At 64.9% G+C, this 221,388-nt stretch carries 219 protein-coding genes, 3 tRNA genes and 1 riboswitch (1 of these 223 only partly in view); of the genes, 99 read left to right on the forward strand and 123 right to left on the reverse strand.

Annotated features, from left to right (window positions below; genetic code table 11):
* Nucleotides 1–101 precede the first annotated feature (101 nt).
* Nucleotides 102–878 (reverse strand): SDR family NAD(P)-dependent oxidoreductase, encoded by a 777-nt coding sequence (locus tag JQ603_RS18595; protein ID WP_212341574.1) that lies wholly within the window; start codon nt 876–878, stop codon nt 102–104.
* Between the two features lie 75 nt (nt 879–953).
* Here JQ603_RS18595 and JQ603_RS18600 point away from each other — a divergent pair, with 75 nt between their 5' ends.
* Entirely contained in the window at nt 954–1,406 is a 453-nt protein-coding gene (locus JQ603_RS18600; RefSeq protein ID WP_212341576.1) for a MarR family winged helix-turn-helix transcriptional regulator, read from the forward strand.
* Between the two features lie 247 nt (nt 1,407–1,653).
* Here the strand turns inward: JQ603_RS18600 and JQ603_RS18605 are convergent, their stop codons facing one another.
* Nucleotides 1,654–2,448, reverse strand: coding sequence for an SDR family oxidoreductase (locus JQ603_RS18605; RefSeq protein ID WP_212341578.1), 795 nt, complete (start codon nt 2,446–2,448; stop codon nt 1,654–1,656).
* A gap of 75 nt (nt 2,449–2,523) precedes the next feature.
* Nucleotides 2,524–3,219 (reverse strand): PAQR family membrane homeostasis protein TrhA, encoded by a 696-nt coding sequence (gene trhA, locus JQ603_RS18610; protein WP_212341579.1) that lies wholly within the window; start codon nt 3,217–3,219, stop codon nt 2,524–2,526.
* Between the two features lie 185 nt (nt 3,220–3,404).
* Here trhA and JQ603_RS18615 point away from each other — a divergent pair, with 185 nt between their 5' ends.
* Both JQ603_RS18615 and JQ603_RS18620 read left to right on the forward strand, forming a co-directional pair.
* Nucleotides 3,405–4,874 (forward strand): YcjX family protein, encoded by a 1,470-nt coding sequence (locus JQ603_RS18615; RefSeq protein WP_212341581.1) that lies wholly within the window; start codon nt 3,405–3,407, stop codon nt 4,872–4,874.
* Nucleotides 4,871–5,899, forward strand: coding sequence for a YcjF family protein (locus tag JQ603_RS18620; RefSeq protein ID WP_212341582.1), 1,029 nt, complete (start codon nt 4,871–4,873; stop codon nt 5,897–5,899). Before JQ603_RS18615 ends, JQ603_RS18620 begins: the two co-directional genes overlap by 4 nt.
* Nucleotides 5,900–6,034: 135 nt before the next feature.
* Here JQ603_RS18620 and JQ603_RS18625 read toward each other — a convergent pair whose 3' ends face one another.
* A complete protein-coding gene (locus JQ603_RS18625; protein WP_212342431.1) occupies nt 6,035–7,588 on the reverse strand; it encodes a glycosyltransferase family 39 protein in 1,554 nt (517 codons plus the stop codon).
* A 325-nt stretch (nt 7,589–7,913) separates the two neighbouring features.
* Between JQ603_RS18625 and JQ603_RS18630 the strand changes: the two genes are divergently transcribed.
* From JQ603_RS18630 to JQ603_RS18645, 4 genes are all read left to right on the forward strand, one after another.
* The gene (locus JQ603_RS18630; RefSeq protein WP_212341583.1) at nt 7,914–9,647 is read left to right on the forward strand and encodes an adenylate/guanylate cyclase domain-containing protein; all 1,734 of its coding nucleotides are present in this window, start codon (nt 7,914–7,916) and stop codon (nt 9,645–9,647) included.
* A 220-nt stretch (nt 9,648–9,867) separates the two neighbouring features.
* Nucleotides 9,868–11,067: a molybdopterin-dependent oxidoreductase gene (locus tag JQ603_RS18635; RefSeq protein WP_212341584.1), complete on the forward strand. Its 1,200-nt coding sequence runs from the start codon at nt 9,868–9,870 to the stop codon at nt 11,065–11,067.
* Nucleotides 11,068–11,081: 14 nt separating this feature from the next.
* Nucleotides 11,082–11,390 carry a cytochrome c gene (locus JQ603_RS18640; RefSeq protein ID WP_212341585.1) on the forward strand — a complete coding sequence of 103 codons (309 nt, stop codon included), beginning with the start codon at nt 11,082–11,084 and terminating at the stop codon, nt 11,388–11,390.
* 208 nt (nt 11,391–11,598) lie between these two features.
* Nucleotides 11,599–11,799, forward strand: a complete 201-nt coding sequence (locus JQ603_RS18645) for a cold-shock protein (protein ID WP_008563500.1) — start codon at nt 11,599–11,601, stop codon at nt 11,797–11,799.
* 171 nt (nt 11,800–11,970) lie between these two features.
* On the opposite strand, the gene JQ603_RS18650 is transcribed toward JQ603_RS18645, so the two are convergent.
* Complete coding sequence (locus JQ603_RS18650; protein ID WP_018643717.1) at nt 11,971–12,432, reverse strand: Lrp/AsnC ligand binding domain-containing protein; 462 nt, start codon at nt 12,430–12,432, stop codon at nt 11,971–11,973.
* A 114-nt stretch (nt 12,433–12,546) separates the two neighbouring features.
* On the opposite strand from JQ603_RS18650, the gene putA reads away from it, so the two are divergent.
* The 3 genes from putA (at nt 12,547) to JQ603_RS18665 (ending at nt 17,988) form a co-directional block, all read left to right on the forward strand.
* Nucleotides 12,547–15,546 (forward strand): bifunctional proline dehydrogenase/L-glutamate gamma-semialdehyde dehydrogenase PutA, encoded by a 3,000-nt coding sequence (gene putA, locus JQ603_RS18655; protein WP_212341586.1) that lies wholly within the window; start codon nt 12,547–12,549, stop codon nt 15,544–15,546.
* A gap of 306 nt (nt 15,547–15,852) precedes the next feature.
* Nucleotides 15,853–17,058, forward strand: a complete 1,206-nt coding sequence (locus tag JQ603_RS18660; RefSeq protein ID WP_212341587.1) for a CaiB/BaiF CoA transferase family protein — start codon at nt 15,853–15,855, stop codon at nt 17,056–17,058.
* A 282-nt stretch (nt 17,059–17,340) separates the two neighbouring features.
* On the forward strand, nt 17,341–17,988 hold the full coding sequence (locus JQ603_RS18665) for a glutathione S-transferase family protein (RefSeq protein ID WP_212341589.1): 648 nt from the start codon (nt 17,341–17,343) through the stop codon (nt 17,986–17,988).
* Nucleotides 17,989–17,997: 9 nt separating this feature from the next.
* Here JQ603_RS18665 and JQ603_RS18670 read toward each other — a convergent pair whose 3' ends face one another.
* The 6 genes from JQ603_RS18670 to JQ603_RS18695 all read right to left on the reverse strand — a co-directional run bounded on the left by JQ603_RS18670 (nt 17,998) and on the right by JQ603_RS18695 (nt 23,353).
* Entirely contained in the window at nt 17,998–18,162 is a 165-nt protein-coding gene (locus JQ603_RS18670; protein WP_212341591.1) for a hypothetical protein, read from the reverse strand.
* A gap of 24 nt (nt 18,163–18,186) precedes the next feature.
* Nucleotides 18,187–19,734, reverse strand: coding sequence for a hypothetical protein (locus tag JQ603_RS18675; RefSeq protein ID WP_212341593.1), 1,548 nt, complete (start codon nt 19,732–19,734; stop codon nt 18,187–18,189).
* Nucleotides 19,735–19,827: 93 nt separating this feature from the next.
* On the reverse strand, nt 19,828–20,835 hold the full coding sequence (locus JQ603_RS18680; protein WP_212341594.1) for a hypothetical protein: 1,008 nt from the start codon (nt 20,833–20,835) through the stop codon (nt 19,828–19,830).
* Between the two features lie 381 nt (nt 20,836–21,216).
* Nucleotides 21,217–21,714 (reverse strand): TPM domain-containing protein, encoded by a 498-nt coding sequence (locus JQ603_RS18685; RefSeq protein WP_212341595.1) that lies wholly within the window; start codon nt 21,712–21,714, stop codon nt 21,217–21,219.
* Nucleotides 21,715–21,719: 5 nt separating this feature from the next.
* Nucleotides 21,720–22,616 (reverse strand): TPM domain-containing protein, encoded by an 897-nt coding sequence (locus tag JQ603_RS18690; RefSeq protein ID WP_212341596.1) that lies wholly within the window; start codon nt 22,614–22,616, stop codon nt 21,720–21,722.
* 134 nt (nt 22,617–22,750) lie between these two features.
* Nucleotides 22,751–23,353 carry a LemA family protein gene (locus JQ603_RS18695; RefSeq protein ID WP_212341597.1) on the reverse strand — a complete coding sequence of 201 codons (603 nt, stop codon included), beginning with the start codon at nt 23,351–23,353 and terminating at the stop codon, nt 22,751–22,753.
* 177 nt (nt 23,354–23,530) lie between these two features.
* On the opposite strand from JQ603_RS18695, the gene JQ603_RS18700 reads away from it, so the two are divergent.
* The 3 genes from JQ603_RS18700 to JQ603_RS18710 are packed head-to-tail and all read left to right on the forward strand — an operon-like array spanning nt 23,531 to nt 26,742.
* On the forward strand, nt 23,531–24,385 hold the full coding sequence (locus JQ603_RS18700) for an enoyl-CoA hydratase (protein WP_212341598.1): 855 nt from the start codon (nt 23,531–23,533) through the stop codon (nt 24,383–24,385).
* A 5-nt stretch (nt 24,386–24,390) separates the two neighbouring features.
* Nucleotides 24,391–25,530: an acyl-CoA dehydrogenase family protein gene (locus JQ603_RS18705; RefSeq protein ID WP_212341599.1), complete on the forward strand. Its 1,140-nt coding sequence runs from the start codon at nt 24,391–24,393 to the stop codon at nt 25,528–25,530.
* Between the two features lie 15 nt (nt 25,531–25,545).
* Nucleotides 25,546–26,742 (forward strand): acyl-CoA dehydrogenase family protein, encoded by a 1,197-nt coding sequence (locus tag JQ603_RS18710; protein ID WP_212341601.1) that lies wholly within the window; start codon nt 25,546–25,548, stop codon nt 26,740–26,742.
* A gap of 177 nt (nt 26,743–26,919) precedes the next feature.
* Here the strand turns inward: JQ603_RS18710 and JQ603_RS18715 are convergent, their stop codons facing one another.
* The 3 genes from JQ603_RS18715 to JQ603_RS18725 all read right to left on the reverse strand — a co-directional run bounded on the left by JQ603_RS18715 (nt 26,920) and on the right by JQ603_RS18725 (nt 31,389).
* The gene (locus tag JQ603_RS18715) at nt 26,920–29,241 is read right to left on the reverse strand and encodes a xanthine dehydrogenase family protein molybdopterin-binding subunit (protein WP_212341603.1); all 2,322 of its coding nucleotides are present in this window, start codon (nt 29,239–29,241) and stop codon (nt 26,920–26,922) included.
* Nucleotides 29,242–29,491: 250 nt separating this feature from the next.
* A complete protein-coding gene (locus tag JQ603_RS18720; protein WP_212341605.1) occupies nt 29,492–30,367 on the reverse strand; it encodes a dihydrodipicolinate synthase family protein in 876 nt (291 codons plus the stop codon).
* A 56-nt stretch (nt 30,368–30,423) separates the two neighbouring features.
* Nucleotides 30,424–31,389 carry a VOC family protein gene (locus JQ603_RS18725; RefSeq protein ID WP_212341607.1) on the reverse strand — a complete coding sequence of 322 codons (966 nt, stop codon included), beginning with the start codon at nt 31,387–31,389 and terminating at the stop codon, nt 30,424–30,426.
* A gap of 217 nt (nt 31,390–31,606) precedes the next feature.
* On the opposite strand from JQ603_RS18725, the gene JQ603_RS18730 reads away from it, so the two are divergent.
* Nucleotides 31,607–32,473, forward strand: coding sequence for a S1C family serine protease (locus tag JQ603_RS18730; RefSeq protein ID WP_212341609.1), 867 nt, complete (start codon nt 31,607–31,609; stop codon nt 32,471–32,473).
* Nucleotides 32,470–32,841: a response regulator transcription factor gene (locus tag JQ603_RS18735; RefSeq protein ID WP_212341611.1), complete on the forward strand. Its 372-nt coding sequence runs from the start codon at nt 32,470–32,472 to the stop codon at nt 32,839–32,841. Before JQ603_RS18730 ends, JQ603_RS18735 begins: the two co-directional genes overlap by 4 nt.
* A 10-nt stretch (nt 32,842–32,851) precedes the next feature.
* Here JQ603_RS18735 and JQ603_RS18740 read toward each other — a convergent pair whose 3' ends face one another.
* The 5 genes from JQ603_RS18740 to JQ603_RS18760 form a co-directional block, all read right to left on the reverse strand.
* A complete protein-coding gene (locus JQ603_RS18740) occupies nt 32,852–34,093 on the reverse strand; it encodes an amidohydrolase family protein (RefSeq protein ID WP_245003721.1) in 1,242 nt (413 codons plus the stop codon).
* 29 nt (nt 34,094–34,122) lie between these two features.
* Nucleotides 34,123–35,205, reverse strand: a complete 1,083-nt coding sequence (locus JQ603_RS18745; protein WP_212341615.1) for a sensor histidine kinase — start codon at nt 35,203–35,205, stop codon at nt 34,123–34,125.
* On the reverse strand, nt 35,192–35,884 hold the full coding sequence (locus JQ603_RS18750; RefSeq protein WP_212341617.1) for a response regulator transcription factor: 693 nt from the start codon (nt 35,882–35,884) through the stop codon (nt 35,192–35,194). The genes JQ603_RS18745 and JQ603_RS18750 overlap by 14 nt, the downstream gene beginning before the upstream one ends.
* A 101-nt stretch (nt 35,885–35,985) precedes the next feature.
* Nucleotides 35,986–36,525, reverse strand: a complete 540-nt coding sequence (locus tag JQ603_RS18755) for a hypothetical protein (protein WP_212341619.1) — start codon at nt 36,523–36,525, stop codon at nt 35,986–35,988.
* A 346-nt stretch (nt 36,526–36,871) separates the two neighbouring features.
* The gene (locus tag JQ603_RS18760; protein WP_212341620.1) at nt 36,872–39,205 is read right to left on the reverse strand and encodes a Tex family protein; all 2,334 of its coding nucleotides are present in this window, start codon (nt 39,203–39,205) and stop codon (nt 36,872–36,874) included.
* A 421-nt stretch (nt 39,206–39,626) separates the two neighbouring features.
* Between JQ603_RS18760 and JQ603_RS18765 the strand changes: the two genes are divergently transcribed.
* On the forward strand, nt 39,627–40,739 hold the full coding sequence (locus JQ603_RS18765) for a ring-opening amidohydrolase (protein ID WP_212341621.1): 1,113 nt from the start codon (nt 39,627–39,629) through the stop codon (nt 40,737–40,739).
* 120 nt (nt 40,740–40,859) lie between these two features.
* Nucleotides 40,860–42,329: an amidase gene (locus JQ603_RS18770; RefSeq protein ID WP_212341622.1), complete on the forward strand. Its 1,470-nt coding sequence runs from the start codon at nt 40,860–40,862 to the stop codon at nt 42,327–42,329.
* Between the two features lie 100 nt (nt 42,330–42,429).
* Here the strand turns inward: JQ603_RS18770 and JQ603_RS18775 are convergent, their stop codons facing one another.
* Nucleotides 42,430–42,747 carry a hypothetical protein gene (locus JQ603_RS18775; protein ID WP_212341623.1) on the reverse strand — a complete coding sequence of 106 codons (318 nt, stop codon included), beginning with the start codon at nt 42,745–42,747 and terminating at the stop codon, nt 42,430–42,432.
* A 143-nt stretch (nt 42,748–42,890) separates the two neighbouring features.
* On the opposite strand from JQ603_RS18775, the gene JQ603_RS18780 reads away from it, so the two are divergent.
* Both JQ603_RS18780 and JQ603_RS18785 read left to right on the forward strand, forming a co-directional pair.
* On the forward strand, nt 42,891–43,799 hold the full coding sequence (locus JQ603_RS18780) for a PaaI family thioesterase (protein ID WP_212341624.1): 909 nt from the start codon (nt 42,891–42,893) through the stop codon (nt 43,797–43,799).
* 68 nt (nt 43,800–43,867) lie between these two features.
* Nucleotides 43,868–44,233, forward strand: a complete 366-nt coding sequence (locus JQ603_RS18785; RefSeq protein ID WP_212341625.1) for a hypothetical protein — start codon at nt 43,868–43,870, stop codon at nt 44,231–44,233.
* Here the strand turns inward: JQ603_RS18785 and poxB are convergent.
* The 3 genes from poxB to JQ603_RS18800 all read right to left on the reverse strand — a co-directional run bounded on the left by poxB (nt 44,230) and on the right by JQ603_RS18800 (nt 47,636).
* The gene (poxB, locus tag JQ603_RS18790; RefSeq protein ID WP_212341626.1) at nt 44,230–45,966 is read right to left on the reverse strand and encodes a ubiquinone-dependent pyruvate dehydrogenase; all 1,737 of its coding nucleotides are present in this window, start codon (nt 45,964–45,966) and stop codon (nt 44,230–44,232) included. The genes JQ603_RS18785 and poxB overlap by 4 nt on opposite strands.
* 109 nt (nt 45,967–46,075) lie before the next feature.
* The gene (locus tag JQ603_RS18795) at nt 46,076–46,708 is read right to left on the reverse strand and encodes a 2-dehydro-3-deoxy-6-phosphogalactonate aldolase (protein ID WP_212341628.1); all 633 of its coding nucleotides are present in this window, start codon (nt 46,706–46,708) and stop codon (nt 46,076–46,078) included.
* A gap of 13 nt (nt 46,709–46,721) precedes the next feature.
* The gene (locus tag JQ603_RS18800; RefSeq protein ID WP_212341630.1) at nt 46,722–47,636 is read right to left on the reverse strand and encodes a 2-dehydro-3-deoxygalactonokinase; all 915 of its coding nucleotides are present in this window, start codon (nt 47,634–47,636) and stop codon (nt 46,722–46,724) included.
* A gap of 209 nt (nt 47,637–47,845) precedes the next feature.
* On the opposite strand from JQ603_RS18800, the gene JQ603_RS18805 reads away from it, so the two are divergent.
* Entirely contained in the window at nt 47,846–48,943 is a 1,098-nt protein-coding gene (locus JQ603_RS18805) for an LLM class flavin-dependent oxidoreductase (protein WP_212341631.1), read from the forward strand.
* A 114-nt stretch (nt 48,944–49,057) separates the two neighbouring features.
* A complete protein-coding gene (locus tag JQ603_RS18810) occupies nt 49,058–49,612 on the forward strand; it encodes a flavin reductase family protein (protein ID WP_212341633.1) in 555 nt (184 codons plus the stop codon).
* A 1-nt stretch (nt 49,613) separates the two neighbouring features.
* On the opposite strand, the gene JQ603_RS18815 is transcribed toward JQ603_RS18810, so the two are convergent.
* The 7 genes from JQ603_RS18815 to JQ603_RS18845 form a co-directional block, all read right to left on the reverse strand.
* On the reverse strand, nt 49,614–51,038 hold the full coding sequence (locus JQ603_RS18815; RefSeq protein ID WP_212341634.1) for an FAD-binding protein: 1,425 nt from the start codon (nt 51,036–51,038) through the stop codon (nt 49,614–49,616).
* 135 nt (nt 51,039–51,173) lie between these two features.
* Nucleotides 51,174–52,061 (reverse strand): LysR family transcriptional regulator, encoded by an 888-nt coding sequence (locus tag JQ603_RS18820; RefSeq protein ID WP_212341636.1) that lies wholly within the window; start codon nt 52,059–52,061, stop codon nt 51,174–51,176.
* Between the two features lie 113 nt (nt 52,062–52,174).
* On the reverse strand, nt 52,175–54,022 hold the full coding sequence (locus JQ603_RS18825) for a sigma-54-dependent Fis family transcriptional regulator (RefSeq protein ID WP_212341638.1): 1,848 nt from the start codon (nt 54,020–54,022) through the stop codon (nt 52,175–52,177).
* Between the two features lie 96 nt (nt 54,023–54,118).
* Nucleotides 54,119–57,421, reverse strand: a complete 3,303-nt coding sequence (locus tag JQ603_RS18830) for an acetyl-CoA carboxylase family protein (RefSeq protein WP_212341640.1) — start codon at nt 57,419–57,421, stop codon at nt 54,119–54,121.
* Between the two features lie 12 nt (nt 57,422–57,433).
* Nucleotides 57,434–59,155, reverse strand: a complete 1,722-nt coding sequence (locus tag JQ603_RS18835) for an AMP-binding protein (protein ID WP_212341642.1) — start codon at nt 59,153–59,155, stop codon at nt 57,434–57,436.
* Between the two features lie 147 nt (nt 59,156–59,302).
* Nucleotides 59,303–59,974: an aspartate/glutamate racemase family protein gene (locus tag JQ603_RS18840; protein ID WP_212341644.1), complete on the reverse strand. Its 672-nt coding sequence runs from the start codon at nt 59,972–59,974 to the stop codon at nt 59,303–59,305.
* Nucleotides 59,975–59,986: 12 nt separating this feature from the next.
* Complete coding sequence (locus JQ603_RS18845; protein ID WP_212341646.1) at nt 59,987–61,669, reverse strand: methyl-accepting chemotaxis protein; 1,683 nt, start codon at nt 61,667–61,669, stop codon at nt 59,987–59,989.
* 292 nt (nt 61,670–61,961) lie between these two features.
* On the opposite strand from JQ603_RS18845, the gene JQ603_RS18850 reads away from it, so the two are divergent.
* Nucleotides 61,962–62,462 carry a hypothetical protein gene (locus JQ603_RS18850; protein ID WP_212341647.1) on the forward strand — a complete coding sequence of 167 codons (501 nt, stop codon included), beginning with the start codon at nt 61,962–61,964 and terminating at the stop codon, nt 62,460–62,462.
* Nucleotides 62,463–62,473: 11 nt separating this feature from the next.
* Entirely contained in the window at nt 62,474–62,947 is a 474-nt protein-coding gene (locus JQ603_RS18855) for a hypothetical protein (protein WP_212341649.1), read from the forward strand.
* Nucleotides 62,948–62,950: 3 nt separating this feature from the next.
* Here JQ603_RS18855 and JQ603_RS18860 read toward each other — a convergent pair whose 3' ends face one another.
* The gene (locus tag JQ603_RS18860) at nt 62,951–63,550 is read right to left on the reverse strand and encodes a TetR/AcrR family transcriptional regulator (protein ID WP_212341651.1); all 600 of its coding nucleotides are present in this window, start codon (nt 63,548–63,550) and stop codon (nt 62,951–62,953) included.
* 160 nt (nt 63,551–63,710) lie between these two features.
* Between JQ603_RS18860 and JQ603_RS18865 the strand changes: the two genes are divergently transcribed.
* The gene (locus JQ603_RS18865) at nt 63,711–64,088 is read left to right on the forward strand and encodes a tautomerase family protein (protein WP_212341653.1); all 378 of its coding nucleotides are present in this window, start codon (nt 63,711–63,713) and stop codon (nt 64,086–64,088) included.
* Nucleotides 64,089–64,254: 166 nt separating this feature from the next.
* On the opposite strand, the gene JQ603_RS18870 is transcribed toward JQ603_RS18865, so the two are convergent.
* From JQ603_RS18870 to JQ603_RS18880, 3 genes are all read right to left on the reverse strand, one after another.
* On the reverse strand, nt 64,255–65,124 hold the full coding sequence (locus JQ603_RS18870) for an urea carboxylase-associated family protein (protein ID WP_212341655.1): 870 nt from the start codon (nt 65,122–65,124) through the stop codon (nt 64,255–64,257).
* 76 nt (nt 65,125–65,200) lie between these two features.
* Entirely contained in the window at nt 65,201–66,130 is a 930-nt protein-coding gene (locus tag JQ603_RS18875; RefSeq protein ID WP_212341657.1) for a CobW family GTP-binding protein, read from the reverse strand.
* Nucleotides 66,131–66,133: 3 nt separating this feature from the next.
* Nucleotides 66,134–67,624, reverse strand: a complete 1,491-nt coding sequence (locus tag JQ603_RS18880) for an amidohydrolase family protein (RefSeq protein WP_245003722.1) — start codon at nt 67,622–67,624, stop codon at nt 66,134–66,136.
* 940 nt (nt 67,625–68,564) lie between these two features.
* Here JQ603_RS18880 and JQ603_RS18885 point away from each other — a divergent pair.
* Both JQ603_RS18885 and JQ603_RS18890 read left to right on the forward strand, forming a co-directional pair.
* On the forward strand, nt 68,565–68,996 hold the full coding sequence (locus JQ603_RS18885; RefSeq protein WP_212341659.1) for a hypothetical protein: 432 nt from the start codon (nt 68,565–68,567) through the stop codon (nt 68,994–68,996).
* A 171-nt stretch (nt 68,997–69,167) separates the two neighbouring features.
* On the forward strand, nt 69,168–70,193 hold the full coding sequence (locus JQ603_RS18890) for an alpha/beta hydrolase (RefSeq protein ID WP_212342433.1): 1,026 nt from the start codon (nt 69,168–69,170) through the stop codon (nt 70,191–70,193).
* A gap of 99 nt (nt 70,194–70,292) precedes the next feature.
* Here the strand turns inward: JQ603_RS18890 and JQ603_RS18895 are convergent, their stop codons facing one another.
* Entirely contained in the window at nt 70,293–73,076 is a 2,784-nt protein-coding gene (locus tag JQ603_RS18895) for a UPF0182 family membrane protein (protein WP_212341660.1), read from the reverse strand.
* Nucleotides 73,077–73,272: 196 nt separating this feature from the next.
* Here JQ603_RS18895 and JQ603_RS18900 point away from each other — a divergent pair, with 196 nt between their 5' ends.
* Both JQ603_RS18900 and JQ603_RS18905 read left to right on the forward strand, forming a co-directional pair.
* Entirely contained in the window at nt 73,273–73,743 is a 471-nt protein-coding gene (locus JQ603_RS18900) for an aminoacyl-tRNA deacylase (protein ID WP_212341661.1), read from the forward strand.
* Between the two features lie 165 nt (nt 73,744–73,908).
* Nucleotides 73,909–74,328: a CBS domain-containing protein gene (locus JQ603_RS18905; protein ID WP_212341662.1), complete on the forward strand. Its 420-nt coding sequence runs from the start codon at nt 73,909–73,911 to the stop codon at nt 74,326–74,328.
* 137 nt (nt 74,329–74,465) lie between these two features.
* Here JQ603_RS18905 and JQ603_RS18910 read toward each other — a convergent pair whose 3' ends face one another.
* The 3 genes from JQ603_RS18910 to JQ603_RS18920 all read right to left on the reverse strand — a co-directional run bounded on the left by JQ603_RS18910 (nt 74,466) and on the right by JQ603_RS18920 (nt 77,033).
* On the reverse strand, nt 74,466–76,283 hold the full coding sequence (locus tag JQ603_RS18910; protein ID WP_212341663.1) for a UvrD-helicase domain-containing protein: 1,818 nt from the start codon (nt 76,281–76,283) through the stop codon (nt 74,466–74,468).
* A gap of 118 nt (nt 76,284–76,401) precedes the next feature.
* Nucleotides 76,402–76,476 (reverse strand) — tRNA-Glu (locus tag JQ603_RS18915).
* 215 nt (nt 76,477–76,691) lie between these two features.
* Nucleotides 76,692–77,033: a hypothetical protein gene (locus tag JQ603_RS18920; RefSeq protein ID WP_212341664.1), complete on the reverse strand. Its 342-nt coding sequence runs from the start codon at nt 77,031–77,033 to the stop codon at nt 76,692–76,694.
* On the opposite strand from JQ603_RS18920, the gene JQ603_RS18925 reads away from it, so the two are divergent.
* The 3 genes from JQ603_RS18925 (at nt 77,032) to JQ603_RS18935 (ending at nt 79,686) form a co-directional block, all read left to right on the forward strand.
* Nucleotides 77,032–78,039 carry an RluA family pseudouridine synthase gene (locus tag JQ603_RS18925; protein WP_212341666.1) on the forward strand — a complete coding sequence of 336 codons (1,008 nt, stop codon included), beginning with the start codon at nt 77,032–77,034 and terminating at the stop codon, nt 78,037–78,039. The genes JQ603_RS18920 and JQ603_RS18925 overlap by 2 nt on opposite strands.
* 217 nt (nt 78,040–78,256) lie before the next feature.
* Complete coding sequence (gene rpoH / locus JQ603_RS18930) at nt 78,257–79,156, forward strand: RNA polymerase sigma factor RpoH (RefSeq protein WP_018643767.1); 900 nt, start codon at nt 78,257–78,259, stop codon at nt 79,154–79,156.
* 188 nt (nt 79,157–79,344) lie between these two features.
* On the forward strand, nt 79,345–79,686 hold the full coding sequence (locus JQ603_RS18935; RefSeq protein WP_212341668.1) for a hypothetical protein: 342 nt from the start codon (nt 79,345–79,347) through the stop codon (nt 79,684–79,686).
* Between the two features lie 18 nt (nt 79,687–79,704).
* Here JQ603_RS18935 and JQ603_RS18940 read toward each other — a convergent pair whose 3' ends face one another.
* From JQ603_RS18940 to JQ603_RS18955, 4 genes are all read right to left on the reverse strand, one after another.
* Complete coding sequence (locus tag JQ603_RS18940) at nt 79,705–80,331, reverse strand: peptidoglycan recognition protein family protein (protein ID WP_212341670.1); 627 nt, start codon at nt 80,329–80,331, stop codon at nt 79,705–79,707.
* 34 nt (nt 80,332–80,365) lie between these two features.
* Nucleotides 80,366–81,577: a GGDEF domain-containing protein gene (locus JQ603_RS18945; RefSeq protein WP_212341672.1), complete on the reverse strand. Its 1,212-nt coding sequence runs from the start codon at nt 81,575–81,577 to the stop codon at nt 80,366–80,368.
* A gap of 780 nt (nt 81,578–82,357) precedes the next feature.
* On the reverse strand, nt 82,358–82,969 hold the full coding sequence (locus JQ603_RS18950) for a LysE family translocator (RefSeq protein ID WP_212341673.1): 612 nt from the start codon (nt 82,967–82,969) through the stop codon (nt 82,358–82,360).
* A gap of 56 nt (nt 82,970–83,025) precedes the next feature.
* A complete protein-coding gene (locus JQ603_RS18955) occupies nt 83,026–83,400 on the reverse strand; it encodes a response regulator (RefSeq protein ID WP_212341674.1) in 375 nt (124 codons plus the stop codon).
* 124 nt (nt 83,401–83,524) lie between these two features.
* Between JQ603_RS18955 and JQ603_RS18960 the strand changes: the two genes are divergently transcribed.
* Nucleotides 83,525–84,355, forward strand: a complete 831-nt coding sequence (locus tag JQ603_RS18960) for an SDR family NAD(P)-dependent oxidoreductase (protein ID WP_212341675.1) — start codon at nt 83,525–83,527, stop codon at nt 84,353–84,355.
* Between the two features lie 143 nt (nt 84,356–84,498).
* Here JQ603_RS18960 and JQ603_RS18965 read toward each other — a convergent pair whose 3' ends face one another.
* Nucleotides 84,499–85,305, reverse strand: a complete 807-nt coding sequence (locus tag JQ603_RS18965) for a lytic murein transglycosylase (protein ID WP_212341676.1) — start codon at nt 85,303–85,305, stop codon at nt 84,499–84,501.
* Between the two features lie 152 nt (nt 85,306–85,457).
* Here JQ603_RS18965 and JQ603_RS18970 point away from each other — a divergent pair, with 152 nt between their 5' ends.
* The 3 genes from JQ603_RS18970 to JQ603_RS18980 all read left to right on the forward strand — a co-directional run bounded on the left by JQ603_RS18970 (nt 85,458) and on the right by JQ603_RS18980 (nt 87,748).
* The gene (locus JQ603_RS18970) at nt 85,458–86,393 is read left to right on the forward strand and encodes an OmpA family protein (RefSeq protein ID WP_433996648.1); all 936 of its coding nucleotides are present in this window, start codon (nt 85,458–85,460) and stop codon (nt 86,391–86,393) included.
* A gap of 251 nt (nt 86,394–86,644) precedes the next feature.
* Nucleotides 86,645–86,977 carry a hypothetical protein gene (locus JQ603_RS18975; protein ID WP_212341678.1) on the forward strand — a complete coding sequence of 111 codons (333 nt, stop codon included), beginning with the start codon at nt 86,645–86,647 and terminating at the stop codon, nt 86,975–86,977.
* Nucleotides 86,978–87,511: 534 nt separating this feature from the next.
* A complete protein-coding gene (locus tag JQ603_RS18980) occupies nt 87,512–87,748 on the forward strand; it encodes a hypothetical protein (protein WP_212341679.1) in 237 nt (78 codons plus the stop codon).
* 18 nt (nt 87,749–87,766) lie between these two features.
* Here the strand turns inward: JQ603_RS18980 and JQ603_RS18985 are convergent, their stop codons facing one another.
* The 3 genes from JQ603_RS18985 to dnaG all read right to left on the reverse strand — a co-directional run bounded on the left by JQ603_RS18985 (nt 87,767) and on the right by dnaG (nt 92,866).
* The gene (locus JQ603_RS18985; RefSeq protein ID WP_212341681.1) at nt 87,767–88,147 is read right to left on the reverse strand and encodes a thiol-disulfide oxidoreductase DCC family protein; all 381 of its coding nucleotides are present in this window, start codon (nt 88,145–88,147) and stop codon (nt 87,767–87,769) included.
* 189 nt (nt 88,148–88,336) lie between these two features.
* A complete protein-coding gene (gene rpoD, locus JQ603_RS18990) occupies nt 88,337–90,493 on the reverse strand; it encodes an RNA polymerase sigma factor RpoD (RefSeq protein WP_212341683.1) in 2,157 nt (718 codons plus the stop codon).
* A gap of 375 nt (nt 90,494–90,868) precedes the next feature.
* Nucleotides 90,869–92,866 (reverse strand): DNA primase, encoded by a 1,998-nt coding sequence (gene dnaG, locus JQ603_RS18995; protein ID WP_212341685.1) that lies wholly within the window; start codon nt 92,864–92,866, stop codon nt 90,869–90,871.
* A 279-nt stretch (nt 92,867–93,145) separates the two neighbouring features.
* Between dnaG and JQ603_RS19000 the strand changes: the two genes are divergently transcribed.
* The gene (locus JQ603_RS19000) at nt 93,146–93,709 is read left to right on the forward strand and encodes a chlorite dismutase family protein (protein ID WP_212341686.1); all 564 of its coding nucleotides are present in this window, start codon (nt 93,146–93,148) and stop codon (nt 93,707–93,709) included.
* Between the two features lie 57 nt (nt 93,710–93,766).
* Here the strand turns inward: JQ603_RS19000 and JQ603_RS19005 are convergent, their stop codons facing one another.
* The 3 genes from JQ603_RS19005 to JQ603_RS19015 all read right to left on the reverse strand — a co-directional run bounded on the left by JQ603_RS19005 (nt 93,767) and on the right by JQ603_RS19015 (nt 96,124).
* Nucleotides 93,767–94,165 carry a gamma-glutamylcyclotransferase family protein gene (locus tag JQ603_RS19005; protein WP_212341687.1) on the reverse strand — a complete coding sequence of 133 codons (399 nt, stop codon included), beginning with the start codon at nt 94,163–94,165 and terminating at the stop codon, nt 93,767–93,769.
* A 216-nt stretch (nt 94,166–94,381) separates the two neighbouring features.
* Nucleotides 94,382–95,212: a transglutaminase-like domain-containing protein gene (locus JQ603_RS19010; RefSeq protein ID WP_212341688.1), complete on the reverse strand. Its 831-nt coding sequence runs from the start codon at nt 95,210–95,212 to the stop codon at nt 94,382–94,384.
* On the reverse strand, nt 95,213–96,124 hold the full coding sequence (locus JQ603_RS19015) for a transglutaminase family protein (protein ID WP_212341689.1): 912 nt from the start codon (nt 96,122–96,124) through the stop codon (nt 95,213–95,215).
* A 91-nt stretch (nt 96,125–96,215) separates the two neighbouring features.
* Here JQ603_RS19015 and JQ603_RS19020 point away from each other — a divergent pair, with 91 nt between their 5' ends.
* Nucleotides 96,216–97,019, forward strand: a complete 804-nt coding sequence (locus JQ603_RS19020; protein WP_212341690.1) for an N-formylglutamate amidohydrolase — start codon at nt 96,216–96,218, stop codon at nt 97,017–97,019.
* A 208-nt stretch (nt 97,020–97,227) separates the two neighbouring features.
* Here JQ603_RS19020 and JQ603_RS19025 read toward each other — a convergent pair whose 3' ends face one another.
* The 4 genes from JQ603_RS19025 to JQ603_RS19040 form a co-directional block, all read right to left on the reverse strand.
* Nucleotides 97,228–98,211: a DUF3592 domain-containing protein gene (locus tag JQ603_RS19025; protein ID WP_212341691.1), complete on the reverse strand. Its 984-nt coding sequence runs from the start codon at nt 98,209–98,211 to the stop codon at nt 97,228–97,230.
* 173 nt (nt 98,212–98,384) lie between these two features.
* Complete coding sequence (locus JQ603_RS19030; protein ID WP_212341692.1) at nt 98,385–99,005, reverse strand: LysE family translocator; 621 nt, start codon at nt 99,003–99,005, stop codon at nt 98,385–98,387.
* Between the two features lie 227 nt (nt 99,006–99,232).
* Nucleotides 99,233–99,763, reverse strand: a complete 531-nt coding sequence (locus tag JQ603_RS19035) for a hypothetical protein (protein ID WP_212341694.1) — start codon at nt 99,761–99,763, stop codon at nt 99,233–99,235.
* A gap of 2 nt (nt 99,764–99,765) precedes the next feature.
* Nucleotides 99,766–101,211, reverse strand: a complete 1,446-nt coding sequence (locus JQ603_RS19040; RefSeq protein WP_212341695.1) for an LVIVD repeat-containing protein — start codon at nt 101,209–101,211, stop codon at nt 99,766–99,768.
* Between the two features lie 117 nt (nt 101,212–101,328).
* Here JQ603_RS19040 and JQ603_RS19045 point away from each other — a divergent pair, with 117 nt between their 5' ends.
* Genes JQ603_RS19045 through JQ603_RS19060 form a run of 4 tightly spaced genes read left to right on the forward strand, consistent with a single transcriptional unit; the run spans nt 101,329 to nt 103,079 of the window.
* Nucleotides 101,329–101,643, forward strand: a complete 315-nt coding sequence (locus JQ603_RS19045) for an ArsR/SmtB family transcription factor (RefSeq protein WP_212341696.1) — start codon at nt 101,329–101,331, stop codon at nt 101,641–101,643.
* The gene (locus tag JQ603_RS19050) at nt 101,636–102,100 is read left to right on the forward strand and encodes an SRPBCC family protein (RefSeq protein ID WP_212341697.1); all 465 of its coding nucleotides are present in this window, start codon (nt 101,636–101,638) and stop codon (nt 102,098–102,100) included. Before JQ603_RS19045 ends, JQ603_RS19050 begins: the two co-directional genes overlap by 8 nt.
* Nucleotides 102,100–102,567 (forward strand): SRPBCC family protein, encoded by a 468-nt coding sequence (locus JQ603_RS19055; protein WP_212341698.1) that lies wholly within the window; start codon nt 102,100–102,102, stop codon nt 102,565–102,567. The genes JQ603_RS19050 and JQ603_RS19055 overlap by 1 nt, the downstream gene beginning before the upstream one ends.
* Entirely contained in the window at nt 102,567–103,079 is a 513-nt protein-coding gene (locus JQ603_RS19060) for an SRPBCC family protein (protein WP_212342435.1), read from the forward strand. Before JQ603_RS19055 ends, JQ603_RS19060 begins: the two co-directional genes overlap by 1 nt.
* A 159-nt stretch (nt 103,080–103,238) precedes the next feature.
* Here the strand turns inward: JQ603_RS19060 and JQ603_RS19065 are convergent, their stop codons facing one another.
* Nucleotides 103,239–104,012 (reverse strand): DUF2189 domain-containing protein, encoded by a 774-nt coding sequence (locus JQ603_RS19065; RefSeq protein ID WP_212341699.1) that lies wholly within the window; start codon nt 104,010–104,012, stop codon nt 103,239–103,241.
* 271 nt (nt 104,013–104,283) lie between these two features.
* Here JQ603_RS19065 and JQ603_RS19070 point away from each other — a divergent pair, with 271 nt between their 5' ends.
* Nucleotides 104,284–106,515, forward strand: coding sequence for an ATP-binding protein (locus tag JQ603_RS19070; RefSeq protein ID WP_212341700.1), 2,232 nt, complete (start codon nt 104,284–104,286; stop codon nt 106,513–106,515).
* Here JQ603_RS19070 and JQ603_RS19075 read toward each other — a convergent pair whose 3' ends face one another.
* The 7 genes from JQ603_RS19075 to JQ603_RS19105 form a co-directional block, all read right to left on the reverse strand.
* Complete coding sequence (locus tag JQ603_RS19075; protein ID WP_212341702.1) at nt 106,516–106,959, reverse strand: hypothetical protein; 444 nt, start codon at nt 106,957–106,959, stop codon at nt 106,516–106,518.
* A gap of 2 nt (nt 106,960–106,961) precedes the next feature.
* Nucleotides 106,962–107,330, reverse strand: a complete 369-nt coding sequence (locus JQ603_RS19080; protein WP_212341704.1) for a YybH family protein — start codon at nt 107,328–107,330, stop codon at nt 106,962–106,964.
* Nucleotides 107,331–107,411: 81 nt separating this feature from the next.
* Nucleotides 107,412–107,879, reverse strand: coding sequence for a MarR family winged helix-turn-helix transcriptional regulator (locus JQ603_RS19085; protein ID WP_212341706.1), 468 nt, complete (start codon nt 107,877–107,879; stop codon nt 107,412–107,414).
* Between the two features lie 8 nt (nt 107,880–107,887).
* Nucleotides 107,888–109,498, reverse strand: a complete 1,611-nt coding sequence (locus JQ603_RS19090; RefSeq protein WP_212341708.1) for an acyl-CoA synthetase — start codon at nt 109,496–109,498, stop codon at nt 107,888–107,890.
* A gap of 42 nt (nt 109,499–109,540) precedes the next feature.
* Complete coding sequence (locus JQ603_RS19095) at nt 109,541–110,707, reverse strand: epoxide hydrolase family protein (RefSeq protein WP_212341709.1); 1,167 nt, start codon at nt 110,705–110,707, stop codon at nt 109,541–109,543.
* A 252-nt stretch (nt 110,708–110,959) separates the two neighbouring features.
* Nucleotides 110,960–111,415, reverse strand: a complete 456-nt coding sequence (locus JQ603_RS19100; protein ID WP_018643800.1) for a GatB/YqeY domain-containing protein — start codon at nt 111,413–111,415, stop codon at nt 110,960–110,962.
* A 60-nt stretch (nt 111,416–111,475) separates the two neighbouring features.
* Nucleotides 111,476–112,177, reverse strand: a complete 702-nt coding sequence (locus JQ603_RS19105) for an alpha/beta fold hydrolase (RefSeq protein ID WP_212341710.1) — start codon at nt 112,175–112,177, stop codon at nt 111,476–111,478.
* A 146-nt stretch (nt 112,178–112,323) separates the two neighbouring features.
* Here JQ603_RS19105 and carA point away from each other — a divergent pair, with 146 nt between their 5' ends.
* A complete protein-coding gene (gene carA, locus JQ603_RS19110) occupies nt 112,324–113,514 on the forward strand; it encodes a glutamine-hydrolyzing carbamoyl-phosphate synthase small subunit (RefSeq protein ID WP_212341711.1) in 1,191 nt (396 codons plus the stop codon).
* Between the two features lie 36 nt (nt 113,515–113,550).
* Here carA and JQ603_RS19115 read toward each other — a convergent pair whose 3' ends face one another.
* Nucleotides 113,551–113,766 (reverse strand): hypothetical protein, encoded by a 216-nt coding sequence (locus JQ603_RS19115; protein WP_212341712.1) that lies wholly within the window; start codon nt 113,764–113,766, stop codon nt 113,551–113,553.
* 148 nt (nt 113,767–113,914) lie between these two features.
* Here JQ603_RS19115 and JQ603_RS19120 point away from each other — a divergent pair, with 148 nt between their 5' ends.
* Nucleotides 113,915–114,436 carry a cupin domain-containing protein gene (locus JQ603_RS19120; protein WP_212341713.1) on the forward strand — a complete coding sequence of 174 codons (522 nt, stop codon included), beginning with the start codon at nt 113,915–113,917 and terminating at the stop codon, nt 114,434–114,436.
* 124 nt (nt 114,437–114,560) lie between these two features.
* On the opposite strand, the gene JQ603_RS19125 is transcribed toward JQ603_RS19120, so the two are convergent.
* Nucleotides 114,561–115,085, reverse strand: coding sequence for a Dps family protein (locus JQ603_RS19125; RefSeq protein WP_212341714.1), 525 nt, complete (start codon nt 115,083–115,085; stop codon nt 114,561–114,563).
* 110 nt (nt 115,086–115,195) lie between these two features.
* On the opposite strand from JQ603_RS19125, the gene JQ603_RS19130 reads away from it, so the two are divergent.
* Together JQ603_RS19130 and JQ603_RS19135 are read left to right on the forward strand one after the other, a co-directional pair.
* Nucleotides 115,196–115,897, forward strand: a complete 702-nt coding sequence (locus tag JQ603_RS19130; protein WP_212341715.1) for a class I SAM-dependent methyltransferase — start codon at nt 115,196–115,198, stop codon at nt 115,895–115,897.
* Between the two features lie 54 nt (nt 115,898–115,951).
* Nucleotides 115,952–116,027, forward strand: a tRNA-OTHER gene (locus JQ603_RS19135).
* A gap of 208 nt (nt 116,028–116,235) precedes the next feature.
* Here the strand turns inward: JQ603_RS19135 and JQ603_RS19140 are convergent.
* Entirely contained in the window at nt 116,236–116,613 is a 378-nt protein-coding gene (locus tag JQ603_RS19140; RefSeq protein ID WP_211413233.1) for an ArsR/SmtB family transcription factor, read from the reverse strand.
* Between the two features lie 112 nt (nt 116,614–116,725).
* Between JQ603_RS19140 and JQ603_RS19145 the strand changes: the two genes are divergently transcribed.
* From JQ603_RS19145 to greA, 3 genes are all read left to right on the forward strand, one after another.
* Nucleotides 116,726–117,895, forward strand: coding sequence for an MFS transporter (locus JQ603_RS19145; RefSeq protein WP_212341717.1), 1,170 nt, complete (start codon nt 116,726–116,728; stop codon nt 117,893–117,895).
* Between the two features lie 141 nt (nt 117,896–118,036).
* Nucleotides 118,037–121,501: a carbamoyl-phosphate synthase large subunit gene (carB, locus tag JQ603_RS19150; protein ID WP_212341719.1), complete on the forward strand. Its 3,465-nt coding sequence runs from the start codon at nt 118,037–118,039 to the stop codon at nt 121,499–121,501.
* Nucleotides 121,502–121,710: 209 nt separating this feature from the next.
* Complete coding sequence (gene greA, locus JQ603_RS19155; protein WP_018643807.1) at nt 121,711–122,184, forward strand: transcription elongation factor GreA; 474 nt, start codon at nt 121,711–121,713, stop codon at nt 122,182–122,184.
* A gap of 295 nt (nt 122,185–122,479) precedes the next feature.
* Here greA and JQ603_RS19160 read toward each other — a convergent pair whose 3' ends face one another.
* Nucleotides 122,480–122,959, reverse strand: a complete 480-nt coding sequence (locus JQ603_RS19160) for an Lrp/AsnC family transcriptional regulator (RefSeq protein ID WP_026312113.1) — start codon at nt 122,957–122,959, stop codon at nt 122,480–122,482.
* Between the two features lie 267 nt (nt 122,960–123,226).
* Here JQ603_RS19160 and trxB point away from each other — a divergent pair, with 267 nt between their 5' ends.
* From trxB to JQ603_RS19185, 5 genes are all read left to right on the forward strand, one after another.
* Nucleotides 123,227–124,192, forward strand: coding sequence for a thioredoxin-disulfide reductase (gene trxB / locus JQ603_RS19165; protein ID WP_212341720.1), 966 nt, complete (start codon nt 123,227–123,229; stop codon nt 124,190–124,192).
* A gap of 5 nt (nt 124,193–124,197) precedes the next feature.
* Complete coding sequence (locus JQ603_RS19170; RefSeq protein WP_025032176.1) at nt 124,198–125,121, forward strand: LysR family transcriptional regulator; 924 nt, start codon at nt 124,198–124,200, stop codon at nt 125,119–125,121.
* Nucleotides 125,122–125,569: 448 nt separating this feature from the next.
* Nucleotides 125,570–126,478, forward strand: a complete 909-nt coding sequence (locus JQ603_RS19175; protein ID WP_212341721.1) for a 4-hydroxy-tetrahydrodipicolinate synthase family protein — start codon at nt 125,570–125,572, stop codon at nt 126,476–126,478.
* Between the two features lie 287 nt (nt 126,479–126,765).
* Nucleotides 126,766–126,912 (forward strand): hypothetical protein, encoded by a 147-nt coding sequence (locus tag JQ603_RS19180; RefSeq protein ID WP_212341722.1) that lies wholly within the window; start codon nt 126,766–126,768, stop codon nt 126,910–126,912.
* Nucleotides 126,913–127,010: 98 nt separating this feature from the next.
* Nucleotides 127,011–127,208, forward strand: a complete 198-nt coding sequence (locus JQ603_RS19185; RefSeq protein WP_212341723.1) for a hypothetical protein — start codon at nt 127,011–127,013, stop codon at nt 127,206–127,208.
* 122 nt (nt 127,209–127,330) lie between these two features.
* On the opposite strand, the gene JQ603_RS19190 is transcribed toward JQ603_RS19185, so the two are convergent.
* Nucleotides 127,331–128,008, reverse strand: coding sequence for a ParA family protein (locus JQ603_RS19190; RefSeq protein ID WP_025032179.1), 678 nt, complete (start codon nt 128,006–128,008; stop codon nt 127,331–127,333).
* Nucleotides 128,009–128,497: 489 nt separating this feature from the next.
* Nucleotides 128,498–128,872 (reverse strand): hypothetical protein, encoded by a 375-nt coding sequence (locus tag JQ603_RS19195; RefSeq protein ID WP_212341724.1) that lies wholly within the window; start codon nt 128,870–128,872, stop codon nt 128,498–128,500.
* Nucleotides 128,873–129,372: 500 nt separating this feature from the next.
* Between JQ603_RS19195 and JQ603_RS19200 the strand changes: the two genes are divergently transcribed.
* On the forward strand, nt 129,373–130,317 hold the full coding sequence (locus JQ603_RS19200) for an AEC family transporter (protein ID WP_212341725.1): 945 nt from the start codon (nt 129,373–129,375) through the stop codon (nt 130,315–130,317).
* 25 nt (nt 130,318–130,342) lie between these two features.
* On the opposite strand, the gene tenA is transcribed toward JQ603_RS19200, so the two are convergent.
* Nucleotides 130,343–131,017, reverse strand: a complete 675-nt coding sequence (gene tenA / locus JQ603_RS19205; RefSeq protein ID WP_212341727.1) for a thiaminase II — start codon at nt 131,015–131,017, stop codon at nt 130,343–130,345.
* Between the two features lie 143 nt (nt 131,018–131,160).
* Between tenA and JQ603_RS19210 the strand changes: the two genes are divergently transcribed.
* The 5 genes from JQ603_RS19210 (at nt 131,161) to JQ603_RS19230 (ending at nt 134,654) form a co-directional block, all read left to right on the forward strand.
* The gene (locus JQ603_RS19210) at nt 131,161–131,298 is read left to right on the forward strand and encodes a hypothetical protein (RefSeq protein WP_245003724.1); all 138 of its coding nucleotides are present in this window, start codon (nt 131,161–131,163) and stop codon (nt 131,296–131,298) included.
* An 84-nt stretch (nt 131,299–131,382) separates the two neighbouring features.
* A complete protein-coding gene (locus tag JQ603_RS19215) occupies nt 131,383–131,787 on the forward strand; it encodes a nuclear transport factor 2 family protein (protein ID WP_212341728.1) in 405 nt (134 codons plus the stop codon).
* Between the two features lie 23 nt (nt 131,788–131,810).
* The gene (locus tag JQ603_RS19220; protein WP_212341729.1) at nt 131,811–131,954 is read left to right on the forward strand and encodes a hypothetical protein; all 144 of its coding nucleotides are present in this window, start codon (nt 131,811–131,813) and stop codon (nt 131,952–131,954) included.
* 108 nt (nt 131,955–132,062) lie between these two features.
* A complete protein-coding gene (locus tag JQ603_RS19225; RefSeq protein ID WP_212341730.1) occupies nt 132,063–132,950 on the forward strand; it encodes a hypothetical protein in 888 nt (295 codons plus the stop codon).
* 147 nt (nt 132,951–133,097) lie between these two features.
* Nucleotides 133,098–134,654, forward strand: coding sequence for an IS630 family transposase (locus tag JQ603_RS19230; RefSeq protein ID WP_212341731.1), 1,557 nt, complete (start codon nt 133,098–133,100; stop codon nt 134,652–134,654).
* Nucleotides 134,655–134,920: 266 nt separating this feature from the next.
* Here the strand turns inward: JQ603_RS19230 and JQ603_RS19235 are convergent, their stop codons facing one another.
* The 4 genes from JQ603_RS19235 to JQ603_RS19250 all read right to left on the reverse strand — a co-directional run bounded on the left by JQ603_RS19235 (nt 134,921) and on the right by JQ603_RS19250 (nt 137,507).
* Nucleotides 134,921–135,430 carry a DUF4411 family protein gene (locus tag JQ603_RS19235; RefSeq protein WP_283817451.1) on the reverse strand — a complete coding sequence of 170 codons (510 nt, stop codon included), beginning with the start codon at nt 135,428–135,430 and terminating at the stop codon, nt 134,921–134,923.
* Nucleotides 135,430–136,623 carry a helix-turn-helix domain-containing protein gene (locus JQ603_RS19240; RefSeq protein ID WP_212341733.1) on the reverse strand — a complete coding sequence of 398 codons (1,194 nt, stop codon included), beginning with the start codon at nt 136,621–136,623 and terminating at the stop codon, nt 135,430–135,432. Before JQ603_RS19240 ends, JQ603_RS19235 begins: the two co-directional genes overlap by 1 nt.
* A gap of 176 nt (nt 136,624–136,799) precedes the next feature.
* Nucleotides 136,800–136,876 (reverse strand) — tRNA-His (locus tag JQ603_RS19245).
* Nucleotides 136,877–137,072: 196 nt separating this feature from the next.
* Nucleotides 137,073–137,507, reverse strand: a complete 435-nt coding sequence (locus tag JQ603_RS19250) for a phasin (protein WP_212341734.1) — start codon at nt 137,505–137,507, stop codon at nt 137,073–137,075.
* A gap of 773 nt (nt 137,508–138,280) precedes the next feature.
* On the opposite strand from JQ603_RS19250, the gene JQ603_RS19255 reads away from it, so the two are divergent.
* Nucleotides 138,281–141,661 carry a PAS domain-containing protein gene (locus JQ603_RS19255; RefSeq protein WP_212341736.1) on the forward strand — a complete coding sequence of 1,127 codons (3,381 nt, stop codon included), beginning with the start codon at nt 138,281–138,283 and terminating at the stop codon, nt 141,659–141,661.
* 156 nt (nt 141,662–141,817) lie between these two features.
* Here JQ603_RS19255 and JQ603_RS19260 read toward each other — a convergent pair whose 3' ends face one another.
* The 11 genes from JQ603_RS19260 to JQ603_RS19310 all read right to left on the reverse strand — a co-directional run bounded on the left by JQ603_RS19260 (nt 141,818) and on the right by JQ603_RS19310 (nt 153,223).
* Nucleotides 141,818–142,990 (reverse strand): thiolase family protein, encoded by a 1,173-nt coding sequence (locus JQ603_RS19260; RefSeq protein WP_212341737.1) that lies wholly within the window; start codon nt 142,988–142,990, stop codon nt 141,818–141,820.
* A gap of 208 nt (nt 142,991–143,198) precedes the next feature.
* Nucleotides 143,199–144,788 (reverse strand): phosphoglycerate dehydrogenase, encoded by a 1,590-nt coding sequence (gene serA / locus JQ603_RS19265; protein WP_212341739.1) that lies wholly within the window; start codon nt 144,786–144,788, stop codon nt 143,199–143,201.
* Between the two features lie 154 nt (nt 144,789–144,942).
* On the reverse strand, nt 144,943–146,115 hold the full coding sequence (locus JQ603_RS19270; protein WP_130365361.1) for a phosphoserine transaminase: 1,173 nt from the start codon (nt 146,113–146,115) through the stop codon (nt 144,943–144,945).
* 79 nt (nt 146,116–146,194) lie between these two features.
* Complete coding sequence (locus JQ603_RS19275) at nt 146,195–146,401, reverse strand: hypothetical protein (RefSeq protein WP_212341740.1); 207 nt, start codon at nt 146,399–146,401, stop codon at nt 146,195–146,197.
* A 255-nt stretch (nt 146,402–146,656) separates the two neighbouring features.
* Nucleotides 146,657–147,121, reverse strand: a complete 465-nt coding sequence (locus tag JQ603_RS19280; RefSeq protein ID WP_212341741.1) for a GNAT family N-acetyltransferase — start codon at nt 147,119–147,121, stop codon at nt 146,657–146,659.
* A 57-nt stretch (nt 147,122–147,178) separates the two neighbouring features.
* The gene (locus JQ603_RS19285) at nt 147,179–147,769 is read right to left on the reverse strand and encodes a glutathione S-transferase family protein (RefSeq protein WP_212341742.1); all 591 of its coding nucleotides are present in this window, start codon (nt 147,767–147,769) and stop codon (nt 147,179–147,181) included.
* 70 nt (nt 147,770–147,839) lie between these two features.
* Nucleotides 147,840–148,727, reverse strand: coding sequence for an outer membrane protein (locus JQ603_RS19290; protein ID WP_212341743.1), 888 nt, complete (start codon nt 148,725–148,727; stop codon nt 147,840–147,842).
* Between the two features lie 172 nt (nt 148,728–148,899).
* A complete protein-coding gene (locus JQ603_RS19295) occupies nt 148,900–149,733 on the reverse strand; it encodes an outer membrane protein (RefSeq protein ID WP_212341744.1) in 834 nt (277 codons plus the stop codon).
* Between the two features lie 229 nt (nt 149,734–149,962).
* On the reverse strand, nt 149,963–151,225 hold the full coding sequence (locus JQ603_RS19300) for an MFS transporter (protein ID WP_245003726.1): 1,263 nt from the start codon (nt 151,223–151,225) through the stop codon (nt 149,963–149,965).
* A gap of 264 nt (nt 151,226–151,489) precedes the next feature.
* Complete coding sequence (glmM, locus tag JQ603_RS19305) at nt 151,490–152,833, reverse strand: phosphoglucosamine mutase (RefSeq protein ID WP_212341745.1); 1,344 nt, start codon at nt 152,831–152,833, stop codon at nt 151,490–151,492.
* A gap of 222 nt (nt 152,834–153,055) precedes the next feature.
* Nucleotides 153,056–153,223, reverse strand: a complete 168-nt coding sequence (locus tag JQ603_RS19310; RefSeq protein WP_212341746.1) for a hypothetical protein — start codon at nt 153,221–153,223, stop codon at nt 153,056–153,058.
* A gap of 106 nt (nt 153,224–153,329) precedes the next feature.
* Between JQ603_RS19310 and JQ603_RS19315 the strand changes: the two genes are divergently transcribed.
* The gene (locus JQ603_RS19315; RefSeq protein ID WP_212341747.1) at nt 153,330–154,466 is read left to right on the forward strand and encodes an alpha-hydroxy acid oxidase; all 1,137 of its coding nucleotides are present in this window, start codon (nt 153,330–153,332) and stop codon (nt 154,464–154,466) included.
* A gap of 152 nt (nt 154,467–154,618) precedes the next feature.
* Here the strand turns inward: JQ603_RS19315 and JQ603_RS19320 are convergent, their stop codons facing one another.
* The 8 genes from JQ603_RS19320 to JQ603_RS19355 all read right to left on the reverse strand — a co-directional run bounded on the left by JQ603_RS19320 (nt 154,619) and on the right by JQ603_RS19355 (nt 163,682).
* On the reverse strand, nt 154,619–155,236 hold the full coding sequence (locus JQ603_RS19320; protein ID WP_212341748.1) for a hypothetical protein: 618 nt from the start codon (nt 155,234–155,236) through the stop codon (nt 154,619–154,621).
* 14 nt (nt 155,237–155,250) lie between these two features.
* Nucleotides 155,251–155,877 carry a hypothetical protein gene (locus JQ603_RS19325; RefSeq protein ID WP_212341749.1) on the reverse strand — a complete coding sequence of 209 codons (627 nt, stop codon included), beginning with the start codon at nt 155,875–155,877 and terminating at the stop codon, nt 155,251–155,253.
* Nucleotides 155,878–155,933: 56 nt separating this feature from the next.
* A complete protein-coding gene (locus JQ603_RS19330; protein ID WP_212341750.1) occupies nt 155,934–156,767 on the reverse strand; it encodes a shikimate dehydrogenase in 834 nt (277 codons plus the stop codon).
* Between the two features lie 133 nt (nt 156,768–156,900).
* Nucleotides 156,901–158,643, reverse strand: a complete 1,743-nt coding sequence (locus JQ603_RS19335; RefSeq protein ID WP_212341751.1) for a SulP family inorganic anion transporter — start codon at nt 158,641–158,643, stop codon at nt 156,901–156,903.
* A gap of 113 nt (nt 158,644–158,756) precedes the next feature.
* Complete coding sequence (locus tag JQ603_RS19340) at nt 158,757–159,029, reverse strand: helix-turn-helix domain-containing protein (RefSeq protein WP_212030178.1); 273 nt, start codon at nt 159,027–159,029, stop codon at nt 158,757–158,759.
* A 387-nt stretch (nt 159,030–159,416) separates the two neighbouring features.
* Entirely contained in the window at nt 159,417–161,465 is a 2,049-nt protein-coding gene (locus JQ603_RS19345; RefSeq protein ID WP_212341752.1) for an elongation factor G, read from the reverse strand.
* 155 nt (nt 161,466–161,620) lie between these two features.
* Nucleotides 161,621–162,103, reverse strand: a complete 483-nt coding sequence (locus JQ603_RS19350) for a DUF992 domain-containing protein (protein ID WP_212341753.1) — start codon at nt 162,101–162,103, stop codon at nt 161,621–161,623.
* A gap of 376 nt (nt 162,104–162,479) precedes the next feature.
* Complete coding sequence (locus tag JQ603_RS19355; RefSeq protein WP_212341755.1) at nt 162,480–163,682, reverse strand: pyridoxal phosphate-dependent aminotransferase; 1,203 nt, start codon at nt 163,680–163,682, stop codon at nt 162,480–162,482.
* Between the two features lie 550 nt (nt 163,683–164,232).
* Between JQ603_RS19355 and JQ603_RS19360 the strand changes: the two genes are divergently transcribed.
* The 6 genes from JQ603_RS19360 (at nt 164,233) to JQ603_RS19385 (ending at nt 168,099) form a co-directional block, all read left to right on the forward strand.
* On the forward strand, nt 164,233–164,883 hold the full coding sequence (locus JQ603_RS19360) for a glutathione S-transferase family protein (protein ID WP_212341756.1): 651 nt from the start codon (nt 164,233–164,235) through the stop codon (nt 164,881–164,883).
* A 155-nt stretch (nt 164,884–165,038) separates the two neighbouring features.
* Nucleotides 165,039–165,218 (forward strand): hypothetical protein, encoded by a 180-nt coding sequence (locus tag JQ603_RS19365; RefSeq protein WP_212341757.1) that lies wholly within the window; start codon nt 165,039–165,041, stop codon nt 165,216–165,218.
* Between the two features lie 72 nt (nt 165,219–165,290).
* Nucleotides 165,291–165,449 (forward strand): hypothetical protein, encoded by a 159-nt coding sequence (locus JQ603_RS19370; protein WP_212341758.1) that lies wholly within the window; start codon nt 165,291–165,293, stop codon nt 165,447–165,449.
* A gap of 121 nt (nt 165,450–165,570) precedes the next feature.
* Nucleotides 165,571–166,377 (forward strand): PAS-domain containing protein, encoded by an 807-nt coding sequence (locus tag JQ603_RS19375; RefSeq protein WP_212341759.1) that lies wholly within the window; start codon nt 165,571–165,573, stop codon nt 166,375–166,377.
* A gap of 71 nt (nt 166,378–166,448) precedes the next feature.
* The gene (locus JQ603_RS19380) at nt 166,449–166,904 is read left to right on the forward strand and encodes a GNAT family N-acetyltransferase (RefSeq protein ID WP_212341760.1); all 456 of its coding nucleotides are present in this window, start codon (nt 166,449–166,451) and stop codon (nt 166,902–166,904) included.
* Nucleotides 166,905–167,157: 253 nt separating this feature from the next.
* The gene (locus tag JQ603_RS19385; RefSeq protein WP_212341761.1) at nt 167,158–168,099 is read left to right on the forward strand and encodes an aldo/keto reductase; all 942 of its coding nucleotides are present in this window, start codon (nt 167,158–167,160) and stop codon (nt 168,097–168,099) included.
* Between the two features lie 32 nt (nt 168,100–168,131).
* Here JQ603_RS19385 and JQ603_RS19390 read toward each other — a convergent pair whose 3' ends face one another.
* From JQ603_RS19390 to JQ603_RS19400, 3 genes are all read right to left on the reverse strand, one after another.
* Nucleotides 168,132–168,455: an antibiotic biosynthesis monooxygenase family protein gene (locus JQ603_RS19390; protein ID WP_212341762.1), complete on the reverse strand. Its 324-nt coding sequence runs from the start codon at nt 168,453–168,455 to the stop codon at nt 168,132–168,134.
* An 86-nt stretch (nt 168,456–168,541) separates the two neighbouring features.
* Nucleotides 168,542–169,759, reverse strand: coding sequence for a DUF1501 domain-containing protein (locus JQ603_RS19395; RefSeq protein WP_212342439.1), 1,218 nt, complete (start codon nt 169,757–169,759; stop codon nt 168,542–168,544).
* A 5-nt stretch (nt 169,760–169,764) separates the two neighbouring features.
* Nucleotides 169,765–171,333, reverse strand: a complete 1,569-nt coding sequence (locus JQ603_RS19400) for a DUF1800 domain-containing protein (protein WP_212341764.1) — start codon at nt 171,331–171,333, stop codon at nt 169,765–169,767.
* 114 nt (nt 171,334–171,447) lie between these two features.
* Between JQ603_RS19400 and JQ603_RS19405 the strand changes: the two genes are divergently transcribed.
* The 3 genes from JQ603_RS19405 (at nt 171,448) to JQ603_RS19415 (ending at nt 172,911) form a co-directional block, all read left to right on the forward strand.
* On the forward strand, nt 171,448–171,648 hold the full coding sequence (locus tag JQ603_RS19405) for a hypothetical protein (protein WP_212341765.1): 201 nt from the start codon (nt 171,448–171,450) through the stop codon (nt 171,646–171,648).
* 190 nt (nt 171,649–171,838) lie between these two features.
* Nucleotides 171,839–172,435 carry a hypothetical protein gene (locus JQ603_RS19410; RefSeq protein ID WP_245003727.1) on the forward strand — a complete coding sequence of 199 codons (597 nt, stop codon included), beginning with the start codon at nt 171,839–171,841 and terminating at the stop codon, nt 172,433–172,435.
* The gene (locus JQ603_RS19415; protein ID WP_212341767.1) at nt 172,432–172,911 is read left to right on the forward strand and encodes a hypothetical protein; all 480 of its coding nucleotides are present in this window, start codon (nt 172,432–172,434) and stop codon (nt 172,909–172,911) included. The genes JQ603_RS19410 and JQ603_RS19415 overlap by 4 nt, the downstream gene beginning before the upstream one ends.
* A gap of 18 nt (nt 172,912–172,929) precedes the next feature.
* Here the strand turns inward: JQ603_RS19415 and JQ603_RS19420 are convergent, their stop codons facing one another.
* A complete protein-coding gene (locus JQ603_RS19420) occupies nt 172,930–173,625 on the reverse strand; it encodes a glutathione S-transferase family protein (RefSeq protein ID WP_212341768.1) in 696 nt (231 codons plus the stop codon).
* Between the two features lie 205 nt (nt 173,626–173,830).
* Here JQ603_RS19420 and JQ603_RS19425 point away from each other — a divergent pair, with 205 nt between their 5' ends.
* Nucleotides 173,831–174,946 (forward strand): MBL fold metallo-hydrolase, encoded by a 1,116-nt coding sequence (locus JQ603_RS19425; RefSeq protein WP_212341769.1) that lies wholly within the window; start codon nt 173,831–173,833, stop codon nt 174,944–174,946.
* A complete protein-coding gene (locus tag JQ603_RS19430) occupies nt 174,946–175,551 on the forward strand; it encodes an SCO family protein (protein ID WP_212341770.1) in 606 nt (201 codons plus the stop codon). The genes JQ603_RS19425 and JQ603_RS19430 overlap by 1 nt, the downstream gene beginning before the upstream one ends.
* 33 nt (nt 175,552–175,584) lie before the next feature.
* On the opposite strand, the gene JQ603_RS19435 is transcribed toward JQ603_RS19430, so the two are convergent.
* Both JQ603_RS19435 and JQ603_RS19440 read right to left on the reverse strand, forming a co-directional pair.
* Nucleotides 175,585–175,815: a hypothetical protein gene (locus JQ603_RS19435; protein WP_212341771.1), complete on the reverse strand. Its 231-nt coding sequence runs from the start codon at nt 175,813–175,815 to the stop codon at nt 175,585–175,587.
* Nucleotides 175,812–176,591 (reverse strand): TSUP family transporter, encoded by a 780-nt coding sequence (locus JQ603_RS19440; protein ID WP_212341773.1) that lies wholly within the window; start codon nt 176,589–176,591, stop codon nt 175,812–175,814. Before JQ603_RS19440 ends, JQ603_RS19435 begins: the two co-directional genes overlap by 4 nt.
* Nucleotides 176,592–176,779: 188 nt before the next feature.
* Here JQ603_RS19440 and JQ603_RS19445 point away from each other — a divergent pair, with 188 nt between their 5' ends.
* From JQ603_RS19445 to uvrB, 7 genes are all read left to right on the forward strand, one after another.
* The gene (locus tag JQ603_RS19445) at nt 176,780–177,697 is read left to right on the forward strand and encodes a LysR substrate-binding domain-containing protein (RefSeq protein WP_212341775.1); all 918 of its coding nucleotides are present in this window, start codon (nt 176,780–176,782) and stop codon (nt 177,695–177,697) included.
* Nucleotides 177,698–177,813: 116 nt separating this feature from the next.
* Nucleotides 177,814–178,038: a hypothetical protein gene (locus JQ603_RS19450; RefSeq protein ID WP_080134746.1), complete on the forward strand. Its 225-nt coding sequence runs from the start codon at nt 177,814–177,816 to the stop codon at nt 178,036–178,038.
* A 39-nt stretch (nt 178,039–178,077) separates the two neighbouring features.
* A complete protein-coding gene (locus tag JQ603_RS19455; RefSeq protein ID WP_212341777.1) occupies nt 178,078–178,311 on the forward strand; it encodes a hypothetical protein in 234 nt (77 codons plus the stop codon).
* A 167-nt stretch (nt 178,312–178,478) separates the two neighbouring features.
* Nucleotides 178,479–178,841 (forward strand): hypothetical protein, encoded by a 363-nt coding sequence (locus JQ603_RS19460; RefSeq protein WP_212341779.1) that lies wholly within the window; start codon nt 178,479–178,481, stop codon nt 178,839–178,841.
* Between the two features lie 32 nt (nt 178,842–178,873).
* Nucleotides 178,874–179,290: a hypothetical protein gene (locus tag JQ603_RS19465; RefSeq protein ID WP_212341781.1), complete on the forward strand. Its 417-nt coding sequence runs from the start codon at nt 178,874–178,876 to the stop codon at nt 179,288–179,290.
* Between the two features lie 15 nt (nt 179,291–179,305).
* Nucleotides 179,306–180,232, forward strand: coding sequence for a DNA/RNA non-specific endonuclease (locus tag JQ603_RS19470; RefSeq protein WP_212341782.1), 927 nt, complete (start codon nt 179,306–179,308; stop codon nt 180,230–180,232).
* A gap of 85 nt (nt 180,233–180,317) precedes the next feature.
* Entirely contained in the window at nt 180,318–183,218 is a 2,901-nt protein-coding gene (gene uvrB / locus JQ603_RS19475; protein ID WP_212341783.1) for an excinuclease ABC subunit UvrB, read from the forward strand.
* Nucleotides 183,219–183,234: 16 nt separating this feature from the next.
* Here uvrB and JQ603_RS19480 read toward each other — a convergent pair whose 3' ends face one another.
* Nucleotides 183,235–184,749: a reverse transcriptase domain-containing protein gene (locus tag JQ603_RS19480; protein WP_212341784.1), complete on the reverse strand. Its 1,515-nt coding sequence runs from the start codon at nt 184,747–184,749 to the stop codon at nt 183,235–183,237.
* Between the two features lie 219 nt (nt 184,750–184,968).
* Here JQ603_RS19480 and JQ603_RS19485 point away from each other — a divergent pair, with 219 nt between their 5' ends.
* Nucleotides 184,969–185,703: a ribonuclease H-like domain-containing protein gene (locus JQ603_RS19485; RefSeq protein ID WP_212341785.1), complete on the forward strand. Its 735-nt coding sequence runs from the start codon at nt 184,969–184,971 to the stop codon at nt 185,701–185,703.
* A gap of 200 nt (nt 185,704–185,903) precedes the next feature.
* On the opposite strand, the gene JQ603_RS19490 is transcribed toward JQ603_RS19485, so the two are convergent.
* The 3 genes from JQ603_RS19490 to JQ603_RS19500 form a co-directional block, all read right to left on the reverse strand.
* Nucleotides 185,904–186,290: a hypothetical protein gene (locus JQ603_RS19490; RefSeq protein WP_212341786.1), complete on the reverse strand. Its 387-nt coding sequence runs from the start codon at nt 186,288–186,290 to the stop codon at nt 185,904–185,906.
* Between the two features lie 112 nt (nt 186,291–186,402).
* Complete coding sequence (locus tag JQ603_RS19495; protein WP_211404503.1) at nt 186,403–186,582, reverse strand: hypothetical protein; 180 nt, start codon at nt 186,580–186,582, stop codon at nt 186,403–186,405.
* Between the two features lie 97 nt (nt 186,583–186,679).
* Nucleotides 186,680–186,916 (reverse strand): hypothetical protein, encoded by a 237-nt coding sequence (locus JQ603_RS19500; RefSeq protein WP_212341787.1) that lies wholly within the window; start codon nt 186,914–186,916, stop codon nt 186,680–186,682.
* Nucleotides 186,917–187,214: 298 nt separating this feature from the next.
* Between JQ603_RS19500 and JQ603_RS19505 the strand changes: the two genes are divergently transcribed.
* The 6 genes from JQ603_RS19505 (at nt 187,215) to JQ603_RS19530 (ending at nt 191,111) form a co-directional block, all read left to right on the forward strand.
* Nucleotides 187,215–187,661 carry a nuclear transport factor 2 family protein gene (locus JQ603_RS19505; protein ID WP_212341789.1) on the forward strand — a complete coding sequence of 149 codons (447 nt, stop codon included), beginning with the start codon at nt 187,215–187,217 and terminating at the stop codon, nt 187,659–187,661.
* 116 nt (nt 187,662–187,777) lie between these two features.
* Nucleotides 187,778–188,044 (forward strand): hypothetical protein, encoded by a 267-nt coding sequence (locus JQ603_RS19510; protein ID WP_212341791.1) that lies wholly within the window; start codon nt 187,778–187,780, stop codon nt 188,042–188,044.
* Between the two features lie 206 nt (nt 188,045–188,250).
* The gene (locus JQ603_RS19515; RefSeq protein WP_212341793.1) at nt 188,251–188,691 is read left to right on the forward strand and encodes a nuclear transport factor 2 family protein; all 441 of its coding nucleotides are present in this window, start codon (nt 188,251–188,253) and stop codon (nt 188,689–188,691) included.
* Between the two features lie 266 nt (nt 188,692–188,957).
* Complete coding sequence (locus JQ603_RS19520; RefSeq protein WP_212342441.1) at nt 188,958–189,878, forward strand: hypothetical protein; 921 nt, start codon at nt 188,958–188,960, stop codon at nt 189,876–189,878.
* Nucleotides 189,879–190,249: 371 nt separating this feature from the next.
* A complete protein-coding gene (locus tag JQ603_RS19525) occupies nt 190,250–190,669 on the forward strand; it encodes a hypothetical protein (RefSeq protein ID WP_212341795.1) in 420 nt (139 codons plus the stop codon).
* Between the two features lie 304 nt (nt 190,670–190,973).
* Nucleotides 190,974–191,111, forward strand: coding sequence for a hypothetical protein (locus JQ603_RS19530; RefSeq protein WP_018648329.1), 138 nt, complete (start codon nt 190,974–190,976; stop codon nt 191,109–191,111).
* 35 nt (nt 191,112–191,146) lie between these two features.
* Here the strand turns inward: JQ603_RS19530 and JQ603_RS19535 are convergent, their stop codons facing one another.
* From JQ603_RS19535 to JQ603_RS19545, 3 genes are all read right to left on the reverse strand, one after another.
* Nucleotides 191,147–191,293 (reverse strand): hypothetical protein, encoded by a 147-nt coding sequence (locus tag JQ603_RS19535; RefSeq protein WP_212341797.1) that lies wholly within the window; start codon nt 191,291–191,293, stop codon nt 191,147–191,149.
* A 196-nt stretch (nt 191,294–191,489) separates the two neighbouring features.
* Nucleotides 191,490–191,969 (reverse strand): MaoC family dehydratase, encoded by a 480-nt coding sequence (locus tag JQ603_RS19540; RefSeq protein ID WP_212341799.1) that lies wholly within the window; start codon nt 191,967–191,969, stop codon nt 191,490–191,492.
* A complete protein-coding gene (locus JQ603_RS19545) occupies nt 191,969–192,421 on the reverse strand; it encodes a MaoC family dehydratase (RefSeq protein WP_212341801.1) in 453 nt (150 codons plus the stop codon). Before JQ603_RS19545 ends, JQ603_RS19540 begins: the two co-directional genes overlap by 1 nt.
* 166 nt (nt 192,422–192,587) lie before the next feature.
* On the opposite strand from JQ603_RS19545, the gene JQ603_RS19550 reads away from it, so the two are divergent.
* On the forward strand, nt 192,588–192,884 hold the full coding sequence (locus JQ603_RS19550) for a DUF4282 domain-containing protein (RefSeq protein WP_018648333.1): 297 nt from the start codon (nt 192,588–192,590) through the stop codon (nt 192,882–192,884).
* A 125-nt stretch (nt 192,885–193,009) separates the two neighbouring features.
* Here JQ603_RS19550 and ychF read toward each other — a convergent pair whose 3' ends face one another.
* From ychF to JQ603_RS19570, 4 genes are all read right to left on the reverse strand, one after another.
* Nucleotides 193,010–194,107 (reverse strand): redox-regulated ATPase YchF, encoded by a 1,098-nt coding sequence (gene ychF / locus JQ603_RS19555; protein WP_212341803.1) that lies wholly within the window; start codon nt 194,105–194,107, stop codon nt 193,010–193,012.
* A 5-nt stretch (nt 194,108–194,112) separates the two neighbouring features.
* On the reverse strand, nt 194,113–194,718 hold the full coding sequence (gene pth, locus JQ603_RS19560; RefSeq protein ID WP_212341806.1) for an aminoacyl-tRNA hydrolase: 606 nt from the start codon (nt 194,716–194,718) through the stop codon (nt 194,113–194,115).
* A 58-nt stretch (nt 194,719–194,776) separates the two neighbouring features.
* Nucleotides 194,777–195,499 (reverse strand): 50S ribosomal protein L25/general stress protein Ctc, encoded by a 723-nt coding sequence (locus JQ603_RS19565; protein WP_211414290.1) that lies wholly within the window; start codon nt 195,497–195,499, stop codon nt 194,777–194,779.
* A 329-nt stretch (nt 195,500–195,828) separates the two neighbouring features.
* Nucleotides 195,829–196,080 carry an accessory factor UbiK family protein gene (locus tag JQ603_RS19570; protein ID WP_212341808.1) on the reverse strand — a complete coding sequence of 84 codons (252 nt, stop codon included), beginning with the start codon at nt 196,078–196,080 and terminating at the stop codon, nt 195,829–195,831.
* A gap of 168 nt (nt 196,081–196,248) precedes the next feature.
* Here JQ603_RS19570 and JQ603_RS19575 point away from each other — a divergent pair, with 168 nt between their 5' ends.
* The 6 genes from JQ603_RS19575 to JQ603_RS19600 all read left to right on the forward strand — a co-directional run bounded on the left by JQ603_RS19575 (nt 196,249) and on the right by JQ603_RS19600 (nt 201,628).
* A complete protein-coding gene (locus tag JQ603_RS19575; protein WP_212341810.1) occupies nt 196,249–196,992 on the forward strand; it encodes a dienelactone hydrolase family protein in 744 nt (247 codons plus the stop codon).
* 14 nt (nt 196,993–197,006) lie between these two features.
* Nucleotides 197,007–197,849 (forward strand): prolipoprotein diacylglyceryl transferase, encoded by an 843-nt coding sequence (lgt, locus tag JQ603_RS19580; protein WP_212341811.1) that lies wholly within the window; start codon nt 197,007–197,009, stop codon nt 197,847–197,849.
* Between the two features lie 21 nt (nt 197,850–197,870).
* Nucleotides 197,871–198,986, forward strand: a complete 1,116-nt coding sequence (locus tag JQ603_RS19585) for a class I SAM-dependent methyltransferase (RefSeq protein WP_212341813.1) — start codon at nt 197,871–197,873, stop codon at nt 198,984–198,986.
* Complete coding sequence (pgeF, locus tag JQ603_RS19590; RefSeq protein ID WP_212341815.1) at nt 198,986–199,753, forward strand: peptidoglycan editing factor PgeF; 768 nt, start codon at nt 198,986–198,988, stop codon at nt 199,751–199,753. The genes JQ603_RS19585 and pgeF overlap by 1 nt, the downstream gene beginning before the upstream one ends.
* 113 nt (nt 199,754–199,866) lie before the next feature.
* Nucleotides 199,867–200,478 carry a hypothetical protein gene (locus tag JQ603_RS19595; protein ID WP_212341817.1) on the forward strand — a complete coding sequence of 204 codons (612 nt, stop codon included), beginning with the start codon at nt 199,867–199,869 and terminating at the stop codon, nt 200,476–200,478.
* A 196-nt stretch (nt 200,479–200,674) separates the two neighbouring features.
* Nucleotides 200,675–201,628 (forward strand): ribose-phosphate pyrophosphokinase, encoded by a 954-nt coding sequence (locus JQ603_RS19600; protein WP_212341819.1) that lies wholly within the window; start codon nt 200,675–200,677, stop codon nt 201,626–201,628.
* Between the two features lie 117 nt (nt 201,629–201,745).
* On the opposite strand, the gene JQ603_RS19605 is transcribed toward JQ603_RS19600, so the two are convergent.
* The 9 genes from JQ603_RS19605 to JQ603_RS19645 all read right to left on the reverse strand — a co-directional run bounded on the left by JQ603_RS19605 (nt 201,746) and on the right by JQ603_RS19645 (nt 211,266).
* Nucleotides 201,746–202,204 (reverse strand): SRPBCC family protein, encoded by a 459-nt coding sequence (locus JQ603_RS19605; protein ID WP_212341821.1) that lies wholly within the window; start codon nt 202,202–202,204, stop codon nt 201,746–201,748.
* A gap of 10 nt (nt 202,205–202,214) precedes the next feature.
* Complete coding sequence (locus JQ603_RS19610; protein ID WP_212341823.1) at nt 202,215–203,054, reverse strand: XdhC family protein; 840 nt, start codon at nt 203,052–203,054, stop codon at nt 202,215–202,217.
* A gap of 10 nt (nt 203,055–203,064) precedes the next feature.
* Nucleotides 203,065–204,273 carry a vWA domain-containing protein gene (locus JQ603_RS19615; protein ID WP_212341824.1) on the reverse strand — a complete coding sequence of 403 codons (1,209 nt, stop codon included), beginning with the start codon at nt 204,271–204,273 and terminating at the stop codon, nt 203,065–203,067.
* Entirely contained in the window at nt 204,270–205,136 is an 867-nt protein-coding gene (locus JQ603_RS19620; RefSeq protein ID WP_212341826.1) for an AAA family ATPase, read from the reverse strand. The genes JQ603_RS19615 and JQ603_RS19620 overlap by 4 nt, the downstream gene beginning before the upstream one ends.
* A 108-nt stretch (nt 205,137–205,244) precedes the next feature.
* Entirely contained in the window at nt 205,245–207,665 is a 2,421-nt protein-coding gene (locus tag JQ603_RS19625; RefSeq protein ID WP_212341828.1) for an aerobic carbon-monoxide dehydrogenase large subunit, read from the reverse strand.
* A complete protein-coding gene (locus tag JQ603_RS19630) occupies nt 207,662–208,162 on the reverse strand; it encodes a (2Fe-2S)-binding protein (RefSeq protein WP_212341829.1) in 501 nt (166 codons plus the stop codon). The genes JQ603_RS19625 and JQ603_RS19630 overlap by 4 nt, the downstream gene beginning before the upstream one ends.
* An 11-nt stretch (nt 208,163–208,173) precedes the next feature.
* A complete protein-coding gene (locus JQ603_RS19635; RefSeq protein WP_212341830.1) occupies nt 208,174–209,037 on the reverse strand; it encodes an FAD binding domain-containing protein in 864 nt (287 codons plus the stop codon).
* Between the two features lie 218 nt (nt 209,038–209,255).
* Nucleotides 209,256–210,458, reverse strand: a complete 1,203-nt coding sequence (locus JQ603_RS19640) for an MHYT domain-containing protein (protein ID WP_212341831.1) — start codon at nt 210,456–210,458, stop codon at nt 209,256–209,258.
* A gap of 250 nt (nt 210,459–210,708) precedes the next feature.
* A complete protein-coding gene (locus JQ603_RS19645) occupies nt 210,709–211,266 on the reverse strand; it encodes a 6,7-dimethyl-8-ribityllumazine synthase (protein ID WP_212341832.1) in 558 nt (185 codons plus the stop codon).
* A 78-nt stretch (nt 211,267–211,344) separates the two neighbouring features.
* Nucleotides 211,345–211,519: riboswitch (FMN riboswitch) on the reverse strand.
* Nucleotides 211,520–211,927: 408 nt separating this feature from the next.
* Between JQ603_RS19645 and JQ603_RS19650 the strand changes: the two genes are divergently transcribed.
* Both JQ603_RS19650 and proC read left to right on the forward strand, forming a co-directional pair.
* Entirely contained in the window at nt 211,928–212,428 is a 501-nt protein-coding gene (locus JQ603_RS19650) for a YbjN domain-containing protein (protein ID WP_212341833.1), read from the forward strand.
* Nucleotides 212,429–212,565: 137 nt separating this feature from the next.
* Nucleotides 212,566–213,438, forward strand: a complete 873-nt coding sequence (gene proC / locus JQ603_RS19655; protein ID WP_212342443.1) for a pyrroline-5-carboxylate reductase — start codon at nt 212,566–212,568, stop codon at nt 213,436–213,438.
* A 116-nt stretch (nt 213,439–213,554) separates the two neighbouring features.
* Here the strand turns inward: proC and JQ603_RS19660 are convergent, their stop codons facing one another.
* The 5 genes from JQ603_RS19660 to JQ603_RS19680 all read right to left on the reverse strand — a co-directional run bounded on the left by JQ603_RS19660 (nt 213,555) and on the right by JQ603_RS19680 (nt 218,013).
* The gene (locus tag JQ603_RS19660) at nt 213,555–213,947 is read right to left on the reverse strand and encodes a thioesterase family protein (protein ID WP_212341834.1); all 393 of its coding nucleotides are present in this window, start codon (nt 213,945–213,947) and stop codon (nt 213,555–213,557) included.
* A 178-nt stretch (nt 213,948–214,125) separates the two neighbouring features.
* A complete protein-coding gene (locus tag JQ603_RS19665; RefSeq protein ID WP_212341835.1) occupies nt 214,126–214,380 on the reverse strand; it encodes a tautomerase family protein in 255 nt (84 codons plus the stop codon).
* 66 nt (nt 214,381–214,446) lie between these two features.
* Nucleotides 214,447–215,961, reverse strand: coding sequence for a histidine--tRNA ligase (gene hisS / locus JQ603_RS19670; RefSeq protein WP_212341836.1), 1,515 nt, complete (start codon nt 215,959–215,961; stop codon nt 214,447–214,449).
* Nucleotides 215,962–216,142: 181 nt separating this feature from the next.
* On the reverse strand, nt 216,143–216,667 hold the full coding sequence (locus tag JQ603_RS19675; protein WP_212341837.1) for a YegJ family protein: 525 nt from the start codon (nt 216,665–216,667) through the stop codon (nt 216,143–216,145).
* Nucleotides 216,668–216,930: 263 nt separating this feature from the next.
* Nucleotides 216,931–218,013, reverse strand: coding sequence for a branched-chain amino acid aminotransferase (locus JQ603_RS19680; RefSeq protein WP_212341838.1), 1,083 nt, complete (start codon nt 218,011–218,013; stop codon nt 216,931–216,933).
* 339 nt (nt 218,014–218,352) lie between these two features.
* Here JQ603_RS19680 and JQ603_RS19685 point away from each other — a divergent pair, with 339 nt between their 5' ends.
* From JQ603_RS19685 to JQ603_RS19695, 3 genes are read left to right on the forward strand one after another with little or no spacing between them, the layout of a single operon-like run.
* The gene (locus tag JQ603_RS19685; protein WP_245003728.1) at nt 218,353–218,895 is read left to right on the forward strand and encodes a MarR family winged helix-turn-helix transcriptional regulator; all 543 of its coding nucleotides are present in this window, start codon (nt 218,353–218,355) and stop codon (nt 218,893–218,895) included.
* Nucleotides 218,892–219,623, forward strand: a complete 732-nt coding sequence (locus JQ603_RS19690; protein WP_211404479.1) for a response regulator — start codon at nt 218,892–218,894, stop codon at nt 219,621–219,623. Before JQ603_RS19685 ends, JQ603_RS19690 begins: the two co-directional genes overlap by 4 nt.
* A gap of 18 nt (nt 219,624–219,641) precedes the next feature.
* A complete protein-coding gene (locus JQ603_RS19695; protein WP_212341840.1) occupies nt 219,642–221,030 on the forward strand; it encodes an ATP-binding protein in 1,389 nt (462 codons plus the stop codon).
* Nucleotides 221,031–221,097: 67 nt separating this feature from the next.
* On the opposite strand, the gene JQ603_RS19700 is transcribed toward JQ603_RS19695, so the two are convergent.
* Nucleotides 221,098–221,388, reverse strand: partial view of a DUF3617 domain-containing protein gene (locus JQ603_RS19700; protein WP_212341841.1) — the 3' portion only. The gene runs 240 nt beyond the window's last position; only the last 291 of its 531 coding nucleotides appear in the window; its start codon lies beyond the right edge, outside the window; its stop codon occupies nt 221,098–221,100.

The raw sequence follows: 221,388 nt of genomic DNA on the forward strand, positions 1-221,388 counted from the left end.
CAGGACCCCGGCAGAGGCCTTCTCCCAAGTGTTGCACTTCGAGTGTGAATCCACCTCCCGGCCTTCGCCGGGACGACACTGAATTTGTGGCGCCCCCGAAACTACGACGCCAGAAATCCCCCGTCCGCCGCCAGCACGTGGCCGACGACATACGACGACGCATCCGACGACAGCCACACCACGGCCTCCGCCACCTCCTCCGGGCTCCCCATCCGGCGCAGCGGCAGGCCGGCACTGACCGTTGCGACATCGCCGACGCCGGCGCGCAGCATCATGTCGGTGACGACGCGGCCGGGCGCGACGGCGTTGATGCGGATGCCGCGCGGGGCGTTCTCCATCGCCGCCGAGCGTGTCAGCGAGATCGCGGCGGCCTTCGAGGCCGAATAGAGCGAGAAGCCGGGATTGGGATTGCGCATGCCGCTGACGGAGGCATTGACGACGATGCTGCCGCGGCCCTGTGCCAGCATCGCCGGCAATTGATGGCGCAGGCAGAGAAACAGCGCACGGACATTGGTGTCGAACACGCTGTCGTAGATGTCGGTGCCCTGCTCTTCCAGCGGCGCGCGGCGCTCCTGGAAGCCGGCATTGTTGAAGGCGACGTCGAGCCGGCCGCAGCGCTCGACGGCCGTGCCGACGAGGTGCGCGACCTCGTCCTCGCGCGTGATGTCGGTCTTGAGCGCGATCGCCTCCGTGCCGAGCTCGCGGCACGCCGCGGCGGTTGCCTCGATCTCGGCTTCGCGCCGGCCGGCAATGATGACCGCTTCCGCCCCTTCGGACGCCATCCGCAACGCCGTAGCGCGGCCGATGCCGCTGCCACCGCCCGTGACCAGGCAGACCTTGCCGCTCATCCGCATCCCGGTTGGCAGAGTTCCGCTCATGGTCGACTCCAAAACGCTTGCATGCGCCGCTTTGCGCATATAGTTGTATGATACAACTATACGCGGGGAGTCAAGATGGCCGAGCTTTCGCTGATCGACGACATCCGCGCCGCCTCGCGGTTGATGGTGCGCGAGCTCGGCTTCATGGATGCGACGGTGGCGGCGTCGGACTATCCGCCCTCGGCCGTGCACACGATCCTGGAGATCGGCATCCGCGGTCCCATGACGTCGGGCGAGCTCGGCGATTTCCTGCGGCTGGAGAAATCCAGCGTCAGCCGCCTGGTGCGCAAGCTGATCGATTGCGGCGAGCTGCGTGAAACGCCGGACGAGCTTGATGCACGCAGCAAGCTGTTGTCGCTGACGGCGAAGGGCCGACGCACGCTGGAGGGCCTGCATGCGTTCGGCCGTCAGCAGGTGCGTGGCGCGCTGGCGGCATTGACGGCGGCGGAGCAGCGCACGGTGCGCGAGGGGATGATGCTTTATGCGCGGGCGTTGAAGGAGAGCCGGGTGGCGGAGGAGGTGGCGTAAGTCCGCAGCCCGGATGGAGCGCAGCGCAATCCGGGGCCTTTCACGCCGCGGAGAGATTGTCCCGGATTTCGCTACGCTCCATCCGGGCTACGCATCGTCGTCCTGGCGAAAGCCAGGACCCATTACTCCAGGGAGTAATTTGGCGAAGACTTGTCGCTCGGTACTTCTACCGCGGCAAGATCGATAGACCTCGCGGTATGGGTCCTCGCTTTCGCCAAGACGACACCGAGCGGATGGCACCCCTCCCCTACTTCCCGAACTCTTCCCGCATCTTGGCCTGGATCTTGGCCATGCCACCGATCCAGCGATCGTAGTTCTCGGTCTTCTTGCGCATGTAGCCGAGCACCTGGGGGTGCGGCAGGATCAGGAAGGTCTCCTGCTCGAGGCCGGCGAGCACGTCTTTTGCGACCTGCTCGGGCGTCAGGTCGCCGTCGCCGGATTGCGGGCCCTTGGGGATCGAGCGCAGCATGTTGGTGTCGACGCCCTGCGGGCAGAGAATCGAGACCTTGATGTTGTGGGCCTTGTGCGAGATCGCGAGGTTCTCGGCAAAGCCGACCGCGGCGTGCTTGGTGGTGGAATAAGCGGGGCTGCCGACCTGCGACAAGAGGCCCGCGGCCGAGATGGTGTTGAGGAAATAGCCGCCGCCGCGCGCCTTCATGCGGGGAATGAGATGCCGCGCGGCATAGACGTGGGCCATGACATGGATCGCCCAGCTGCGCTGCCACGGCTCGTCGGAGGCGCCGCCGGCATTGACCGACATCGGATCGAAGCCGCCGCCGATGCCGGCATTGGAGCAGAACAATTCGATCGGACCGAACTGCCGCTCGGTTTCCTCGATGACGTGGGCGATATCCTTTTCCTGCGCGACATCGCATTTGAATGCCGCGCCATCGACCATGGCAGCGACCGCCCGCGCATTGGCGGCGTCCATGTCCGCAACGACGACCTTGGCGGCGCCCGCTTTGTGAAAGGCCTCGCATAGCGCCCTTCCGATGCCGTTGGCGCCGCCCGTGACGACCACGACCTTGCCGGTCACCTGCATGCGACGTCTCCCCTTGTCTTGTATTGTCTTGTACCGCTTTATACCGCGCCGCTTATTCCGCGTCGCGGGTTCTGCTCAGCTCAACACGAGATCGAGCACCGCGGTATAATGGCATGCCGCGCCGGCCAAGACAAAGCCGTGCCAGATCGCATTCTGGAAGCGCAGCCGCCGCCAGGCGTGGAAGATCACGCCGAAGCTGTAGAGCAGGCCGCCCGCAAGGATGAAACCGAGCACCAGCGCAGGCAGCGCCTCGACCACGGGGCCATAGAGCATCACCCCGCTCCACCCCATCGCCAGATAGATGCCGACCGAGACGCGGTCGAACCGGCCGGGATAAAAAAGCTTCAGCACGATGCCGAGGAAGGCGACGCACCAGACGCCCGCGAGCAGCACCAGCGCGAACACGCTGTTCTTCAGCTCCAGGATGAACGGCGTATAGGTCGCCGCGATCAGGAGATAGATGGCCGAATGGTCGAAGCGCCGCAGCAGCCATTTCGCCGGCGACACCGGCCAGAGATTATAGGTCGCCGACAGCACCAGCATCGAGAGCAGGCCGGCGACATAGATCGAGACGCCGACGATGTCGGTCGCCGTCGCATAGACCGCCGTCAACACCACCAGCACCGTCGCGGCGATGAGGCCGGCGAGGACGCCGATCGCGTGGATGACACCGTCGGCGATCAGCTCGGCGCGATCGTAATCCCAGCCGATCACGTCGGCGGCGGCGTGGACGGAGGAAGATGCGAACTGTTTCAACTGGAAGACGGTCATGGCAATCCGACAAAGCTTGAGGCAATGCCTTCTTCTATGGGTCTTTCGGGACTGGCGCGTCGTTCAAACGGCTGATTTGCCGACAAAGGCGGTGGAAGTATGAAAGCTTGATTTTCTTCAGGCAGTTGCCACCTTTGTGATTAATCCGTTTTGCGTATCCCTCGCCCGAGCCCCCTCACGTTCATATGGCATTCAGTTTCCAGGATATGGTCGAGGAGGCGCGGCTGTCAGCCCGGGCGCTGATCGACTATGGCGAGCATTTCTTCAACCCGACCGTGCGGCTTGGTGTCACCGGTCTGTCGCGCGCCGGTAAGACCGTATTCATCACCGCGCTGATCCATGGGCTGACGCGCGGCGGGCGGTTTCCGGTGTTCGAGGCCTATGCCTCGGGCCGGATCGCGCGGGCGCATCTGGCGCCGCAGCCTGATGATGCCGTGCCGCGTTTTGCCTATGAGAACCATCTGCGCGCCCTGATCGAGGAACGGCGCTGGCCGAGCTCCACCGTCGACATCAGCGAGCTCAGGCTCGTCATCGACTACCAGCGCCCGAACGGCGCCGACCGCACCTTGACACTCGACATCGTCGACTATCCCGGCGAATGGCTGCTCGACCTGCCGCTGCTGCAGAAGAGCTACGAGCAATGGTCCGCGGAAAGCCTGGCGCTGTCGCGCGAGGCGCCGCGTGCGCATCTTGCCAGCGAATGGCACGCCCATCTCGCAACACTCAAGCCCGAGGCACGCGAGGACGAGCAGGCGACGCTCACGGCCGCAAAGCTCTTCACCAACTATTTGCGCGCCTGCCGCGACGAGCGTTTTGCCATGAGCCTGCTGCCGCCCGGCCGCTTCCTGATGCCGGGCAGTCTCGCGGACACGCCGGCACTGACCTTTGCGCCGCTCGACGTGCCCGCGGGCGGACAGGCGCCCGAGGGATCGCTGTGGGCAATGATGGTGCGCCGCTTCGAGGCCTACAAGGACGTCGTAGTGCGGCCGTTCTTCCGCGATCATTTTGCGCGGCTCGATCGCCAGATCGTGCTCGCCGATGCGCTCGCCGCATTCAACTCAGGCCCTGAGGCGCTGCACGATCTCGAAGCCGCACTCGCCGGCATTCTCGATTGCTTCAACATCGGCCGCAGCACGATTCTCTCCAGCCTGTTCCGGCCGCGCATCGACCGCATCCTGTTCGCGGCAACCAAAGCGGATCACCTGCATCATTCCAGCCACGACCGGCTCGAGGCCGTGCTGCGCCGCGCGGTCTCGCGTGCTGTCGCGCGTGCCGAAGATACCGGCGCGGCGATCGACGTCGTCGCGCTCGCTGCGGTGCGCGCCACGCGCGAGGCTCAGGTGGCGCATGGCCGCGACAAATTGCCGTCGATCCTGGGAACACCGGCCGCGGGCGAGAGCGCCAACGGCGAGCTCTTCGACGGCAACACGGAGGTTGCGACCTTTCCGGGCGATTTGCCGCTGGATCCCGAGCCGCTGTTCAACGGCGGGGACGCGTTTCGTGGCCTCTCCACAGAGGCAGCGGAGAAGAGCGATTTCCGCTTCCTGCGCTTCCGCCCGCCCAAGCTCGAACGCGAGGGAACGGACGAGCCCGCGCTGCCACATATCCGCCTCGACCGTGCCTTGCAGTTCCTGATCGGAGACAAGCTCGCATGAACGACCGATCGAAGCCACGGCGGCCGGCCACGTTCCGGCTCGACGATCCCGGCGTCGTCGTTACCGAAGCCGACGAGACCAGCCGCCTCGCCCGCGCCACCATCCAGATCACGCCGGAGCACGATCCTCAGGCGCTGCCGGTGCCGGTTCAAGCCGCGCTGCCGGCGCGGCGCGGCTTTCCCTGGGGCACGGTGTTCTGGTCGGGGCTTGCGGGATTGACGCTGCTCGGCACCGGGCTCGGCGTGGTCCATCTGATCGAGGACCTGTTTGCGCGCAGCGAAACGCTCGGCTTCGTCGGGCTCGGGTTGGCGGTCGTCACCGCGCTTGCGCTGGCGGTGGTGATCGGGCGCGAGGCGTTTGGCCTCGCACGCCTCGCGACGATCGAGAAGCTGCATGCGCGCGCAGCCGCGGTGCTGGCCAACGACGACCGCAAGGAAAGCCGCGTCATCGTGCAGGACCTCCTGAAGATCGCACACCAGAACCCGCAGCTCGCGCGCGCCCGCGCCACGCTCGAGAGCCACGCCGGCGAGATCATCGACGGCGCGGACATGATCCGCCTCGCCGAGCGCGAGTTGATGTCCCCGCTGGATGTCGAGGCGCGGCGACTGGTGTCGTCAGCGGCGCAAAAGGTCTCGATCGTCACCGCGGTCTCACCGCGGGCCGCGATCGACGTGCTGTTCGTGTTCGTGGCCGCGCTGCGCCTGATCCGCCAGCTTGCTTTTCTCTATGGCGGCCGGCCCGGCGCGCTCGGCATGATCCGCCTGCTCCGCCACGTCATCGCGCATCTTGCCATCACCGGCGGCATGGCCGCGAGCGACAGCCTGGTGCAGCAGATGCTCGGCCACGGCATTGCGGCGAAGCTGTCGCAGCGATTGGGCGAAGGCGTGCTGAACGGGCTGCTGACGGCGCGGCTGGGCCTCGCCGCGATCGACGTGACGAGGCCGCTGCCGTTCGCCGCGCTGCCGCCGCCGAAACTGTCGGATCTGGCGACGGATCTGCTGCGGAAGAAGGACGACGAGGAGTAGCGGCGCTTGCTTACCCTCCCCTGGAGGGGGAGGGTCGCTACGCATGGAGCGTAGCGCAATGCGTAGCGGGGTGGGGTGACGGTCTCTCCACCTCGAACACTGCCCGCGTGGAGAGATCACCCCACCCCGCTCGCGCTACGCGCGATCGACCCTCCCCCTCCAGGGGAGGGTAAGAGAAGGCGCCGAGGCGCGCTCCCGCTTTTCGAATTCCCCCGCCAGCACCCGCCACCAAAACAGCGGCGAGTCCTTCGGCGGCGAGAGCTCCGGGGTCCAGCCGGTGAGCTTTTCAATCACGTAGGTGTCCGTCAGCACGCCGCGCCAGCGGCGCTCGACTTCGCCGAGCGGCTCGCGCTTGGCCGGGATATTCTCCCACTGCGATGCGCGGTTGTCCGGCTCGCGCCCGACATAGATCCCCGCATGCCCCCTGATCTTGTCCATGCCGGGATCGCGGAAATCCTGGAAGCGGCCGCGCTCGTTGATCTCGATGACCGGCACGCGGCCCCGGAACAGCCAGCGCATCATGGCGTAGGTGCGGTAGTCCGTAGTCGCGATCCAGGTCGCGCCGGTTTCATCGAGGGCAGCCTGCGCGCGCGCCGCGACCTGCTCGTAGCCGGCTTCGGCGCCGATCGGATCGATCTTGCCGAGCAGATTCCAGGGCGCAGCGACGTAATAGAGGAACACGATGACGACGAAGGCGATGCCCGAGACGATCGCCGTCTTCACCCAGAACAGGCTCGACCGGATCATCCGCGCCGACCATTTTTCACGCGACAGCATGACGAGGTTCACGGCCGCAGCCGCAAAGCCCACTGGCCACATGAACATCGGCCAGGTGTCGCCGACCCGCAGCGTCAGCGATTTCACCAGGAAATAGACAAACGGCACCAGCACCGCGGTCGACAGCAGGATCGCGACCGGCTCGCGCGTGCGATAGCCGCGCCACGCGGTCATCACCAGGCCCGTCAGCACCACCGGCAGCATGACGAAACCGACGAGGCCGAATTGCAGGCCGATGTAGTCGCCGACCGTCCGCAGCGAGATGCCGTAATTTGTGGTGGCGCGCACGCCCTGGAAGCGGATCGAGGCCCAGTCGTGCTGAACGTTCCAGATCAGCACCGGCGAGAACACCGCGAGCGCGACCAGCACTGCGAGATAGGGATAAGGGCTGCGCAACCAGCGCCAGCGCCAGTCCGGCACCAGCAGAAAGGCGGCAACCGCCGGCGCGAACATGATCACGGTGAATTTCGACAGCATCGCGAGCCCGGCGAACAGGCCGGCCGCGAGCCACCAGCGGCCGTCGCCGCTTTGCGCCAGCCGCACCAGGGACCACACCATCGCCACGGCGAACGGGATCATGGCGACGTCGGGCGCGACCTTGGCCATCAGGAGGCCATAGTAGAGCGCGGCTTCCATCATGAGCACGACGACCACCATCGCACGTGCGTCACGCGTGAGGCGGCGGACGATGTCCGCGAGCAGCAGCTGCGTCACCAGCATCGCGACGATACCGCCGAAGCGCACCCCGAGCGGAGTGTCGCCGAAGATCGCGGTTCCGAAGCGGATCAGCCAGGCGATGCCGGGGGGATGATCGAGGAAGCTGAGCGCCGCCTCCTTCGACCAGGTCCAGTAATAGGCCTCATCCGTGCGCAGCTCGATCGCGGAGGCATAGACGATGCGAAGCACGGTCATTACCGCGATGATCAGCACGGCAACAAGGATGAGCCGGCGTTCGGCGCCGTCTGGCTTCTTGGAGATGTCGGGAGCGATCGTCACGGCCGCGCTTTTCCCCGACTTGGGAGGGGGAGTCAATGTAGGGCAAGCTCTCTCCCCGAGTCGTCCCGGCGAAGGCTGGGACGACAGCGGAAGGGAATTGGCTGGCACGGCGCGCAAGTGCGCGCCTTTGCCCACCCTACGGTTCTGTCACCTTGCCGCGCATGTGATCGGGCCAGCTGTCCGCGGGCGGAATTAAACGCTAGGCTGGCTGTTCTCCTCCATGAACTGATACAACCGAATCATGGCCACCGCTCCCGTCCACATGCCCGAACTCGTCCGCGCCACCAGCGTGCGGCAGGTGCGGCTCGTCTGCGGAATCATCCTGTTCTCTTATGTGGTCAGCCATTTCCTGAACCATGCGCTCGGCAACATCTCGGTCGACGCCATGGAGACCGGGGTCCACTACCACATGCTGTTCTGGCAGTTCCTGCCTGTCGCGATCGTGTTCTACACGGCGGCGCTGACCCATATGGGGCTCGGCGTCTACGCGCTGTACCAGCGTCGGCAGTTCCGCTGGAAGACGATCGAGCCGCTGCAGCTCGTGCTGGGGCTGAGCATCCCCGCCCTCGTCATGGCGCATGTGATCGGCGTGCGGCTGGGCCAGACGCTGTACGGACACCAGAAGCTCTACCCGCAAGAGCTCTATCTGTTCTTCATCGGCTCGCCCGGCCGGCTCTGGCAGATGACGATCCTGCTCCTGATCGCCTGGGTGCACGGCTGCATCGGCATCTATTTCTGGCTTCGGCTGAAGCCGTTCTTCACGCGCGCGGCGCCCTATCTACTCGCGGCCGCCGTGCTGATCCCGACCCTGTCGCTGCTTGGAATCTACCAGGGCGGCCGCAGCGTCGAGATCGACGCCGACGACGGGGAATGGCGTGCGCACAATCTCACGCGCCGCCAGCTCGGCTCGGTCGCCGAGGCCAATACGCTCGACCGCATCACCGGCGGCCTCACCGCCGGATATTTCGGTCTGCTGGGACTGGCGCTGGCGGCGCGCGGCGTACGGGCCTGGCGCGAGCGGCGCGGCGGCATGATTGCGCTGTCCTACGGCAACGGCAAGACCGTGCGCGTGCCAAAGGGCCTCTCCGTGCTGGAGGCGAGCCTGCGCCACAACGTGCCGCATGCCAGCGTCTGCGGCGGCCGCGCCCGCTGCTCGACCTGCCGCATCCGCATCATCGGCGACCATGGCGCCCTGCCCCAGCCGTCGCAGCGCGAGGCCTTCGTGCTGGCCCGTGTCGGCACCGCCGATCCGTCGATCCGGCTTGCGTGCCAGCTGCGTCCGGACTGCGACCTCTCCTTCTTCCAGCTCTTCACACCCCACACGCATGCGGCGGACGGGCACGCCTCGACGCCGGCCAGGATCGGCCAGGAGCGCTATCTCGTCAGCCTGTTCGTGGACATGCGCGGCTCGACGCAGCTTGCCGAGAAGCGGCTGCCGTTCGACACCGTCTTCATCGTCAACCGCTTCCTCGGCGCGGTCTCGCAGGCCGTGATCGCGAACGGCGGCCAGCCGAACCAGTTCGTCGGCGACGGCATGCTGGCGCTGTTCGGGCTCACAGCCGATCCGCAAGAGGCCTGCCGGCAGGCCCTGAAGGCAGCCGCCAGCCTCGCTGCGAACATCGACGAGTTGAACCAGCTCCTCAGCCACGATCTGCGCCAGCCGATCCGCTTCGGCATCGGCATTCACGGCGGCGAGGTCATCATCGGCGACATCGGCTATCGCGATCACATCGTGTTCACGGCCCTCGGCGACGCCGTGAATGTCGCCGCCCGCCTCCAGGACATGACCAAGACGCTCGCCTGCGAGGCGATCGTTTCCGAGGAAGTGCGCCGCACCGCCGGCCTTGCCGAGGATGCCCTGCCGCAGCAGGAGGTCGCGATCCGAGGCCGCGACGAGCCGATGGCGGTGCGCGTGGTCGCGGATGCGAGGGAGCTGGCGGGGCTTGTCGCCAGCGGCGATCGGGTCGCGGCATGATGCTCACCTCTCCCCGTAATGACGGGGCGAGGGAGCACAGCTTCGCTACGGCCGCAGCTCGCCCAATCTCATTACAAGCGTAACACCGGCTTGCTGCAACGCAGCGGCATGGGCTTGCTGCGAAAGCACGAATTGACTTCGTCTCGATCGTTGCGACAGATGAGCGCGGGATCGCGGTGATGACCGCTGATCCAACGAAAAAGCTCCGGGAGGAGACCAGATGTTCGATCGACGCGACCTGCTCAGAGGAGCCGGGCTTGCCGCGATTGCGGCCACACTGAATTCCACCAAAGCGCTGGCCCTCGACACCGTCACCCTGCCCTTCGCCAATGGCGAACGGCCGCTGGTGAAATATCCGCAGAAGCGGCCGATGATCGGCCTCACCAGCCGACCGCCGCAACTCGAGACGCCGTTCGCGGTGTTCAATGACGGCCCGCTCACGCCGAACAACGCGTTCTTCGTGCGCTATCACCTCTCCGACCTGCCCTACAATCTCGACCCCGACAAGTTCACGCTGGAGGTCAAGGGCAAGGTCGACAAGCCGCTGAAACTGTCGCTGAAGGACATCAAGAAGATGAAGGCGACGGAGATCGTCGCCGTCAACCAGTGCTCCGGCAACAGCCGCGGCTTCTTCGAGCCGCGTGTCGCCGGCGGCCAGCTCGCCAACGGCGCGATGGGCTGCGCTCGCTGGCGCGGCGTACCGCTGAAGACCGTACTGGAGATGGCGGGCGTGCAGAGCGGCGCCAAGCAGGTCACCTTCAATGGCATGGATGGCCCGGTCAGCGACAAGACGCCCGATTTCATCAAGGCGCTCGATCTCGATCACGCCACCGATGGCGAGGTGATGCTGGCCTATGGCATGAACGGCGAGGACCTGCCGTTCCTCAACGGCTTTCCGCTGCGCCTGGTCGTGCCCGGTTATTACGGCACCTACTGGGTCAAGCACCTCAACGAGATCACCGTCATCGACAGCGTCTATGACGGCTTCTGGATGAAGTCGGCCTATCGCATTCCCGATACGCCGAACAATGCGATCGAGCCGGGCACCGCGCCGAAGGCGACGATCCCGATCAACCGCTTCACCATCCGCTCCTTCATCACCAGCGTGCCTGATGGTGCGAAGCTGAAGGCGGGAGCGGTGACCCTGCGCGGCATCGCCTTCGACGGCGGCAAGGGCATCAAGAACGTCGAGGTCTCCACCGACGGCGGCAAGACCTGGGCGAGCGCGAAGCTCGGCAAGGATCTCGGCAAATACGCGTTCCGCGAATGGAAGCTGCCGGTGAAGCTCGCGGCCGGCACCGTTGAGCTCAAGGTCCGCGCCACCGGCAATGGCGGCGAGACCCAGCCGGATACGCCGCGCTGGAACCCGGCGGGTTATCTACGCAATGTCGTCGAAACCGTCCGCGTCAGCGTGGCCTGAGGGGGAGAATGATCATGCAGCGCACCGTTCTCCTTACCGTCTTGCTGGCCCTCGCCGCCGCGGTGGGCTCGGCGCTCGCAGCGCCGGTCAACTACAAGACCCCCGACGAGGTCGCCGCCTTCAAGCCCGGCCCCAATCTCGAGGTGGTGCAGGGCAATTGCACCGCCTGCCACTCGTCCGACTACATCAACACCCAGCCACCGATGAAGGACAAGAAGGCCTTCTGGCAGGCCGAGGTGACCAAGATGATCAAGGTCTACGGCGCCCCGATCGACGACGCCGACGTCGGCAAGATCGTCGACTATCTAGCCGCGACTTACTGACGGAGGACTCGCGGCGTGCGGGCCATTTGACCGCGAAACGGGCAAAACCGGCAAAAACGCCGCGAAGTTGAGCGGAATTCGGCAAAAGGCTGATGTGGTTTGAGCTACCAAGCCTGCCACATTCCGCGTATCCTGTTAGGACCGAACCGGCCGGTTGGCGGGGACTGGCGGTTCGAGATCTCGGAGGAAGACCCGCGGAGAAGTCGTGATGGCTAAAGGTACGGTCAAGTGGTTCAACCCGACGAAGGGTTATGGATTTATCCAGCCTGCGTCGGGGGGCAAGGATGTGTTCGTGCATATCTCGGCAGTCCAGAAAGCCGGTCTGTCCACCCTCAACGAGGGACAGACGGTGGAATACGAAGAGATCGCAAACCGGGGCAAGACCTCCGCAGAAAACCTCAAAGTATAAGCCCGCCAGCGTTTGCTGCCTCCCGGATCAATCCGGGAGCCGGGCCAAAAAAATTTTAGAAGACGGCCAGTGCATTCGACGACAGGCGTTGCGATTGCACACGGAGAGCTATTTTTCCTTGGCAGACCGCTTGTTCAACGCCACAGCAATGACAATCGCGACGGCACTTCGCTAACCCACCGGCAACGGTGCGTCGCGCTTGATCTCCTCCATCACTGCATAGGTCCGCGTCTCGCGCACGCCCGGCATCGACAGCAGGGTCTCGCCGAGGAAGCGTCGATACGCCGTCATGTCCGCTAGCCGCGCCTTCACAAGGTAGTCGAAGCCGCCGGCAACCATGTGACACTCCAGCACTTCAGGCGCGAGCTTCACCGCGCGCGCAAAGCGCTCGAAATTGTCCGGCGTGGTCTTGTCGAGCAGCACCTCGACGAACACCAGGAGACCGAGGCCGAGCCGGTGCGGATTGAGCCTGGCGCCATAGCCTTCGACAAAGCCTTCGCGCTGCAGCCGCTTCAGGCGCTCGCCGATCGAGGTCGGCGACAGGCCGATGCGCTCGGCGAGCTCGACATTGGCGATTCGTCCGTCTTCCTGCAAAATCGAGAGGATTTTCCGGTCGATTCGATCGAGTTCCATATTTTATCTGGCCTGTCCGTCACCTATCTTCATTTTCTAAGGCAAACTGGCTAATTTGTCTATCGAACTACTGTCATGCGGGCTTTATCCTGAGTTTCAGCCACAGGACACGCCATGCCGAACATTCCGCCGCCCTTCGCCGCCCCCTATGCCCCTGACGATGCCGAGATTGCCGCGCGCCTCCTGCCGGCCTCGCATCTCGGCCCGCTGCAGGAGGCGCGGATCGACCGCACCGCGACGCGGCTGATCGAGGCGATCCGCAAGCGCGACGACCGCCTCGGCGGCGTCGAGGACATGCTGCGGGAGTTCGCGCTCTCGACCAAGGAGGGGCTCGCGCTGATGGTGCTGGCGGAGGCGCTGCTGCGCGTGCCGGACGCGCGCACCGCCGACCAGTTCATCGAGGACAAGCTCGGCGAGGGCGACTTCATCCACCACGAGACCAAGTCGACCGCATTCCTGGTCAACGCGTCGGCCTGGGCGCTTGGCCTGTCGGCGCGGGTGATCCAACCCGGCGAGACGCCCGACGGCACCATCGGCCGTCTGGTGAAGCGGCTCGGCGCGCCGGCGGTGCGCACCGCGACGCGCCAGGCGATGCGGCTGATGGGCAATCATTTCGTGCTGGGCGAGACCATCGAGCAGGCGCTGGAGCGGGGCAAGCCGCGCTCGGGTCAGAAGCCGCGCTATTCCTTCGACATGCTCGGCGAAGGCGCGCGCACGGCGGCCGACGCCAGGCGCTATTTCGACGCCTACGCCAGCGCGATCGAGACGATCGGCAAGGCGGCCGGCGAGCGGCCCCTGCCCGACCGGCCCGGCATCTCCGTCAAACTCTCGGCGCTGCATCCGCGCTTCGAGGCGATCAGCCGCGACCGCGTGATGCGCGAATTGGTGCCGCAATTGCTGGACCTCGCGCAGCGCGCCAAGGCCCACGACCTCAACTTCACCGTCGATGCCGAAGAGGCCGACCGGCTGGAGCTGTCGCTCGACGTGATCGCGGCGACGCTCGCCGATCCCTCGCTGGCCGGCTGGGACGGCTTCGGCCTCGCGATCCAGGCCTATCAGAAGCGCGCAAGCGCTGTGATCGACTATGTCGATGCGCTGGCCCGCGCGCATGACCGCAAGCTGATGGTGCGGCTGGTCAAGGGCGCCTATTGGGACACCGAGATCAAGCGCGCGCAGGAGCGCGGGCTCGACGGCTATCCCGTGTTCACCCGCAAGGCGATGACGGATCTGAACTACGTCGCCTGCGCGACGAAGCTTCTGGCCTTGCGGCCGCGCATCTTCCCGCAGTTCGCCACCCACAACGCGCTGACGGTCGCGACCGTGCTGGAGCTCGCAGCTGATAGCGGCGGCTTCGAATTCCAGCGCCTGCACGGCATGGGCGAAGCACTCTACGAGCAGCTCGCCAAGGACCACCCCGATATCGCCTACCGCACCTATGCGCCGGTCGGCAGCCATCGCGATTTGCTGGCCTATCTGGTGCGGCGGCTTTTGGAGAACGGCGCGAACTCGTCCTTCGTGGCGCAGGCCGCCGATTACCGCGTGCCGGTGCCGGCGCTGCTGCAGCGGCCGGTTGATGCCATCGTCCGGCCGCAAGCGGCCGCGCATCCCAGGATTCCGTTGCCGGGTGATCTGTTCGCGCCCGAGCGGCGCAATTCGCGCGGCGTCGAGTTCGGCGCGCGTGCCGCGCTCGATCAGTTGCTGACGAGCGTCGAGGCCGAGGCGGCCGATCTCAAGCCGATCGCTGACGCCACGCCGGAGCAAGCCAATGCGGCGGTCGCCGCCGCACGCGCCGGCTTTGTCGCGTGGAGCCGGACGCCGGCGGGCGTGCGCGCGGCGTCGCTGGAGCAGGCCGCGCATCTGCTCGAGGGCCGCAGCGCCCATTTCATCGCGCTGTTGCAGCGCGAGGGCGGCAAGACGCTCGACGACGCGCTGTCGGAGCTGCGCGAGGCCGCCGACTTCTGCCGCTATTATGCCGCGCAGGGCCGAAGGCAGTTTGGCGTCGAGGCCGCCATGCCGGGGCCGACCGGCGAGAGCAACGCGCTTGGCCTGCGCGGCCGCGGCGTCTTCGTCGCGATCTCGCCCTGGAATTTTCCGCTCGCGATTTTCCTGGGACAGGTCTCGGCCGCGCTGATGGCCGGCAATAGCGTCGTGGCAAAGCCCGCCGAGCAGACGCCGCGCATCGCGCGCGAGGCGGTCGCCCTGCTGCACGAAGCCGGCATCCCCAGGAGCGCTCTGCATCTCGTCACCGGCGACGGCCGCATCGGCGCTGCGCTGACCGCACACCAGGACATCGCCGGTGTCGTCTTCACCGGCTCGACCGAGGTCGCCCGCAGCATCAACCGGGCGCTCGCGGGCAAGGACGGGCCGATCGTGCCGCTGGTCGCGGAGACCGGCGGCATCAATGCCATGATCGCGGATGCGACCGCCCTGCCCGAGCAGGTCGCCGACGATGTCGTGACCTCCGCGTTCCGCTCCGCCGGCCAGCGCTGCTCGGCGCTGCGGCTCCTGTTCGTGCAGGAGGACGTTGCCGACCGCATGATCGAGATGATCGCGGGCGCGGCGCGCGAATTGAAGATCGGCGATCCCGCGGATGTCGCAACCCATGTCGGGCCGGTGATCGACCAGGAGGCCAAGAAGCGGCTCGATGCGCATATCGCACGGATGAAGACCGAGGCGCGACTGCATTTTGCCGGCTCCGCGCCCGATGGCTGCTTCGTCGCCCCGCACATTTTCGAGCTCGGGGAGACCGGCCAGCTCACCGAGGAGGTGTTCGGCCCGATCCTGCATGTCGTGCGCTATCGTGCCGAGAACCTCGAACGCGTGCTGCAGGCAATCGAGCGCACCGGCTACGGCCTCACGCTCGGCGTCCATTCCCGCATCGACGACACCATCGAAGCCATCATCGAGCGCGTCCGGGTCGGCAACATCTATGTCAACCGCAACATGATCGGCGCCGTGGTCGGCGTACAGCCGTTCGGCGGCACCGGCCTGTCCGGAACCGGCCCCAAGGCCGGCGGCCCGCACTATCTCGCGCGCTTTGCGACCGAGCAGACCGTGACGATCAACACCGCGGCAGCCGGTGGCAATGCTGCCCTGCTGGCGGGTGAAGAGTGAGGGGCGCTGCTGGGTTCTGGTTCTCAATGCGCAACCAGTTCCGTCATCCTGAGGTGCCGGAGCGCAGCGGAGGCCTCGAAGGATGAACGGCCCGGATGTAGCCGGGCCGTCGCCCTTCGAGGGCCGCTGAAGAAGCGGCCACCTCAGGGTGACGGGGAGAAATTCAAGCCCGCGGCAACTACACTGCAACGAGCCCTGCGCCGGGCGCCGTTGCATCCCGGCAAAACATCGGTCTAATGCTCCATGACTTGGCCCGCGCCAATTCCAGCGCGCGGGAAACAACAAGAGCGAGGGAGCAACGCCGCGATGGACAAGGGCATTTTTGCGGGGCTGAAGGTTCTGGACTGCGCGAGCTTCATCGCAGCGCCCGCGGCCGCGACCGTGCTATCGGATTTCGGCGCGGACGTCATCAAGATCGAGCCGCCCGGCGCCGGGGATCCCTACCGCAACCTGCCCAACCTGCCGGGCTATCCGACCGGCGAGCACAATTTCGCCTGGCTGCTGGAGGCGCGCAACAAGAAGAGCATCGCGCTCGACCTCGCCAAGCCCGAGGCGCAGGCCGTGCTCTACAAGCTGGTGGAAGAGGCCGACGTCTTCATCACCAACATGCCGCCACCGGTGCGCGCCAAGCTCGGCATCACCTATGACCATCTCGCCCATCTCAACGACCGGCTGATCTACGCCTCCTTCACCGGCTATGGCGAGAAGGGCGAGGAAGCCAACAAGCCCGGCTTCGACAGCAACGCCTATTGGGCACGCTCCGGCCTGATGGACCTTGTCCGCGCCGACATCGACACCACGCCGGCCCGCTCGGTCGCCGGCATGGGCGACCACCCCTGCGCCATGGCGCTGTACAGCGCGATCGTCACGGCGCTGTATCAGCGCGAGAAGACCGGCAAGGGCTCGCACGTCGCCTCCAATCTGATGGCGAACGGGGTGTGGGCTGCGAGCGTGCTGGCGCAGGCAAAGCTCTGCGGTGCCAAGTTCGGCGAGCGGCGGCCGCGCGAGCGCGCGCTGAACGCGGTCGCCAACCACTACCAGTGCAAGGACGGCCGCTGGCTGATCCTGTCGCTGCTGAACGAGGAGAAGCAGTTTCCGACGCTGGCCAAGTGCCTCGGGCGCGAAGACCTGATCAATGATCCCCGCTTCGCCACCAAGGCCGATCGCCACGCCCGCTCGGTCGAGTTGATCAGGATTTTGGACGAGACCTTCGCCACAAAGGATCTCGCCGAATGGCGCAAGATCCTCGACGGCAACGGCCTCGTGTTCGGCGTCGTCGCCATTCTGGACGACATCCCGAACGACAAGCAGATGCTCGACAACGAAGTGCTGGTGCCGTTCGAGAACGACACCATGCTCACCATCAACAGCCCGATCTGGGTCGACGGCGCAAAAAAGGTCCAGCCACGCAAGCCGCCCGCCGTGGGCGAGCACAGTGACGAGATTTTGCGCGGGGCGGGATACGACGAAGCGGAGATCAAGCAGCTGCGGGGTTCGGGGGCGGTGGGGTAAGGGGGCGCGCGCACGTCTCACGCAGTGTCGTCCCGGCCTAGTGCGCAATTGCGCACGGGGGCCGGGACCTATAACCACCGAATGTGGTTTAGCGAAAACTCGGAGTTACTAGCTTACGCGACAACTCCCTCTCTGGGATATGGGTCCCGGCCTTCGCCGGGACGACGGTGAGGAGATAGCTCGCACGCGCGAACGCATTGCTGGATTGCTTGGCTGCGCTCGCAATGACGATGCGGGACGATGTAGCTTCCTCAACAACATTCTGCATTGCCGCGAGGTCCCATGCCCCTCTACCGCCTGCACTACTTCCCGGAATCCGGCAACAGCTACAAGCTGGCGCTGATGCTGACGCTTTGCGGCGAGACGTTCGAGCCTGTGTGGACCGACTTTGGCGGCGGCGTCACGCGCACTCCGGAGTGGCGCAAGGCCGTCAACGAGATGGGTGAGATTCCCGTGCTCGAAGTGGACGGCGTGAAGATGACGCAGACTGCGCCGCTTCTACTCAAGCTTGCCGAGCAGTACGGACGCTTCGGCGCCGAGACCGAGGACGAGAAGTTCGAGCTGCTGCGCTGGCTGTTCTGGGACAACCACAAGCTCACCGGCTACATGGCGACCTACCGCTTCATGCGGGCTTTCACCGAGAAAAATGATCCGCAGGTGCTGAAGCATTTCCGCCGGCGGCTCGACGATTTTCTCGGCATTCTCGACGGACATCTCCAGCACAACGCCTTCGCGATCGGCGCGAAGCCGACGGTCGCCGATATCTCGATGATGGCCTATTTGCACTATCCCAGCGACGAGCACGGCTTTGATTTCGCGCAGAGCCATCCCGCGATCCACGCCTGGCTCGGCCGCATGGCCGCGCTGCCCGGCTGGAAGCCGGCCTATGAGCTGCTGCCCGGCAAGCGGATGACGAATTACGCGAAGTGAGAGCTTCGATCACCTCAGCGCCAGCCAGCCGAGCGTGAACAGGATCCCGCCGATGATGACGGCCATCGCGACGGCCCAGATGCTGACGCGGACGCTGCCGGTAACCTGCTTGGCTTCCTCATTGCGCGCGATCTCGCGATTGCGCTCCTTGTTGGCTTCGCTCGTATCCGTCATGGGTCATCCAAATCGCTGTTATGGCTAACGCGTCTTGATGAAGCACATGCCGATGCGGCGCGAGGCCGCGGCAGCCTGACAGGTCAAGCCTGTAGCACAGCTCCATGACGTAAAACTCTCATCCCGCGTTCCCGATCCCGCATTTTGCAGGGAACAATGCGCGCCCCAGCCGTCCTGATATTCGGTGCCGGCGAGCTCCGCGCTGCCGCGGGTCTGCGGCCGGCTGGCAAATCCGCGCGAGAAATCAGGGCGTTTGCCCGCGGCGAACGCGGTCAGGATGTCGCGGCGTCGTACCTGGTCGCCGACAAAATGCGGCGAGGCCGGCACGATGGATGAATTGGACGGCTTGTCGGCGAGCCAGTCGACGCCCGGGAAATGGAAGCCGCCGATGCCGCGGGTCTGGTGGCAGCCGGCGCAGGTGACGTCGTTGAGCCGGCGCTGGAAACCCGCGACGGAACGGACGTTCTGCAGGTCCCCGCGCGCGGCAGCCTGCTTCAATGCACCGACCACGTCGCTGTCGGTGAAGACGGGATTGTCCTTGCCCTCCCCTTTTCCTTCCCCTTGCATCATGCCGAACTCCGGCTGCAACGCCGAAGCATCGAGACCCGCCGGCGTCGGCACCACCGCGGCCCTGGCCAAAAATCTCTCGGGGATCAGCACCGTACCGCGGTCGAACTCGCGAAGATTTTCCGGCGCGAGCAGCCACGCCTTGAAATCGCGCCGGAGATCATTGTCCGCAAGGATCCGGTCGCGGTCGATCTGGTTCTCCAGCGTCGATTCCTCGAACGTCCTGGCGGCGGCGTTGTACTTGAACACCTTCAGCAGGTAGTCGGAGCGGAAATCGTGCAGCGCCGATTTCGGTGCGATCGAGACCTGGATGTTGGTCTCGATGCGGTCGAGCATGGCATCGTGAGGATAGAAGCCGCCGCCGATCAGCCCCTGCCAGTCGCCATTGTCGAGCCAGCGCCGCGCGACCTCGGCGCAGCTAACCGGCTTGCCGCTCGCATCCGTCTGGCGCGCATCGCGCGCCTTCATCACCAGGTTGAACGTCATCGGCAGACGCGTCGCCGTCTTGGTCCCGTCCGGCCCGGCGTCGAAACGCGTCAGCCGATAGATCAAGCGGATCTCGCCGCAGGACTCCTCCGACACATAGGCGCGATCCATGCGGTTGACGATGCCGGCCAGGACGAAGCGCGTGTTGGAGGATTTCAGCACGGCCCGATCGAACAGCTGCACGTCAAAACCTTCGCCGACGCCGATGGTCTCGGTCGGATAGGCCGCCTTCTGCTGCGCGACATAGCGCTCGAACTCCGCATCGATCGCGGGCGGGATGTCCTCGAGCTGCGGCAGCCAGGAGAACAGCAGATCGGTCGTCAGCGGAAAGTTCGCGTTGCGCTCCGGCCAGAGCAGGCGCGAAATCGTCAACACATCGTGTTCGTCGAGCTTGCGCAGGAGACCGGGATCGGTGATCGCGGTGCCGCGCGCCAGCTGTGCGTTCTCAGCCGCCGAGAGCGACATGACGCCGCCGAACAACACGACGACAGCAATTAGAATTCGTAACGCGCGGCTCATGCCTGAGGTAACACCGCGCGGGCAGGCCTATTCAAGCAAAAAGGCGCTTCACAGGGAGGTGAAGCGCCTCTTCGAAAGTCGAATATCGAACGCTCAGCGCGCGACGATCAGGCCCTTGCTGGTGACGACAACCCAGCGGCCGTCCTGGCGGCGGATCGCATCGACGCGGCCGACGCCGGGGATCGGGTCGCCGGCATAGACCTCATAGAGGCCGTCGCGGCCCTCGATCAGCGCGCCGCCATTGGCGACGTCGCGCAGCCTCCAGCCTTCGAGCGTCGGCAGGCGGCCGACCTCGGTCTTGGGTACGGCGGGTACGGGTGCCGGTGCGGCAGCCGCGGTCGCAACCTGGGCCGGCGCGATCGACCCGGTGGTCTCCTTGGGCGCCGCGGCGGCGGCCTGAGCGGGAGCCGCAGGCGGCGTGGCGCGGAGCTTGTCGACGGTCTCGGACAGCTTTGCCAGCTTCGCCATCGGCTCGGCCTGCGCCTTCTCGAGCTTGTCGAGACGGTCATTGGCCCGATTGAACTGGCTGAGCCCGGTCTTGGAGCTGTGCTCGACATTCGCCTTGAGCGCGACGAGGTCGGCGTCGATCCGCGCGACGGAGGCATCCAGCGCGCTGGTGTCGGCGACCTGCACCGGCGCGGCCGCCGGGGCGGCGAAATGCATCATCCCTGCGGTCGCGAGCGCGCCGCTGATTGCGCCGACGCCGGCCGCGATTGCCACCACCGCGGCCATGGCGGACAGGCGACGCTTGCTGCCGGTCTCGCGCGGCTCGTCCGCCTTCACATGCGGGGCGAACTCCTCGCGCTCCCAGGCGCGGTCGGCGGGCGGCATGACGATGAGCTTGCCGGGCTTCGGCGCGGGCTTGATTTCGGGCTTGGCTTCAGCCTTGACCTCGGACTTGACGTCGCTCTTGGCTTCGAATTTCGGCACCTCGATCCGCGGCGGCTCGACCTTCGGAGCATCCGCCTTCACCGGATCGGGCTTGGGCGGCGCTTCATGGTCGGGGGCGATCGAGGGGGCGTCGGTACCGGCGGCAACCTCGACGACCTGCGGCGCTGCGGCGTCGACAGCACCGGAATCCTGGGCGGCCTGCTCAGCCATTGGTTCGCTCACGGCTCAAATACTCCAGTCTGGATTGACTTTTTGGTAACTTTCATTGCTTGCGAAATCCTTACCTTCGGACCCGCTTACCGAAATTTTAGGAACTCATCCGGGGCCGAATTTGGCCGGGAACATGGAACCGGTGTGGCGGGCGTCAAACAATTTGTAACCGGGGCAAGATGAACGGCCGCGCAACGGTCAACGCATGGTGCAAATCCCACCCCGTCATCCTGAGGCGCGAGCCATGGGGCGCAACGCGCCGCATGGAGAGCCTCGAAGGATGAACGGCCGGGCTGCAGCCGGGCCGTCGCCCTTCGAGGCTCACTGCGTTCGCGCCTCAGGGTGACGGTGAGAGAGTTGGCCGCGCGGCGTCTACTTCGGTCACATCACCAGCGGCGCATCCGGCAGCTCGTTCGCATGCGGTCCGCCCGGCGGAAAATGCTTTGCCAGCTCCTGCGATACCGCCGCAATTCCGCTGATCACGCCGCGCTCGAACTGGCCCGACCTGAACTCGGACTCCATGGCGCGGCAGATGGTCTCCCAGCCCGCCGCGCCGACCTTCGCGTCGATGCCGCGGTCGGCGATGATCTCGACGTCGCGGTCGGCGAGCAGGAGATAGATCAGGACGCCGTTGTTGTGCGCGGTGTCCCAGATGCGCAAATGCGAAAACAGGTCGAGCGCGCGCTCGCGGGCCGGCTGGTTGCGGAACAGGGGACGGCCGTCGAGCGCGCCCTCGACCACGAAGCGGACCTGGCCGGAATGGGTGGTCTCGCCCTGCCGGATCGCCTGCTCGATGCGGTCGAGCGCGGCTTGCGGGAAGATCTGCTTTGCCCGCCAATGGTGGTGCACGAGATGTCTGGCAATGCGCTTGATGCTCATGACCGCTACCAGCTCCCCGAGGCGCCGCCGCCGCCGAAACTGCCACCGCCACCGCTGAAGCCGCCGCTGTCGCTTGACGATGATCCGCTGCTCCAGCCGCCGGACGAGGAGCCGCTCGACCAGGAACCGCCGCGGGAGCGGCCTGTGCCCGGCGTCATCGCCGAAAACAGATCGGCGACAAATCCGATGATGAAGCCGAGAGCACCGAGCGCGAGGGCGAGTGCGAAAGACCCGAGAATGATCCAGGTCAGCGCCGCGATGATGCCTCCGGTCACGACCGATCCGAGCAATCGTCCCAGCATGGCACGGAAGGCCCCGCCCACGCCGATGGAGGCGAACAGCGTCACGATGAAGAGCGGCGCGAGATCGTCCAGGCTGCCGAAATTCACGGTGGGAGAAGGAACCGGCAATGGCTCGCCGTCGATCACCCGCATCATGCGCTCGACGCCATCGCCGATGCCGCCGGCAAAATCGCCGCTCCTGAACTTGGGTGTGATGATCTCGTCGATGATGCGCCGCGAGGTGACGTCGGTCAGCGCGCCCTCGAGGCCGTAGCCGACCTCGATGCGCAGATGCCGGTCGTTCTTGGCGACGATGAGGATCGCACCGTCGTCGATCTTCTTGCGGCCGATCTTCCAGGCATCCGCAACGCGGATCGAGTACTGCTCGATGGTCTCGGGCTGCGTGGTCGGCACGATCAGCACGGCAATCTGGCTGCCCTTGCGCGTCTCGAAGTCGCGCAGCTTTTGCGTGAGCGTGGCGACGTCGCCGCTGGAGAGCGTGCCGGTCTGGTCGACGACGCGGCCGGTGAGCTGGGGGACGGCGACGTCGGCGAAGGCGGGGAACAACCAGCCAAGCAGCAGCGCGAGTACGACAAGCGCTCGCCGCAACATCTCTGTCATCGCCCGGCTCGACCGGGCGATCCAGTATTCCAGAGACGCCGGCGGACTACGGAGAAGCCGCGGCGTACTGGATTCCCCGCTTTCGCGGGGAATGACAGCGGTGGGCGTGGCGCGCATGGGAAGCTAACGCGCGCTTACTTCGACGGCGCCGGGTTGAAATCCACCTTCGGCGCGATCGATATCTCCTTCTCGTTCTCGACCGAGAAGTTCGGCTTCTCCTTGTAGCCGAACGTCATCGCGGTGAGGTTGGTCGGGAACGAGCGGATGGTGACGTTATAGTCCTGCACCGCCTTGATGTAGCGGTTGCGTGCCACCGTGATGCGGTTCTCGGTACCTTCGAGCTGCGACATCAGGTCCTTGAACAGCGCATCCGACTTCAGCTGCGGGTAGTTCTCGGTGACGACCAGGAGGCGCGAGAGCGCGCTGGAGAGCTCGCCCTGCGCCGCCTGGAATTTCTGGAACGCGGCGGGATCGTTCAGCACCTCCGGCGTCGCCTGGATGCTGCCGACCTTGGCGCGGGCATTGGTGACGCCGAGCAGCACGTCCTTCTCCTGCTGGGCAAAGCCCTTCACCGAATTGACGAGGTTGGGCACGAGATCGGCGCGGCGCTGATACTGGTTCACGACCTCGGACCAGTTGGCCTTGATCTGCTCGTCCCCGCTCTGGATCGCGTTGTAGCCGCAATTGGTCAGACTCAGCGAAGCCAGCGCCGCCAGCACGGTCAGGATCTTGCGCATCAAATTTCTCCCGGTGGAATCCGGCGCAAACTACCAGATTGAGCGCGCGAGACGCCAGACCTCTTGGAGACGCGAAAGGTAGCCGACTGACGCAAGCCCCTTGCCTATCACCGGCCGACATTGTCAACTCGGACAAAATAACAACGTCAACGCCAAGGGAACGCCAAGGGGAACGCGATGAGCTCGTTCGAGACCATCCTCGTGGAGCGGCCGGAGCCGGCGATAATTCGGGTCGTGATGAACCGGCCCGAGGCGCGCAACGCACAAAACCTGCAGATGACCTACGAGCTCAACGCCGCCTTCGATGCGGCAGTGCAGGACGACGCGGTCAAAGTCATCATCCTCGCCGGCAACGGGCCGCATTTCTCATCCGGCCACGATCTGCGCCCCGGCGGGAAAAACACTGCGGGCACGGATTTCCCGCCGATCGGAAATTGGGGCGGCTTCGCCGAGCCCAATGCCCATGGCCGCTTCGCGCGCGAGCAGGAAATCTACCTCCAGATCACGCGGCGCTGGCGCAACCTCGCCAAGCCCACGATTGCCGAGGTGCACGGCAAGTGCATCGCCGGCGGATTGATGCTGGCCTGGGCCTGCGACCTCATCGTCGCCAGCGACGATGCGCAGTTCTGCGACCCTGTCGTCACCATGGGCGTCTGCGGCGTCGAATGGTTCGTGCATCCCTGGGAGCTCGGCCCGCGCAAGGCCAAGGAGTTCTTGTTCACGGCCGACAGCTGGAGCGCGCAGGAGGCGCAGCAGCTTGGCATGGTCAACCAGGTCGTGCCGCGCACGGAGCTGTCGGCGCGCGTGCTGGAGCTGGCGCGGCGGATCGCGTCAAAACCGTCCTTCGCATTGAAGCTGACCAAGGAGGCGGTGAACCGCTCGGTCGACGTGATGGGCCAGCCCGCCGCGATCGACCAGGCCTTTGCGCTGCATCAGCTCTGTCACGCCCATAATCTCCAGGAGTTCGGCATGATCGTCGATCCATCCGGCCTGCATCCCTCCGTGCGCAAGCCGCCGTCGGCCGCGGAGTAGATGCGATGGACCTCAATCTCAGCGACGAGCAACGGCTGCTGCGCGAGAGCGCGGAACGTTTCGCGGCCGAAAGTTACGATGCCGACCACCGCCGCAAGATGGCGAACGATCCGCTCGGATACAGCCCTGATGTCTGGAAACAGTTTGCCGAGCTCGGCTGGCTGGCGCTGCCGATTCCCGAAGAGTTCGGCGGGCTCGGCGCCGGCGCGGTCGAGATCGGCATCTTGATGGAAGCCTTTGGCCGCGGCCTGGTGTCCGAGCCTTACGTTGCGACCGTCGTTCTCGGAGCCGCACTGATCGACAGATGCGGCAGCACGGCGCAGAAGCAGGCGAGCCTGCCCAAGGTCGCCGACGGATCATTGAAGCTCGCGCTTGCGCACTCCGAGCGCGCGGCACGGTTCGATCTCGCCAAGGTCGCGACCACCGCCAACAAGACGGCGCAAGGCTGGCGCCTTGCCGGGAACAAGATTGCCGTGCTCGACGGGCATGCCGCCGACGAGATCATCGTCTCCGCGCTCATCCATGATCATCACGGCCCATCGGGGCGGATCGGTCTGTTCCTGGTGCCGGCGACGGCGCCGAGCCTTGTCATCAGCGACTATCCCCGCCTTGGCGGCGGGCGCGCCTGCAACATCGAACTATCGGACGTGCATCTGCCCGAAGACGCCCTGCTCGGCGACGGACATGACGCGCTGCCCGTGGTCGAATGGGCCATCGACCGCGCCATGGCGGCGCTTGGTGCGGAAGCCGTCGGCATCATGCAGACGCTGCTGGACACCACGCTGGAATACACCAAGATCCGGAAGCAGTTCGGCCGGCCGCTCTCCGCCAATCAGGTGATCCGTCATCGCCTCGCCGACATGGCGATGCAGGTCGACGAGTCGCGTTCGATGGCACTGCGGGCTGCGTTGAAGGTGGATGCTGCGCCGGTCGAACGGGCGCGCGCCGCATCGGGTGCGAAGGCGAAGATCGGCAAATGCGCGCGCTTCGTCGGCGAGCAGTCGATCCAGCTCCACGGCGGCATGGGCGTCACCGAGGAGCTCGAGGTCGGCGCCTATTTCAAGCGGCTGGTCGCCTTCGACACGCTGTTCGGCGGTAGCGCGCATCACTATGCCCGCCACGCGCAGCTCGGCCGCACGGCCTGACACAGGGAGCGCATCATGGACCTCACGTTCAATGCCGAGGAGCGCGCCTTCCAGAGCGAGGTGCGCGGCTTCATCGCCAAGAACCTCACCGACGAGATGAAGCGCGCGACCGCGCTGACGCCGTCGGTGTTCTCCGACCCTGACATCGGCATGGCCTGGCAGCGCGCCCTGCACAGACAGGGCTGGGGCGCGCCGGGCTGGCCGGTCGAATATGGCGGTCCGGACTGGACGCCGGCACAGCGCTGGATTTTCGAGACGGAGTCAGCACGTGCCGGCGTGCCCAATGTCAACGTGATGGGCGTGAAGATGGTCGGGCCCGTCATCATCGGCTTCGGCAGCCCTGAGCAGAAGAACTTTTATTTGCCGCGCATCCTCTCCGGGGAGGATTACTGGTGCCAGGGCTATTCCGAGCCGGGCTCCGGCTCTGACCTCGCCTCGCTGAAGACCCGCGCGGTGCGCGACGGCGACGACTACATCATCAACGGCACCAAGATCTGGACCACGCATGCCCATCACGCCAACCGCATGTTCGCGCTGGTGCGCACCAGCGACGGCGAGCGGCAGCAGGACGGCATCAGCTTCATCCTGATCGACATGAAGACGCCGGGCATCACGACGCGCCCCATCCTCACCATCGGCGGCGACCACGAGGTCAACCAGGTGTTTTTCGACGATGTCCGCGTGCCCGTGGCCAACCGTGTCGGCGAGGAAGGCAAGGGCTGGACCTACGGCAAATATCTGCTCGAGTTCGAGCGCGGCTCCGGCATCGCGTCAGCCAAGCTGCGCGAGGGGTTGAAGGCGATCGCGGATCTTGCCGAGTCGGATTTGACCGGGCGCGCCATCGACAGCCCTGACATCGCGACGCGCATCTCCGAGGTCGAGGTCGACATCGACGCGCTGGAGATGACCGAGCTGCGCGTGCTCTCGGCACTGCAGACCGGGCAGAATCCCGGCGCGGTGTCGTCGATCCTGAAGCTGCGCAATAGCGAGATCCGCCAGGCCGTGACGCGGCTCGGCGTCGATGTGATCGGCCACGACGCCCTCGCGGTCGAGCCGATGCGCCCGCTCTACAGGCTCAACCACGAGCCGGCGACGCCTGAGGACATGCTGACGGTGGTGCCGGAATATCTCAACGGCCGCGCCTACACGATCTTCGGCGGCACATCGGAGATCCAGCGCGACATCATCGCGAAGATGATGCTGGGGATTTGAGACCACCGCACACACCACACACGCGGTGTCGTCCCGGCGAAGGCCGGGACCCATACGCCGGGGAGAAGCTGTGAAGCGCGGCTGGTAACCACCAGCCTTCGCTAAACCGGCTTCGGTGGTTATGGGTCCCGGCCTTCGCCGGGACGACACTGAATTTGCCGCGGCGGCCGAGTGTGACTAACCCGCCTTCGCGTCCCTGATCGCCTGCCAGATCTTCTGCGGCGTCAGGGGCGTGTTCAGCTGGGTGATGCCGAGCTCGGCGAGCGCATCCATCACGCCGTTGGTGACGCAAGGAGGGCCGCCGATGGCGCCGGATTCGCCGCAGCCCTTGGCGCCGAGCGGGTTGGTGCGGCAGGGCGCGGTGTCGTCGAGCGTCACCACGATCGGCGGCACGTCGTCGGCGCGCGGGATGCAGTAATCCTGGTAGCTGGCGGTGAGGAGCTGCCCGTCCGGATCGTAGGAGACGCCTTCATACAGCGCCTGGCCGATGCCTTGCGCGACGCCGCCGTGGATCTGGCCGGTGACCAGCATCGGGTTGACGGCAACGCCGACGTCGTCGACGGTGGTGTAGCGCACGACCTTGGACACGCCGGTCTCGGGGTCGATCTCGACCTCGCAGATATGCGTGCCGTTCGGCCAGCTCGGTCCATCCACCTCGCCTTCGGAATCGACGCTGAGCTTGGCGCCGTTCTCCTTCTCGGCGAGATCGAACAGGCTGATGCGGCGGTCGGTGCCCACCACGGTGAGCATGCCGCCCTGATACTCGATGTCCTCGACCGAGGTCTCCAGCACGTTGGCCGCCTTCTCGCGCGCCTTCTGGATCAGGTCGTTGGAGGAGACCGCCACGGCCGTGCCGCCGACGAACAGCGAGCGCGAGCCGACGCTGCCGAAACCCATGGCCAGATCAGTATCGCCCTGGACGACGTCGATCTTGTCGAGGGGAATGCCGAGCGAGTCGGAGATCATCTGGGTGTAGGTGGTCTGCAGCCCCTGCCCCATCGCCATGGTGCCGGAATGCAGCACGACGCGCCCTTGCGAGGTCGCGTGCAGGCTGACCTTCTCGGTGTGCGCGCGGCCGCCGGTCCATTCGATGTAGGAGGTGAGGCCGCGGCCATAGAGCAGGCCCTTCTTCTTCGCCGCCTTCTTGCGCGCGGCAAAGCCGTCCCAGTCTGCGAGCTTGACGGCACGGTCGAGCATGTGGGCGAAGGCACCGGAATCGTAAACTTGCCCGGCTGCGTTGGTGTAGGGCAGCTGCGCCGGCTTGATGTAGTTCGCTTTGCGAATCGCGCGCGGGTCCATGCCGATCTTTCGCGCGGCGGCGTCGAAGAGACGCTCGACGATGAAGACCGCCTCGGGACGGCCGGCGCCGCGATAGGCACCGACGGGCGCGGTGTGGGTCATCACCGACTGCACCTCGAAATGCACCAGCGGCAGGTCGTAGACGCCGGTCTGCACGAACGGTCCGAGCACCAGCGGAATGATGTTGGCCGCACCCGACGAGTACGCCCCGGTGCAGCCGATCGACTTGACGCGATAGGCCAGCACCTTGCCCTTCTCATCCAGCGCGAAGGAGGCGGTCGAGGTCAGATCGCGGCCGTGGGTGCCGCCGACGAACTCGTCGGTGCGGTCGCCGCGCCAGCGGATCTTCTTGTTCAGCCTGGTCGCGGCATAGGCGACGATGCCGTCCTCGGGATAGAGATTGGTCTTCTGGCCGAAGCCGCCGCCGATGTCGCCGACCAGCACGCGCACGCTGTCCTTCGGACGCTTCAGCACGGCTTCCGCCAGCACGTCGCGTGTCGAGGCCGGCGTCTGCGACTGCACGTGCAGGAGGAGACGGCCGGACTTCTTGTCGATCTCGGCAATGGTCGAGCGCGGCTCCATCGCGGAGGGCACCAGGCGCTGGCTGACGAGACCGAGCTCGACGGTGTGCGCGGCCCTGGCGAAGGCCTCGTCGACCTTGGCGGCATCGCCGTAAGCCATCGCGCCGACGATGTTGTCGGGCGCCTCCGGCCACACCACGGGCGCACCGGGCTTCACCGCCTCGACCGGGTCGACCACCGCGGGCTGGACATCGTATTCCACCACAATCGCCTCGGCCGCGCTCTGCGCCTCGACGCGGGAGGCCGCCACCACGGCCGCGACCGCTTCACCGGCGTAGCGCACGACCTCGTGGGCGAGCAGGCGGCGCGGCGGCACCGTCATCGGCTTGCCGTCGGGGCGCTTGAAGATGCTCAAGGTCGGGATGGCGCCGACGTCGTCCTTGACGAGATCGGCACCGGTGTACACCGCGGTGACGCCCGGCATCGCGGCCGCGGCGCTGGTGTCGATCGAGACGATCTTCGCGTGCGCATGCGGCGAGCGCAGCACGTGCAACCACAGCGCGCCGTCTTCCGGCTTGTCGTCGATGAATTGCCCCTTCCCGGTCAGCAGCCGCTGGTCTTCCAAACGCTTGACGGGCTGGCCCGCTCCGAAACGCAAATTGCCGGGAAGAATGTTCATTCCGTGGGGTCCTCAGGGTCTTTTCGAAATTGCGGGCTGCCTTTTAGCGGATCGATCAGGGGCATGCCAGCCGCGGTTTTGGGCGGGATATGCACGGATTCGGCATGCCCGGGCGTATCGCAGATTCCGTAGGGTGGGCAAAGGCGCGCTCTTCGCGCGCCGTGCCCACCACTCTCAACAACGGGCAAATGGTGGGCACGCTACGCTTTGCCCACCCTACGGCACCGATCGTGTCGGGGATGACGGCTCGCTAATCAAGCTCCCGCAATGCCGCCTCCACGACCTTGCGCGCGTCGGCCGTCAGCGCGGCCTGTGGCGGGACGGGATCGCCGACGTCGTAGCCCTGGATCGCAAGGCCGGCCTTGATGCAGGCGGCGAGGTTGAAGCGGGCGAAGGCCTCGTTGATGCGCCAGAGCCGGCGCTGGAGCGCCATGGCCTCGTCCCAGCGGCCGGCCTTGCAGAGATCGTAGAGCTTAACGCTCTGGCGCGGGATGATGCAGGCCGGGCCGGCCATCCAGCCGAGCCCGCCGATCAGCATCACCGCGGCCGGGATATGGGCGGAGGCCGAGAACACGCGCAAGCCGTCGCCGCAGCGGTTCATGATCGAGAGCAGCCGGCCGGTATTGGTCGAGGCGTCCTTGATGTAGCCGATGCGCGGATGCTCGGCGAGGCGCGCGATGACGTCGAGCGTGAGATCGGAGCGCTGGAATTGCGGATTGGTGTAGATGACGACGGGAATGTCCACGGCATCCGCGATGGCGCGGAAATAGGATTCGACCTGGGCATCGGCGAGCGGGAAATACGCTTCCAGGATCGCGAGGATGCCGTCGGCGCCGAGTTTTTGATAGGCCCTCGCCTGCGCCACCGCATCCGCGGTCGACGTGGAGGCGACGCCGGCCACGACCGGCACGCGGCCCTTCGCGGCCTCGATCGTGGTCTGCACGACCGCGCTCCGCTGCGCGGCATTGAGATAGGCGAACTCGCCGGTCGAACCGAGCGGCGTCAGTCCATGTACGCCGGCGCCGATCAGGTCGTCGCAGAGCTTTGCGAGCACGTTCGTCCGCACCGTGCCGTCGGCATCGACGGGCGAGACGAGGTAGGGGAAGACGCCGTGGAATTCGGACATGTCGGGGGCTCCGGCAGGTGGCACCCCAGAGCTATTAGCAATGCCCGCCCCGGCGATCAAACCTTGAGCAAGCGTACCCGCGTGCCCCAGGGATCGATCGCCTCCACGCCGTTGCTGAGCGCCGTGACGTTCACACCGCCCTTGCGCAGACGCTCCTCCTGGGCTGCGAGAATGCCCTGCTTCTCCGTCACCAGCGAGAACCAGGCGAGGCCGGTCGTGGAATCGTCGCGCTGGCCGGCGCCCTGGCTCTGCCAGACATTCATGCCGAGGTGATGGTGATAGCGGCCCGACGACAGGAACGCCGCGCCGTTACGCTTGCGGGTCGGGTCGAGGCCGACGGTGCCGTGATAGAAGCTCTCGGCCTGCGCGAGATCGCCGACGCGCAGATGCATGTGGCCGACGCGCATTCCGTCCGGCGCCTTGGCGTAATCAGGCACGCGCGTATTGGTCAGCGACAGCAAATCGGGAATGTTGAGCTCGTCGGTCGCCATCTTCACGCTGCCCTCGCTCCACTGCCATTGCGAGGGATCGCGGTCGGCATAGACCTCGATGCCGTTGCCTTCGGGGTCGTCGAGATAGACGGATTCGCTGACGAGGTGATCGGCAAAGCCCGACAGCGGCACGCGATGCGAGGCCGCGTGGACCAGCCATCGCGCGAGGTCCTTCCGGGTCGGCATCAGGAAGGCGGTGTGATAGAGGCCGGCGGCGCTGCGCGATTCAATCGCGGCATCGGGACGGGCCTCCAGCACCAGCAGCGTGATGCCTGCCGTGCCGAGCCTCGCGCCGGTCGCCGAGCGCTCCATCACGGTGAGCCCGATCACGTCGCGGTAGTAGTCCGCGACCTTGTCGAGATTCTTGACCCGGAGCGTGACCATGCCGACCCGCATCGGCGTGCGGCTGGCATAGGTCGGGCCGCCGCCCTGCGGGTTGCCCTCGGCACGCGCCGCGGCTGCGGCCGCCATCGCGAGCGACGTCGCTCCGGCGAGTTGAAGCAGGGCGCGGCGGGTGAGGTCGATGGTCATCAGTCAGGGCTCGCTGAAATCCTTGAGGCCACAGGGCGCAATTTCGGGATTGCTACACGTTCCCGTGAGGCGCTCCCAATCACATGTTCGTCGGCCGTGGTGCTACGGAGGTCCACCCCTGCCGCCTGTTCTGGTCCTGGTTCTGGTCCTGGCCACCCGGCCAGTTTCGCAATCGCCCGCGGCATCCCAGATTGAGGACAACTTACAGGAGCCCGCCATGACCGACTTCAGTCCCCTGTCCTCACTGTCGTCCGCGCTCGCGGAATTGGTGGCGCGCACCGCGCCCTCCGTCGTCTCCGTGCATTCGCATCGCTCCCGCTCAACCGGTTTCGTCTGGAAGAGCGGCCTGATCGTCACCGCCGACGAGGCACTGGCCGACGAGGGCGAGGTCGAGATCGGCCTCGCCGATGGCAGCCGGGTCGCCGCCACGATCGCCGGCCGCGACCATACCACTGATATCGCGCTGCTTCGGGCTGATATCGCCGTTGCACCGGTCAAACTGGCCACCGCGGTCCCAGCGCTCGGCGCATTGTCGATCGTGGTCGCCACCCATCGCGAGACGCCGAGCGCCGCGCTCGGAATGGTGTCGGCGTCCGGCAAGAGCTGGCGCTCCCTGCGCGGCGGCGACATCGATGCCCGGATCGAGCTCGACGTTCGCCTCGGCGGCAGCCAGCAGGGCGGCCTGGCCCTCGACGCATCGGGCGACGCCTTCGGCATGGCCGTGCTCGGGCCGCGGCGGGTGCTGGTGATACCGGCGGCGACGATCGAGCGCGTCGCGCCGCAGCTGGAGGCGCGGGGCCGCATTGCACGCGGATATCTCGGCCTCGGGCTCCAGCCGGTACGCCTCGACGACGGCATCGGCGCGATGGTGATGAATGTCGACAAGGCCGGACCTTCGGCCGCGGCCGGCATCCGCCAGGGCGATGTGATCGTCGCGATCAACGACCAGAAACTGTCGGGCGTGCGCGCGCTGTCGCGGACGCTGGGTCCTGCCAGCGTCGGCGCCGTGGTCGATGTCGCGGTGCGCCGCGGCGGCGAGCCGGTCAGCTTCAAGGTCACGGTCGGCGAGAGGCCGGAGGCGTGAGCGCGGATAAAACGGCCGAGATCGTATTGTCGCTGGAGATCGACGATCCTGCGCTGGCCGATCGCCTGACGGCGCTGCTCGGCAACGTCAGCGGGATTCGCCTCGCCGCCCCCGGCGAGCGGGCCGCCGCGACGGTCGTCGCCCGCGATCCGCGCAGCATGCCCGAAGACATCGCGCTGACGCAGCGGGAGCTCGACGTGTTGGCGCTGATGGCCGAGGGTGCCTCGAACAAGATGATCGCGCGTCAGCTCGGCATCTCCGTGCACACCGTGAAGTTCCATGTCGGCTCGCTGCTGGACAAGCTGGATGCCACCGGCCGCACCGATGCGGTGGCGCATGCGGCGCGTCGCGGCGTGATCGAGCTCTGAGCGGCGTGGATCAATCGAGGGCGGCAATCTGCGCCAGTTCGCGCATGCGGCCCGTGTCGACGATGCGGCCATGGCTGATGACGACGCGCGGAGGGCTGTGGAAGCGCAGCGCCTCGGTGACATCGTCCTGCTCGAGGATGACGAGATTGGCCGCGCAGCCGAGCCCGAGGCCGTAACGCTCCAGGTTGATCGCCGTAGCGGCACGCGTGGTGATCATGTCATAGAGCGTCTCGAACTCGCTCTTCCCGGTCATCCAGAGCAGATGCGAGGCGAGGAACGCCACTTCCAGCATGTTGTTGCGGCCAAGCGGATAATAGGCGTCGGAAATGTCGTCCTGGCCGAGGCAGACATTGATGTCGGCTGCCAGCAGCTCCTTCACGCGCGCATGCAGCGGGCCGTTGTGGGGATTGCTCACGACGCTGACACGGGCGCTCCCGAGCAAGGCCATGAGTTCGCGAAGATAGGATTCGGGATAGAGCGCCATCGCCCGGCAGTGATGCGCGAGCGCCCGGCCCTCGACGCCGCGGGCGATTACCGCGCGCGCCATCATGTCGAGCGTGCGCATAGTGGCGTCGCCGACGTCGTCCAGCAGCATCGAGACCTCGGCGCCATGCTCGGCCGCGAGGTCGAAGCAGAACGCGACATGGCGGCGCATGTCGTCCTCATCGGCTTCGATCCAGGGAATGCCGCCGACGACATCGGCCCCGAGCGCCATCGCCTTGCGCATCAGATCGTCCGCACCGGGCTCGCGAAACAGGCCGTCCTGCGGGAACGCCACGACCTGGATATCGACGATACCGCGAAACTCCTCGCGGATGGCGAGCAGCGCCTTGACGCCTTCGAGCCTGGCCTTGGTGTCGACATCGGCGAAGGCGCGAATGTGGAGATTGCCGTGGAGCGCAGCGAGCGCCACCGCGCGCCGCGCGTTCGGAACGATCCATGACGCGTCGTAATTGTTCTTGACCACCGCGGCGAGCTCGACCGCCTTCGCCGCCTCGCTCATGCCGCCGCCCTGGTAGGCCTCGAGTGCCGCCTCGGACATCATCGGCAGGGTCCAGACCTTGCAGAGATGCAAATGCGGATTAACGAAAGCGGGCGTGACCAGAGCGCCTTTGGCATCGACGAAGGATCGGGCACCGGTCTCCAGCCGGCGGCCGATCGCGGTGATCACACCATCGGTGACGGCGATGTCGACGATCTCGCGGCTGCGCGTGCGGGCGTTGGTGATGACGAGGTCTGGCAGGCGGGACATTGCAGGACTTCCACTCGATACAAGTGCGATCATGCAAGTTGGGTGCCGGTATGCGGAAACCGGAGCTGGACCGTCAGGCCCGGCGCATTGTCATGCAGCGCAATCTCGGCGCCATGAAGGCGCGCGACGGCGGCGACGAGGCTAAGGCCGAGGCCGTTGCCCGGCGTGTAGCGGCTCTGCTCCAGCCGGTAGAAGCGCTTGAAGACGTGGTCGCGCGCCTCGGTGGGAATGCCCGGTCCGTCGTCCGCGATCGCGATCACCGGGCCGCCATCGGCGCTGCGGCAGGTCACCGTCACCTGCCCGCCCTTGCGGCCGTGCTTGATCGCATTGTCGACGAGATTGGCGACGGCATCGAACAAGAGGTCGCGATCGCCCGTGATCGCCACCTCGCGGTCGCCGTCGAGACTGAGGCGGGTTGTGACCTCTTCGGCGGCGGCGTCGTAGAGCTCGACGACCTCGCCGGCGATCTCGGTCAGGTTCAGCGTGCGAAAGGCGCTCCTGCGCGCGCGGGTCTCGATCTCCGAGATCCGCGTGATGGAGGCGAACATGCCGAGCACGGCATCGAGATCGGCGATGGTGTCGCCGATCAGCGCCGCATCGGCCTCGCTGTTGCGCGGGGCGTGATAGGCCTTCTCCAGCCGGCCGCGCATGCGCGTCAGCGGCGTGCGCAGATCGTGGGCGACATTGTCGCTGACCTGCTTGACCTCGCCCATCAGCGTCTCGATGCGGTCGAGCATCTGGTTGAGGTTTTCGGCGACGCGGTCCCACTCGTCGTGGCTGCCGCGCAGCGGGATGCGCCGGTCGAGGCCGGACAGCATGATGGCGCGGCTGGTGGCGTTGATCTCCTCGATCCGGCCGACCGTTCGCCGCGTCACCAGCACCGCAGCAAGTCCGGCAAGGGCGAGCAGCAGCACGGCGACCGCGACCATCGCCAGCTCGATCATGCCGGTGAAGCCTTCATGATCGACGGCAGTGCCGAGCCGGCGATCCACATAGGCGAGCGTTCCGACATAGACGTAGGCCATGATCGCCGCGACGATCAGCCCGAATGCCGCGATCGCCATCAGCGCCAGGCGGAAGGTCGAGGAGCGGAGCGTCTTAGCCAGGAGCACGGAGGCAATATCCGATGCCGCGGATGGTGTGGATCAGCGGATAGGCCTGGGCATCATCGACCTTGCGGCGGACGCGGCCGACATAGACGTCGATGATGTTGGTGGAGGGATCGAAATGCAGGTCCCAGACGTGCTGGAGCAGCATCGCGCGGGAGACGACGCGGCCCTCGTTGCGGACGAGATATTCGAGCAGCTGGAATTCGCGCGGCAACAGCGGAATCTTGCGGCCGCGGCGGGAGGCGCTGCGTGCGATCAGGTCGATGGCGAGGTCGCCGACGCGCAGGACCGTCTCCTTGGCGACGGTTTCGCTACGGCGTCCGAGCGCTTCCAGGCGCGCCAATAGCTCGACGAAGGAGAACGGCTTGACCAGATAGTCGTCGCCGCCGGCGCGCAGGCCGCGGACGCGATCGTCGACCTCGCCGAGCGCGGAGATGATCAGGAAGGGGGCGGCGATGCCGTCGTCGCGCAATTGGCGCATCACGGCGATGCCGTCGATGTCGGGCAGCATGCGGTCGATGGTGATCACGGCATAGTCGCGCGCAGCGCCGTGGCTCAGGGCCTCGCGCCCGGTGGCGGCGAGATCGACGTCATAACCCGAGGTTGTCAGCTCCTCGACGAGCTGGCCTGCGGTTTCCGGATCGTCCTCGACGACCAGGATGCGGCGGTGACCTCCGGTCATGCAAAACTCCGCGCGACGATCGCCACCAGACTATCCCGTTCCGGGGCTGAGCGGAACTGCCCGATGGCGATCGCGACAATGGTGCGGGTACGGCGATGCGACTACCAATAGTCTCCGCACACATTGACCCATTGCCAGCCATAGGGCGTCCAGCCCCTGCGCCAGCAGCCGTCGTCGTAATAATTGGCATAGTTGGCATAGAGGAACGGCGCACCGACGAAAGCGAACCGGTTGAAGCGGTGACGGTGGAAGAAGGCATGGCGGCCAATGAACGGCCTGCCGTGCCAGCCGGCGCCGGCGAAGCGCGGTCCAAAGGCGGCGCGGGTCGCCAGCGGAGCTGCGGCAAAGCGGGGTCCGATGGCGGCGCGGGCGGCCATTGGCGAACCGACGAAGCGGGCACCACCGAAATGAGCGCCGCCCATCCCGCCAAATCGCATGCCCCCGCCACCCATGCCGCCGCCACCGACATGCATGCCGCCACCACCGAAGTGACCACCGCCGCCAAAGCCGCCATGGCCACCACCGCCGAAGCCGCCGTGACCTCCGCCACCCATGCCGCCACGGGCAAGCACTGGTGAAGCGAGCGCCATCGCTGCGGCGAGCGTCACCGCAGTGAGGCCTTTGAGAAGCCTGTTGTTCATCGAAGCGTCCTCCTTGCAGTGCGGCGGTGAGCGCGCCGCACGAGGACGAACAGATGAGGAGAACAGGCAGGCGTCTTCAACTTACAAATGCGCCAGATTCTGACGCCGGTGTTAGGTACGCGCCGGTCTGTCACTCCCTCTCCCCATTCTTACGGGGCCGCGACGAGCTTCGCTGAGGGCGGGGTGAGGGGGGCTTCCGCGAATTCGATTTGAGTGGGGATTGCCGATGCGCGGGAGTCGGATGGAGCGTTGATCTGGCCGACAGTTTGCCCTGCCCCTCACCCGGAATCCGCGCTGCGCGCGAATTCCGACCTCTCCCCGCACAGAGCGGGGAGAGGTTAAAGACTCACGCCCGCCTGCCGCTCTTCTCCGCGGCGCGACGCATCGCTTCCGCAAGCGCGCCGCCGCCGGAGGATTCCTGCTTGCGCGGCGCGGACGAGGTCATGCGGCTGGCGTTGCGCGAGCCGTTGTCGCGCTGCATGCCGGGGGCGTCCTTCTTGGCGCCGACCTCGTCGTCGAGCCGCAGGGTCAGCGAGATGCGCTTGCGGGCGACCTCGAAGTCCAGCACCTTCACCTTGACGATGTCGCCGGGCTTCACCACTTCGCGCGGATCCTTGATGAAATTCTTCGACATCGCCGAGATGTGCACGAGCCCGTCCTGATGCACACCGATATCGACGAAGGCGCCGAAGGCGGCGACGTTGGTCACGGTGCCCTCGAGGATCATGCCCTTCTTCAGGTCCTTGATCTCCTCGACGCCCTCCTTGAACACGGCAGCCTTGAACGCCGGTCGCGGGTCGCGGCCGGGCTTTTCCAACTCGCGCAGGATGTCGGTCACGGTCGGCAGACCGAAGGTCTCGTCGACGAAATCCTTCGGCCTCAAGGTGCGCACGATCTCGCTGCTGCCGATCAGCGCCTTGATGTCGCTCTTGGTCGCCTCGAGAATCCGCCGCACCACCGGATAGGCTTCGGGATGCACGCCGGAGGCATCGAGCGGGTCCTCGCCGCCGAGGATGCGCAAAAAGCCCGCGCACTGCTCGAACGCCTTCGGCCCGAGCCGCGGCACGTCCTTGAGCGCCTTGCGCGACTTGAACGGGCCGTTGGCGTCGCGATGCGCCACGATGCTCTGGGCAAGGCCGGAGCCGACACCCGACACGCGCGCGAGCAGCGGCGCGGAGGCGGTGTTGACGTCGACGCCGACGGCGTTCACGCAGTCTTCGACCACGGCATCGAGCGACTTGGCGAGCTTGGCCTGGCCGAGGTCGTGCTGATACTGGCCGACGCCGATCGCCTTCGGCTCGATCTTGACGAGTTCGGCGAGCGGATCCTGCAGGCGCCGCGCGATCGAGACCGCGCCGCGCAGGGTGACGTCGAGGCCGGGCAGTTCCTCCGAGGCGAAGGCCGAGGCCGAATAGACCGACGCGCCGGCTTCCGACACCACGATCTTGTTCATCTTCAGCTCAGCCAGGCCCTTGACGAGATCGCCTGCGAGCTTGTCGGTTTCGCGGGAGGCGGTGCCGTTGCCGATCGCGATCAACTCGACGCGATGCTTCAGCGCAAGCTTGCCGAGGATCGCGAGCGACTCGTTCCATTGCCGCTGCGGCTCGTGCGGATAGATCACGGCGGTATCGACCACCTTGCCGGTCGCATCGGTAACAGCGACCTTGACGCCGGTGCGGTAGCCGGGATCGAGACCCATGGTGGCGCGGGTGCCGGCCGGTGCCGCCAGCAGCAGGTCGCGCAAATTGGAGGCGAACACGCGGACGGCTTCGGTTTCGGCCGCATTCCACAGCCGCATGCGCAGGTCGATGTTGAGATGCACCTGGATCTTGGTGCGCCAGGCCCAGCGCACGGTGTCGATCAGCCAGCGGTCGCCGGCTCGCTTGAGGTCGGCGATGCCGAAGCGCTTCATGATCTTGAATTCGTAGGCGCTGGGCACGCCGGGCGGCGGCGCCTCGGCCTCGGGCTGAATCTGGAGATCGAGGATCTCCTCCTTCTCGCCGCGGAACATCGCGAGGATGCGGTGCGACGGCAGCCTGGTCAGCGGCTCGGAGAAATCGAAATAGTCGGCGAATTTTTCGCCCTCGGTCTTCTTGCCGTCGCGCACCTTGGAAGCCATGCGCGCGTTGGTCCACATCTCCTCACGAAGCGCGCCGATCAGGTCGGCGTCCTCGTCGAAGCGTTCGACCAGGATGGCGCGGGCGCCGTCGAGCGCGGCGGCGGCATCGGCGACGCCCTTCTCGGCGTTGATGAAGCCTTCCGCCACGACCTTGGGATCGTTGCCGGGCTCGGCGATGAGCTGATTGGCGAGCGGCTCGAGGCCGGCTTCCTTGGCGATCTCGGCCTTGGTGCGGCGCTTCGGCTTGAACGGCAGATAGATATCTTCGAGGCGCGCCTTGCTGTCGGCGGCCATGATGGTGGCTTCCAGCGCGGCATCGAGCTTGCCCTGCTCGCGGACCGATTCGAGGATGGCCTTGCGGCGGTCCTCGAGCTCGCGCAGGTAGACCAGGCGCTCCTCCAGGGTGCGCAATTGCGCGTCGTCGAGCGCACCGGTCGCTTCCTTGCGGTAGCGGGCGATGAAGGGAACCGTGGCGCCGCCGTCGAGCAGCGTCACCGCCGCCTCGACCTGCTCCGCCCGAACCCCAAGCTCCTGCGCAATTTTCTGGTTGATATTTGCCACGCGAGAATCCCTCTATCCAAGCACGCGACGCGGGGGCGAACCACCGACCGCGGGACGCCGCTTATGGACCAACCAAGGTTGATTCATCAAGGTGCGGCGCGCAACCGTCGACAGAGGATTTTTTTGCTGGATCGATGCGATCTCGCCACATTCGTGGGGATGGCAAGGCTTCTCTCGCGTCGCGGCAGACCAAATGGCCGTCCCGTCATCCTGAGGTGCGAACGCCGCAGCGCGCATGGCACTGCGGAGGAAACCTCGAAGGATGAACGGCCGAGATGCAGCCGGGCCGTCGCCCCTCGAGGCTCGCCGAAGAGGCGAGCACCTCAGGGTGACGGTCTGGGATGAACGCTTGCGGCTTGACATCAGCCCCGCGTTCCGCGCCTGCTTGATCTGCCGGACCACCGAACTCTGAGAACCATTCATGCGCACCACATCGGTCGGCGTCTTCAAGGTCGCCACCACGGGCCCCGGCGACGTTTCCGGCCTCATGGCCATGATCGGCTCCGGCGCGATCGATCCAAAATCGATCCTCGCCATTCTCGGCAAGACCGAGGGCAATGGCGGCGTCAACGACTTTACCCGGGAGTACGCCGTCGCTGCGCTGTGCACGGCGCTGGCGCCAAAGCTCGGCCTGACGCCGGAAGCAGTCGAGCAGCGCATCGCCTTCGTGATGTCGGGCGGCACCGAGGGCGTGCTGAGCCCGCATCTCACGGTGTTCACACGCAGCGAGGCCGATGGGCGGCCGGCGGGCCTGTCCGGCAAGCGGCTGAGCATCGGCATGGCGCACACACGGGACTTCCTGCCCGAGGAGCTTGGGCGGTCCGCGCAGATCACGGAGACGTCCAAGGCCGTGAAGGCCGCGATGACGGACGCCGGCATCCTTGAGCCCGCCGACGTGCACTTCGTGCAGATCAAGTGCCCGCTGCTGACCAGCGAGCGCGTCGCGGCGGCAAACGCGCGCGGCAACAAGGTGGTGACGACCAGCTCCTACAGCTCGATGGCCTATTCGCGCGGCGCCTCGGCACTGGGGGTTGCGGTCGCGCTCGGCGAGATCGGTCCCGATGTCCGCGACGAGGACGTGCTGCGGCGCTACGACCTGTTCTCGAATGTCGCGTCCACCTCGTCCGGGATCGAGCTGATGCATAATGTCGTCATCGTGCTCGGCAACTCCGAATTGTCAGTGAGCGAGTTCGAAATCGGGCATGCCGTGATGAAGGACGCGATCGATTCTGCCGCGGTGATGTCGGCGCTGACGAGCGTCGGACTTGCCATCGCGCCGCAAACCAGCGCGGGGCGTGCGCTCGTCAACATATTCGCCAAGGCGGAAGCTTCGCCTGACGGCAGCGTGCGCGGCTTTCGCCACACCATGCTCGAAGACACCGACATCAGCTCGACACGCCACGCCCGCGCCGCGGTCGGCGGCCTGATCGCGGGCCTTGCCGGCACCGGCGCGGTCTACGTGTCCGGCGGCGCCGAGCATCAGGGGCCGGCCGGCGGCGGTCCGGTTGCAGCGATCGCACGGCTGTCGGATTGATAGAGCCGGCATCATCCGACCTCTCCGCCCGGCGCAACCCTGCCCCTCGCGCCGGCTCAGTTGATTCACGCGGTCGCTTGCGAAAAAGGTGGCGCCGCACCTTAAGGGGATTTTGACTTCATGACGTTGCCGATGAGCTGGAATGAATGGGCGCAGCACGATGGCGTGGCGCTGGCGGCCCGCGTCCGCAAGGGCGAGCTAACGGCGAAGGAATTGGCCCGCCAGGCTACCGCCGGCGTCGCCAAGGTCAATCCGGCACTGTCGGGCGTGGTCGAGCTGTTCGAGGACGTCATCGCCGATCCCGCCAAGGACGGCGCCAATCTCGCAGGTCCCTTCGCTGGCCTGCCCTTCCTGATGAAGGATCTCGGACCGACCATGAGGGGCCGGCTCCAGGAGATGGGCTCGCTGTTGATGCGCGGCAATCGCGCCGCGGCCGACACGTTCCTCACCGGCAAATTCCGCCAGGCGGGGCTCAACCTGATCGGCCGCACCACGACGCCGGAATTCGGCGTGTGCAGCTCGGCCGACAATCCGGCCGTCTATGTCACGCGCAATCCCTGGAATACCGACTACACCACCTGCGGCTCGTCGGCGGGCAGCGCCGCGATGGTCGCCGCGGGCGTGGTGCCGATCGCACATGCGACCGATGGTGGCGGCTCGATCCGCATTCCCGCCGGCGTCAACGGCAATATCGGATTGAAGGTCTCGCGCGGCGTGTTCTCACTGGCGCCGCACATGTCCGACCTCACCGGCCTCGTCTCGATCCAGGGCTGCCAGTCGCGCTCGGTGCGCGACACCGCGGCCTTCGTCGATCACGCGCGCGGGCCCGCGCCCGGCGAGTTCATGCCGTTCTGGACCACGGCACAGCCCTATTCGGAAATGATCAAGCGCGATCCGACAAAGCTTCGCATCGCGCTGTCGCATACATGGGGCGATTACACCGCGACGCCCGAGCTCGCCGCCGAGCTGGAGAAGACCGGCCGCTTCCTCGAAGGCCTCGGCCATCACGTCGACTACGCGCTGCCCGAGCTCGATTTCCGCGCGGCCTTCGCGGCGCAGACGACCTGCTACATCTCGAATTTCGCCGTGGTGATCTCCAACATGCTCGCCGCGCGCGGGCTGGAAAAGCCGCCGGAAGATCTGATCGAGCCCATGAACATCCGGATCTGGGAAGCCGGCCGCCACACCAGCTTCGCCGAGCGGGCGAAGATGCAGGCCGTGTTCAACACGACCTCGCGCGGCTTCGGCAGCTTCTTCGAGCAGTGGGACGTGATCCTGACGCCGATCACCGCGCTGCCGACGCCCAAGGTCGGCACCAGGGAATATCTCACCATCTCCGACAATCCTGACGTGCTCGACTGGTTCGGCAATCTCTGGCGCTTCTTCGCCTTCACGCCGCTCGCCAATCTCTGCGGCATGCCCGCGATCTCGATGCCGATGGCAAGCCAGGAGCACGGCCTGCCGCTCGGCATCCAGGCCATCGCCAAGCAGGCCAATGACGGCCTCCTGCTGCAACTCGCCGCCCAGATCGAGCGCGCGCTCGACGGCAAGTGGAACGGCGGCAGGAAGCCGAAGGTGCATGTGAGCTGAGGCTCAGCTATTCACTTCGGATGGCCGCGCGCTTGCGGCCATCCTTCGAAACGCCCGCCGTTGGCGGGCCCTCAGGATGAGGTCTCGTTTCGCGGCGATCTCAGTTCTTCACCGCCGGAATTTCCTCCGCCGGCTGCTGCTGGCCCTGCTTGTACATCGCGAGCGCCTTGTCGAGGGCTTCGCGCAACGCCAGCGCCGCGGCGACGCTGCAGCGCAGATGCGCGGTCTGGACCACGTCGACCCTGACAGCGGCGCCGATTGGCATCAACAGGTTCGCGGCGAGCTCGATCTGGATCGCGCCATTGTGATGGCCGAAGCAGGACGCGCCGTCGAAATAGATGATCGGCGCCCGCTCCGAGCTCGAGGTCGAAATGGTGACGGGCCCCTGGTTGGTGCCGGGTGTCTCGGGGTCGGTCATGGGCGCTCCTTGCGGGCATTGGACGAACGAAGCGCCCACCATCGTTGCTTTGGCCGGCCCTGTCGAGGCCAAACCGGCTGGCGCTCCGGCAAGGCGCATTCGCAGGTTTTGCGCGGCGCCCTGCACTGGTCTAGAACAGCGCCATGTCCACTGCACCTGTCACACTCCCGTTCGAGGAACTCGCCGAGGCCATCAAGGGGCGCCGCTCCGACTATGGCCATATCAGCGGGCTACAGCTCGACCGCTTCGCGCCAGCCGAGGCCTGGTCCAGCCTGCCCTACCGCCCCGTCTTCGTCGGCGACACCGAGACCGGCGTTCTGCATGGCGGCGTCGTCACCGCGATGCTGGACGAGAGCTGCGGCATGGCGGTGCAACTTGCGCTCGACGGCACGCGCGCGATCGCAACCCTCGATCTGCGCATCGACTACCAGAAGCCGGCGACGCCCGGCCTCGACATCAAGGCACATTCGGTCTGCTACCGCACCACGCGATCGATCGCCTTCGTGCGCTCCACTGCCTATCAGGAGTCCGAAGACGATCCGGTCGCGACCGCGACCGCCTGCTTCATGATCGGCGCCAACCGCACCAACATGCTCGCCGACCGGCGGATGGATTCGCGCAGCATCCCGACGCTGGAGGCGCCGGAGGATCCGGACGGCCCGTTCGCGCGCAGCCCGTTCGCGCGGGCTCTCGGCATCCGCGTCAACGACGACGGCACGCTGACGATGCCGTTCTCGCCAAAGATCATCGGCAATCCGATCCTGCCCGCGATCCATGGCGGGATGACCGGCGCCTTCCTCGAGACCACCGCGATCATCGGAGTGGGACGCGAGCTCGGCGCTGCCGCACCGCCCAAGCCGATCGGACTCACTGTCAACTACCTACGCTCCGGCCGCGCGCTCGATTCCTTTGCCAACGTCTCGATCGTGAAGCAGGGTCGCCGCATCGTCGCCTTCGAGGCACGCGCCTGGCAGGACGATGCCGACAAGCCGATCGCCACCGCCTTCGGCCATTTCATGCTGCGGCCGACGCCCGGAAGTGACGAGGAATAGACGTATTTTCCCTTGACGGAGGGGGGCCGGGCCACAACGATAGTGCGGTTCCTGCGAGAGGTATTGGATTGCGGCATCCGCTCGACATCGTCGCCATGTTCGCCGCGCTCTGGCTGCTGGCATCGATGGTGCTCGACGCGCTGACGCCGACGGAGCTGACGGCCGTCATGATCGGAATTGCGATCGGCCCCGCAGTGATCATCACCGCCGTCTTTTACTACCTTCGCTGCCCCCGCACCGACTTTGCGGTCATGTTCGCCGCCTTATGGCTGATCTCGGACATTGCGATTGCATTCATCTCCCCGACACAGCTGCCGCATTTCCTCATCGTGCTCGGCTTTGTCCCGGCGCTTATCATCGGCATCGTGCTGCACTGGCAACGCTTCCAGGCCCGCCACGAGCGGCTGCCCGCGCCGTCGGTGAAGCGCAGTTAGCGCGGCAAGAGGTTCGTCTTCGCGAGATCGAGCACCTCGTCGCCGCGGCCGTTCATCACCGCACGCAACACCCACAGGCTGAAGCCCTTGATCTGCTCGGGCGTGATGGTCGGCGGCATCGACAGCTCCTGCTTGGCGGTGACGACGTCGAGCAGTGCCGGCCCGTTGTGGGCCAGCATCTCCTTCATCGCGCCCGGCAGCTCGCCGGGATCCTCGACGCGCTTCGCAAAGATGCCCATCGCGCGCGCCATCGCGGCAAAGTCGGGATTCTCCAGGTCGACATTGGTGTCGACGAAGCCGGCGGCCTTCATCTCCAGCGCGACGAAGCCGAGCACGCCGTTGTTGAAGACGACCACCTTCACCGGCAGTTTCATCTGCGTCAGCGTGATCAGATCGCCCATCAGCATGGTGAAGCCGCCATCTCCGGAGAGCGAGATCACCTGGCGGCCGGGTTGGGCGGCCTGCGCGCCGATCGCCTGCGGCATCGCATTGGCCATCGAGCCGTGCACGAACGAGCCGATCAGCCGGCGCCGGCCGTTCATGTCGAGGTAGCGCGCGGCCCACACCGTCGGCGTGCCGACATCGGCAGTGAACACGGCCTCCTCGGAGGCGTGGTCGCTGATGACTTTTGCGAGATATTGGGGATGGATCGGCTTAGCTCCGGGCGTGCCCTTGGCCAGCGAGTCGAGGCCTTCGCGCGCCTTCTTGTAGTGGGCGATGGCATCGTCGAGATGCCGGCGCTGCGTCTTGGACTTGAGCAGCGGCAGCAGCGCCTCGATGGTCAGCTTGACGTCGCCGACGAGGCCGAGATCGATCCTGCACCGCCGTCCCAGATTCTCCGGGCGGATGTCGATCTGTGCGACCTTCGCATCGGTCGGGAAGAACTGCTTGTAGGGAAAATCGGTGCCGAGCATCACCAGCGCGTCGCAGGCGTGCATGGCGGCGTAGCCCGAGGAGAAGCCGATGAAGCCGGTCATGCCGACGTCGTAGGGGTTGTCGTATTCGACATGCTCCTTGCCGCCGAGCGCATGCACGATCGGGCTCTTCAACGCTTCGGCCAGCTGCATCAGCGGCGCATGTGCGCCGGCACAGCCGCGGCCGCAGAACAGGGTGATGCGCTCGGCGCCGTTGAGGAGATCGGCCAGCGCCTTCAGCTCATCCGCCTGCGGCACGACTTTCGGTGTCGCCAGCGCAAGCCCACGCGAAGTCGACAGCGCGCGCTTGGGCGGGCTGCGGAACGCGACGTCGCCGGGCATCGCGACGACGGCGACGCCGCGCAGGCCCACCGCCGCACGGATGGCGTTCTCCAGCACGTAAGGCAGCTGACTCGAATCAGAGACCAGCTCGCAATAATGGCTGCATTCGCGGAACAGGTTCTGCGGGTGGGTTTCCTGGAAATAGCCGCCGCCGATCTCGGCCGTCGGAATTTGCGCCGCGATCGCCAGCACGGGGACACGGCTGCGATGCGCGTCGAACAGGCCGTTGATCAGATGCAGATTGCCGGGGCCGCAGGAGCCCGCGCACACTGCGAGGCTCCCGGTCATCTCGGCTTCACCGGCGGCAGCGAAGGCTGCGACCTCCTCGTGGCGGACATGGATCCATTCGATCGTGCCGCGGCGGCGCAGCGCCTCCGTGAGGGCGTTCAGACTGTCGCCGACGATACCGTAGATGCGCTTGATGCCGGCCTGTTCGAGCGTTGCCACGAACAGGTCGGCCACGTTGTTGATCGCCATGTCGGTCTCCTGCTGCGCCGGTCGCATGTCTGCGACGCCAAAGCATCAGCATCGCGCCACAATGCGGCACAATAAGCTATGACAGGATCACGGCTAGTTTATTGCCGGCTCAGTCTTTCGCAATCGCCCGATCATAGGCTGTGATCGTCGCCTTCGCGCGCGCTGCGACATCCGCCGCACTCATGCCGGGCTTGTAGAGGCTGGAGCCGAGACCGAAGGCGGTCACACCACCCTTGATGTACTCGGCAAAGTTCTGGTCGGAGACGCCGCCGACGGCGGCGATCATCACGCCAACGGGCAGCACAGCGCGGATCGCGGCGATGCCGGAGGCACCCAGCACGCTCGCCGGAAAGAATTTCAGGCCCGACGCACCGGAGTGCGCCGCGAGCAGCGCCTCGGTCGGCGAGAATACGCCCGGCAACGTCACCATGCCGTGCTGATGCGCACGCGCCAGCACCTCGGTGTCGACATTGGGCGAGACCATCAGCCTGCCGCCGACATCGTTGAGACGATCGACGTCTGCGGCGGTCAGCACAGTGCCGGCGCCGATCAGCACGCCGGCCGGCGCGAGCTTCACGGCAAGCCCGATCGAGCGGAACGGATCGGGCGAGTTCAGGGGAATCTCGATCGCGGTCATGCCGGCCCCGATCAGCACGCCGACGATGGCCTCGGCCTCCTCGGGCTTGACGCCGCGGAGGATTGCGACCAGCGGGCGCTGCATCGGCGGAAAGGGAACGCTCATCTCAAAAGTCCTTCTATTTCGTCCAGATCGCCGCTGCCGCCATCGACAGGCCACGGCGGACCGCTTCATCCGCATCGATCGGCTGCACGGTGACCGACAGCGCGTCGAAGGCGTGCCGGTACAGCGTCGCGAGCCGACCCGACGCAATCAGAGTGACACCCGCTGCCGGCAACGCGCCGGAGAGACCAGCCGCGAGCTCGGCGCCGATCAAGGTGCCCGACAGCGTCTCGCGCGCCGCAGCCGGCGTGCCGCCGAACAAAAGCTGCCGCGACCGCGCCGTGAACAGAAGATTGGCCGCGAAGGCCGGCGCCTCGTACGCGGATTTCACAGCCGCCTTGAAGCTCGCGATATCCTCGGCATCCTCGGCATTGGCAACCGCGAGCGACAGAATCGTCTCGCGCGAGACGACGCTGAAGAGCTCGCCGGTCATGAAGGTGGAAAACCGCACGACCGTGCCATCAGTCACGCGGACCCATTTCGAATGCGTGCCGGGCATGCAGACCAGAGCATCGCTGGCGCCATCCAGGCCGAGCGCGCCGAGCAACTGCGTTTCCTCGCCGCGCATCACGTCCGGCGCGCTCGCGTCGCGCTGCGCGATGCCGGGCAGGATGCGGATGTCGCGCGTCTCGCCCGGCACGCGCGCGGCCTGCTTGAGGATGGCGGCGAGCGGCGCCGGCGTGTCGACATAGCCGGCCTCGACCCAGCCGTTCCTGGCGCCGGCCATACCGCAGACGAGAACCGGCAGATGCGAGGGCGCCTCGACCGCGGCAAGATGCGATTGCAGCACGGCAGCGAAGCCGGTCTTGGCCGCGGCCAGCATGCCCTCGCCGCTGCGGCGCTCGGCCAGCACCTGTCCGGCACGATCGACCAGCCACAGCCGGAAGCTGCTGGTCCCCCAGTCCACCGCGACATAGGCGGGTTCAGTCATCGTATCCTCGTCTCACCGGCAAGACGCCGTCTCGCGACAATGAGACGGTGTCCAGCAAATCTGCCCCGGGATATCGGCTCTTGCCGCCGCAAACCAGCCTTTTCTCGCGGGTCTGAAGCGCAATCGCGCTGGCACACCGCTTGCTGAAGCGTCTCCACTCACATCCGTGAACCGCGCAGCAAGACGCGTCAACTGTGAAGAGGAAACCCATGGAGATCGGCTATTTCACGATGCCTTCGCATCCGCCGGAGTGCGGCCTGAAGGAAGGAAACGACTGGGACCTGCAGGTCATGCGCTGGCTCGACGAGCTCGGCTATCAGGAGGCCTGGGTCGGTGAGCACCACACCGCGCCCTGGGAACCCAATCCCACGCCGGACCTGTTGATCGCGCAGGCCTTGATGCAGACCAAGAAGCTTCGCATCGGGCCGGGCGGATTCCTGTTGCCCTATCACCACCCGGCCGAGCTCGCCAACCGCGTCGCGATGCTCGACCATATGTCCGAGGGCCGGCTCAATTTCGGCGTCGCGGCGAGCGGCCTGCCGAGCGACTGGGCGATGTTCAACGTCGATGGCATGAGCGGCCAGAACCGCGACATGACCCGCGAGGCGCTGGAGATCATCCTGAAGCTCTGGACCGAGCCCGCGCCCTTCACCCACAAGGGCAAGTACTGGACGGTGACCAAGCCGGACACGATGTTCGACTTCCTCAAGCCGCATATCAAGCCGCTGCAGGCGCCGCATCCGCCGATCGGCGTTGCGGGTCTCTCGAAGAACTCGGACACGCTGAAGCTGGCGGGCGAGCGCGGCTTCATCCCGATGAGCCTCAACCTCAATCCGGCCTATGTCGGCAGCCATTGGGACTCGGTCGAGATCGGCGCGGCCAAGACCGGACGCAAGCCGAACCGGCAGGACTGGCGCCTCGTGCGCGAGGTGTTCGTCGCCGACACCGACGAGGAGGCCTGGAAGCTCTCGACCGGCGACATGATGGGCCGGATGATGCACGAGTACTTCCTGCCGCTGCTCGGCCATTTCGGCTTCAAGGATTATCTGAAGCACGCCCCCGATGTGCCCGACAGCGACGTCACGGTCGAATATTGCGCCAAGCGGAACTGGATCGTCGGCTCGCCCGCGACCGTCGCCGAGAAGATCGAGAAGATCTACGACGAGGTCGGCGGCTTCGGCGTGCTGCTGGTGTTCGGTTTCGACTACAAGCACAAGGCCGAGGCCTGGTATCACTCGCTCTCGCTGCTGAAGAACGAGGTGATGCCGCGCCTGACGCATCTCGGCTCCGCGAAGAAGGCGGCTTGACCCGAGCCTGATCCGGAAAAGTGCGCAGCGGTTTTCCGAAGAGATCATGCTATACTCTTAGCGCCGGGTGCGGCGCGATCGTGCCGCACCCGCATTCATTTGGGAGATTTCCGCGTGTCGGTGGACGCAAAGGCTTTCAAGCAGGCGATGCGCCAATGCGCCGGCGCCGTGGCGCTGGTCACAGTTGGCGCCGAGCACGGCAAGCGCACGGGACTGACGGTGACCTCGGCTTGCTCGCTGTCGGACTCACCGCCCTCGCTGATCGTCTGCGTCAACCGCAACGCCAGCGCCCATGCGCGCATCCGCGAGGAAGGCGCGTTCGCAATCAACCTCCTGCACGAGGATCACGCGCTGCTGGCGCTCACCTTCAGCGGCCAGAAGGGCGTCAACGGCGATGATCGCTTCGCGTTCGGCCAGTGGACGCGCGGCGTGACCGGCGCGCCGGTGCTGACGGATGCGGTGGCGGCATTCGACTGCGTGCTGGCGCAGGAGTTCGAGACCAGAACGCATTCGATTTTCGTCGGCGAGGTGCGCGGTGCGACGCATTCAGCTACTGCGGCGCCGCTGGTGTACTTGCGCAGCAGCTTCCACACGCCGCAGGAAATCCGCGAAACCGTTTCAGTCGGCGATCTCGATTCGCGGCACCTGAGCTGGACGGATTTTTCTTGAGCTAGAACAGATCATATCCAGGCGTGAGGATGCCGGCCGGATCGTGATGGCGCTTGGCGTCGCACAGCAGCGGCCATCTCGGACCGAAATGATCGGCCCAATCCTGTGGCGACATCGCAAGCGCGCTCACCGGATACAGCATGCCGCCTGCAGCGCGAATGCGGTCGCAGACCGTGCGATTGCGCGCAAGCTGTCGGTCCGCATTCGCCTTGTCCGCCGATGCCGGGATGCGGATCAGATTGAACGGGAACACGACGCGCTCGTCGGGCAGTCGAAGCAGGGGCGTGCGGCATTCGCCGGTGAATATCGGATAGTAGGTGATCCGCCCGAACGGGCCGAGATCATCGCTGTTCAGCCCGGCAATCACCTCGCTTGCCACCTCCAGCGCGTTGCTGCCGCGCAAGTATGTCAGCAGCCAGGGATGCGGGTTGAACCACTGGCCATTCGATCGCAACAGCTGCTCGAGCTTCGCAAATGCATTAGCGTCGTCGCCGAAGGCGAGATCCGAAACGGTCTCGCGCTTCTCGGCAAGGCCTGCAAGCAGCCGTTTGTCGTCGGGAGGCGTGCCGCTGTCGTAGAAGACGGCTGCTTCCATCTGATAGCGCCAGCCGCCGGTGCCGTCAGGCACGACCGCGCCCTGCAACTGATCGAAGCGTCCCTCGTCCAGAGCACGCCGCTGGTCGGCGGTCAGTGACGCGAGATCGGAATAGGACAGCAGATAACGCCTGACACGTTCGGGTGCGCGCATCAATCGAAGCATCGCGCGGGTGATGATCGCGCATTGCGCCAGCCCGGCGCGAACGGCGTCGAACAGCTCGGCATGCGCGGTCGGCGAGCAGGTCAGTTCCACGCCTTCGCCGGTGACGACATCCAGCTCCAGAACCTGGTCGGTCTGGAGCCCGTGCTGCGACGACGAGCCGCCGATTCCTCCGACGGCAAGCGTGCCGCCGACCGACAGGCCGAGATAGTTGGTCAGCACCGGTGGTGCGAACCCCTTGGCCAGGGCTGCCTGCAGCACGGCGTGCCAGGTCGCACCGGCATCGACCACGACACAATCGGACTCGATCCGGTGGATCGCGGCCATCGCACCGAGATCCATCACGATGCCGTCTTCGGCCATGGCCCGGCCGTAGGTCGCGTGGCCCTGCCCGCGCGCCGCAACCTTCAGCCCCTGCTCCCTGGCCCAGCGCAGGATGTCGGCGACTTCGGCGCCCGACTTCGGCTTGCAGACGGCCCGAGGCTGCCTCTGGATGATGTGGCCAAAATCCTGCGCGGCCGCCGCGCGGGATTCCGGATCGTCCGCGAGCAGGGCTTTTGGCGGCCGCGCGTCGCGCGCGCCGGGCGATTGTCCGGCAAAGGTGGCGGAAGCCAGCGTCGCGGTGACGCTGACCCCCGCGTGCAAAAGTGTCCGTCGATTGGGAGTCATGGTGCAGTCCTCTGCGCCCTTGCCGGGCAATGGGCCCCTGCACCCCAAGCTGCGATCGACGGCCCGCCGCGACAACCGGCGCATCGCGGGATAGACATTCCCGCAAATCGGGAGAATGCATTGCCGCACGCCGGCTCAAAGCCGCTCGTGCTTCAGCCGCTCCGCGAGCAGATCGACAAAGAGATGCGTCTTCGCCGGCGGTATCGCGCTTGGCGGAAACACGGCGCGCACGGGCGTTCGCGGCGCCTCGAACGCTTCCAGCGCGATTTCGAGCGCACCCTGATCGATGAGATCGCGGATCTGCCAGAACGGGCCATATCCGACACCAAGGCCATGACGGGCGGCCGCATGCGCGGCCGTCATATTGTCCGTGTGAAAGCGGCCGTTCACCTGCACAACGATCATTTCGCCATCGACCTGAAACCGCCAGATGTCGGCTTCGCCGCGACCGGTCCTGCGCAGGATGCATTGATGCCCGGCGAGATCACGAGGGTGATGCGGACGGCCGTGGCGTGCGAAATAATCGGGTGCAGCGTAGACGACGGTGCGCAACTCCCCGAGCCGTCTGGTCTTCAGCGAGGAGTCCGGCAACTCCCTGATCCGGACGGCAAGGTCAAAGCCGTCGCCGACGACATCGACGGGCCGATCGGACATGTTGACGTCGGCTTCGATCTGCGGAAAGCGCGCCATGAATTCGGCGATCACAGGCACCACATGGGTCGATCCGAACAGAACCGGTGCTGCGACCCTCAGCAGTCCCGACGGCTCGACGCGCCGGTTTGCAGCTTCAAGACGCGCTTCGGTGATCTCCGCAAAGGCCGGCTTGACGCGGCGATAGAACGCCAGGCCCGCTTCGGTCGCCACCGATTGCCGCGTGGTTCGGCGCACCAGCTCGACACCGACGCTCTGCTCCAGCGCGGCCAGCGCGCGGTTCACCGCTTGCAGCGACCGCCCGAGTTGGCGCGCCGCGGCCGTCTGGCTGCCGGCTTCGATGACAGCCAGAAAGACTTCGATCTCCTCCATCGATGGCTCTCCTCTCTCGCTCTCTCGGGAATATAGGGGCGCGGCGAGGTGTTTGCCGACTGATCCACGCGAGTCGAGCAAGAGCCGAGTTCCAGCAGGAACCCGCGAACGCGCTAGACGGAGATCTTCAATTGCTTGATCTTGCGATAGAGCGTGGCGCGGCTCAGCTTTAGCGCACGCGCTGCCTCGGTGACGCGGCCACCATGCTTGCGCAATGCCTCGATGATCGTCGCGCGCTCGGCCGCCGCGAGATCCGGCTCCGCCCTCCCGCCAAATGGCGGCAGGTCGAGATCGGCATCGGTGATGACGCCGTTCTCGGCCGTGCAGCCGGCAAGCCGCAGCACATGGCGGAGCTGGCGCATGTTGCCGGGATACGAATAGGCTATCAGCAGCGCCCAGGCCTCGTCCGACAGACGGCAGTTCGGCGCCTCCTCGCGCGCGATCTGGCGGAAGATATCGGCGCGGTCGGCACGCTCGCGCAACGCCGGCAGGTGCACCTCCATGCCGCGCAGGCGGAAATAGAGGTCGGCGCGGAAGGCGCCCTCCTCGGCCATGCGGCCAAGATCGCGGTGGGTGGCGCTGATCAGCCGGATGTCGACGGCTACAGGCTTGAGCGCACCGAGCGGCCAGACCTCGCGGTTTTCCAGCACGCGCAAGAGGCGCGTCTGCAGCGCGATGGGCATATCGCCGATCTCGTCGAGGAACAGCGTGCCGCCGTCGGCCTGCACGATCAGGCCCTTGGAGCCCTCGCGCCGCGCGCCGGTGAAGGCGCCGGCCTCATAGCCGAACAGTTCGGCATCGATCAGGCTCTCGGGCATTGCCGCGCAGTTGAGCGCGACATAATTGTTGCGCGCGCGGTTGCTGGCGGCGTGAATGGCGCGCGCGAACACGTCCTTGCCGACGCCGGTCTCGCCATGCAGCAGCACCGGCAGATTGTGATCGCCGATGCTTCGGAGCCGCTTCACGCTTTTGACCAAATCAGGATCGCGGCCGGCGAGCCGGTGCAGCGCATCGAAACGGTCGGCGGGCGCATCGCGGCGCGGCACATGCGATTTTGCACGCAGCGGCGGCGCGACATGCCCCTGCCCCAGTGGACTGCCGTCGGCACGGCGCAGCTCGACCATCTCATCCGCACCGCGCGCGGCATGATGATCGAACTTGATGTAGCGCGACAGGTCGATGCCGGAAGCGATCAGGCCATCGGTGAGGCCGAGCAGCGCACGCGCTGAGCGGCAGGCGCCGACGATGCGGCGGTCGTCATCATAGGCGATGAGACCGCTGCCGCCGTCGCCGGGCACGGTCGCGATCCAGGCGTTGCGGAAATGGCCGCGGAAGATCGCGCCCTCCATTCGCCGCGTCGCCTCCATGGTCACCGCGAGCGCAAGCTGATGCGCGGTGCGCTCGAGGTCCTCGCGGCAGGAGGTGATGTTGATCGCACCGGCGAGCCGCCCGGCCTGGTCGAACAGCGGCGCCACGGCGCAGGAGAACATGTGCCACTGCGCGCGAAAATGCTCGTCGCGGTGCACCAGGATCGGCTTCTGTTCGGCGAGCGCGGTGCCGAGCCCGTTGGTGCCCTCAAAGGTCTCGGCGAAATTGGAGCCGGTGTAGATCTTCCAGTCGAGAAACATCTTTGCGTCGGCTTCGCCCGGCAGGCGGCTGAACAGCATGGTCGCGTTCGCATCTGCGAGATTGACGCAGTAACCGGCGTCACGCAGCACACGGGCAAGATCGTCGAGCTCGGGCGTGGCGAGCCTGATCGTCTCCTCCATGGGTTCGGCAACGTGGCGGATCTCGGCTTCGGTCAGCGTCTGCGGCGGGCCCTGGCGGGCCGGATCGAGCTTGTGGCTGATCAGGCAGCGCCGCCAGGAATTTGCAATCCGCGAGGAGGCATCGACGTCCGTCACGTGATTGGCGACGGACAAGACACGGGCGACATGGTTCGAGGCCGAAAGGCTGGCCATCGCGGACGTCTCCACCCTGTATTATTGTGCAAAGTCTGGCAGCACGGGCGGGGATGTCAATCGGGAACCGGGAACGGCGCTATTGCTGCACCGCCCTCACCACGTGTCGATGCACGGCCGCTTCTTCTCCGTCCGCGCCGGCGGCTTCGGCACCGACCTGAGCCCCGCCATGATCCACCGCCGCGTCTCGGCGGGGTCGATGACGTTGTCGATCTCGAACACCGAGGCGATCGAGACCGCCTTGCCGTTGGCATAGAGCTCGGCGACCTTGTTGCGGTAATAGGTCTCGCGCTCCTCGGGATCGGCGATCGCCTCCATCTCCTTGCGGAAGCCGAGGCGGACATAGCCCTCCAGGCCCATGCCGCCGAACTCGCCCGTGGGCCAGGCCGCGGTGAAGAACGAGGCGTGGAAGCCGCCGCCGATCATCGACTGCGCCCCTAAGCCATAGCCCTTGCGCAGCACGATGCCGAACAGCGGCACGGTGAGGCTCGCGCCTGTGACGAACATGCGCGAGACGTGGCGCACGATCGCGGTCTTCTCGGCTTCCGGGCCGACCATGAAGCCGGGCGTGTCGCACAGCGAGACGATCGGCAGATCGAAGGCGTCGCAAAGCTGCAGGAAGCGCGCGGCCTTGTCGCCGGCATCGGCATCGATGGCGCCGCCGAGATGGCGCGGGTTGTTGGCGATGAGACCGAACGGTTTTCCTTCGATGCGGATGAGTGCGGTGATCATGCCGACGCCGTAGTCGCGGCGCAGCTCCAGCACGCTGTCCTTGTCGGCGACGAGGTCGATCACGCTGCGGATGTCGTAGACGCGCAGGCGGTTCTCGGGGATGGCGCGGCGGAGCAGACGCTGGTCGGCAGCCTCCCACTCCGTCACCGCGCCCTGGAAATAGGACAGGTATTTTTGCGCGACGGATGTCGCTTCCTCTTCGTCTTCGACCAGGATGTCGATGACGCCGTTGGGCGACTGGAATGAGACCGGCCCCACTTCGGCCGGATGATAGACGCCAAGGCCGCCACCCTCGATCATGGCGGGGCCGCCCATACCGATCGAAGCGTTCCTGGTGGCGATGATGACGTCGCAGCAGCCGAGCATCGCGGCGTTGCCGGCGAAGCAATAGCCGGAGACGACGCCGATGACAGGCACGAGGCCGGAGAGCCTCGCGAACTGCACGAAGGACGGGCCGTCGAGGCCGGTCATGCCAAGCCGGTCGGTGTCGCCAGGCCGGCCGCCGCCGCCCTCGGCGTAAAATACCAGCGGCACGCGCCAGTCTTCCGCCAGCGTCAGCATGCGGTCGATCTTCTTGTGGTTCATGTGGCCCTGCGTGCCCGCGAGCACGGTGTAGTCGTAGGCCACGACGATGCAGCGCGCGCCTTCCGGGCCGAACTTCCCGGCATTGACGGTGGCGACGCCCATGACGAGGCCGTCGGCCGGCGTGTTCTTGATGAGGTCGTCGAGCTTGCGCCGGCGCCGCTGCGCCGCGATCGCGAGGCTCCCGTACTCCATGAACGAGCCGTCGTCGACGAGCTGGGCAACGTTCTCGCGCGCGGTGCGCTGGTTGGTGTTGCGGCGGCGCTCGACCGAAGCGGGGCGGTTTTCGTCGAGCGTATTGGCTTGGCGCGCGATCAGCTCGGCGAGGTCGGGGCGGATGTGGTCGAGATCGACATCGGCTTCCGCCGCCGTGCTGTCGGCCGCGACGTCGAGCGGCTCCAGATACATGATCGGCTCGCCATGCATCAGCGTGGCACCGTCGCCGGCGACGAGCTTCATGACGCGGCCGCCCTGCTCGGCCATGACGAGATGCTCCATCTTCATGGACTCGATCACCGCGAGCTGCTGGCCGGGGCGGACGATCTCGCCTTGCTTCACCTGGATCGTGACGATGGTCCCCTGCAGCGGCGCAGCAACCATCACCGCCCCTTCGGGCACGATCTGCGCGACATGCGCTTCCGCGCCATGACCGGAGTGCTCGGTCGCCGCAAAGTAGAGCGGCCTCGCCGCGCCATCGGCGGCCTCGACGAGCTTTGCGATGTTGCGATCGATGAAATCGGTCGCGATACGGTTGGTCCTGAAATCCGGATGCGCCAGCACGGCCTGCAGGAAGGCGATGTTGGTGACGACGCCGTCGATCCGGAATTCGCGCAAGGCACGCGAGGCTTTCGCCACGACGTCATGCCAGGCCTCGCCCGGCGTATGTACGACGACCTTTGCCAGCAGCGAATCGAAAGCGGCGCTGGTCTTGTAGCCGGCATAGCCAAAGCTATCGACGCGCACGCCCGGCCCCGACGGCGGCTCGAACACGGCGAGCACGCCGCCGGTCGGATGGGTCGCTCCCGTCTCGTCCAGCGTCTCCATGTTGACGCGGAGCTGCATGGCATAGCCGCGCGGCTTCGGGATTGAGCCTTGCGCAAGACCGAGCGAGGCCAGCGAAGCTCCCGCGGCGACCGCGAGCTGGGCGCGGACGAGGTCGAGGCCGAGCACCTCTTCCGTGACGGTATGCTCGACCTGAAGCCGCGGATTGGCCTCGATGAAGGCAAAGTTGTCCTCTGCGGTGCCGTCGACCAGGAACTCGAAGGTGCCGAGATTGTCGTAAGCCGCCGCCGTCGCAAGCTGCTTCGCCGCCTCGATGATGCGGCCGCGCAGGGGATCGCTCAGCGACGGGCTCGGCGCGACCTCGACCAGCTTCTGGTGACGGCGCTGGATCGTGCATTCGCGCTCCCAGAGATGGGAGATCGCGCCATGGCGATCGCCGATGATCTGCACCTCGATGTGACGCGCCTGCCGGATCAGCCGCTCGGCATAGACGCCATCGAAGCCGAACGCCGCCTTGGCCTCGGACTGGCAGCGCGCATAGGCCTCTGCAAGATCGGACGCATTCTCCACCACCCGCATGCCGCGGCCGCCGCCGCCGGCCATGGCCTTGATCACGATCGCCGCATTGCTGCCGAGCGAGGCGAAGAACGCCGTGATCTCCTCGAGGCTCGACGGCCCGCTGGTGCCGGCAATGATCGGCACACCGCAGCGTTTTGCCAGTTGCCGTGCCGCGACCTTGTCGCCGAACAGTTCGAGCGCCGCCGCCTTCGGCCCGACGAAGGTGATGCCGGCGTCGGCGCAGGCTTTTGCAAACGCCGCGTTCTCGCTGAGGAAGCCGTAGCCGGGATGCACGGCATCGCAGCCGGCAGTCTTCGCCGCCTTCACCACGGCGTCGATGTCGAGATAGGCCCGCGCGCCGCGGCCGGCGATTTCGACCGCCTCGTCGCCGACACGCACATGCAGCGACAGCGCATCATCCACGGGATGGATCGCGACCGTCGCGATGCCGGCATCAGCCGCTGCGCGCGCGATGCGGATGGCGATCTCGCCGCGGTTGGCGATCAGGAGCTTTTTGAACGACATCGTCTCTCTCACTCAGACAGCAGCAGGAAGATTTGCGTTGAGGTCCTGCTTCTTGACCTTGCCCGTCGCCGTCAGCGGCAGGGCAGCGATAATACGCACTTCCGGGACCTTGTAGACGGCCATCCGCTCGGCGCACCAGGCGCGCAAATCCTCCGCGGAGATGGTGCCGACCGCCTCCGGCTTGAGCTGGATATAGGCCACCGGCACCTGGCCCTTGTCGGGATCGTCGCGCCCGACCACGCCCGAGCCCAGCACCTTCGGATGTTGCCCGAGCAGCGCCTCGATCTCCGGCGGGAAGACGCTCATGCCCTTGACCTTCAGCATCTCCTTGCGGCGGCCGAGGAAGTGCAAAAAGCCATCCTTGTCGATGGTGCCGATGTCGCCGGTGCGCAGCCAGCCGTCGATCAGCGATTCCGCGGTCGCCTCCGGCTTGTTCCAGTAGCTCTTCAGCAGCGACGGCGTGCGCACGCGAATCTCGCCTTCGGCGCCGAGCGGCAGCAGCGCGCCGGTTTCGAAATCGGTGATCTTGAACTCGGCGCCGGGGACCGGCAGGCCGACGAAGATCGGCTGGTTGTTGAGATCGAAATCGTCATCCTGGAATCCGGCGGTAAACGTGTTGGAGGTGTGGGTCTCCGTCATGCCCCAGGCCGCCTCCATCAGGATCGTGCCGGTGAGGTCCTTCCAACGTTTGCGGTAATCGGCGTTCAGCTTCTTGACGAAGGAGACGACACGCACCTGCTTCAACGACGACAGGTCGAACTCGCTCCAGCGCCGATGGTCCATCAGTTCGACCGCGCCGTCCACCGGCATCGCCGTGATGGTGACCTTGTATTTGTCGATGGCGGCCATCGCGCCGACGGCGTCCCAGCGCGCGAGCAGGACCAGCGTCGCGCCGGAGAATAGCGGGAAGATCAGGCCGAAATTTTCACCCGCGATCCAGAACTCCGGAAAGAACGACAGGAACACGCTGCTCTCGTCCGACAGCACCGAGATGCCGTAATTGGCGGCGGCCGTATAGACCATGTCGCGATGGGTATGGACGCAGCCCTTGGGCATGCCGGTGGTGCCGCCCGTGTAGTTGAGCGCGGCGACATCATCGAGGCTGGGCGGCGGCAGCGGCGTCGGCGCCGACATCGCCGCAAGCGCCGGCAGCAGATCGGTCGTGCCCGGGACCGCGACGCGCGGCCCGCGAATCGAGTCCGGCGCGGGGAACGCCGGCGCAGCCGGCACCACATCGGCAAAGCTGGTGACGATGATCTCGCGCAGCCGCACCTCGCCTTTCACCTGCTCGACGACGGGAATGAGCTGGTCCAGCGCCACGATCACTTCGGCCTGGGTGTCGTTGAGCTCGTAGGACAGCTCGAACGCGCGCGACAGCGGGCTGACGGGGACGTGGACCGCGCCGAGCTTCAAGATGCCGAAGAACACGATGTGGAATTGCGGGCAGTTCGGCAGGAAGACGGCGACGCGATCGCCCTTGCGCACGCCCTTGGCCTGCAGCAGCGCGGCAAAGCGATCGCTCTGCTGATCGAGATCGGCGTAGGTGGTGACATGCCCGTAGAAGATCACCGCAGGTCGCGCGGGACTGTGCTTGGCCCAGGCGCGCAGATATTCCGTCAGGGGAACTTCGCCATGCAGATAGTTCGGGGAGCGCGGCATGCCCTTCGGCCAGGCCTTGTCCCACAGGCCGCGCAAGGTGGCGAGGTAGTCCTTCTCGTTGAGGCCTGCACTCATGGCGTCCGTCCCGTGCTGCTTGTTCTTTTCGCGACGGCACGCAACGTGCCGTCGCTCGACCTTGTTACAGGTCGAGCACGGCAGAGTTGATGTCAAGGAAAACAGTTTTCCGCAGCACGGCCGATGCCGCGGCGCGGAAAAATCACGCTACGCCGTGACGAGACGAATGATCCGCCGCACGGCAGACGGGATCGGCGCGATAACAGGCACGGTGAACATCGGCTGAAGCTCGCGTGCCGCTTCACCCAGCGGCCCGCCGCCGATGATCACCGCTTCCGCCCCGTCCTGCGCAATGCAGGCCTCGACCGCAGCGGCGAGAGCCGCGCGCAGCTGCGCCGGATCGCGCATGAGCTCTTGCGGATCGCCATCGGCAAAGCGTGTGCCGGTGTAGAGCGCATGCAACCCCAGCGCATCGGGCAATGCATCGATCTTCCCTTTCAGCAGCGGCGTCGTGGTCGCCACGCCGAACCGGCGGCCGTTCGCTCCGGCTTCCAGCATCGCGGACTCGCCGATACCGACGGCAGGCAGCGTCATCACCGCCTTGATCCCGGCGAGGCCGGGATCACCGAATGCCGACACGATGATACCGTCGCACTCAGAGCCGCGAGCACGCGCGATCTCCTCGACCTCCGACGCGGCCGCCTCCAGCGCATCCGCCGAGACGATCATCAAGGGCGCCCGAGTTGCCGTGGCACCGACAATGTCGAAGCCATCGGCGGCGGCCGACCTGGCGATCGCCACCATCATCGCGGTGGTCGCCTCATTGCTGTTCGGATTGATCAGGAGGATGCGCGCACGCCGTTCGAAGTTTTGGCCCATCCTCCGGCTATACTAGGCCGCCCGCACGCCCGCAACGAAGGCGCTGACCTCGTCCTGGAGCGATTGCAGCTTCTGCGACAGCCGGCCGCTCGATTGCAGCACGAGGCCTGCGGCCTGGCCGGTCTCGGCGGTCGCGTCGGTGACGCCTGAGATGTTTTGCGAGACCTGGTCGGTGCCGGAGGCCGCCTCCTGCACGCTGTGCGCGATCGCCTGCGTCGCGGCGCCCTGCTCCTCGACAGCGGCCGCGATCGACGAGGAGATCTCGTTGACCTCCATGATGGTCTTGCGGATGCTGTCGATGTTGCCGACGACCTGGTTGGTCTCGGCCTGGATCGCCGTGATCTGCGCGCCGATTTCGTCGGTCGCCTTCGCGGTCTGGCTCGCCAGCGACTTCACTTCGCTTGCGACCACCGCAAAGCCCTTGCCGGCCTCGCCCGCACGCGCCGCCTCGATGGTGGCGTTGAGTGCGAGCAGATTGGTCTGCGAGGCGATCTGATTGATGAGATCGATGACCTCGCCGATCTTGTGCGCGGCCGCGGCAAGGCCCTGCACGGTATCGTTGGTGCGCTGACCGTCGGCGGCGGCCTTGTCGGCCACTGATGCGGCCTGCGCGACGCGCTGGCTGATCTCGGTGATCGAGGACGACAGCTGGCCGGCGGCGGACGCCACGGTCTGCACGTTGGCCGAGGCCTGTTGGCAGGCGGTCGCGACGAAGCTCGCACGGTCGGTCGCCTTGTTCGCGGTCTCCGACATGCCTTGGGCGGCCTGCTGCATCTCGCGCGCCTCGTTGAAGACGTCGCGGACGACGGCCTGGACGCTCGCCTCGAACTTGCCGGCGAGATCGGCCATCGCCTTGCGCTTCTCGCCATCGGCCTTGCGCTTCAGCTCGTCCTGCTCGGCATGCATCTGCTGCACCGCCGATGCATTGTCCTTGAACACGGCGAGCGCCTTGGCGAGCCCGCCGACCTCGTCGCGACGATCGGTGTAGGGCACGTCGAACGCGCTGTCGCCGGCGGCAAGGCGCTCGGTCAGTGCGGTGATTTTCGCCAGCGGCCTCGTGACGCTGCGGCCGATCAGGAACGAGGCGCCCAGCACCACGACCAGCACGGCCAGACAGATGTAGGCGAACGTCATCGCGTTCTGACGGAACACGGCATCGACGTCGTCGAGATAGATGCCGGTGCCGATGATCCAGCCCCAGGGCGCAAAGCCCTTCACATAGGAGATCTTTCCGACCGGCTGGTCAAAGCCGGGCTTCGGCCAGAGATAGCCGTAGAAGCCCGCGCCCTGCTTGTTGACGACGTCAACGAAGCCCATGAACAGCGCGTTGCCGGCGGGATCCTTCATCCCCGAGAGATCCTTGCCGTCGAGCTCGGGCTTGATCGGGTGCATGACCATTTTGGGGGTCATGTCGTTGATCCAGAAATACTCGACCTTGTCGTAACGCAGGCTCTTGATCTCGGCCATCGCGGCGGCCTGGGCCTGCTCGCGCGGCAGTTTGCCTTCGCTCTCGAGCTTCTGGAAATGGGCCAGGATGCCGTAGCCGATATCGACCATATGCTGCGTCTTGGCCTGGCGATCGGCGATCATCTGCGCGCGCAAGGTCGAAAGCGCGATCGGCGCCAGTGCGATCATGCCGAGCAGGCTGATGCCGACAATGAGGACCAGCTTGAAACTGATACGGGAGAAAATCATCGGGGCTCGCAAGAATTGGAAGGCTGATATGCAAGTTTATCCCGGGCCCCTTAGCAAAGCTTTAAGCATTCGGGTTCCCGAAAGCCCGCACGATTGCGTAGGACCGGCCGCTGGCATGCTGCGTATGGCTTTGCGGGCCTGGCTGGCCGTGCGGAAATTCAAGCTGTTCAAATCTAGAAGACCTCGACATCGCCCCTCGAAGCGTTGACTTGGCGGAGCCTCTGGCCGAACGATCGGCGCAGATCATCAGCGCCAGCCAAAGCGTTGCGCGCCGCCGGAGGCCAGAGGCTCCATGCATCAATCGACATACGCAAAACCCCTCGAGCTGCCCGCGCTGACCGCAGCGGAGCGGCTCTTCGTCTGGGGATTTCGTGCCAAGGCGCGAAGCGGCCGCGCCGTTCCGACCGCGGCCGACATCCAGCAGGTGTATGACCACTTTCGCGTCGGCGACGCCGTCCCGTCGCTGGAATCCATCATCGAGATCTTCGCCTGCACGGCGCATACGGCGATCGAGGTGCACTGCCCCACCTGCCCGCGCATGTCGGAGAGCGAATGCGGAATCTTGCGGGCGATCGCCGCCGCGCAGAAGGAGCGCGACGATGTCGCGCGCGAGCAGTTCGAGTGCTGGCTGCCGCCGGTGGGCGCGGATTGGGCGCTGGCGCCGGTGCGGGGCCTAGCGACGATCTTCCGCATGGCCGGCCTCATCCTGCCCGACCGGCACGTCTCCTCGCGCGACCATGACCGGATGATGGCGATGAAGAGCTGGCTCGTAGGCAGCCCCACATTGCATTGACGGAAGCGTCCATGATGCAGGCCATTTGCGATTCTGCGCCTGATCCGGAAACCGCCCAGCCGCGACTCTGTCCACTTCGAGCTGCGCTTGCGACGCGCCCCTGCGTCGAAAGCTACGATGATTTTTCCCGCGTCGCGCTGGCGCTGTTCCGCTTCATTGGAGCTGCCTACGCGACCGGCGCATCGGATTGCTGGGAGGCGGCCTATCGCTTCGCCGATGAAGCGCCCGGGATTGCCGACAGCCCGCTGCTGGTCGCACGCGCGGCGGCGCTGGTCAGGGTTCTGCGCAGCGGCCGGCCCTGCGAGCTGTGCTTCATGCCGCCGTCCTGCAAGCGCCTGTCGAAGGACGAGGCGGAGCTGATGAGACTGCTGGCGGTCGCACGTAACAAGCAGCCGGGCGAGCTCGAGTCCGTGGTCTGCCAGTTCGTCGGCAACGAGAATGAGATTGCGACAACGCGGGCGGTCAACGCGCTGGCCTGCTGCTGAGACCTAACTTCCCTTCTTGTCGAGCACGAGATCGATGGTGTGGCTTGCGATCTTGCGCAGCTGGACCTCATCGCCATAGGCGCGTTCGAGCACGGCGAGGCCGCGCGTCACCGTGATGATGTGCAACGCTGCGGCCGCGGGATTGCCATTGAACTCGCCTCGTTTCGCCGCTGCCGACAGCGTGTCCTGAACCAGAGCGGTGATCCGAGAGACGAGACTCGCAAAGGCCTGGCGCGCCGCTTCGTCCAAGCCTTCGCCTTCCGCCGCGCCGAGCTCCATCAGGCCGCGCGTGGTCGGACATCCCCGCGGCGGCGAGCCGGAACGGAAATTGGTGATCGTGAGGTCGAAGAACGCGGTGAGGCGTTTGCGCAAACTGCCTGTACCGAGCGCCTTTTGCAGGGCAAGCAGGTAATCACCCGCGTAGCGCTCATAGGCCTGCAGGAACAGCGCTTCCTTGCTGCCGAAGGCGTTGTAGAGGCTGCCGCGCTGGACACCGGCGTCACGCGCGATGTCCGACAGCGAGGTGCCGCGCACGCCTTTGCGCCAGAACTGGTCGAACGCGATGCGCAGGACATCGTCATGGTCGAACTCGCGCGGCCTCAAACTCTGCTCCTCCAAAGTATTTGACACAGCGTCAAGAACGTGGTTTCTCGACACAGTGTCAAAAACAAATTGGGATTGATATCCCGTTTCGTCAATAAGCCGACGGCCGGCGCGGATGATGCGCCTGGCCGATCGGGCCCGCATGCAAAGGGACCCGCCCATGCCTCTGCTTCACATCTCGATGCGCGCCGGAAAGCCGGAAGCCTATCGCCGGGCGATCCTCGACAGTCTCTATCGAGCCATGCGTGAGGCGCTGAACGTGCCTGATGGCGACGAGTTCATGACCATCAGCGAGCTTGCACCCGCGAACTTCCGCTGCGGCAATGCCTACGGCGTCAACCGCAGCGACGACGCCGTGCTGATCCAGATCACCGTGTTCGCCTCGCGCACCCCTGAGCAGAAGAAGGCGCTGTACCGGCGGATCGCCGAGCTGCTCGGCGAGAGCCCGGGCATCCGGCCCGAGGACGTGTTCGTGAACGTGCTCGACGCACCCAAGGAGAACTGGTCGGTGGGGCACGGCATCGCGCAATTCGCGTGACCGTGCAAGCCCGATGCCGCACCTCACGCGCAGCGGGCGCGAGGCGATCATCCATGCCGGCGCGTTCGACGAGCCACTGGGTGCGACGCCGGATCGGCATGTGCAGTGGACGTCCCGCGCGGCGTGGTATGTGCACGGCGACGGATTGCCGGTCGAGGACTGCGATTCAGCTTCCCGCATGCGCACCGTGGTGACGGTGATAAGCACTCGGCGAGGGCCAGGTCCAGCCCTTCAGTGCCGTTCGATCCGGCTCGAAGATTTCGATCTTGAGCGGATGGCACGCCGCGGCATCGCTGGAATGGGTTGCGCTGCAGTCTCCACCGGGACAGGCTGATAATGCGCCGAGCAGGTCGATCTCCGCGAAAAACTCGATGAAGTCGCCGGGGCGGACCGGACTTGCCTTCATGAAATATTGGTGCGTGTCCCTGGTGAAGCCGGTGCACATGAAGACGTTGAGCACGTCGTGGACATGATGCTCCACCGCATTCGGCTCCATCTTCAGTTCGGTCGCCAGCGCACGCGACAGGTTGGAGTGGCAGCAAAAATCGTAAGCCGTGCCGTTCAACAGGAGATTTGTATAGGGATCACAGCGCGTGCCGATCACATCGTGAATGCCGGCGCCGTCCGCGTCGAAGCCGTACCAGCCGAGCGTATCGTGACTGATGGTCGCCATCGGCCGAAGATAGGGCATATTGCTCCAGAGCCGGTTACCGATGCCGACATGCGTGCCATGGAGCGCCCGGGTCTTGCCGCTGAAGAAGCGCTCGGCGAGGTCGTCCGCGTTCCAGAGATTGAGGTCGCCGACCTGAGGGCCTTCGATGCTGACGATGCGGAAGAACTGGCCGCGCGCCACACGAAAGGCACGGGCATCGCGTGGCGGCACGATGAGCTCGTGGGTCTTGATCGCCGCACGGCGGGCTGCTTCGAGCGTGGCCATATCCGGCCCGGGCATCGTCCCGGCCGGATAGACGATGGCCGGCTTGGCAGCGCGGCGCGAGGCGGCATCAGCGGGGGCGGGTGGGATATTTGGGGGCATTGTTCAGTCTCGGATCGACGCGGCAAAAGGAGGGGCGGTGACTGACGGCGGAAGCGGCTGACCCTACCGCCTCGCCTCAGCCGCCGGCAACGCACGCTTCCATGATTCGATCGAGCTCGGCCTGCGAGAGCACTCCAAGCTCGGCGATGAAGACGATGCGCGTTCGCGGTACGCCTGCCGGCGGCGCCTCGCCCGGCGCGAGCGTCGCGCGGCCGCCGGCGAACTGGAACACCATCTGGCGTCCGGGCTGCTCGACGGTCTCGAACAGGCCTTTGGCGCGGGCAAGCTTTGGTGCGAGCCGGCCGATGGCCTGCTGCAGGCGCGGCAGCGAGATCGGGTGATCGGAGATCCAGCTCAGCGTCTCGAAGCGCTCCTCTGCCGGCCGTTTCGGTCCTGGCTCGCGCGGTGCGGGTGCGCGGTCGGCGGTCGCGGGAAACAGCAGCGCGGACGGAATCTCGCCGTGGTTCGCCTCGACCACCACGGCAGGGACGCGCAGCGCGCGGATGGCTTCGCGCATCCGTCCGGCTGCGCCTCCCTCCGCCAGATCCAGCTTGCTCAGCGCCACGATATCGGCAACGCGCAGCTGCGAGCGCAGCAGCGCGTCATCCAGGCGCGATGGCGGCGTCCCCGCGTCGATCACGCAGAGCACCGTTTCCAGCGGCGCCTCGCGCAGGATCACCGGGTCCATCAGATTGCGCACGATGTCGGCGGGATCGGCGACACCGCTGGTCTCGATGACGATGTACTCAGGCCTGGGATCGCGCCGCAGCAGCGTCGCAAGCGTGCGCAGCAGATCGCCTTCGAGCGAGCAGCAGATGCAGCCATTGGCAAGGCTGACCACGCCGTCGCTCGCGCCCGCGATCAGCTCCGCATCGATGTTGATGGCGCCGAAATCGTTGACTACGGCGGCGATCCGCCGGCCACCCGCATGCGCCAGAAGATGGTTCACGACCGTGGTCTTGCCGGCCCCGAGGAAACCCGTCACCAGGAGCACCGGGACCGGCATGGCTCAGCTCTCCACGACGGGGCGCCGCACCGGCTTTCCCGGCCGCGCAGCCACATCCATAATGCCGTCGCTGATCAGCGGCTGGCCGCTGACGATCAAATGCCGCACGCCTTCGGAGGGACGGTTCATCGCCGTGAAGGTCGCACGGTCCGAGAGCTTCTCGTAATCGAACACGACAATATCGGCATCCGCGTCTTTCGTGAGCCGGCCCTTGGCGCGCATCGCGGGCGTGCTCTGCGACAGGATCTCCGCGGGGATCAGCGCGCATTTGCGCACGCCTTCGAGCAGCGACACGGCTTTGCGCTCGCGCACCCATTCACGGATGAATTTCGTGAAGCAGCCGGCCGAGCGCGGATGCGAGGTGGCGTCATCCGGCAGCGGCCAGGCGTCGCCGGTGTAGGTCTTGCCGTCCGAGGTCGTCCACGGCATCGCGTCGGACGCGATGGCGCCGCCGGGATAGAGCACCGACAGGTCGAGCAGGTCGCGGTGATGCGCATTGTGCTCGGTGTCGAGGATGTGCCAGAGCACCAGCGAGGACGGCTCTTCGGCCTGCGCCTTGAGCAGCTCCTCGCGGTCGTGGAAACGGTGGCCGTCGGTCACGCGCTGCACGGAATCATAGCCGGTGCCGTTGCGCTCGACGAATTTTGGATCGCTGAAGAACGCGGCGGCCAGCACGGTCGAGCCGGTGCCGTAAGGATAGGCTTCGACCGTGATCGGCAGGCCCTGCGCCTGCGCCTTCTCGACCAGCACGCGGCAGCGCGCGATGTCGGTCTTGCTCGACGAGTTGAAATGGCAGATGTGCATATGCGCGCCGGTGGCGCCGGCATAGCCGATCAGGCGGATATAGGCCTCCACGGCGCTCTCAGGGTCGATGCGCGACATGAAGGCGACGTGGGTGAAGGTCGGCACGTCCTGCTTCGCGGCGAGCTGGCAAACCGCGGTCAGCTCCTGCACGCCGGCGCCCGGCGCATAGGCATTGAGGATGCCGATGCCGATGCCGCCCTCGTTCAGGCCGCGGGTGAGGCGCTCAAGGATACCAGATACCTCGGCATCGGTTGCGACATTGTCCATCCAGCGGCGATCGCGCATGGCATTGCCGAACGCCTCCAGCGAGCTCTCCGCATTCGAACCCGTCATCGCGCCGATGCGGGCAAAGGCCCAGTTGGTGGCGGCGCCATAGTTCAGCACGCGGCCCTTTCGCGCCTGGCGCTCATACCAGGACCCGACCGGCAGCACGCCGGCCTCGAGATCGAGCGTCGTCGTGACGCCGTCAAAAGCCTGCATGCGGTCGGCCGGGATCGACTGGCCGTGGGCGTGCAGATCGATGAAGCCGGGCGCGACCACGAGACCGGAGGCGTCGATCACCCGGTCGGCGCCGCCAAGACCCGTGCCGACGGCAGCGATCTTGCCGTCCACCACCGCCACGTCGCCGACGGCATCCATCCCGCTCGCGGGATCCACCACCCGGCCGCCGCTGATCACCAAACCGCTCATCTCGTCACTCCGAAAAAGCCATTGCAAAAAACCTCCAAAGGCCCGGCAGCAGCTCCGGAGGCACGTCGGCGCGCATAGTGCAGATTCTGGGGAGAACGACCACCTCCACTGAAGCCGATGCAGCATGCTTGCACGTGAGGCCGATGAACGCAGGGCGTGTATCGGGACCGGAGCGCAACAACGCCGCTGCGGCAATGCGCCGGTCCAATCGGCATACGCGCGCATTCTCGCGGCAGGATTTGCCCGAGCTATGCTCCGCTTCACACCCTCTGAGAAGAAAGGGCGCAGGGAAGGCCGGGCGCCGGCTGGCACCCATAAGACCCCTGCGCTGAACGAATGCACACGCAATGCACAGGGGAGACACAGGGCAGCCGAAACCAGGCCTTCCCTGCGCGATGGTTTGACGGCCTATGCCGCGCTCTCCCGGGAGCCGAGTTCCTTCTGGCCTCCCTCGCCTCCGCGAAAGTCACGGCACCGCGCCGGTTGACGCAATGACGCGTTCGCCAAGGCTTGACCGTAGCAACGACGGCCAGGACCACACGGTTTCGCCGTACGCGGACTGACCTTGCTTCGCCAAGAGGCTTCGCAGAGCACGGCCCTGCTCCGTCAAAGGCTCCACAAGCTTGAGCGCCGTCCGTCTTTGCGGTCCGCACCATGCTCACGAGGTTCATCTCGCCCTGCACGCTACGGTCCGCCTTTAACGCCGCCCGCGTCCACCGCAACCCAGCCCGCGCTCGAAACGACGTACGACCGCCCCTTTGGTGGGCTGGGATGGGCGACACATACGGCAAATCCGAATTTCGGTAAAGTGGAATATTTTTGTGGCGAGGGGTTGACAGTGACACGGGTGTTTTGCCCGACGGGCAGTTCGTGATCGAGGGGCTCTCCCCCTGTTACAGTATCAGCGTATTGCCGTATTTTGGCGTTGAGGGACAACACCATGCCAGTGAGCTTCGCGGACATTACCGAAGCCTTCGAATTCGCCAACACCGAGGGCGACGTGGCGGAGCTTCGTGCCTTCGTGTGCAGACAGACCGGAAAGATCTACCATCAGACCGAGGGCCTGGATTCAGAAGATTTCGACGAGGAGCTGCCTGATGACATCGAGGATGAGGCCAAATACATCCCGCTCCCGGACAAGCGCGGACTCGGCCTGGGCAAGCCGCTGGTGCTCGATTTTGCCCACGAATTCCTGCCGGACGATTTCGACGACGTCCGTTATTTCTTCGGCAAGCGAGGCGCCTATCCGAAATTCGAAGCGATGCTCGCCAGACGTGGCGCGATCGATCGCTGGCATGCGTTCCAGGCGAAAGCCACGGAGCGGGCGTTGCGCGAGTGGTGCGCGCTGCATGAGATCGAAATCGTCGGCTGATCTGATGTCCGCGCCCGGACACGGTTCCGGAACTTCGCCGGACGCTCGCACGTGGTGGCGTACGCCATGTCCACGCAACCGCAACACTGCTCCGCCGTCTTCTCGCCCCCATTGTCATTCAGAGAATTGGGCGGGGCGGCTTACGGTGGGCATAGTTCCCTGGGGTTCCGTGTGATCGTCCGACGTCTTCTGCAACCCGACTCCCGTCATTCTGTTTCGCGCCGCGTGCTCCTCGGCGGACTTGTGTCGGCAGGGAGTGCCCTCGCGCTCGGCGGATGCGCCGGCTTAGGCGCGACCGGCGCGCGCTTCGACGCGTCGTCCCTCTCCGTTGACCCCACGTTGCTCGTCACCACCACGCGCAAGCCCGTCAACGGCGGCCGCACCAAACCCTGGTTTGGGCCGGAGCGCGCGACGAGCATGACGGTCGCGCGGGCCAGGCTGGTCGCCCCGGACGAAAGCCGTCTTTCCCTCGCCTCGGTTGGGCTCGGCGATTGGCGTCTCGATCGGATCGAACCGGTGTCGGCCGACGCCGGCGATCTCGCTGCGCAGGCCGGCGGAGGGGACGTGCTGATCTATGTGCACGGCTTCAAGCAGACATTCGAGACGGCGGTGCTGGATGCTGCCCATCTCTCCGACGGGATCAAGTTCCGCGGCCGGACCATGGCATTCTCTTGGCCCTCCAAGGCCGGACTGTTCGACTATGCCTACGACCGCGACAGCGCGATGTGGTCTCGCGACGATTTCGAGCGCGTGCTCTCTGCGCTCGTGTCGGCGCCAGGCGGAGGCCGCGTGCACATCGTTGCGCACAGCATGGGAACCATGCTGACCCTCGAAAGCCTGCGCCAGCTCTATGCGCGATACGGCGACACGGTCACGAGCAAGATCGGCGCGGTCGTGTTTGCCGCGCCCGACATCGACATGGACGTGTTCTCGTCGGCCATCCAGCGCATCGGTCCGCTCGCCGGCAAGATCACCGTGATAGCCGCGACGAACGATCGCGCACTCGCGCTGTCGGGCCAGATCGCAGGTGGAATGACCAGGGTCGGCGCCGCCGAGAAGGCCGCCATCGCGCGGCTCGGCGTGCGCGTGCTCGATGCCTCCCAGGAAGGCTGGGGCATCATCAACCACGACCTGTTTCTGTCGAATGCGGACGTGCAGCGGGTGATCCGCCGCTCGATCGACGGCACGACGGCGTGAGAGGGCGCCCGCGCCCGAGCCATGCAGAAGCGCCTGCGCAATCGTGACGTCGTGTTTCGTGCGGATCGGAGGCCGCGCCAGACTTGAGGAGCCGGCGCACTAATGGCCGGTGGAGCGCCGGTTCATCTCCTCCAAAAGCTCTCGCATTGCGTCGAACTGCGTGCCAAAACCCTTCCAGTCGCCGGATTTCAATCGCTCCACCGCCTGATTGTAACGATCGAGCGCCTCCCGTGCCTGACTCTCCGACGGGCGCGTGACAGGCATTTTCTCCTTCGTGCTCGAGACCGGCTGCACCGCGCCAGGCTCGGTGAACAGGGCTGACAAGGCCTCGTCGAGCGTCTCCTTCATCACCACGTGTTCACCGTAGGCTGCGATCACGCGTTTCAGCTCCGGCAGGTGTCCGTGCTCCGCTCGCAAATAGAGTGGCGTGACATAGAGGATCGAGTTCTCAATCGGGATCACAAGCAGGTTCGCACCGCGAATCACCCGCGAGCCCATCTGATTCCAGAGCGTGATCTGTTGCGATATCTCGGTGCTCTGATTGATCCGCGCCTCGATCTGGAACGGCCCGTAGACGAGCTTCTCCTTGGGAAACTCGTAGACAATCAGCTTGCCGTAGTCGGGCTCGTCGCAGCGTGCGGCCAGCCACGCGATCATGTTGTCGCGGCGGCTGGGCACCATGGGAAGCATGAGGAAGAACTCGGCCTGCGGCTCACCGGGCAGCCGCATGATGATGTAATATGGGGCCATCGTTGCAACGCCGCCGCCGCCCGGCTGCCGCGGAAACTGCCAGAGATCCTCGCGGTTATAGAAAACGTCGGCGGCCTCCATGTGATAGCTCTGATAGAGCTGCGCCTGAATCAGGAACAGGTCCTCCGGATAGCGAATGTGCCTCTGCAGATCGGCCGGCATGACCGAGAATGGCTTGAACAAGTCCGGAAAAATCCGCCGCCAGGTCGCGGCGATGGGATCGCCGGTGTCCATGAGATAGAAGTCGACGGTTCCGTTATAGGCATCGACGGTGACCTTCACCGAATTGCGGATGTAGTTGAGATCCTGGTCTTGCGCCGGCTGCGCGGAGGGGAAGTAGGAACTCACCGTGTAGGCGTCCTGCATCCAGAACATCCGCCCGTTGCTGATGACCAGATATGGATCGTGATCGAGCCGGAGGAACGGAGCGATCGTTTGCACCCTTTCCCCGATATTGCGGCGGATCATGATCCGGCTGTCGGCCGTGACGTAGCTTGAGAGCAGCAGGTTCGGGTCGTTGAAGTAGTAAGCGAACAGGCCTCTCCACACCATCGCTCCTATCGGAACGCCGCCGGTACCGTCATAGGCCGCGTAAACATTGTCCTTTCCCTTCGGATAGTCGAACTCCGGCGTGCTCCCCTTGACGATGACGTAGTCGTCGCTTCGTTCGCCGTAGTAGATGCGCGGCTCGTGGATCTTGGGACCTCCATCCGCAACCGGAGGGATATCCCGCAAATAGAGTAGCGGCAGTCCCTCGGTGCTCTTGCGCGTGACCGGGCTCATCACCGCGCCATTGCCGTGAGTGAACAGCACGTGGCGGTTGACCCATGTCTGGGCATTCGGCGGCAGCAGCGAGGCCCCCAGTTCGCGGGCCGAGATCATGACGCTTTGGTAGGCGCCATCGAGCCAATAGCGATCAACGTCAAGGTGATGGAATTTGTAGTAGGTGCGGATCTCCTGGAGTTGCGCGTAGGTGTCCGACAAGGGCTGCCAGTCCCACAGCCTGATATTGTCGATTGTCGCCTTGTTGGCGTCGAGCGTCTTGGAGCTAAGCTTCTGTTCGGCAGCAAACGGCTTGGCTGCGATCCGATCGAGATTGTATGCCTGCCGGGTGAGCGCGATGTTGCGTTCGATATAGGGCCTTTCCAGCTCCAATTCGCTTGGCCTGACGAAGAACTGCCGGAACAGCACGGGAACCACGCCGGACAGCACGAAAGACCCGATCACGACAAGCAGGAACGCGGCGGCAGGAAGCCGGTAGGTGCGCACCCGCAGGTTTGCCCATGCGGCGAGAGCCGCGATGACGGAAAGTCCGATCATCAGCCACAAGGCCGGCAGCCCCATGTGGACATCGGTGTAACTTGCACCGACGACCACGCCGTTATCGCCGTAGAGCAGCAGATAGCGATCGAGAAAATAGGACCAGGCCTTCACCGCAAAGAGCAGACCGAGCAGCGCCGAGCCGTGGGCAATCACCGTCGGCGACATTGATCGGCGATGAATGTCGTATTCGATATCGCCGTGCACCCAGTAGATCGCTGCGGCGAAAAGCGCGCTCAGAACGAGCGCGAGCATCATCCAGTTCTTGATGAGGATATAGGCGGGCAGTGAAAAGAGATAGAACCCGATGTCCTTGTTGTAGAGCGGATCGTCTGCGCCGTATGGCAGCTGATAGACAAACCGCAGGAAGACGCCCCAGTTGCCGACTTCGGCCGATGCGACAAGCAGAGCGAGCAAAGCTGCGCCCCCTGCGATCCACCGGGGCCACGGCAACCGGTCGCGCACAAGGGCAAGCAGATCCGGCGGCGCGTTGCCCGCGGCGCTCCACACCGAAGCGGCGACTAGCTGTGTCGACGGCCGCCGGGCAAAGCGCAGTGCGAGCCATCCGTTCAACCAAAGGATGACGGCGGTTCCCGTCCAGACCGCAAGAAAGACGACGGCTTTGGCGCCGATTGTCGTCCAGAAAACCTGCAGATAGCCGATCGAGGAAAACCACAGCCAGTCGACCAGGAAGTCGCTCGCGAGCCAGAGCGGGATCAGGCAAATCCCAATGACAGCGGCCGCAACAATGAGCCCGACCACGGCACTCTGCCTTGGTACCTTCCGTTCGGGTCCGGTGATCCCGATCGTCATGGCTTGATCATAGCGGAAATGAGGGACGCCCGCCCCTCGATTTCGCGGTCGGGCGGCGCTCGCCAACTCTACCGCCGACAGCACTCGTATCCCGACGATCCCGGGTCTATAATCAGGTAGCCGTCCATCCTATGCCGATGGTCTGCAGGGAAGACCTCACGGTGGATGGTTTCCGTTCAGCATCGGAGGTGATGTCATGGCCATTGCTCCCACGCTCCAGAAATACCTAGCCGCCGAGAACATCCAGTACGAGGTGATCCCGCACGAACTCAGCATGACGTCCGCTCGAACGGCCGAGGCATGCCATATCTCGGGCGACCGCCTCGCCAAGGGCATCGTGTTGCGGCGCGACGGCGGATACATGCTGGCCATCCTGCCCGCATCGCATCACCTCCGCCTGTCGGACCTGAGGACAAGCCTCGGCGACAATGTCCACATGGCCGATGAAACCGAGATCAATCGGCTGTTCAGCGACTGTGCACACGGTGCAGTTCCTGCCGTCGGCAAATGCTACGGATTGGACATCATCGTCGACGACAGCATCGACGCACAGCCGGACATCTATATGGAAGCCGGCGATCATGAGACGCTGCTTCATATGGGTCACACGCAGTTTGCGCGCCTGACGGCCAACGCACCGCACGGGCGCTTCAGCGCGCATGACTGAGGATTTTGTACACCGCCCATTGCCGTTGCGATCCTGGGCGGGAACTCTGGCCACGAGGTCGCCGTCATACTGTTCAGCAGGGTGGCGGCGAGAGCGTCTGAATTTTGTCCGGGGGTGCCGCTGCATTGCATCAACGCACTTGAAACCCACGAACGGAGGCTCGCCATGAAAGTCAAAGACGTGATGCACAAGGGTGTCGACTGGGTCAGCCCCGACACCCCAATCACCGAGCTTGCCAAGCTGATGCGGGCGCATGACATCGGCTGCATTCCGATTGGCGAGGATGACAAGCTGGTCGGAATGGTGACCGACCGCGACATCGTCTGCAAAGGACTCGCGAGCCACAGCTTCGATGCCGGCCGCGCGAAGGCGCGCGACGTGATGACCGAGGGCATCCATTGCTGCCGCGAGGACGATGACCTCGCCAAGGCGATGCACCATATGGAGAAGCTGCAGGTCCGCAGGCTGCCGGTGATCAACAAGAGCAAGCGGATGGTCGGCATCATCAGTCTGGGTGACGTCAGCCATTCCTCGTCAGGTGATATGCTGACCGAGACCGTCAGGAGCGTTTCGGCGCATCACTGAACTTGTGGCCGGAACCTACGGCTAGGGCTCCTCGCGATCGCCGCTCGAACAGGCGCTGAGGGGAGCCCGAGCCATGCGCTCGTCATGCAACCATCGCGCGGCGCAGAAGCTGCGGCGCGATGTGGTCGATTTTGCGCCTACGCAATCAAACGCTGCACCAATTCCGACTCACTCGAGTACGTCAGGAACGCCTCGTGAGTCGCCCGGGTAATCCCAACATAGGTCAGCCGGACACATTCCTCGACGGTTTCGCCGTGGCGGCCAAGCAAGCCCAAGCCGGCAATAGCGACGCAGGGAAACTCCAGCCCTTTCGCGGTGTGCATGCTCAAAAACCGCACGGCCACCCGCTTGACCGAAACTCTGTTGCGATTGTCCTTGGCCATATCGATCGGCACATCATGCCTGGCGAGTATCTGCGCGACCCGCCCGCCGATCCAGTGCTCGGGGTAGAGACACGCCATCTGCGACCACTCGTACCCGGCCTTTTTCCTATCGAGAAACCACTCGGCGACGCAGTGAGCTTCTGCGTCGATGCTCACGCATCGCCGCACGGCCGGCTCCATGCCCTGCCGGCCCGCATCTTCGGGCAGCAGGATGGCGTGCTCATCGTCGGCCGTGATGCCCGGAGCGCCAATGACGTCCGCTGCGAAGCGTTTCGCGAAGGCAACGATTTGCGCGGTGTTGCGGTAGTTGACTTTCAATACGCTCGTTCTGCCCTTGGCCTCGATTCCGAGCTGACTCCATACCGGGCGTTCACGCCCCCTGTAGATGGCCTGGATGTCGTCGTAGACGACCATCAGCGCCTTCGTGCGCGGGTTCACCATCTTGGCCGCGAGCGCGAGCCATTGCGGCTCGAAGTCGTGTGCCTCGTCGATCAGGACAGCGTCGTACTGCTCCGTCGGGATATGGCCTTGATCTACCGCCTTCATGACCTCCGAAACGCTAGCAGCCAGTCGCTTTGCGTAGTCCGGATATTCTCGCTCCGATGGGATGGGGACCCCATAAGTCCGCAGCATCCGGTAACACCAGGAATGAAAAGTGAGGACCTGAACGCGGTTCTCCACGCCTCTGCTCTGCATGGCATCCTCAAGCCGCCCGGCGATGCCATTGGCGTAACACAGGATGAGCACCGGCTTTGCTGCCGCACGTGCCAGATACTCGGCTCGAAAGGCAAGGATCAGGGTCTTGCCCGATCCGGCGACGCCGCGAATAATTCGATGCCCCTCTCCCAGACTGCGCGCGAACTGCTCCTGATGCAGGTCCATGACTGCAAGCGTCCGGTCCGAAGGATCGGCCGCAGGTGCGTCGTCCAGGGGCAACGCAATCTGTCGTATGCGGATTTCCGGAAAGAGCAGCGCCCTCAGGCGGTCGAACTGCGGCATGGACAGCGGCTCTTCGGGCCGCGGATGAACCATGTTCCACAATCTGGTGCGGAATTCTTCGGGATCTGAGGTCTCCGTCATTTCATCCTTGAAAAGACACAGATGCCCGGCCAGCACCTCCTTGAGATTGGTCTGATCGAACTGCTTGCGCGTGATGTTCGTGAATACGGCCCCGAAGCCGAATGGAACAATGGGCCGGCCCACAAAGCGATGACCATGCGGAAACAACAATTGTCCATCGCGCTCCAGCGTGCGTACGACCTCGAACGTATACCCGCGAGCCTGCTCGAGGGGATTGCTCTCCCGTACGACACCACGGCTGGTCAGCAACTCGACCTTCGTCTTGTCCGCCGAAACAATCGTCTCCAGGCGCCAGTCTTTCACCTCGAGCACGAGCAGGCCGTTCGCGGGATGAACGATGATAAAATCCGGATGCCGGTTGTGAGGGCCGACAGGGAGATTGTGCCAAACGACAGCGTTCTCTTCGAGGAAGTCCTTGAGCCGTTCCGCCAGTCGCAGTTCCCCACGACTGTCGAAGCGTGCGAAGCCGAGACTGGGGATCAGGGTGGCCATGTTACGACCGCGAGCACCATTGCAGACCACCTCGTGGGCTACTTGCGTAGCAGAGCGGTCTCTCCAGGCCCACATGGTTGCCTAGAGTGTGCAGCTTTTCAATGGCTTAGGATTTGTCTGGCGCTCCCTAGGGGAATCGAACCCCTGTTTCAGCCTTGAGAGGGCCGCGTCCTAACCGCTAGACGAAGGGAGCGTGAGGCGTACGACATAGCCGCGAATTTTGCCGGCGGCAAGGTGGGATTCTCGGGTTTCTCCCCGCCGTCGTCCCGGCGAAGGCCAGAACCCATTACCCCAAGACGCAATTGTTGCGCGCAGAGTTAACTCCGAGTCCCCGTAACCATACCCGCCTGTGGTTATGGATCCTGGCTTTCGCCAGGACGACGACGGGGTGAGTTTCCGGGGCCTCCGTTACGGCTCATTGGCAAATTTGAGCTTCCCAGCCGGCTTCAGAGTGTGGGCATCAAAAGTGCGGATCTCGGTGACCCCGCCGATATCGAGCGTGACCACGAGGCGATCGCCGGCGACCCCGGTCGAGACGATCCTGGCGCCCTTGGGCAGGGTGGCGATGACGTCGCCAGCCGCCTCGACCGCCCTTCCCTCCGACTTGAAAAGGCGGTAGCCCACCGCGATCAGAACGGCGCAGATCGCCAGCGCCGTGGTCAACCCCGCGATCAGCATCATCCGCCGCACCCGCGCGAACAGCGCGGCCTGCTCGGGGGTCGGTTCGGGAATAGCGGTTTCGGTCGTCATGGAAAACTCTGGGTCAGCGCAAAGGTTGGAGGTTGTCGTCGCCGGCGACGAGGGCTCGCCCCGGCTCGACCGCGTGCTGGCGGCGCACCTCACCGAGCTGTCGCGATCGAGGCTGAAAGCCCTGATTTTGGCGGGCGCGGTGAGCCTGAAGGCTTCCGCCATCCGCGACCCCGCTTATCACGTCGCCTCCGGCGATACGATCATAATCGACGTGCCGGAGGCCGCGCCCGCCGAGCCGAAAGGCGAGGATATCGCCCTCGATATCGTGTTCGAGGACGACGACATCATCGTCATCAACAAGCCCAAGGGCCTGGTCGTCCACCCCGCGGCCGGGCACGAGACCGGCACGCTGGTCAACGCGCTGATCGCCCATTGCGGCGCTTCGCTGTCGGGCATCGGCGGAGTACGTCGGCCCGGCATCGTGCACCGGCTGGACAAGGACACGACAGGGCTGATGGTGGTCGCCAAGAACGACCTCGCCCACGCCTCGCTGTCCGCGCAATTCGCCGACCACGGCCGCACCGGCGAGATGCGGCGCGGCTACATGGCCTTCGCCTGGGGGGTGCCGAACCGGCATCGCGGCACGGTCGATGCGCCGATCGACCGCCATCCGCATGCCCGCGAGAAGATGGCGGTGCGCCAGGGCGGCCGCGAGGCGGTGACGCATTGGGAGATCCTGGAGAGTTTTGCAGGTCGCGACGGCAAGGGCGTGGCCGCCCTGCTCGCCTGCGAGCTCGAGACCGGACGCACCCACCAGATCCGAGTCCACCTCGCCCATATCGGCCACCCCCTGATGGGCGACGCCGTCTATGGCCCGCATTTCAAGACCAAGGCGAACCAGCTGGGGCCGGAATCGCGGGAGGCCTTGACCGCGCTTGGGCGACAGGCGCTGCATGCTTATTTGCTGGTATTGGAGCACCCGAGGACGGGAGAATTACTCCACTGGGAGGCGCCTCTGCCGGAGGATTTGCTTCTCCTGGAGGGTGCCCTCAAAGCGGCGCTATGACGCAGGCTACTTAAGAAAGCCGTTACATTACAAAAAGTTATAGCTGCCACACGGGGACGTGACGTCAGCAATCCTTCCCTTTTCGACCCCCCATGGGGTATATTGCGCCTGCGTTGGAAATGACCAGCGCGGAACATCGCAGCCCGGCCGGCTTTGACACAGCGGTCGTCTGCCTGGCCCGCCGCTATCGGGGGCCTGAACCTTTGGAGGGCGCACTATGGCCCGTACCGCTGCTTTGCCGGTCCTCAATGGAGAATCCGGCCTTTCTCGCTACCTCGCCGAGATCCGCAAATTCCCGATGCTGGAACCCCAGCAGGAATACATGCTCGCCAAGCGTTGGCGCGAGCATGACGATCGCGACGCGGCGCACCAACTTGTCACCAGCCATCTCCGCCTCGTGGCCAAGATCGCCATGGGCTATCGCGGCTACGGCCTGCCGATCTCCGAGGTCGTCTCGGAAGGCAATGTCGGCCTCATGCAGGCGGTGAAGCGTTTCGAACCCGAGAAGGGGTTCCGTCTCGCCACCTACGCCATGTGGTGGATCAAGGCGTCGATTCAAGAGTACATCCTGCGTTCCTGGTCGCTCGTGAAGATGGGCACCACCGCGAACCAGAAGAAGCTGTTCTTCAACCTGCGCAAGGCGAAGAGCAAGATCAACGCGCTGGACGAGGGCGATCTCCGCCCCGACCAGGTCGCGACCATTGCCAAGCGCCTCGGCGTGACGGACCAGGACGTGATCGACATGAACCGCCGCCTCGGTGGCGACGCGTCGCTCAACGCCCCGATCCGCGATGACGGCGAAGCCGGCGAATGGCAGGACTGGCTGGTCGACAACACGCCCAACCAGGAAGCCTTGATGGCGGAGCACGAGGAGTATGATCACCGCCGTGACGCGCTGAACGGCGCCATGGGCGTGCTCAACCCGCGCGAACGCCGCATCTTCGAGGCCCGCCGCCTCGCCGATGAGCCGATGACGCTGGAAGACCTTGCCGCCGAGTTCGGCGTGTCGCGCGAGCGCGTCCGCCAGATCGAGGTCCGCGCCTTCGAGAAGGTGCAGTCCGCGGTCAAGGGCACGATCGCAAGGCAGGAACAGGCCGCGCTCGAAGCCGCGCATTAAGCGAGGCTTGCCGCGGCAAGAGATTGGCGGATCGAAAGAGACGAAAAGCCGGCGGCAACGCCGGCTTTTTTGTTGTGGGGTGTGGGCTGCGGGCACGTTTCGCGGAGTCGCCGGCGGGCCCTTGAACGCCTGCGACGGGTCGCCCGACAAACTCTTGTCGGGCCACATCCAGAGAACGGACACGCACCGTGTCGATCATCCTGCAATCCACCGTCGGCGGCTTCTCAGCCCAGTTCATGCGCAAGCTGCCGCTGGTCGAGCAGGCGATGCGCGAGCACGGGCTCGAGCCGTCCGAGTTCGTGATCTCCAAGGACTATGCGGGCACAGCGACGATCCCGCTCATGGGCCCGTTCTTCTTCAGTTACAGCGTGTTCTTCGGCGAGGAAACATTCACCGTCACCGAGCCGAACGACATGGTGTTCCTGGACTACTTCTTCAAACGCGTGCTCGCCGCCGACGGGCCACCGGAAGTGCCGCGGCGGCCGGGCTTGATCCGGCGACTGTTCAGCTGGATGGCGCAGCCGGTGTAGTCGCTAAGGGCGCACCTTCTACTCCCCCCAGATCCTCGCCAGCGTCGCGAGCCAGCAGCCTTCGCAATAGCGCGCGTCCTTGTAGTCGATCCAGTTGTGCGCATAGACGCGGTCGAGGGGGATGTCGTAGCGCGCGCGCAGCACCTTGACGAGAATCCTCCACGCCGCGACCTGCGCCTCTGTCGGTCCCGTCGTGACATCCGGATAGTTGCCGGCGAACTCGACACCGATCGAATTGTCGCGCACGACCTGGCGATAGGTCGGCCTGTTGTCGATGTACTTGTTGTCGTCGCGGTTGGCGCCGTCGCCGTGGGTCGGCACCAGGGTCTCGGCGACGGCCCAATAGACCGTGCCGTCAGTCTCGACCCACACCGTGACGCCGCGGCGCGTCGGATTCCTAGATTGCTCCGCGGCCCCGCCGCGTGCCGAGCCTGCCGGCCCCTCGGTCTGGTGCACGATGATGTTGCGCCAAGGATGGGCGCTGCGGACATCGCCCCACGGCGCGAGCCAGACGATCTTCAGCCCCGGAATGTCGGGCGTGCCGGAGGCGCGTGCGATCGTCGCGAGCTCGGCATCGGTTGCGGCGGCTGGTGCGGTCAGGAAGAGTACGGCGAGAATGGCCGCGAGCAGGCGAGGCATCATCATGCGGATCCAATAACGGACCCAATCGTAGCAGGCTTTATGCGAATGTGCGCTTGCTCTCAGCGAGCCCGATCGGCTCCGGCGCGAGCGGCGGGGCCGGATCGTAGACCGCGAAATCGTTCTTGCCGTTCTTCTTGGCGGCATAGAGGGCGTGATCGGCATGCGCGATCAGGCGATCCGGGAATTGGCCGATGCCGCGGTCCCACTCGGCGACGCCGATCGAGATCGCAATCGGAATCTCCTTGGCCGTGCAGGCGACGGCATCCTGGCGGCAGACCTCGAGCACGCGGCGGGCGATCGCGGCCCCCTCGCGCAGCGACGACGACGGCAGCACGATGCAGAACTCGTCGCCGCCGGTGCGGGCGAGCATGTCGCCGGGCCGCAAGCGCGTCTGCGCCATCAGGGTGAAGTGGCGCAGGCACTCGTCGCCCGCGGCGTGGCCGTGGGTGTCGTTGATGGTCTTGAAGCCGTCGAGGTCGATCACCAGCAGCGAGAACGGCTCGCCGCTGCGCTCCGAGCGGGCGCATTCCTCGGACAGGCGCTGCAGCAGATGGCGCCGGTTGGCAACGCCAGTGAGATCGTCGAGCAGCGCGAGGTCGGCGACCTCACCCCGCAGCCGGTCCATCGCCATCAGCAGGAAGCCGAAATTGAGCGTCATCGACAGGAACAGGAGCCCCAGCACCATGACGGCATGGTTCTGACCGCCCGCGATCGCCGAGAAATCGTAGCCGAGCAGGTTGCCGACCGTACGCACCATGAGAAGCCCGATGATGCTGAGGATGACGATGCCGGACAGCCGCGCGCCCGGGCTGACGCGGCCCTCCGGCGGCGACAGCAGCAGATGCAGCGCCAGCACCAGCGGCAGCCCCTGACCGATCGTGTAGCTGAGCATGCGCAGCTGCATGTGCTCGAAGCCGATCATGAAGAACACGACGCCGGCAAGGCTCAGGCATTGCGTTGCGATCATGATGCGCCAGGAGACCGGCCGGCCATAGAAGCGCTGAATGCCCATGGCGGCGAAGCAGCTCGCCGCCATGACGCCGGCAGCGCCGAGCAGAAGCGGCACGGGGGATGTGACGAACAGGCGGATCAGGGCCGTCATCGCGCCGGCCGCGCCGACGAAGGACGATGCCATCCAGAACCGCGCAGCCGCGAATTTCGGATAGGAGCGCGTCACATAGGCCCAGATCAGGCCGAGCGCGAGGAAGTTGACGACGAAGACCGTCCAGAGTGTCGGTACGTTCAGCATGGTGAGCACAGCGCGCGCAGCGTCGCCTCCCCCATTCCTGGCAGCCGTCCGTCCATGACCCATCCCCGTCTTCTTGCGGGGAATATTGCGCGCCCTGCGCTTAACGGAGTCTCACTGCGATCCTTCAAAGCGCGCCTTTGGTTTTGGATTCATGAACGGCGCGGCCGCGTTGTCGGATCGTTAGGCATGCCGCCGCCGTCCCGCGCGACGCGCTTGATGCGGATTCGCGGGCAGAAATCACCCGAAAATGCATCTGAGCTGTGGATAACGCGATGACACGGATGTGACAGCACAGGGCAGAGCCCTGCGAATCTGCTGAGTTTATGGTCGAGGATATTGCGAGGCTGGCCCTCCGCCGAGCATCCCTCGTGTCGCGTTCCACCATTAACCCCTAAGAGGATACTATGGCTAAGAAAGCGAAGAAGGCGGCGAAGAAGAAGGCGAAAAAGGCCAAGAAGGCGAAGAAGAAGTAACGAGGCTTCTTTTTCTTTGCCCGGGTGGAGCCTCGCTCCGCCCGGGCGTCGGATGGAAGAGTTTGAAGGTAGCGGGCGCGAGGCCCGCTTTTTTATTGCGCCGCGCTCAGCTAGCGCGTCTCCCTCTCCCCGTTCTTACGGGGCCGCGACGAGCTTCGCTCGCGCTGAGAGGGTTGGGGTGAGAGGCCTCTCTCCACACGCGCGACTGCCGCGGGACCTGTACCCCCTCACCCGGATCGCAAGAGCGATCCGACCTCTCCCCGCAAGCGGGGAGAGGTGAAGGAAGTAGCGGGGACGAGGCGAAGAGCTACCTCTCCGCAAACGCCAGCTTGGCGCCGAGTGCGGCAAAGCCCGCCGCAAAGCTGCGACGCAGCCAGGCCATCACGGCGGGGCGGGAGATGACGCGCTCGCGCACCGAGGCGGCACACAGGCCATAGATGGCGAACACCACAAAGGTCATCGCCATGAAGGCACCGCTCAATTCGAGCATCCGCGCCAGCACATGGGTCTCGTCCGCCGCGATGAACTGCGGCAGGAAGGCGAGGAAGAAGATCGACAGTTTGGGATTGAGGATGTTGATCAGGAAGCCGGTGACGACGACCCGGCCGCTCGACCGCTCGCGGATCTCGCCCTCTACCGCCAGCGCCCCGGTTTCGCGTAGCGCCTGCCAGGACATGTAGAGCAGATAGAGCACGCCGCCCCATTTCAGCGCGGCGAAGGCGAGCGCGCTGGTGTGGAGCACGGCGGCAAGCCCGAGCATCGCAGCACACATGTGCGGCACGATCCCGAGCGTGCAGCCGAAGGCGGCAGCGAGACTGGCGCGCGAGCCGCGCGTCAGTGCCGCCGCCAAGGTGTAGAGCACGCCGGTGCCGGGCGAGGCGACCACGATCAGCGAGGTAAGCAGGAAGGACCAGGACATGGGCCAACGCTATCACCCCGCCTCGCGGCAGGAAAGTCGGGCGGCGCGATCGGTCCTCAGGACAGCTGTGCGATCTCGGCCTCGCGCAGCACATCGAGCGGCGCCCACGGCTTGGCCCAGAATTTCGCCCCGTCCGGCAAGGGCTGTTTCAAGGGACGCCCGGAGGTGACGACGACGTCGAGCTTCGGATTGCGATCCTTGGCGACATACGCAAGCTCGACGCCGTTCATGCGCCCCGCAAGCTGCACGTCGGTCAGCATCAGGCATAGCGCACCGGCATTCTTATCCAGCACGCGTTCGGCCGCCTCGGCGCTTTCGCACTGAATGACCTGATAGCCGCTCTCTTCCAGCAGGACACACAGCATCTCGCGCTGCATGGCGTCGTCTTCAACGATGAGCGCTGTCGCGCGAAATGGCTTTGCTTGTCCCATCGACGGCTCCCAAAATACCTGCGTCGGTAACCTATGTTAAAAACCCCGAGCGGCTACGGTTCGGTTTCATTTCAAAAAAATGTAAACCGTGGTTCCATGACCGCGAACTTGACGGGGGGATTTCATGACTGCGATTCGCGGTGCCGCCGCCATCACGGGAGCCGCCAGCGGCATCGGTCGCGCGCTGGCCATCGAGCTGGCCCAGCGCGGCTGCGACCTCGCGCTCGCCGATCGCGACGAGGCCGGACTGAAGACGCTCGCCACCGAGATCGGACAAGGGCGCAAGATCAGCCTGCATCGCGTCGACGTCGGCGAGCGTGATGACATCGCGCAATTCGCGGCCGAGGCGATCGCGGCGCATCCCACGCTCGGCCTCGTCGTCAACAATGCCGGCGTGGCGCTGCTGGGCACGTTCGAGGAGATCGACCAGGCGCAGATGGAGTGGCTGTTCGGCATCAATTTCTGGGGCGTGGTGCACGGCACGCGCGCCTTCCTGCCGCACCTGAAGACGCTGTCTGAGGCGCACATCGTCAACATCTCGTCGATCTTCGGCATCATCGTTCCGCCGGGGCAATCGGCCTATGCCGCGGCAAAATTCGCGGCGCGTGGCTTTTCCGAAAGCGTGCGGCACGAGCTTGCAGTTGCGGGCAGTCCCGTCAAACTGGCGGTGGTGCATCCCGGCGGCATCGCCACCGCGATCGCGCGTAACTCCCGCACCGGAGCCGGCGTCGCCGACAATGCGCGCCGCGCGCAGATGATCGAGCGCTTCGAAAACGCGGCGAAGACCACGCCCAAGGACGCTGCGCTGCGCATCATCAAGGGCATCGAGAGAAACGAGCCCCGCATCCTGATAGGCAACGACGCCCGCTTCATGGACATCTTGCAGCGCTTCCGCCCGGGAACGTATTGGGCGCCGCTGCAGCGCAGGCTGGAAAAGATGGCGAAGGGGAAGTGAGCCGGGGACGCGATGGCGTTGCCTCGCCCTTCGCTGCCGTAGGGTGGGCAAAGCGTAGCGTGCCCACGACTTCCGACAACCGATGGAAATCGTGGGCACGGCGCTTCGCGCCTTTGCCCACCCCTACAAGACCGTGTGGGTACTCACTGCCCCGCGAGCCGATCCGCGAAATACCCGATGGTCTTGCGGTAGACCACCGCCCTGTTCCACTCGCGCATCGCCTCGAAATTGGCGGTGCCTTCTCCGTAGGGCTGGCCCATCTTGAAGCCGCTGGTGTGCAAGAGGTTCGCGGTCGAGGCGAGCACGTCGGGGACGCTGTGGCGGAGGTCGACATGGCCGTCGCCGTCAAAATCGACACCGTACTTGATGTAGGACGACGGCAGGAACTGGGTCTGGCCGATCTCGCCGGCATAGGCGCCGATGAGGTCGCGCAGCGGCAGGTCGCCGCGCTGCACGATCTTGAGGGCGGCGAGCATCTCGCCCTGGAACAGGTCGGTGCGGCGGCAGTCATGTGCCAGCGTCGCCAGCGTGCGGATCACCGGCAGCTTGCCGATGTCGCCCTTGCCGAAATCGCTCTCCAGTCCCCAGATCGCGACCAGGATATAGCGCGGCACACCGAACTGCTGCTCGATGCGCGAGAGCAGCGCGGCGTGACGCTGCAGCAGCGCCCTGCCGCCATTGATGCGGCCCGGACCGACACGGGTCGAGACATACTGCTCAAAGCTCTTGTTGAAGGTGTAGCGCTGGCGCCGGTCGAAGGCGAGCACGGCGCCATCCTGGGTGATGCCGCTGAACGCCGCACTGGTCACGCCCGCCGAAACGCCGGCCGCTTGCGCCTCCGAGGCCATGGTGGCGATGAAGCCGTTGAAGTCGCCGCCGCAGCGCGCGGCCTGCGCCGAGCCGCCGGCCAGCGAAAGGACGACGGCGGTGGCGAGAAGCGATCTCAACATGCGGGGAAATCCTCTGAAAATATGCGTAGGGAAAGCGGATCATGCCCGGGAACAGGATTCGCGTCAAAGCGGCAAAACCTCGCCAGAACCAACCATGCGCCGGGTGCGACTAAAGGGAGCGCTCACCCCGTCCCCAACGAATCGAGATGACCATGCCCATTCCGTACCGGATGCTTGCTGTCCTCGCCTTGGTCTCGTTCCACGCCGTCACCACCGCCACCGCGCAAACCCGCGATGTCGCCGGCGCGCGCGATTATCCCGGCATCGGCCGGTTCACCGGCAGTGTCATCACCGGCTATGTGGTGAAGGATTTTGATGCGGCGCGGATGCAGGCGGCTCCCTTCAAGGACGGCCAGCCCACCGATGCCCGCCGGCTCGAAGGCCGCATCGTCCGCATCGCCTATCGCACCAATCCCGGCCCCTCGATCCTGGAAGTGTCGCGCAATTTCGAGACGAAGCTCGCAAAGGCCGGGTTCGAGACCTTGCTCGCCTGCGACACCGAGGCCTGCGGCGCCATTCCCTTCACCGAGAGCGTCGACACGCTGCCGATCCCGCAGATGTGGATCGACGGCTTCAACTACCGCTATTTTGCCGGCCGCAAGAGCGAGGGCGGCCGCGAGACCTATGCCAGCGTCCTCGTCAGCCAGAACAACCAGGAGATCTATGCGCAGGTCACCGTCGCCGAGGTGGGCGCGATCGCCAACAAGATGGTCGATGCCGCCGCGATGGCGAAGGGTCTTGGTGAGACCGGCCACATCGCGCTCTACGGCATCTATTTCGACACCGACAAGGCGGTGCTGAAGCCGGAGAGCCGCCCGACGCTGGAGCAGATCGCAAAGCTCTTGACCAGCCAGCCGCAGCTCAGCGTCTTCATCGTCGGCCACACCGACAGCCAGGGCGCCTATGAATACAATCTCGACCTCTCCAGGCGGCGCGCCGAGGCGGTTGCCGCCGAACTGGTGAAGAGCTTTCGCATCGCGCAAGGACGGCTGCGCACCGCCGGCGTCGGATTGCTGGCACCGGTCGACTCGAATGCAACGGATGCCGGCCGCGCGCTGAACCGGCGGGTGGAGCTGGTGGCGCCGTGATGGGGATGCACTCGCGGGTTTGATGCGCATCAACGTCGCTAGGCGGGCAACATGCGAGGGAGAGCCTGCGCCCTCTCCTCTCGTCATTCCGGGGCGCGCATAGCGCGAACCCGGAATCCATTGAGCGGCAGAGCTGGTGGATGAATGGATTCCGGGTTCGCGACTTCGTCGCGCCCCGGAAAGACGGATGAGAGAGTTGCCGCTATAATGTTGATGCTCTCGCCGCGCTGCCGAGCATGAGGCAATCAGCGATGCCCAATATCAAGCCCACATCACCCCGCCTCTTTCGCATCCCGCTGTTCCGCCTGCTCGCCATCAATCTTGCGATCGGCGCCTGCGCGGCAGTGCTGCTGGTCGGCGGGCTGCTCTGGCTTAACCCCGGGCATCTGCGCGAGCTGATCTTCGCCGACCGCACGCCGGGCATCGCGCTTGTTCTGCTGCTCGCCTCCTTCCTCATCACCTTCGGTTCCGCCGCAATGGGCAGCGCGATCATGGCGCAGGGACGTAAAGAGGATGATGGCAAGCGCGGCGGCGGATCGCGGCTCGCCGTTCAGGAGATGGCGCAGCGCCCGCGCACGCGGTGAGATATCCACCGCGGCGATGGAACTCGTCTCCACCCGAGGGAACCGTTGGTCTGCAGCAGACGGAAGAGGTGCAGCGGAACGCAATTCCCTACAGGGCGCGCAACGCCCGCTGCATTGCGACAACAGCAAGATGAACAAAGTGATTTGATGATCCAAACAATTGCTTCGATGTGCATGGGAACTCGATTTTCACGATCGCTGCATATCTGCTGCGCTCGCTGCGACACCAACGCTCTCACGATTTGGCTTGCCACGGCATGACACAGCCTATAATCTTCTATTTTAGGTTGTTGCCCTGCCAGCCCCGGGCGACACTGAAGACCAAAAATAGACGGCGGGCTTTGCGGCCCGCCGTTTATTGAGGGTTCGCACCGGACCTTCGAAAAGCGCACGGCGCTTGCATCCTGCAAACAGCTTCCCTCCTGCAAAAAGTGTCGCCGATCGACGGCGCGGAGAGATCCGCAAGACCACGGCTGCATGCGGACAATCGCGAAAGCCATTTGACTGCGGCGTCCTGATCGACGACAAGCCGCCATGGCCAAAAAACCCGGAACCAACCCCAAAGGCGAATTCGCCTTCTTCAACGTCGTCTATGAAGACGGCTCCCAGCGCTCCAATCGCCGCGTGCCCACCGAGCTGCTCGGCGGCCTCGACGGCGACGAGCCCGCCCGCAGCTTCATCATGGAGCAGGACCGCGAGATCGCGGAGAAGAGCGGCCGCCCGCCGCTGGCGATCAAGAGCCTCGATCGGGTGGGGGCGAAGAAGAAGTAGGCCGACATCGGCAGGCGCTCACCAGCGCCCGCTCCGCTTATTCCAGGCAAACAGCAGATCGGCAAACCGGTCATAGAAGAACCGCGTGAACGGCAGCGCCGCGCGATTGCCGAACAGCGACGCAAGCCACCCCTCCCCCGGCGTTATCAGCCACAACGCAATCGCGACATCCGCACCGACGATGAGCCGTCCGGTCTCGTCAGTCGCATGCAGGCGCCGCCTGATATCGTCGAGCGATGCGCCAAACTGCGCCAGCGCGGCGGGCTGCTCGTTGATGTCCTTGAACTCGACCGTGCCCGCCCGCACCAGCGCCAGCAGCTTGTTGCGCTGCCAGTCGATGCCGGCGTCGCAGACGGGGCAGCGGGTGTTGTACCAGACGGTGAGATGAGGGTCGGGCATCGCCTGACGGGGTTGGAAACCAAGCGGAAACAGCCACAAAAGCAGAACGAGCAAACAACGGCAGCGAATAGTTTGCCACTATCGCCCCGAAGAAATCCCGGCGCCAGTATAAAGAAAAACGGCGGGCTTTCGGCCCGCCGTTTTCGTTTGGATGGATGCCTGGGTCAGGCCCGGGCATGACGATCCGAATTAATTGTCCAGGAACGACCGCAGCTTCCGGCTCCGCGACGGATGCTTCAGCTTGCGCAGCGCCTTGGCTTCGATCTGGCGGATGCGTTCGCGCGTCACCGAGAACTGCTGGCCGACTTCTTCCAGCGTGTGGTCGGTGTTCATGCCGATGCCGAAGCGCATGCGCAGGACGCGCTCTTCGCGCGGGGTGAGCGAGGCGAGCACGCGCGTGGTGGTCTCGCGCAGGTTCGACTGGATCGCGGCGTCGATCGGGAGGATCGCGTTCTTGTCCTCGATGAAATCGCCGAGATGTGAATCCTCTTCGTCACCGACGGGCGTCTCGAGCGACAAGGGCTCCTTGGCGATCTTGAGAACCTTGCGGACCTTCTCCAAGGGCATGCCGAGCTTCTCGGCCAGCTCTTCCGGGGTTGGCTCGCGGCCGATCTCGTTCAGCATCTGGCGGCTCGTGCGCACGATCTTGTTGATCGTCTCGATCATGTGCACGGGGATGCGGATGGTGCGCGCCTGGTCGGCGATCGAGCGGGTGATCGCCTGCCGGATCCACCACGTCGCGTAGGTCGAGAACTTGTAGCCGCGGCGATACTCGAACTTATCAACGGCCTTCATCAGGCCGATGTTGCCTTCCTGGATCAGGTCGAGGAACTGCAGGCCGCGGTTGGTGTACTTTTTCGCAATCGAGATCACGAGACGGAGGTTGGCTTCCACCATCTCCTTCTTGGCCTGACGGGCCTCGCGCTCGCCCTTCTGCACGGAGTGCACGATCTTGCGGAACTCGACGATCTCGAGGCCGGTCAGCGCGGCGAGCTGATGCACCTCGTGGCGAAGGTCCTTGATGCGGTCCTTCTCGTGATGGACGAAGTTCTTCCAACCCTTGGCCGAAAGCTTCGAGACACGGTTGAGCCAGCGCGGATCGAGCTCCGAGCCGGTGTAGTTGCGCAAGAAGTCCTCGCGCGCGACGCCGTGGCTGTCGGCAAGGCGCATCAGGCGGCCCTCATGCGAGACGAGGCGCTTGTTGATGTCGTAGAGCTGCTCGACGAGCGAATCGATGCGCGCCTGGTTGAGGCGCAGCGACTTCACCTCGACGATGATCTCGTCCTTGAGCTTGCGGTACTTGCGCTCCTGGTGCGGCGACAGCGAGGGCCCGTGCGAGGTGCTCTCGAGCTGGTTCTGGATGTCCTGCTCCTGAAGCTTGCGCAGCTTCTTGTAGCTCTCGGCGATCTTGTCGAAGATCTCGACGACCTTCGGCTTGAGCTCGGCCTCGATCGCCGCGAGCGACATCTGGTTCTCGAACTCGTCGTCCTCGTCCATGTCGGCTTCGGCGGCGGCCTCGCCCGGATCCTTCTCGGCTTCGCCGTTGCCGGCGGCGGGCGCGGCGCGGAACGGGGTCGGCGACGGGGGAGCCGCGGGCGGCGCGACATGCGCGGGCGCAGCACCGGACGCGGCTGCAGCCTCTCCGCCTTCAGCGGAGGCTTCGCCGCCTTCGCCGGCGGGACCGCCGATCATCGCGGTGTTCATGCCGCCCTTGGCGTCGGGACCGGCATAGGTCGCTTCGAGATCGATGATGTCGCGGAGGAAGATCTTGCCTTCGTTGAGCTCGTCGCGCCAGATGATGATGGCCTGGAAGGTCAGCGGGCTTTCGCAGAGGCCTGCGATCATCGCCTCGCGGCCGGCCTCGATGCGCTTGGCGATCGCGATTTCGCCTTCGCGGGAGAGCAGCTCGACCGTGCCCATCTCGCGCAGATACATGCGCACGGGATCGTCGGTGCGCTCGCCGGGCTCGCTCTTCTTGACCTCGGTGACGGCCTTCTGGGTGACCTCGACGAGCTCGTTGTCGGTCTCGTCCTCGCCGCCCTCGTCCTTGTCCTCCTCGCCTTCGCTGTCGTCGGCTTCGGTGACGTTGATGCCCATGTCCGAGAGCATCGACATGATATCCTCGATCTGTTCGGGCGAGGTCTGGTCGGACGGCAAGACTTCATTGAGCTGATCGAAGGTCACGAAGCCGCGCTTCTTGGCCTGCTTGATCATCTTCTTCACTGCCGCATCGGACAGGTCGAGCAAGGGAGACGGCGCGTCCTGGGAATCCTTCTCGGGAGCATCCGCTGCCTTGTCGTCTTTTTCCTTGTCCTTCGCCTGCAGCGTCTTTGCCTTGGTGGCCATCCATTGCTCCTAAACGCGCTTCATGCGAGACGTTCGCCGCGCCCGCGTGAATTCACTTGAACCTGTTGCTCGACGCTCTCGCTTCGGCAGCTCTCGACACGGAAAGGGCGGCGCACATGTCTCTCGCCACCCCCAACTCTCTCTCGCCGGAATTGCCTAACGCTTCGTGAGCCTCTTTGTCGCAGCGGATGCAGGTGTAGTGCCAACAGCTATTGCGCGGATTCATTCCTGACGCGTCTGTTCTGCCTGCGGCCGCCTCTGGGCCAAAGTGCTACAAGACCGTTAAGCCTCGATTAACCCTGTTTTTGCCGCCAAACCTTGGATTTGGCGAGTCTTTTAGCGGTTCCGGCCCCGGCCGTCCGCATGATTCTTTCATCACACGCTCTTCTGGAGCCGACCCGACAGCTCGCCAAAACCCTCGATCAGGGCCTCGGTACCGTCGACTTCGGCCATCCGGGCCTTGACGTCACGCAGCCATGCCAAATTGGCCTCGCTGGGGTCCTCCCCCAAGGCCAGCTCGGCGTCCTTCAGCTCTCTAAGTAGTGAATGCCATTGCCGATGCAAGGCAACCAATTGATGCCAGGTGGCAAGAACATCGTCCCGCGCCGCCCCCTCACGGGCGCCCCACACCGCCGCGGTGGTGATTGCGCCTTCAACCCTTTGAAGGACTTGAGAAAATCCACCCTTCGCGAGGTCGCCGCGCATCTTCTCGGCCTGCTCCTCGGGATCCGGCGAGTGGTAATGGTCGTTGACGAAGGCGCCGATAATGGCGGCCCGGAGCTTGTGGGCCTCGGGATGGGCGATCTCCAGGGCAGCCACCTCCTCGAGATGGTCGTGCAGCAGCCAGGGGTGGTTGATCAGGCATTGCAGAATCAGGGCCTCCCGGCGGGAGATGGCGCTCCGCTGTCCGCGCATGATCGGGCTCGCCGCCAGCTGGGGGCTCGCCGCCTGATAGGGCCCCGAGGGCAGCAGGGTCGGCCCGGGCGGGCCGCCGCGGCGGTTTTGGCCACCGAATCGATTCGGCTGCCCCCCGCGGGGCTGGAACGGGCGGCCGCCGCCCTGGCGGAAATTACCCCGGCCGGCAAAGCCGCCGCGCCCGCCATCCGGGGAGAAGGTGCGCTGCAGCCGCTCGACGAAATCGTCGCGATAATAGCGCCGCACCACCTCGTCGCGAATGCCGTTGGACAATTCCTTGATGCGCGCTTCCAGCGCCGCGCGGCGCTCCGGGGTGGCAAAATTGCCGCCCTCGAGCTCGCGCGACCAGAGCATGTCGGCGAGAGGGCGCGCAGCCGCAATCACCTCTTCCATCGCGCCACGGCCGCCGGAGCGCACGAGATCGTCGGGGTCCTGCCCTTCCGGCAGCAGCGCGAAACGAAGACTCTTTCCGGGCGCAAGGAAGGGCAGCGCAAGATCGGCAGCGCGATAGGCCGCCTTCTGTCCGGCACGGTCCCCGTCGAAGCAGAGGATCGGCTCGTCCGCCATCTTCCAGAGCAGCGCGAGCTGGCTTTCGGTGAGCGCAGTACCGAGCGGCGCGACGGCGCCTGAAAAACCCGCGGTGACCATGGCGATGACGTCGACATAGCCTTCGACCACGACCAGCGCGCCACCGTCATGGGTGGCTTTGCGCGCGGTCTGGTGGTTGTAGAGATTGTCGCCCTTGTGGAAGAGCGGCGTCTCCGGCGAGTTCAGGTATTTGGCCGGAACGTCCTTCTCCAGCGCACGCCCGCCGAAGGCGATGACGCGGCCGCGCAGATCGGTGATCGGAAACATCACGCGATCGCGAAAGCGGTCGTAAGGCACGGGAATGTCGTTGCCGGCCACGAGCAGCCCGGTCTCGACCATGTCGTCGACGGAGATTCCGAGCTTGCCGAGATGCTCCTTCAGCGCAAAACGATCGGGCGAGGCATAGCCAAGGCGAAACTGCAATTGCGTCGCCGGCGAGATGGCGCGGTCGGCCAGATAGCCGCGCGCTTTCGCGCCGACGCGTGAGGCCAGCGTCTCCGCGAAATATTTCGCGGCGAGATCCATGACGTCATGCAGCGAGCGCCGCCGCTGCTCCTCGCGCGCCGCGTTGGGCGTCACCGCCGGCAGCGGCAGGCCCGCCATGTTCGCGAGCCGCTCCACCGCTTCGGCAAACGGCAGACCGTCGGTCTCCATCACGAAATTGATGATGTCGCCGTGCTTGCCGGAGGAGAAGTCGTGATAAAAACCCTTCTGGTCGTTGACGTAGAAGGACGGCGTCTTCTCCTGCTGGAACGGCGACAGCCCCTTCCACTCCCGCCCCGCCTTCTTCAGCTTGACGCGCTTGCCCACGACTTCGGAGACCGAAAGCCGGGCACGAAGCTCGTCGAGGAATTGGGGCGTGAAGCGCATGGGGCGAGTTTAGCTGAGCGTTTGAGTCGGGCGAAGGATCAGGGATATAGGCGTGGCTTGCCTAAAAGTCAGGTTTAGGCGGGTTATCCGGGTTATTCGACCTATTCACAGGGCTTCCGTCATCTCCCCGTCATTCCGGGGCGATGCGAAAGCATCGAGCCCGGAATCCATTTCTCCCAGCGTTCCGGCGGCTCAATGGATTCCGGGTTCGCCCTGCGGGGCGCCCCGGAATGACGGGAAAAGCTTGAACCCCGCCCGGTTCCACGCTTCCATACCGCCATGTTCAGGACCTTTCGAGGCGGCCACAGCGGGGGCTGGCGCGTCACCTCGATTTCATCGGTGACGGGCGAGCCCCTGCCCTTCATGCCGGCGCTGTCGGTGACCGACAGCGACGCGGTCTCGTTGCCGCTGGTGCCCTCGCGCAATGCCTGGCGGCTGGTCGGCGTACCCAGCAGCCTGCGCTACACCGAGCGGCCCGAGAAGCAGCAGCTCGTGGCCGTGCAGGCCGGGCTCGGCCGGATGGAGGCCACCAGCGCGGCCCTGATCCCGATCCGCAAGTCGCAGGCCTGGTGGGATCTGACCCAGGAGGAGCGTCGAAAAATCTTCGAAGACAGGTCGCACCACATCGCCAGCAGCCTGCGCTTCCTGCCCGCGATCGCGCGCCAGCTCTATCATTGCCGCGACCTCGGCGAGCCCTTCGATTTCCTGACCTGGTTCGAGTTCGCCCCCGCGGATGCCTCGCTGTTCGAGGAGCTGGTGGCGATGCTGCGGCAGACCGAGGAATGGAGCTATGTCGAGCGCGAGGTCGACGTGCGCGTGGTGAAGGAAGTGCTGTCGGCTTAGAGCGTGATCCGGAAAAGTGCGCAGCGGTTTTCCGACGAGATCACGCTCGAAAAGCAACTAATGGTCGAGGAAGCGTCCCGAGGCGATGCGAGGCAGGTCGGTGACGGGCCAGTTGTAGATGTAGGTCCAGGCCTTCTCGGATGTGCCGTCCGGCAGCGTCACGTCGATCAGCTCGCGCAGATATTCGGTCGGCTCGGGAAAGCCTTCGCCGCAGGCCTCATACATGTCGAGCTCACCCAGCAGCTCGTCTGGCACGCGCAGCTGGAAGAGCTCGCCATGGACGAGGTCGGAGGAGGCGTCCGAGAGCAGCAATCCCGGATAATGCTTGATGAGGAACAGCCGGCCGCGGCAGGTCGCTTCGCCGACGAAGTCCGCGTGCTGCGCAAGCAGCCGCGCCATCGGATGGTCGAAGCCGCGCATCAGGGTGCCGTAGACGAAGAGACGGTTGGAGGTCATGGGTGGTCTATAGCTGTCCATGAGATGGAATGACAGCGCCGCGCCTTCCGTGTCGTCCCGGCGCAGGCCGGGACCCATAACCCCGGGGAGGAATTTTGCGAAGACTGGCAGTGAAGGGCTGACCTGCGGTACTAACACCGGGCGCCAACGTTAGATCACGCGGTATGGGTCCCCGGCCTTCGCCGGGACGACGTTTGGGGGAGCATAGCGCGCTCCTCACCCCACCTTCACCACATCCGCGCCGACCACCTCGTCGCTCACCACCACGAACTTCTTCAGCTCCATCCGGCCGAAGCTCGTCGACAGCGCGACGTCGGCGGCGTCGCGCCCCGTCGCCATCAGGATGCGGCCGATGCGCGGGATGTTGTGGCGGGCGTCGAAGGTGAACCATTGGCCCGAGAGCCAGACCTGAAACCAGCCGGAGAAATCCATCGGGAACGGTTCGGGCGGAATGCCGATGTCGCCCATGTAGCCGGTGCAGTAGCGCGCAGGCATGCCCATGCAGCGGCAGAGCGCGACGGCCAGATGCGCGAAGTCGCGGCAGACGCCGGTCCTCTGCTCGTAGACGTCGTGCGCCGACTTCATGTGATGGGCGTGCTCATAGCCGAAGGTGACGTGCTGATGCACGAACGCGGTGATCGCCGCGACTCGATTCCAACCGGGCTCCGTCTTAGCGAACAGCGACCAGGCGATGTCGGTGAGCTTGTCGGTCTCGCAATAGCGGCTCGGCATCAGATAGAGCAGCAGCTCGTTCGGCAATTGCTCGATCGGGATCTGCTGCGCATCAGGCAGCACCTCGTCGGGCAGGCCGCTGTCGCGCACCAGCGCGCTGCCTTTCAGCGTCACGCCGCCGGCCGGCGCCATGAGGCGACCGCACACATTGCCGAAACTATCGTGATAGAAGCGGATGGGAACGTCGGGCTCGGCAACCACCGTCTCCTTGCCGATGATGTCGGCCTGTCGCGAGGGGTGGATGTTCAGCATGATCACCATCGGTGTGGGCTGCACCGCCGTGTAGGTGATCTCGAAGCCGACCCTGATCTCCATCTACGAAACCTCTGTCTCCATCTCTGCGTCGCTGTCTTGGTCGTCCGAGACTACCTTGATGTTCACGTCCATGACATCGAAGGCCTCCTCGGAGCCGATATAGACGCCGTGCAGCGGGATCGCCTGACGCGGGTCGCGGGCAACCGCGACGCGGATGAGGTCGCGGGTTCCGACGATGCCGTTGGTCGGATCGAACTCGATCCAGCCCGCACTCGGCAGATAGACCTGCACCCAGGCGTGGGTCGAGCCGCCGCCGACATGGCGCTGCGCGATGTCCTCGGGAACGAAGATGTAGCCCGAGACGAAGCGCGCGGCGATGCCGAGCTGGCGCAGCGCCTCGATCATGAACAGCGCATAGTCCCGGCAGGTTCCTGTGCCCGACTGCAAGGTGTCGAGCGGGTGCTGCGTGCCGGGCTCGTGACGCTTGCGGTACTTGAACTGCTTGCGGATGGCGTGCGTCATGCCGCTCAGGATCTTGAAGGTCGGCGTCGGGGCTTCCTCGTCCAGGAAGCCGCGCGCCCACTCTGCGATCTCGCCGTCAGGGTCGGCATATTGCGGCGTGATGTACTGGACGAGATCGGCAAACTCCTCGTCGTCATAGACGAACGGATAGAAATAGGCGGCATCGTCCGCGGTCAGCGCGAACTCGTCGACGGGATTGTGCTCGACGGTGACGTGCCAGTCGAAGGTCAGATGATCCGCGCGCTCGTCGAAACTGGCGATCGCGACCGAGTTGCCGAAGACGTCGTGGATCCAGCGCAGCGACATCGGCTCAGGCGAGATCTCGAGCCTGGAATCGAGCACGCGCAAATCATGCCCGTCGCGCGGACGCAGCATGATGCGGTGTTCGCCGAACGCCACGGGGCGGTTGTAGCGATATTCGGTCTTGTGGTGAATCGTCAGCAGCGGCATCGTCCGGCAATCATGGTGATTTTGGGCGGACCAATCTATACCGATTCCTGCCCAATTTTCGGGGTGACTGCATTTTCCATAGGCAATCAGGATGGCTTTAGACACAGCCGGCGCGGCCGATCAACTGCTCGGTGAGGGGGACATTCCGCCAGTGCATGAGGTGAATGCGGAAGGCACATCGCCCTTTCTGCTCACCTCGGACCATTACGGACGCGCGCTGCCGCGCGCGCTCGGCGATCTCGGCATCCCCGAGAGCGAGCTCGTCAGGCACATCGGCTGGGACATCGGCATCGCCGGCGTCGCCGATCGCCTCGCCAGGATGCTCGATGCGCATCTGATCGCGCAGCGCTATTCGCGGCTGGTGATCGACTGCAACCGTCCGCCCGGCGTGGCAAGCTCGATCCCGGTGATATCAGAGGCGACCACGATCCCCCGCAACGAGGCGATCTCCGATGCCGAGCGCGCCGCGCGGCGGCGCGAGATCTTCGAGCCCTATCATCACCGCATCGATTCCACGATCGGCCGCCGTCTGCACGACAAGCGGCCGACGGTGCTGGTGTCGCTGCACAGCTTCACGCCCGTCTATGCCGGCGTCGCGCGGCCCTGGCACATCGGCGCGCTGTACAATCGCGACACCGTGCTGCCGCGGCTGCTGCTGAAGCATCTGCGCGCCGAGAGCGATCTCGTCGTCGGCGACAACGAGCCCTATGTGGTGAGCGACCTTACCGACTACACCATCCCGGTGCACGGCGAAGCCCGCGGCCTCGTCAACACCGGCATCGAGATCCGCCAGGACCTGATCGCGGACCAGTCCGGCCAGCGGCAATGGGCGGAACGGCTGGCAAGGGTCTTTGCGGAGATCGAGGTGGAGCTGAAGGCAGAGCTGTTGGTGTAGAGCGAGGTGCCGCCACTGCGCACACTACGTTCCCTCCCCCCTTGCGGGGGAGGGTTAGGGAGAGGGGGCCACACGGCACACTCTCTCATGCGAGCAAGAATTCTTCTCGACGACGGCTACACCTTTTGCTGGGCTACCCCTCTCCCCTGCCCTCCCCCGCAAGGGGGGAGGGAGCGCAGCGGGGGACGACGAAGCCGTCAGCCTCCCACTAACCGCCGCGCGTTGCGACGAACAGCGCCAGCGCGGAGAAGATCGCGGCGATGCCCCACAGCACATAGGCCATGCGGCCGTCGCCGCGCGCGTCGAGCGTGGCTTCGGCCGGATTGTCGGGATTGACGCGGACCTCGACGGTCGCGCCATCCTGGTAGCGCGACATCAATTTCTTCAGCATCTCGTCCGAGGCAGACGGCGTTTCTGCCGCGACGCGCGCGCATTCATTGGTGTAGCTGATGTTCTGATGGCGATAGGTGTAGGTCACACGCTTGCCGAACATCTCGAGGCCGCGCGCCTCGCCGGGCTCGCTGGCCTCGTGATACTCCTCGATGCCCGACAGCTTGATCGTGCCCGGCACGACCGGCCAGCGCGTCGCCATCGAGGCCTGCCGCTGCACGCCCCACGCCATCAGCCCGATGACGAGGCCGAACGCACCGAAGGCGACGACGAGGCCCGCAAGATCCGGCCGGCCGATGTGATCGGCGAGATATTGGTAGCTCTGGTTGAGGCCGAAGGCCGAGCCGAAGATGATGGCGAGCACGATCGCCGAACCGATGCCGAGGCAACCCCACAGCCCCTTGGGCAGATCGCGCTCCAGCACGGCCTGATCGGGATGGCGCGGATTGTAATAGACGGTGACGATGCTGCCGGCCGGATATTTCGCCAGCTTCTCGGCGACCTGGAAATTGCCGAGGTCCTCGCCGATCGAGATGCGATCACAGCGCAGCTTGCGGCCGCCGACCGAATATTCGTAAGTGACGTTGGCGAAGTTGCGGCTCTCGGTGCGATAACCGTCCTCGCGCTCGTCGTCGGACACCCTGACCTCGCGCACCTCCGCGACCGAGGTGACGATCTTGCCCGCGGCCTGCGGCCAGCTTCGCGCCTCGCGCGCCTGCCAGGTCTTGACGATGGCGGCAATCAGGATGAGCGCGAGCGGCGCAAGCAGCATCGCGTAAACGAGCGGCGGCAAATTCGGCACGGTCAAAATCCCAGGTCAGCGGCAATGCTTCCTTGGACGCATCGCCACTGCCGGAGGTTCAACCGGGCTAAAGCGCGATGAGATCGAAATGAATCGCCATCGCGCTTTAGGTTGTTGTTTAGGCATGATCTTTTCGGAAAACCGCTACGCACTTTTCCGGATCATGCCTTCGCTCATTTGGCCCTTGTAAGCGCCAGCCAGATACCGCCGCCGATCATGAAGCCGCCGGAGATGCGCGACATCAACCGCGTGCGACGGGCCGAGAAGAATTTTCGCGCGCGCCCGGCGGCGATGGCGTAGAGCGCGTCCGTCATCACGGCCGTGACCATGAAGGTGGCGCCCAGCAGCGCGACCTGCGGAAAGTGCGGCTGGCTCATGTCCATGAACTGCGGGATGAAGGCGCCGAAGAACACCAGCACCTTCGGGTTGGACAGCAGCACCAGGAAGCCTTGCAGGAAGAACCCGCCGCGCGGCGGCGGAGGCGGCGCGTCGACATCGACGCCCTCGACCGGCGCCCAGATCAGCCTGATGCCGAGCCAGACCAGATAGGCCGCGCCGGCAAAGCGCACCCAGTCGAACCAGTAGCCCATGGTCGCCATGAGCGAGGTCAGGCCGATCGCGACGATGCCGATGACGATGGCGAGGCCGGCTTGCGCGCCGGCAACGTTGGTCAGCGCCGCACGCGTGCCATGGCGCAGGCCATTGGCGATGACGAGCGTCACGATCGGACCCGGCAGCAACGCCAGCGCAATGCAGGCGGCGACGAAGGCGAGATAGGCTTGCATGGACATCATGGGGAGGACTCGGCTGAGGGCGGATTGGGGGTATTAATGCATGGGATGGGCGGGAACGGAAGTGAGATGAGTGCGGTGTGCCCGCCCAAGCCGCGGTGTCATACCCCGCGAAGGCGGGGTATCCAGTACGCCGCGGCCTTCCCGTATTCCACGAACGCCTCGGAGTACTGGATCACCCGCCTTCGCGGGTGATGACAGCGGAGGACTTGGCGCGAGCCGCGCCTCCCTCACCTGCCATCGAGCGCAGCCGCCATCCATTGCTTCATCTCCTCCGTTTCCAGGAACACCAGCGCCGCACGCTGCACGGCGTTCGCCTCGCCCGCGCCTTGCGCCACCGCAACCAGCAAATCGCAGCGGCGCGAAAGAGCAATGCCGGCGGCGGCGTGGCGGGCGCCGTCGGGCATGGCGAGGTCGTAGTGCCTGATGCGGCCCTGCATGGCGGCGACATCCACGGCGTGGCCCGGCGCTGCGGGGACAAAGCGTGGACTGATCAGATCGATGTCGGTGACGCGGTCGACCTCGTCGTCATCGGCGACGCCGGTGTCGCAATTGCAGAAGCCGCGCTTGGCGCGGATGTAGAGCTCGGCACCATCGCAGCCGCCCGCGATACAGCGAAACGCGCGGCCCGCGGGCCAGCCATCGCGGGGAAACGGCCGGGCGATCTCCTGCCAACGTCCTGCGCGCTCCGTCTCATCCGCTCGCGCACCGGACAGCACGCCGAGCGCGATCACGGCCGCGATCATCATCGCGCGCCGCATCGTCAGTTCCGGGGCAAACCGGCCACGGCGCGCGCCGGACCTGTCAGTTCGAGAATGTGCAGGCCGGTATTGGCGCGGTCGACGATGTAGACGTAGCCGCGATCATCGGTCTCGACATTGTTGGTCTGGATCGCGACCTTGCAGCGCTCGCCGCCCTCGACCGGAATGCAGCGCTTGTCGGTCGCCGCGGTGATCGCCGGGATGAAATAGCCGACTTCCTTCGGATGATAGGGATCGCGGATATCGAGCGCGCGTACGCCGGCATTGAAGAAGGCGATGAAGGCCATCTTCTTGTAATAGACCGGCGCCATGCTCTCGTTCGACGAATGCGAGCCGAACCGGCCGCCGCGCTGGCAGAACTGCCCGCTCGCCTCCGGCACGGTATAGCTCGAGATCATCATCGGCCGCGTCTCGGTGGTGACATCGGCGAACCACACCATCTGCCGCGCCTCGCCGCATTCGTTGAGGATCGCCTCGTCCACGATCATGACGATGTCACGCGTCTTGCCGTCCTTGTCCTCGGCAAATTCCGCGACCGGCATGTCGAGCATCGGGAACGTCGTATGCGCGCCATTGAAGGCGGACATCGGCATCCGCGCAATCTCGGGAAAGCGGAGATTGTCCGGCGTCGGCTCCTTCGGCCCGGTCAGGAGCTTCTCGCGATCGACGATCTGCAGGATGCCGCCCTTGTTGGTGCCGTAGCCGAAATAGACGCGGTTGCCGTGGGGCCCGGTCGAGATCGGTCCATGCAGCTCGGTCGGCACCGCGCCGGTCGAGCCCGGCTCCTGGCCCGGCAGGCCGAAGTCGCGAATCTTCTGCGGATGCGCGGGATCCGAGAGGTCATAGACCTGCGTCATGCGCCGCGTGCGCCAGTCCGGCGCACCCGAGACCAGAAAGGCGATGCCGGTGTCGCATTCCCACCAGCTCTTGTGCGTGTCCTTCAGGCCGACGATGCGCGTGATGAGCACGGGGCTGGCGGGATCAGTGACGTTCCAGATCTCATGCGCCTCGCTGCCGAAGGTGCGCAGCATGTAGACCGCATTGGGATCGCCCTTCGGCAAGGTCTTGCCGTCGCAGACCCGCACCATCTGCGCGCCGCCGGATTCATACTTGCCTTCCTGCCCCGGCAGATGCCGCAGATATTTTGGACGTGCGGGATCGGTGACGTCGACGATCGAGGTTCCGTTCGGCTCCGCCTGCCCCGTTATCGGATTGACCGGAGCGGGCACGTCGTCGGTGCCGCCGTGATGGCCGATATAGGCGATCCAGCGATCGCCCTGATGATGGATGGTCGGCTGATAGGCGCTGCGCGCCTGGAGGTCGTTGGTGCCGACCAGCTTCATGTTGGAAGCTTCCGGCGACGCGCCGATCGTCTGCTTCTGCGCGTAGACGAAGGTGCTGCAGGCGAAAAGAACGAGGCCTGCGGCAGTCAAGACGCAACGGAACATCAATGTCCTCCCAGGAACCAATCTGCGTTGGCTGAGATGAAAGGCTAACACGGTCGATCCGGCGGCCCAAAGACACCATCTTGACATGCAACCATTTGGTTGCCTATTATCGTTGCCATGGATGAGGTCTTCAAAGCGCTGGCGGACGCATCGAGACGGTCGCTGCTGGACAGGCTTCACGCCAGGAACGGCCAGACGCTGAACGAGCTTTGCGAAGGCCTCGCGATGACGCGGCAGGCCGTCACCAAGCACCTTGCCATTCTCGAAGAGGCCAATCTGGTCACGACCTTCAAGCATGGCCGCGAGAAGCTGCACTACCTCAACCCGGTGCCGATCCATCAGATCGGCGAGCGCTGGATCAAGAAATTCGAGCGCGGCAAGCTCGCCGCGCTCGGGGAGTTGAAACGTCAGTTGGAGAAACGCGATGAGTAAACCGAGCTATGTCTACGTGACCTATATCGAGACCTCTCCCGAAGCGCTTTGGCAGGCCCTCACCGACGGCGATTTCACAGAGCGCTACTGGTTCGGCCACCGCATTGCTTCCGACTGGAAGGAAGGCGCATCCTACCGCTTCACCAACAATGGCAGTCCGACGATCGAAGGCGAGGTCATCACCTGCGATCCGACGCGGCGGCTCGCCTATAGCTGGCACAATCGCAAGCCCGAGGCCGCGGGCGAGGGCATCTCGCGCGTCACCTTCGATCTCGAACCGCGCGGCAAGGTCGTCAAGCTGACCGTCACCCATGACGAACTCGGCGAGGACGGCAAGACCCTGCGCGACATCTCCGGCGGCTGGCCGATGGTGCTGTCGAACCTGAAGAGCCTGCTCGAGACCGGCCACACCATCGGAATCGTGCCGCCGACCTATTCGACGAAGGACGCTGCGTGATGACCCGGCCCGAATTCATCTACGTCACCTATATCGAGACCACGCCGGAAAAGCTCTGGGAGGCGCTGACGTCGAGCGAGTTCACCAGGCAGTACTGGTTCGATACCGAAGTCAGGTCCGACTGGAAGGTCGGCTCGCCCTTCGCCCTCGTGATGGGCGGCAAGGTCACGGACACCGGCGAGATCCTCGAGGCCGAACGGCCGCGGCGGCTTTCCTATACGTTCAAGCACGAGCTGATGGAGGAGATGCGGAACGAAGCGGCAACGAAGGTCGTTTTCACCATCGTGCCCTACGGCAATCTCGTGAAGCTGACCGTGACGCACGAAGGCTTTGCCGCAGGCAGCAAGCTGCTCGACGGCATCTCCAAGGGCTGGCCCGCGATCCTGTCCGGGCTCAAGAGCCTGCTGGAGACCGGCAAGGCGCCGGCAATCCCGCCTGCAGCACTCGACATCGAAGGGTTCGCGTGATGAACCTCGACCAGTTCAAGCCGCTCACGGTCTACACCATCTATATCGCCTCGACGCCGGAGAAGGTGTGGGAGGCGCTGACCTCGGCCGAATTCAGCAAGCAGTATTTCTTCGGCAACGCCGTGGAGGTCGAGCCGCGGCTCGGCGGCGCGTTCATCGTGCGCACGCCCGATGGCGCGCTGCACATCAGCGGCGAGGTTCTCGCCTACGATCCGCCGCGAAAGCTCTCCGTCACCTTCAACGTCAATTGGCCGGACCTGATCGAAAAGCTCGGCCCGACGCTCGTGACCTACGAGATCGAACAGGTCGGCGATGCGGTGCGTCTCACCATGAGCGAAGGCCATGACCGGCCGCTCAGCGACGACATCCTCGCAGGCGGACGGCAGGGTTGGCCGGCGATCCTCTCCAGCCTCAAGAGCGTGCTCGAGACCGGCAAGCCGCTGGTGGTGAAAATGGGCCCGCCGCAGCGGATGCTCGATGCGCTGAAGGCGATGGGGATCAAGACGCCGTAGGCGAGACGAGGGTCTGTCTCCGCGAACTCGATATCGTAGGGTGGGCAAAGGCGCACTTGCGCCGTGCCCACCACTGACCCAATACAGCACAGACGCGGTGGGCACGCTTCGCTTTGCCCACCCTACGGCACTGAGTCGCCCCGGCCTGCGCCGGGACGACTATGGGGCCGGCACGACCAGCCGCCGATACAGATGCCACGTCGCGTGCCCGAGCACCGGCAGCGTCACGATCAGCCCGAGAAAATACGGCAGCGCCGAGACGACCAGCAGCATCACGATCACGGCGGCCCAGCCGATCATCGGCAGCGGGCTCGTCACCACCGCACGCACGCTCGTCACCATCGCCGTGACGAAATCGACCTCGCGATCGAGCAGCAGCGGAAACGACACCACGGTCAGCGAGAACAGGATCAGCGACAGCACGGCGCCGACCGCGTTGCCGATGGCGAGGAACAGCAGGCCCTCGTTGGTCGTCAGCACCACCGTCATGAATTCCTGCAGGCTCGAGAACGAGGCGTGCAGGCCGAGCAGCAGCGCGATCAGGAGCCGCACCTGGTACATCCAGATCACGAACACGAACAGCGTGACGAACGCCATCCAACCGATCTCGCTGCGCGAGCGGACCGCCGACCAGATCGCACCGAACGACACCGGCTCGCCGCGCTCGCGGCGACGGCTGACTTCGTAGAGGCCGATCGCCACGAAGGGGCCGATCAGCGCGAAGCCGGCAGCCAGGGGATAGACCAGATAGACCATGCCGAAGGCGGTGAGGCAGAGCATGATGGCGATGCCGCCGGCGGCGTAGAGCGCGCCGAAGCAAAGCCCGTAGAAAGGCAGCGCCTGGAAGTCGCGCAGGCCCTCGACCAGGGCCTCGGCGATGTCAGTTGCCACCACGGGACGAACGACCGGATCGACCTTGCCCGAGATGGACATCAGCTTCCTCCTCATTTACCGGCACGATCTTCGTCGCACGCGACCTCGATGTTACTGCCCTTCGCCGCCGCGCGCACGCGCGAGTTGATCACGGGTTGACGGTATTGGAGGAAGCCCGACAGCGGCTCGTCGCCCTGGCCCACCCGCCACGCGTGTATGTCAAAATCTTTCCTCGCTTTTCGGCACCATGCCTATGGACGGAGCGGAGGGCGGTGCCGCAAATTGTACCTCCGCCCCCAACGCGCGATGACCAGAGCGGACCATTCGAACGATGAGCTTGCATACCCGGCTACTGATTCTCGTCATCGCGGCCATGCTGGTGCCCGCGGGCCTCGTCGGCTTGCGCTTCATGCAGAACCGCAGCAGCGACATCAACGCCGCCCTGACCAATCTGGCGGCGGCCGCCGACGAGATTGCAGGCGACCTGGACGAAAAGATCCGGGGCACCGCGCAGCTTCACTACGGTCTCGCCCGTGCCCGCGACCTCGACACGCGCGACAAGGCGGCGTGCTCGGCGTTCCTGTCGGAAGTGCGCGAGGAATACCCGCAGTTCACCGGAATATTGACCATCGACCCCGATGGCAGCCTGTTCTGCGACTCGCTGCGGACCAACCGCAGCCTCGATCTCCGGGACCGCGCCTATTTCAAGCAGGCTTTGGCCTCGAACCGCGTCGTGCTCGAACCGGTCTTCGGCCGGCTGACTGGAATCTCGGTGCTCCAGATCGCCTATCCGGTGCGGACGGACGCGGGCGCGCTGAAGCTGATCCTGCTGGCTTCGTTCAACCTGCGCAAATTCGCGGAGTTTCACCACAAGCGCCTGCTCGGCGAGAAGGATATCCTGCTCGTCGACGGCAAGGGCACGGTTCTGGTCGCACCCTCGGGCGCAGGCTGGACCGAGCCCGTCGGCGGGTCGATCGCCGGATCCGAACTGTTTCGCTTCGCGGCAACGCCCGACCGGGAGTCCGTTCACGAGGTCACCGATCGCGAGGGCCGCACCCATGTCTGGAGTGTCGCCGCCCGCTCGCCGTCGACCCGGGATGCCGGTCTCTACATCCTGGTCGGACGGTCCAAGGACGGGCTGGTCGCGGCGGCGAACCGCCGGCTCTACGAGGACCTGGCGATCCTGACGGTGGCCTCGCTGCTGCTGCTGGCGGCGGTCTGGATTCTCGCGACCGTGAGCGTCGGGCGCCAGGTCGGACGGCTCGCCGCGATGGCGAAGAATCTCGGGCGCGGCGATCTCAGCGCGCGCATTCCGCCGCCCCATCCGGGCGGCGAGCTCGGCGGGCTGATGACCCTGCTCAACGACACCGCCGAGTCGCTGCAGCAGCAACGCGCCGCCATCGCCGAACTCAACCAGAAGCTCAGCCAGTCGCAGAAGATGGAAGCCATGGGCCAGCTCACCGGCGGCGTGGCGCATGATTTCAACAATCTCCTCACCGTCATTCTCGGCAATTCGGAGCATCTTGCCGACCAGCTGGCAGGCAACAAGGAATTGCACCGGATCGCTGGCGACATCGCGACCGCCGCCGAGCGCGGCTCTGATCTGACGCGGAGCCTGCTCGCCTTCGCGCGCAAGCAGCCCTTAAGGCCGCGCGACATCGACATCGCCGGCAAGCTGCTCAACATGGAGCCGTTGCTGCGTCGAACCCTGGGCGAGCACATCGAGTGCACCTTCGCGCTCGATGCGGATTTATGGATGACCAGCGTCGATCCCGGCCAGCTGGCGACTGCGCTGCTCAACCTCGTGCTCAACGCGCGCGACGCTTTGCCCGACGGCGGCAAGCTGACGGTCGAGGCGCGCAACATCTCGCTCGGCGAATCCGACCTCGACGTCAACGGCGAACCGCGGCCGGGCGACTACGTCATGGTGGCCGTGACCGACACCGGCACCGGCATGACCGCCGAGGTGGCGAGCCGCGCCTTCGAGCCGTTCTTCACCACCAAGGAGGTCGGCAAGGGGACCGGGCTCGGCCTCAGCATGGTCTACGGCTTCGTGCGACAGTCCGGCGGCCTGGTGCAGATGCAGTCCGAACCGGGACACGGCAGCGTCGTCAGGCTCTTCTTTCCTCGTCTTGCGACGCCGCCGGCCGAGGATCCATTGCCGGCAGAGCGGATCGCGGCACACGATGGAAGCGAGACCATTCTCGTCGTCGAGGACGACGACATGGTGCGAGCCTATGTCGAGAACGAGCTGAAGGCGCTGGGCTACCGCGTCATCGCGCGGTCGAATGGTCCCGCGGCACTGGACCTGTTGCGCCAGCGCGGGGACATCGATTTGCTGTTCACCGACGTCGTGATGCCCGGCGGCATGTTCGGGCCAGAGCTTGCGCGGCAAGCAACGGCGCTGCGGCCCGGGCTCAAGGTGCTCTTCACCTCCGGCTACACGCAGGATCCCGTCAAGACGCCCGACGGAATCGGCGACGCCCGCATCCTGACAAAGCCGTTCCGGCGCAAGGATCTCGCCGCGATGCTGCGTGCCGCCCTGTCGGCGCCGTCGCGATAATCAGGACGAGAAGGCGAGCTGGAGCGCCACGCCGAGATTGGCCGCGAACAGCGCCGCGTCGATGACGAAGATCCGGAGCATCGGCCCCTTCAACACCGGCCAGTAGGCCACCCCGACGCGTCCGCCGCGCATCAAGACCGGAAGGTTATAGGCGAACTGGCTGAAATGGCAGGCGGAGAAGAACAGGAACAGCACGAGCTGCGCCTGCACGGGCTGGAAGAAAACCGGCCGCGCGGCCAGAAGATAGAACGACAACAGCCCGATCGGCAGGTTCATCCCGCCGAGAAACGCGACGCTCGCCGCCAGCGTCGGCGCGATCGGATTGCCGCGCTCTTCCCGCGGCAGCAATATCTTCAGCGTGTTGCGTTGGGCGATGCTGAACTGGATGAAGGCTCCGACGAACCAGAGCGAGTTGAGAAGCAGAACGATATCCGAAAGACGCATGGCTATTTTCCGTAAAAGGCTTCGCTGCGGATCACACGGCCCGCGGCGTCGAAGTCCATGAACTCGCTGGCGCGCGTGCCGCCCAATTGCCACCACACGGTCAGCCGCGCGATCACCTCGTCCCAGCTCCAGCCCAGGATCTTCAGGTCCGCGCTTTCGATGTGGCCATAGGCCTGCCGCCAATAGGCGCGGATGTTCTCCGCGCCCGCGACAACGGGGGAGCCTGTCAGTTCGAGCGCCAGCGGACTGCGCATCTGCGCATCATCGGCGAAATGCGCGACGACCGCGTCGATGTCGACCTTGCACCAGCTCGCATGCCATGCGGCGACGAAACGTTCGGCCGCCGCGCGATCCATCTTCCCTGCGCTCATGGCAGAGCCCTCCCCTGGCCCGTTGGCCGGGAAAGTGGCAAAGCCGCGCTCTCATGTCAACTATGTTGACTTGAGAAGCCGTCAGTTGTTGTCGGCGATCGCCTCCATGACGGCCATCCAGGCCGCCGTGCCAGACGCCCCGGCGCGCTCGAACGCCTGGCGCATGACCTTGCGCTCGTGGTCCGACGCCCTTTGCTCGATGCGCTGCCCCGCGGCCGTCAGGCGCAGCAGCTTCGAGCGATGCTGCTCGGGCGCGCGCTTCGACGTCAGGAGCTTGCGCTCGAGCAGCAAATTAAGCGGCCGGTTCAGGGCCTGCTTGGAAATGCCGAGGACCTCGATCAGCGCGCCGATCGCGATATCGGGCCGGCGCGCCACGACGTAGAGGATACGATGGTGCGGGCGCGACAGGCCCTGCTTGGCGAGATAGTCGTCGGCCTCCAGCGTCATCCCGCGCCAGCCGTAATACATCAGCTCCAGCGCCGCATCGAGCTCGTGCAGCTTCGCAAGCGAGGCGCGATGCAGCCCCGCGGCCTGAGACGTCTTCGACATGGAAAAGCCTAACCCCTCGCCCGCAACTCGCGCCGCAGCACCTTGCCCGTGGCCGTCATCGGCAGCGTCTCGGCGAACTCCACATAGCGCGGATATTCGTGCGCGGCGAGCTGCACCTTCACGAACTCCTGGATCTCGCGCGCGAGCGCGTCGCTGCCGGTAAAGCCCGGGCGCAGCACGATCCAGGCCTTGATCGACTCGGTGCGGATCGGATCGGGGATGCCGACCACGGCGGCCATCGCCACCGAGGGGTGTTTCATCAGCGTATGCTCGATCTCGGACGGGCCGACGCGGTAGCCGGCCGTGGTGATGACATCGTCCTCGCGGCTGACGTACCAGAAATAGCCGTCCTCGTCCTGCACGCCGAGATCGCCGGTGAGCAGGAATTCGCCGGCATATTTCTTCGCCGTCGCCTCCGGATTGCGCCAGTATTCGAGCATGGTAACCGGACACGGCTGGCGCACGCCGATGATGCCGCGCTGACCGCGCGGCAATTCCTCGCCCTTGTCGTTGACGATGCGGACATCGAAGCCCGGCGTCGCCTTGCCCATCGAACCCGGCCGGATCGGAAAGAGATTCGAGTTGCTGCCGATCACGAGATTGCACTCGGTCTGGCCGAACACTTCGTGCGCGTCGATGCCAAAAGTCTCGCGCACCCAGCCCAAGAGTTCGCCGCCGAGGGATTCACCGCCGGTGAAGATGCTGCGCAGCCTGACGCCGGGGTGCTTCACACCGGCCTGCCGCATCAGCTTGAGCGCCGTCGGCGGCAGGAAGACGTTGCGCACGGAGAGATCGGCCATCATCTGCATCGCCGCCTGCGGCTCGAATTTTCGCGCGCGATGGCCGACCAGCGGGATGCCGTGATACCAGAATGCCAGCAGGCCGTTGACGAGGCCGCCGATCCAGGCCCAGTCCGCCGGCGTCCACATGAGATCGCCGGGGCGCGGCAGGAAGTTGTGACACATCTCCACATTCGGCAGATGGCCGAGCACGACGCGATGCGCATGCAGCGCACCCTTCGGATTGCCCGTGGTGCCCGAGGTGTAGATGATCAGCGCGGGATCGTCGGCCGAGGTGTCGACGTTTGCAAAATCCTCGGACGCGGTTTCGATCGCGGACCAGAACGGCTTTGCGCCGGCGTGGACGGCGCCGCTCGTGACATAGATGTCCTGCAAATAGGGCAGCCGATCGCGGATCTTCGTGAGCTTCTCCCAGCCAGCCTCATCAGTGATGATGGCTCTTGCCTGCGAATTCGACAGGCGGAATTCGAGTGCGTCCTCGCCGAACAGGGCAAACAGCGGGATCGAGATCAGCGCGGAGCGGAACGCCGCCATATGCGCGATCGGGAGTTCCAGCGACTGTGACAGGAACACCGCGACACGATCACCGCGGACCAGCCCGTCCGCCTTCAGCACATTGGCGAACCGGCGCGACATGTCCGCGATCTCGTCGAAGGAGGTGCGGCTGGTGGCGCCGTTCTCGTCGACATAGATCAGCGCGAGGCGGCCGGTGCCGTCGGCATGGCGGTCGCAGCACGCCTCCGCCATGTTGAAGCGCGCCGGGACGTCCCAGCGGAAGTTGCGGATGAGTTCGTCATAGGTCTTGGCTTCGGTGAGCATCGGCTTGGTCGTTTTCCCGGTGTCTTGTTGTTATGGCCCAGTCTAGAGCCGTGAGTGCTCGGGACAAGAGCCCCGCACCGTCGCAAAGAACTTCCTGACATCGCGCACGAACAGCTCCGGCTGCTCGAAGGCGGCGAAATGACCGCCCTTCTCCATCTCGCTCCAATGGGTGATGTTGTGGAAGTTCGGTTCCATCCAGCGCCGCACCGGCGTGATGATCTCCTTGGGGAACACCGCGACACCCGTCGGCACCTTCACCACCGGCGTCGTTCGCCGCCTGCCGAAGCTCTCCCAATAGAGACGCGCCGACGAGGTCGCCGTCTCCGTCGCCCAGTACAGCATGACGTTGTCGAGCAGCTCGTCCTTGCTGAAGATGTTTTCGGGATGGCCGTTGCAATCGGTCCAGGCCCAGAATTTTTCGAGGATCCAGGCCGCCTGCCCGCTCGGCGAATCCGTCAGGCCATAGCCGAGCGTCTGCGGCCGCGTCGACTGCTGCTTGGAGTAGCCGGAGTCGAGATCGACATAGTGCTTGAGGCCGGCGAGCGCGCGCTTCTCCTCCGCGGTCGGCTCGCCCTCGGTGCGCGGCGGCGCATTGAAGGACAGCGTGATGTGGATGCCGGCGCAATGCTCCACATCCTGCGCGCCGAGCGAGGTCGTCACCGCCGAGCCCCAGTCGCCGCCTTGCGCGCCATAGCGCGTATAGCTCAGCCGGTCCATCAGCTTCGCCCAGGTCGCCGCGATGCGGTCGACGCCCCAGCCGGTGGACTTCGGCTTGGCGGAGAAGCCGAAGCCGGGCAGCGAGGGACAGATCACGTGAAAGGCGTCGGCAGGATTGCCGTCATGCGCGGCAGGATCGACCAGCTGCGCGATCACCTTCTGGAATTCGACGATCGAGCCGGGCCAGCCATGGGTGATGATCAGCGGCAGCGCATTCGCTTCTCTCGAACGCACATGGATGAAGTGGATGTCGAGCCCGTCGATCTCGGTGGTGAACTGCGCGAAGCGATTGAGCTTTGCTTCGCGGGCGCGCCAGTCGTAACCATCAGCCCAGTAGGTGCAGATCTCCTGGATCCACTTCAGCGGCGCGCCCTGGCTCCAGTCGTCGACCAGCTCCGCCTCCGGCCAGCGCGTGCGCGCAAGGCGCCATTTGAGGTCAGCGAGGATGTCGTCGCTGATGGCGATGCGGAACGGTTTGATGGCGCCGGTCATCGTGCCTCCCCTGTCTTCTTATGGGGAGAGTAGACCGAACTGATGCCGCATCAAAGGTGCCCATCCTCCCCTGGAGGGGGAGGATCGGTTCGCATGGAGCGAAGCGGCATGCGAACCGAGGTGGGGTGACAGTCTCTCCACCGATGCGCTGCCCGAGTGGAGAGATCACCCCACCCCGCTCGCGCTGCGCGCGATCGACCACGGGCGAGCTACGCTCGTCCCGGACCCCTCGATGGGAGGGTAAGGACAGCACTAGCCCGACAGCGCGGCCTTCACCAAACCGCTGGCCTTGCCGAAGTCCATCTGTCCCGCGTATTTCGCGCGCAACACGGCGATCACCTTGCCCATGTCCTTCATGCCGGCAGCGCCGGTTTCAGCGATCGCGTCCGCGATCGCCTTCTTCACCTCGTCCTCGGACATCTGCTTCGGCAAGTAAGCCGAGATCACCTCGATCTCCTCGCGCTCCTGCTTGGCGAGCTCGGCGCGGCCGCCCTTGTCGTAGAGCTCGACCGCTTCCTGGCGCTGCTTGATCATCTTCTGGAGCACCGCGAGCAGATCGGCATCCGACAGCGGCGGCTTGCCCTGCCCGCGCGCGTCGATGTCGGCGTTCTTGATGGTCGAGTTGACCATGCGCAGCGTGGACAGCTTGCGCTCGTCCTTGGCCTTCATGGCCTCCTTGACCGCATTGTTGATGTCGTCGCGCAGCATGATCGTGATCCCTTCGAATATATGACGCCTGATCTAGGCCGTTTGCGGCCTCCACACAACCTAGCTCGCGAGCCATTCGGTGAGCGCACGCACTGTCGCTTCCGGCTGTTCCGGTTGCGGCAGGTGCCCGCAGCGATCGAGGATCACGAGCCGTGCGCCGGCAATGCTCTCCGCCATCTCCTTCGAGAACGCGTTGGGGATCGTGTTGTCTGCGTCGCCCGTCAGCACCAATGTCGGACACTTGATGGCTGCAAGGGTCGGGCGCGAATCCACCCGCGCGATGATCGCGGTCTGCTGCCGCAGGTAGCCTTCGACGCCGACATCCTCATCCTGCGCATGTATGAGCTTGAGAATATCGGCATCATCGCGCCGCGACGGATGCACGAGCTCCGGAAAGCTCTCCTCGCGGATGGCGCGAAGCTCGCCGCGCCTGGCGCGCTCCATCAGGCCGCGGCGGCGCGCGATCGCCTCCGGCGTGTCGGGGCGTGCCTGAGTGTTGATCAGCGCCAGCCTTGCCACCCGCCCGGGCGCCTGGCGCATGATCTCGAGGGCGATGTAGCCGCCCATGGAATGGCCGGCGAGCGCGAAGCGCGGCGGCGCCTCGCTCAGCACCCTGGCGGCGATCGCCGCCATGCTGTCGTCGCGGATATGGTTGGCAATCATCACCGGGCCGAGCCGCCACAGAGCGGGGAGAACCGGGGCGTAGATCCGAGCCGAGGAGGCCAGCCCCGGAACCAGCAAAAGCGGGGTGGTCTGGTCCATTATTGCCTCGCAAGCCCCTCAAATTGCCGGAAATTGTGCGGCCGAGCTTAAGTGGCCGAGACGAGCTGTCAAATATGCAAAAACGCATGTGAATCGGCCCTCTCCCGCTTTGACGGGCGCGTGCAGGGGGCTTATGAAGCGGGCTCATGACACAACATGACAATGATCCCGCTTGGCCGGACCACAAACCGACCGCGCTCCTCGTGCTTGCCGATGGCACGGTGCTCGAAGGCTTTGGTCTCGGCGCCGAAGGCCATGCCGTCGGTGAGGTCTGCTTCAACACCGCGATGACCGGTTATGAGGAGATCCTCACCGATCCCTCCTATGCCGGCCAGCTCATCACCTTCACCTTCCCGCATATCGGCAATGTCGGTACCAACGAGGAAGACATCGAGACGGTGAACATGGCCGCGACGCCCGGCGCGCGCGGCGTGATCCTGCGTACCGCGATCACCGATCCCTCGAACTACCGCGCCACCAAGCATCTCGACGCTTGGCTGAAGGCGCGCGGCATCATCGGCCTCTCCGGCATCGACACCCGTGCCCTGACCGCGCTGATCCGCAGCAAGGGCATGCCCAATGCCGTGATCGCGCACTCCAAGACCGGCGAGTTCGACCTGCACGGTCTCAAGGAAGAAGCGCGCGAATGGCCCGGCCTCGAGGGCATGGACCTCGTGCCGATGGTCACGAGCGGCCAGCGCTTCACCTGGGACGAGACGCCGTGGCTGTGGGACAAGGGCTTTGGCCGGCAGGAGAAGCCCGAGTTCAACGTCGTCGCCATCGACTACGGCATCAAGCGCAACATCTTGCGCCTGCTCGCCGGTGTCGGCTGCAAGGTGACGGTGGTGCCGGCGACGACCTCGTCCGAAGACATCCTGGCGATGAAGCCGGACGGCGTGTTCCTGTCCAACGGCCCGGGCGATCCGGCCGCGACCGGCAAGTACGCGGTGCCTGTCATCCAGGACGTGATCAAGTCGGGCACGCCGACCTTCGGCATCTGCCTCGGCCACCAGATGCTCGGCCTCGCTGTCGGTGCGAAAACCAAGAAGATGCATCAGGGCCATCACGGCGCCAATCATCCGGTGAAGGACGAGACCACCGGCAAGGTCGAGATCACCTCGATGAACCACGGCTTTGCCGTGGACGAGAAGACCCTGCCGAAGGGCGCGACGCAAACCCACATCTCGCTGTTCGACGGCTCCAATTGCGGCATCCAGCTCGACGGCAAGCCGGTGTTCTCGGTGCAGTACCACCCCGAGGCCTCACCGGGTCCGCGCGACTCGCACTATCTGTTCCAGCGCTTTGCCGATCTGATGCGGCAGAAGAAGAGCGCGTAAGGCCAAAATCGCCGGCGGATGACTCCGCCGGCTCCGTCACGGACGCATGAACATGAAGTCCGTGTCGGGATCGCAGTTCTCGGCGACGAAGCGCAGCTCCGCCTGGATGTCGGCGACCGACCTCGTCTCCAGATATTTCGAAATCACCAGACTCAGCAAGGCGCGGCAAACGGCTTCGTACCCGAGGCCGGCCGTCTCAGCTTCATCGATGGCCGCCGAGAAATGACGCTGCGCAACGTCGGATGCGTACATGGCGTTCCCTCTCTTTCGCTTTGACTTGCGTGCCCGCCAATGGCCGCCTGCGCCTTGATCTTCGTCAAGCCGGGGTATGGACTGGTGTCAGGAACCAAGCGACCCGCGCCGTCTTGATTCCTAGTCTATCGCTACCCGGAGTCCTGCCATGTCCGTCGTCCGCGACAAGACCGAGCCGCTCGCTATCGTGTTCGAGGATGACGGGCTCGTGCCGAACAACATCCTTCCGTTCCTGGTCTACCAGGGTGCGGTGAAGCTCGATCCGGAGCGGCCCGAAGAGACCGTCGAAAACCTGTTCGAGGAGAACGGATGGGGCGGGACGTGGCGCAACGGCGTCTACGACTATCTGCACTATCATGCGACGGTGCACGAGGTGCTGGGCGTGGCGCGCGGCAGTGCCCGCGTCCGATTCGGCGGCGACCATGGCCAGGAGCTGGAGATCAAGGCCGGTGATGTCGCGATCCTGCCCGCCGGCACGGGGCATCAGTGCATCACGGCGAGCGATGATTTCTGCGTCATCGGCGCCTACCCGCCCGGCGCGAAGATGCAGATCACGCGGGCAACGCCGGAGAACCATGCGAAAGCACTGAAGACGATTCCAGACGTCGCACTGCCGCCGGCCGATCCCGTGACGGGGAAGGATGGGGCGTTGATGCGGTTGTGGGGGTAGCTACGCGTGCAGTGCCGTAGGGTGGGTTAGCCGAAGGCGTAACCCACCACCGTCTATCTCCGAGGAAACAGAAGAGGTGGGTTACGCTACGCTAACCCACCCTACGGCAGCTACAGCAGCGCGCCTACGCCGCGTTGCTGCCTTCCTGCCGGGTCGCCTCGAACAGGAACCAGGTGCGCCGCTCGGTCTCGTCGATGAAGATTTCCAGGATGCTGGCGCTGGCGACGTCGCCGGCCTCGTCACAGACGTCGTGCGCCTTGCGCATCGCGGCTGCGACGTGCTTGTTGTCCTGCATCAGCTCGCGCAGCATCTCGCGCGGCGGGACGTAGTCCTCGTTGTTATCCTTGATGGTCTGGAGCTTCGCGACCTGGCCGATCGACTTCAGCGTGGTGCCGCCGATCTTGCGGACGCGCTCGGCGAGCTGGTCGGTGGTGGCGAAGATCTGATCCGACTGCTCGTCGAGCAGCAGATGGTAGTCCCGGAAGTGCCGGCCGCTGACGTGCCAGTGGAAATTCTTGGTCTTCAGATACAGTGCGAACGCATCGGCCAGAAGCACGTTCAGTTGCTCCGAGACCTTCTTGACCCCGTCGGGCGACAGATCGGTGGGGGTGTCGAGATCGGGCGAGACCTTGTTGTTGGTTTTGCTCACGGGAAACCTTCCTGTTAGGACGCGGACATTGACGGCGCGCCGTCGCACCCCTAACGCAAGGCGGGCAGCGCCGGTTCCTCGACAGGAACCGTTTGGGACCCGCGGATACCATGGACGATTGGATCGATTATTACGACTCGACGCATACGATCTATGTCAGCAAGCTGCATCGCGACTTGCACTTCCAGATCATTGCGCGGGACATCATCGGCTACATCACCTCGCCCGAGGCGACTGTGCTCGATTACGCCTGTGGCGAAGCGCTGTCGGCGAACCAGGTGGCGGCCGCCTGCGGCAAGCTGATCCTGGCCGAACCGGCGCCGGGCGTGCGCGGCCGGCTGATCGCGCGGTTTGCCCCCAACACCAAGATCCGCGTCCGCTCGCTCGACGACGTCCGCAAGATGCAGGACCAGTCCGTCGACCTCGTGGTGATGAACTCGGTCGCGCAATACATGACGGGCGAGGAGCTCGATGCCGCGCTGCTCAATATCCGGCGATTGCTGACTCCCTCGGGAAAGCTGGTGCTCGGCGACATCCTTCAGCCCCAGGTCGGCATGTTCAGGGACGTGATGGCCCTGCTCGGCTTCGGTCTGCGTCACGGCTTCCTGAAGGACGCGCTGATCGGCCTGATCAGCACCGCGCTGTCGGATTACCGTCAGCTGCGCTCGAAGATCGGGCTGCAGCGCTACAGCGAGGACGAGATCACCGCGAAGCTGAAGGCCGCCGGCTTCGCAGTCCAGCGCGCTCACGCCAATATCGGCCACAATCGTTGGCGCATGACCTTCATCGCGCGGCCACCGCTGGTTCGTTAAGCATAACAATTAGTCGTTGTGGCTTGTCGCACTGCAATCAGTAAGGTTCGCGCCGGCCCGGTGGCGGAAGCGTCTACGCAAGGGCGGTGCAACGCTCTTCATCCTGGTTCAAATCCAGGCCGGGTCTCCAGCCTTCGCGGCTGACGCCGCTTCGGCTGGGCAAGCCCCATCGTGCGAAGGTTGCCTCGGCGAAGCCCGAAGGGCGAAGACGGGCGTGGCGCAGCCACGCTAGACCAGCAGGGGCGAAGCGTGTCCGGCGTAGCTGGAGCGAAGCGAAAGCGAAGACGGACTGACGGCAACGCGCGCCGGGGCAAATAGGCAGCCCACGCGCAACCGTCTCATTTTCGGTCAACCTCGACCAATTCGCACTCCGGCAGCAGCGGCAGCCGGTCGGCATCCTTGGCTGCGGAGCTGAGCACCGCATCGAGCAGGCCCGGGAAGCGCGCCTCCAGATCCTCACGTCGCAGCCGCATGAAGCGGTTGGTGCCCGCCACGCGGGTCTGCATCAGGCCGCAGTCGCGCAGCTTGGCGAAGTGATAGGCGAGGTTCGACTTGCCGCTCAGCGCGCTGAAATCGCTGCAGCGGAGTTCACTGCTGACACGTTCCTGCTGGGCCAGCTGGTAGACGATCGCCAGACGGATCGGATCGCTCAGGCAATCCAGAACCATCGGCAGCTCGATCTGCTCGCGGGTGGGATGGTGCGGCGTGCGGCTCATGATCCCGGAATCATAGCGATGCGTCCGCAATGTTCAATAGTTCTTGAACCAATTGACAGTGAAACCGCTTCGTTCGATAGTTCAATAAACATTGAACATAGGATTGTTTGCAATGAGCGTCTTCTGGCTGGCCCTGGGGGCCTTTGCGATCGGCACCGAAGGGTTTGTGATTGCTGGGCTTTTGCCTGCGATTGCGGGCGACCTGTCGATTTCGGTCTCGGCCGCCGGGCAATTGGTCACCGCCTACGCCCTCACCTATGCCGTAGGCTCGCCGGTCCTGGCGGTGGCGCTGAACAATGTCGATCGCCGCACCGTGCTGGCTCTGGCGCTGGCGACCTTCATCGCCGGAAATATCGCGGCTATGGTGGCCTCCAACTACGCCCTGCTGCTGGCCTCGCGGATGCTGATGGCGCTGGGCTCCGGCCTGTGCATGCCGACCGCGCTCGCGGTGTCGGTCGCCGTCGCCTCGCCTGAAAGGCGCGGCCGTGCAGTGGCGCTGGTCACCTCCGGACTCACCGTTGCGACCGTCATCGGCGTTCCCCTCGGCAATCTCGTCGGCAGTCTTTTTGGCTGGCGCGCGACCTTCGCCATGGTCGCGCTGATCGGCGCTGTCGCGCTTGCCGGGCTGCTGCTCGGCCTGCCCCGCGGCCTGCCGCGCAACACCGCTTCGCTCAGCGACCGGCTGGCGGTGGCGCGTCACAGCAACGTCCTGATCGCGCTGCTGATCACCATTCTCTGGGCGCTCGGCGGCTTCACCGTGTTCACCTATTTCGCGATTCCCTTGCGCGGCCTCGGCTTCGATGCCTCGCAGATCAGCCTGGCGCTGCTGGTGTTTGGCGGCGCGGCCGCGATCGGGAACATGCTCGGCGGCGCCCTGGCCGACCGGCTCGGCACGCCGACCACCGCCGCGCTCGGGCTCGCCGGCATGGCGAGCGCCCTGATCCTGCATTCGCTGGTGCTCAAATTGATGCCCGGACAGGCGCATTATGCCGTGCTGGCCACGATCTTCCTCTGGGGCATCTCGGGGTGGGCGTTTTATCCGGCCCAGATCGCCAGCATCATCCGGATCGAGCCGCAGGCCTCGATGATCGCGCTCTCGCTCAACGCCTCCTCGATGTATCTCGGCTTCGCCATTGGCGGGGCCCTCGGCGGCGCGGTGCTCGCCGCCCTGTCGCCGACGGACCTCGGCTGGATCGGCGGATCGAGCGTTGCGGCCTCGCTGCTGGTGCACCTCGCCCGTGGCTGGCAGGCCCGGCCAAAACCCGTCAAAATTGCCGGTTGATGGGTGTTTTTCGGGGTTTCGCCGCCCCGAAAACTGGTCTAAGACCCACCCGCGCGCGAGGGAGACCCCCGCGCTCTCGCTCAAGGGACGCGCGGCAAGCGCGCCCTTTTTTTGTGCCCAAATTCCAGCCCGCGAGCGGTGATGCCTAAACGAACCGACATCTCGACCATCCTGATCATCGGCGCCGGCCCCATCGTGATCGGCCAGGCCTGCGAGTTCGACTATTCGGGCACGCAAGCGGTGAAGACGCTGAAGGAGGAGGGCTACCGCATCGTCCTCGTCAATTCCAACCCGGCCACGATCATGACCGACCCGGAATTGGCCGATGCGACCTATATCGAGCCGATCACGCCGGAGATCGTCGCCAAGATCATCGAGAAGGAACGTCACGTCATTCCCGGCGGCTTCGCGCTGCTGCCGACCATGGGCGGCCAGACCGCGCTGAACTGCGCGCTGTCGCTGCGCCGGCAAGGCACGCTCGAAAAATTCGACGTCGAGATGATCGGCGCGACTGCCGATGCGATCGACAAGGCCGAGGATCGCCAGCTCTTCCGCGAAGCCATGACCAAGATCGGGCTCGAGACGCCGAAGTCGCGGCTCGCCAATGCGTCCGAGCTGAAGAAGTCATTCCGCGACAAATACCACGCCGAACGCGAGAAGCTGTCGGGCGCCGCGCTCGAAGAGCTCGACCGGCAATGGACCCTCGGCGAGAGCGACCGCCGCAAGCGCTATCAGGAATACGCTTTCGGCCAGGCCATGATGGCGCTGTCCGAGATCGGCCTGCCCGCGATCATCCGTCCCTCCTTCACCATGGGCGGCACCGGCGGCGGCATCGCCTACAACAAGGAAGAGTTTCTCGACATCATCGAGCGCGGCCTCGACGCGTCCCCGACCAACGAAGTCCTGATCGAGGAATCCGTCCTCGGCTGGAAAGAGTTCGAGATGGAGGTGGTGCGCGACAAGAAGGATAATTGCATCATCGTCTGCTCGATCGAGAATTTCGATCCGATGGGCGTGCACACCGGCGACTCCATCACGGTCGCGCCGGCGCTGACGCTGACGGACAAGGAATACCAGATCATGCGCGACGCCTCGCTGGCGGTGCTGCGCGAGATCGGCGTCGAGACCGGCGGCTCCAACGTGCAATTCGGCGTCAATCCGGAAGACGGCCGCATGGTCGTCATCGAGATGAACCCGCGCGTGTCGCGTTCGTCCGCGCTGGCCTCGAAGGCCACCGGCTTCCCGATCGCCAAGGTCGCGGCAAAACTCGCGATCGGTTACACGCTCGACGAGATCGCCAACGACATCACCGGCGGCGCGACGCCGGCCTCGTTCGAGCCGACGATCGATTACGTGGTGACCAAGATCCCCCGTTTCGCCTTTGAGAAATTCCCCGGCGCCTCCTCGACGCTGACGACCTCGATGAAGTCGGTCGGCGAAGTCATGGCGATCGGCCGCACCTTCCAGGAGAGCCTTCAGAAGGCGCTGCGCGGACTCGAGACCGGCCTCACCGGTCTCGACGAGATCGAGATCGAAGGTCTCGGCCGCGACGACGACAAGAACGCGATCCGCGCCGCGCTCGGCACGCCGACGCCGAACCGCATCCTTCAGGTCGCGCAGGCGATGCGGCTCGGCTGGTCGAACGAAGACATCTTCAATTCCTGCAAGATCGATCCGTGGTTCCTCGGCGAGATGCGCGGCATCGTCGACATGGAGGAGAAGGTCAGGAAGCACGGCCTGCCCGGCAATGCTTTCGGCATGCGCACGCTCAAGACCATGGGTTTCTCGGACGCGCGACTTGCGGTGCTCGCACAGACGACGGAGGCCGAGGTCACCGCGAAGCGCCACGCGCTCGGTGTCCGTCCGGTCTACAAGCGCATCGACACTTGCGCGGCTGAATTCGCTTCACCCACCGCCTACATGTACTCGACCTACGAGTCGCCGTTTGCAGGCAGCACCGCCGACGAGAGCACGCCGTCGGACAAGAAGAAGGTCATCATCCTCGGCGGCGGCCCGAACCGCATCGGCCAGGGCATCGAGTTCGACTATTGCTGCTGTCACGCCTGCTTCGCGCTGCATGATGCCGGCTACGAATCGATCATGGTCAACTGCAACCCGGAGACGGTGTCGACCGACTACGACACCGCCGACCGGCTCTATTTCGAGCCGCTCACCGCCGAAGACGTGCTGGAGATCATCGCGAAGGAGCGCTCGAACGGCACCCTGCACGGCGTGATCGTGCAGTTCGGCGGCCAGACCCCGCTGAAGCTGGCGCGTGCGTTGGAAGCCGCCGAAGTGCCGATCCTGGGCACCTCGCCCGATGCGATCGACCTCGCGGAAGACCGCGACCGCTTCAAGCGCGTGCTCGACAAGCTTCGCCTCAAGCAGCCGAAGAACGGCATCGCCTATTCGGTCGAGCAGGCGCGGCTCGTCTCCGCCGATCTCGGCCTGCCGCTGGTGGTGCGTCCGTCCTACGTGCTCGGCGGCCGCGCGATGCAGATCATCCGCGAGGAGAACCAGCTCAACGACTATCTGCTCGGCACGCTGCCGGAGCTGGTGCCCGCCGACGTCAAGGCGCGCTACCCGAACGACAAGACCGGGCAGATCAACACCGTGCTCGGCAAGAACCCGCTGCTGTTCGACCGCTACCTGTCGGATGCGACCGAGATCGACGTCGACTGCCTCTGCGACGGCAAGGACACCTTCATCGTCGGCATCATGGAGCACATCGAGGAAGCCGGCATCCATTCCGGCGATAGCGCTTGCTCGCTGCCGCCGCACTCGCTCGACACCAAGATGATCGCGGAGCTGGAGCGGCAGACGCGCGAGTTGGCGCTCGGCCTCGACGTCGTCGGCCTGATGAACGTGCAATACGCCATCAAGGACGGCGAGATCTACGTGCTGGAAGTCAATCCGCGCGCCTCGCGCACGGTGCCGTTCGTCGCCAAGGTGATCGGCACGCCGGTCGCCAAGATCGCCGCGCGAATCATGGCCGGCGAGAAGCTTGCCGACTTCAACTTGAAGAAGGCCGATCTCAAGCATGTCGGCGTCAAGGAATCGGTGTTTCCGTTCGCGCGCTTCCCGGGCGTCGACACGGTGCTCGGCCCCGAGATGCGCTCGACCGGCGAGGTCATGGGCATCGACCGCTCGTTTGCAGTTGCTTTTGCCAAGAGCCAGCTCGGCGGCGGCACGCGGGTGCCGCGCAAGGGCACCGTGTTCGTCTCGGTGCGCGAAAGCGACAAGGTCCGTATCGCCGAGGCCGTACGCCAGCTGCATTCGCTTGGCTTCAAGGTGCTGGCGACCTCGGGCACGGCGCGCTTCCTGACCGACCAGGGCATCCCGGCCGAGAAGGTGAACAAGGTGCTGGAGGGCCGACCGCATATCGTCGACGCCATCACCAACGGCGACGTCCAGCTCGTCCTCAACACCACGGAAGGCCCGCAGGCGCTCGCCGACAGCCGTTCGCTGCGGCGCGCGGCCCTCTTGCATAAAGTGCCGTATTACACCACTCTTTCCGGGGCCGTGGCGGCCGCGCAGGGCATCCGCGCCTATCTGGGCGGGGACCTTGAGGTTCGTACCCTGCAGAGCTACTTTTCGGAAACCTGATCGCAAGCGGCGGTGAACCCGCCGCTAAGTGATTGGCAATGAAGCTACAATGGCCGGAGGAACTGTCCGGCCATGTGGTTGTTCTGTTCCGGCGCCAGACCCACATAACGTTCCGGTGGCGGCGTGTTCAGCCCCGGAGATATCGACGAATCAAGGTTGCCGCGCCCCTCTGTCTGGTGGGGCGCGCCGGCCGAAGGACGAGAGAAGAGATGGAAAAGGTTCCGATGACCCAGGCCGGCTTTGTCGCGCTCGGGGAAGAATTGAAGAAGCGCCAGTCGGAGGACCGTCCGCGGATCATCGAGCATATCGCCGAGGCGCGCTCGCACGGAGACCTGTCGGAAAACGCGGAATATCATGCCGCGAAGGAAGAGCAGTCCCACAATGAGGGCCGCATCGCCGAGCTCGAGGACAAGCTCGCGCGCGCCGACATCATCGACATCTCGAAACTGTCCGGCGACACCATCAAGTTCGGCGCCACCGTGACGCTGGTCGACGAGGACACCGAGAAGAAGACGGTGTGGCAGATCGTCGGCGAGGTCGAGGCCGACGCCAAGAAGGGCCGCATCTCCATCACCTCGCCGCTCGCGCGCGCGCTGATCGGCAAGAAGAAGGGCTCGACCGTCGAGGTCAACGCCCCCGGCGGCGCCAAGGCGTATGAGATCACCAAGGTGGAGTGGCGGTAAGTCTTTGCCGCTGCACTGAGACGATTTAAAAAGGCCGCGCGATGCGCGGCCTTTTTGTTTCTGCGGGTTGCTTGCGCGTGACGCGAAGCACATTGTCGCTGCTCGTCATTGCGAGCGCAGCTCTCGTGTCCCGGACGCGCTGCAACGCCCTTCGCGTTGCTGCGCAGAGCCGGGACCCAGAAAGCGACACGGGAAAGCGCGGCGAGATGGGCCCCGGCTCTGCAGCGCACCGCACCGGACGATGCTTCGCATCGCCGGGGGCGCTGCGCTGCGTCCGGGGCACGAGACCGGAAACTTATCGTCGTCCCTTCACCTCGAGAGGCACAGCCGCCTCGTATTTCGAATTATGCAGCACCAGCGACGTACGCACGTTGCGCACGTGCGGCGCGGCGGTCAGGTGCGTCACGAAATCCTGGAAGGTCGCCATGTCGGGCGCGACGCATTTCAGGATGAAATCGACCTCGCCCGACAGCATCCAGCATTCCCGCACCAGGGGCTCGGCGCGGACGAACTCCTCGAAGGCGCGCAGATCCGCCTCGGCCTGGCTGGACAGATGCACGGCGGCGAACACCGTGACGTCGAAACCGAGCTTTCGCGCGTCCAGCAGGCCGCGATAGCCGTGGATATAGCCCTCTTCCTCCAGCGCCCGGACCCGGCGCAGGCAGGGCGGCGGCGAGATGCCGACGCGCTTGGCCAGCTCGACATTGGTGATTCGCCCGTCGGCCTGAATCTCGGTGAGAATTTTCAGGTCGATCTCGTCTAGGCTCCGCGACACGTGATTGGAACTCCTGGCCTTTGCGGCGGTATTGGGTGGGTCTGTCGCAATCCTCATAGCCCAGTCCGCACGGTTAGCGCAATTTTATTGCGCGTGCAGCGCAATCGACTTTTGTTCCCTGTTGGAAAAATCCGCCGATAGGGAATGCAATTCTTGCATAGCTCACCAGAAGGCTTAGATTAGCTCTGATATTTCAGCGCCTCCGCGAGGCCTCCTGGCTTCTTCCGCGCCCGCGCTGCAAATCCCCCGTGAAAGGCGTCCATCGAAATGTCCGCTCCTGTTCATGCAAAGGTCGTCATTATTGGCTCCGGCCCCGCCGGCTATACCGCCGCGATCTACGCCGCGCGCGCGATGCTCGAGCCGATCCTGATCCAGGGCATCCAGCCGGGCGGCCAGCTCACCATCACCACCGACGTCGAGAACTATCCGGGCTTCGCCGACGTGATCCAGGGCCCCTGGCTGATGGAGCAGATGGAGAAGCAGGCGATCCATGTCGGCACCAGGATCGTCACCGACCTGGTCGTCAAGCTGGAGACGGCGCACCGGCCGTTCCGCCTCACCTGCGACAGCGGCGACGTCTATCTCGCCGACGCCGTCATCCTCGCCACCGGCGCGCAGGCGCGCTGGCTCGGTCTGCCGTCGGAAGTAAAATTCCAGGGCGGCGGCGTATCGGCCTGCGCCACCTGCGACGGCTTCTTCTACCGCAACAAGGAGGTCGTGGTGGTCGGCGGCGGCAATACCGCGGTCGAGGAGGCCCTGTACCTCACCAACCATGCCTCGCAGGTCACCATCGTGCATCGTCGCGATCACTTCCGCGCCGAGCGCATCCTGCAGGAACGCCTGTTCAAGCACCCGAAGATCAAAGTGATCTGGGACTCCGCCGTCGACGAGATCTGCGGCACCGAGAACCCGAACAAGGTCACCCATGTCCGCCTGAAGAACGTCAGGACCGGCGCGCTGACGGACGTGAAGACCGACGGCATCTTCATCGCCATCGGCCATGCTCCGGCGACCGAGCTGGTCAAGGACCAGGTCAAGCTCAAACCCTCGGGCTATGTCGAGGTCGCCCCGAACTCGACCGCCACGTCGGTGCCCGGCCTGTTCGCCGCCGGCGACGTCGCCGACGAAACCTATCGCCAGGCCGTGACGGCCGCAGGCCTCGGCTGCATGGCAGCGCTCGAGGCCGAACGTTTCTTGGCCCTGCGCGCCAGCGAGCGCGCAGCAGCGGAATAACGATCATGCCTCGAACACGCGACGGATTTACGGATATGGACTGGGACAAGCTGAAGGTGTTTCACGCGGCAGCGGAAGCGGGCAGCTTCACGCACGCGGGCGAGCAGCTCGGCCTGTCGCAATCGGCGGTTTCCCGCCAGGTCTCGGCGCTGGAGCAGGAGCTTTCGGTCTCGCTGTTCCACCGCCACGCCCGCGGCCTGATCCTCACCGAGCAGGGCGACCTGTTGTTCCGCACCGCGCATGACGTGTTCATGCAGCTGCAGGCGGCGCGCGCCAAGCTCACCGACAGCCGCGAGCGGCCGAGCGGCGATCTCAAGATCACCACCACGCCCGGCGTCGGCATCAACTGGCTGATCCCGCGGCTCGGCGAATTCACCGCGCTCTATCCGGAGATCCGGATCTCGCTGATCGTCACCGACGAGGAGCTCGACCTGTCGATGCGCGAGGCTGATGTCGCGATCCGCACCCGCAAGCCGACGCAGCCGGATCTGATCCAGCGCAAGCTGTTCGCGATGGGCTTCCACGCCTATTGCTCGCCGGAATACATCAAGCGCTTCGGCACGCCGCGCACGCTGGAGGAACTCGACTCCCACCGCATCATCACGCTCTCCGACGGCAACTTCGCGCCGCACCTGCAGAACCGCAACTGGCTGATCGAGGCCGGGCGCAACGGCTCCGGTCCGCGCGAGGCCTATTTCAAGGTCAACAACATCCTCGGCCTCGTGCGCGCCTGCGCGCAGGGTCTCGGCATCGCGGCGCTGCCCGACTATCTGGTCGAGGAGCAGAGCAAGCTTGTGCAACTGTTTGGCGAATCGGATTCGATCCAGCTCGACACCTATTTCGTCTATCCTGAGGAGTTGAAGACGGTTGCGCGCGTGCAGGTGTTCCGCGACTTCGTGGTGAGCAAGGCGCAGCGCTGGCCGTCCTGATTTCCGCATGTCTGACATGCGGCCTCGGCTGTTGCTGCAGGGCGCTCGTCAAGCCCATACTGTTTGCACGCTGAGCCTTCGCGTTGCGCATTTGTCCCCCTCCTCCAGTGGCGCGGGAGTTCAGTAATCCCTCTTGGAAGGTGATTGTGTCGGCCTCACGTGGCCAATACCTAAGCCGGGCCCTCGGGTCCGGCTTTTTTTCTGCCGAAAACGGCTTTCGCCCTCCGCGTGTATTGACAGTTTTCGGCGTCCCCCGCATCATTTGCCAATGATCACGAAGTCGTGCGCACTCGTTTCGAAAAAAGGCCCCCATCCGGGGACCTCGGAATGTTGCGCGCGCTAGGCTGACTTCGTCATCGCGAGCTAAATCCCGAAAACCCCGCCCACCTGGACGGGGTTTTTTCATGTGCCCTCCGTCTCAGGTTTTTTCCCGAGAAGGAGATGGAACATGACTGGACTACGCGAACATTTGCACGGGCTCTGGCTGCCGCTGGTGACGCCGTTCCAAAGCGGCAAGCTCGACGAGACCTCGCTGCGGCGGCTGACCCGGCATTACGCCGGACAGGCCGTCGACGGCTTCATCCTGGGGGCGACCTCCGGCGAAGGCATGACGCTACGCGAGGGCGAGCTCGAGCGCCTCGTCGCGATTGTCCGTGATGAGATGGCATCCGGCCGCCGCACCTTGCCGATCTGCCTCGGGCTGTCGGGCGCCGACACCGCGCGGCTGCAGGACCGCCTCGATGAAACAGCGGACTGGCCGATCGAGGGCTATCTGATCGCGAGCCCGTATTACGTGCGGCCGTCGCAGCGCGGGCTGCTGGCGCATTTCGAGACGCTCGCCGACCACGCGGCGTGGCCGATCGCGCTCTACAACATTCCCTATCGCTGCGCGGTCAACATCACCAACCAGACCATGCTGCGCCTTGCCGAGCATCCCAACATCGTCGGTCTCAAGGATTGCGGCGCCAGCCGCGAGCAATCGATCGCACTGCTGCGCGACCGCCCGAAGAATTTCCGCGTGCTCACCGGCGAGGATGCGAATTATCTCGAGGCGCTCACCGACGGCGCCGATGGCGGCATCGTGCTGTCCGCGCATGTCGAGACCGCGACATTCGCCGCCGTGTACACGGAGGCGAAGCGCGGCAACCACGACGCAGCGCAGGCACGCTGGAATGAGGTCGCCGAGCTGACGCGGCTGCTGTTCACCGAGCCGAGTCCTGCGCCGGCCAAGTATTGGCTGTGGCGCAGCGGCCTGATCGACAGCCCCGAAGTGCGCCTGCCGATGGTGGAAGTGAGCAGCGAGCTCGCCGCGACGATCGATCGCGAGATCGAGCGACGGATGAAAGTCGCGGCGTAGCTCGCTTACCCTCCCTGGAGGGGGAGGGTCGATCGCGCGCAGCGCGAGCGGGGTGGGGTGATCTCTCAACACGAGCAGTGTCCCAGGCGGAGAGACCGTCACCCCACCCCGCTCCACATTCCGCTTCGCTTCATGTGGAGCGACCCTCCCCCTCCAGGGGAGGGTCAGAAGCCCGCGTGGTTAACAGCCAACGAACACGCTTCGCAGCTGCCGCATGGGGCATCCACGTCTCGTTTACGAGACCGCGCCTATCGTTCTCGCCAAAATCTACCGAAGGGGGAATGACCATGGGGCATCGCACCCGGCCTACGGCCGCGCAGCAATTCGCGCCCGCCGATCTCATGCAGGGAATTCTCGTCGTCTCGTCGTTCGGGTTCTGGGCGGTGGTGCTCGGCCTGATGCCGGTGCTGGTGTTTCGGGTCTGGCTCGCCTGAGACGGCGACGCGCGGGATGGTTAAACGGCCGTCACAAATGCGCTCAAAATACGAGCGGGCTCGCAAGCCGGAATCTTAAAACATCCCGCGTAGCAGTGATGCCCATAAGCGAAGAAATCGCGGGGGCGTTTGTGAATAGTCATAATGAAATGGCGTCGCATTTCGGCGCCGGACAGGAGAGCCTGTCCACCGAGGAGAGCTTCACCACCGAAGACATCCTCTGGGCCGTCGGCATCTGGTCGGTGATCCTGACCCTGTCGCCGGTCATCGTGTTCTACATGCTGATGGTGGCTTGATCTTCATCTCGAGATTCCGGGTCTGGCGCTTGCGCGCCATCCCGGAATGACAGTGAAGCCCGGAAACGCAAAACGCGCGGACCGTCCCGCGCGTTTTCCGTCCGGGGAATGATTTATGAAAATTATGCCGCCTGCTTGTGCATTGCGCCGGATGCCGACGCCGTGCCGCGAATGGCCTTGACCGAACGCTCGATCGCCGCCCACAGCCTTGCAATTTCCTGAGCCGCGCGGCTCTCGGCCTGATACTCGCGCGCGCCTTCGCCGTGGCTGAGCGCCATCAACAAATCCGAACGATTGGTGATCTGACCGCCCCACACCGGAGCGCGGAATTTCGCCAGCGCCTCGCGGGCGATGGTGACGATCGGGCTTTCGGCCTCGTCGCGCTTGGCCGGCGCACCGTTGAGCACGACCGCGTAGGGCTTGCGCGCCGCGCGGCACATCTGGATGGTTTCCTGCACCGCGTTGACGTCGAACACGCCGGGACGTGCGGGGATGACCACCATGGTGGCATTCTTGATGGCGTCGTCGACGACGGCCGAGAGGTTCGGCGGCGTGTCGATCAACACCCATTCATAACCGTCGCGCTTGGCAGCGGAGACGATGCCGCTGACCGAATTCACGGCGGCCTTGATCGGCGGCTCGTTGGTGCCGCGCAGCTTGTGCCACAGCGTCAGCGAGCCCTGTGGATCCGCGTCCACGAGCATCACCTGCTTGCTCGCCTTGATCTGCGCGGCGAGATGTGCAGCCAGGGTACTCTTGCCCGAGCCGCCTTTACGCGATGCAAAAACAATAACGTTCATACCCTTGGCCTCCAGATTGACCCCAGGCCGCGAAAATGAATCAGCGCGCTGATTCGTGAAAGAAAAATTTACCGGGAGTTGCGTCGCCGCCACGAAATAACAGGTCGTGTTGGCTTTTGAGTCACACTGCTGCACGCGACGCGACACAAACCGCAATGAATCGCGCTTGAAGCGAGCATATGTGCGTTTCCTAGGCAGCGCGGCGGCAAAACCGAATGCAACCTTGCCGCGCAAACCGTTTAGTGGCCCTTTTCCATCGCATGTGCCGGTAATCGCCGCAGGTCTGCGCGCGACAACCGCGAACAAAACGAGTCCGGCGCTGTCGCAGGGCTGACGCCGCAATCATCTGGTTCGAGGATCGAAGAAACCGCTTCGCGCCTCCCGCGACCGAAGGACGGCGCCGGACATGCAAATGCCCGGGCATTGACGCGCTTTGCGCTTGGCCCGGGCATCAGGTGGTTTCAGACAAGGAACGCGCGGGTGGCGCGCTCAGCCTTCGTCGGTCTTCTTTTTCTTGCTCGCCTTCGCCGCCGGCTTGGTGCTCTTCTTCGCCGACGATGCGCTCCTTGACGTAGCCTTGGGCGCGATGTTGGTCGGCCTGCCGGCGCGGGCCGCGCCGGGCTCGGGGCCCTGGCGGAAGAACACCCTGCACTGCGGCGACAGCTGCGCCTTCTTCTGGATCATGCAGGCGGTAATGGCATCGACGTTCGGAACGAACTCGCCGCACAGCCGCATCGCATCCGGCGTGCAGGCCTGCTGCTGCTCCGGTGTGTAGGCAAAGCCTGCACCCGGCTGGACCAGCACGGCCAGGGCGACCCCGGCCATTGCAGCAAGAACGGATTTCCCAGAGTGAAACGCCGGCATCGATCCCCCCAATGTCTGACCGGGGCGGAGTGTGGGTGAACCGCGGTTCGTTGGCAACGTGGGGGAGTGCGAAAGGCGGGAGTTGTGCGGTCTCGGCAACAGGGCGGCGAAGGTGCCGCGGCTGACAGGGTCCGCCACCACCTCCGCTGTCGTCACCCGGCTTGACCGGGTGACCCAGTATTCCAGAGGCGGTTGTGATTGAGCCGAGGGGCCGCAGCGTACTGGATCCCCCGCTTTCGCGGAGGATGACAGTTGTGGGTGGGGAGAGACCGGGGTTCACAGCTAACCCCTTGGCGGGACTAACGAGATCGGTTCGCGCCGCTGGCCCCGGCATCCTCAAAACAAAAACTGCGAAAACAACCCCATGCACAGTAGCCGGGCCTTGATGCGTTTGCGGATTTTACGAAACCGTTTTGACACGTCGGGCAAAACAGGGGCATAATGCCAGCATCGAAAATTGCGTGGGGTGGTCGGCCGATCCCCGTGAGGTCGAGGGGCGCATGGCCACCATCCTGATCGTCGCACCGGTGTTCGCCCTGATCGCGGCGGGCTATGCCGCGGTGCTGTTTCGCTTCGTCTCCGAGACCGCGCACAAGGGCATCTCCGAGTTCGCCTTCAGCATCGCGATCCCTACCCTCTTGTTCCGCACCATCGTCGTGTCGGAATTCCCCGACGTCAGCCCCTGGCGGATGTGGGGCAGCTATTACGGCGCGCTCGCGCTGACCTGGATCGCGGCGCTGATGCTCTCGGCGCTCTTGCGCGCGCGGCGCGAGGACCGCGAGGACGGCGTCGTGTTCGCGATCGGCTCGGTCTACGGCAACATCGTGATGCTCGGCATTCCGCTCGTGATCTCGGCGCTCGGCAACGAGGGCGCAGGCCCCATGGCGCTGATCCTGTCGGTGAACACGCCGCTGCTCTGGCTCTGCGGCATTTTGCAGATGGAGCTCGTCAGCCAAAAGCGGACCGGCTCGCCGCTGTCGATCATCTGGCCGGTGCTCGCCGATCTCTCGCGTAATCCGCTGATGCTGGGAATAGGTTTCGGCGTGGTCTGGCGTTTTACGGGCCTCGGCCTCAACCCCGTCGTCGACCGGACGATCGAGCTGCTGGCGCAGGCGGGCTCGCCGGCCGCGTTGATCGCACTCGGCATCAACCTGTTCCGCTTCGAGGTGAAGGGCGAGAAGCTGAGCATCCTTGTGCTGTGCGCACTCAAGCTGCTGGCGATGCCGGCGGCCGCGTTCGTGCTGGCGAAGCTGCTGGGCCTGCCGCCGAATGCTGCCGGCGTGATCGTGCTGTTCGCGGCGATGCCGACCGGCGCCAACGCCTACATCTTCGCGGTGCAGTATCAGCGGCTGGTGAACCCCGTATCGGGCGCGGTCGCGCTGGGCACGCTGCTGGCGGCGGTGACGTTGCCGGTGGTGGTGATGATCGTGGCGGGGGCGAGGTAGCGGCGCCTGACGATTGCCGAAACCGCTATTCAACACCCTGGCCCGCGCGCCAGGCCATCTCCCAAAAGTCTGCCTCGAGGCGGGTGGCTTCCTTGAAGATCGCAATCAGCTCAGCCTCGCGGGCCGGCGTGGCGTAGAGATCAGCGAGATGCTCCAAGTGCGCCCGCGCCTTGGCAGCGACCTCCTGGTACGGCACGCCGGCGTACTCGGCGATCCAGACGCGGTAGGCGTTGGTCGCAGCGTCCGCTTGTGGGCGCGAGGCGAGCCGCGTTGCGATCTCCGCGTACCCGATCACGCAGGGGGCAAGCGCCACCTTGAGTGCGAGCAGGTCGCCGCGCATTCCTGCGTCGAGCACGTAGCGTGTATAGGCCAGCATCTCGGCCGCCGGAGGGGCCTGTTCAAGGTCGGACGGGGACAGACCCCAACCGGCACAGAGCTTCACATGCAGGTTCATCTCGACATCGAGGATGGCCGAAAGGCCGGCCGCTGCTTCACGCATGTCGGCAAGCCTGGGCGACTTGTAGACCGCGAGCGCGTAGGCGCGGGCAAACTCGATGAGGAACAAATAGTCCTGAACGAGGTAGTGACGAAACGCCGCTTCGGGGAGCGAGCCGTCCGCCAATCCGTTCGTGAAGGGATGTTCGGTGTAGGCCCGCCACTCAACGGATGCTTCTGTCTTGAGGCGCTCGAAAAAACTCACGATCTTTTCCGCCTGGCTTGTTTTTCCATGAACGTCTTTGGATCGCTACCGATATCGCATTGCGAACCAAGGAGCTACGGTGACAGCGCACAAAACTGGCTTTGAGCGTTGCGGATGGGGGCACTCACCGCGTCGGGGGTTTGGTGCACTATCACCGTAATTCCTACATCTTCGCGGTCCAGTATCAGCGGCTGGTGAACCCGGTCTCGGGCGCGGTGGCTCTGGGCACGCTGCTGGCGGCGGTGACGCTGGCGGTGGCGGTAACGATCGTGGCGCGCTGAGCCCTCGCACCATCGTCCCGACGATTTTGCCTTTGCACGCAAAGGTCGCTATCCTGCCCTGATACGTGTTGCAGGGAGGGTGACATGGGACAGCGCGAAGAGATGCTCGCATTGATCAGGACCGCTTACGCCGCGCGCCGCGACGGCGACGTCGAGAGCTTGGTGGCAGCTTTTCATCCCGAGGGCGTGTTCACTTTGACGGGCGACAAAAGCGCCCTCGCACTGACAGGAAGCATGGAGGGACACCCGACCCTGCGTGCGGCTTTCGGTCAATTCATTGCCGACTTCGGCTTCGAAAGCCGCGAAATTCTGGCCGAGCTAGTCGACAGGGATCGTGTCGCAGTCCATTCCCGCGTTGTCGTTCGATACAATCCAAGCGGAAAAACTTTCAGCACCGAGATCCTGGACCTGTTCAGATTCCAGGATGGCAAGATCGCCGAGCTGATCGAGTTTGCGGATACGGCGCAGATCAAGGCCGCGATCTCCTGACGCGTGGTGAGATTGCGGCCGGCGTGATCGTGCTGTTCGCGACGATGCCGACCGGCGTGAACACCTACATCTTCGCGGACCAGCGGCTGGTGAAGCCGGTGTCGGGCGCGGTCGCGCAGGGGACGCTGCTGGCGGCAGTGACGTTGCCGGTGATGGTGCGAGGGTGAGGTAGGGTTGGCGATGCCGATCCGACGACATCTTGCCGGAATACCTGAAGATTGACCGCCCTTACGGGCCACCTCAAGAATCGTGGATAACTGACAAGGAGACTGAAGGTGACCGTTGGACTAGCGCGTCGATTTGGTGATCGCATGCTTATCGCTACGGACACAATGATCCACGATGAGACGACAGCAAAGCGCAACCTGATTCCTGGGAGAGTGAAGGCCATTGTCTTATGCGAAGATGTCTCGGTCGCTTATGCAGGGACGGTGGGACATGCGCTGCCCGCCATCCAGCACGCGGCCGCAGTTGCGCGTGACGGTCGTCGTATCGAAGACGTGATCAAGCCCTTGAGAAACGCAAGCGCTGAGAGTGCAGCCAGGGGTGAAGAATTTCGGACAGAGTTTCTCGTGGCCTCGCACCGCAGCAGAGTCGCTATGTTCAAGATTTGGAAAGACGGCCTGATCACTGAGAACGATGACCGTCTATGGATAGGACAGCCCGACGTTGTTACCGCAATCGAGAACATTGAGGCTGATACCCCCACAGCGCTCGCGCATAGCACCATCATCCCATTCATTAGCCCTGAAGAGCACCGGTTCGCTTGTACAATCAACAAAATTGCCACGCAGCCGGCACGCTTCCTAAGTAACCATGTGGGAGGCTTTATGATCACGGTTCTCGCGTCGCCGTTCGGGCACACCTACCAACATGTACTAGGGGCGACGATGCTCCAGGATATGGAATTCGGCAAAGCTAGAGGCGAAGAACAGCAGGCCGAACAACAAACCGGAATGAACTATTACACCTACCAAATCCTAGCGAATTTTTGGAGAGGTGCAGCAGTAGTTGCAGCGTATCTCGAGCAACCGAAACTTGGATTTCTATATCAGCCGCTCGAATGGAATGGCGTCGAGACGTTCAATGAAACGACTCCTGAAGAGCTCCTATGCCGTCTCCGAGAAGTAGCAACCTCGATGGGTGCCGTTGAACGGATCTAGGGGAGCCGTTGCGCCGGAGGAGGCGGATGCATCACGCAGCTGCCGAAACGCAATGGAGGCGTGCACAGCACTTGCATCCGTGAGTCGACGAAGGTGCCAAAGGTCCAAAGAAGGACCGGTGGTGCGGCCGAATGATGGAGATGAGCGATGCCGTGGACATCGAGAACGGTCATTGAGGCGAGGCAGGAGTTTGTCACCCTGGCCAGTTCGCCCCGCGCAAACATCCGGGCGCTTTGCCGCAAGTTCAACGTCAGCCCCAAGACGGCCTACAAGCTGCTCGCGCGTGTTCGTACAATGGGGCCTGCTGGGTATCAGGATCGTTCCCGGCGGCCTCGGCACAATCCTTCGAGAACGCCAGCAGAAATCGAGAACGAAGTATTTTCGGTCCGCGCAAGTCATCCGCTCTGGGGCGGCCGGCGGATCGCGGGCGAACTTCGCAGGCGCGGCAGAGCAAAAATCCCTGCGCCATCGACAATCACAACAATGCTCTCACGAAGAGGAGCGCTCAGCCCCGCGGACGCCATGGGGGCAATCACCAGCATCCCGGCCGACCCAGCCGGAGAGCTGCCCGCGTGCTGCAAGGTGAGGATGCCCCCTGCTGTCGGTGCATCCGATCTCCGCATCGTCATCGAGCATTTGCTGAGAGCACGGGTTCTCAACCGCAGGCGGGCCATGGTGCTGCTGACCCATTGGCTCGGCGTTCGGCAGAGCATGTTGTGTGGACTGATCGGGCTAAGTCCTATCACCTGGCGCCGTTGTCTTCGCGTCTACGCCGAAGGCGGTGTAGATAGCCTGTTCGCGCGGCGCCGAAGCCCCACGCGGAAATTCGATAGTGAAGAACTCAGGAACGCCCTGTTTGATACCCTGCACCGACCGCCGAGCGAGTTCGGGATCAACCGCACCACATGGAAGGTTGCTGATCTTGGGCGCGTCCTTGCGCAAAGAGGACAGGCGGCGAGCGAGGAGACGGTCCGCAAGATCATAAAGTCTTCAGGCTATAAGTGGCGCAAAGCCCGCATCGTGCTGACCTCGAACGACCCGGAATTCGCTCAGAAGGTCGACCGGATCAAGTCGATCTTGAGCAACCTTGCCCCTGACGAAGCATTCTTCTCGATCGACGAGTTCGGGCCATTTGCCGTCAAGCACCAGCCGGGGAGATCGCTTACGGCTCCCGGCGAACGGCCACTCGTGCAGCAATGGCAAAAGTCTCGGGGCACCGTCACGCTGACGGCCGCAATCGAGCTTTCGTCCAATCAAGTCACGCACTTCTACAGCGAGAAAAAGAATACGGCAGAAATGATTCGCATGATGAAGGTGCTCCTCGATAAATACCGGGATCGCAGCTGCATCTATCTCTCCTGGGATGCTGCCTCATGGCACGTCTCAAAGGAGCTGAACCAAACGGTCGAGCACCACAACAGCCGAATAGTCGGACCAACAGTCGTGATCGCACCTTTGCCCGCGCGGGCGCAATTCCTCAATGTCATCGAATCGGTCTTCAGCGGCATGGCTCGCGCCATCATTCACAACAGCAACTACCAGTCGCCCGACGAAGCAAAAGCGGCGATTGACCGGTATTTTGAAGAAAGGAATGAGCATTTCCGGGCGAATCCGCGCAGGGCCGGCAACAAGATCTGGGGCAAGGAGCGGGTACCCGCGGAATTCTCCCAGTCGAACAACTGCAAGGATCCACGGCTCGGTTGATGCTCACCGAACCGCACCACGCTCTCATCGAATGAGAAGTCCAGCCATCGCCCGACTTCGTTTCCTTTGGATTACGGTGACAGTGCACAAAATTGGCCTTGACCAGCGCTTCAGATAGCGCACCGGATTAGTGGAATGTCACCGAACGCGATGTTAGGCACGGTCGCGCTGGAGACGCTGCCGGCGGTGATGATCGTGGCGGGTAAGCTAGTTCGGCGAGCGATCATTGCGTGTCCTGTACCCGAACAACCGCGGCTCATAGGCACCTAATTCTTGATCCCCTCCGCACGAAGCAGGTCGTTGAAATTGAGGTGGACCACACCTTCCTTGTCACAAATGTCGGGTATTTTTTGTCGCTTGGCGCTATCCTGATCAACGTTCGTTTTCTTTTCACTGCTGACCACAGGAAGTCCAAGAGTCTTCGCCAGCGCAATGATCGTTAGATCGTTCAATCCGATCGTCCCCTTGCGATTGCCATTATACTCAGAGATGACGGCCGCGTGTCGGACCTTCATCTCCTCGTAGTGCGCCACGTACGTCTTCCAGTCCCAGTTCTCCTCCTCGATTTCCATCTGGAGCGCGGCTTCATTATCCTTGATGCACTCTCCAATGGGGCCAGGAAGGTGTTCGAGCTCCTCGTATATCTCGACTGTCACGGCAAACGTCCCGTCCGCGACCAACCCAGCAACCTTCGCCCAGATCGTCGGGTGGATGTCCTCTGGCATGAACTCCAGAGGGTTGCTCAACCCCGATGTATCGAGGCAATATTTCTTCATCAGGTTCTGAAATGATTTCGGATATCATCGAGATGGGCAAGATTTTTGATGCCCATGAATTCTGCCGCATTGTGGTTCGTGATCATTCCGTTCGACCACGCGTCAAGGACCAGTCCAGTGTAAAGGTCACCGCGCGAGGACCGGAATCTTGAACCATAGTATTCGGGGCGGCCGCCGCCCTTGAATTCCTTCTCTTGCTGAAGGAACTGAGGTCTCTTCACCCGCCAGTAAAAATCTTGATCGACGTAACCAAGCTCAACAAGGCGAACCAGTGCAGCGTGACGGCTCACACAGAAAGCGTTGGCCACACCAGAAATCTTTCCGTCGTCTATGCTTCTCTCTGGTCGGCTCGGCACTGGCTGGAGAATCCGAACGATTTCGGTCTTCGGCATTAGGAAAGCGCCCGCAAATCCATCACACCAATCTTCTACCTGTCGCGCACGAGTCTTGCTGGGCGCTGATCCTATCGGACCGCTGATCCCGCTCTCCTTAAGGACGACGTGTCCAAGCTCATGCGCAAGTGTGAAGGCCTGTGCGGTAGGAGCTTCCTTGCTAAAGACGAGCACGGGCAGCGGACTTGCAAAGAGGCACATGCCTCGTGCGCCGAAGGCCGCCAGACCGGAATTCTTCATAGTGATGATGCCTGCGCGTTCCAGGTAGTTCCGGAATGCGCTGATGAACTTCGCCTTATCGTTTCCCTTACGTGAGTACTGCTCGTCCATCGGTAGCTTCAGCGCTTCACGAGCGGCCGCCGCTGCTGCTTCGTGGTTTTTCCCGAGGCCCCAATAAAACGAGTCATCAAGGACGGGCGGTTTGATCCCGAGAATTTCGTAGAGATCGAGCGCATTGAGGCGCGTCTCTTCGGCTTCCGCCTGGATTAGAAGGAGTTCGTATTGCTCGTTCGGTGCCTCGGCGTCCGAATGCAGCCGAAAATCCGGAACCAATTCCAGTTCTTTTATCTTCGGCTGCTCCTTCGAAAGAAGCTCCATGAACGGCACGTCGTAGACGTTTGCCAACTTGCGGGCTTGCTTCACGGTCGGGACGTCTGCGCCACTCTCCCATCGCTGTATATGATCGGGCGTTACTCCGGCGCCTTTCGCAGCGCTATCCAGAGATAGCCGCACGCGCTTGCGCGCCCATTGAAGGACGTCGCGATTGAACGGCGCTCTTTCTTTCTTCTGCGCGATGGCCATTGCGCGTCACCTTAGCGCAAAACCTAAACTGAATAGTGTGTGATTCAACGGGTCACGCCATGGTTGAGGAGAAAAGGTCCGCACCCCATCGCATCGGCGGATGCGCGAGCACAGAGCGGCGCTTCTGCCCGCCTCAGCCGCTCGGTGGGTCAACTCTGCTAAGAAATTGATTTTATTGGTACAGTTGGGTGGGCTCGAACCACCGACCTCCTGTTCCACAGACAGGCGCTCTAACCAACTGAGCTACAACTGCATCCTTGCGAGCCGCCCGAGGGGCGCCCTTGCTAGGGCCGACAACCGAGGGGGCTGGACGGGGCGGAAACTAGGTGCAACGGCTCCGTTTGGCAAGGCCGCTGCCGGGCTAAAATCCGGCCAAAATCACCTTATTCCAGAACAAAACCCGGGCCTATCGGCCCGGGTTTCTTAACTTGATCGATCCGCCGGTCTGATCAGGCGGCGGGCTTGTAGAACTTCGCGGCACTCGCCTTGATCGGCTCGGCGGTCTCATTGGCGACGCGCTGGCTGATCTCGACCAGCTCCTTGGCCTGGGCCTGGAAGGTCTCGAGCTGGGTGCGGGCATGGCCGGTCCAGAGCGAGAACGCGTCCGATGGCGACTTGGCGGCGAGCAGCTCCTGGGCGAAGTCCAGCGAGGCCGTGGAGTTGGCCTTCATGAACTCGACCAGCTTGGCGGTGTATTCGCTCGCGCCCTTGCTGGCGCAGGTGAACACGGCCTCGACGGTGCCGTTGTGGGTCTCGGCCGCGTCCTTGAACTTGGCGTAGCTCTCGCGGGCCTGCGAAACGCCCTTCTCGGCGAACGCACGCATCTGCTCGGGGACCTCGAACGGAATGATCGAGGCAGAGAACGGATCAGTCGCACCTGTCATGGTTGTCCTCACGCTAATCTTGAAAAAATGGAGTGAGCCTTACGGCGCGCCCGCCGGCCAACCGGGGCCTTCAGTTGGCGGGTACGAAGACTGGATACGCGAAACAAACGAGGTGACTCGCCCAGCGCCCAGCATTGTCGCTGCCTAACATGTCAACATTGTGCAGCGCAATGCATCAGGCGGGTGCGTCGCGAAATTTAATCCCGGCGAGGGCGAGGTTCCTAAGGGAGGGAACCCGAGGTTGAGGTAGTGGGGTGCGGGGGAGCACGTGAAGACGGCAGGCTTTCTTACCCTCCCCGCGAGTCCTGCGGATGCAGCCGGGCTGCGCCTTGCGGGTTCGAGCGGATTGGGGACGGCAGCGGGTTTTTCTTACCCTCCCCTGGAGGGGGAGGGTCGGCTCGCAACGCGTAGCGATGCGAGACGGGGTGGGGTGACAGTCCCTCAACGGCGGCGGTGCCCGAGGGGAGAGATCACCCCACCCCGCTCGCGCTGCGCGCGATCGACCCTCCCCCTCCAGGGGAGGGTGGGCACCGCGCGCGCCGCGTGCAGCCTCGGCAGCGGCCTGATGGTCGCCGCGCCCCTGCGAATCCTGCGGATGCAGCGGGGCTGCGGCTTGCTTGGGTGGCATCATTAAGGTTATCGCGGCTTTCGGCCGCTCTCCGTCGACCGGGGCCGTGGACCTGCCCGCGCCCGCGGGCAATACTAACCCTTTCTTAAGGCTGTCATTCCGGCAGCCGCCCCACGAGACGCCGACGAGACGTGAAGCCGGTTGGATGAGTAGTTCGGATTTCCAGTTGCGAGGCGTGGGCGATCCGCGGCTGGCCGTGCATGCGACCTCGCAGCTCCCCACCTGGCTCTTCGCGGTCGACGGCACCCGCGTGCTGTGGGCCAATCCGGTCGGCGCAAGACTGTTCGGCGCGGCCCATGCCGCGGCGCTCGCAGAGAAGATCTTCGGCCCCGCCGACAGCCATCGCCGCCAGGTGGCCCGGCTCGCCCGCCAGCTGCCGGCAAACGGCGCCGTGCGGCTGGAGCGGCTGCGCGGCTTCGGCGCCCGGCTCGGCACCCTCATGACCTGCGCCTGCGCGCGGCTCGATTTTGCCGACGGCAAGAACGGCGTGCTCGTCACCGCGCTGGACCCGACCGGGCAAGCCATGCCGCTGGTCGAGCGGCTGCATCGCCTGGTCGAGGCCGCGAAGGTACCGATGGCGGCGTTCGCGCCGGACGGCCTTTTCGTCGGCGCCAGCGAGGCCGCCCGTTCCCTGCTCGGCTTCCGTGACCTCGGCGAGGCCGGCCTCGAACAGGCCCGCAGCGATGCGCTGGCCAAAGGCCGCGTCGAGACGCCGATCGGCATCGGCCAGATGGTGCTGCAACGGGTCGGCCTAGGGGCCGATGTCGGCCTGGTCGCGCTGATCGAGCCGGCCGCTGCGCAGACGGCGGCTGCGAGCGCGGATGCTGCGCCTGAAGCGGTGCAGGAGATTGTGCGCGAAGAAGCCGCGGTGCCGGATGATGTGCAGCCTGCACGGTCGGCCGAGGCTACCTCCGGCATCCCGCTGTTCGATGCCTTTGCCGAGCCGGCCGAGACGCCTGCCGCAAGCAAGCAGGCCGCGGAGATCGTGTCGATCCGGGACGCCGTCGCACCTGAGGAGCCTGCCGCGGAAACGACCATCGACCTCGCGCCAAAGACTCCGGTTGAAAACCCGCACGCAGCCATTGTGTCGCCGCAGGCCGTGCCCACCACTGGTGGCATGGTCGAGCCGCCGCCCGGTCCCGCAGAGCCGCCCGCACCGCGCCAGCATCCGCTGCGCTTCCTCTGGCAGATGGATGCGGACGGCCGCTTCGTGCTTGCGTCCAGCGACTTCATCCGCCTGATGGGCGCGCACACGGCGGCCGGCTTCGGCCGTCCCTGGCGCGAGATCGCCGACCAGTTTTCGCTCGATCCGGAGGGACGCGTCGCGCAGGCGCTCGAAAGCCACGACACCTGGGCCGGCATCACCGTGAACTGGCCGGCCGACGGCGGCGAGCATCTGCCGGTCGAGCTCGCCGGCCTGCCGGTCTACGACCGCGAGCGCAACTTTGCGGGCTTTCGGGGCTTTGGCGTCTGCCGCGATCTCGACGGTCTCAACCGGCTCGATGCGCTGCGCCGCTTCGAGCTGTTCGTCGAACCGCACGCGGCGCAAGGCCCGTCTGCCGACAGCGTCGAGCCCGAACCGGTGGCGGAGGCACCGCCTCCGCCGATCGAGCCGCCTGCACCTGAGCCTGAGCCAACACCTGAACCTGAACTGCCCGAAACCGTCAACGAAGCGAATTCACACCCAACCGATTTGGAAACGCCCGTGGAAACGCCTCCCAACGTCGTGCCGTTCCGCAGCCCCGGCGATACCCGATCGCCGACGCTGACGCCGGTCGAGAACAGCGCGTTCAACGAGCTCGCGCGGCAATTGTCCGAGCGGCTCGAACGCGAGCGCGAGAGCATCGCAGCAGACAGCACCGAGCCGCCGGCCGCCGAGGTCGCGCCCGAGCCGCTGCTGTCGGAGCCTGAGCCCGAACCTCTGCCGCCGCCCGCGCCGGCCGAATGGCTGACCGAGGCCGCACCGCCGGCGCGCGGCACCAGCCTGCGCGATCGCACGCTGCTCGACCTGTTGCCGACGGGCATTTTGATCTATCGCCTCGACCGCCTGCTCTACGCCAACCCGGCGTTCCTCGCGCGCATGGGCTATGCCAGCGTCAGCGCGCTGGAGCATGCCGGCGGGCTCGACGCGCTCTATGTCGAGCCGGGCGTGTCGTCCGCCAGCAGCACGTCGCAAGGCGGCACGCCGGTGACGATCAGCGCGACGCTTGCCAATGGCGAAGCGCCGCTGCCGACGACTGACGCGCATCTGCACACCATCGACTGGGACGGCGACAGCGCGCATGCGCTGATCTGCGCGCTGCCCAATCCTGTACTTGTTACGGCCGCGCCCGCGATTGCCGCACCACCTGACGTCGCCGAGCCCGTCGTCCCCGAGTCCTTTCCCTACGCGCCTGATCTGGAGCCCGCGGCCGGCGATGCCGACGCGGAAGATCTCGCCGCTATCCTCGATACCACGGCCGAGGGCATCGTCATGTTCGATGCCGAAGGCAACATCCACGCCTGCAACCGCAGCGCCGAGGCGCTGTTCGGCTATGACGGCGCGGCGCTGCTCGAGCGGAACCTGGTGACGCTGTTCGCGCCCGAGAGCCAGCAGGTCGTCGCCGACTATCTCGACAGCGTGAAGAGCCAGGACATCGCGAGCCTGCTCGACCACGGCCGCGAGGTGCTGGGACGCGAGAAGAAGGGCGGCGTGCTTCCGCTCGCGATGATCATGGGCCGCACGCGGCCCGATGGCCCGAACTTCTTCGCCGTGTTCCGCGATCTCTCCCAGAGCAAGAAGGGCGAGAGCGAGCTGACGCAGGCCCGCCGCCTCGTCGACGGTGCGGCGAATGCCAAGGCCGACATGCTGGCGCGCATCAGCCACGAGGTCCGCACCCCGCTCAACGCCATCATCGGCTTTGCCGAGGTGATGATCTCGGAGCGCTTCGGCACGCTCGGCAACGAGCGCTACGGCGAATACATGAAGGACATCCGCGCCTCCGGCGAGCGCGTCATCGCCATCATCGACGATCTGCTGGAGCTGTCGCGGATCGAGACCGGCAAGCTCGACCTCACCTTCGCCAACCTCAACCTCAACGATCTGGTCGAGGCCTGCGTCGTGGTGATGCAGCCGCAGGCCAACCGCGAGCGCATCATCATCCGCACTTCGCTCGCCCACGCGCTGCCGCAGGTGAGTGTGGACGCGCGCGCGATGCGGCAGATCACCATGAATTTGATCTCGAACTCGATCCGGCTGGCGAGCGCCGGCGGCCAGGTCATCGTCTCCACGGCGATGACCGACCGCGGCGAGATCGCGCTGCGCATCCGCGACACCGGCCATGGCCTCTCGGAGCGCGAGGTCGCCGCCGCGATGGAGCCGTTCCGCACCCCGCCGCCCGGGGATGCCGCGGACAATTCCGCGCTCAATTTGTCGCTGACGAAAGCGCTGGTCGAAGCTAACCGCGCCCAGTTCAACATCAAGAGTTCAGGCAATTCCGGCACGCTGATCGAAGTGGTGTTCGCGCCGGCGCTGGCGCGGGCGTAGCGACTGCGTAGCCCGGGTGAGCGAAGCGACACCCGGGAAGGTCCCGCATATCGCTTCGCTCATGCGGGCTACGCAGATGCGCCGACGATTTGCAGACCGCCCAAACAAAAAGGGCACGGCGCGCGCCGTGCCCTTTTGCATTCATCGTGCACGATCTCAGCTGTAGATCTCGAACAGGCCGGCGCCGCCCTGGCCGCCGCCGATGCACATCGTCACGACGCCCCACTTGGCCTTGCGCCGCGCGCCTTCCTGCAGCAGATGGCCGGTGAGACGGGCGCCGGTCATGCCGAAGGGATGGCCGATCGCGATCGAGCCGCCATTGACGTTGTACTTGGCGGGATCGATCTCGAGCTGGTCGCGGCAGTACAGGCACTGGCTGGCGAAGGCCTCGTTGAGCTCCCAGAGATCGATGTCGTCGATCTTGAGGCCGGTGCGCTTCAAGAGCTTCGGGATCGCGAACACCGGGCCGATGCCCATCTCGTCGGGCTCGCAGCCCGCGGTCGCCCAGGCGACGAAGCGGCCGAGCGGCTTCAGCCCGCGCTTCTCGGCGTCCTTGGCTTCCATCAGCACCACGGCGGCGGCGCCGTCGGAGAGCTGGCTGGCATTGCCGGCGGTGACGAACTTGCCGGGGCCCTTCACCGGCTCCAGCTTGGCAAGGCCCTCCATCGTGGTCTCGGGCCGGTTGCATTCGTCGCGGTCGACGACGTAGTCGACGATGCTCTCCGCCTTGGTCTGCTTGTCCACGACCTTCATCTTGGTCTTCATCGGGACGATCTCGTCCTTGAACTTGTTCGCCTGCTGGGCCGCGGCCATGCGGCGCTGCGATTCCAGCGAGAACTCGTCCTGGTATTCGCGGCTGAGCTTGTAGCGCTCGGCGACGATGTCGGCGGTGTCGATCATCGCCATGAAGATATCGGGCGCAACCTTGAGCAGCTCAGGATCGACCCATTCCTTCGGCGAGCCGCCGCCGGGAATCGAGATGCTCTCGACGCCGCCGGCGACGATGCAGTCGGCGCCGTCCGAGCGGATCGAGTTGGCGGCCATCGCGATGGTCTGCAGGCCCGAGGAGCAGAAGCGGTTCACGGACACGCCGGCCGTGGTCTTCGGCAGGCCCGCGAGCAGCGCGGCCTGGCGACCGATGTTCGGGGCGCCATGGGCGCAATTGCCGAGATAGCAGTCCTCGACATAGTCCTTGTCGACGCCGGCGCGATCGACCGCGTGATGGATGGCGTGCGCTGCGAGCGACATCGGCGGCGTGATGTTGAACCCGCCGCGGCCGGATTTCGCCAGGCCCGTGCGCGCATAGGAAACGATGACGGCTTCACGCATTGTTTTCTCCCTTGTCGAACGATTTTGAACGGAGCGTAGTTACGAGGCGTCCTGGACGCCATTGGTACACAAAGATTGGAGGGTGCGGGGAAAATAAAAACGCCGCCTCCGGCGATGGAGACGGCGTTGTTCCGCGTGTCGGAATATATGGTATGATGCTCGTCATTCTGGGGCTCGCGAAGCGAGAACCCGGAATGACAACGTCATCTCAGAACGTCAGCGCCTTGGCCTGCTTGACCTGCGGCAGGGCCTGCACCTTGGCGAGCACGTCCGCCGGCACCACGCCGTCGACCTCGACCAGCGCAATGGCATCGCTGCCGGGCGCGACGCGGCCGAGATGGAAGGTGGCGATGTTGATCTTGGCATCGCCGAGCAGGCTCGCGAACTTGCCGATGAAGCCCGGCTTGTCCTCGTTGGTGATGTAGATCATCGACTTGCCGAACTCGGCGTCGACGCGGATGCCCTTGACGTCGACGAGGCGCGGCTTGCCGTCGTGATAGACGGTACCGGAGACCGAGCGCTCCTGGCGTTCGGTCGCGACGGTGACGGTGATCAGGCTCTCATAGTCGCTCTGGGCGGCGCGCACGATCTCGTCGACGACCATGCCGCGCTCCTTGGCGACGACCGGCGCGGAGACGACGTTGACCTCGCCCAGCATCGGCCGCAGCAGGCCGGACAGCACCGCGGAGGTGATCGCCTTGATCTTCATCTCGGCGACGTGGCCCTCATAGGTGATCTCGACCTTGAGGATGCCGCTCTCGGTGAGCTGGCCGGCGAACGAGCCGAGCTTCTCGGCGAGCGCGATGAACGGCTTCAGCTTCGGCGCTTCTTCCGCCGTGATCGAGGGGAAGTTGACCGCGTTCGAGATCGCGCCGGTCAAGAGGTAATCCGACATCTGCTCGGCGACCTGGAGCGCGACGTTCTCCTGCGCTTCCGTGGTGGAGGCGCCGAGATGCGGGGTGCAGATCACGTTGGGATGGCCGAACAGCACGTTGGAGGTCGCGGGCTCCTCGACGAAGACGTCGAAGGCGGCGCCGGCGATGTGCTTGGAATTGAGCGCCTCGACCACGGCCTGCTCGTCGACGAGACCGCCGCGGGCGCAGTTGATCAGGCGCACGCCCTTCTTCATCTTGGCGATCGCGGCCGCGTCGATGATGTTCCTGGTCTTCTCGGTCAGCGGCGTGTGCAGCGTGATGAAGTCGGCGCGCTTGAGCAGGTCATCGAGATCGACCTTCTCGACGCCGATGTCCTTGGCGCGCTCGGGCGACAGGAACGGATCGAACGCGACCACCTTCATGCGCAGGCCGAGCGCGCGGTCGGCGACGATCGAGCCGATATTGCCGCAGCCGACCACGCCGAGCACCTTGCCGGTGATCTCGACGCCCATGAAGCGGTTCTTCTCCCACTTGCCGGCCTGGGTCGAGGCATCGGCCTGCGGGATCTCGCGGGCGAGCGCCAGCATGAGCGTAATCGCATGCTCGGCGGTCGTGATCGAATTGCCGAACGGCGTGTTCATCACGATGATGCCCTTGGCGGTGGCGGCCGGGATCTCGACATTGTCGACGCCGATGCCCGCGCGGCCGATCACCTTCAGCTTGGCCGCCTTCTCCAGGATCTTGGCGGTCGCCTTGGTCGCTGAGCGGATCGCAAGGCCGTCATAATTGCCGATGATCTCGGCGAGCTTGTCCTTGTCCTTGCCGAGGTTGGGCTGGAAGTCGACCTCGACACCGCGGTCCTTGAAGATCTGTACGGCGGCGGGAGACAGTGCGTCGGAAATGAGAACTTTGGGTTTGGTCATGGGATTGATCCGTGGTGCGTGCTGCATTTACGGAATGTCATCCGCGGGCTTAAGCGCGAAGCGCGTCTTAGCGCCAGAGCCCCGCGGACCCATCTCTCTTGATCGATGGATGGCCGGGTCAAGCCCGGCCATGACGAGAATGAGTTGGAGCGAACTACGCGGCCTTCGCCAGCGTGGCCTTGGTCTCGGCGAAGGCCCAGTCGATCCACTGCGTCAGCAGCTCGACGTCCTTCGCTTCCACCGTGGCGCCGCACCAGATGCGCAGGCCCGCCGGCGCGTCGCGATAGTACGCGAAGTCGTAGCCGGCGCCTTCCTTCTCGACCAGCGCGACCAGCTTCTTGCTGAACTCCGCCTGCGCGTCGTCCGAGAGCGAGGTGATCGCGGGATCGGTGAACTTCAGGCACACCGAGGTGTTGGAGCGGATCGAGGCGTCCTTGGCCAGGAAGTCGATCCAGGGCGTCTTCGCCTTCCAGTCGGCAAGCACCTTGGTGTTGGCGTCGGCGCGCGCGATCAGCGCCTTGAGGCCGCCGATCGACTTGGCCCAGTTCAGCGCATCGAGATAGTCCTCGACGCAGAGCATCGACGGCGTGTTGATGGTCTCGCCGACGAAGATGCCTTCGTTGAGCTTGCCGCCCTTGGTCATGCGGAAGATCTTCGGCAGCGGCCAGGCCGGCTTGTAGGTCTCAAGCCGCTCCACCGCGCGGGGCGACAGGATCAGCATGCCGTGCGCGGCTTCGCCGCCGAGCGCCTTCTGCCAGGAGAAGGTGACGACGTCGAGCTTGGCCCAGTCGAGCGGCTGCGCAAACGCGGCGGAGGTCGCGTCGCAGATGGTCAGGCCTTCGCGGGTCGCGCTGATCCAGTCGGCGTTCGGCACGCGCACGCCCGAGGTGGTGCCGTTCCAGGTGAAGACGACGTCGCTCTTGGGATCGACCTTGGAGAGGTCGGGAATCTCACCGTAAGCCGCGTTGAGCTTGGTGACGTCCTTGAGCTTCAATTCCTTGACGATGTCGCTGACCCAGCCCTCGCCGAAGGATTCCCAGGCAAGCGTGGTGACGGGCCGTGCACCGAGCAGCGACCACAGCGCCATCTCGACCGCGCCGGTATCGGAGGCCGGCACGATGCCGATGCGATAATCGGCCGGGACTTCAAGCACTTCGCGCGTCAGATCGATCGCGAGCTTGAGCTTGGTCTTGCCGACCTTCGCACGATGCGAGCGGCCGAGCGCTGCGTCCTTGAGATTTTGGGCGTTCCAGCCGGGGCGCTTGGCGCAGGGGCCGGAGGAAAAATGCGGCACGGTCGGCCGCGAAGCGGGCTTCGCTACAGTCATGATCTACCCTTCCAGATAGTAAGCCTCCCGTTGGGGGGAGGTGTCCCGCCGCGGCTGATACGGGAATCGGGAAGAGACGTCAAGGAAGTTCAGGCGTCTCACGCTGGAGTGAAGGCGCTTCGGGTGCAATATCGGGGGATTCCACCTGGGCGAGCGCGTTCAGCAAGTCCGTGGCGTCGCTGATCAATTGCGCCGCGCGGCGGCGGCTGCTCACTTTCAAAATGCATTTGTCGTTGGCCTGCACAACGTAGTCGTTGCCGACCTTGATCATGGAATAGCTTGTCATCGAAATCCCCGAACCGACCGAGCCCGGTGTCTGACGCTGCCTAGCACCGTTCGTTCCCGCGTCCACGTGAACGACGGACGGGTAGTTTATCAGCTCTTAAGATGAACGAACGCGCGCTCCGATTTCGCTGATCGCGCAAGGCTTGCGGCCAGAGCCCCATTCCGACACAACCGGAACGGGACTCTGGATTTTTGTATTGACGCGTTTTCTTTTCGCGAACCGGCATCCACTTCGCTCGAAAACGCTCCTGTTGCCTCAAAAGCGGACAGTCATGCCGACATGACTCGCTGTGAATCCCAGCCGCTTGTAGAAGCGTTGTGCATCGACGCGCGTCTGATGCGTCAGCAGTTCGACCAGATTGCAGCCGCGCGCCTTTGCTTCCGTCCCGGCCCATTGCACCAATCGCTCGCCGATGCCGCGGCTGCGACAATCAGTGGCAACGCGCACGTCCTCCAGCAGACCGCGGATGCCGCCTTGCGAGCTGATGCCTGAGAGAACAGCGAGTTGCAGGCAGCCGACCACCCTGCCCTCGCTCTCGGCAACCACGAGCGTCAGATTTGGATCGCGCTCGACCCGCTCGAACGCCGCGTAGTAGGACGCAGGCAGCGGATCCTCCACACGCTCGCGAGCGCGTCCGAGATGATCGTCGGCGAGCATCGCCACGATCGCCGGAACGTCCTCGCGGCGCGCGGGACGGATCGAGACGGACTTATCGTTCATACGGGAAACTCCAAAAACTCGGCGCCAAGGCTGAGCGTAAAGGCTCAGCGTAAAGACTCAGCGCGCCGGCGGCAGGCCGAGAAAAGCCTCGGCCTCGCCGATCCAGCGGCGGATAGCCGCATAGCGACCGAGATCGAAACCGCCTTCATGCGCGACACGCGTATAGGCGAGCAGCGAGACGTCGGCGAGCGAGACAGCATCGCCGGCGAAGTAGCCGCTGGTGGCGAGATGCTGCTCCATGCGGTCGAGCGCCGCATAGCCGCGCTTGACCTTTTCAGGATCGAGCTCGGAGGCGTCCTTGCCGAGATAGACGATCTGGAAGCGGCACACTGCAACATAGGGCTCGTGGCTGTACTGCTCCCAGAACAGCCATTCGTCCATCTTGGCCGCAGCGAAGGCATCGCGCGGAATGAGCGCGCTGTCGCGGGCGAGATAGCGGATGATGGCGTTAGACTGCGCCAGCGTGCGGCCGTCGTCGAATTCGACGGTCGGCACCTGGCCGGCGCCGTTCATCTTGAGAAATTGCGGCGTGCGCGTCTCGCCCTTGCGTGTGTCGATCTCGACCCACTGATAGGGCACCGCGAGCTTGTCGCAGACCCACTTCACCTTGAGACAATTGCCCGAATTGCTGTCGCCGTAGACCTTCATCACTGCTACCCCGCTGTCGGAGCGACAGAGCATCAGGACGACGCGAGGCTGTCAACAGGAAGCGGCCCGCTCAGAACTTGTAGCCGAGGCCGAGGCGCGCGTTGTTCAGCGTCACCTGCGTGTTCATGACGGGAGAGAATCTCACATATTCGTATTCGATACGCGCGAACAGGCCGTCCCAGATGCAGTATTCGAGACCGAGACCGGCAGTCCAGCCCACCGCAAACGTATTGGTTCTGTGCTGCGACTGGCTCTGCGATTGTGCCGGAACGGGGTTGGTCGTGCCGATGACCGTAATGACGTTGCCGAAGGCGTCCGTGACGGTCGAGTCCTGCCGCAATGTCACGTTGCTCGTCACCGTGCGGGACACATCCATGCGACCGACGGCCGCGCCGGCGAACATGTAGGGCATGAAGCCGCCGCCGTCCCAGCCCACGCGCCCGCGCAACGTGATCATGTCCTTGACCTGCGCCGCAGCGGTACCGGTCAGTGTCACACCATAGTTGTTGGTGACGCCGGGGGGCCGCGTTTCGCCGGCCGGGTTGACGATCATGAGCGAGTTCGAGCCCGACGTCGACGTCGCGAGATTGTTGAAGTAGCTGTAGGTGCCCTCGAGGCTGAGGATGGCATCATACCATTGCCAGTTGCGGCCGATGAAGCCGCCGAAATTGACGCCTTGCGTGTTGGTCTTGTTCATCAGCGACCACGTCGAGGTCGGTTGCTGAAGAACGCTGTCGCGGAAGATATAGTTGGTCAGGCCGACCACGCTCTGGCTGAAATCGGTGGCGTCGCTGGTATAGCCGGCGCTGCCGCCGACATAGAAGCCGTCCCAGTTGTGGGACGTCTTCGACAGCCCGTCGGTGAAGCCGCCGCGCAGGACCGGCAGATCCGGCATATCGGCCGCGTGCGCGGCAGACACCGTCCCCAACATCGCCGCTGCCACCAAAAGCCTACGCATCGCAACGCTCCAAATCGGACTCGAACTTTCGCCGATGATCATGGCTCGTTAACCTTAACCAATGGTTGCGTCCGGCGATTTCGCCGCACTCAGGCCATGAAAAATCCGCAAAGCAAAACGGCGCGGGATGATCCCGCGCCGTTAAGAGACGTTAAGCGATGGGCTCCGAGGATCAGCCCTTGGTGACGAGCGGCGGCGGCACGTAGGCCGGCGGGCTGTTGAGATCCCAGCGCACGCCGAGCTTCAGGTCGTGCGAGGTGAGCTCCTTGATCTTGATCGAGGTCGGGCCGGAGGCACTGTTGTCGAACAGGCGGTAGTTGCCGGGCGCGGCATCGCCGAGGTTCATGTAGCTGTAGGCCAGTTCGACCGTGAACCCGGGATTGACCTTGTAGGCGAGACCGGCGTGCGCGGCCCAGGCGAAGTTCCACTTTCCGTTGTCGGCGAAGTAAGCGACGCTGTTGGACAGTGCGCCACCGCTGAATGAAACGCCGTCGTCGCGGAAGCCGCTGATCTTGTTGTAGGAGCCGCCGACACCGGCACCGATGAACGGGGTGATGCACCACCAGGTGCCGAGGTCAACGTAGGCGTTGGCCATCACGACCCACTCGGACTTGCTGCCGGTGTAGTTGTTGACGCCGACGAAGCCGGGTCCGAAGACGTTGTCGCTGCCGTGCAGATTGGCCTTGCCACGGTACTGGCCGATCACGTCGGCGCGGAACCAGTTGTTGAAGCGATAGCCGACGCCGAGATCAAACAGCGGGGACGAGTCGAAGCCGAGACCTTCCGTCGACTTCGTATAGCCGGCCGGCAGGGAGGCATCGATGCTCTTGGCGCGCTGGTTGGTCATGCCGACGTCGCCGCGCAGATACCAGCCGCCGAAGTCGGCGGGCGGAGCCGGCGGGGCGTACATGGGAGGGGGCGCGGCGATCGGCATATCGGCGGCAAACGCCATCGACGAGATCAGGGTTGCCGCACCCGCGGCAAGGAGAGACTTAACGCTACGCATTGGGCTTCGTCCTTATGGCCGGTGAGGCAAAATGCAGACGCCCCACGTTCTGGAAACTCACGACCCGGACGATGGCAGCAAATGTTTAAGCGCCACTTAACCCTAATTTTTAAGGTTGATTTTTTCTCACTACACACGCGGATGCGGCGCGAGCGTTGCAAAAATGCAGCGCCGGCTGGCCGCAATTGCTAACGATGTATGAAGCCGCAATGCAGCGAAGAAAGATTTGTTAACGCGCGTGCTGCGGCAGCTTGGGCAGGAATACCGCGAGCAGCCCGATCGCCGGCAGATAGGCGCAGACCTGGTAGACGAACTCGATCGAAGTGTGGTCGGCGAGCTTGCCGAGCACGGCGGCGCCGAGGCCGCCGATGCCGAAGGCGACGCCGAAGAACACGCCGGAGATCATGCCGAAGCGGTGCGGCACCAGCTCCTGCGCGAACACGATGATCGACGACGTCGTCGAGGAGATGATCAGGCCGATGATCACTGACAGCACCGCGCTGGCATAGAGCCCGGCATAGGGCAGCGCCAGCGTGAACGGCAGCGCGCCCAGGATCGAGATCCAGATCACGATCTTGCGGCCGAAGCGATCGCCCAAGGGGCCGCCGAAGAACGCGCCGACCGCATTCGCGGCGAGGAAGATGAAGAGATAGATCTGGGCTGCCTGCGTCGACACGCCGAACCGGTCGATCAGGTAGAAGATGTAATAGCTCGACAGGCTCGAGACGTAGAGCTGTTTTGAGAACAGCAGCGCCACCAGCACGAGGAGTGCAACGGCAACGCGGCGCGAGCTCGGCCCGCCGGGCTGGGTGTGGACGGCCGCCGCCTTCTTCGTCGTGATCTGCGGCGCGTACCAGCGCCCGATGCGCCAGAGGATGAGAATCGCGAGGAACGCGATCGAGGAGAACCAGGCGATGCTGCCCTGCCCGAACGGCACCACGATCAGCGCGGCCAGCACCGGCCCCATCGACGTGCCGAAGCTGCCGCCGAGCTGGAACACCGATTGCGCAAAACCGTAGCGCCCGCCGGAGGCGAGCCGCGCGATACGCGCGGATTCCGGATGAAACACCGCCGAGCCGAGGCCGACCAGCGCGGCGGCGACGAGAATGACGAGATATTGATGCGCGGCGCTGAGCAGCAGCAGGCCGAAGAAGGTCGAGGCCATGCCGATCGACAGCGAATAGGGCTGCGCCTTCTTGTCGGTGTAGTGCCCGACCACCGGCTGCAGCAGCGAGGCCGTGAACTGGAAGGCCAGCGTGATCATGCCGATCTGCGCGAAGTCGAGCGCGTAGGTGTCCTTCAGGATCGGATACACCGAGGCAATCAGCGACTGCATCGTGTCGTTGAGGAAGTGCGAGAAGCTGATGCCGGCCAGCACGACATAGGCCGGCCCCGCGGCCGTCGCCGCGGATTTTGCAGCGGCGGGCGCCACGTCGGCGACGACAACGGGCTCGGTCAGCGTTTCCTCTGAGACGACGACAGGCTTGTTCAATGCAGCGATCCCGGCAGGCGCGGCGAACCGCCGCATCCGCTCATTACGATGCAACGCGCGGTGGAACCACCGTCAATCGCAAATGGCTGGGATGCGCGGGTCTTACCCTCTCCGCGAGTCCGATATCGTAGGGTGGGCAAAGGCGCCCTTGCGCCGTGCCCACCATCTTTCCGATACGGCGCCAGACGCGTGGGCACGCTCCGCTTTGCCCACCCTACGATACTGCCCGAGTGGAGAGATCAACCCACTCGCGTTTGAAACGCCTTAAGCCGCGGCCTGCCCGAGCGCGGAGACGATGGTATCGACGACGTCCTCGACCAGATGGCGGTCCTCACCTTCGCCCATGACGCGGATCACCGGCTCGGTGCCGGAGGAGCGGATCAGCAGGCGGCCGTGGCCGTTGAGGCGCTTCTCGCCGTCGGAGATCGCCGACTTGACCTCGGAATCGTCGAGCGGCTTGCCGCCCTTGTGGCGGACGTTCTTGAGGATCTGCGGCAGCGGATCGAAGCGATGGCACACCTCGGAGACCGGACGGCGCAGCTTCTGCACCACGGCCAGCACCTGCAGGGCCGCAACGAAACCGTCGCCGGTGGTGGCGTAGTCGGACAGGATGATGTGGCCCGACTGCTCGCCGCCGAGATTGTAGCCGCCGCTCAGCATCTGCTCGAGCACGTAGCGGTCGCCGACCGGCGTGCGCACGAGATCGAGCCCCTGCCCCTTGAGGAAGCGCTCGAGGCCGAGATTGGACATCACGGTGGCGACGATGCCGGGACGCGAGAGGCGTCCGTCTTCCTTCCAGCTTTGCGCGATCACCGCGAGCAGCTGGTCGCCGTCGACGACATGACCGCGCTCGTCGACCAGGATGACGCGATCGGCATCGCCGTCCAGCGCGATGCCGATATCGGCGCGCATCTCGCGCACCTTCTTCGACAGCGCTTCCGGCGAGGTCGAGCCGCAATCCTTGTTGATGTTGAAGCCGTCGGGCTCGACACCGATCGGCACCACGTCGGCACCCAGCTCCCACAGCGCTTCCGGCACCACCTTGTAGGCGGCACCGTTGGCGCAGTCGATCACGACGCGCAGACCCTCGAGCGAGAGGTCGCGCGGCAGCGTGCGCTTGGCGAATTCGATGTAGCGGTCATGCACGCCGTCGATACGGCGGGCGCGGCCGAGGCTCGCGCTCTGTGCAAGGCGCTTGTCGATGGGCTCGTCGAGCAGCTGCTCGATCTGCCGCTCAACGTCGTCGGAGAGCTTGAAGCCCTGCGGCCCGAACAGCTTGATGCCGTTGTCCTCGAACAGATTGTGCGAGGCCGAGATCATCACGCCGAGATCGGCGCGCATCGACTTGGTCAGCATCGCGACCGCCGGCGTCGGCATCGGGCCGACCAGCAGCACGTCCATGCCGACCGAGGTGAAGCCCGCGACCATCGCGTATTCGATCATGTAGCCGGACAAGCGGGTGTCCTTGCCGATCACGACCCGGTGGCGGTGGTCACCGCGCTGAAATGCGAGGCCCGCGGCCTGGCCGACCTTGAGCGCGAGCTCCGGCGTGATCAGTCCGTTGGCGCGGCCCCTAATCCCGTCCGTCCCGAAATATTTGCGGCTCATATCGTCCCCCAAGCAACAACCAGGGACTCCCCTCTACAACCACGGGCTGCCCAAACAGGCCCCGCATCCCTGATTTGCTGAGGGCCTTATAATGCCATCGCGGCTAACTTGGCTTCAAAAAATATGATGAATCATTACGGAACCAGGCTCGCCGCCGCTCCGGTAACACATTGTTAACATTATAGTTCCGGCGTGACCAGCGGAAATCAGGCGGAACTCGCCCTAGCCCGAGCGCTTCACATGGCCGTCGTCGCGGCTCGGCGCCGGCTGGGTGACGTTGACGGGATCGGAGCCCGGAAAGGTCTCTTCGAGTCCCTCTTCCAGCGCGTCCTCGAGGTCCTGCTTCTCCTTGATCTCTTCCGGCGAAGGTTTCGCGTGCGGCCTCGTCATGGCGCCCTCCTCTCAAACGATTTGGCTGTGCATCCAACCATGCTAGATGACCCCTCGATCTTCCGACACAAGACTCTTGGTTAAAAGACGGGCCGGGGAAACGTTCATGAAGCACATCACCTGTATCGACGATCTTCGCGCGCTGCATAAGCGCCGCGTGCCGAAGGCCTTCTTCGACTATTGCGACCGCGGCTCCTATGCCGAGGAAACGCTGCGCGCCAACCGCGAGGACATGCAGGCGATCAAGTTCCGCCAGCGCATCCTGGTCGACGTCTCCAAGCGCGACACCTCGACCATGATCCTCGGCGAGCCCTCGACCATGCCGCTGATCCTCGCGCCCGTCGGCCTGCTCGGCATGCAGCATGGCGACGGCGAGATTTACGCCTGCCGCGCCGCACAGGCCGCCGGTATCCCGTTCACGCAGTCGACCATGTCGATCTGCTCGATCGAGGATATCGCTGCCAATGTCGAGAAGCCGTTCTGGTTCCAGCTCTACGTGATGAAGGACCGCGGCTTCATCAAGGACCTGATCCAGCGCGCCATCGCCGCCAAGTGCAGCGCACTCGTGCTGACCGTCGACCTGCAGGTGATCGGCCAGCGCCACGCCGACATCAAGAACGGCATGACGGTGCCGCCCGAATGGTCGCTGTCGAAGCTGCTGGATTTCGCCAGCAAGCCGGCCTGGGTCTCGGGCGTGCTGCAGGGCAAGCGCCGCACCTTCGGCAACATCGCCGGCCACGTGAAGAACACCGAGGATCTCAACCGCCTCGCCGAGTGGACGGCCTCGCAGTTCGACACGTCCTTGAACTGGAAGGACGTCGAGTGGGTCCGCAGCATCTGGCCGGGCAAGCTCATCATCAAGGGCATCCTGGACGTCGAGGACGCCGAGGAAGCCGCCAAGACCGGCGCGCAGGCGCTCGTCGTCTCCAACCATGGCGGCCGTCAGCTCGACGGCGCGCCGTCCTCGATCGAGGTGCTGCCGGAGATCGCGGACGCGGTCGGCGACAAGATGGAGATCATGTTCGACGGCGGCATCCGCTCCGGCCAGGACGTGATGCGCGCGCTCGCGCTCGGCGCAAAGTCCTGCATGATCGGCCGCGCCTATGCGTATGGGCTGGGTGCCGGTGGCCAGGCCGGCGTCGCCAAGGCGATCGAGATCATCCAGAAGGAGCTGCTCACCACCATGGGCCTGTGCGGCGTCAACCGGATCGAGGAGATCGACGATCACGTGATTGCGATGTGACGGCAGCGGCAGTGCCGTAGGGTGGGTTAGCTCAGCGGCTGCGCGATGCGCAGTCCGTTGAGCGTAACCCACCAACTTCGATCCGCATTTGCGGAAGCATGGTGGGTTACGGCTTCGCCTAACCCACCCTACGAGATCAGCACCTTGCCGCCTCACATCGGCGGCGTCACGCCATCCCGGCCCACATTCACCCTGTTCGCTTCCAGCGAGCCGTCCTCCTTCTTCGCCGCGCCGAAGATGATCAGCTTGGCGCCGGGCTTCACCTCCGACTTGTCGCTGGCGACGAAGGTGACGATCGGGGTGTCCGGCGGAACCACGACTTTCTTCTCGCCGTCCTTGTATTTCACCGTGATGTTCTGGCTGTCGGTGCCCTTCACCGTCTGCGCCACGGTGGCGTTGGTAATGGTCGAGTTGGCGCGGGCATCCCAGGGGCGAAAGCCTTCGGCGGCGCCACGCTGGTTCTCCGGGAAGATGTGGACCGCGATCGCCTTCTGGGTGCCGTCGGGCTCGGGCATGCCGGTGACGCCGATATAGGAGCCTTCCTTGATCTCCGACAACGAGGTCTTGATCACGGCAAAGACAGCGACGTTGTCGGTCATCTTCACCTTCACGTCGCTGCCCTCGCGGGTCTTGATGCCGAGCGTGTTGCCGTCGACGCTCTCGATGGTGCCGCGGATGCGCACCGTCGGCGCCTGCTGCGCCGAGGCGACGAACGATACGAGGGCGAGCACAGCCGCGAGCAGGCCGGATGTCATTGTCGATTTCAGCATGATCCGGTCCTCCCTCACATCGGCGGCGTCAGGCCGTCGCGACCGACGCTGACGCGGTTGGTCTCGAACGAGCCGTCCGGCAGCTGCTTCATGAAGGCGATGACTTTTGCGCCGGCCTTCAAATCGGACTTGTCGCCCGGCACGAACGTCACCACCGGCGTGTTGTCGGCGACGAAAACCTTCTTCTCGCCGTCCTTGTATTTCACCAGCAGCGTATGGCCGTCATTGCCGACCACGCTCTCCGAGACCGTGGCGTTGGTCATGCTCGAATTGGGCTTGAGATCGTAAGGCCGCGAGCCCTCGCCGGTGCCGCGCATGCTCTCTGGAAACACGTGGACCTCGACCGCATTCTGGCCGCCGTCCGGTCCGGGCACGGTGGTGGCGCCGACGAAGGAGCCGACCTTGATGTCGGCGAGTGAAATTTTTGTAATTCCTGACACACTGACGTCAGGGGCGATGCGGAGCTTAACGTCCTCGCCGCTGCGCGCCTTGACCTGCATGGTGTCGCCGCTCACGCTTTCGATGGTGCCGCGCACCCGCGTCGGCACCGGCGCCTTCTGCGCGGAGGCTGAGATGGTCGAGACGGCCACCATCGCGACGGCGATGAGCGGACGTGTGAAAGTTACGCGTTGGATAGTCATGACGGTCTCCGATTGTCCCCACGGATGGAGAACTCCGAAGACCGCCCGCTATTCTCTCAAGTCTTTGTGAGATCGGCCTCGACCAATGCGCGCAGCTCGGCCGTGACTTGCGGCCGCCGGCCGAACCACAGCTCGAAGCCGCGCACCGCCTGATGCAGCAGCATGCCGAGCCCGTCGGCGGTCTTCAGCCCGCGCGCTTTTGCGGCCGCCAGCAGGGGCGTCACCAGCGGGACATAAACGAGGTCGGCGACGACGGCTTCTTGCGGCAGGCGCAATACGTCGACATCGAGTGACGGCTGGCCGTGCATGCCGAGCGAGGTGGTGTTCACGAGAAGTTTTGCACGCGGCAGCACGTCGTTGGCCGCGTCCCACGTCACAGGATGCACGTTCGGACCGAACTCGCTTGCAAGAGCCTCGGCCCGCGCGATGGTGCGATTGGCGAGATGGATGCGCTTGATGCCGCGCTCGCGCAGGCCGAACACGACCGCGCGGGAGGAACCGCCCGCCCCCAGCACCAGCGCCTCTTCCGCCTTGTCCCAGCCGGGCGCGCTGGCGTCGAGATTGCCGATGAAGCCTTCGACATCGGTGTTGGTCGAACGCAGCTCGCCGCCTTCGAACCACAGCGTGTTCGCAGCACCGACGGCTTTCGCCCGCGCGTCGGGCGAGGATAGCGCGAGGACGGCCTCCTTGTGCGGGATGGTGACGTTGGCACCGACAAAACCGCGCAGCGACAGCCGCAGCACGAAATCGCGCAGATCCTCGGGCGGAACCGCCTCGATGACATAGCCACCTTCAATGCCGAGCGTGCGCAGCCAGTAATGATGAATCAGCGGTGAGCGCGAATGCGCAGCCGGCCATCCGATCAGGCAGGCTGCGGGAGCCTTGGTCACGGTCGTCCTTCCCCTAGGTCGTTTCCGTGACGATCCATTTCGCGTCCCGCGGGCGCTGTCAAGCGCGCGAGCGCCGCATCGCGACGCAGCAGCGGGCGCCGATCAAACCGCCCGGCGCGAGACGTGCGCGCGGTCAGCCGGCCGCAGGCTCGTCGGCCGCCCGGCTCTTGATGTCGGCGACGGCGCGCTCGAGGCTCGTGCGATAGCGCGCGCGCGGCGGCGTCACGCCATGGGTCAGCAGCGCGCGGCGGACCGCGGGCGAGGCCCCGGTGATGAACAGGCGGATGCCCTGGCGATGGGCCTTGGCGGCGACGCGGCCGAGCACGTTCGCCGCGGTGGAGTCCAGGAACGGCACCGCGGCGAAATCGACCACGAAGGCCTTGCGCTTGTCGGCGATGCCGTCGAGCACGCCGCCGATCGCCGAGGCCGCACCGAAGAAGAACGCGCCGGTGATGCGATAGACCAGCACGTCGCGGTCGATCGCGAGCCCGGGGTCATAGCGCACGCGCTCGCCATTGCCGTCGTCGGGACGGTCGGCCGCCACCAGCGGCGTGCGTTCCTCGATGCCGGTCATCTCCGCCATGCGATGGATGAACAGCACCGCGCCGAGCGCGAAGCCGACCAGGATGCCTTCGGTGAGATCGCGGAAGATCGTCAGCAGGAAGGTCGCGAGCAGCACCACGGCGTCGCCCCAGGAGGAGCGCACGAGCGTGGCGAACTCCTGCTTCTCCGCCATGGTCCAGGCGACCACCACGAGCACGGCGGCGAGCGCGGCAAGCGGGATGTAGCTGGCGAGCGGGGCTGCGATCAGCATGAACAGCAGCAGGAAGACCGAATGCAGCATGCCCGCCAGCGGCCCGCGCGCGCCGGCGCGGATGTTGGTGGCGGTGCGCGCGATCAGGCCAGTGACGCAGATGCCGCCGAACAGCGCCGAGCCGATATTGGCCGCGCCTTGCGCCACCAGCTCGCAATTGGAGCGGTGACGGCGCCCGGTCATGCCGTCGGCGACCACCGCGGACAGCAGCGATTCGATGGCGGCGAGCAGCGCAAAGGAGATGGCGTCGGGGAGCACCGCTTTCGCCTTCTCCAGCGAGAACGCGGGCAGTGCCGGCGAGGGTAATTCGCGCGGAATGCCGCCGAAGCGCGAGCCGATGGTTTCGACCGGCAGCGAGAACACCGCACATATGACGGCCGCGAACACGACTGCGATCAGGATGCCGGGCCAGGACGGCCGCCAGATCCGCAAGGCCGCGATGATGGCAATGCTGACGAGCGCCACGACAATTGCCGACGGATTGACGGTGTGCAGGCCGTTTGCGAGCGCGGCAAGCTTCGGCACGAACTCGCTGGGCTCTTTCCCCGCCAGCGTGATGCCCGAGAGGTCGCGGAGCTGGCTCACAAAAATGATCACCGCGATGCCGGCGGTGAAGCCGACCGTGACCGGATAGGGAATGAACTTGATGTAGGTGCCGACGCGCAACAGGCCCGCGGCGATCAGAAACAGGCCCGCCATCATGGTGGCGAGGATCACGCCGTCGACGCCGTGCCGCTCCGCGGTCACCGCGACCAGCACGATGAAGGCACCCGCAGGCCCGCCGATCTGGAAGCGGCTGCCGCCGAGCAGCGAGACGATGAAGCCGCCGACGACCGCGGTGTAGAGGCCGCGGTCCGGCGTCACACCCGAGGCGATCGCGATCGCCATCGACAGCGGCAATGCGACGATCGCCACCGTGAGGCCCGCGAACACGTCGGCGCGAAAGTCCACGACGCCGTAGCCTTCACGCCAGACGGTGACGAGTTTTGGCAGATAGAGTTCGGTAAAGGTCGGCCTGCGAAGCTGATGCAGTCCGCCCGCGTGATCGCCTGTGATGCTCATGTCAGCAAAATGCTCCGCCGCCCCACAATGCTCCGAAGCATCGTGCGTCCCGTGTTGCCGAGGTGCGACGATGCGCTAGCCCATCCTGATCCCGGGCACGATCAACCTTGCGATCATGCTCCGACGCGGCGCGGCGGCCCCGGCTCCTTGAGGCGCACGCCCCGCCCGCCGCTGTCGCTGCGCGCCTGCTCGCCGATCAATTCGACACCGGCCCGGTCGAACGCCTCGACAACCTTCATCAAGGTCTCGACCACGCCGCGAACATTGCCGGTCGAGGCCTCCATCCGCTGGATGGTCGGCAGCGACACGCCGGCGAGCTCGGCCAGGGTTTTCTGATCGATGCCGAGCAGCGCGCGGGCCGCCCGCATCTGGAACGAGGTGATCACCTTGGCCTCACGTGTCAGGAGTTATAAATGATATCTAGAGCATATACAATGATGTAAAATACATCATACAGGGACAGACGCAAGAGGCACCTCGCCCTGTCTCGTCCGTCATTGTGACTCTATGCTCCGTCATCCTGAGGTGCGAGCCACGGGACGCAACGCGTCCCATGGGGAGCCTCGAAGGATGGGCGGCCCCGATGCAGCCGGGCCGTGCATCCTTCGAGGCTCGCCGCGCAGTGCAAATGCACTGCGCAACTCGCACCTCAGGATGACGGAGTTACGGCTTTGCTACGTTCGCGGTGACGCGTGGAGAAGGCTACAGCCTTACTGCTCCTCTCCCCGCGAAAACGGGGAGAGGAGGGAAAGCGTGACGCGCTCCTAACAGACTCACGCCGCGTGCTGATGGGCGGCGATGATCTGGTCGGCGGCGCGGCCCGTGACTTCGGCCATGTGGTCGAACTGACGGGTGAAGCTGCCGGCGCCGGCCGTGGCCGAGCGCAGCTCGACGATGAGCTCGCCGATCTCGGCTTCCGGCATCATGGCGCGGACGCAGTCCCAGCCGCTCCAGCCGTCGCGGGTGTCGAAGCCGAGGATCTGCCCGCGCCGCGCCGACAGGATCGCGTTGATCTTGGCGGTGGCATCGGTCGGACAGACGATCTCGACCACGTGGATCGGCTCCAGCAACACCGGCTGGCATTGCGGCAGGCCTTCGTTGAGCCCGACCCGCGCTGCCGTGCGGAAGGCGAGATCGGAGCTATCGACGCTGTGATAGGATCCGTCGGTCAGCGTCACCTGCACGTCGGTGACGGGGAAGCCGAGCGGACCGCGCGTGAGCCCGTCGACGACGCCTTCCTCGACCGCCGGGATGTAGTTGCGCGGCACTGCGCCGCCGACCACCTTCTCGGCGAACTTGAAACCGTCGCCGCGCGGCAGCGGCTTGATGTCGAGCACGACATCGCCGAACTGGCCGTGGCCGCCGGACTGCTTCTTGTGCCGGCCGCGCTGGGTGATCGGCTTGCGGATGGTCTCCTGGTAGCCGATCGCGGGCGGATGCGAGGTGACCTTGACGCCGAAGCGATCGCGCAGGCGCTCGCTGGCGACGCGCAGGTGCATCTCGCCCTGGCCCCACAGCACGGTGTCGTGGGTTTTGGGATTCTGCACGATCAGGAGCGAAGGATCCTCTTCATGCAGTCGCATCAAGGCCTGGCCGAGCTTGACGTCGTCCTTGCGGTCGGTGGCCGCGACCGAGATCGCGAGCACGGCCGATGTGGGCTCCGCGGCGACCAGCGCCGCCGGCTGCATCTTGCCGCTCGAGACCATGTCGCCGGTCTTGACCGGATCGAGCTTGGCAAGCGCCACGGTGTCACCGGCTTCCGCCGAGGCACGCTTGGTGTCGTAGGCGCCGTTGACGGCGAGGATGCCGGAGATACGCCCCGCGCCGCCGGAGGAGGATTGCAGCGTGGCGCCGTCGTCGAGATGGCCGGCGACGAGCCGCGTCAACGACAGCTTTCCGCCGTGCTGCGAATGCAGCGTCTTGAAGACGTAGCCGAGCGCGTCCTTGCTCTCGGGCGCACCGAGACGTTTTGCGGTCTCGGCGACGCCGGGCGCCTCGTGGCGCAGCGCCTTCATCAGACGCAGCACGCCGTTTTCGCGCGCGGCCGCGCCCAGCAGCACCGGGCAGATCAAGCCTTCGCGCAACTCTCGTGCGAGGTCGTCGAACACGGCATCGCGGGGCGGCTGGATGTCCTCCAGCAGTTGCTCCATCAGCGCATCGTCGTGATCGGCGAGCTTCTCCAGCATCGAGAAGCGGGCTTCCTTCTCGCGGTCGAGATCGCCGCCTTCGAGCGCGACCACCTCGGAAGCCTTGTGCTCGCGATAGATGAAGGCGCGCTCCAGCGCGAGATCGACGAAGCCCTCGATCAGCTCGCCCTTCCAGATCGGGATCTGGCGCAGCACCAGCGGCACGCGGGAGGCGGGCTGCAGCATCGCGAGGGTCTCGCGGATGCGCTGATTGGCGCGATCAATCTTGTTGAGGAACAGGAAACGCGGGATCTTCAGCTCCTCCAGCTCGCGCAGGATGATCTGAAGTTGCGGCAGCTTCTTCTCGTCGGCCTCGCAGACCACGATGGCGGCATCGACCGCGGGCAGCGCGGCGCGCATGTCGTGGGCGAACTCGACGGAACCGGGACAATCCAGGAAGGTGTAGCTGTCGCCCATGAAACTCGTGGTGGCGGCAGTGAGGCCGACGGTCATCTTGTGATGGCGGGCCTCCGGGGTGGCGTCGCCGACGGAAGTTCCGGCGTCGACGCTGCCGGCGCGCGGGATTGCGCCCGTTCGCGCCAATATTGCTTCAAGAAGTGTGGTTTTACCGCTTTGGAAAGGGCCCACCAGCGCGATGCACCGTGGACCTCGGGGACTTCTGACGTCTTGTCCCATTTCGCCGCCTCCTTGGTGTGGAGCTCGGCCCATGATTGGGTCGGCAAACGCAGATGCTCTGCCCGTCCCTTAGATTTGGCAAGCGTCAAACGTCGCTGCGGTGCGTCGTCATTAGAATCGCGCCGCTTCGCGCGGCGCGATCACACGCAAAAGTGTTAACGGCCCGGGCGGAGTTCCAGGCTCTCGAGGCCGGCAGCGATGTTGAGGCCGACCTGGCCCTGCACGCTGAGCGGCTGGAGCGCGATCGAGTTGTTGGAGCCACCGACCAGCACGTTGCCCCCCAAGCCGACGCCGATCGAGGCGCTGCCCTGCGCACCGGCGTAATTGCCCGAGAGATCGCCGGGACCGAGCCGGTCGACCGGTGCGAACACGCCCCAGGCCAGCGTGGTCTCCTGGGTGATGCCGATGTCGAGGCCGACTTTCCGGATCGTCGCGACATAGCGGTCTTCGGGCAAGCCGTCGGCGCGCAGCACGCAGCCGAGATTGGTCACCGATCCCACGATGAAGCCGACGCTGGCGCCGCCGCGGCATTCGAGCACGCCGACCCGCACCATCCGCTGCTGCTGCGCGCTGCTGCTCGCGACGGAGGCAACGAGGCTGGCGGCGGCCAGCCCGGCGAAGATGAACGAACGGCGCATGAATGTCTCCGGCGATGAGTGTGATGCGAGCAGGAAGGACGCGGCACACGCCGCGCGATGGTCTATGCCACAAGTGTCTTGGCGGTGCCAGATCGCACGCGTTTAGAATCGAACTTGCGGAGAGAGGCCCCTCACCCCACCCTCTCCCCGTAAGAACGGGGCGAGGGAGTGAGAGAGCCTGCGCCCCTCACGGCAGTGTTCAACCTCTCCCCGCACTTCCGCGGGGAGAGGTCGGATCACATCGCAGATGTGATCCGGGTGAGGGGCAAGGCACACCGCCGACCAGAGCAAAAGTCCATCCGACTCCGCTTATCGAAACACAAATAAAAAGGCCCGCACGAAGCGGGCCTTTCCAATTTTCAATGTCGCGAGAAGCTTACCGCAGATTGCCGCAGAAGCGCTGGATGCGCTTGCAGGCGTCTTCGAGGTCGGAGGTCTTGGTCGCGTAGGAGATGCGGAAGGCCGGGCCGAGGCCGAAGGCCGAACCCTGCACCACGGCGACGCCCTCGGTCTCCAAGAGCTCGGTGACGAACTGCTCATCGTTCGCGATCACGTTGCCCGACGGCGCCTTCTTGCCGATCGTGCCGGCGCAGGACGGATAGACGTAGAACGCGCCTTCCGGACGCGGACACTCGATGCCGTTCGCCTGGTTGAGCATGGAGACGACGAGGTCGCGGCGCTCCTTGAACACCTTGTTGTTGGCGGGGATGAACTCCTGCGGACCGTTCAGCGCCTCCACCGAGGCCCACTGCGCGATCGAGCACGGATTCGAGGTCGACTGCGACTGAATGGTCGACATCGCCTTGATGAGCTGGGCCGGGCCGCCAGCATAGCCGATGCGCCAGCCGGTCATGCAATAGGCCTTCGAGACGCCGTTCACCGTGAGCGTGCGGTCGTAGAGGCCGGGCTCGACCTGCGCGACCGTGGTGAACTGGAAGTCGTCATAGACGAGGTGCTCGTACATGTCGTCGGTCATCACCCAGACATGCGGATGCTTGACCAGCACGTCGGTGAGCGCCTTCAGCTCGGACCTGGTGTAGGCAGCTCCCGTCGGGTTCGACGGCGAGCACAGGATCACCCATTTCGTCTTCGGCGTGATCGCGCGCTCGAGCGCCTCGGGCTGCAGCTTGAAACCGGCCGCGGCGGTGCAGACCACCGGCACCGGCTCGCCGCCGGCGAGCGCCACCATTTCAGGATAGCTGACCCAATAGGGCGCGGGGATGATCACCTCGTCGCCCGGATTGATGGTCGCCATCAGCGCGTTGTAGAGCACCTGCTTGCCGCCGGTGCCGACGATGATCTGGTTCGGCTTGTAGACGACGCCGTTCTCGCGCTGGAACTTCGCGATGATGGCTTCCTTCAGCTCGGGGATGCCGTCGACCGCGGTGTACTTGGTCTTGCCGGCCTCGATGGCATGGATCGCCGCGAGCTTGATGTTGGCGGGCGTGTCGAAGTCGGGCTCACCGGCGCCGAGGCCGATGACGTTGCGGCCCGCCGCTTTCAGCGCGCGTGCTTTATCCGTGACCGCGATGGTCGCGGACGGCTTCACACGGTCGAGCGCAGCGGCAAGGAAGGACATCGTCATCTCCTGACAAGCGTCGTGAACCCTCTGGCCTCACGACTCTGATTGTGGGAATGGCGCCACCCTAAAACGTGTGCCGCTGCACCGCAAGAAACTTCGGCCCGATCCTGCAAAAGTTTACGAATTCCAGCGCTGCGAGCCGCGATCCCCCGCAATTTTCCGTAACTTTGCCGCGCAAACCCCTCATATCCGGCAAGGCTTGTCCTCGGAGCAATTTCAGGCCGTTCGGACCGCCAAGAACCGACCACGAGGCTGACGTTTTTCGAGGACGTCCGGGAGCCTTCAGCCGAGCGTCAAAGCCGGGCTCGATCACGGCCGCTCAACGACTCACGCGATGCAGGGGCAACGCGTTCGCGCGTTGACGCAAGCGTGATCTGATTTGCAGCATCGCGTGGAAATGATCTTCCGCGGCATTGCAGTGCGGTAGGGTTTTCGAGTTTTTCTACTGGGCGGCTCTTGCGGCGGATTCGCATCGGCATCATTGTCTAGCCGCGGCGCGTGGGCAGGATGCGCCGCGCTTCCCCGTACAAGGTTCAGAACTCTCAGAATGTACAAGCTCTATTCGATGCAACGCTCGGGCAACAGCTACAAGGTCCGCCTTGCACTGGCGCTGTTGAACCTGCCCTACGAAGCGGTCGAGGTGGACATTCTGCGCGGCGAGAGCCGCACGCCGGACTTCCTCTCCAAGAATCCGTCGGGCCAGGTGCCGCTGCTCGAGGTCGGCGAGGACCGCTATCTCGCCGAGTCCAACGCCATCCTCTGGTACGTCGCCGTCGGCACGCCGCTCGCGCCGGAGAACCGCATCGACCGCGCCGAGGCGCTGCAATGGATGTTCTTCGAGCAGCACGCGCTCGAGCCGAATATCGGCGCCGCCTATTTCTGGCTGTCGCTGGTCAAGGGCGGCCGCGACCTCCAGACCCATTCGCTGGAGGACTGGATGGAGCGCGGCTATGGCGCGCTCCAGGTGATGGAGAACCACCTCAAGACCAGTTCCTATTTCGCCGCCCGCCAGCTCACGGTCGCCGACATCGCGCTCTACGGCTACACCCATCTCGCCGATCGCTGCGACTTCGACCTCTCCACCTTCCCGGCGATCCGGGACTGGCTGAAGCGGGTGGAAGCTGCGCCCGGCTTCGTTTCGATGGACTGGCGTCCGGCCGACATCGACGACCCCGCCAGCATCGCGGCGGGGGTCTGAAAACCGGTGCAGCGTTAAGAAATAGCGGGCACAGCGTTAACCTTTGCCGCAATCCCGCCATGTTTGCCGCGACGGCCGCCGCAATATTGCCGGTTGAAATGGTGAAGTTATTCGGCGTCGCGGGTGATTCGCTCGCACGTTGAAGGATTTAGACCATGATTCGGGCGTCCGGCACGGCAGGCTTTCAGGGCCAACCCGCTACCGTTTCGTCTTCCCGGCTGACCAATGCGGTCGCGGCCTCGCTTGCCGTCGCCGCGCTCTCGCTGTGCCTGATCGTCACCCTGACAGTGCTGCTGTCGACCAAGGCGACCATGGCGATGGGTCTGCCGGTCTGATCCCGTTTCATCCTGGACCTGCCTTCAAGGTGCCGCGCGCCCCGCGCTGACCGGCATCGCGACAGGACGTCGATGAAATCACCTGTGGTCGTCGTTGCAATTACCCTGACTGCGGCCATCCTGGTCGCGGCGTCGCTGTTGATTTTCACCGGCATGCGCAAGAGCTCGGGCTCCTCGACGCTGAATGCGCCAGCGTTGCAGCAGCGCGTCAAGCATTCGCATTTGGTCTAAAATCATCTGAAAGCTTGGCGCGCCGTCGCAAGCCGCCCTTAAGCACTCCGCACGATTCCCCACCGCGCCGGCGCAACAATCGGTCAGAGTTGCGGCGTTCCCTCGTTCAGGGAGGAACGAGATGCGGTTCGGATGGCGTGCGATCTCCGGTCCGATGCTGACGGTAGCGATCACGCTGCTGGCGATCCTGCTCGATCGCTCCGTTCACATTCCCTCGCCTGCACCGCTCTTCGTCTGCATCGTTGCGCTGGCCGGCGCGCTGGCTGGCTTCGCCTCTGCCATGACCAGTGCGGCCCTCGCGGTCGGCGGTGCGGCGCTGTTCTTCGCCGGCCATCGCGCCGTGCCCCTCAATGCCAGCGCGGATCTGGTCGGCCTCCTCGCGGTGACGGCCTTCGGCACCGCAGGCATCACCGGCCTGATGCGCGAGCGGCTGCTCGCCGCCTTCGCCACCGAGCGCCAGAGCCACGCCACCGCCGCGCGACTGTCGGCCGCGCTCGACCAGGTCGATATCGGCATCGTGCTGCTCGACACGGAGACGCGGGCCGAATTCATCAACCGCGCCTTCCGCGATTATTTTGCGGTGCCGGACGACATCGCCGACGGCAAGCCGCCCTTCATCGCGCTGATGTATCACAGCCGCGACACCGGCGCGTTCGAACTGCCCGAGGACGAGCTTAGCACCTTCATCGCGCAGCGCATGGAGATGGTGCGGATCGGCGATGCGACCCCGATCAACATCAAATTGCGCAATGGCGAGGTGCTGCGCTTCGTCTGCGCCGCGCTGCCCGACGGCGGGCGCATGCTGAGCTACACGCCGGTCACCGACCTCGTGCGCCACACCGATGCGCCGGCGCGTGCCGACTACTACCGCTCACTGCGCGATCCCCAGAATCGCAAGCTGATCCGGTATCTGCGCGTCGCGGAGTGACGCGACTGGCGATTGATCGAAGCGCCCTTCATCACGTATGAAGGACGCTTCATCGATCGCGGAATTCTCAGATGTCGCTCACCATTCGCTCCGTCACGAGGCAGGACTACGATCAGTGGCTGCCGCTGTGGGACGGCTACAACGCTTTCTACGGCCGCTCGGGCCCGACCGCGCTTGCGCCCGAGATCACGAAGATGACGTGGCAGCGCTTCTTCGATGCCTATGAGCCGGTGCATGCGCTGGTCGCCGAGAGCGACGGCAAGCTGCTCGGGCTGACGCACTATCTGTTTCATCGCAGCACCACCGCGATCGAGCCGTCCTGCTATCTGCAGGACCTGTTCACGCTCGAGGCGGCGCGCGGCAAGGGCGTCGCGTCTGCGTTGATCTATGGCGTGTATGAGCGGGCGAAGCTGGCGGGATCGCCGCGGGTCTACTGGCAGACCCACGAGACCAACGTCACGGCGCAGAGCCTGTACGACAAGGTCGCGGAGCGCTCCGGCTTCATCGTCTATCGCAAGCTGTTCTGATCCCCGCGCACAGCCTGTGGATAACTTGGCCTGTCACCGGCGCGTAACATAGCGGGACTAGGGTGCACCTGCGTCTGATCAGGCCCCCCGTCACCGATCAAGCGCCCCAAAGCGGTCCCCGTCAGTCGCCGCGTCTGACAGGGGCCGCATTTTTTTGTCCGCGCTGCCGGCATGGCAGCAGCGCGGCGGGCAGCTTGCTGCTGCGGCGCATGGTGGTCAGAATGCCCGCCGCTCATCTCCGACAGGATCTTTCATGGAAATTCGCAATCTCGGCCCCTCCGGCCTTCGCGTGTCCGCGGTCGGGCTCGGCTGCAACAATTTCGGCCAGCGCACCGACCTCGAGACCTCGCGCAAGGTCATCCATCGCGCGCTCGACCTCGGCATCACGCTGTTCGACACCGCCGACATCTATTCGAACATGGGCGGCTCGGAGACCGTGCTCGGCACCGTGCTGGGCGATCGCCGCAAGGACATCGTGCTGGCGACGAAATACGCCAAGCCCATGGCCGAGGACGGCACCAAGCAGGGCGCCTCGCGCCGCTACATCATGGAGGCCGTGGAAGCGAGCCTGAAGCGGCTGAAGACCGATTACATCGATCTCTACCAGCAGCACGACTACGACCCGCTGACGCCGATCGAGGAGAGCCTGCGCGCGCTCGACGATCTCGTGCGGCAGGGCAAGGTCCGCTACATCGGCAATTCGAACTTCCCGGCCTGGCGCATCGCGGAGGCGGAGTACGTCGCACGCGCGATGAACGTCAGCCGCTTCGTCTCCTGCCAGGACGAATACTCACTCGTCGTGCGCGACATCGAGAAGGACCTGCTGCCGGCAGCAGCGGAATACAAGCTCGGCCTGTTGCCGTTCTTCCCGCTCGCAAGCGGCCTCCTGACCGGCAAGTACAGGAAGGGCGAGGCCGCGCCCGGCGACACCCGCTTCGGCAAGGTGCCGCGGCTGCGCGACCGCTACGTCACGCCGCGCAACGAGGACATCGTCGAGAAGCTCCAGGCCTTTGCGAAAGCGCGCGGGCATTCGATGCTGGAGCTCGCCTTCTCCTGGCTCGCGGCACGCCCGCAAGTCTCGAGCGTGATCGCCGGTGCGACCCGCGTCGAGCAGATCGAGGAGAACGTCAAGGCGATCGCCTGGAAGCTCAGCACGGAGGAGATGGCCGAGATCGACAGGATCACGCTGGGCTGATTTTTGCGACGACTGACCTTTGCGGCGTGGCGCTACTTCGCGCCGCCCCCCACCGTCTGCATCACCTCAAAACCCTCGAACTGGGGATGGCCGAGATAAAGCGGCTTGTTGTCGCCAGCTTTGTGATGCGCGGCCCGGAAAGCCTCCGACTTGGTCCAGGCCTCGAACGCGGCATGGTTCGCCCACACCGTGTGCGAGGCGTAGAGCGTGTGGTCCTCAAGCTCGGGGCCACGCAGCAGATGGAATTCGACGAAGCCCGGCACCTTGTCCAGATGCGTGTCGCGGGTGAGCCAGACCTGCTCGAAGGCGGATTCCGAGCCCTTGGCGACGCGGAAGCGGTTCATGGCGATGTACATGCGGTGGTCTCCTGATGTTTCGCCGATCATGTCGTCATTTCGGGATGCGCCGCAAGGCGCGGGCCCGGAATGACGGCGTTTGAGGGTTAGGTAACCAGCCCCTTCATCGCCCTTGCGCTTGCGCTGTCCGGAAACACCGTCTCCGCCAGCACGCGATCCGACAGGCCGAACTGGTCCTGCAGCACGCCCTTGATCACCGCGCGCAAATCCGTGGTGGGCCTGAGGTCGCGGGCCTCGTACAAGTTCGCGAGCTTCAGGCCCGGCCAATCCGAGATGACGCGGCCGCCTTTCACGGCGCCGCCGGCGAGCAGCGCGATGGTGCCGGTGCCGTGATCGGTGCCGTCGGTGCCGTTGATGCGCGCGGTGCGGCCGAACTCGGTGGCGACGACGACGACGGTGTCGCGCCAGCGCTCGCCGAGGCCGCTCTCGAATTCGGCGAGCGCACCGTCGAGACCGCCGAGCAGGAAGGCGAGACGCCCGACCGGTCCGCCCTCATTGGCATGCGTATCCCAACCGTCGAAGGCGAGCGCGGCGATGCGCGGACCGTCGTCGGCCGCCATCAGCTTGGCCGCGCCGCGCGCCACCTGGCGCATCTGCGCGACCTGATTGCCGCCCTTCGGCTTCATGTCGTCGCCGCTTGCGACCTTGTCGAGCTGAAGGCCTTGCGACAGCGCCGCGGCCAGCGCGGGATCGCGGTGGCGGTAGAGATCGACGAGCCGCATCGCGGTGTCGTCGTCGGCCTGCGGCAGCGCGACCGGCGCCCAGCCGACCGTCGGCGCATTGCCGCGCAGCACCAGCGGCGTGGTCGGACCGACCGCAAGCCCGCTCGACACGCGCTCGCCGCGCGGCAGCGCTTCGAGCGCGCGATTGAGCCAGCCGGACTGCACGCGGCCCGGACCGGCATAGCCGCTTTCGAGCACATCCTGGCCATCGAAATGCGAGCGGTCGCGATAGGGCGTCGCCACCGCGTGGATCACGGCGGCATGCCGGTCGCGATACATGCGCGCGAACTCCGGCATCGCCGGATGCAGCGCGAAGAACGAGTCGAGCATGATCGCGGGATGCGCGCCATCCGCCGTGAGCGCGATCGAGCCGTGCAGTCCGGCGTAATCGGGGTCGCCGAGTGGGGCGACGGTCGAGAGCCCGTCGAGCGCGCCGCGCAGGATCACGACGACCAATCTGGGATCGCGCCCGCCGGCCGCGCGCGCGAATTTCGGCAGGTAAGCCCACGCCGCGAAGGAGGCGCCGCCGAGCAACAGGCCGCGGCGCGAGGTGAGGAGCCGGTTCTCGACGCAGTCGATCATCATCATCATCTCCTCTGCATTTCCGGCGACATCAGCAAGAGCGCCAGCGCCTGCTGGCGCGACTCCGCACGCTCGATGGTGCGGCGCGTTTCGATCGAGGCCGCATCGGCCGCGGCGAATTCGAGCAGGTCGAGCGGATCGATGTTGTTGCCGAGCCTCGCACCCATTTGCGCCGCGATGTCGAGCCTGAGCTTCATGCCTTCGGGCGCGGCCCAGGCGGCGCTGGTGTCGGGAAAACCGTTGGGCCCTGCCGGTGACCACAGCGGTTGTCCCAGCAGGTTGAGATTGCTCAGATACGCGCCGGGATCCTCGGGCACCCGCGCAAGCAGCCGGCCGCTCGCGACCAGGAAATCGTAAGGGCTGCGCATCTTGGTCAGCGGCGCCTTCCAGGCCTCGTCGGAATCGACCAGCGCCGTCGCAAGCGCCTTGAGATCGCCGTCGGTCCTGACGAAGACATCGCGCAGCCGCGCCACGAGCGCCGGCGGCGGATCGTCGGCGACGAAGTGACGGACGAATTTGGTCGCAATGAAATTCGCGGTCGAGGGATGGCGCGCGATGTCGGCGAGCGCCGCCTCGCCCTGCGCAAGGCCGGTCGGCTCATAGGTCTTGCCGAGCAGCATTTGCGGCCCGGGCTGATGCGCATTGGTGTTGAACACGAACGCGCCGGGTGTACCGAGCTGGCCCTGCCGTCCGGCAAAAGTCCAGCCGGTGATGATCCGCGCGAGCGAGGTGACGTCCTCCTGCGTGTACCCGCCGCCGACGCCGAGCGTGTGCAGCTCCATGATCTCGCGCGCGAGATTTTCGTTCAGCCCGCGCTTTCGGTTTTGCCCGGCGCGCGAGTCCGGTCCAAGCGATTGCTGGTTGTCGAGGAAGAACAGCATGGCCGGATGCTGCTCGGCCGCTTTCAGCATGTCGGCGAAGCGCCCGAGCACGTGCGGCCTGACCGCCTCGCGCTCGAACGCGCCGGCCCAGATCCGCGCCAGCTCGCCCTTGCTCGCGGAAATGCAGAAATGGTTGGACCAGAACACGACGAGACGCTCGGTGAAGCCGCACTCGACCAGCGTCGCGCGCTGCAGGCGCGCCAGCGCCTCGGCGCGAAAGGTTTTCTGGATCACGTTGAGCGGCGGCGGCGCGGGCTTTGCGGCAGGCGGCGTCGCCATGTTGGGCTGCATGGTCTCGGGCTTGGCCGGCGCATCGGCCGGCTTCGCGTCGGCCATCTGGCCGGCGATCTCGGTCGCGGCCGTGTTCAGCGAGAGATTGCGGCGCAAAGCGGGCTTCTGATCGGCGGGCGCCTGCGGCGGCGTCTCCGCGGGCGCAGCGGCCTTGGCAGATTCCTTGGCAGCCTCGCGCGCCTGCTTGACCTGGTCCTGATAGGCAAACACCGCCTGGCCGAGTTGCGGCGTCGATTGCAGGCCCGGCGCCTCCAGCAGCACGCCATTGGGACGGGCCAGTTCCGCCTTCACAAAGCCTCTGGGATCGGAGGCCGCGTTGATGAGATCGCCGAACGCCCCGCCGCGGGCGCCGAAGCCGAAGCGATTGAGCGCAACGAGGGCGGCTTGCGAATCGCGGGCCATCGATTTGTCCTTCGCGGATTGCCAGCCGCTTTCCTGATCGTTGCGCGGCGCATAATATAGCGCAGCGACAGATGAACCCGACATGAAAATGACGGCGAAGCTTCGGCGTAAATCATGACAAATCCGAAAGACATGCCGTCAGCGCCGGCACTTCCGCGCCGCCTCATTTGCTCCCACTGCGGCACCGAATTCGGCTGCGATCTGTCGGGCAATTGCTGGTGCGCGGAGGAAACGGCGCGGCTGCCGATGCCGGTCAAGGGCGAGGATTGCCTGTGCCGGGAGTGTCTGCGCAAGGCGGCGGAGGCAGCGAAATAGTCGACGTCGACCGTTGCGCGTCAGGCGCCTGACGACGGGGGCAGCCAACCGATCACGCAAGCATCGCGTGAAAGCAAGATCAGATGGATCTTCTTAGAGCTCCATTTACCTTCGCGCGGCGGAACCCGTAAAATACCACATCTCTTAACCAGACACGGATAGGTTGCGCATCGTCAATTCGAGTACGCGCATGAGTCGCTTCATTCTCCTGACCTGCATGGCCTTCGTTTCCGCCTTCGTCGGGATCTCCTGGGCATTGCGCGGATTTCCCACCTATTCCTTTTCGTCGATCGGCGAGCTGAGGCCGACTCTCACCACAACATTCGGCGACGAAAGCTCCAAGGCCCGTGACCGCAAGATGTGGGAAGCGCAGCACACCGCGATGAGCGACAAGAATCCGAAGCTCGACGCGCTGCGCATGGACGCGTTGCAGGCCGGCACTGCCTACGCCATGTCGCCTTGCGATGGCACGATGAAAGCGAATCTCATCGCAGCCACGTCGGCCTATGCGCGCGGCTACGCCGAGATCTACGACTGCCCGAACCCGGCCATGGGAATGTTCTGCAGCGAGAAGAAGCGCGACCAAGCCAACGCGGCATATTCGACGCCGCTCGACGTGCGCGTCAAGGCCGCGCTCGCGGAGGCCTTCGAACAGAAGGGCGTTGTCAAAGAGGATTTCCCCGAGGACATCCGTCTTGCGGTTCTGGCGTTCGCGGGTCCAGGCCTGTGGTCCGATCCATCACCGGTGTGCCTGCCGCGGCAACGCGCGACGGCGAGCGGCAAATGAGCCGCATCTGGTTTGTCGTCTGGGCAATCGTCATCTGGCAGATCGCGGCCTGGGCGTTCGCGCCCGAGCCAAAGACCCGGCCACTGGCCCGGATCGACGGCCCGGGATACGGCACCAACGAAAAATATTCGGTGGACGGCAGAGTGAGACAGCGTGAGAGCGCCATCGCCACGCTGGAACGGCCTTATGGCGCCCGCTGCACAGGCGAGGGCCGAAAGCAGTTCATCAGCGGTCTCGACGAATACTACTATCAGCGCCAGAACCAGATGGAGCGCTATCCCGAGACGTTCGGCAAGCCCGGTGCCGACTACATCGCGACACAATGGTCGACGGGTGAGGACAGGCGCATCGAGCGCCTGACTCAGGAAGCCTATGCGCAAGGCTATTTCACGCTCGCTGACTTGAACAGCGTCGCACGCAAGATGGTCGAAACCCTCGTCAGGAACGAGCGAGTCACGGCAAAAGCCTGCGGATGACGAAAGTCGCGCGCAGGCTCACACGCGATGCCCCGGCGATTTGCGCGCCATGCCGTCGAACGCATCGAGCAGCTTCTCGCGCCAGGCATAGACCGGATCGTCCGTCTCCAGCAGCTTGAACGGGCTCACCACGCGCGCCCACTGGAAACCGCCGAACACGATGTAGTCGGCATAGTTCGGTGCCTGCCCGCCGAGAAACGGCTGTGTCTTGAACGTCTGGCGCATGATCTCCAGCGATTTGCGGAATGCGACGATGCCGGTGTCGCGGCTCGCCTGGACCTCTTCGAGTCTCTTGCCGAACCGCGCCTCGCGCGACTTTCGGAAATAGGCGGCGTCGACCTCGCCGAGGTTGTTCGGGATATCGGCGACAACAAGCGGAGAGAGACCGCCGACGATGGCGATGTCGCCCCACGCATTGATCATGCGCGCCATGGCGCGGCCGCCCTCGCCGCCGAACAGCGACGGGCGATCCGGGAAATTGTCCTCGAGATAATTCGCAATCGTCCAGGAATCCACCACCGGCTTGTCGTGATGCAGCAGCACCGGGACCCTCTCCGAGCCGTGCGGCGCAATCTCGCTCTTCTCGGTGAAGCGCCAGGGCAGCGTCTCCGCCGACAGGCCCTTATGCGCCAGCGCCATCCGCGTGCGCCAGCAATACGGGCTGAAGGGGCGCGCGGCGTCGGTGCCGACGAGCTCGAAGAGTTTGAGTGACATGGTTGGTCCCGTTGCTACGATTGGCGAACAGTGTGGTCCGGAAGGCAAGGATGCAGTTGCATAAATTTCGTAACATCCTACCGGGCTGTCAATCAACGAGCGCGCTCTGTCGGGCAAAACTGATGGCGCGGATGTGCCGCGGCTTGTTGAGCCGCTTCCGGATCGGACCTAAAATCGGGCATTTCAGACATCGGGAGGCACTGCAATGACCAGGCCCCTTCCACGACGCGATTTCCTTCTGGGCTCGGCAGCGCTCGCCGGAGCTGCGGCTGCCAATGCCTTCGCCTGTGTCGAGATCGCGAGCGCCGCGCCGATCGCCGTCCCGACAGTCGACAAGCTTTCGATCCGCGTGCTCGTGGATTCGAGTTTCGACATGTTCTTCCGCCCCAAGCAAATCAACGGCGTCTCCATTGCGCCGGCCGCGCGCGGCGGTGATTTCCGCAAATCGCTGCACAATGAATGGGGCCTGTCGCTCTGGCTGGAATCCGAAGGCGGCGGCAATCAGCGCACGCTGATGCTGGATTACGGCTACACGCCCGAAGCGCTGCTCAACAACATGGCGCTGATCGGCGTCGATCCGGCCAAGCTCAACGCGCTCATCGTCAGCCACGGCCATTACGATCATTTCGGCGGCCTGAACGGCTTCCTCGACAAGTTCCGGGACAAGCTGCCCGCCGACCTCAAGCTCTATGCGGGCGGCGAGGACAATTTCTGCCATCGCGTCAATCCGACGCCGACGCAGGGGCAGTTCGCCGATTTCGGCACCCTCGACCGCCGGCAGCTTGCGGCGCAGAAAGTGACGACCGTGCTGTGCGAAACGCCGACCGTGATTGCGGACCATGCTTTCACCACCGGCAAGATCACCCGCCGCAGCGGCGAACGCGTGCTGCCAAACACCCTCGTCGAGTTCGGAATCAAGGACGGGCTGGGCTGCAATGTCGGCCACTATCTGCCCGCCGAGATGGAGGGCAAGATCGTGCCGGACGAGCACATCCACGAGCACGCCACCTGCTTCAACGTGCGGGATCTCGGTCTCGTCGTGATCTCGTCCTGCGGCCATGTCGGCATCGTCAATTCGGTGAAGCAGGCGCAGGAGGTGTCGGGCATCCAGAAGGTGCACGCCATCGTCGGCGGCTTCCATCTCGGCCCGGCGCCGAAGGACTACCTCACGCAGGTCGTGAGCGAGATCAAGGCGCTCAATCCTGACGTCGTGGTGCCCATGCATTGCAGCGGGCTCAACTTCGCACAGGAAGCCAATGCCCAGATGGAGGGCAAGGTGGTGGTGACGACAACGGGCAGCCGCCTCACCTTCGGGCTGTGATGCGAGGCGCCGGCGCCTGGCTGTGCGTGATGCTGGCGCTCGCCTGCGCGGGAGCGGCGCAGGCGCGCTCGGCCGCCGAGACCATGGACATCCTGATGTGGAATCGGGAGCCGGTCGGAGGACCGTTCGAGCTGATCGACCAGACCGGCAAGCCGCGCAGCGACCGCGATTTCCGCGGACGGCTGATGCTGGTCTATTTCGGCTTCACCTATTGCCCCGACGTCTGCCCGACCGATTTGATGGCGATCGGACAGGCGCTCGAGCAGCTCGGGCCGGATGCCGATGCGGTCCAGCCGGTCTTCATCACGCTCGACCCCGAGCGCGACACGGCCGAACATCTTGCCGAATATGTGCCGCTGTTTCATCCGCGGCTGCTCGGGCTGACCGGCAGCCTCGCCGCGATCGGGACCGCGGCAGAGGCCTACAAGGTCTACTTTGCCAAGATCCCGATCGGCAAGGAGGGCGGCGACTACACGGTCGACCACACCTCCTTCATCTACCTCATGGACCGCGACGGAAAATATCTCGGCTTCTTTCCGCCGGGCACCTCGGCCGAGCGCATGGTCGAGATCATCCGGCCACGGCTTGCGGCGCCTTCGCGGTAGCACTCCGGCGGAAGCAAACTAGAAGAGACGTGCTCACCGCCCGTTGGTGCGCAGCAGCCGCTCGCCGCCCTCCGTCACCGCGATGACGAGCCCCACACCGGGCAACGTCTCGCGCGCGACATAGCCGCGCTCGGCGGCGTCCTCCCAGATCGTGAGGCGCGGGCACGAGGTCTTCCAGGTCGAAATCACCTCGGCATAGGCGCGCGGCTCGCGCGCGACCCATTCGACGAAATCCAGCACCAGCGGATCGGCGGTCTCGCTCATTGCAAACCTCCCTTGTCGAAGGCGGCCAGCACAGGGGTGCGAACCAGCAGCCAGGCGCCATAGGCGATGTAATAGCAGGCGATGGTGGTGATCAGCTTATTCGACCAGGCGATGAATTGCTGGTCGGTCATGGCTTCGAGGATGCGCCGCGCCAGCGTGGTGCCGAGCATCGAGGCTGCGATCGCGACGCCGGCAAGCACGGGATCGAGGCTCGCGGCCTGGTCGATGACGCCGCCGAAATAGATCAGCTTGGTGAAATGGCTGACGAGCTGGCACATCGCCTTCGTCGCCACCTTCTCGCGCCGGCCGAAATCGCCGCCGAGGAAGAAGGTGTCGAGCAGCGGACCCGACACGCCGGTCATCAGCATCAGGCCCATGCAGATCGTGCCATAGACCGTGCCCTGCCAGAGCCTATCAGGGTCCGGCTTGACGTTCGACGGCAGCAGCCGTGCCATGAACGGTGTGACGCCGAGCAGCAGCAGCGCTGTCGGCTTGTCCGGCACGTAGCGGGTGAGCGACCAGGCGGCGAGCGCGATGGCAGCGCCGACCATATAGTTCGCCACCGGCCGCCAGCGGATATGCGCCCGCCACAAAAACGCGCGCCAGCCGTTCGAGGCCATCTGCGTGATCGCATGCAGCACCATCGCGGTCGGCAGCGGCATCAGGGCCAGCAGCACGCCGATCAGGATCAGCCCGCCCGCCATGCCGAACAGCCCCGACAGGAACGCGGTGGCGACCATCAGCAATCCGAGGGCAGCGATCATGATGGGCGTCACGGGGGTCTCCGATGGTGGCAAGTATGGGACGCAAGCTGTTCGCACTCCCTCGCCCCGCTTGCGGGGAGAGGCGAAGGCGCCTCGCGGTAAATCAACCTGGAATTACTCTCATTCTTGTGCCTCGCTTGCCCCTTCTCCGCAAACTGAGTTATCTTGCCCTGGCATCAGCTTTCCTGAGGGTCGGGCATTTGCGGCGGCTGCTGTTTCTCAACGGCATCAAGGCATTCGAGGCGGCGGCGCGGACCGGCAGCTTTGCTGCGGCCGGGCTCGAGCTGAGCGTGTCGGCGGCCGCCGTCAGCCGCATGGTGCATCTCCTGGAAGAACGGCTCGGCGTCGCGCTGTTCGAGCGCAAGGCCAACCGTCTGGTGCTGACCCAGGCCGGCCGCGCCTATCAGAGCGGGCTGACCCCGATCTTCGATGCGCTGGCGAGCCTCACCGCGCAGGTGACGGCGCCCTCCAGCGTGCGCGTGCTCACCATCGGCGTCGGCCACACCTTTGCGATGCGCTGGCTGATCCCGCGGCTGTCGGAGTTTCGCAGCGAGGAGCCCGACATCGAGGTGCGCTTCACCACTGGCGGCGCGCTGGTGCCGTTCGGCGAGGACTGGAATTGCGGCATCAAGCTCGGCACCGGCGATTGGCCCGGCCTCGTCGCCGAGCCCCTGTTCGCCGGCGACCTCACGCCGGTCTGCGTGCCGCGCCTCGCCGCCTCATTGAAGCGCCCGGCCGATTTGAAGGGACCGAGCCTGATCCGCGTCGCGCACTCGCCCGAGGACTGGCCGATCTGGCTGAAGGCCGCCGGCCTTGCGCGCATCAACGCGCGCGGGCCGGAGTTCCAGTTCTACGGCCAGGCGCTGCAGGCTGCGGCCGACGGGCTCGGCATCGCCATGGGCATCCGGCCCTATATCGACGACGATCTCGCCGCGGGACGGCTGGTTGCGCCGTTCGACCTCTCGGTCCCGAAGGGCATGCGCTGGTACCTGCTCTATCGCAGCTTCCAGACCGAGCAACGCGACTTCGCCGCGTTCCGCCGCTGGATCATGCGCGCGGCATCGGAGCCCGCGGCCCGCCCCGTGCGGCGCGCCGGCCGCAGTCCCGCGCGGAACTGAGGCCGCTCAGGCAAAAAAGCCGGGCATCTTGTGAACGGCTTCACATCCACAAATCCGCAAACGTGGTCCCCTCACCCTCCAACTAGACACTTACGAACCACTCTTGGGGACTAGCAATGACGACCCTCTACGACGGCTTTGACATCGAATCCTTCGAAGCTGGCAAGGGGCTGTGGCACGCCCGCATCCGGCGCGCCGATTTCAGCCCGGTTGCCATCGACGGCGTGCTGTTTCCGGCCATGGAAGTCGGCTTCGCCTGGCCCGATCCCGACGCCGCGATCGCCGACGCCAAGCACCACATCGATCGCTTCCGCCGGCGTGCCGACCGCGACGACGAATAGGCCTTTCAGCACAGCGCGGCGCGCAACGAGGAACCGGTGATGTCGTATATCGAGATCGAAGAGACCCAGCCGCTGGCCCGATCCTACGCCCGATCGGTGCTGTCGAAATGCCCGGACTGCGGTGGCGATCTCACGGTTCTGCGCGTGATCGGCGGCCGCGCCGGATGCGAATACTGGACCATGCGCTGCACCGATTGCGGCGGCATCCATCTCGACGTCCTGAAGCCGCGCGGTGCGACCGAGGACGACGAAGGACCGCTGCCGGCGGCGTGACGTCCGCCGAAGAGCGCGACTGTCAGGCCTCGTGCGGAGCGGCTGTGGTGTCCTGACATTCCGTCCGGCAAGGGGCTGGCAGGTCTGCAACCGCCAACAAGTCGCACGACCTCTGATTGCAATCGGCCACACACTGTGGCAGTTTGGTCGAGGGGAGCGCCGGGCTGATGACGACGGTCGGCAAATTTCTGGCATTCTGCTTGATCGCCTGGTTCGGCGCGATGCTGCTGCTCGTGCTCATCCGCGTGCTGCTCGACAGGGGCGCATCGCGCGGCCTGCTCGTCAGCGACGGGCACAGAGATAGATCCAAAAGGCAGCCCAGGGACGAACGCGTCAATCCCGAACGGGTGATGGCAGCCGCCATCGTCCCGGCCGTCCTCGCCGCCTACACGATCCACGCGCTCAACACCGGGATCGTCACGACGGAGACGGGGGCAATGTCGATGCCCGATCTGCCGGAGAATCTTCTGACGCTCCTGACCGGCGGCAACGGGCTCTATCTGGCCGGCAAGATCGCGCGAAGGAGTTAGCGAAGCTACATTTTTTCAAACGGGATATTTTCATGACTGCACAATGGATTTCATGGTGGGGCTTCGTCGTCATTTCGATCATTCTGCTCGGATTTGCCGCGCTGGTTCTCTGGAAACTGTACCGAGACTCCGACGCGCTGACCGGACTGCTGTCCGAGCCGCAGGCGCCCAACGACCCATCGCCGCCGAAAGCCAGCCTCTCCCGCTTCCAGTTCCTGATCTTCACGTTCGTTATCGCGGGGCTCTATCTTCTGCTGTGCATCGAGGCCGGAACGCTGATCGAGATTCCCGGCAACGTGCTGGCGCTGCTCGGCATCAGCGGCGGCACCTATGTCGTGTCGAAAACCGTGAGCTCGTCGGAGCGCCGGGAAGAGCAGGCGACGGCCGCCGCCGCAGGCAAACCGTCCAGGACAGGCCGCAAGACCCCGCCGCCGGGCCCGAATGCTTGAGCCCGGAGGCCCACCATGTCCAAACTCTCGCGTCTGTGCGGTCTCATCTGCCTGGGACTGAGCCTGTGCCAGCCGGCCCGGGCCGACGTCTGCGAACCATCCCCCGCCGAGCCCGTGAACGATCCGGACAGCTGCCGCGCGCTCTGGGAAAAGATCGGCCTGCCGACCGGCGGTGACGATCTCGACGCCACCCCCGTCTGTCACACGCGCTACGTTCTCCTGCACAACAACGAGGCCAAGACGCCGTTCTGGGTGATCGAGCCGCTGAACAAGAAGCAGGTCAGCGGCAAGTTCAAGCGACCGGAGAGCAAGAAGTTCAAATCGGAGGGCGGCGTCTGCGACGAGGCGCAGGCCAAGGACGGAGACTACACCGGTAGCAAGCTCGACCGCGGCCACCAGGCCGCTTCCGCCGACTTCAGCTCCAACGGCGAATGGATGGACGAGAGCTTCGTTCTGTCCAATGCCGTGCCGCAGCAGGGCCTTGGATTCAACCGCGGCATCTGGAAGGAATTCGAGCTGCTGGTCCGCAACCTCACGAAGGATCGCGGCGAGCTCTACGTCATCACCGGGCCGATCTATGCCGACGACGAAGACAGCCTTCCCGAGGTCAACAAGAAGAACAATGCATGCAAGATCGAGATCAAGTTCGAAGCGCCGAAGCGGCCTGCGATCTGCGGTGCGAAGAAGAAGTGCGACGCCGGCGTCGCGGTTCCCATTGCGCTGTTCAAGATCCTCTATGACCCCATCAACAAGCGCGCCAACGCCTATGTCATGCCGAACATCGACCACCGGAAGTTCGAGGACAAGGATGCACTCGAATATCTCAAGGGCTTTCGAACCACGGTGAAGGTGGTCGAGCGTCTCACCGGATTCCAGTTCCTGCCGGACATCCCGGGACGAAGGGCTCAGGTCGAGGAATGTGTCGCGACCATGCTCCATTGAGATCGCTCGCTCCGCCTTGCTGACATCTGTTGCCAGGCGGAGCGTGCCCCTTTCCTGCAGGGCGGACTCGTCCCATATTTGCCTCATGGCGAAGAAACCCGCATCCTCCGAAAAATCCGGCAAATCTCCCAAATCCAAAGCACATCGGCCCGACGTGCAGCCGATCGGGCCGGCGCTGGCCGAATTGCTCAACCCTGCGATCAACCGCGGCGATGCCGGGCTTGGCTCGGGCACCGGCCTGCAGCCGCCGCCGGACAATTCGCGCGACCGCCGTGCCGGCGGCGAGGCCGCCGCGCATCGCGCGCGCGCCTCGACGCCGAAGGACTTCCCCAGCGACCGCCCGGCAGGACTGGACGAGGCGCCGCAGGCCAATTACGGCACCGCGGCCACGATCCCGACGCTCGATCCGGAACTGGCGCGGCAGCTCGGTCTGCCCACCGAAGAGGACGATGCGGAAGCGCTGGCGCGTCCGCCGCGCAACAAGATGGAGGCGCTCGGCGTCAAGGCGACCGCGGAGGCGCTGGAGTCGCTGATCCGCGAGGGCCGCCCCGAGTTCCGCAAGGACGACGGCTCCATGAAAGTGTGGACGCCGCACCGGCCGCCGCGCCCGGAGAAGTCCGAAGGCGGCGTGCGCTTCGAGATCAAGTCGTCCTACGAGCCGCGCGGCGACCAGCCGACCGCGATCGCGGAGCTGGTCGAAGGCATCGAGCGCAACGACCGCAGCCAGGTGCTGCTCGGCGTCACCGGCTCGGGCAAGACCTACACCATGGCCAAGGTGATCGAGGCGACGCAGCGCCCGGCCCTGATCCTGGCGCCGAACAAGACGCTGGCCGCCCAGCTCTATGGCGAGTTCAAGAATTTCTTTCCGGATAACGCGGTCGAATATTTCGTCTCGTATTACGACTACTACCAGCCGGAAGCCTACGTTCCGCGCACCGACACCTACATCGAGAAGGACTCGTCGATCAACGAGCAGATCGACCGCATGCGCCATTCGGCAACCCGCGCCCTGCTCGAACGTGACGACGTCATCATCGTGGCGTCGGTGTCCTGCATCTACGGTATCGGCTCGGTCGAGACCTACACCGCGATGACCTTCGCGCTGAAGAAGGGCGAGCGCATCGACCAGCGTCAACTCATCGCCGATCTCGTCGCGCTCCAGTACAAGCGCACCCAGGCCGATTTTACCCGCGGCACCTTTCGTGTCAGGGGCGACGTCATCGACATCTTCCCGGCGCACTATGAAGACCGCGCCTGGCGCGTGAACCTGTTCGGCGACACCATCGAGGCCATCGAGGAGTTCGATCCGCTCACCGGCCACAAGCAGGACGAGCTCGAATTCATCAAGATGTACGCCAACTCGCACTATGTGACGCCGCGCCCGACGCTGGTGCAGGCGATCAAGTCGATCAAGTTCGAGCTGAAGCAGCGGCTCGATCAGCTGCACGACCAGGGGCGCCTGCTCGAAGCGCAGCGGCTGGAGCAACGCACCACCTTCGACTTGGAGATGATGGAGGCGACGGGCAGCTGCGCCGGCATCGAGAACTATTCGCGCTATCTTACCGGCCGCCGCCCCGGCGAGCCGCCGCCGACGCTGTTCGAATACGTCCCCGACAACGCGCTGATCTTCGCCGACGAGAGTCATGTCACCATCCCGCAGATCGGCGCCATGTTCCGCGGCGACTTCCGCCGCAAGGCGACGCTGGCCGAATATGGCTTCCGCCTGCCGTCCTGCATGGACAATCGCCCGCTCCGTTTCGAGGAATGGGACATGATGCGGCCGCAGACGGTCGCGGTGTCGGCGACGCCGAGCGGCTGGGAGCTGAACGAGAGCGGCGGCGTGTTCGTCGAGCAGGTCATTCGCCCGACCGGACTGATCGATCCGCCCGTCGACATCCGCCCTGCCCGCACGCAGGTGGACGATCTCGTCGGCGAGGTCCGCGCCACCGCGCAGGCCGGCTATCGCTCGCTGATCACGGTGCTGACCAAGCGGATGGCCGAGGACCTCACCGAATACCTGCACGAGCAGGGCATCCGCGTCCGCTACATGCACAGCGACATCGACACGATCGAGCGCATCGAGATCATCCGCGATCTTCGCTTGGGTGCGTTCGACGCGCTGGTCGGCATCAACCTCCTGCGCGAGGGCCTCGACATTCCCGAATGCGCGCTGGTCGCGATCCTCGACGCCGACAAGGAAGGCTTTCTGCGCAGCGAGACCTCGCTGATCCAGACCATCGGCCGCGCCGCGCGCAACGTCGACGGCAAGGTGATCCTCTACGCCGACCAGATGACGGGGTCGATGGAGCGCGCCATTGCCGAGACCAACCGGCGCCGCGAAAAGCAGGTCGAGTACAACAACGCCAACGGCATCACGCCGGAGAGCGTGAAGAAGCAGATCGGCGACATCCTCAACTCGGTCTACGAACGCGACCACGTGCTGGTCGAGGTCGGCGGCCACGACATGACCGACGACGTCATTTCGATCGGCCACAACTTCGAAGCCGTGCTCGCCGATCTCGAAACGAGGATGCGCGAGGCCGCCGCCGATCTGAACTTCGAGGAAGCCGCCCGCCTGCGCGACGAAGTCAAGCGCCTGCGTGCCACGGAGCTCGCGGTGGTGGACGACCCCACCGCGAAACAGCGCGCCGTCGCCGGCAAGGCCGGCGCCTATGCGGGCACGAAGAAGTATGGCGACGCGGCGAATTTGCCGGTCAGCGCCATGAAGAAGAAAACCGTGAGCTCCGCACTGAAGGCCAGCGGCGGTGGCAGCGGCTCGAAAGTCCACAAGCCGCATCTCGACGAGATGCACGGCCCGGAATCTTTGCCCTATCGCGAAAAGCAGACGCTGCCGTCAAAGCCGTTCGGCGGCACCAGCCGGATCATCCAGCCGACGGACTCGCGGCAGTCGGGACCGGAGTTCGGGCCGGCGCCGAAGTCTACGGGCGGGGCGCCGGGAAGACGCGGGGGGTGGAAGAAGAGGTAGGTCGCGATAAGGCTACCTAATAGTAGGCGATATAATGCGGAGCCTCGACATTCGACAAGCCAAACGCGAAGTAATACTTCCGCGCAGCCGACCAAGCACGAACGAAACTGGGCATGCGCGCATCTGGCGCAAAGGTGCTGTTGTTGTAGACATATGATGAATACCAATCGCCGAATATCAACGACTTAGCGTTTGGTTGCGACACTTTATGTCCATGCGCCGCGATAATTTTATACCGCTTGGCTAACGCTTGTCTTATCGTGGAAACGAGCCATCCATCCAGCTCTGCGAGAGCGTCTTTCTCATCAAGCAAGGCATAGAAACCCATTAGGCCTTTCATTTTGGGAAGCCTGCTCCCCTTCTTGATGAACTGTTCGAGATTCTCCTCGGTCAAACCACCATACAGTACATTTCGAATCTCGCTTATGAGACCGATGAGATCCCAATCAAAGCCCGGACCCACCCTATTTAGATTCGGCCCGTGCGTTTCGATGTAGTGAACAAGATATAGATTTATTAGGCGCGATAACTTTCTCTTCAGTCGGAGCACGACGTCAGCGTGCATGAAGAGCCCACGCGCGGAAATGCCATAACCTAAGAACTTGAATTCTTTTAAAGTTCGAAACTCTTCCGGAACGTCCGACAATATCCAAATGCCGGGCGACTTCTTTTGATTGATCTTTAGGCCGCTTTTATCACAGTGAGCCACAAAAGCGTGGTATGCCTTCAGCGCGTCTTCGTAGCTGTAGCACAGCACGACGGTGTCATCGGCGTATCTTGAAAATTGACCATTGAGCGCCTCCAGCTCGCAATCGAGCGGATGGTTGGCGAGATTCGCCAAGCCCAAAGAAATTGCCGAACCTTGAGGCGTTCCATTGTCTCTATGCGTAAAAGCCTTCTTCGAATACGCAGACTTGTTCGCGTACCTGTGAGTTAAGAAGCTTATGATTACCTGCCGCTCCGCGTCCGATATTGTCACCATGCTACGTGAACGGAGGAGCTTTAATAGATAAGTATGCGGAATGCTGTCGAAGTAATTCTCGAAATCCAACTGAATCACGAAGTTTCGTTTGTTCAATATTGCCGATTTTATTTTCAGTATCGCGTCAAAAACGTTGCGGTCAGGCCGGTATGCATAGGAATTGCCAGACTGATTTTTCAGATTTCGCAACGTTAGCCTGCGATTGAGAACGCTCGCCACAGCAGAATCCGGAATGGAAAACTGCATTATGGGGCGCTTGCCTCCCGAGGCTTTCGGCACCTCAAATCGCAGGGCAGGTTGCGGCGCATACTGACCGTTCTGGATCTTCAACCAGATCGTCTTGGCAAGAAAATTAGCGTTGCGCTTGCAATAAAGCGGATCGAAATGTTTGTGAGGGTACGAAATTTTTGCGGAGCCGACCCCGCCGGGAATACCAGTCCTCTTTTCAAATTTTTCCGCATATTCAGCGGCCGTCTTCCGATTGAGCTCACCCCGCTCCAATATTTGCGTACTGAGTTTCTTTATCTTCTGCTTTATTGCGTTTTGCATATGGACAAATCAAAGAGAGGGCAGCGGATGGCCTTTGAGTTATGGGAGTCCGCCCCGCTTTCGCCAGACGTCGAAATGTTAGGTTGACCAACACTTCTCCACGGCTGTTGCCACAGCCGTTACTGCGGCCATCCGCCTAGGCATACTACGCCCTACCTCGCAACGTGCACTTCAAAGTTGTAGAATGCAATAGGTTGCTGATATTCTAACGGGGAAAAAATGACTGACCAAATAATCGTCTGGGATCTTGAGACGGCACCCGACGCCGAGGCTTTAGCGCGGGTGCACGGCCGCGACCAGATGTCGCCCGAGCAGGTCCGCCAAGCATTAGGCGGCGAATTCCCCAAGCTTCCGATTCACAGAATCGTTTGTATTGGGGCACTTATCGCTTCGCGATCAGATGAGGGGTGGAAGGTCGAAAGTCTTGGCGCCCCTCATATCGGGGAGAGGTCGGAGGAGGAACTGATCTCCTCCTTCATCGAAAGGATCCGAATCTTAAAACCTCAGTTGATTACCTATAACGGCGACACCTTTGACCTGCCAGTGCTACGATATCGCGCGATGCTACATCGGATCGACGGATCGGGACTGTATGCGAGGGCGTATTTTAATCGGTATGGAGAAGATGCACTTGATCTCTGTGATATACTCGCGTCTTATAATTCTCGAGCCAAGGTCAGCTTAGATCTTCTTTCCAGATCGCTCGGGCTCGGCGGTAAGCCGCCAACAATATCCGGTGCTAATGTTGCTCGCTATATTGAATCTGGACGAATTCAGGAGGTTGCAGATTATTGCGAAACGGATGTCGTCAATACATATCGCATATGGCTTTTGCTTGAAGTCTTCCGCGGAAGACTCTCGCGGGAAGCCTTAAAGGCAAGCGAAGATCAACTACGATCGTTTGTTGAGCCGCGCTTTGCTTTGAAACCCCACTTGCGCTCACTTATCGTATAATGCCGAGACCGAAGCTTGTCCTCACCCCATACTCGCCGCCACCACCGTCAGCATCAACACGATTGCCACGAGCTGCATCGACGCCGCCGGCGTGGGTGCGCCATTCAGCGATTTTTTCGGAGAGCGACAAGTTGAGGTCGAAGAAGCTTGGCTCGCTGCTTTGCAGCGCCCCGGAATGACGGCGAGAGATTACTCCCCCCTCACCCCAGGCTCGCCGTCACCACGGCCATCACCGACAGCAGCAGCACGATGGTCACGAGTTGGAGCGAGGCGACGGGCTGGGTGCGCCATGCCGTGATCTTGTCGGAGAGCGACAGATGGGCTTCGAAGAACTTTGGTTCGTAGACGGTCTTGAAGACGGCGGGGAAGCTCGGGCCGAGGGTTACAGCCAGCATCGCGTGGGCGAGCGAGGCGACGGCGACGAAGATGGCGACGCCGGGGTCGCCGACGAGGTCGTGATTGCCGACGAGCTTGAGCAGGAAGGCGGCGGTCGCGAAGGTCGGGAAGCTCTGCAGCGTCGCGGTCAGCGCGAGGCCTTCGAGCGCGTTATGCAGGCGGGACTTTCTCGCGGCGGCGATGGCGGCCATGGCACGTCTCCCTGATGACATGGGGATGACGATAGCGACGATGCCGGAGGGGTGATGTGAGATGGGTCACGCCCTGCCGGGCCCCTCTGCGGCCGCGGACAAATGAATGGCGTCAGAGCTGGCGGAAGAAGACGAGGTAGATCGCCAAGCCGACCGTCGAGAACGACAGCAGAACGCCAAGCCAATTGTATTTGACGCCCCGCGAGTGGAACGCGTTTCTCATGAAGCGAACGAGGAAACACAGGAACAGAATTGCGAGGACAAGGCCCCACAAGAACTTCCCGACGTCCATGGTCCCCTCGCTCGACTCAACCCCAGCGTTTGCAGCTGGAACTTACCATCGGGGCATGCCGGACAGAAGACGGTGAGGCACGGGGTTTTCCGTGCCTCTACAGCTTCCCCTGGCCGTTCACCTGGCCCTGCTGTTGCCGCTGCCTCTCCTGTTCCTTGGCGTGGTGCCTGCCGTAGAGACAGCCGGCGGCGGCGCCGAGGACGCCGTGATGGCCGGCATAGTGGCCGGCGACACCGCCGACGACGGCGCCCTTGATGCAGCCCTTGGCGTTGGCGGTGGAGCTGGCGCCGAGCATGAGGAGCGCGGCAGCCACGGTAAAAAGCGGGACTTTCATGGATCGATGTCTCCGGATGCGATGTCCTGACATCAACGGGTGTGAACGGATCCAGGTTCCCTTGCGTGAAACCCTGCAGGACGCGCCGGCCGATATGCACGCGGCGTCATCGCTGGGAACGCGAAGGCCGCTCGTTTCTTGCAGGCAAACAGGCACGCAACCCGCAATTGCCCCCCCATGAACCGGGCATTGCGCCCGCACGTCATAGTCTGCGATCACCCCTGTGTTCTTGCGGATTGAAGCACGCGCGGGCTGCGCGATAGCGTTCGCGGGTCATGGGCAATGAGGGCGGCGCGGCATGACGGTTGAATCGTTGAACAGGCAGCGCGTCGTGCATCTGCTCGATGCCTTCGCACGCGGCGACATCGAGGCCGCGCTGGCGTGCTGCACCGACGACGTCGACTTCCTCACCCACGCGCCGATCGACGTGCTGCCGCACATGGTGCCACGGCACGGCAAGCAGGAGCTGCGCGATCTCTGGCAGACGGTCTGGTCGCGCTATTCGGAAGTTCGCTACAAGGTGCCGCATATCCTCGCCGACGGCGACGAGGTCGCGACCTACATCCAGACCTATTTCAGGAAGCGCAGCAACGGCCGCATCGTGCAGTTCGACATGGCGGTGTTCTACACCTTCCGCGGCGGGCTGGTGGCGGAGATCCGCGAGATCATCGATTCCTACGATCTGGTGCAGCAGGTGCTGGAGCGCGAGATCGGGCCGTTGATCACGGGGGCGGGGGTGGATTGATTCTTCTCCCTCTGCCCGTTCTTACGGGGAGAGGTGAAGAGGTCCCGTTTGAACCTCCCTCCCCCTCGCCGAGACCCATCCCGGGGCGTTGTGCACGCCGGCTGGGTGATGGGCCGATGAAAGTTGTCTTGCTTGCTGTTTTGGGGCTGTTCCTGGGGACGCTGGGCGGGGCGGCGCTCGGCATCGGGGCCGGGCTAGCTTTCGTCGAAATCGCGCAAACCTCGAATTTCGAAGGGCAAAACGGCATGCTGGTGTTCTTCACCTTCATGCCTTTGGGCGCTGCGATCGGCGGAATCGGCGGCGCGGTGCTGTTCGGCCTGCTGGCGCTGCGGGGCGATACGATCGCCATCGAGCGGGAACCCGCGGTCCACGGGGATCGGTAGACGACCCCGGGGACCGGTAGATTACGGGGCTTTGTTGTAAATCTCACAAAGCACGCTCAATTGTGCATTGCGAAATTGTGAATTGCGTTTTGGCCGAAATCGGCTATTTCATTCGCATACAAATGAGTTGAGCGCCCCGGGGGCACCTTTACGGTGCATGGGGTTGTTTTCCGTTTTTTCTGCAAGCCAGCGTCAGGACTGCCCAAATGACAGAGCACAGCCTCTGGCGTTTCTCGCGCGCATTGCACCGTGCGATCAACGACCGGCATTTCGAGGATATCGAGGCCCTGATCGACGAGGACGTCGAGTGGGCGCTCTATGGCCCGATCGACATGTTTCCATTCCTCGGCGCGCGGCAGGGCAAGGACGCCGTGCTGGACGTCATCCGCCAGCTCGCCGACAATTTCCAGGTCCGCCGCTTCGACCGCGAGAGCATCATGCTGGGCGTGGACTCCGCCGCCTCGATGCTTCGCTATTCGCTGACGGCGCTTGATTCCAACAAGCCGATTTCCCTTCGCGTCGCTCAGTTCGCCCAGTTCAGGGCGGGCAAGCTCATCAGCATGCGGGTGCTGATCGACACCTTCGACCTGGTCGAGCAGGCACTCGGCCGCGCCATTCATCTTCCGAAGATGACCAGCGTCGGCTGAGGGGGACGCCAACGGGCCCCGCTTTCCGGGACCGGTGACAAGGCGACCGCGACGTCCTGGCCTCCAGCCCCGCCGGATGCCGTCGCAGGCAAGCCGTCATCGGGCGCGCGCCCTTCGCGCGGCCCGTTGGCTCGCGTCTCCAGGCGTCCAAAGGCGAGTCGCCACAATTTCGCAACGATAGGTGAGCATCCTCGCTGCGGAATGGCGCATTGCGGATGGCCGCACTATATTGGCGGCAGCGTGCGCTGGGGTTCGCGGGCAGGACGATGGAATTCTCGACAGGTTTTGGCTGGGCCAGGCTGCCGGTGCTGGCGGCCGCATTCATCTTGGGATCGGTGCTGACGGTCTCGGCGCAGATCATTCCGCCCTTCTCCCCACCCGCGGCCGCAGTGCCCGACGACGAAGAGGCCGAGACAGCGGAGGCCCCCAGCGTCAACGATCCCGACATCATGAAGGACATCGACGTCGACAAGCTCGACTGGAGCCAGCTCGCCATCGACGCCGGCACGCTCAACGACATCATCGCCGCCAAGAAGCGCGCGCAGGCCGCGGCCAGCAGCGGACTGAACTGGTCGTCGAACGCCAATGCCAACGGCTCCTCGGCGGTGACGGTGAAGCAGTCGGTGTTCGAATTCTGGGACACGCGGATCGGCGCCGACATGACGGTGGCGAGCGAGCCCAGGACCATGTCCGAGCTGCTGGCCCAGAAGGCCGCCAATGGCGGCAGCCTGCCGCAATCCTCCGGCAGCGCCTGGGCGACCGCGACCGCGCCGGGCGCGGGGGTGATCTGGGACAAGACCGCGGTGGAGGCCCGCGTCGATCCCGGCACCGAGCAGAGCAAGATCGGGGCGTCGCTGACCAAGTCGATGCCGCTGTCGGGCGATACGTCGCTGACGCTGCAGAACGGCTACAGCGTCAACCAGCAGGGCACCACCGCCGTCCCCGGCATCGGCGGCCACATCACGCGCAACTACGAGACGGATCAGACGGCCAAGGTCACCAACACCGACACCGGCACCAGCATCACCGCGGGCCAGATCCTGTCGACCACCGACGACAAATGGCTGCGCAAGCTCGGTGCCGAGCAAAAACTGTTCGACAACGTCACCGTCTCCGGCTCGGTCGGCGAGACCTCGCAAGGCGCGATCAACAAGAGCGTGACGGCGGGCTTCAAGAAGAGCTGGTGAGTGTGAGTTCGCCTCTCCCCGCGCGCGGGGAGAGGCCGGAATTTGCGATAGCAAATTCCGGGTGAGGGGGAGTCCCCGCGAGTCCAACTTTCACCGTCCCCGCGGAGACTCCCCCTCACCCCACCCTCTCCCCGCAAGCGGGGCGAGGGAACGAAGCACCGGCCGAGCCGCGCATTTACCTCGCCGCAGCCGCGTTCACACTCCCCTAACCATACGGAACCATACGCCACGTCAAAACCCCCGAATGGTCCCCCCTTGCCGCATCTCGGCCCCTTTGCTGTCAAAATCGGACGCCCTGATGCGAGCTGCCTTACAGACATCGTCGTGCGGGGGACACTCGCGCTGCGCTCAACGCGAACAGGGGAACAACGATGAACGCCATCCGTCCGGAAAAGATCGAAGCCACCGAGACCGAGACGGTCGACAACAATCTCGCCGCGGTCTCCGAGGTCGAGGCCGGCATTCGCGATTTCGTCCGCAACGACATCGCCTATCTGCGCCGTCCGGCGTCGACCACCGACGCGGCGCCGCTCGATCCGAGCGCGGAGGCCACCGTCACCAACGTCAACTCGCTGATCCAGCGCGTCGCCGGCACCTCGCTCGCCGAGATCGAGAATCTGATCTCCGAGCTCGAGAGCCTGCGTGACCTGCTGCATGCCGAAGGCCAGCGCGTCCAGCGCGAGATCTCCGGCTACGCCCAGCTCAGCCAGGCCGCGATGAAGTCGACCCGCATGATCGCCGACAACGTCGCGCAGTGGAAGCGCGCCGCCGACGGCCTGCGCAACAGCTGATCGCTGCCACGACGCATCATTGGCCGCCGCGTTCCCGGAAGGGAGCGCGGCGGTTTTGATTCATGGGGTGTGCGGGCGTGGAAGCGTGTGTCCGCACACTGTCTCACCAACACAGGTGTCATCACCCGCGAAAGCGGGTGATCCAGTATTCCAGAGACCGCAGTGATTGAGCCGACAGGCCGCGGCGTACTGGATGCCCCGTCTTCGCGGGGCATGACTGCGGAGGCTTTGAACCCTCCGCCCATCCCCGGCGACCAATGCCAAGCGCCCGTGCCGCCACGGCCGGGCTCAGGGGACATTCCAGATGGAAAGCATTCGGCCCGACACCACGGACCCCATACCGCTGCGGCCTGCGCCGAACCAGTTCGGCACGATCATGCTGCGCTTTGTCGGATTGCTGGCGGTTGCGATCGCGGTGCTGGCGTTCGTCTATAGCCGCTGAGGCGAGGCTGAGGGCCGCGGGACGTTAGCAGACCGTTACCGGTCCGCTTCCACGGTCGAGGCTTCCAGGGTGTAGCCACCGTCGGCATAGCCCTTCACCACCATGCCGGCGACAAGCATCACGGCCAGCGTCGCGGTCGCAAAGATAAATCCAACAAACTTGAGTGCGCCGCGGTCAGCCATGGTCCTCGTCCCCTGTCCTTTGTCTATTCGTTCAAATAGACAGCGACAGGTTCATAATTGGTTAGCAACTTGATGGTTCCGACAATTGCTTCGCGGTAACCATGTTGCGCAGGCTTATGGCAGCCGGTCCGAAACGCGTCCATAGCGCGCGGGCAACACTCGCGCACTCATTTGCCCCGTTCATCTTGGAACTGATCTAAGCCGTCTTTCGCAGCGGCACGAAGGCGCTGGCGGTGATGGAGTAGACCTCCTCGCCGCGCTGGTTGGTGCCGGTGGTGCAGGCCGTCAAAATGCCCCAGCCAGGACGCGAGGCGGAGGTGCGCTTGTCGATGACGACATTGACGTAACTAACCGTGTCGCCGGCGAGCACCGGCCTGATCCAGCGCAGGTCGCGAAAGCCCGGCGACGGGCCCCACACCGCGACCTCCTCGCCGCGCGAGGTGGCCTCGCGCGCCAGGCGTTGGCCATCGGCGACAAGCAGGCTCATGCAGGCCGAGCCGACATGCCAGCCCGAGGCGGCGAGCCCGCCGAACAGCGAGTTCTTGCCTTCCTCCTCGTCGAGGTGAAAGCGCTGCGGGTCGAACTTCGCGGCGAACGTCTTGATGGACTCCGCCGTGAACGTGTAGGCGCCGATCTCGCGGCGCTGTCCGATCGCGATGTCTTCGAAGAACCGCATCAGACCGCTCCCTCGCGCTGCTTGATCAGGATCGGTGAGGTCATCTCGGCGAGCGCCTGACCCGCAGCGTTGCGCGCGGTGCATTTGAACTTGACGATGCCGAGCCCAGGGCGGCTCTTCGAAACCCGCGCCTCCAGCACGTCGACGTCGAGCGTGAGATCGTCACCCGGCCTGAGCGGCGAGAGCCAGCGCACCTCGTCGACGCCCGGCGAGCCGAGCGAAGCCGCGCGGGTGATGAAACCGTCGGCCATCATCCGCATCATCAGCGAGCAGAGGTGCCAGCCCGAGCCGGACAGGCCGCGCAGCATGCTCTTCGCAGCGGCATCCTCGTCGAGGTGCATCGGCTGCGGATCGAACTCGGCGGCGAAGGCCAGGATCTCGTCGCGGGTGACATGGCGCGGGCCGAACGTGCCGAACCGGCCGGGCGGGAAATCTTCGAAGGTCAGGGTCATCTTGGGATTGCTAGCGGAAATGACAGATTGTGGCCGCACTTTGCGGCAATCTCAACCCGCCGGCCCGCATGGCTCGTGCTACATACGGGGGATCGGCCTGATTTGAGTCGGATCAATCCGACGGCCGAAGCCCGATTTGGAGTCCCGGTTTGCCTTGGGGAGAGCAATGTTTTCATTCAGCGACCTGTTCCAATGGGACCGCTTCATCACGCCGACGATCATCAAGACCTTCTACTGGCTGGTGATCGCGCTGATCTGCCTGTTCGGCCTCTCGGGCATCTTCTCAGGGCTGGCTGCGATGGCGATCAGCCCGTTCGGCGGCTTCCTGGTGCTGCTGTCGTCGATCGCGAGCGTCGTGGTCGGGATCGTGTTCTCGCGCATCGTCGCGGAGCTGATCCTGATCGTCTTCCGCATCAACGAGCATCTCGGCGCGATCAGGGACCAGGGCGGCGGGATGCGGTGAGGACGGAGCAGGTGCCGTAGGGTGGGCAAAGCGAAGCGTGCCCACGTCTTCCGTCGCGATCTTGGATGGATGGTGGGCACGGCGCGATGCGCCTTTGCCCACCCTACGGCACCGATGTTGGTGCCTTACGTATTGAACCGGAAATGCATCACGTCGCCGTCGGCGACGACGTATTCCTTGCCTTCGAGGCGGAGCTTGCCGGCATCGCGGGCGCCGGCTTCGCCGCCGAGCGCGACGTAGTCCTCATACGCGATCGTCTCGGCGCGGATAAAACCCTTCTCGAAGTCGGTGTGGATCACGCCGGCAGCTCCTGGCGCCTTGGTGCCGCGATGGATGGTCCAGGCGCGCGCCTCCTTCGGGCCCACCGTGAAGTAGGTGATGAGCTGGAGCAGCGAGTAGCCGGCACGGATCAGGCGGTCGAGGCCGGCTTCTTCGAGGCCCAGCGTCTCCAGGAAGTCGGCGCGCTCTTCGCGCGAGATCGTCGCGATCTCGGATTCGATCTTGGCGGAGATGACGACGGCGACCGCGCCTTCCTTCGCCGCCTGCTCCTCGACCGCCTTGGAGAAGGCGTTGCCGGTGGCGGCCGAGCCTTCCTCGACGTTGCAGACATAGAGCACGGGCTTGGACGAGAGCAGGCCGAGCATCGAGAAGGTACGCTCCTCCTCGGCCTTGCGCTCGACGAGGCGCGCGGGCTTGCCCTCGCGCAGCAGCACCAGGGTGCGGTTGACGAGGTCGAGCTGCTCCTTGGCGTCCTTGTCGTTGCCCTTGGCTTTCTTGGTGAGGTTGTCGACGCGCTTCTCGAGGCTGTCGAGGTCGGCGAGCATCAGCTCGGTCTCGATGGTCTCGATGTCGGCGAGCGGGGCGATCTTGCCCTCGACGTGAGTGATGTCGGAATCCTCAAAGCAGCGCACGACATGCGCGATGGCGTCGACCTCGCGGATGTTGGCGAGGAACTGGTTGCCGAGGCCTTCGCCCTTGGAAGCGCCACGCACGAGGCCGGCGATGTCGACGAAGGTCAGCCGGGTCGGGATGATCTGGCCCGACTTGGCGATCGCCGCGAGCTTGTCGAGCCGCGGATCGGGGACGGCAACCTCGCCGACATTCGGCTCGATGGTGCAGAACGGATAGTTCGCGGCCTGCGCAGCGGCCGTCTCGGTCAGCGCATTGAACAAGGTCGACTTGCCGACATTGGGCAACCCGACGATCCCGCATTTAAATCCCACGAGCGTTATTCCTTGCCGTTCTCGTCCTTGGTCAAAAATCCCTTCGCCTGCATGGCAAGATGCACCCTGTTGGCAAAGGTCGCGTCCGTGCCCTTGGCGATCAGCGCGGCATGCTCGGCGACCGCGTCGCAGAGCGTCGCCACCCATTCGTTGTCGGCCTTGGCGAAGTCCGACAGCACGTGGCCGTGCACCATTTCCTTGACGCCGGGATGACCGATGCCGAGCCGCACCCGGCGATAGTCGTTGCCGATATGCGCCGAGATCGAACGCAGGCCGTTATGGCCGGCGATGCCGCCGCCGATCTTCACCCGTACCTTGCCCGGCGGCAGTTCGAGCTCGTCGTGAAACACGGTGACGTCGCCCGGCGCGATCTTGAAGAAGCCTGCCGCCTCCTGCACCGAGCGACCGGAGTCGTTCATGTAGGTCGTGGGCTTGAGCAGGATCACGCGTTCAGTGCCCAGCGAGCCCTCAGAGGTCTCGCCCTGAAAGCGACGGCGCCACGGCGAGAAGCTGTGACGCCGCGCGATTTCGTCGACGGCCATGAAGCCGATATTGTGCCGGTTACGTGCGTATTTCGCGCCGGGATTGCCGAGCCCAACAAAGAGTCGCATGACGCGGCGCGCCCCTCGCTCGGCGCGCGGCTAGGGACCGCGCGCCAGCTTTGAGAGATTACTTCTTCTTGTCGCCGCCGGCGGGAGCCTTGGCAGCCGCCGCCGGAGCAGCAGCACCCGCAGCCGGAGCAGCGGCAGCCGGAGCAGCAGCACCCGCGGCCGGAGCCGCACCACCAGCAGCAGCTGCAGCCGCAGCCTTCTGCTCTTCGGCGTAGCCGGACGGCGGCACGATGGTGACGAGGGTCGCGTCCTCGCGGGTCAGCGCCTTCACGCCGGCCGGCAGCTTGACGTCCGACAGATGCAGCGAGTGACCGATTTCCAGCGAGCCGACGTCGGCCTCGATGTACTGCGGGATGCTCTCGACGCCGCATTCGAGCTCGATGGCGTGGGCGACGATGTTGACGGTGCCGCCGCGCTTCACGCCCGGGGAGCCTTCCGCCTTCACGACGTGCAGGGGAACGCTGATGCGGATGGTGGCGCCTTCGCCGAGCCGCATGAAGTCGACATGGATCGGGAAGTCCTTGACCGGATCGAGGTGGTAGTCGCGCGGAATCACGCGGTGCTTCTTGCCCTCGAGATCGATGTCGACCAGCGTGGTCAGGAACCGGCCGGCGAGGATACGCTGGCGCAGTTCACGATCTTCGATCGAGATCGTGACGGGGGGCTGGTTGTTGCCATAGATCACTCCGGGCACTCTCCCGGCGCGACGCTCAGCCCGGGCGGCCCCCTTGCCGCTCTTCGGACGTGCGGTCGCCTTCAATTCCTTGACGGTCGTCGCCATGTCGTTAAGTCCTTGTTTTTGCAAAAGTTAATGGGCCGCAGCGCGGCCCATGGCATAGTCCGCAGCAAGCCTCCAGGGGTGCGGGGGCCACGAACTGGCGGGCTTTTACCCGGAAGATGCGGAAATGACAAGGAGAATGGGCGGTTGCCCCGGGTTCCTACCCTCCCCTGGAGGGGGAGGGTCGATGCGCATGCAGCGAAGCGGAATGCGCAGCGGGGTGGGGTGACAGTCTCTCCAATGAGGCGGTGCCCGAGTGGAGAGATCACCCCACCCCGGCGCTACGCGCCGACCCTCCCCCTCCAGGGGAGGGTAAGAGCCGTTCGGCCGTCCTATGCCCCCAGCTTGGCCTCCAGCGCCGCAATGCGCGCCTTCAGGGCCTCGTTCTCCTCGCGGGCGAGGCGCGCCATGTCCTTGACCGCCTCGAACTCCTCGCGCTTGACGAGGTCCATGTCGCGCAGGAATTTTTCGGCTTGGGTGCGCATCACCGTGTCGAACTCGCGCTTGACGCCCTGGGCCGCACCGGCCGCGTCGTTCATCAGGCGGCCGATCTCGTCGAAAAACCGGTTGCTGGTCTGGGTCATGTCGGTCTCCTGGCGGCCTTGCGATAAACTTTGCGCGAACACTCGAAAAGACAATGGCAATCCGATTGGGCCGGTTCAAGAGCGAAGCGGCGGTATCCTTGTCATGCCCCGGTTTCCTTGCAATCGTATTCAACGTCCCGGCATAAGAAGAATCAGAAGGCGCACGAGATGATCGACCAGCAGATCGCGATCCCCACCAAGGACGGCCACACCGCAACCTTCATCACCCATCCCGAACGCGGCGGACCGTTCCCGGTCATCCTGTTCTACATGGATGCGCCGGCGATCCGCGAAGAGCTGCGCGACATGGCGCGCCGGCTCGCGACATCGGGCTATTACGTGATGCTGCCGAACCTCTATTACCGCTCCGGCGTGATGGAGCTCGGCGCGTTGCCGGCCGACCCGAACGCGCCCGAGCGCAAGCGCATGTTCGCACTGATGGGCTCGCTTACCATTCCCATGATCATGGACGACACCCGCGCCCTGCTCACCTATGCCGAGGGCCAGGCGGCCGCGAACACCAAAATCGTCGGCGCAGTCGGCTATTGCATGAGCGGCCGCTACGCCATCAACGCCGCCACGCACTTCCCCGACCGCGTCAAGGCCGCGGCCTCGGTCTACGGCACGCAGCTCGCGACCGACCAGGAGGACAGCCCGCATCTCGCCGCCGGCAAGACCAGGGCCGAGCTCTATTTCGCCTGCGCCGAGACCGACATCTACGCGCCCACGGAGATCATCGAAAAGGTCAAGCAGGGCATGAGCGCGGCCAAGAACGGCGCCAAGGCCGAGGTCGAGATCTATCCCGGAACGCATCACGGTTTTGCCTTTCCCAAGCGTCCGGTCTACGACCGCGACGCCGCCGAGCGGCACTGGGAGCGGCTGCTGGCGCTCTATCGCCGCAATCTCGTCTAGACATAGAAGGCGTGATGCCCTTTCTGCTCATCGACTTTCCCTCATTCAGCCCAATCGCGCTCCAGATCGGGCCGTTTGCGATCCGCTGGTATGCGCTCGGTTATATCTGCGGGATCACGTTCGGCTGGCTCTATGCCCGCGCGCTGATCAAGAACGACAGGCTGTGGGCCGGCTCATCGCCGATCAGCCTGGTGCAGATCGACGATTTCATCTTGTGGGTGACGCTCGGCATCATCGTCGGTGGCCGCACCGGTTACGTCCTGTTCTACAATCTGCCCTTCTTCATCGAGCACCCGGCCGCCATCTTCAGATTGTGGGAAGGCGGCATGTCCTTCCATGGCGGCTTCCTCGGTTGCGTCGTCGCGGTGATGTGGTTCGCCCGCAAGAACCGCATCTCGATCCTGTCGCTCGGCGACATCACCTGCGGCGTTGCGCCGATCGGCATCTTCCTGGTGCGGTTGACCAACTTCATCAACGGCGAATTGTGGGGCCGCGCTGCCGACCCAAGCCTGCCCTGGGCCATGATCTTTCCGACCGGCGGTGACGTGCCGCGCCATCCGAGCCAGCTCTATGAAGCGGGCATGGAGGGGCTGCTGCTGTTCATCGTGCTCGCCGTGATGATCCGCCGCGGCGCCTTGAAGCGGCCGGGGCTCATCCTCGGCAGCTTCATCCTGATCTACGGCCTGGCCCGGATCGTCGGCGAGCATTTCCGCGAACCGGACGTCCAGCTCGGTTACCTCTGGGGTGGATTAACCATGGGCATGCTGTTGTCGATCCCGATGCTTATTGTCGGCGGCATACTTATTGTATTGGCAGTCAGGCGCGGTGCGCCGAAGCCGATCGAGGCCGTTCGTTAATTCATTTCGAGAAAGTACGCCGTGACCGACCAGCCGCTACTCAACGAGATCAAGGCGCTGATCAAATCCTCAGGCCCCATGCCGGTCTGGCGGTACATGGAACTGTGCCTGATGCATCCGCGCTATGGCTATTACGTCTCGCGCGATCCTTTGGGACGTGAGGGCGACTTCACCACCGCGCCCGAGGTCAGCCAGATGTTCGGCGAGCTCCTGGGCCTGTGGACCGCCTCGGTATGGAAGCAGATGGGCTCGCCGCAATTTTTGCGGCTGATCGAGCTCGGCCCTGGCCGCGGCACCATGATGGCGGATGCGCTGCGCGCGCTCCGCGTGCTGCCTCCGCTGTATCAGGCGCTCCACATCCACATGGTCGAGGTCAATCCGGTCCTGCGCGAGCGGCAGAGTGCGACGCTGGCGGGCGTGCGCAACATCGCCTGGCACGACAGCATCGACGACGTGCCGGAAGGACCGAGCGTCATCCTCGCCAACGAATATTTCGACGTGCTGCCGATCCACCAGATGGTGAAGGGCGAGCACGGCTGGCACGAGCGCGTGATCGAGATCGACCCCAACGGCAAGCTGCAGTTCGGCGCGGCGTCCGAGCCGACGCCGCGCTTCGACGTGCTGCTGCCGTCCTTGGTGCGCGCAGCCCCCGTCGGCGCCGTGTTCGAATGGCGGCCGGACGGCGAGATCATGAAGCTCGCCACCCGCGTGCGCGACCAGGACGGCGCGGCCCTGATCATCGATTACGGCCATTTTCGCAGCGATGCCGGCGACACCTTCCAGGCCATCGCGCGCCACACCTTCACCGATCCCTTGAAGGCGCCGGGCCAGGCCGACGTTACCGCCCATGTCGACTTCCAGGCGCTGGCGCGGGCAGCGGAGGATGTCGGCGCCCGCGTGCACGGCCCGGTGACGCAAGGAGACTTCCTCAAGCGCGTCGGCATCGACACTCGGGCCGCCGCCCTGATGCAGAAGGCGACGCCGGAGGTCGCCACCGACATTTCGGTTGCGCTGAAGCGCCTGACCGACACGGGACGCAGCGGCATGGGCTCGATGTTCAAGGTGCTCGGCATCTCCGAGCCGCGGCTGACGGGCATTGCCGGCCTCAGCGATCTCGAACACGCCGGAGGACATTGATGACTCTCGCCTCGTCGCTGCTGTCGGCGGTTCCCGGCCTGCGCCATGCCTTCTTCACCCGCGAGGGCGGTGTCTCCGGCGGCATCTATGCCGCGCTGAACGGCGGGCTCGGTTCCAATGACGATCAGGCCCTCGTCGCGGAGAACCGCCGCCGCATGGCCGAGCATGTCGGTGTCGCGCCGGAACGTTTCATCAGCCTGCACCAGATCCATTCGCCCGACGTGCTCATCGCCGAAATGCCGTGGCCGAGCGGTCCGCGGCCGAAGGGCGACGCGCTGGTGACGAAGACGCCCGGCATCGCGCTCGGCGTCTCCACCGCCGATTGCGGGCCGGTGCTGTTCGTCGATCCCAACGCGCGCGTGATCGGCGGTGCGCATGCCGGCTGGAAGGGCGCGCTCACGGGCGTGCTGGAGTCCACGATCTCCGCGATGGAGAAGCTCGGCGCCACGCGCGGCGGCATCATCGCCGCGATCGGCCCGTTGATCCGACAGGAGAGCTACGAGGTCGGCAACGAGTTCGTCGCGCGCTTCATCGAGGCGGACGCGGACAACGCGGTGTTCTTCATTCCCTCGGTGCGCGAGGGCCACGCGATGTTCGACCTCGCCGGCTTCATTCGCAAGCGGCTAGAGGCGGCCGGCATCCTGATGATCGACGACCTCGGTCTGGACACCTACGCCGACGAGCGCTTCTTCAGCTACCGCCGCTCGGTGCATCGCAAGGAGCCGGATTACGGCCGGCACGTTCACGCGATCGCGCTTGAAGCGTGAACACAAGAGCAACCTCGTGTCATTCCGGGGCGTACCCCGGACCGGATGACAGTGGTCTGTATCGCCTCCGCCCTAGACGTTAATGCGTTTTAACGATATCGCTGCCCTCCATAATGAGGGACGCGTCGTTCATCTTGGGCCGTGCGGGTTCGCGCGTGCTGGCGGTCATGCTGCTGGCAGCGGCGGCCGCGCTTGGCGGCTGCGCCGGCGGCGGCAACGCCGCCAACTCCTATGCGATGGCACCGAGCACCGGCTCGGGAGCGACGGTCGCGTTCGAATCCATCGATGGCCCCCCGCCGCAGGTGTTCGACCGCATGGTCGGCGTGCTCGACAGCGAATCCAAGCTGCGCAGCCTGTCCGTGGTCTCCCGCGAGGGAACGGCTGCCTACCGCGTGCGCAGCTACCTCTCCGCCCAGGTGGTGCGCGGCAAGACCGTGATCGCCTGGGTCTGGGACGTCTACGACGCCAACCAGCAGCGGGCGCTGCGTCTCTCCGGCGAGGAACCGACCTCCGCCAAGGGCGGCCGCGACGCTTGGGCCGCGGCCGACGACCTCGTGCTGCGGAAGATCGCCCAGGCCGGATTCAGCGGACTTTCCAACATGATCAACGGAACGCCGGAGGCCCCGGGTGCGGCTCCCGGCCTGCGCGGACCGGCGGTGGCGAGCGCGATCAAGGAGGGCCCGGTGTCTGACCTGCCGGCCTCGGCGCTCGGCTATGCCGAGTGATAACCCCCGCTAAACCACGGGCCCAGTTTGCGGCCAAGCCGTTGGCCGGACTCAGGATTTCAAAGGGAAAACGTAGCATCCCGGGTTGCCATTGCGGCCCCCGGCCTGATATTTCCTCGCCCGTCGTAACCGTGCTTCCAGTGGGTATTTTCTGATGTTGAACGTCGTATCCAGCAAAGCGCGGGAGGAAGCGTCCATGTCGGCCAAGAACGGCTCCATCAAGCTTGTCGCCGGCAACTCCAATCCGGCTCTCGCGCAGGCCATCGCGCAGGGCCTCAACATGCCGCTGACCAAGGCGGTGGTCCGGCGCTTCGCCGACATGGAAATCTTCGTCGAGGTCCAGGAGAACATCCGCGGCTCGGATGCCTTCATCATCCAGTCGACCTCGTTTCCGGCGAACGACAATCTGATGGAGCTGCTGATCATCACCGACGCGCTGCGCCGCTCCTCGGCGCGCCGCATCACCGCAGTGATCCCCTATTTCGGCTATGCCAGGCAGGACCGCCGTTCCGGCTCGCGCACGCCGATCTCGGCCAAGCTCGTCGCCAATCTGATCACCCATGCCGGCGTCGACCGCGTCATGACGCTCGACCTTCATGCCGGCCAGATCCAGGGCTTCTTCGATATCCCGACCGACAATCTGTTCGCCGCCCCCCTGATGGTGCGCGACATCCGCGAACGTTTCGACCTCGGCAAGGTGATGGTGGTATCGCCCGACGTCGGCGGCGTGGCCCGTGCCCGCGGCCTCGCCAAGCGCATCAACACCCCGCTCGCCATCGTCGACAAGCGCCGCGAGCGTCCGGGTGAATCCGAAGTCATGAACGTGATCGGCGACGTCTCCGGCTACAGCTGTATCCTGGTCGACGACATCGTCGATTCCGGCGGCACGCTGGTGAATGCGGCCGACGCGCTGATCGCCAAGGGTGCCAAGGACGTCTACGCCTACATCACCCATGGCGTGCTCTCCGGCGGCGCGGCCGCCCGCATCGCGGGCTCCAGGCTGAAGGAGCTCGTGATCACCGACTCGATCCTGCCGACCGAAGCGGTGACCAAGGCGCCGAACATCCGCACGCTGCCGATCGCCAGCCTGATCTCGGATGCGATCGCGCGCACCGCCGCAGAAGAGTCGGTGTCGAGCCTGTTCGACTAGTTTTTTCCGGTTCCGGAAGGTCTCGTAGGGTGGGCAAAGGCGCGACGCGCCGTGCCCACCTTTTCTTTTTGCAATGAGGGTGGTGGGCACGCTTGCGCTTTGCCCACCCTACGGCACCTAGCTCGCCTCTGCCTTCGCGCTCACCACTTCCGCAAACGACTTGAAGAACTCACCCGCCAGCTTCGTCGCGGTCGAGTTGATCAGCCGGGCGCCGAGCTGGGCGAGCTTTCCACCGATCTGGGCGTCCACGCCATAGTGCAGCACCGTCACCTCGGCGCTCTCGGATTCCAGCCGCACCGCGGCGCCGCCCTTGGCGAAGCCGGCCACACCACCGGAGCCCTCGCCCGAGATGCGGTAGGAGTTCGGCGGATCGAGATCGGACAGCGTCACCTTGCCGCTGAACGTCGCCTTCACCGGGCCCACCTTGAAGATCACGGTCGCGGTCATCTCGTTCGGACCGGTCACCTCGAGCGACTGGCAGCCGGGGATGCACTGCTTCAGCACAGCGGGATCGTTCAGCGCTGCCCAGACCTGTTCGCGTGGAGCGGGGATGCGCTGGCTGTCGTTCATCTGCATGACGGGTGTCTCACTCTTTGCTTGCTGACTGATCGGTGGTGCGCTGGCCGCGCCGTCGTTCCACGGTGATCTCGGCGAGGATCGACATCGCGATCTCCTCCGGCGTGATGGCGCCGAGGTCGAGACCGGCCGGCGCCTTGAAATCGTCGATCACGGCGCTGCTCGCCCCTTCCGCGATCAGCCTGGCGCGCAACGAGGCCATCTTGCGGCGACTGCCGACGAAGGCGTGATAACAGGCCTTGGTCGCGACTGCCGCGCGCAAGGCGGCTTCGTCGCCCTTGCCTTGCGTGGAGACCACGACGAAGCGTTTGGCCTCGTTGAGCTCGCCCAGCTGGTAGCCATCGATCACCGCATCGGCATCCGGCTGCGCCGTGAGATCGGCGGAAGGTGCGGCGAGCGTGACATGATAGCCGAGCACGCGCGCTTGCGCGGCAAGCGACAGCGCCACCGGGCTCGCGCCGAGAATGACCAGCGAGGGATGCGGCAGCACCGGCTCGACGAAGATGTCCATCGTGCCCTTGCTCGGACACATGTTGCTGGCGAAGCGGATGCCGTCGCGGCTCTCGCCCGCGCTGACGCCGAGCTCGGCCAGCAGGTTCTCCGGCTGCACCGAGACCATGCGCGGCTCGCCGTCGGCGAGCGCCTCGCGCGCCGCCTTCAGCACCGCGCCCCTGGCGCAGCCGCCGCCGATCCAGCCCGCGACGATGGTGCCGTCGGCCGCGATGATCGCCTTGGCGCCTGCCTTCGCCGCGGTCACCGACACCGTCCGCACCACCGTCGCGAGCACGAAGGCGCGCTCGGCGGCCTTCATCTGCGCGACCAGATCCAGCACTTCGACATGAGTGGTCATCGGCGCCTCCTCAGAGCTTCGCCAGATAGGGTTCGAGCGCGCGCAAGCTTTGCAGCGAATTCGCCGGCGCATAGAGATCGACATGCGGCAGCGCGGCCCTGATGCCCCTCGCCTCGGGCGCATAGCCGGCCCACGCCATCATCGGGTTGAGCCAGACGATACGGCGGCAGCGCCGGTGCAGCGCCGCCATCTCCCGGCCGAGCAGCGCGGCATCGCCGGTCTCGTAGCCATCGGACACGATCATCACACAACTGCGCGAATGGATGACGCGGGCGGCGTACCAGCGATTGAACGTTTGCAAGGACTCGCCGATTTTCGTGCCGCCGCCCGCGCCCTGCGCCATGATCGAGAGCCTGTCGAGCGCGCGGCCGGCGTCCTTCTCCTTCATTGCATCGGAGACGTAAGCGAGACGCGTGTGGAACAGGAACGCCTCGGCCTCACGGAACTGGTCGAGCACGCCGTGGATGAAGCGCAGGAAGACGGCGGTGTACATGTTCATCGAGCCCGAGGCATCGAGCAGCACGATCAGCCGCAGCGGCTTGTCCTTGCGTTGGCGCTTGACGAGGCTGATCGGGACGCCGCCATGGCTGATGTTGCGATGGATGGTGCGGCGGAGATCGAGCCGATAGCCGCGCCGGCGCGCCAGATCGCGCCGCGTCAGCCGCGAGCGCATTGCCCTGGCGAGTTGGGCGGCAGCCTCATGGGCCTGCGCAACCTGATCGGGATCGCTGAGTTTTCTGAAATCGACCTCCGCAAGATTGTCCGCGCGCGAAGCGCCTTCCATGCGGCCCTCGCCGGCGCGGCCTTCCGGCGCATCGCCGGATGACGGAAGCTGGTCCGAGATCGATTGGTTGCCCCCCTGCTCGGCCAACTTGTCCTGCAGGCTCTTCAGCGACGGGTTGCTGGCACCCGGTGCCGAGCCGATCGTGCGGGAGCGCGAGCGCACGCGCTTGCCCAGCCAGAACGCGTCGAACAGCCCTTCGAACTTGTCCCAGTCGGACTTGCGCGCCGAGAACAGGTGCTTGAACGCCGCCCGAAGCAGGTTCGGTCGCGCCGCATAGCCAGACGACATCAGCGTCGCCGCATCCTGCCCCTCGGCGAGCCCGACGCGAAAACCGGCATCGCGCAAGGTCCGCAGGAACGCCGCGAGCCTTGCGGACACGAGCTTGGAGACCTCATTGAGATCGTCGTATTCGGGACTGGAGCCGCAGCAGCTCATGCGACCCTCCCCAGCAGGCGCTGTGTCACCTCTGGCGTGACGCGGGCGCGATCCTCGTGGGTCTTCAACAGGCAGATCAGCGTGTCGTGCACGGTCTCCGGCGCATCGTGGAGATCGCGGACGTCGAGGCCGACGAGGGCCGCCGCCCAGTCCAGCGTCTCCGCCACACCAGGCACCTTTCGCAGTTCCTCCTTGCGCACGCCCTCGACCATGCGCGCGATCTGGAGCGATAATGACGGGCTCGCGCCGGCGACGCGCGCCAGGATGATGCGGGTCTCGCGGTCGACATCGGGATAGTCGACATAGTGATAGAGGCAGCGCCGGCGCAGCGCATCGGAAAGCTCGCGGGTGCCGTTCGAGGTCAAAACGACGTGCGGAATGGTGATCGCGGGGATGGTGCCGAGCTCGGGGATCGAGACCTGGAAGTCGGAGAGCAGCTCCAGCAGGAACGCCTCGAACTCGTCGTCGGCGCGATCGATCTCGTCGATCAGCAGCACCGGCGCCTGCGGCCGGCGGATCGCGGCGAGCAGCGGACGCTCGAGCAGGTACTTTTCCGAGAAGATCTGGTCCTCGATGCTGTCGGTGCCACGATGCGCCTGGATCGCCAGCAACTGGCGCTGGTAGTTCCACTCGTAGAGCGCGGAGGACTGGTCGAGCCCCTCATAGCATTGCAGACGGATCAGCTCGGTCGCACGCACCTTGGCGAGCGCCTTCGCCACCTCGGTCTTGCCGACGCCCGCCTCCCCTTCGAGCAGCAGCGGACGCCGCAGCAATTGCATCAGCGAGATCGCAGTCGCGAGGTCCGCATCGGCGATGTAACCGGATGCGGCCAATGCTTGCGCGATCTCGTCACGACCTTTCATGCTTCCACCACCTCCTCGTCATTACGAGGAGCGAAGCGACGAAGCAATCCAGACTGTTTCCGCAGCAGGATGCTGGATTGCTTCGCTTCGCTCGCAATGACGACAACACTACGCCACCGCGCCCAGATCCTTGGCCGCCTTCCAGTTGCGCCAGAAGTCGTGCGGCATCTGGATGTGCGTGCTGCCTAAGAACGAGAACGCATCGTTGACGGCGTTGGAGAAGGCCGGCACGCCGCCGACATTCGGGCTCTCGCCGACGCCCTTGGCGCCGATCGGGTGATGCGGCGACGGGGTGACGGTAAAGTCGGTCTCCCAATGCGGCGTCTCCACCGCGGTCGGCATGAAGAAGTCCATGAACGATCCGGTGACGACGTTGCCTGTTTCGTCGTAGCGGATCTCCTGGCCCATCGCGATCGCGAAGGCTTCTGTGAGGCCGCCATGCACCTGGCCCTCGATGATCATCGGGTTGATGCGGGTGCCGCAATCGTCGAGCGCATAGAAGCGCCGGACCTTGTACACGCCGGTGTCGACGTCGATGTCCATCACGCAGAGATAGGCGCCGAACGGATAGGTCATGTTCGGCGGATCGTAATAGCTGACCGCTTCCAGCCCCGGCTCCATGCCCGGCGGCACCGAATTGTAGGCCGCCCAGCAGATATCCTTCATCGACATGAATTTTTCCGGCAGGCCCTTGACCCGGAAGCCATCGATGTCCCATTCGAGGTCATCCTCGTGGACCTCGAGCTTGTAGGCCGCGATCATCTGCGCCTTGGCCTTGATCTTTCGCGCAGCCATCGCGATCGCCGCGCCGGCAACCGGCGTCGAGCGCGAGCCGTAGGTGCCGAGCCCGTAGGGCGCGGTGTCGGTGTTGCCCTCCTCGACCTGGATGTTGTCGGCGGGAATGCCGATCTCGGTGGCGATGATCTGGGCCCAGGTGGTCTCGTGGCCCTGGCCCTGGCTCTTGGTGCCCATGCGCGCAATGCCCGCACCGGTCGGATGCATCCGGATCTCGCATGAGTCGAACATGGCAATGCCGAGGATGTCGCAATTCTTCGACGGGCCGGCGCCGACGATCTCGGTGAAGAAGGAGACTCCCAGCCCCATGATCTCGCGGGTCTCGCCGCGCTTGAAGGCTTCGCGCTTCTCGGCTTGCTCCTTCCGGAGCGCGGCGTAGCCGGTCGTCTCCATCATCTTGCGCATGGCGGTGTGGTAGTCGCCGGAATCGTATTCCCAGCCCAGCGCCGAGTGATACGGGAACTGCTCCGGCTTGATGAAGTTCTTCAGCCGCAGCTCGGCCGGATCCATGTTGAGCTTCTGCGCCAGGATATCCATGGCGCGCTCGATGCAATAGGCCGCCTCGGTGACGCGGAACGAGCAACGGTAAGCGACGCCACCGGGCGCCTTGTTGGTGTAGACGCCATCCACCGCCAGATGCGCGGTCGGGAAGTCATAGGATCCCGTGACGATGTTGAAGAAGCCGGCCGGCCATTTCGACGGGTCGGCGCAGGCATCGAACGCACCGTGATCGGCGAGCACGTGCACGCGCAGCCCCGTGACCTTGCCATCCTTCGTCGCAGCGATCTCGGTGGTCATGTGATAGTCGCGCGCGAACGAGGTCGCGGTCAGGTTCTCGATGCGGTCCTCGACCCATTTCACCGGCTTGCCGGTGACGATGGAGGCCACCGCCGCACAGATATAGCCGGGATAGGCGCCGACCTTGTTGCCGAAGCCGCCGCCGATGTCCGGCGCAATGACGTGGATCTTCTGCTCAGGCAGCTTTGCGATCAGCGCCACCACGGTGCGGATCACATGCGGAGCCTGGAACGTGCCGTAGATCGTCAGCTCGCCCTTGATCTTGTCGAAGGAGCAGACGCACTGGCAGGTCTCCAGCGGCGATGGATGAGTGCGGTGATAGGAGATCATCTCCTTGATCTTGACCTCGGCCTTGTTGAAGGCCGCATCGGTCAGCTCCTTGTCGCCGACGGTCCACTCGAAAATGTGGTTGTCGTGCTTGCGCGGGCCATGCGCACCGGACATCTTGCCGACGAGGTCCTCGCGCAGCACCGGCGCATCCTTGTCCATCGACTTGAAGGGATCGACCAGCGGCGGCAGCGGCTCGTATTCGACGATCACCTTGTTGATGCCGTCGTCGGCGGCGTAGCGATCGGTCGCGACGACGAAGGCGACCTCCTGGTTCTGGAACAGCACCTTGCCGTCGGCCAGCACCATCTGCACGTCGCCGGCAAGCGTCGGCATCCAGGCGAGGTTGACGGTCTTCAGCGTCTCGGCGGTGATGACAGCGAGCACGCCCGGCACTTTCAGCGCTTCGCTGTCGTCGATCTTCTTGACGCGCGCATGCGGATGCGGCGAGCGGACGAAGTCGCCGTGCAGCATGCCCGGCAGCTTGACGTCGTCGACGTAATTGCCCTTGCCCTGCGTGAAGCGGATGTCCTCGACGCGCTTGCGCTTGCAGCCCATGCCTTCGAGTGCGGCTTCGCGTTGTTCCCGCGTGGGAGTCATGTCGTTCATTCTGCGGCCTCCCGGAATTCCACGCCGTTGATCTTCGCGGCGGCGTATTGAATGGCTTTGACGATGTTCTGGTAGCCGGTGCAGCGGCAGATGTTGCCGGAGATGCCCATCCGGATCTCCTGCTCGCTCGGCGAGGCGTTTTCCTTCAGAAGCCGATGCGCCCGCATGATCATGCCGGGCGTGCAGAAGCCGCATTGCAGGCCGTGCATCATGCGGAAGCCTTCCTGCAGCGCGGACAGCGTGCCGTCTGCATTGGCCATGCCTTCGACGGTGGTGATGTCGCTACCCTCAGCCTGCACCGCGAACATGGTGCAGGACTTCACCGACATGCCGTCGATATCGACGGTGCAGGCACCGCAATGGGTGGTCTCGCAGCCGATATGAGTGCCGGTCATCTCGAGATTTTCGCGGATGAAATGCACCAGCAGCGTGCGCGGCTCGACGAGGCCTTCGACCTCGGCGCCGTTCACCTTCATGGTGACGTGTGTTTTGGCCATCGATCCCTCCCTTACTTCGCCCGGCTAGCTGCGCGCTGAAGCGCCCGCGTCACCATGATGCCGCCGACATGCTTGCGGTATTCGACCGGACCGCGTGCATCGGCGGCCGGCGCCATGATCGCTTCGGCTGCTGCAGCGGCCTTTCTCAGCGTGGCCGCATCGAGGCTGGTGCCGATGACGGCCGTCGCCGCGTCGGTGGCGAGCAGCGGCGTCTCGTGCACGTTGGTCAGCCCGATCGAGCAGGTTGCGACCTTGCCGCCGGCCATGGTGAGGACGACGGCGGCGGCCGCAGTGGCGTAGTCGCCGACCTTGCGCTTGAGCTTTTCGTAGGCGTAACCGTGACCGGCTGCGGGTACGGGCACCGAGACAGCGGTCAGGATCTCACCGGGCTCGAGCGCGGTGAAATAGGCGCCCTGGTAGAAATCGGCGGCGGGAACATCGCGGGCGCCGCCCAAGCCTTCGAGGCGGTAGATCGCCCCCAGCGTCATCATCAGCGCCGGCATGTCGTTGCCGGGATCACCATTGGCGACGTTGCCGCCGATCGTGCCGCGATAGCGCACCTGCGGGTCGGCGATCAGCAGGGCCGCCTCATGCAGGATCGGCATGGACTTGGCGACGTCCTCGGAGGCCAGCAGCTCGTGCTGGGTGGTCATCGCCCCGATGACGAGAGTGTTGCCGTCGTGGCGGATGCCCTTGAGGGCGGCGATGCCGTGCAAATCGACCAGATGCGCGGGGGTGGCGAGCCGAAGCTTCATCATCGGCACCAGGCTGTGCCCGCCGGCCAGCGGCCGTGCCTCCTCGCCGAGGTCGGACAAGAGTTTGACGGCGTCGGCGACACTCGCCGGCCGGTGATAGCTGAATGAGCCCGGGATCATCGTCTCCTCCCACAATCGTCCTTGGCGCGTGACGGCGCGGACGTTGGAGGGGACGGTCTCTCTGGACCGGGCGGGCCGCAATCATTCGGGCACGAAGGCGGGCATTTTGCACGAAATGCGGGTCTGAACGCACGAATTGCGTCAGGGGTGTCGACGAATGGGGCGGCTCTTCACCTCTCCCCGCAAGAGCGGGGCGAGGGAGTGAGAGAGTGGAGTTCCTAAGCCTGCCGACGGTTCGCCAGTCCCAACCGCGCCTTTACCTCGGCGATCTTGGCGCGACTCACCGGCACCCGGTGCGGCGACGGGCCGTCGAGTTCGAGCACCGCGCCATCGCCCTCTTTCCGGACCAGCGCGACATGGGGGATGGCGACGATATGGCTGCGGTGCACCCGCAGGAACAACGAGGGATCGAGCTGCGCTTCCGCTTCCGAGATCGACCAGGGGCACATCCGCTCACGGGTGCCGTCATGGACGCGGGTGTAGTGCGCGTCTGCCCGAACACTGCGGACATTGGCCGTCTCGATGAAGTGTGTCCCGTCGGCGCTCTCGACCGGCAGCCTGGGAACCGGCGCCCGCGGCGGCTGTCCGAGGCCACCGAGCGGCGCCATCGGCCGCGGAGCTGCAGCCGGCGCAGCAATCAGCTCAATGGCGGCCGCCGCGACCGGCGAAGCAACCGGTTCGGCGGCAGTAGAGTTCAAAGTCTGACGCCGTTGATCGGGAACCAGGGACAGCAAGAAGCCGGCTGCGATGACGAAGCACAGCACGGCAACGATGATCGACAGAATTTGCTGCGACGCGGCAAGGCTGCCGCCGGCGTGGTGATGCACCGCGCTCGTCAGCGGCGCGAAATGCATGCCGAGCATCGCGGTGTAATGCATGCCGGAGACGGCGATGCCGAAAACAATCGAGCTGACGATCAGCCGGACGCCCTCCTGCTGCGCCAGAAAGGCGCGCAGGCCGCCATAGGCGGTGACGATCGCCACCACCACCGACAGCGCCACCATGGTCTTGTCGTGCACGATGCCGAACGGCCCGGCCAGTCCATGGATGCCGACATAATGCATGCTGGCGATACCGACGCCGAGCAGGACCGCCGACGAGGCTACCCGCTTCAACGTGGGCTCACCGATCGAGACAAAGAAGAGAGAGATGCCGACCACCAATGCGCAGATCAGGAACGAGCTGATGGTGGGAAGCACCAGATAGACCGTGTCAGGCGGCAGCGGCGCGGCCAGCATGCCGACGAAATGCATGGTCCAGATGCCGACGGCCAAAAATGCCGCCGCCCCCGCGAGCAAAATGCGGTTACTGACACCGGGCGTGTTGCGGATGCGAGCAGCAAGCGCAAAGCCGGTATAGCCACCCAGACTCGCGATCGCCACAGAGAGCGCAACGAGATAGGGATCGTGTCCTTCGAACATGATCTTGTCGACCGCCCCGTCTCCACGGCACGGCCTCCTCCCGCCGCCGACTTTACAGGGACGGCGGCGGGATTGACAATCAGCGGCGTGTGAAGCCGGTGGCTTGGCGCGCTGCAAGACCCTCATGGTGAGCAGGCGCGCAGCGCCGCCTCGAACCGTGCAGGCCAAGACGCAACATCCGGGCCTTCATCCTTCGAGACGCTTGCTTCGCAAGCTCCTCAGGATGAGGAGCGAGAGCCTTGTCGCTCCGTCACACGATCCCCGCCGCAACCTGGCCGCGCAGGCGCTCCAGGCCGTGCAACGTCTCCGCACAAGCAGTCGCGACCTCGACGCCCTTGATGGCAAAATGCCTGCGGAAGAAGTCGTAGTGCACCTCGGTCTCGTGGAATTGCTGCGGCGTCAGCACGGCCGAGAACACCGGCACCTCGGTGCGCAGCTGCACGTCCATCAGCGCCTTGATCACGGTGTCGGCGACGAACTCGTGCCGATAGATGCCGCCGTCGACGACGAGGCCGGCGGCAACGATGGCGGTGTAGCGCCGGGTCTTGGCGAGCACTTGTGCGTGCAGCGGGATCTCGAACGAGCCCGGCACCTCGAACACGTCGACATGGGTGAGGTGGCGCGCCTCGGCCTCCTTCATGAAGGCGATGCGGGCCTCCTCGACCACGTCGCGGTGCCAGCAGGCCTGCACGAACGCCACCCGCTGCGGTTTGGCGAAGCGCGGATGCTCCGGCACCGGATCTCGTGGAACCGGCGGTTGGGTAACTTCGGAAGTTTCGGCTTGGGGATCTTGCAACATCTGATTCATGGCTTTCCTCGGTTTAAGGACCAGAATCAGGGCACACGGAACGACAAACAGCCGCATCCACGCGATGCGTCTGCCACCGACCGTTCTCTTTCATCCGGACTTTAACCGTCGGCTTCGGAGTTGCACCGAATCTGCTGACCCTTCCCTTCGGACAAGACCTTTTCAGGAAAGTCCTTGGGGGAAGGCGCTCGCGGGCTTGGGCCTTTCGGCCCTTACCGCCGGTGGGGACTTTCACCCCGCCCTGAGAACATCGGCCGTCCGGAATGAACGGCCTGACCGGAAATATGACGCCGGCCGGCGGCCGCAGCAAGCGTGTTCCGCATGGGGAATGCGCATGGTCCCATGCCGCCGCGGCGGGAGCGGCCTCACGGGGCGGAATTAACGATTGGGGTCCGTTGGCTCGAGTCCGATTCCGATTTGTTCTCCTCCATCCGGATCGGGACTCCCGCGTTAAGAATTGTGGCGGAGATGAGCTGTGGACGAACGAGTCCTGGGTTGTGGACGGACTCGGGACCCCGTTGCGCAGATTCCGCAAATCACATCACTTGATCCGCGACAGGCCCGCGCTGATCCGAGGGATCGCAAGAGCGACATTGAGGGAGCGTGCCGGGCCGACCGCGTGCGTATCAACGACAACAAGAAGGCAAGAGGTCGAGACGGCATGTCCCTGCTCGAAGGCAACATTGATTCCAAAAGCCATCCGCTCGCGGTGGTCGAGGATATCGCTGCCAACAACAACTGGCCGTTCGAACGCTCCGGCGAAGACGAGCTCACGATCGTCTCGAAGGGACAGTGGACCGATTACCAGATCTCCTTCACCTGGATGGGCGAGATCGAGGCGCTGCATCTGGCCTGCGCGTTCGACATGAAGATTCCGCTCGCGCGGCGGAGCGAAGTGCAGCGGCTCGTCGCCGCCGTCAACGAGCAATTGTGGGTCGGCCATTTCGATCTGTGGACCAACACCGGCATGGTCATGCACCGCCAGGCGCTGGTGCTGCCGGGCGGCCTCACCGCCTCGCCCGCGCAATGCGAGGCCATGCTCGCCGGCGCCATCCACGCCTGCGAGCGCTACTTTCCGGCGTTCCAGTTCGTGGTGTGGGCCGGCAAGACCACGACCGAGGCGATGGACGCAGCGATGTTCGACACGGTGGGCGAGGCGTAGGGCTTCTCGTGACGCAAGGGAGCCGCCGCTCCCTCCCCACCGTCGTCCCGGCGCAGGCCGGGACCCATACCGCGTGATATCGCTTAGGGCACGCGGCTTGTTGCTCTGCTCTCCATCCACTAGAACCAGTCGTGGTTATGGGTCCCGGCCTTCGCCGGGACGACACTGAATTTGTGGTGACCACAGTGGCAAACAACACCCTTCAAAACATCACCGGCACCATCCTGCTCGCCGGCGCCGGCAAGATGGGCGGCGCGATGCTGACCGGATGGCTTTCGGGCGGGCTCGATCCGCGCCGCGTCGCGGTGGTCGACCCGTTCATCTCGCCGGAGATCACAGCGCTTGCCGCCAAGGGCGTTGCGCTCAATCCCGATGTGAAGGCGGCAGGCACGGTCGAAACCCTGGTCGTCGCGGTGAAGCCGCAGATGTTCCGCGAGGCCGGCGCCAAATTGAAAGCGTTCGTCTCCGACAAGACCTCGGTGGTCTCGATCATGGCGGGAACCACGATCGCCTCGCTCGAGGAGGTCTGCGGCGGCGCCGTGGTGCGCGCGATGCCGAACACGCCGGCTGCGATCGGCCGCGGCATCACCGTCGCCGTTGCGGCGAAGAGTGTCAGCGTCGCGCAACGCGCGGTGGCCGATGCGCTGCTGCGCGCCACCGGCTCGGTCGAATGGGTCGAGGACGAAGGCCTGATGGACGCGGTGACCGCCGTCTCCGGCTCGGGCCCGGCCTATGTGTTCCTGCTCGCCGAGGAGCTCGCGCGGGCCGGCGTGGAAGCGGGATTGCCCGAGGCGCTCGCGACCAAGCTTGCGCGCGAGACCGTCGCCGGCTCCGGCGAGCTGCTGCACCAGTCGGAGCTCCCCTCGGCCACGCTGCGCCAGAACGTCACCTCGCCCGGCGGCACCACGGCCGCAGCCCTCGGCGTGCTGATGGGCGAGCCGGGCCTACGCGAGTTGATGATCCGCGCCATCGCGGCCGCGACGAAGCGGTCGAAGGAACTGGCGAAGTAGGACGGTGTCGTAGGGTGGGCAAAGGCGCAAAGCGCCGTGCCCACCATCTCTCCTAAACCGCGATGAAGTTGGTGGGCACGCTTCGCTTTGCCCACCCTACGGCACCGCGTCCGCGGCTACGCCCCCAGCCGCTTGTTGAACGTCTCGACATTGACGAGCCCGCGCGCGTGGCGGCCCTCACCGAGCCTGCGTGGGCCCTCGAACGCCTCGACCTCGAAGCGGATGACGCGGCGCTCGACCGCGACCACTTTCGCGGTGGTCCGCACCGTCGCGCCGACCAGGGCGGCTGCGAGATGGCGGATGTCGACCTCGGTGCCGACCGTGACCCAGCCCGGCTGAAGCGCGCTGCGGATCGCATCGCCCGCCGTCATCTCCATCTCCAGGATCATCATCGGCGTTGCATACACAAAGGGCATGCCGGGCACGAAATGCCCGACCGTGCGCTCGGCCGGCACCACCAGCGTGCGCTCGGCGCTCATGCCGATTTTGATGAAATCGCGTGCGTCCATGGTGCTGACCTCGTCGTCTTGGACAAGCGAGCAAAGCGAGCGCCGATCCAGGACCCATTACCCCGACTGCATATCGTTGGCGCGGTCCAAACCACGACCTGCCGCAACAACTGCCGCTTGGGGTAATGGGTCCTGGCTTTCGCCAGGACGACAGTTGTGTTTGCCGCTACAGCGCTGGCTACTTCTTCGCCGCTGCTGCGCGCTCCACGAAGGTCTTGCCGCCCTTCATCTTGTGGCGGAGCGGGGCTTCGTTGATCTGGATGACGACGGCATCGGCGTCGACGCCGAGGTTCTTCACCAGCGCCTGGGTGATGTCGCGCATCATGCCGGCCTTCTGCTCGTCGGTGCGGCCCTCGGCCATGCTGACGGTGATCTCAGGCATCGTTGTCTCCCTGCTGCTTTCGCGATGACCGGGCACACCCCGGTCATTCATGACGTGCGCATCAAACAGGACGTGGATGCCCGGGACAAGCCCGGGCATGAGGCTGCTTGCGAATGGCTAGCCCCAGCTCACGTCATGGCGCGCCAGCACCTCGCGCACTTTTGCGACGAGGTCCGCTTCGCCGCACGAGAACTGCGCCGGGCGGGTCTCGCGCCATTCCTGGTTGGAGGCGATCGCCGCGGCTGCCTTCGCGCCCTCGATCAGATCCTTGATCTGCACCTCGCCGCGAACCTTCTCGTCCGAACCCTGGATGATGACGCAGGGACTGTTGCGGCGGTCGGCATATTTGAGCTGGTTGCCCATGTTCTTGGGATTGCCGAGATAGAGCTCGGCGCGGATGCCGGCGGTGCGCAAGGACGCCACCATCTTCTGATAGTCGGCGACGCGGTCGCGATCGAACACCGTGACGACAACGGGCCCGAACTCGGGCCGCGTGTCGAGCTTGCCGAGCAGCGTCAGCGCCGCCTGCAGCCGCGAGACGCCGATCGAGAAACCGGTCGCCGGCACCGGCTCGCCGCGGAAGCGCGAGACGAGGCCGTCGTAGCGGCCGCCGCCGCCGACCGAGCCGAAGCGCACCGGGCGGCCCTTCTCGTCCTTGGTGTCCAGCAGCAGTTCGACCTCGTAGACGGGGCCGGTGTAATATTCGAGACCGCGCACCACGGACGGATCGATCTTGATGCGATCCGGACCGTAGCCCGACGCCGTGACCAGTTTTGCAATCTCTTCCAGCTCGCTGACGCCGGCCTGACCGACTGCGCTCTTGGCGAGATAGGTTTCCGCCGCGGCAACCGCCTCTTTCCAATCGTCGCGCGGCTTGGTGATGGCGAGAACAACGTCGGCTTCAGCTTCGCTGAGGTTGGCGCCCTTGGTGAAGTCGCCCTTGCCTTCCTCGCCGCCATCCCATCGTCCGGGACCAAGCAGCTTGCGCACTTCGTCAGCGGAGAACTTGTCGAGCTTGTCGATGGCGCGCAGCACGGTCAGCCTGCGGCCTGCGTTCTCGTCGCCGGCGAGCCCGATGGCCTCCAGAACGCCGTCGAGCACCTTGCGGTTGTTGACCTTCACGACATAGGAGCCGCGCGCAATGCCGAGCGCTTCCATCGTGTCCGCCGCCATCATGCAGATCTCGGCATCCGCCGCCGGCGTCGCCGAGCCGACCGTGTCGGCATCGAACTGCATGAACTGGCGGAAGCGGCCGGGGCCGGGCTTCTCGTTGCGGAACACGTAGCCGGCGCGGTAGCTGCGGTACGGCTTTGGCAGCGTGTCGAAATTCTCGGCGACGTAACGGGCGAGCGGCGCGGTCAGATCGTAGCGCAGGCTGATCCACTGCTCGTCATCGTCCTGGAACGAGAACACGCCCTCGTTCGGACGATCCTGGTCGGGCAGGAATTTGCCGAGCGCATCGGTGAATTCCATCGCCGGCGTCTCCACCGGCTCGAAACCGTAGAGCTCGTAGACGGCGCGGATCTTCTCGACCATCTCGCGCGTCGCCCGGATCGCGGCGGGATCGCGATCCTCGAGCCCGCGCGGCAGGCGCGCCTTCAGTTTCTCGGGTTTTTTGGGTTTGTCGGCCATGCGCGGCATTTACCAGCCGACGCGCGGGGCGGCAACCGCTGTAGCATCGCGGAAGCGCTAAGCTGGCCGTCATTCCGGGGCGATGCGCAGCATCGAACCCGGAATCTCGAGATTCCCCGGTGCGCAATTGCGCACCTGAGGTCTGGTCCTTCGGACCATCCCGGAATGACAATCCCCCGCCCTACGGCCGCTCCATCCGGGCCCGGAGGGCATCGGCATCCGCCTTCGGCAGCGACTTCAGCGTCGGCTTGATGGTTTCGCCGCCGACGATCTTGCCGTTGCGCATGAACATCCAGTCCGAGATGTCGGCTTCGGTGAACTTCACCTGGTCGCCTGCCCGCTTGCCCGGCAGATCGCGCGGCTCGTTGGCGAACAACCCGGAATAGCTCCCGTCGGGCTGCTTCTTGACCTCGCCGATCCAGATGTGCTCGCCGCCCTTGCGGGTCGAGAAGCGCACCTTCAGGGCGTGCCCGGTCTCCGACGGTTTTGCCGCGTCATAGGAGGCCCAGAAGGTCGGCAGCGTGCCGCGGGCACGGGCGATCGCGGCGTTCATCTCGGGGTCGGAGGTGCGCACGTCGACGATCGGCGAGCGGTCTTGCGCGGCCACCTCGTGCGTGGGGCCGATGGTCAGGATGCCGAAAACGGAGACGCCGGTGATGGCGGCGAGAACCACCCATTTCATGGGCTGGGAGAGTTTGGATGCCATGTTCGCGATTCCAGGATGCTTGTTGTGTCCTGGTTTTGTCGCGTGTCGGCAGCAGCACGTTCATAGCGCGATAAGCCACAAACGTTGCGCGTTTTATCCTCCCCTGGAGGGGGAGGGTCGGCTCGCATCTGAGCGTAGCGAAGATGAGAGACGGGGTGGGGTGACGGTCTCTCCACTCTGCGCACCGCCCGTGTGGAGAAATCACCCCACCCCGCTCGCGCTACGCGCGATCGACCCTCCCCCTCCAGGGGAGGGTGAAGAGATCAAAGCACCTTGCGGATCCAGTTGTGCGGATCGTTGGTGCGGCCGTACTGGATGTCGACGAGCTGCTTGCGCAGGCCCATCGCGACGGGGCCGGCGGCGCCGCCCGAGATCTCGAAATCGCCGCTCACCGAGCGCACCTTGCCGATCGGCGAGATCACGGCGGCGGTGCCGCAGGCGAAGGCTTCCTGGAGCCGGCCCGAGGCCGCATCCTTGCGCCACTGGTCGAGCGAATACGGCTCCTCGCGCACAGTCTTGCCGGCATCGCGGGCGAGCGCGATGATGGAGTCGCGGGTGATGCCGGGCAGAATCGTGCCGAGCGGCGGCGTCGAGAGCGAGCCGTCGTCGAACACGAAGAAGACATTCATGCCGCCGAGCTCCTCGATGTAACGGCGCTCGACCGCATCGAGGAAGACGACCTGATCGCAGCCGTGCTGAATCGCTTCGGCCTGCGCGCGGAGGCTCGCAGCATAATTGCCGCCGCATTTGACCGCGCCGGTGCCGCCGATCGCGGCGCGCGTGTAGTTCTCGGAGACCCAGATCGAGACCGGCGCAGGCCCGCCCTTGAAGTAGGAGCCCACCGGGGAAGCGATCACCGCAAAGATGTATTCGGACGACGGCTTGACGCCGAGGAAGGTCTCGCTCGCGATCATGAAGGGGCGCAAGTAAAGGCTGCCCTCGCCGCCCGGCATCCAGGCGCGATCGATGCGCACGACCTGCTCGACCGCCTCGATGAAGACGTCTTCGGGCAATTGCGCCATCGCCATGCGGTCGGCGGAATTCTTGAAGCGCCGCGCATTGGCGTCGGGTCGGAACAGGTTCACGCCGCCGTCGTCGCGCTTGTAGGCCTTGAGGCCTTCAAAAATCTCCTGTGCATAGTGCAGGACGGCGCCGGCCGGATCGAGCTGGAAGTTGGCGCGCGCCTCGACGCGTGCCTCGTACCAGCCGCCCTTGGCCTGGTTGTAGCGAACGATCGCCATGTGGTCGGTGAAGACCCGCCCGAAACCGGGGTCCACCAGCTTGGCGACACGGTCCTTCTCTGGAGTCGGATTGGATGCGGGCTGGATATCGAATTTCATGCTCATGTCCTTGCCTCCCGCTGCCGGTAGCGGCGCTGTTTCTCGCGCCCGCCTGCCCGCTTCGGGCCCGACTGGCTTGGTTGGGTTTCTCGCCGGACCGCCGCCAGCCATGTTACGGCCGGTTTCCGTGGCCAGCATGTCGCTGAGGACATGCTTTTGCGGAAGGCGGAAGTCCAGTATGTTTTGCCGAAATGCCGCTCGACAATCGCACGGTAGATCTGCTTCGGCCGTCGCCGCCTGTCCGGCTCTCTCCGGCCGTCCTGCTACGATGCCACCCGTCGCGAAACGATCTAAAATTTCGTGCGGATCGATCGTTTTGTAACATTGAACCCAAGATACGTCAATATGCCTGACATAAATTTCGCGACTTCCCCTCAAGACGCTGCCGTGCCCCGGCCGGCCGCAGGCGATGGAGGCAATTTGCGCTGGGATATCATCGAGCTGCTGTTCTTCGCCTATCGCGATTTCGTCGGCGATCCCGATCAGGAGCTGGAGGCGTTCGGCTTCGGCCGGGCCCATCACCGCGTCATGCACTTCGTCTACCGCTATCCCGGGCTGAAGGTCGCCGACCTGCTCGACGTCCTGCGCATCACAAAACAGTCGCTCGGCCGGGTGCTCAAGCAGCTCCTGGACGAGGGCTACATCGTGCAGAAGACCGGCGACAATGATCGTCGCCAGCGCCTGCTCTACGCGACGCCGAAGGGCGAGGCGCTGGTGCAGAAGCTCGCCGGGCTCCAGACCACGCGGATCACCAAGGCACTCGCCGAGATGGGTCCGCAGGACGCCGAGACGGTCAAGCGCTTCCTGCGCGCGATGATCGACCGCGACGATCCGGACAAGGTGCTCGAGACGATCTTCGCCTCGGTCAATCAAGAATCGAAGGAGTGACCGTGCCGCTCGCAGCCACGCTCGCGCGTCCACCGGTGCAACCGGCCGACGACGCCCCGCATCTGCTGCTGGTCGACGACGACCGCCGCATCCGCGATCTGCTCTCGCGCTTTCTCGCCAGCGAGGGCTATCGCGTCACAACCGCCGCGAGCGCGGGCGATGCGCGCTCGAAGCTGCTGGGGCTGCATTTCGATCTCTTGATCCTCGACGTGATGATGCCCGGCGAGACCGGCTTCGACCTTGCCCGCTTCATCCGGACCTCCTCCTCGGTGCCGATCGTGATGCTGACGGCGCGCCACGAGGCCGAAGCCCGCATCGAGGGCCTGCAGATCGGCGCCGACGATTACGTCGCAAAGCCGTTCGAGCCGCGCGAGCTTGCGCTCCGCATCAACAACATCCTCAAGCGCGCCGCGCCGCCGCCGCAGGTGACGACCGTCGAGAAGATCGCGTTCGGTCCCTACGTCTACCATCTCGACCGCGGTGAATTGCGCCAGGGCGAGGAGGTCATCCACCTCACCGATCGCGAGCGGGAGATGCTGCGCATTCTCTCGGAAACCCCGGGCGAGACCGTGCCGCGCAGCGCGCTGACCGGCAATGGCAGCGTCAACGAGCGTGCCGTTGACGTGCAGATCAACCGCCTCCGGCGCAAGATCGAGACCGATCCTGCGAATCCGCTGTTCCTGCAGGCGGTGCGCGGCATCGGCTACCGGCTGGTGGCCTCGCCATAACTCAGTGAAGCACGCTAGATGAGCACGATCGATACCGGCCTGACGCTTCTGAAGAGCGCCGCCGGCCGCGTTTCGGCCGCCAATGGCTGGATGGGCAATGCGTTCAAGGGCTGGATGCCGACCGGCCTCTATGCCCGCGCGCTGCTCATCATGATCGTGCCGATGGTGATCCTGCAGTCGGTCGTCGCCTTCGTGTTCATGGAGCGGCACTGGAACACGGTGACGCGCCGCCTGTCGGCCGCCGTCGTGCAGGACATCGCCGCGCTCATCGACGTCTACAAGGGCTATCCGCAGGACCGGGATCGCGACCAGATCCGCCGCATCGCGCAGCAGCGCCTCGGCCTCGTCGTCGACTTCCTGCCCGCCGGCGACATGCCGCCGCCGGGGCCGAAGCCGTTCTTCTCGCTGCTCGACCAGACGCTGTCGGTGCAGCTCGGCCGCCAGATCGGCCGCTCGTTCTGGATCGACACGGTCGGCCGCTCCAACCTCGTCGAGATCCGCATCCAGCTCGACGATGCCGTGATGCGCGTGTTCGCGCAGCGCAGCGCCGCCTATGCCTCGAACTCGGAGATCTTCCTATTCTGGATGGTCGGCACGTCCTCGATCCTCCTGATCGTCGCGGTGCTGTTCCTGCGGAACCAGATCAAGCCGATCCTGCGGCTCGCGGATGCCGCCGAGAGTTTCGGCAAGGGCCGCGAGGCGCCGAACTTCCGGCCGCGCGGCGCGCGCGAGGTACGGCGCGCGGCGGTCGCCTTCCTCGAGATGAAGTCGCGCATCGAGCGCACGATGGAGCAGCGCACCGCGATGCTCGCCGGCGTCAGCCACGATCTGCGCACCATCCTGACCCGCTTCAAGCTCGAGCTGGCGCTGATCGGCGACAGCCCCGAGCTCGAAGGCATGCGCAAGGACGTCGACGAGATGTCAATGATGCTGGAGGACTACCTCGCTTTTGCCCGCGGCGATTCCGGCGAGCAGTCGCAGCCGACCGACATGGCGCAGGCGCTCGAGGAGCTGCGCAGCGATGCCGAGCGCCACGGCCACACCGCGACCGTGGCGTTCAACGGCCTGCCCGTGGTGACGGTGAAACCGGCCTCGTTCAAGCGCTGCCTCGCCAACCTCGTCACCAACGCGGCGCGCTACGGGAAGAGCATCGCCATCACCGGCCAGCGCGATCACCGTTATTTGACCGTCACGGTCGACGACGACGGTCCGGGTATCCCGGCGCATTTGCGCGAAGAGGTGTTCAAGCCGTTCCTGCGGCTGGACAACGCCCGCAACCAGGACGAAGGCGGCACCGGCCTTGGCCTCGCCATCGCCCGCGACATCGCCCGCTCCCATGGCGGCGACATCACGCTGGGTGACAGCCCGATGGGGGGATTGCGGGCGAGCGTGCGGATACCGGTGTAGGCGCCGTACTTCACCTCTCCCCGTAAGAACGGGGCGAGGGAGCGCACCGACTGCGCGGCGACCGCACCTACTTCGGCAGCAGGCTCTTCAGCTTGTCCATGTCGCGCACGTTCATCTTGAAGCCGCCGGGCATGACGATGTCGCCGGGCTTCTGGTCGGGCTTGCAGGCCCCGAGCCACTTCGCTTCGAGCTGCACCGTCGTATCGCGCCCCGCAGCGCCGGCGACGCCGCCTTGCGCATGCGAGGTGGTCTTCACCGTGTAGGCCGAGTTGAAGTCGCCCGTGATCTCGGCATGCGAGGTCGTGCTGACGCCGGCGACGCTGCACTCGGAATCGCTGACATAGCCGGTCGCGGTCTT

It is taken from the genome of Bradyrhizobium liaoningense, assembly GCF_018130825.1.
Taxonomy (GTDB): Bacteria; Pseudomonadota; Alphaproteobacteria; order Rhizobiales; family Xanthobacteraceae; genus Bradyrhizobium; species Bradyrhizobium liaoningense_B.

What these genes read in the sequence shown, in the direction of transcription:
- JQ603_RS19335 (WP_212341751.1), bottom strand. Translation starts at nt 158,643, where the DNA reads ATGAGCATCACAGGCGATCACGCGGGCGGACTGCATCAGCTTCGCAGG.
- JQ603_RS19480 (WP_212341784.1), bottom strand. Translation starts at nt 184,749, where the DNA reads ATGCAAAACGCAATAAAGCAGAAGATAAAGAAACTCAGTACGCAAATA.
- JQ603_RS19270 (WP_130365361.1), bottom strand. Translation starts at nt 146,115, where the DNA reads ATGACTGTAGCGAAGCCCGCTTCGCGGCCGACCGTGCCGCATTTTTCC.
- JQ603_RS19635 (WP_212341830.1), bottom strand. Translation starts at nt 209,037, where the DNA reads ATGATCCCGGGCTCATTCAGCTATCACCGGCCGGCGAGTGTCGCCGAC.
- JQ603_RS18625 (WP_212342431.1), bottom strand. Translation starts at nt 7,588, where the DNA reads ATGACCGTGCTTCGCATCGTCTATGCCTCCGCGATCGAGCTGCGCACG.
- JQ603_RS19535 (WP_212341797.1), bottom strand. Translation starts at nt 191,293, where the DNA reads ATGGCTGACCGCGGCGCACTCAAGTTTGTTGGATTTATCTTTGCGACC.
- JQ603_RS19180 (WP_212341722.1), top strand. Translation starts at nt 126,766, where the DNA reads ATGGGGCATCGCACCCGGCCTACGGCCGCGCAGCAATTCGCGCCCGCC.
- JQ603_RS18690 (WP_212341596.1), bottom strand. Translation starts at nt 22,616, where the DNA reads ATGACAGAGATGTTGCGGCGAGCGCTTGTCGTACTCGCGCTGCTGCTT.
- JQ603_RS18630 (WP_212341583.1), top strand. Translation starts at nt 7,914, where the DNA reads ATGGCCACCGCTCCCGTCCACATGCCCGAACTCGTCCGCGCCACCAGC.
- JQ603_RS18910 (WP_212341663.1), bottom strand. Translation starts at nt 76,283, where the DNA reads ATGGCCACCCTGATCCCCAGTCTCGGCTTCGCACGCTTCGACAGTCGT.
- JQ603_RS19485 (WP_212341785.1), top strand. Translation starts at nt 184,969, where the DNA reads ATGACTGACCAAATAATCGTCTGGGATCTTGAGACGGCACCCGACGCC.
- JQ603_RS19515 (WP_212341793.1), top strand. Translation starts at nt 188,251, where the DNA reads ATGACAGAGCACAGCCTCTGGCGTTTCTCGCGCGCATTGCACCGTGCG.
- JQ603_RS19310 (WP_212341746.1), bottom strand. Translation starts at nt 153,223, where the DNA reads ATGACGAGGCCGCACGCGAAACCTTCGCCGGAAGAGATCAAGGAGAAG.
- JQ603_RS18925 (WP_212341666.1), top strand. Translation starts at nt 77,032, where the DNA reads ATGGAAAACTCTGGGTCAGCGCAAAGGTTGGAGGTTGTCGTCGCCGGC.
- JQ603_RS18825 (WP_212341638.1), bottom strand. Translation starts at nt 54,022, where the DNA reads ATGGCCAGCCTTTCGGCCTCGAACCATGTCGCCCGTGTCTTGTCCGTC.
- JQ603_RS19645 (WP_212341832.1), bottom strand. Translation starts at nt 211,266, where the DNA reads ATGAATCAGATGTTGCAAGATCCCCAAGCCGAAACTTCCGAAGTTACC.
- JQ603_RS19065 (WP_212341699.1), bottom strand. Translation starts at nt 104,012, where the DNA reads ATGTCCATCTCGGGCAAGGTCGATCCGGTCGTTCGTCCCGTGGTGGCA.
- JQ603_RS18960 (WP_212341675.1), top strand. Translation starts at nt 83,525, where the DNA reads ATGACTGCGATTCGCGGTGCCGCCGCCATCACGGGAGCCGCCAGCGGC.
- JQ603_RS18715 (WP_212341603.1), bottom strand. Translation starts at nt 29,241, where the DNA reads ATGAACATTCTTCCCGGCAATTTGCGTTTCGGAGCGGGCCAGCCCGTC.
- JQ603_RS19405 (WP_212341765.1), top strand. Translation starts at nt 171,448, where the DNA reads ATGACAAATCCGAAAGACATGCCGTCAGCGCCGGCACTTCCGCGCCGC.
- JQ603_RS18985 (WP_212341681.1), bottom strand. Translation starts at nt 88,147, where the DNA reads ATGCCCGACCCTCATCTCACCGTCTGGTACAACACCCGCTGCCCCGTC.
- JQ603_RS19640 (WP_212341831.1), bottom strand. Translation starts at nt 210,458, where the DNA reads ATGTTCGAAGGACACGATCCCTATCTCGTTGCGCTCTCTGTGGCGATC.
- JQ603_RS19350 (WP_212341753.1), bottom strand. Translation starts at nt 162,103, where the DNA reads ATGCGCCGTTCGTTCATCTTCGCCGGGCTGGCCGCCGCCAGCCTCGTT.
- JQ603_RS19625 (WP_212341828.1), bottom strand. Translation starts at nt 207,665, where the DNA reads ATGAACGACATGACTCCCACGCGGGAACAACGCGAAGCCGCACTCGAA.
- JQ603_RS18820 (WP_212341636.1), bottom strand. Translation starts at nt 52,061, where the DNA reads ATGGAGGAGATCGAAGTCTTTCTGGCTGTCATCGAAGCCGGCAGCCAG.
- JQ603_RS18700 (WP_212341598.1), top strand. Translation starts at nt 23,531, where the DNA reads ATGAGCTCGTTCGAGACCATCCTCGTGGAGCGGCCGGAGCCGGCGATA.
- JQ603_RS19390 (WP_212341762.1), bottom strand. Translation starts at nt 168,455, where the DNA reads ATGTACATCGCCATGAACCGCTTCCGCGTCGCCAAGGGCTCGGAATCC.
- glmM (WP_212341745.1), bottom strand. Translation starts at nt 152,833, where the DNA reads ATGAGCCGCAAATATTTCGGGACGGACGGGATTAGGGGCCGCGCCAAC.
- JQ603_RS19005 (WP_212341687.1), bottom strand. Translation starts at nt 94,165, where the DNA reads ATGACCTCCAACCGTCTCTTCGTCTACGGCACCCTGATGCGCGGCTTC.
- JQ603_RS19465 (WP_212341781.1), top strand. Translation starts at nt 178,874, where the DNA reads ATGACTGCACAATGGATTTCATGGTGGGGCTTCGTCGTCATTTCGATC.
- JQ603_RS19680 (WP_212341838.1), bottom strand. Translation starts at nt 218,013, where the DNA reads ATGAGCATGAAATTCGATATCCAGCCCGCATCCAATCCGACTCCAGAG.
- JQ603_RS19035 (WP_212341694.1), bottom strand. Translation starts at nt 99,763, where the DNA reads ATGCGGCGCGCGATGATGATCGCGGCCGTGATCGCGCTCGGCGTGCTG.
- JQ603_RS19230 (WP_212341731.1), top strand. Translation starts at nt 133,098, where the DNA reads ATGCCGTGGACATCGAGAACGGTCATTGAGGCGAGGCAGGAGTTTGTC.
- JQ603_RS18765 (WP_212341621.1), top strand. Translation starts at nt 39,627, where the DNA reads ATGCGCACCACATCGGTCGGCGTCTTCAAGGTCGCCACCACGGGCCCC.
- JQ603_RS19600 (WP_212341819.1), top strand. Translation starts at nt 200,675, where the DNA reads ATGTCGGCCAAGAACGGCTCCATCAAGCTTGTCGCCGGCAACTCCAAT.
- JQ603_RS19410 (WP_245003727.1), top strand. Translation starts at nt 171,839, where the DNA reads ATGAGTCGCTTCATTCTCCTGACCTGCATGGCCTTCGTTTCCGCCTTC.
- JQ603_RS18800 (WP_212341630.1), bottom strand. Translation starts at nt 47,636, where the DNA reads ATGACTGAACCCGCCTATGTCGCGGTGGACTGGGGGACCAGCAGCTTC.
- JQ603_RS18870 (WP_212341655.1), bottom strand. Translation starts at nt 65,124, where the DNA reads ATGCCCCCAAATATCCCACCCGCCCCCGCTGATGCCGCCTCGCGCCGC.
- JQ603_RS19325 (WP_212341749.1), bottom strand. Translation starts at nt 155,877, where the DNA reads ATGACTATCCAACGCGTAACTTTCACACGTCCGCTCATCGCCGTCGCG.
- JQ603_RS18620 (WP_212341582.1), top strand. Translation starts at nt 4,871, where the DNA reads ATGAACGACCGATCGAAGCCACGGCGGCCGGCCACGTTCCGGCTCGAC.
- JQ603_RS18885 (WP_212341659.1), top strand. Translation starts at nt 68,565, where the DNA reads ATGCCAGTGAGCTTCGCGGACATTACCGAAGCCTTCGAATTCGCCAAC.
- JQ603_RS19620 (WP_212341826.1), bottom strand. Translation starts at nt 205,136, where the DNA reads ATGAAAGGTCGTGACGAGATCGCGCAAGCATTGGCCGCATCCGGTTAC.
- JQ603_RS19470 (WP_212341782.1), top strand. Translation starts at nt 179,306, where the DNA reads ATGTCCAAACTCTCGCGTCTGTGCGGTCTCATCTGCCTGGGACTGAGC.
- JQ603_RS19045 (WP_212341696.1), top strand. Translation starts at nt 101,329, where the DNA reads ATGGATGAGGTCTTCAAAGCGCTGGCGGACGCATCGAGACGGTCGCTG.
- JQ603_RS19565 (WP_211414290.1), bottom strand. Translation starts at nt 195,499, where the DNA reads ATGGCGACGACCGTCAAGGAATTGAAGGCGACCGCACGTCCGAAGAGC.
- JQ603_RS18665 (WP_212341589.1), top strand. Translation starts at nt 17,341, where the DNA reads ATGCCCCTCTACCGCCTGCACTACTTCCCGGAATCCGGCAACAGCTAC.
- JQ603_RS19015 (WP_212341689.1), bottom strand. Translation starts at nt 96,124, where the DNA reads ATGCCGCTGCTGACGATTCACCACAAGACCGAATATCGCTACAACCGC.
- JQ603_RS19615 (WP_212341824.1), bottom strand. Translation starts at nt 204,273, where the DNA reads ATGAGCTGCTGCGGCTCCAGTCCCGAATACGACGATCTCAATGAGGTC.
- JQ603_RS18740 (WP_245003721.1), bottom strand. Translation starts at nt 34,093, where the DNA reads ATGTCCCGCCTGCCAGACCTCGTCATCACCAACGCCCGCACGCGCAGC.
- JQ603_RS19545 (WP_212341801.1), bottom strand. Translation starts at nt 192,421, where the DNA reads ATGACCCTGACCTTCGAAGATTTCCCGCCCGGCCGGTTCGGCACGTTC.
- JQ603_RS19315 (WP_212341747.1), top strand. Translation starts at nt 153,330, where the DNA reads ATGAAGCACATCACCTGTATCGACGATCTTCGCGCGCTGCATAAGCGC.
- JQ603_RS19370 (WP_212341758.1), top strand. Translation starts at nt 165,291, where the DNA reads ATGAAATCACCTGTGGTCGTCGTTGCAATTACCCTGACTGCGGCCATC.
- JQ603_RS19360 (WP_212341756.1), top strand. Translation starts at nt 164,233, where the DNA reads ATGTACAAGCTCTATTCGATGCAACGCTCGGGCAACAGCTACAAGGTC.
- JQ603_RS19055 (WP_212341698.1), top strand. Translation starts at nt 102,100, where the DNA reads ATGACCCGGCCCGAATTCATCTACGTCACCTATATCGAGACCACGCCG.
- poxB (WP_212341626.1), bottom strand. Translation starts at nt 45,966, where the DNA reads ATGGCGATCAACAACGTGGCCGACCTGTTCGTGGCAACGCTCGAACAG.
- JQ603_RS18725 (WP_212341607.1), bottom strand. Translation starts at nt 31,389, where the DNA reads ATGACCATCGACCTCACCCGCCGCGCCCTGCTTCAACTCGCCGGAGCG.
- JQ603_RS18645 (WP_008563500.1), top strand. Translation starts at nt 11,599, where the DNA reads ATGGCTAAAGGTACGGTCAAGTGGTTCAACCCGACGAAGGGTTATGGA.
- JQ603_RS18775 (WP_212341623.1), bottom strand. Translation starts at nt 42,747, where the DNA reads ATGACCGACCCCGAGACACCCGGCACCAACCAGGGGCCCGTCACCATT.
- JQ603_RS19060 (WP_212342435.1), top strand. Translation starts at nt 102,567, where the DNA reads ATGAACCTCGACCAGTTCAAGCCGCTCACGGTCTACACCATCTATATC.
- JQ603_RS18635 (WP_212341584.1), top strand. Translation starts at nt 9,868, where the DNA reads ATGTTCGATCGACGCGACCTGCTCAGAGGAGCCGGGCTTGCCGCGATT.
- JQ603_RS19185 (WP_212341723.1), top strand. Translation starts at nt 127,011, where the DNA reads ATGCCCATAAGCGAAGAAATCGCGGGGGCGTTTGTGAATAGTCATAAT.
- JQ603_RS19530 (WP_018648329.1), top strand. Translation starts at nt 190,974, where the DNA reads ATGGAAAGCATTCGGCCCGACACCACGGACCCCATACCGCTGCGGCCT.
- JQ603_RS19170 (WP_025032176.1), top strand. Translation starts at nt 124,198, where the DNA reads ATGCCTCGAACACGCGACGGATTTACGGATATGGACTGGGACAAGCTG.
- JQ603_RS18975 (WP_212341678.1), top strand. Translation starts at nt 86,645, where the DNA reads ATGCCCAATATCAAGCCCACATCACCCCGCCTCTTTCGCATCCCGCTG.
- JQ603_RS19695 (WP_212341840.1), top strand. Translation starts at nt 219,642, where the DNA reads ATGAGCACGATCGATACCGGCCTGACGCTTCTGAAGAGCGCCGCCGGC.
- JQ603_RS18615 (WP_212341581.1), top strand. Translation starts at nt 3,405, where the DNA reads ATGGCATTCAGTTTCCAGGATATGGTCGAGGAGGCGCGGCTGTCAGCC.
- JQ603_RS19575 (WP_212341810.1), top strand. Translation starts at nt 196,249, where the DNA reads ATGATCGACCAGCAGATCGCGATCCCCACCAAGGACGGCCACACCGCA.
- JQ603_RS18705 (WP_212341599.1), top strand. Translation starts at nt 24,391, where the DNA reads ATGGACCTCAATCTCAGCGACGAGCAACGGCTGCTGCGCGAGAGCGCG.
- JQ603_RS19250 (WP_212341734.1), bottom strand. Translation starts at nt 137,507, where the DNA reads ATGACAGGTGCGACTGATCCGTTCTCTGCCTCGATCATTCCGTTCGAG.
- uvrB (WP_212341783.1), top strand. Translation starts at nt 180,318, where the DNA reads ATGGCGAAGAAACCCGCATCCTCCGAAAAATCCGGCAAATCTCCCAAA.
- JQ603_RS18905 (WP_212341662.1), top strand. Translation starts at nt 73,909, where the DNA reads ATGAAAGTCAAAGACGTGATGCACAAGGGTGTCGACTGGGTCAGCCCC.
- JQ603_RS18865 (WP_212341653.1), top strand. Translation starts at nt 63,711, where the DNA reads ATGCCTCTGCTTCACATCTCGATGCGCGCCGGAAAGCCGGAAGCCTAT.
- JQ603_RS19650 (WP_212341833.1), top strand. Translation starts at nt 211,928, where the DNA reads ATGTCCCTGCTCGAAGGCAACATTGATTCCAAAAGCCATCCGCTCGCG.
- JQ603_RS19175 (WP_212341721.1), top strand. Translation starts at nt 125,570, where the DNA reads ATGACTGGACTACGCGAACATTTGCACGGGCTCTGGCTGCCGCTGGTG.
- JQ603_RS18680 (WP_212341594.1), bottom strand. Translation starts at nt 20,835, where the DNA reads ATGGCTGAGCAGGCCGCCCAGGATTCCGGTGCTGTCGACGCCGCAGCG.
- JQ603_RS18950 (WP_212341673.1), bottom strand. Translation starts at nt 82,969, where the DNA reads ATGTCCTGGTCCTTCCTGCTTACCTCGCTGATCGTGGTCGCCTCGCCC.
- JQ603_RS19260 (WP_212341737.1), bottom strand. Translation starts at nt 142,990, where the DNA reads ATGCGTGAAGCCGTCATCGTTTCCTATGCGCGCACGGGCCTGGCGAAA.
- JQ603_RS19090 (WP_212341708.1), bottom strand. Translation starts at nt 109,498, where the DNA reads ATGCTCACCGAAGCCAAGACCTATGACGAACTCATCCGCAACTTCCGC.
- JQ603_RS19365 (WP_212341757.1), top strand. Translation starts at nt 165,039, where the DNA reads ATGATTCGGGCGTCCGGCACGGCAGGCTTTCAGGGCCAACCCGCTACC.
- JQ603_RS18835 (WP_212341642.1), bottom strand. Translation starts at nt 59,155, where the DNA reads ATGAGTGCAGGCCTCAACGAGAAGGACTACCTCGCCACCTTGCGCGGC.
- JQ603_RS18895 (WP_212341660.1), bottom strand. Translation starts at nt 73,076, where the DNA reads ATGACGATCGGGATCACCGGACCCGAACGGAAGGTACCAAGGCAGAGT.
- JQ603_RS18855 (WP_212341649.1), top strand. Translation starts at nt 62,474, where the DNA reads ATGATGCAGGCCATTTGCGATTCTGCGCCTGATCCGGAAACCGCCCAG.
- JQ603_RS19240 (WP_212341733.1), bottom strand. Translation starts at nt 136,623, where the DNA reads ATGGCCATCGCGCAGAAGAAAGAAAGAGCGCCGTTCAATCGCGACGTC.
- JQ603_RS18900 (WP_212341661.1), top strand. Translation starts at nt 73,273, where the DNA reads ATGGCCATTGCTCCCACGCTCCAGAAATACCTAGCCGCCGAGAACATC.
- JQ603_RS18880 (WP_245003722.1), bottom strand. Translation starts at nt 67,624, where the DNA reads ATGAGCGGTTTGGTGATCAGCGGCGGCCGGGTGGTGGATCCCGCGAGC.
- JQ603_RS19320 (WP_212341748.1), bottom strand. Translation starts at nt 155,236, where the DNA reads ATGCTGAAATCGACAATGACATCCGGCCTGCTCGCGGCTGTGCTCGCC.
- JQ603_RS19525 (WP_212341795.1), top strand. Translation starts at nt 190,250, where the DNA reads ATGAACGCCATCCGTCCGGAAAAGATCGAAGCCACCGAGACCGAGACG.
- JQ603_RS18675 (WP_212341593.1), bottom strand. Translation starts at nt 19,734, where the DNA reads ATGAGCCGCGCGTTACGAATTCTAATTGCTGTCGTCGTGTTGTTCGGC.
- JQ603_RS19455 (WP_212341777.1), top strand. Translation starts at nt 178,078, where the DNA reads ATGTCGTATATCGAGATCGAAGAGACCCAGCCGCTGGCCCGATCCTAC.
- JQ603_RS19140 (WP_211413233.1), bottom strand. Translation starts at nt 116,613, where the DNA reads ATGAGCCGCACGCCGCACCATCCCACCCGCGAGCAGATCGAGCTGCCG.
- JQ603_RS18955 (WP_212341674.1), bottom strand. Translation starts at nt 83,400, where the DNA reads ATGGGACAAGCAAAGCCATTTCGCGCGACAGCGCTCATCGTTGAAGAC.
- JQ603_RS19595 (WP_212341817.1), top strand. Translation starts at nt 199,867, where the DNA reads ATGAGGGACGCGTCGTTCATCTTGGGCCGTGCGGGTTCGCGCGTGCTG.
- lgt (WP_212341811.1), top strand. Translation starts at nt 197,007, where the DNA reads ATGCCCTTTCTGCTCATCGACTTTCCCTCATTCAGCCCAATCGCGCTC.
- JQ603_RS19080 (WP_212341704.1), bottom strand. Translation starts at nt 107,330, where the DNA reads ATGAGCGCAGGGAAGATGGATCGCGCGGCGGCCGAACGTTTCGTCGCC.
- JQ603_RS18940 (WP_212341670.1), bottom strand. Translation starts at nt 80,331, where the DNA reads ATGATGATGCCTCGCCTGCTCGCGGCCATTCTCGCCGTACTCTTCCTG.
- JQ603_RS18650 (WP_018643717.1), bottom strand. Translation starts at nt 12,432, where the DNA reads ATGGAACTCGATCGAATCGACCGGAAAATCCTCTCGATTTTGCAGGAA.
- JQ603_RS19195 (WP_212341724.1), bottom strand. Translation starts at nt 128,872, where the DNA reads ATGCCGGCGTTTCACTCTGGGAAATCCGTTCTTGCTGCAATGGCCGGG.
- JQ603_RS19095 (WP_212341709.1), bottom strand. Translation starts at nt 110,707, where the DNA reads ATGACCGGCGCCATCAAACCGTTCCGCATCGCCATCAGCGACGACATC.
- JQ603_RS19380 (WP_212341760.1), top strand. Translation starts at nt 166,449, where the DNA reads ATGTCGCTCACCATTCGCTCCGTCACGAGGCAGGACTACGATCAGTGG.
- JQ603_RS18640 (WP_212341585.1), top strand. Translation starts at nt 11,082, where the DNA reads ATGCAGCGCACCGTTCTCCTTACCGTCTTGCTGGCCCTCGCCGCCGCG.
- JQ603_RS19570 (WP_212341808.1), bottom strand. Translation starts at nt 196,080, where the DNA reads ATGACCCAGACCAGCAACCGGTTTTTCGACGAGATCGGCCGCCTGATG.
- JQ603_RS19295 (WP_212341744.1), bottom strand. Translation starts at nt 149,733, where the DNA reads ATGCGTAGCGTTAAGTCTCTCCTTGCCGCGGGTGCGGCAACCCTGATC.
- JQ603_RS19235 (WP_283817451.1), bottom strand. Translation starts at nt 135,430, where the DNA reads ATGAAGAAATATTGCCTCGATACATCGGGGTTGAGCAACCCTCTGGAG.
- JQ603_RS19540 (WP_212341799.1), bottom strand. Translation starts at nt 191,969, where the DNA reads ATGCGGTTCTTCGAAGACATCGCGATCGGACAGCGCCGCGAGATCGGC.
- JQ603_RS18710 (WP_212341601.1), top strand. Translation starts at nt 25,546, where the DNA reads ATGGACCTCACGTTCAATGCCGAGGAGCGCGCCTTCCAGAGCGAGGTG.
- JQ603_RS19280 (WP_212341741.1), bottom strand. Translation starts at nt 147,121, where the DNA reads ATGAACGATAAGTCCGTCTCGATCCGTCCCGCGCGCCGCGAGGACGTT.
- JQ603_RS18920 (WP_212341664.1), bottom strand. Translation starts at nt 77,033, where the DNA reads ATGACGACCGAAACCGCTATTCCCGAACCGACCCCCGAGCAGGCCGCG.
- JQ603_RS18875 (WP_212341657.1), bottom strand. Translation starts at nt 66,130, where the DNA reads ATGCCGGTCCCGGTGCTCCTGGTGACGGGTTTCCTCGGGGCCGGCAAG.
- JQ603_RS18600 (WP_212341576.1), top strand. Translation starts at nt 954, where the DNA reads ATGGCCGAGCTTTCGCTGATCGACGACATCCGCGCCGCCTCGCGGTTG.
- trxB (WP_212341720.1), top strand. Translation starts at nt 123,227, where the DNA reads ATGTCCGCTCCTGTTCATGCAAAGGTCGTCATTATTGGCTCCGGCCCC.
- JQ603_RS18660 (WP_212341587.1), top strand. Translation starts at nt 15,853, where the DNA reads ATGGACAAGGGCATTTTTGCGGGGCTGAAGGTTCTGGACTGCGCGAGC.
- JQ603_RS19510 (WP_212341791.1), top strand. Translation starts at nt 187,778, where the DNA reads ATGAAAGTTGTCTTGCTTGCTGTTTTGGGGCTGTTCCTGGGGACGCTG.
- JQ603_RS19610 (WP_212341823.1), bottom strand. Translation starts at nt 203,054, where the DNA reads ATGACCACTCATGTCGAAGTGCTGGATCTGGTCGCGCAGATGAAGGCC.
- JQ603_RS19050 (WP_212341697.1), top strand. Translation starts at nt 101,636, where the DNA reads ATGAGTAAACCGAGCTATGTCTACGTGACCTATATCGAGACCTCTCCC.
- JQ603_RS19425 (WP_212341769.1), top strand. Translation starts at nt 173,831, where the DNA reads ATGACCAGGCCCCTTCCACGACGCGATTTCCTTCTGGGCTCGGCAGCG.
- hisS (WP_212341836.1), bottom strand. Translation starts at nt 215,961, where the DNA reads ATGGCCGACAAACCCAAAAAACCCGAGAAACTGAAGGCGCGCCTGCCG.
- JQ603_RS19685 (WP_245003728.1), top strand. Translation starts at nt 218,353, where the DNA reads ATGCCTGACATAAATTTCGCGACTTCCCCTCAAGACGCTGCCGTGCCC.
- JQ603_RS19605 (WP_212341821.1), bottom strand. Translation starts at nt 202,204, where the DNA reads ATGCAGATGAACGACAGCCAGCGCATCCCCGCTCCACGCGAACAGGTC.
- pgeF (WP_212341815.1), top strand. Translation starts at nt 198,986, where the DNA reads ATGACTCTCGCCTCGTCGCTGCTGTCGGCGGTTCCCGGCCTGCGCCAT.
- JQ603_RS19490 (WP_212341786.1), bottom strand. Translation starts at nt 186,290, where the DNA reads ATGGCCGCCATCGCCGCCGCGAGAAAGTCCCGCCTGCATAACGCGCTC.
- JQ603_RS19400 (WP_212341764.1), bottom strand. Translation starts at nt 171,333, where the DNA reads ATGGCCCGCGATTCGCAAGCCGCCCTCGTTGCGCTCAATCGCTTCGGC.
- trhA (WP_212341579.1), bottom strand. Translation starts at nt 3,219, where the DNA reads ATGACCGTCTTCCAGTTGAAACAGTTCGCATCTTCCTCCGTCCACGCC.
- JQ603_RS19660 (WP_212341834.1), bottom strand. Translation starts at nt 213,947, where the DNA reads ATGGACGCACGCGATTTCATCAAAATCGGCATGAGCGCCGAGCGCACG.
- JQ603_RS19275 (WP_212341740.1), bottom strand. Translation starts at nt 146,401, where the DNA reads ATGACAAGCTATTCCATGATCAAGGTCGGCAACGACTACGTTGTGCAG.
- JQ603_RS19630 (WP_212341829.1), bottom strand. Translation starts at nt 208,162, where the DNA reads ATGGCCAAAACACACGTCACCATGAAGGTGAACGGCGCCGAGGTCGAA.
- JQ603_RS19550 (WP_018648333.1), top strand. Translation starts at nt 192,588, where the DNA reads ATGTTTTCATTCAGCGACCTGTTCCAATGGGACCGCTTCATCACGCCG.
- JQ603_RS18770 (WP_212341622.1), top strand. Translation starts at nt 40,860, where the DNA reads ATGACGTTGCCGATGAGCTGGAATGAATGGGCGCAGCACGATGGCGTG.
- dnaG (WP_212341685.1), bottom strand. Translation starts at nt 92,866, where the DNA reads ATGCGCTTCACGCCCCAATTCCTCGACGAGCTTCGTGCCCGGCTTTCG.
- JQ603_RS19675 (WP_212341837.1), bottom strand. Translation starts at nt 216,667, where the DNA reads ATGGCATCCAAACTCTCCCAGCCCATGAAATGGGTGGTTCTCGCCGCC.
- JQ603_RS18685 (WP_212341595.1), bottom strand. Translation starts at nt 21,714, where the DNA reads ATGAGCATCAAGCGCATTGCCAGACATCTCGTGCACCACCATTGGCGG.
- carA (WP_212341711.1), top strand. Translation starts at nt 112,324, where the DNA reads ATGACACAACATGACAATGATCCCGCTTGGCCGGACCACAAACCGACC.
- JQ603_RS18970 (WP_433996648.1), top strand. Translation starts at nt 85,458, where the DNA reads ATGCCCATTCCGTACCGGATGCTTGCTGTCCTCGCCTTGGTCTCGTTC.
- JQ603_RS19500 (WP_212341787.1), bottom strand. Translation starts at nt 186,916, where the DNA reads ATGAAAGTCCCGCTTTTTACCGTGGCTGCCGCGCTCCTCATGCTCGGC.
- JQ603_RS19375 (WP_212341759.1), top strand. Translation starts at nt 165,571, where the DNA reads ATGCGGTTCGGATGGCGTGCGATCTCCGGTCCGATGCTGACGGTAGCG.
- JQ603_RS19355 (WP_212341755.1), bottom strand. Translation starts at nt 163,682, where the DNA reads ATGTCCTTCCTTGCCGCTGCGCTCGACCGTGTGAAGCCGTCCGCGACC.
- JQ603_RS19200 (WP_212341725.1), top strand. Translation starts at nt 129,373, where the DNA reads ATGGCCACCATCCTGATCGTCGCACCGGTGTTCGCCCTGATCGCGGCG.
- JQ603_RS18595 (WP_212341574.1), bottom strand. Translation starts at nt 878, where the DNA reads ATGAGCGGAACTCTGCCAACCGGGATGCGGATGAGCGGCAAGGTCTGC.
- JQ603_RS19145 (WP_212341717.1), top strand. Translation starts at nt 116,726, where the DNA reads ATGAGCGTCTTCTGGCTGGCCCTGGGGGCCTTTGCGATCGGCACCGAA.
- proC (WP_212342443.1), top strand. Translation starts at nt 212,566, where the DNA reads ATGGGTCCCGGCCTTCGCCGGGACGACACTGAATTTGTGGTGACCACA.
- JQ603_RS19395 (WP_212342439.1), bottom strand. Translation starts at nt 169,759, where the DNA reads ATGATCGACTGCGTCGAGAACCGGCTCCTCACCTCGCGCCGCGGCCTG.
- JQ603_RS18695 (WP_212341597.1), bottom strand. Translation starts at nt 23,353, where the DNA reads ATGCGCAAGATCCTGACCGTGCTGGCGGCGCTGGCTTCGCTGAGTCTG.
- rpoH (WP_018643767.1), top strand. Translation starts at nt 78,257, where the DNA reads ATGGCCCGTACCGCTGCTTTGCCGGTCCTCAATGGAGAATCCGGCCTT.
- JQ603_RS19505 (WP_212341789.1), top strand. Translation starts at nt 187,215, where the DNA reads ATGACGGTTGAATCGTTGAACAGGCAGCGCGTCGTGCATCTGCTCGAT.
- JQ603_RS19075 (WP_212341702.1), bottom strand. Translation starts at nt 106,959, where the DNA reads ATGCGTCTTTCGGATATCGTTCTGCTTCTCAACTCGCTCTGGTTCGTC.
- JQ603_RS18830 (WP_212341640.1), bottom strand. Translation starts at nt 57,421, where the DNA reads ATGTCGTTCAAAAAGCTCCTGATCGCCAACCGCGGCGAGATCGCCATC.
- JQ603_RS19215 (WP_212341728.1), top strand. Translation starts at nt 131,383, where the DNA reads ATGGGACAGCGCGAAGAGATGCTCGCATTGATCAGGACCGCTTACGCC.
- JQ603_RS19435 (WP_212341771.1), bottom strand. Translation starts at nt 175,815, where the DNA reads ATGAGCGAGACCGCCGATCCGCTGGTGCTGGATTTCGTCGAATGGGTC.
- JQ603_RS19420 (WP_212341768.1), bottom strand. Translation starts at nt 173,625, where the DNA reads ATGTCACTCAAACTCTTCGAGCTCGTCGGCACCGACGCCGCGCGCCCC.
- JQ603_RS18845 (WP_212341646.1), bottom strand. Translation starts at nt 61,669, where the DNA reads ATGATTTTCTCCCGTATCAGTTTCAAGCTGGTCCTCATTGTCGGCATC.
- JQ603_RS18750 (WP_212341617.1), bottom strand. Translation starts at nt 35,884, where the DNA reads ATGACCGGAGGTCACCGCCGCATCCTGGTCGTCGAGGACGATCCGGAA.
- putA (WP_212341586.1), top strand. Translation starts at nt 12,547, where the DNA reads ATGCCGAACATTCCGCCGCCCTTCGCCGCCCCCTATGCCCCTGACGAT.
- JQ603_RS19115 (WP_212341712.1), bottom strand. Translation starts at nt 113,766, where the DNA reads ATGTACGCATCCGACGTTGCGCAGCGTCATTTCTCGGCGGCCATCGAT.
- JQ603_RS19020 (WP_212341690.1), top strand. Translation starts at nt 96,216, where the DNA reads ATGGCTTTAGACACAGCCGGCGCGGCCGATCAACTGCTCGGTGAGGGG.
- JQ603_RS19085 (WP_212341706.1), bottom strand. Translation starts at nt 107,879, where the DNA reads ATGTCGAAGACGTCTCAGGCCGCGGGGCTGCATCGCGCCTCGCTTGCG.
- JQ603_RS19070 (WP_212341700.1), top strand. Translation starts at nt 104,284, where the DNA reads ATGAGCTTGCATACCCGGCTACTGATTCTCGTCATCGCGGCCATGCTG.
- JQ603_RS19290 (WP_212341743.1), bottom strand. Translation starts at nt 148,727, where the DNA reads ATGCGTAGGCTTTTGGTGGCAGCGGCGATGTTGGGGACGGTGTCTGCC.
- JQ603_RS19415 (WP_212341767.1), top strand. Translation starts at nt 172,432, where the DNA reads ATGAGCCGCATCTGGTTTGTCGTCTGGGCAATCGTCATCTGGCAGATC.
- JQ603_RS19665 (WP_212341835.1), bottom strand. Translation starts at nt 214,380, where the DNA reads ATGAATGACCGGGGTGTGCCCGGTCATCGCGAAAGCAGCAGGGAGACA.
- JQ603_RS19030 (WP_212341692.1), bottom strand. Translation starts at nt 99,005, where the DNA reads ATGATGTCCATGCAAGCCTATCTCGCCTTCGTCGCCGCCTGCATTGCG.
- JQ603_RS18795 (WP_212341628.1), bottom strand. Translation starts at nt 46,708, where the DNA reads ATGAGCGTTCCCTTTCCGCCGATGCAGCGCCCGCTGGTCGCAATCCTC.
- JQ603_RS18780 (WP_212341624.1), top strand. Translation starts at nt 42,891, where the DNA reads ATGTCCACTGCACCTGTCACACTCCCGTTCGAGGAACTCGCCGAGGCC.
- JQ603_RS19450 (WP_080134746.1), top strand. Translation starts at nt 177,814, where the DNA reads ATGACGACCCTCTACGACGGCTTTGACATCGAATCCTTCGAAGCTGGC.
- JQ603_RS18670 (WP_212341591.1), bottom strand. Translation starts at nt 18,162, where the DNA reads ATGACGGATACGAGCGAAGCCAACAAGGAGCGCAATCGCGAGATCGCG.
- JQ603_RS19120 (WP_212341713.1), top strand. Translation starts at nt 113,915, where the DNA reads ATGTCCGTCGTCCGCGACAAGACCGAGCCGCTCGCTATCGTGTTCGAG.
- JQ603_RS19255 (WP_212341736.1), top strand. Translation starts at nt 138,281, where the DNA reads ATGAGTAGTTCGGATTTCCAGTTGCGAGGCGTGGGCGATCCGCGGCTG.
- JQ603_RS19190 (WP_025032179.1), bottom strand. Translation starts at nt 128,008, where the DNA reads ATGAACGTTATTGTTTTTGCATCGCGTAAAGGCGGCTCGGGCAAGAGT.
- JQ603_RS18980 (WP_212341679.1), top strand. Translation starts at nt 87,512, where the DNA reads ATGGCCAAAAAACCCGGAACCAACCCCAAAGGCGAATTCGCCTTCTTC.
- JQ603_RS19100 (WP_018643800.1), bottom strand. Translation starts at nt 111,415, where the DNA reads ATGCTGCGCGACGACATCAACAATGCGGTCAAGGAGGCCATGAAGGCC.
- JQ603_RS18815 (WP_212341634.1), bottom strand. Translation starts at nt 51,038, where the DNA reads ATGACTCCCAATCGACGGACACTTTTGCACGCGGGGGTCAGCGTCACC.
- JQ603_RS18605 (WP_212341578.1), bottom strand. Translation starts at nt 2,448, where the DNA reads ATGCAGGTGACCGGCAAGGTCGTGGTCGTCACGGGCGGCGCCAACGGC.
- JQ603_RS19520 (WP_212342441.1), top strand. Translation starts at nt 188,958, where the DNA reads ATGGAATTCTCGACAGGTTTTGGCTGGGCCAGGCTGCCGGTGCTGGCG.
- JQ603_RS19345 (WP_212341752.1), bottom strand. Translation starts at nt 161,465, where the DNA reads ATGGGACAAGACGTCAGAAGTCCCCGAGGTCCACGGTGCATCGCGCTG.
- JQ603_RS19460 (WP_212341779.1), top strand. Translation starts at nt 178,479, where the DNA reads ATGACGACGGTCGGCAAATTTCTGGCATTCTGCTTGATCGCCTGGTTC.
- JQ603_RS18945 (WP_212341672.1), bottom strand. Translation starts at nt 81,577, where the DNA reads ATGCTGAACGTACCGACACTCTGGACGGTCTTCGTCGTCAACTTCCTC.
- rpoD (WP_212341683.1), bottom strand. Translation starts at nt 90,493, where the DNA reads ATGGCCACCAAGGCAAAGACGCTGCAGGCGAAGGACAAGGAAAAAGAC.
- greA (WP_018643807.1), top strand. Translation starts at nt 121,711, where the DNA reads ATGGAAAAGGTTCCGATGACCCAGGCCGGCTTTGTCGCGCTCGGGGAA.
- JQ603_RS18840 (WP_212341644.1), bottom strand. Translation starts at nt 59,974, where the DNA reads ATGGGCCAAAACTTCGAACGGCGTGCGCGCATCCTCCTGATCAATCCG.
- JQ603_RS19385 (WP_212341761.1), top strand. Translation starts at nt 167,158, where the DNA reads ATGGAAATTCGCAATCTCGGCCCCTCCGGCCTTCGCGTGTCCGCGGTC.
- JQ603_RS19105 (WP_212341710.1), bottom strand. Translation starts at nt 112,177, where the DNA reads ATGGACCAGACCACCCCGCTTTTGCTGGTTCCGGGGCTGGCCTCCTCG.
- carB (WP_212341719.1), top strand. Translation starts at nt 118,037, where the DNA reads ATGCCTAAACGAACCGACATCTCGACCATCCTGATCATCGGCGCCGGC.
- JQ603_RS18965 (WP_212341676.1), bottom strand. Translation starts at nt 85,305, where the DNA reads ATGTTGAGATCGCTTCTCGCCACCGCCGTCGTCCTTTCGCTGGCCGGC.
- pth (WP_212341806.1), bottom strand. Translation starts at nt 194,718, where the DNA reads ATGCGACTCTTTGTTGGGCTCGGCAATCCCGGCGCGAAATACGCACGT.
- JQ603_RS19000 (WP_212341686.1), top strand. Translation starts at nt 93,146, where the DNA reads ATGTTCAGGACCTTTCGAGGCGGCCACAGCGGGGGCTGGCGCGTCACC.
- JQ603_RS19130 (WP_212341715.1), top strand. Translation starts at nt 115,196, where the DNA reads ATGGACGATTGGATCGATTATTACGACTCGACGCATACGATCTATGTC.
- JQ603_RS19430 (WP_212341770.1), top strand. Translation starts at nt 174,946, where the DNA reads ATGCGAGGCGCCGGCGCCTGGCTGTGCGTGATGCTGGCGCTCGCCTGC.
- JQ603_RS18755 (WP_212341619.1), bottom strand. Translation starts at nt 36,525, where the DNA reads ATGAACAACAGGCTTCTCAAAGGCCTCACTGCGGTGACGCTCGCCGCA.
- JQ603_RS18720 (WP_212341605.1), bottom strand. Translation starts at nt 30,367, where the DNA reads ATGTCCGAATTCCACGGCGTCTTCCCCTACCTCGTCTCGCCCGTCGAT.
- JQ603_RS19010 (WP_212341688.1), bottom strand. Translation starts at nt 95,212, where the DNA reads ATGGAGATCAGGGTCGGCTTCGAGATCACCTACACGGCGGTGCAGCCC.
- JQ603_RS19040 (WP_212341695.1), bottom strand. Translation starts at nt 101,211, where the DNA reads ATGTTCCGTTGCGTCTTGACTGCCGCAGGCCTCGTTCTTTTCGCCTGC.
- JQ603_RS19495 (WP_211404503.1), bottom strand. Translation starts at nt 186,582, where the DNA reads ATGGACGTCGGGAAGTTCTTGTGGGGCCTTGTCCTCGCAATTCTGTTC.
- serA (WP_212341739.1), bottom strand. Translation starts at nt 144,788, where the DNA reads ATGACCAAACCCAAAGTTCTCATTTCCGACGCACTGTCTCCCGCCGCC.
- JQ603_RS18730 (WP_212341609.1), top strand. Translation starts at nt 31,607, where the DNA reads ATGACCGACTTCAGTCCCCTGTCCTCACTGTCGTCCGCGCTCGCGGAA.
- JQ603_RS18805 (WP_212341631.1), top strand. Translation starts at nt 47,846, where the DNA reads ATGGAGATCGGCTATTTCACGATGCCTTCGCATCCGCCGGAGTGCGGC.
- JQ603_RS18850 (WP_212341647.1), top strand. Translation starts at nt 61,962, where the DNA reads ATGCATCAATCGACATACGCAAAACCCCTCGAGCTGCCCGCGCTGACC.
- JQ603_RS19285 (WP_212341742.1), bottom strand. Translation starts at nt 147,769, where the DNA reads ATGAAGGTCTACGGCGACAGCAATTCGGGCAATTGTCTCAAGGTGAAG.